We start from the raw sequence: 214,111 nt of genomic DNA, 5'->3' as shown, positions 1-214,111 counted from the left end.
TTTAAAACCACAATTAATTACTATTAATTGAATAATATATCATTTATAAATTACTCCTATATAAAAAAAGAGAAAGAGCATTTGAAAAGTAATCGAATAACGAACTCAGAGCAATTTTTCACACCCAAAACAATTTAATATACCCCACAATAAAAAAAGAAAGTATACCGAACAAAAAGTCATGACCTAAAATAGCCTCCAGAAAACACAAAATAAAAAAAATGCAACAAAATTAATTAAAAAAAAATAGTACACCCAACAGCGCAATTCATCCCCAACCTTAAAGAGGTCGAGGCATTCTTGCAAAATTAAGATAAATTTTTTCTAAAATAGTTTTTAATTATCTAAGTCATTAAATGTTCTAATAATATTCTCTGCAATTTCAAATGCAGAATTGATGCTTGTGAAATTCCATTCAGCATACTTATAGGAATATTTTACCAGGTTTAATATCCTTAAAATCCTTTCCCTGTTTGTAAATAGTAATCACCATCCACAGTCACAATAAAATCAATCTCCATGAAAAGATCCTTAGAAACTCCAGAATCTAAACAAAATTTCTCAATATCCTTTTCGATCATGACTCTTAGCTTATGCCACTTTTCCAGTGTTAAATCCGCAGCATATCTAATATAGTACTGAACTTTAGGGATTCCCTCCTCATCAAAGTTACTTTGATGACATGATGTCAAACAGGGATACTTTACTAAAACAGTGCTTTTAATGAATTCATAAATCGAACTATACGGTTCAGGATTTTGATTGAATACTTCCTCAAAATTTTGCAAAATAATTTCACCTCTTTTGATTGTTAAAAATACTTTATTTCAATTATTATTTTAAAATATTCGATGTGCAGAAAATCACATTTATGATAATGTGTATTTAAAAAATCTTATTTATAAATTCACTTTGATTTGACATCAATTTTTCACTATCAAAGCAATATTACGGGAAAAAAACATTTCCTAATTCTCATCTGCAGACCTGATTCCCACAAAAGAAGCAAACACGGATGCCACGCAAAGCACGACGCAAATGATGCAGGTTATCTGGCAACTGCTGATAAGCAGATGATAGACTCCAGGCTCAATAGCTACATTTCCCATCACAAAGGCAAAGACCAAGGTCAGGATTCCCATACTCATCGCCTGGCCGACTGTCCGCATGGTCGAAACGGCGGCAGATGCAACGGAAGTGTCCTTTGGAGGAACCGAACTCATTATTACGTTTGTGTTCGGCGGGGAAAACAGCCCGAACCCGACACCGTAAAGTATCATGGATATGATTAGAAACTCAAGCGAGGTTCCACTGTCCAAAAACGAGAACATCACAAGTGAAGCCGTTCCAAGCCCCATTCCAATTGCAGCCAAAATCTGTGGAACATATCTGTCAGAGAGCCTTCCAGCTATCGGGGCGATGACAACCTGACATAGCGGAGCGGCAAGCAAGATTATTCCGCTTGTCTGTGAATCGAATCCCTTTATGTACTGCAGGTGATAATTGAGAATGGTCGTTACGGCGAAAGTGGCCAGATATGCGCACAGTGATGCGAAATTGGCTGAGAGAAACCTGTGGTTTTTGAAAAACCTCACGTCGAATACCGGATTGTCGACCCTAAGCTCGACAAATGCAAACATCACCAGGACAATTACACCCAGAACTGTCAATATCACTCCAGATGTCTCATTGAGTATCGTGAAGCCGTACATGAAAAGCACCATGCCGATGCCGTAAAGGACAGAGCCTTTCAAGTCAAGACTTACATTTTTAAAGGTGATCCATTCCTCATCCACCTTGGTTAAAAGCAAGGCCAAAATGACAAACAGGAACGGGACGCCAAAGAGAACTACGGACTGCCAGCCCAGCTGATAGTTTAAAATCCCTCCCAGAACTGGAGAAAGGGATAAACCGATATAGACTGCAGTGATGTTGATTCCCAAGGCCTTTCCCCTCTCTTCAGGTGCAAAGGCGGACACCACCATCGCCATTGATGTGACGTTGATAAACGACAATGCTATTCCAAGTATCAGACGGCTGAACAGGAACATCTCCTGGGTTGTGACCAATACATTGACAACAGAAATGATGATGAAGAGAACTATGCTTAGGATTGTGACCTTTTTAAGGCCGTATTTTCCCGAAATCTGTCCTGCTGGAACCGACATTACGGCTACGACCAGCAAAAATATGATGGTAACCCAATTCTGGACGATATTGCTCATGTGAAACTCGGCTGCGATTGTCGGAATTATGACAATCACTGCATTTACGGCAAACACCGTGAAAAACGACAATACCGAACATATTAAAAGGATTAGATTCTTTGATTGCATTTGACTACCTTGTATGTTGCACTAAAACGATGTTGATGCCATTGGGATCAATAACTCTTGCCATGTAGCCCACCTGTGTTTCAACAGGCATTAAGGCAATGTTGGCTCCCTTCTCTTCCAATTTTTCAATCTCTTCGTTGATGTCTTCCACATCCATTCCTATGGAATATATGCCTGTTTCAAAAGCATCGCTTTGGATTAATTCGATGCCCGCAAAGCCATCACCATTCAAAAGTGTGATCTTTCCTCCGGGAACATCAAACTCCTCATCAAAAGTGAAATCCAATGTTTTTGTGTAGAAATCAACGCTTTCCTGCATGTCATCGACAATCATTGTAGCATATCTGATTTTCATAGTAATACTTATTGGATTTTGGATTGATAATGATTTCTATGAATATGATGAAAAATGTCCAATCACTATTAACCCTGCAATTCAATGAATTAATAGAAAATAAAAGAAATATACAAAGAATGAAGAACCTACAGCCACCTAATTGACCATGACAAATATGGAAAGTCGTCGCCTGTGGCGACAAGGACTTGCAGGCTAAATCTTACGATTTTTACCTTCCAATCTTCACACGAATATATGATTTTCAAATTATATAAGTCTAATTATTAAATTAAAGCAATAATTCAGACTAAAATCAATTTTATAGACCTGGACAAAACCAATTTTTAAAATATTTTTTTAAGCTATTTCAATTTGGCCATCAAGCCTGATTTTCGCGCATAATGAAACATGTACAGCTGCACATAGCCTGCATATTGGCCAAACTCCTCCATTCCAAAGTCACGCACCTTGGCTACGCTTATGTCCTTTCCATCAAAATATAAGTAAGAAACAATCCTTTTTATCCATACATCAGATGGAAAAGCCTCCTTGAAGTCAAATCCATAAAGCAGTATGCAGTCAGCCACCTTTGGACCCACTCCCGGCACTTTTAAAATAGTCTCAAAAGCCTCTTCATAGGACATCTTGGGAATTTCAGAAAGGTCAATTTCAAGTGTAAAGATTTCTGAAGCTTTTTTCATATAGCCTGCACGATAACCTACGCCACATGATTTCAAGTTGTTTCCACTGCATTTTCCACAAGCCAACGATTCTTCCTCGTCATCTTCATATAAATCCTGAATTACGGATTTGTCTGGAAAAGAATAAAAGTTATTGAAATAGTTTTTTCCCCACTTCTCTTTTATATCGCTTATGGATTTTGTCCATCGCTTGATTGAATTGTTGGCAGAACAGATTGATGAGATTATGCATTCGAATTCGTCCTTTGCAAGAAAGAGTCTCAAGCCATTGCAGAATTCAGACATGTCGCAGAGCTCTGCATGGTTGGATAAGTACCTATAAAATCCATTCAAATCAAAATTAAGATCGTAGATGTAGTTCAATTTCGAAATGGCTGCTGATTTTGAAACATCGCCCTTAAAATTAAAATCAATAAACTCGCCGGATTGCTTCACATCAAAAAGAACAGGTTTTCCCTCGACCATTACAACATCACTGAAACCACCATCAACACACTTCCATGGAGGTTGGGAGGTCTGGCCTGACATCTGAGTCAGTTGCAAATCGATGGGTGCCTTGATTATCATAAGCGAACAGCCACGTCATTTTCTTTCAGGTACTGCTTAACTGTGGGAATTGAATACTGATTGAAGTGAAATATGCTTGCTGCAAGGGCCGCTGAAACGTCTGTCTTTTCAAACACTTCCAGGATATGCTTCGGCTCTCCGACACCGCCGCTTGCTATTACCGGAATGTCGACCGCATCATTGATTGCCTTGTTAAGCTCAATGTCATATCCGTTTTGGGTTCCGTCACCGTCCATGCTTGTCAAAAGAATCTCTCCGGCACCCAGATCCTGACATCTGACTGCCCATGCAATCGCATCGATGCCTGTAAACTCACGTCCGCCATAGATGCTTGTATCAAACCAGCAGTAGCCCTTATCTGTCTCGATTACTATCTTGTCCGGTGCGTCATCAGGATGTGAGACATATCTTCTTTTCGCATCGATTCCAATCACTACGGCCTGTGATCCGACCACTTTGGAAGCTTCGGTCAAAAGCTCCGGATTCTTGATGGCCGCTGTGTTTGTTGAGCACTTGTCAGCGCCTGCCCTAAGCATCTTGATATAATCATCGACCTTTCTTATTCCGCCACCTACACAGATTGGCATGAACACATTTTCTGTTAGCCTGTCAATAACGTCCGCCATTGTAGCGCGCCTTTCATGTGATGCGGTAATGTCTAGAACGACAACCTCGTCTGCGCCTTCCTCATAATAGCGTGTCGCAAGGTCAACCGGATTTCCGGCATATTTTATCTGCTTGAACTCAACGCCCTTGACAACCCGGCCTTCTGGAACCTGCAAGTCACAATCTAGACAAGGAATAATTCTTTTAGTCAACATAATAATCTATAATAAAAAAAAGTAGTATTGTTTTTTAAAAAAAACAATATTAAGCTGAATATCTTAAAACAAAACAAAATATAGCTAAAACTATAGTACCAATGATAATGTGCTCAGGTGAAAGTTTTGGGCCTAAACTTTCTTCATCAAAGTATCTTACCAAACCTGCACCGGTTTGAGGCATAGAAATCTTATTATCTTTTTTCGCCATAATAATTCTCCATTAAATTAATTTATAAAAATAACTGAATATAATTATTTTCTTCATAGTATATAAACTTTAGATTTTCTCTTTTCTGATTACCTTGATATCGCTTATTCTGGTGTCTGGGTACTGTCCGTCCTCATCCTTCTCGACAGCCTTTACCATGTCCCACACTGTAAGCAAGGCAACGCTGACACCGGTGATAGCTTCCATTTCAACACCTGTCTTTCCTAAAGTGTTGACGGCACATGTTGCTATTATCTCATCATCTTTCAGTTCAAAATCAAGCTCTATTCCGGTCAAAGCCAAAGGATGGCAAAGCGGAATTATTGATGATGTGTTCTTGACAGCCTGAATTCCGGCGATTTGAGCGGTAGTCAGAACGTTTCCCTTTTTGATCTCCTCATTTTGAATTAGTTTAATTGTATTTTCATCCAGAAATATGCTTCCGCTGGCTATAGCTCTTCTTTTTTGGTCAGGTTTTTCCCCAACTTCAACCATATGTACTCCACTGTCTGTTAAATGTGTAAACTCCTCTGCCATAATATCTACTTCTCACTTACTTCAATTACATCCAATTGCTCGCAAATTGCATTGACGCCCAATATTTCACTTACATTGGGATTGCTTCTTCCTTCATCGCCTGAAATCAGTTCCTTGATGTACAATCCGCCTTCGGTCTTGATGCGCATGCTGAAGGTCACCTCATCGATGATTTCATATGACAAATCCAGCACGTGCTTGATACGAATCATGTCTGTTCGTCTTCTAAGAACTCTTAATGGAGTTTGCTGGTGGATTTCATTCAATTTAGTCAATTCAACTAGCTTTTCACTGTCAAATGCCTCATCGCATTTTACGATAGCGTTGTAAACCTTATAGGTATCTGGAGAAGACTGCTTAATCTCTGCCTTTCTTGGTCTCTCGCAAGGATGGAGATTGTGATAGGCAGTTTTTCCTTCATTGATTCTGTTTAAGCACTCTTCCAATTTATCATAATCAAGATTTCTAAGTCTAGGTTCTTTTATCTCTAAAACGAATGGCCTTCCAGAGCCCAGCATCAACACGTCAATGTCTTCACGGCCGGCGCCATGGAATTTCGCTTCACGTCCTCTGGTCAATTTCAATACATGCTCAGAAATCAGCTCTTCAACGGATTCAGGATACTGCTTTCCTGTGAAATTGCACTCTTCGCATCCCCTTCCCTTGCATTTGGTGCATGGCCATTTTGTTTGGGGAATGCCACGCTTGAACTTGTTGTATTTGCCTTCAATATATAATGGATTGATTTGTATCTTGACCCTGGGACTTTTTCTCAAATCGACATTGAATACAATGTCCTGCCTTTCAAATTCGGCTTCCTTGCCGTATATTTCCCAAATTTTAAGGCCTATTACACGATTGACTTCCTTCTTGATGGTTTCAACATCCAAATCGAATTTTTCTGATAGTTCCTCATCCCTTTTTTGGATGTCCTTGTCTATCTGCGAGCCGACAAGAAACGTTTCGAACTCGATGCCCAGCTGGTTGATCTTATCGTCTATCTTGGCGAACAAATCATCATTGATCTTGTCAAACAGGTTACCGCATATTGCACAGTCAGCATCGTTCAAATCAATGCCCAGCTCTTCGGACACTTTCTCGGCCCTTTCGATGTTGTTGGACCCTTCTATCGTTTTGGATAGCTTGCGGCCAAGGCAATGCCTGCAGATTTTTCCGTCAGTCTCATCCAAAATCTCTCTAGCTAAACCGTACATGCTATCTGTTCATGAATTGACCCATCATGCGGTTCATCGCTCCGCCGCCCAAACGTCCGCCACGCTTGCCGAAACCTTTCATGGTCTTTTTGGTGTTGTTGTAATATTTCAAAAGCTCTTTGACTTCACTTTCCTCAACGCCGGAACCACGGGCAATTCTGCGGATGCGTGACTGCTTGATGAGTTTCGGATTCATCATCTCCTCTTCGGTCATTGAAGACATCATGACCTTATAGGTGTCAATCTTGTCCTCGGTCATCTTGGAGGCTTCCTTTGAAATCTTGTTTCCCATGCCCGGAATCATGTTGAGGACCTGCTGCATCGGACCCATCTTGTTCATCATGTCAAACTGGTTTTTCATGTCCATCAATGTGAACTTTCCGCTCAGCATGTTGTTCATGGTCTTCTCTGCAACATCCTCGTCGATGTTCTCTTCAGCCTTTTCTATAAGGGATTTGATGTCTCCCATTCCAAGCAATCTGGAAATGAATCTTTCAGGGTCGAACAGCTCAAAGTCATCGATTCTCTCACCGGTACCGATGAACTTGATTGGAGCGCCTGTTTCTGCAACAGCAGACATAGCTCCCCCACCTTTAGCGGAACCGTCCAGTTTTGTGATTATTATGGAACCGATGTCGGTGGCCTGTGAGAAAGCCCTTGCCTGTTCGCCGGCCTGCTGACCGATGGTACCGTCGATTACAAGGATTGCTTCTGTAGGGTTGATGATGTTGTCGAGCTCATCCATCTCGGCAATCAGGTCCTCTTCCTGCTTGTGCCTACCTGCAGTATCGAAAATGATGACTTTTCTGTTTTTGAACTCTTTCAAACCTTTTTCAGCCAAATCAAGTGCGTCCTTGTTGTCCGGATCACCATAAAGCGGAACATCCATCTCTTCTGTCAATTGCCTTAGCTGTTCGTATGCTGCAGGTCTCCATGTGTCTGTACAGACAACAGCAGGATTGAAACCCTTTTTCTGAAGATACCTACATAGCTTACCGATGGTTGTGGTCTTACCGCTACCCTGAAGACCTAAAAACAGAATCTTGTAAGGCCTCTCGTTAATGTCCAGTCCGGCGGCCTCGCTGCCCAAAAGGTTTACCATCTCTTCATAAATAATCGTTATGACATGTTCTCTTGGAGTGATACCTTTCGGAGGTTCCTCTTCAAGAGCCCTTTCCTCAATTTTTTTTGATAAATCTAAAACCAATTTAATATTAACGTCTGATTGAATTAATGCACGTTGTATGTCTTTTACAACTTCCTTGATTGTCTTTTTATCAATAACAGACATTCCCACTAATTTCTTCATTGTATTAGTAAGATTTTCTCCTAAGTTTCCGAGCATTGCCATTCTTATCACTCAAATAAAATTGTATTAGCAAAATTATATAATTATATTAAAATATATTTATATTTATCTAAGTTTTAAAATTTTTGTGTGAGACTATGTTAGAGGAAGTTAAGAAATCTTTGGAAGAGTCACCAATCGTTAAAAAAGGCGACTATAATTACTTTGTAAATCCAATCAGCGATGGCGTTCCTGCAATGGACCCTAAAATGTTGCGTGAACTATCCCTAGCCGTGCATAAACATGCAAATTTGGATGTTGATAAAATTGTGGCTGTTGAAGCAATGGGAATACATCTGGCTACTGCACTGTCCCTCGCAACAGACAAGCCCTTTGTCGTAATCCGCAAAAGGCAATACGGCCTTGAAGGCGAAACTGAAGTCTATCAAAAAACAGGATACGGCTCATCAAACCTTTACATCAACGACCTTCACAAAGGCGAAAAGATACTGCTCATCGATGATGTCGTAAGTACCGGAGGAACATTGATAGCCCTAATCAGAACCCTGCAGGATTTGGGCCTTGAAATAAAATCCACCGTGGCAGTCATCGAAAAAGGCGAAGGAAAGGAAATTGTCAAAAAGGAAACCGGTGTTGACGTATTGTCAATTGTAAAGCTGGATGTCATTGATGGAAAAGTCGTGATTGAAAAGACAATTGAAGATTAAAATGTCAATGTACAACATGGATGTGGACAAAGTAATCCGCAAGATCAATTCCAGGGATGCCGAAACTGTTGGTCTTCAATTTCCAGAAGGCCTTAAAATGCAAGCCGTCAAGATTGCAAAGCAAATCGAGGTGGAAACTGAAGCGACAGTTATCATATCCGGAGACCCTTGTTTTGGAGCCTGCGACGTGAGCGACTATAAGATGAAAGGCTCAGTCGACTTGATTGTCCACTACGGACACACACCTCTTCCGCTGAAATACGAAGTTCCTACACTATTCATTGAAGCATTCTCAAACATTGACATTAAAAAAAGCCTTGAAAAATCTCTTGATGAACTTAAAGGCTATTCAAGAATAGGATTGGTTACCACTACACAGCACCTTCATCTTTTGGCTGAAATCAAGGACTATCTTGAAGACAATGGAAAGGAAGTGATTTTAGGCTCCTCCCCATCAACCAGGAAAGGGCAGGTACTGGGATGCAACTTCTCATCAATCAAGGACCTGGATGTTGAAGCGTTCCTCTTTGTAGGCAGCGGAAATTTCCATCCTTTGGGAATAAATCTCTTTTCAAACACCCCCGTTCTTGCACTGGATCCATACAACAACGAAATCAGGAAAATGGATGAATACGCCGACAGGATTTTAAGGATAAGGTTTGCAAGGATAACAAAGGCAAGGACCGCAACGAAATGGGGAATCATCGTGTCCTCAAAGGAAGGCCAATACAGGATGAGCCTTGCAAAGGAAATCAAAAAGACTTTAGAGGACAATGGAATGGAAGCCTACATCATACTGGCAGACCATATAAATCCAGATATACTGCTACCTTATCTTGAACTAGAGGCCTTTGTAGTCAGTGCATGCCCTAGAATAGCCATTGATGATTCTCAAATGTATAAAAAACCATTATTAACACCTCAGGAATTGGAGATTGTGCTGAACAAAAGAGAATGGGAAAACTATCAGCTGGATGAAATACTATTCCATGAACGTTACAAATAGCTTTAAATATTAATATAATATAAAATTATAATATTAAGAAAATTTTATAAAATCTTTATTTTGGTGATTTTTAATATGAGTATGAAAGACAAACAAGTAGTATTGCCTGGAGATAAGCTAGGAATTATCGAACAGTATCTTCCAGGAGACGGTACTTATGATGATAATGGTGATATAAAATCATCAGTAATAGGCAATGTTAAAATTAATCAAAAAATGAAGGTTATTTCTGTTGAAGGTGCTACAAAACCTGCACTTCTGAAAGTTGGAGATATGGTATACGGTCAAATCACTGATATCAAGCCTCAAAGGGCAAATGTAAAAATTGACTGTATCAAAGACAATCCAAGACCATTAGCCTTGCCGTATATGGGAGCCATTCACATATCCCAGGCTAAAAAAGATTATCTTGAAAAATTAGGAGACGCTTTTAGAATAGGAGACATAATTCAAGCAAAAGTGGTTAAGATTACCGGAGATAATGTTGATTTAGGCACTGTTGATGACGAATGCGGAGTGCTCAAAGCAATGTGCACACGCTGCAGGGACTACATGCACACCACCTCAAAGGGAAATGAGCTTCAATGTAATACATGTAACAAAAAGGAAAGGCGTAAAGTGTCTAAAAATTACGTCAATGATTAATTAAGGTTGATAAAATGGAAAATATTGAAATTATAGAAGACAAAACTTTAGAGTTAACATTTATTGTAAAGGATGAAAGTCACGGAGTCTGCAATGCATTAAGGCATATCCTAATGCAGGACCCTGACGTTGAATATGCTGTTTACAATATAGACCATCCTCTTACCGGAAAACCTGAAATGACAATAAAGACAAAAAGAGGAAAAAGGCCTAGAGTCGTATTGAAAAAAGCAGCCGAAGAACTCGAAAAAGAAAGTTCCGAATTCAAAAAACTTATCGATGAAGCTTTATAGCTTCCCATTTATTTTTTTTTATGTGATTTGATGTCAAATTACAAAGTTCCTTCATTAACCACTGATATCTTTATTTTTGATGAAAATTTTAATTTTATTTTAATAAAAAGAAAGAATGATCCCTACAAAGGTCATTGGGCTTTGCCTGGCGGATTTGTGGAATATGGTGAAAGCGTGGAAACATCAGCCATACGAGAAGCCAAAGAGGAGACAAGCATTGATGTTGAGCTTATGGATTTAGTGAACGTCTATTCCGCACCGGATAGGGACCCAAGAGGACACACAGTTACAGTGGCATATACTGCAAAAGGGGATATGAGTGTTAAAAAAGCCGATAGCGATGCGGCAGACATTGCAATTTTTTCACCCGAAAAATTGGATGAAATCGATTTGGCTTTTGACCATGAAGAAATAATTAAAGATTGCCTAAAAACAGCAAAAAGGGGCTAAAAAGGGCATATATTTAAATAAGTTAAAAAAAAAATTTAATGAGTATATAGAGTTAAAACAAAAAAATTAATAGAGGAGAGTTAAATGGAATTTTGTCCCGAATGCGGAGCTATGCTGCTTCCAAAAGATGGGAAGCTGGAATGTAGCTGCGGATATTCTAAAAATTTGGCAGACAACGATGAATATGAAGTTTCTGCTAAAAGAGTAGCTGAAGAAACAGTTAAGATGCTTGGAGAAGACATTGAAGTGGGTCCTAGTGTAACTGAGACCTGTCCGGAATGCGGACACGATAAAGCGACATACAAATTGATACAAACCCGAAGTGCCGATGAGGCGCCAACCCGAATTTTTACTTGTTCTAAATGCAAACACACCTGGAGAGCATACGACTAAAGAGGATTTCTTATGAAAGATTCTGAAGAAAAAGATCATAGGATTTCAAATCTCAAGGACATGATTAGCAATGTCACAGAGGGTGACGACAAAGGTTCTCCTGACGATATTGAAGAGGATTTAGAGCTAATCGAATATCTCAACGAGGATAAAAGCGAAGATTTAGAAATCGATGATGAATTCATCTACCATCCCGATGAGGATGGAGGGGATGCAATTAATTTAGAGGAAACTCCTATCGATGAAGATTTTATAATCAAAGCTCCTTCAGAAAATGAACTGGAAGAGGATAAGGGAAACGATGAGGGAGGAGACGCTTTCGATGAGTTTTCAGGGGAACTTTCGGAAAGCTTCGACAATCTGGTGAATGCCAAGGTTGGAAAGACTCCCCTTTTAGCTATTGTCAGCGCAGTTTTAGGAGCGGTATTCCTTGGACTTTCAGCATATGTATTCTCAACAAGAAGTGAAAGAATCATAGACAATGTTGTTTCAGGCGAAACAAACGTGATAACAGTTGGCCTTTTAATATTAGGCGTGTTATTCCTAGCATATGGATTATATAAGATAATAGGATTTAGAAATCCAATGGATGGTTGGTTCAAAAGCATTGATTCAATTGAAGATGAAGACAAAAAGAATGCAAAACCCGAAAAAGATGAACCAACCGAAAAAGTCATTCCAAAAAGTAAAATTCCTCTCGACAAGGAATCTTACAAAATTGGAGAATTCAGTTTTAAAGACTTGAAAAATAAACTCAAACCATCAAAACCGAAACCAGCACCACCAACTCAAGAAGAGATTGATAAAATCCCGCCGGCTCGTGAAAAACCCGAAGAGAAAAAGGGTTTGACTTCTGAGGAAATTGAAGAGCTCGAATATAACCAGGCAGTTCTTGAAGGCGAATCAATCGACGACATCTTTGCTGAAGTTGAAGATATCGATGACATTCCAATTATTTCTATAAACGACGAAAAAGAAAAATAGATTTATTTTTGGGCCTGTAGTCTAGTCAGGATATGACGCAGGACTTCGGATCCTGAGATCGGGGGTTCAAATCCCTCCAGGTCCGTTTATTTCTTAACCCTAACAACCGCTTCCTTGAAGAAGTCGGGAATCAATGACCTGTACATCGGACTTTTGAACAGCATGTTGATGTCACTGTCGATGATGTATGTGTAACATGAATCGTCCTCTGCCCTCATTCCACGGCCATAAGCCTGCATGAGAGTCATTACTGTCTTGTATGCATACCATTTCTTGTCCCTTTTCATTCTCATGTTCACCTGCTTGTCTCCAAGGTAAGGGAAAGGTATCTTATAGATGATCTGGAACCTGCACTTGTCATAAGGCAAATCAACGCCTTCACTCATTGAAGGTGAAACTAAAACTAAAGGATTTTCATCTTTTTCAAAGAAATCCAGGATTTGCTCCCTGTTTTTTGATGAATGTGAAATCAGCCTGGTGTTATAGAGATTATTGAGAATATACTGCTGGCACTTATAGCTGTGAGTGTGAATCAAACCCTTATCTCCCTCATGTCTTTTTAGAATTTCCTGCAGAATTGGTATTGTTTTTGGGGCAGTATTCTTTATGCGATTTGCTGACATCTTTCCTGCCAAATTCAGGATGATAGGTCTTTTTTCCTTTGAGAACGGACTGTCCACCTTAATGTGATAGACCTCATTCGGATTGAGGCCCAGCCATTTGGAAAACATCTTATGGGAAAGTATTGTAGCGCTCATGAAGATAACGACATCCCCATACTTCAACAGATTATCCTTGGCATAGTGGTGCACCCTCAACGGCTTAAAAACGACACCTGTCTCATCGGCGTCAATGACCCAATTTTTAGGCTCCTTTTCCAGGTTATTGCTGAGAGTCTTTAATCTGGATATTGTGGACCTGATTCTGTCGGCCTTGTTTTTTGCAACATCCTTCAAGTCTATATCCTCATAGCTTTCACGAATCGCACTGACCTCCATCTTCCAATCTGAAAGCTCGCCATCTTTTAATGTTTCCTCTGATATTCTCTTGCTAATGTCCTTTTCAAGGGTGCGATTATATAATGTAACTTCCATCGTGGCCATCAATTTGTTCTCTATATTGTGGGCTTCGTCCAATATCAAAAGGGAACGTGGAGCGAAATGCTTGACGTAATTAAGCTCGACAATCGCATAGTCATAGTTCATCAAAGTTATTGGGGAATTGATTGCATTGGCCTTCTGGTTCCAATAGTGGCAATGGTTGGCTGACTGGTAAAAAACAGCGCCACCGAATGAATCCTCAAATGCCAATTCAGCATCGAGAGACGGATTTTTGGCAACCCCATATTGACAGAAAAAGTTTTTGGATGTTGGTGCTGTCTTGCATGCCCCCATGTCGCAGGTTGTTTCCAAGTTTTGATTCAAGCATGAAAAGTTACCCCTGCCCTTAACCAAAGGAAAGTCAAACTCCCCTGAGTATTGGGACTGCAGCTGCTTGGTCATGGTCAGGATATAGGCTGATTCATACATTTTTGCAAGTGTTGTGGCTATTGCAGATTTGCCCGTGCCGGTGCCCGCCTCCAAGATGATGTACTTGTATCCTTTTCTTATAGCGTCATTTATATCCTGAATGATATCCAGTTGACCTGATCTAGGCTCTGTAAATGGAAAGTTTTCAATTATCTCCTCATCTATTGCGGGATAAATTTCCTTTAGATATGCGGCAGTTCCCTCATCCAGCTTATGATTGTCAATTGAATAGACTTCGGGAATTTCATCGTCCAATATGGATGAGGTCCTAGGTTTGGAAAAGCTGAATAGATTGGTTGGACCTTCAGATTCCTTTTTGGCGTACTTTCCACATGTACAGTTACTTTTCAACATTCCGCAATTTGGGCAAAAAATAGAATTTGACATTAAAGATATATTAGTTAGGATAATATAAATAAATTATAGGAAGAGCATTTGAAAAGTAATATATAAATAAAAATGTTGTAATTAAAAGTGATTATATGGCAGAAAAAGGAAAACTATACGGAATTGGTGTTGGACCTGGAGATACAGAATTGCTTACATTGAAAGCTGCTAGAATTTTAAAATCAGTGCCGGTTATATTTACACCAAAATCATCCAAAGAAAAGGAAAGTATTGCATTATCAATCGTGAAGCCAATACTTGAAGAAAGAGACGATTATAAAAGATTAATGCTTGTTACACCTATTTTTCCAATGATTGAAGATAAAGAGGAACTTGAAAAAATCTGGACAAGCGCATCCGAAATGATAGCCCAATACCTAAACAGCGGAAGGGATGTCGCTTTCATTACACTCGGAGACCCATCAGTGTTCAGCACTTACGCATATGTCCAGAAGAAGCTGATTGGAGAATATGAAATTGAAACAGTGCCGGGAATCACCTCTTTTACAGCCTGTGCTGCGGCCAGAAACAAGGCATTGGTGGAACAGAACCAGATATTGTCCATTGTTCCTAAAATAGATGACAGGCTGGAACAGGTGCTTGAATACAGTGACTCCATTGTGCTTATGAAAGCTTCCAGAAACACTTCTGAGCTGGAAAAAACAATAGAGCAGGATGAAAGGCAAAAGGAAATTTATTCCGTGCAGAACTGCACACGTGAAAATGAAAAGATAATAGAAGGATTTTCCAACGAAAAGCCTTATCTAACAACAACAATAATTAAATTTGAAGATGATTAGTAACCTGTAATCCCAAGGGGTTCAATCTCGAATACGCATTTTTCATCACCCATCGTATAGCATTGGGTTTCAATGACGCTAACTGGGAGGTTGAAAAATTCCGTGAACAATCCTTCTAGGATTCCTGTGTCCAAATAACAGGCAGGTTTTCCAGTTCTTGGAAGCAATCCGCATTCAAAGCAATCGTATGTGGTAATCTTAATGATTTGGCCTACATCAAAAGTGATTCTGCCTAAACCGTTCTCTTGCCAAAAACCGGCGATGTTTTCCATGAACACATCCAAATCGTCATCATACACTTTGTCAAAGATGGACCTGCCAATGCTATTTCCTGTGGACTGCAAAATCGGATCTATATTTATTCCTTCCTGAATCAGCATGGCCTTTAGAGTATGGAACAGTAAAGTGGAAAATTCGGCGTCCTCATCCACGATGTTTTTTACAAGGTAATCAGCTTTGGTTTCCTCAATTTCCTTTGGCTCGGAAACGTCAACAGACCCTATATATTTTGAGTTTAAATAAAATATTTTCTTTCTATTATCGACAGGATGAACCTTATAAGATATGATTCCACTTTCCCTTAAACTTTTAAGATGAACTGAAACTGTGGATTTTGATTTACCTGTATTGCTGACTATTTCATCGAATTCCATATCTCTATCTCTGAGCATTTCTAGAATTGTAAGTTTTACTGGGCTTTTGACAACATTGACTCCAACATTCTCATTGGAATTTGAAAAGATTTGGATGGGTTTCTGTTCGCTCATTTTAAAATCTCCCATAGTTATAAGTATATTAGTAATTTATAGGTTTATAAATATAACTATAATTGAAAAAAGCAATCTTGTTCAATAAAATAAGTGAAAAACTAAACAAATTAAAATGCAAATTAAAAATAAATACGAACTGTTCGTTTTAATTCATATAAAATAGTTCGTATACCATCTTTCATGATTACCGCCCAAAATTTAAATTCGAAATTGGCCCTTATCATGGCCTTCCATAAGAACCGTTGAAACATCATGCTAAAGCGCATCATTGCCAATCCATCATGAATCAGCTGTGCTGATCAGTCAAAATGCAAGTGCATTTCCACAATGCGAAAATTTTTTTTATAATTGAAATACAAAAATATGTTACAATGTATAGTTTTATCATTTGTCTTTTAGCATTGATTGCATCGTACTTTGTTTATGGAAAGATTGTTGAAAGGACTGTGGGTGTTGATGAGACCAAAGAAACTCCAGCATATAGATTGCATGACGGTGTTGACTATATGCCCATGTCTAGAATCAGGGCTTTTTTAGTTCATTTTTTAAATATCGCCGGTTTGGGGCCAATCTTTGGAGCAATACAAGGTGCATTATTTGGTCCGGCAGCATTTTTATGGATTACATTGGGCACAATCTTCATTGGTGGAGTTCATGATTTCTTCTCAGGATTCATGTCCCTTCGAAATGATGGGCTGACAATGCCGAATATCGTCTCAAAGTATTTGGGAAGCAAAATAAAAGAGGTTGTTGCGATTCTTATTGTGCTGACTGGTATTTTCGTTGCGGCCACTTTTGCAACAGGAGCTGCGGATTTACTTGCCGACCTGACTAATGTCCATATACATATTTGGATAATAATAATATTTGCCTACTTTTTAATTGCAACAATATTTCCGGTTGATAAAATTATCGGAAGAATATATCCTATCTTCGGTGTATTGTTCCTAATCATGGCAGTTTTGATGACAGGAGCATTGATTCTAAATCCGGGATACACAATTCCAGAGTTTACAACACAGGGATTGTATCTGACTGATAAAACTATTTTCCCATACCTATTCGTCACCATTGCCTGCGGAGCCATTTCCGGTTTTCATGCATCCCAATCCCCGATTGTCGCAAGATGCATAGAAAATGAAAACGATTCAAGGCCAGTGTTTTTTGGCGCAATGGTATTGGAAGGCATAACAGCCCTTTGTTGGGCAGCCATTGCAATGGCATTTTTCCATGGCCAGCCACAGCTTGCAGTAATTTACGGTTCAAGCCCTTCAGTTGCCGTTTATGAAATGGCAAAAACATTGATAGGACCTGTCGGTTTGATTTTAACCATTGCTGGAGTTGTTATCTGTCCAATTACATCAGGAGACACAGCACTCAGAAGCTCAAGAATAACAATTGCCGATCACTTCGATCATGGTCAAGACAAGTTAATTACAAGGCTGAAAATAGGATTGCCTTTGGGTCTGGTGGCATTTGGCCTAACCTTTGTTGATTTCAGTTTGATTTGGAGATATTTTGCCTGGTCCCAATTGATAGTGGCTACAATAGTGCTATTTACTGCAACCGCCTATCTGATTAAAAAGGAAAAGCCGTACATCATTACATTGGCTCCGGCTGTCGTGTGTACTTTAATTGGATTTGCATATATCCTGCAAGCCAAGGAAGGTTTGAGACTGCCTTCAATGACTGCAAACATAATTTCGGTTATTGCAACGGTCATCGTCACGGCAATCTTCATTAAAAAGTATAGATAGCAAAAATCACATGAAATACGAACAATTCGTATGAAACTTCTGATGCTTAGGTTCACCACTAACTTTAATAAAAAATTGTCATAAATTAAGTATATGAATGAAAATCTCTATGGAATGTTTGATAAAGTCTTAAAATCCGAATTTTCAATTATAGAAGAAGGTCCAAAAAAGACAATTGAACTGGGAAAAGATGCCGAATATGGAAAAATGGAAACTTACTCCCTATTTGATGGAACCGTCATCGCTTTCATGAACATCAATATTGACAATATGGATAATGTATTTATCGAAGATAACCTCTCCTCCCGTCTGCTTCAAATCAATCACTGTGCTAAAGGCAGATACGCATATGCGGTGGGCGATGATAGCGAATGTTGCTAGAAGCTACAATTTAGACCAGATGGTACAGAATTACATCGATAATCATGATAAATGCAATATTGTCAATTTGGGAGTGGGTCTTGAAACATCATACTATAGGATTAATAGAAAGAATTCTATGTTTTTTGAAGTTGACCTACCTGAAGTGATTGAACTGAGAGAAAAATACCTTGAAGTGGGAGAAAATGAAAAATTCATTAAAGGAGATCTATTCAAACTTGAGTGGTGTGAAGAATTAGACACCACTTCACCAACATTAATGATAGTTTCTGGAGTGTTCCAGTATTTCCATGAGAACGATGTTCTCAAATTCATCAGTGCCACTAAGAATATCTTTGAAAATGCGGAATTAATCTTTGATGCCACCAACAAATTTGGAATTAAATATACAAATTTCTATGTTAAACGAACCGGGAATTCATCAGCAATTATGTATTTTTATCTGGAAGATGCCAATGAATTTGCAAAAAAAGCTGATTGCCAATTGATAGAATGTAGGGGATTTTATAAAGATGCAATCAAAATGTTAAATAAAAAAGTAGGATTGTATGCAAAAATTTCAATGAAAGTTGCGGATAGGCGAAAAAATGCTATGATTTTGCATTTAAAAATTTAATTAATTAATTAGCAAGTACTTATTAAAGCACTTACTAACAATAATGATTTATTTTTCAAGAACAGCAATATAATCCATTCTTTTTCTCAACATTGGAAGCCATGTAACTATCCTATAGTGTGGCTTATAGACATTGACCCCCTCAAACAGATTAACATCCTTAATCCATTTGAAGTTATGGTTAAATTCTGTCAATTCATGACCTTTTTCAACGCCCCATATGAATTTGGAGTCAGTATCCTCTATTGATTCCTCTTTAGTGTTTTCAACTGAAATTGGAGGCATTATCTCCATGAAGACTGTGCATTTATCAAAATTCTCATCTATTATGTTAATGATGTCCTCCACATCCTTCTGATTTAGATACATTGTCAGTCCCTCAACAATGAATAGGACATCATTCCTTATCAGGATTTCTTGAGCCCAACCTGAATCCATTGCGGAATAGGCGAGTGTTTTTACCCTGTCTGTATCCTCAATATATTTCAGCCTATAATTTGCTGAGTTTTCCAAATCCACATTATACCAATTGATTTTGCCGTTATCCAGCCTGTTGAAACGTGTATCCATTCCAGATGCAATATTCACAATTGTGCATTCAGGATGGGCATTGATATAGTCACCAACCATTTCATCCAATACGATTGTCCTTGCGATTGTTCCAAGCTGCATGAATTTGTCCTTTTCAGCTATGCTGAAATCATAATCAACTTTTGAAATTACTTCTATAGCCTTTGAATCATAGAATTTATGATTTTTTTGCTGTGAATGCTTTGCTTTGGCAAATAATGTTAAAAGCATTGTTTTTTCTACGCCTTCTAAATTCATAAGTATACCTCCGTAGGTTAATTTGATTTATATAATAGTTGTGTGGAATACTATATAAATTTTTAGGCATACCTAAATTTTTGAATTAGGAATGCCCAACATTTGCATTAATTTAATTACTATCAAAATCAATAATTAATAAAACAATACTTGAAAGCATTAATATGTCAAGAGATAGTGATGATAAAGAGATACTGAAAGAACTAAGAGCCTTAACAAAAAATAAGGAAAACTGGAAAGAAAATATAGATGATATTGCAGTTAAATTGAATGAAAATCATTCAATTACCGTGAAAGCAAAGGCCCTATGGATTCTTGGAGAAATGGGACTGAAATATCCTGCCAAAATAGAAGGGCATGTTCCAGATATTGCAGACTACCTGGAAGCTGACAATCCCAAATTGCGAGAAAGGTCAGCAAATGCAATGGGAAGGATAGGCCGGGCCAATAAAGATTTGATTATTCCATATATTGACAAATTAATGAAATTGAAAGATGATGAATCATACAACGTTAGACATGCATTCATCTGGGCATGTGAAAACATTGCAATGAACGCTCCGGAATTGTTTTGTGAAAAACTGGAGATTTTCTACCAAATGATATTTGATTCGGCGGAGAAAGTCAGAATGGAAGCACCGGAAATGTTTAGAGTAATTGGAAAAAGAAACCCTGATTGTGTAAAACCTTACCTGGATAAATTAGAATGGATTGCAGAAAATGATGAACATCCTGTGGTTCGTATTCACACTGCCAGTGCAGTTCGCATTACAAAAAAGCAATGCCCTCCACATTCTAAAAAAAACATAAATTTCTTAATGAACATCGAAATAATATATTAACATGACTTTCATGAACAATGGTGGAAATATAAAGCAGTTTCAATTGGTTAAATTTGTGAATGAAAATTGCGATGATAACCATGTGATATCAAAAATTTCCATTGTGCTTCGCCGAGACAAAATCGAAGCCCCTTATTATATGGATACCAAAATCAGACTGTCTTCCTGTATTGATAGGCAAGATACTGGAATTATTCATGCAATGGATATCTTAAACCACAATAGAATGTATAATTTAACTGAAGATAAATATAATGAAATCAAATCATTAATTCTTGATGCATTCGATGACAATAATGAATCAGACCAAGTGAAAATCTTTAAAGAAGACAAGCGGCTGAAGATAGTTTTGATGTCTAAAAATGATGATGAAATTGTGAATCTTTTTGAAAACTATCATGAGCTTTTTGAAATAATAGATAATCTTATTGATTAGTGAACACGGGAAAACGAAACAAGACAATGAAATAAAGGAATTGAATGAATTGAAATCTATCCATGACGAAAATGCTGAATTAAAGGATTTTGATTAAAAATAAGTAAAGTGACAAGGGTCACAACGAAAAATGTAATTGTTACTTTTTTGAGTTTCCGATAAGCCATTAGTTTTTTCGCTGAACCTAATCTCTTTCTATCATATACTCGATTACTAAAAAAGCACCTAACACAGCACTAAAGACAAAACCAATCAGTCCAATTGCTGACATGTCCCAAATTTTTGGACCTGCCCCTCCTATAATCGCCAATGAGGACCCTATAATCATTGATGACAAAATTAATGATACTGACAACTGATTTGCCAATTCGTTGATTTGTTCATGTCTTAATTTTACTTCAAGATTCCCATCCTCTATTTTAGTGGCCGTGTTTCTGATGGTGTCTGGCAAACCCTTTGCCAAATGTTCCAATTGCAACAGATAGTTTATACCGACTTTGCTCATCCTTTTTGGCTTGAATTTGTTTGTGATTATTTTGCGGGATAGCTTTTTCAGTTCTGCTGCGGCATTGAAGTTCGGGTCCAATTTCTTACCTGTGTCTTCGATGATTGCTATTCCACGGCCGATCATGACAAATTCCTTTGGAAGGACTATGTTGTTTTTAATCATTACATTCAACAAAGCCTCCATTGCCCCATCCATGTTCCTCAGTTCAGCACCGTAATATAAGTTCATTAAACTGTCTATATCATCCTGCAATTCAGGGGTGTTCTGTGATGTGGTGATAATGTCCATGTAGATTAGCTGATTGATGATGTTGCTTGAGTTGCCGCTTATCATCAATAGAATCAACTCCGCCAAATCCTCCTTAAAGTCATCGTTCAGAATTCCCATCATTCCCGCATCGATATAGCATAGCTTCTGGTCTTCGGTTACAATCAGATTGCCGGGGTGCGGGTCTGCATGGAAAAATCCATCAATCATCATCTGCTTAAAGTAAGACTTGAGGCCGTAGTTTGCTATTTTTTTCTTGTCGATTTCAGGATAATCCCCCTTGATTAAATCCGTGACTTCAACTCCCTTTATCAATTCCATAGTAAGGACCTTTTCAGAGCAGTAGTCCATATATGCATCGGGTATTTTTATGTAGCTAACACCCCGAAAGTTTGCTGAAAGCCTTTGCAGGTTCATCAGTTCTTCCGTGAAATTAAGCTCTTTAAGGATGCTTCGATCAAATTCGTCGACCATAGCAGGGAGGTTGTAAACTCTGGAGGACGATATGAATCTGTCAACTCTTGTTGCTAAAAATTTCATTATTTTAAGGTCAGATTCTATAATTTCCTGAATGTTCGGTTTTTGAACTTTAATGGCAACTTCCATGTCCTCTTCTTTTAATGTGGCCTTATATACCTGGCCGATTGATGCTGATCCAATCGGCGTTTCATCAATGCTTGAAAATATCTCGTCTATTGGGGCGTCAAGCTCCTCTTCAATCAGGGGTTTCATTTCATCAAAAGGAGTCACAGGCGTATTGTCCCTGAGTTGCTGAAGTTCTTCTGCAATTTCTATTCCAACCAAATCGGGCCTTGTGCTTAACATCTGACCTAGTTTGATATATGCCGGCCCTAACTGTTCCAACACGTTTCGTATTCTTATTGGAACGGTCTCATCTAGAACTGCTACTTCTTCTTGGTATTTCTTATTTCTTAAGAACGGAAATCTTTTAAAAAAGGTATTCTCCTCTATTAAATATCCGAAATCGTTTTCCTTAAGAACCTTGTAGATTTCATTAATTCTTTTTATGTTGTCGTTTCTTGAGTTGGCTGTGACCTTCATTATATTAATAATTGTAAAATATATAATATATCTTTTTAGAATTTTTCCAAAATTAACTTTACAGTCTTACATATATTAAAAAAAGAAAAGGAAAAAATGGAGTTATATCATTCCAGTTGCAAACAAAGTCAAATTCGCAATAGTTGCAGAGCCGAGGTAAGTTCCAACTATTACAATTAAAGCAACTATGACTCCTCTCCAACCAATCCTCTTAAACTCTTCCCAATCCTTACCGATTGAAACACCAACATAAGCTAGAAATGCAGTACAGATTGTAGTCAACTCAACATTGGAAACATAATGAGCTACAAAATCAGCAGTTGGCATGCCTGGAATCGCTATAATCAAACCTATAATACTTATAAAGATAATTGATTGGATATGGATTGGACAGATCCTTTCAAGAGCCATGCCTGCAAGGGTAACGATTGAAATAATCATCATTCCAATAAATGTGTCAATTAATGGAGTGTGAAATCCCACGTAATTACCGACAGTTACAATGACTGAAAATACAAGAAGCAATGCGCTCCATCTTTTAAGTTTTCCTAAACTTAATCCGCCTGAATCATCCTCCTCTTCTTTTACATCATTTAAAATATTTTCATCATCAATATGCGCCTCACCTTTACCTAAAATTGGAGATAGCCACGCGTACAATTTTTCTGCTATAGGCACGGAAATAAACATACACATGTAAATTCCTAAACAGAATGAAAGAATATTACTGCATCCTGCAAAAGCTTCCAATTGAGTGGCCATAGCAGGGTGCGAATGCACTAATGGAACCAATGCAGCAGCATTCATACTTGCGCTTCCTATACCTGATGCCATTGCAAAGGCATACGGATGAAATGGTATGACTGAAGTACATATGCTTGACAATAAACTTATGAATGGAGTACCAATTATTGACCCTATAACAAAAACGGATAAAACTCCACGTGCCTCTGGAGATTTAAAACCGTATTTATCTATGATTACTCCCAAGTTAGGTTCACGACAAATGGAACTTGTCATACCGATAACTTCCCTTCTAAAACCTAAAAGCAAGGCAACGGGCAATGCTATGAGAGTGCCCAAATCACCCAAAAGCTGCAAGACTAAGGCAGGCCCTAGCTTAAAAATGGAAGCAATAGATTGACCACTTGAAATGGCTAATTTGGCAAGCAAAACACCAATGAGTAAAACCATTACTCCCTCAGCTACTTTAGCTTGCTCGGGACCTATGAATTTAACGGATTTCACCAAATAAAGAACTAAACCCATGACCAAAGAGTATATTAAAGGCAATAATAAGAAGCTGATATTGTCTGTTATCTTAATATTTATAACACCAATAGCCATTGAGATAACGACTAAAACCAATATGGTAATATGTAACTTATACTCTTTCCATGGCGGCCATTTCTTAATGGCCCTATCCGCTCGCTGCCTAAATCTGTATCGCTTAAATCTGGGTTTATTTTGTCGTACTCGTAAATGACTCTTAGTAATAAAATTCCCCCTATAGTTTTGAATAATACCTTATCAAAAATATTATCAGTTTATTCATCTTCGGTTGCATATGCATGGATTAAATACATATTCTGTCTTTTTGAAAAGATAGTTTCTCCTAAACATTAAATATTCCAATTTGAAATATTTGTAAGTATAATTCATTGTCTACATATAAATATTAATACTTATTATATATAAAGAAATCCAGTAAGAATCCGAACATTCGTATAAAACGTGTGATATAGTTCACGCTTATCGAATTTTGGCACTAAAACTCTTATAGTTAATTTAAATCGGCTGCACTGAAAATATTGCTCAAAAATATGCAGCCATAAGGAAAAAAAGGTTCCGTCATATAATTATAAATAGGAACTATGATTATAATATAATAAGGTGATATTATTAAAAACAAATATTTAAAATTCTTTTTATTCACATCTGTTTTGTTTTTATGTATCGGATTGGCTTCCGCTCATGAAAATAATACTGGTGCTGACGGTGACTTATCCCTCAATGATAATTCGCAAAGTCACAACATTAAAGATTTAATAGATGGATGTGAAGATGATGGAACGGTTCAACTTGAAGAGGGCTCATACTATCTTGATGCAGAAAATGAAACCCATATAATTCTGAATAAAACGATAACGGTTGAAGGAATCGAAGGAAAAACAATAATTGATGGAAACAATACCTATCTATTCCTTGACGTTAATGAAACAAATGATGCAATAGATATGGACACTCTAAAAATAGTACCTTGGCATGACGGTTATGATTTCAAAAATCTGGGTAAAAACGTTACCTTTAAAAACATCGTATTTAAAGACTTGACAATGACTACCTGGCATGAAATGACATTCAAAAACTGTCAGTTCATAAATACAACATTCACCAGCTATGAATTTGGAAATACCTTTGAAAACTGTAGCTTTGATAAATCAACTATAGAAATAGTGTTGTTTCTCGGATATGAAACTGACATCTACGAGGACCATTCAAAAATCGTGACCTGCAATATTTACGAGTCACTAATTACATGTAAACACGTGTACACTCCATCCTACATATCAATTGTCGGAAGCACCCCATTTTTCACAAGAAACAGCCTTGATATAATAAACTCCACACTATGCCGTTCAGACATAAGGCTGTCCAACAACAATATCACAATCAAGTCCTCTAATTTCAACAATACCAGTTTGATGGGAAGTTCCAACAGAGTAAACATTGAAAACACAAACTTCAACAACCAAACAATATGGTTAGGCCTTTCAGAAATGAATTTCAATCAGTCCAACATAACCGATACAGGTTTTGACTTTTCAGGAGGATACTTCGGAAAAGGATGTCACATAGACATGGAAAACACTATCCTAAACAATTGCAGCATGGAAATTTCCCCCGATTATGGATCTCGGAAAAGCAGCTTGAAAATCAAAAATTCACTTGTCAACAACACTGAAATCGAATCAACCGATGCGCATGTTTTAATTGACAGTTCCGAGTTCAACAAATCTGAAATAGAATTCTTCTTCTCAGACGCCCAAATCAAAGGCTCCGCATTCATTAATGATGGAAATATTACCGAAACAATCAAAACCAGAAACTACATTATAGTTTGGGTAACTGATGATAATGAAACTTTCAGACCCGTAAAAGAAGAATGCCAAGTGAAGACCGATTACAGTGTTGAAGACTCCTACTTCATAAACGGCAGCGGAAAATATGAAATAACCTATGAAGACATCAACATGGACACCACCTATAAAATAATAATCAATCAAAGCATCATTTATTATTTTAATGACAAATTGATTATCCAGGTGATAAATTATACCGGCGAACCTGTAAGCGGCCTTGAGATATTTATTAGAGATTCAAACAATTTCAAATATCCACTTCCTTCTGTAAAAACAGATGAAAATGGAATGGCCTCATATACATTAACCGATGTCGGTAATTTAAGATTATATGTTTACTATACAACCCAGGGAATGCAATATCATGATGCAGAATATGGGGTAAACTTGAATTTAACTGTCAATCCAACAGTGACCGGCATCAAGATTACCAAAGTTAACTTTGCTTCAAACAAATATTCAAAAATCAACAGCGCATTGAAAATAAAGATAATTGCCAATGCAAGTGCTGATTTGAAGGGCCTTAAGTTTGCCTACAAGGTATACACTAACGGCAAGGCAAAAACCTACTACTCATACGCTAATTCAAACGGAATAACCACATTCAAAATCCCTAAAACACTAACAGCAGGATCACATAAAATTGAAATCCGTCTTCTAAACACCAATATCAAAAAAACAATGACTGTGAAGATTGCCAAAGCCAAAGCAAGTGTTAAAGCTCCGAATGTAGTTAATAAATTTAAAAAATCAATATACTTTAAGGCTACTGTTAAATATGCAAAAAAAGCTGTTAAAAATGTTAAAGTTAAAATTAAGGTCTACACAGGTAAAAAATATAAAACATATGCTGTAAAAACAAACAAAAATGGAATAGCGAAAATCAACACCAACAAATTAAAAGTTGGAAAACATAAAGTAGTTATTTCATCAGGAGACAGCAATTACATAATTTCAGCTGAAAGCATGATAACAATTAGAAAATAAATTAAAAAGGAATATTATTTAAAAATAATATTCTTTCATCTTTTTTTAAAATAGTTGGAAGCCATCTATATAGTAGATGAAATGTAAGCAAAATAAACTATTTTAAGAGCCTTTTCACTCTTAAAAAGTTAAAAAAACAAGAAATAGACGTGGTGGGATTCGAACCCACGTAGCAACTAATGCATAAGACCCTGAATCTTACTCCTTTGACCACTCGGATACACGTCTAAAAGAAATATCTGAAAAAGTAATCCATGTACTGGACTTTAACTATTATACTTTTTTTAGTATAAATATTTAATCCTATTCGACCCATTGATTATTTGATCAACCGTTCTCATATTCTCAACTTTCACCCGGTTTGCAATTATTTTGACAAATTAAAAAAAAAGACAATATTTTTAAAATAATGGTCATTAAACAACATATTTAAAAAAATTCTGAATTGTATTTAGAGTTATGCAAAAAAATATTATTAATATTTAAATATCTTTGCCTACAAAGTATTAAACATAAAATCATAGGATTATGATTAAAGAAGGTGAAATAAATGGGTAAACTAGATGGAAAAGTAGCAATCATTACTGGATCAACCTCCGGTATGGGCCGTTCTACAGCTAAATTATTTGCTGAAGAAGGTGCTAAAGTTGTTGTAACTGGAAGAAACGAAGAAAGAGCAAAAGCCGTAGTTGATGACATTGAAGCAGCTGGTGGAGAAGCATTTGCAGTTATTGCTGATATGGCTGATGTTGAAGACATTAAAAAAATCTTTGATGAAACCATTGAAAAATATGGAACTGTCGACATTTTATTCAACAATGCAGGACTTTTAAGCGTAACCCCTCTTTTGGAAATTACCAAAGAGGAATGGGACAAAGTATTTGCCGTTGACGTATACGCCCCATTATACTTAACACAATTGGTAGCTCCAGTAATGAAGGAAAAAGGAAAGGGTGTTGTAATTAACACTTGTTCAGTAGCATCCTACGCTGCACACTTTGGATTTGTAGGTTACATCTCATCCAAACACGCTATTGCCGGTCTTACCAAATCCATAGCATTCGAACTTGGTCCTGAAATAAGATGTAACGGTATTGCCCCTGGTGCTATCCACACCGCTATGGTGGATAGTATTGGAGGAGTGGAAGCATTGCAAATGATGATTGACGGGGCCCCTATGAAAAGAGTAGGTCAAGGAGAAGATATTGCTGCATTAGCATTATTCCTTGCTTCTGACGAATCTGAATTCTTAGATGGTCAAATCATCAGGTGTGACGGCGGATTTGAGTGTTAAGTTTTTTAAAGTAGTTGGATTTTTATCCACTACCTCTATTTTTATTTTTTTATATTGGACGTCTTTAGTCTAATTATATATAAAATTGAATGTGTTATTTGATAAAAAATATATAGGGGTCTGAATTTTTTAGTTTTCTGAAAGTCGTTGTATGGCGGTTTTTGAGTAAAATCCTTGTGATATGATTAGTGCTCCTAAAAATACATTTAAATAAACAGTTTTTGCTACTGATTTTGGTGTGTATTTATGTATTGCTCTTAAATTTAGTCCTTGTTTGAGTAATTTGAAGAAGTCTTCCATTTTTCCTCGGATTGGTTTGAATTTTTGCCAATTGTCGAGTTTTTTGAGTAATTCGTGTTTTAAATTCTTGTAAAATTGTTTTTGAATTAATATTTTCTTTGTTTTTTTAAATACTTGTAATGGATAGGATAATTGATCATTGAGCTTTGTTCTTTTGAAATTGTCTTTTGGAAAAATGAATGGAACAATTTTATATTTGCTAATTCCCAATTGATAGTTTTTATAGCTGTAATAGCCTTTATCAAAGATTAATATGTCTCCTTTTTGTATAATTCGTCTTTTTTGCAGATTTTCCATTATTTCGTCAAAAAGTTTTGCATCATTGGGAGCTCCAGAATGGATTAAAATTGAAACAGGATTCATATTATCGTAATCGATGATGGCTGTGGCTTTAAATCCAATATAAAATCCTTTAGAGGATGAATAGCTCCATTTTAAATTTAAAGTTTTTAGATGTTCTTTTGTCTTTTTATTTCTGTTAAAATTGAAATCTAAGTCAATTGGTGTTGCATCAACAATAAATGTCTTTTTTCCTCTTCTCTTTACTCTATTTTGGTGGTTTAATACCCTATTTAATACTTTTAAAAGTTTTTCAGAGTCCTGAAGTGAAAGAGTTTTATAAATTTGATCTGCAGTTAAAATTTCTGAAATATTAAAGTATTTTTGAAGTTCTTTTTTGGATTCAAGTTCATTTAAGACGAATGGAATATCTAATACAAAGAACATGCTGATAAATATGATTTTAAAAGTAGTTATTTGTTTATTTAAATTTTTAAATCCACAGGATGCTAAAATTTGTGAAGATTTTCTAGAATCCATAATTTTAAATATTTCTTTTAACAAAGTATAATTTGGGTCTTTAATATCTAAATTTAATCTGTGTTTCATTTTTATCGCCAAATAAATATATGTAACACATAATACTTAAATTTAACGATATTTTGCACCCTTTTTAAAAATTAATGTTTATTCAATTGTATTTTTAGAAACTAAAAATGTTAACCATCACAAAATATAAAAATAAGATAAATTAGCTTGAATTTATATCAAAAAAATTCAGGCCCCTAAACTCTTTATTTTATATAAAGAAACCCAAAAATAACACGAACAATTCGTATAAAACTTATAAAAAAGTTCCGATACTTATCGATTCGGATCATTAAAACTCTAATAAAAAATTTATTTCCCAATAACTATAAAATTTTTGAAATTCACACCAAACCCTGTGCTCATTAATATTTCCAATAAGTTAAGTAAATATATTTAGTTTAAACAAATATATGATTATGAACGAAAACGATGATAAATTCCCAGAGTTTATTACTTTTCCGAGAACTTTTGAAAAGTATAAATGGTATAAACCCTTGCTTGTACTTCTGATTGGAGCAATTGTTTATTTAGTATTACAAACTTTGATATTTGCAATTTTTGGCATAGCCTATGGTTTTGATGTTATTTCTCCTTTAGTAAGTGAAGGATATAGTTCATTGAATTCTGAACTTGGAAGCTATATAGGTTATCTGTCTGTAGCCATTTTCATTCCTTCAATATATATTGCTTCCAGGATTGTTCGTGACAGACCTTTTTCATCATACTCCTCATCCCGCGGAGGATGGAACTGGAAACTTTACTTTAAATGTTTAACCATTCCATTAGCAATATCCATAATATATCAGGTTATAGCTGCCATGATAACCGGACGACAGGGTCCAAATACATTAACACCAACATTCTTCATTATATGCTTAATAATCATCCCCCTCCAGTGTATTGCAGAAGAATACATGTTGAGAGGTTTTGTAATGCAAACTATAGGATCATGGTTTAATATACCTGTCCTGGCATTGATTGCTCAAGCGGCAATCTTTGCATTAATGCACCCCTACAGTATTTTAGGAGTAATTGGAGTGTTTATTGATGGACTTGTTTTAGGATTTTTTGCTTGGAAGACAAACGGTTTGGAACCTGGTTCAGCGTTCCATAGCGCAAATAATTTTACTATCGCTATGGTTGTGGCTTTAGGATTTGACGTGTCCACATCAACAATTGACATGACCAATTTCGTATCAACAATCGTCGTTACATTAATTACTGCATTTGCATTATATTACATAGGTAACAAAAAAGGATGGTTTAGCGAAAAAACAGAGAAATGTAAATTGATTTAATTGGATATTGAAGTAAATTTTACTTCTATCCAATCCCCATAATTATAATCAGGTAAATAAACACATCTGTACACAAATGAGTAATGTATGAAATCAAGACATTTTTTGTTTTGATATATCCTATAAATTCAAATATTGAACCTAAACCCTGAATAAATAATGCAAACAAAAGCATTTTTAAATCATATGCATGAATGCATGCAAAAAGGGCCATTACACCAAGTACTGATACGATTATGGATAATTTACGATTATCACTGTATTTAAAGAAAATTCTCAAAAAGAAAATGAATGGAATAAACTTAATAAATTCCTCACCCATCAATGAAAATAACAACGGAGGAATATCAATGAACGTGATCGGCGAAGCATCCGAATTACCTGCTATTCCAAAGTTTGATAAGATTATAGTCATTACATATGCATATAAAATGTATGCAATGAAAAGACCTACGGCCAAAGCAACATCTTTTAAGGCAGGTTTTTGAAAAATAGCTTTATAATCCCATTTCAAAAAGTATAATACCGGAACGATAAGGACGATGCATGATATTATTCCCTGCCAAATCTGTGATCCCTGTACAAAAACATAACCTATCGCCAGGGCAATGAATAATACAATCCAGCCTCTTTTTGAAATATGAGGATTCTTTTTATAAATCGGAAAATCCAAATCCTTGTTTTCAAACTTAAACCAATCGATATTTGACATGACTAATTATTTGAGCCAGATACCTATTAAATATTGTTAATTGTAATTATACCTTTAATATGAATAAGGACATAAATAATTAACAATGTTTCAATTACGTAAATTAAATTCATTATTAGTCATAATAATCATACTAATCATCACATCTCATGCTTTATTAGCCGGATTAATTCTAGCAGAATTAATTACCTATACCCCAAATACTATTGTAACCGGCGAAATATTATTATCCTTTGTCATAGTCCATATAATCATAAGCCTATATCTATTTATTAAAGACAAGATTAGTCAGAAAAAAATACGTATTTATCCCCAAATTAATAAGGATACGCCAGTTCAGGCCATTAGCGGAATATTCATAATCATTTTTATTGCAGCACATGTTTTATCATACATTTATCTTCCGGCATACATTCCGAATTTCAACTGGCAAATTACTCATCTAAGTATTGATACATTATTCTTTATTACATTATTCATCCATTTGCAAATAAGCATTCCTCGATTATTGATTTCATTTGGATTTTTAGTTGAAAAAAATGATTATGACAAATGCAGGAAAGTTGTCAGAATCATATTGATTATAACATTTACATTATTGTTCCTATCGGAATTATCCTATTATATTCTATAAGAGAGTTGGTTTTAATGGTAAAAGAAATTATAGTGATTGGTGCAGGCCTTGCAGGATTGACATGTAGCGTAAAATCGGCCAGCAAAAATATGCATGTGAAATTATTTTCACCAGCCCAATCTGAACGCTCACAATCAGTGATGGCAATGGGCGGAATAAATGCCGCATTAAACACAAAAGGAGAAGACGACTCTGTAGATGAACATTATGCCGACACCATCAATGCAGGACAACATATCAACAATCATAATGCCGTGGAAAAACTAACAAGCGACGCACCAGAAATAATCGACTGGTTAAGCAAACTCGGAACAAGTTTCACAAGAGATGACAACAGTAATGTTGATGTCAGGTACTTTGGCGGTCAAAAGAAGATGAGAACAGCTTACGCCGGTGCAAGAACCGGGAAACAGATTCTAACAGCAATCAACACCGAATGCAGGAAATGGGAATATAAAGATAAAATTGAAAGGCATGTCGGTTGGAGATTCTTATCATTAATATTGGATTATAATAAAGTCTGTCGTGGCGTATTTATGATTAACGAAAATACAGCAGAAATTAGAGATTTTTATGCTGATTTTGTCGTTATAGCATCCGGAGGCATGAATAAGGTTTTTGGAAAAATCAGCGGATCCCTGCACAATGACGGATTTGTAACTGGGAAATTATTACAGCAAGGCATTGAATTAGCCAATATGGAAATGATACAGTACCATCCAACAACAATAGAAACCCCTGTTAAACGAATGCTCATTACTGAAGCGGCCCGTGGAGAAGGCGGCAGATTATACATTTTGCACAATGGTGAAAAATGGTATTTCATGGAGGAATTGTATCCCGAACATGGCGCCTTAATGCCTCGCGATGTTGTATCCCAAAGCATATACAGGGTATGTCATGAATATGGCCTCGGAATTGATGGTGAAAATAAGGTTTATTTGGATTTAACTCACTTAGATGAAAAAACCGTCAAGATTAAACTTGATGAGGTTTATGACGTTTGTATGAATTATCTAAATCTTGACCCAACCCGTGAGCCGATTCCAGTTTATCCGGGTGTCCATTACTTCATGGGAGGCATACGTACCGATGATGCGCATAAAACCAATATTGATAACCTATTTGCTATTGGAGAATGTTCCTCCCAATATCACGGCGCCAATCGTCTTGGAGGAAATTCATTGCTTGGAGCCATACATGGCGGATGGGTAGTGGCCGAGCAATTGGAAGAAATACAATGTGAAAATGACAATTCTAAAGAATATGGAAAAATATTAAACTGCGAATATGAAGCCTATGAAAATTGGAAAGAATTGCAAAAAGAAAACGACAATGTTTCATCATATGAAATTGAAAATGAAATTGCAAATATAATGAACAAAACCATGGGGATTTACAGAACAGAAAGTGAACTGAAAGAAGGGTTGGATAGACTGGATTCACTTGAAACAATCCATGTAAACAGCCATGGAAGCTATTATGATTACATTTTATTAAAATCATTGGTAGATATTGCAAAAGCAATGCTATCCTCAGCATTAGCAAGGAAAGAAAGCAGAGGTGCTCATCAAAGATTAGATTATCCCGAAACAAGTGACAAATACTTAAAAACAACCGTAATATCACTTGACAATGATGAACTAAAAATTACATTCAACGATACCGAAGAGAGAATGGGATGGTAGAAATGGATTCAATAACTGTAATTATAAAAACATCAGAAAGCATGAAGGAATATGCCTATGAAGGAGATCTCAACATTCCAGTAACCACCCTATTGGAAAGAATCAATGTGAAACATGATATTAAAATCCATTATTCATCCAGTTGCCTTCAAGGACTGTGCGGCAGTTGTTCGATGATAATCAATGGTTTACCACGGCTTGCATGTAAAACATTTGTAAATGAAGAAGAAATGACCAAAAAAACACATAAGATTACAATAGAGCCCTTAAGCAAGTTTCCTGTTGTAAACGACTTGGTTGTTGATAGAACCTCCATGTTTGAAAACATTAAAAATTCCCGCCAATGGCTTGAAGAAGAAGCACGTATCAATAAGGATAATTTGGAATTTGAATATGAAGCATCACAATGTTTGATGTGCGGCTGTTGTTTGGAAGCCTGTCCCAACTATACCGGTGAAGACACCTACTATGGTGCCATTTTACCAGTAACATCCTCTAAAATATCAAAACAAGAAATGGATATGGGTAAATTAAAGTTTCTCAAAGAAAATTACAGCAATCATTTTTATAATGCCTGTGTGAAATCTCTTGCCTGTGAAAATGTTTGTCCAATGAATATTCAAACACAACGAGCTATTTCAATAATGAATCGCCATTCAATTTGGAAATTCCATAAATTATTGAAAAGATAACACCGAATAAATACGAACATTCGTATAAAACTAATAAAAAAGTTCCGATACTTATCGATTCGGACCACTAAAACTCTGATACAGAATTTATTTTTTGACAATTATAAAATTTTTGGAAACAGCGCACATTGTTGGTAGTATGTTTTTGGTAAAGATACTTATACAAATATTATATGGATTTCTATATTTGAGGATATACTAAACAGAAGACTATTCAAATTAAAAACCTCAAAAGTAATGAAATCTATGAGATTAAGAATAGGTTTTTTAATTTGGATAAAAATATATTGTTTGAAAATATACTATTTAATTGAAACAATATAATGTAAAAATTATTGAGTCATAATATTAAAAATTAGATTGTGTAAGAATCATTAAATCAATTAAATTTAAATGAATAAGAATTAAATTTAAAAACCAAAGGAAATAAAGATTATTAGTTAAACTAATCAAAACAATATTAATTTGAGTATGTGTTCATGATTTAAGGAAGTGTAAAAAATGAATAACTATCTTGATTCAGATGATTTTAAAATGTTAAGTAACATATTAAAATTTAGTGAAGAAGATGTTGATGAAATAAAGAATAATATTTCTAATAATACTCAAGAAGAAATAGCTATTTTAATTAATGAGCAATATAACAAATACAATATTCCAATAACTAAAGATAAGGTTTCAAATGGTACGCTGTATGAATTATTTTCTGAAGATGAATTTCTCTTCCAAGTATATTTTAGAGATCCGGAAAAATGGGCAGATATTGAAAACAAAATTAATGCGGAGATTCAATCTGGTAAAATAACCAGTACCTATTTATTAGACAAGTCGTTTAAATCGGAATTAGATTTAATTTCAAAAGATTCTTATAATAATGCTTTAATTTCACTTTCAGTTAATGAAATAAGATATTTACAAGACTATTCTTTTTCTCATGTAATGAAAAAAGAAATTATAAAATCCCTTCGTTTATTGGATATAAATCCACTATTCTTTGGGCAATTTAAAGAAAAATTTGAAGAAATATTCAATCGTATTTCAAATGAACCTTCAATTAAAATTAAAAACTTTAATGACAAGGGACATTCTCCATATATCATAATTGATGATGAAAGATTAGTTAAATATATTGATGATATACTTATAAAATCAGATAATAAGTATTCAAATACTCCTTCAGATTATTTATTCGGATATTTAACAAGTTTCCGTTATTCTGAAATGGTATTTTATGCAATTACTGGCGTTATTAAAGAAAATGATGGATGGTATTTTAAAGATCGCAGCAATTTTTCAAAGGTTTTTATTATTAAAAAGAGACTAATTGATGAGGATTTGGCTATTGAAATAAATATAAATACTAATATTGTTGATGATTATGACGATTTAATTAGCGAATATCTTATAAATCCTTATAAAAAATTCCATGAATTAGAATCTAAAGAATATGATGATTTTAAAGTTTCCATATTCAAAAATTCAAAAGAAAACAAAAAACATTTCATTTTTGACAGTTTAACTGATTACAAAAAATTCGCTGATTATAATCATCATGATTTATTCGAAATCGTATCTCAAAAACCTTTATCAAGGGAATTTTTAAAAATGTTGTCTTTTCTGGATTTCACTATTGATGAGGGTTATGAAATCCAAGATGCATCAAATAACTATGAAGATGTGATTTACAATTTAAATAAAAAAATTTTAGAAAAGAAAGATGAAACTATTCAACTTCAGGAATATTATATAAAATCAATATTGCATTTTAAAGAAAACGATTGGGATTATATTAAATCTAAATTGGAAACAAAAATTAATTCAAATGATGATTTGGATTCCTGTTTTTATTCTATTGTTCAAGTAGATGAGTTAAGTCAAATGAAAGTCAATATTTTATATGCTCAAATTGAAGGGCTATTAAACTTTAGGGAACTTGATTTTAATAATTATGCAAGTGAATTGGCATTTTTTATTAGAGAATCTAAAGATGTATACAATTTAAATCTTGCTAAACATCTAAATAAAATTATACAATCCAGTTGTGAAAGAAAACAAAAATCATACTTGGATGAAGGCAAATATTGGGCTCCAAGATGGTTAGTTTTTCCATCACTATCTGCTACAACAATGGGTTGGAGAATGGGAGGTGGAGAGGCATATCGTATGAGCGTACCTTTTGGAGACCAGGAATTTTATAAATTATTCCCTGAACCTCAAAATTGGTTATGTGAAAGAGATGAAACCGCTAATGGTGCAAAAAATCTAAGAAAATATTCATTTTTTGCAAGATTCTGGAGAAAAGATGGAATTCAAAAATATAGTGAAATAACAGAGGATTATGTTGTTGTTAATGATTTTATAACCCTTGATCAAATTGATAAAGAGTTTTCATTAAATGCAATGACATTCTTATCTATTAAAAATTATATTTTAGTAGCAAAATATGATTTATTCGATAAACGAGAGGATAGTTATGATTTCACTCGCTATAATAAGGATTTTAAAGTAAGGTTTAGGGGTAAAAAATTATGGAATCATTATAAATATTCCGCTTGTTTGAATGGGGCTTATTATAAATTTATGCAAGATGAACATTTAAAACAAAGATTGCTTGATACTGGTGACAAATCATTAGTTTACATCTCTGATGATGAATGGGGTGGTGATGAAAACCTATTCGGTTTTGCATTGATGGAACTAAGAGATGAAATAAGAAGATTATATAAAAATGAAGATAAAATTGATTGGGAATATACAGAGTATATAATTCATAATCCTGCACGTTATATGTAATAAATTGTTATTCGGTTTTGCTCTAATGGAACTAAGAGATGAAATCCGTAAATTGTATGAAAATGAAGATTTAATTGATTGGGAGTATACTGAATATTTAAAAGAAAAAGATTGTTACGAATAAAATTAAAAGATTCTAAATATGAAAGATTTTTTGATATATGGTCATGATTTTTATATTATTAGAATGGTATTATGTGACCTGACTAGTTTTACTTCCTTTTAATGTGAATCTATAGTATTTGTAAGAGAAAGTTTTCCTCCACATTTTGGACAGGGGGTTTTTTCATTAATTTCATAATCAATTTTCGCATGGCATTTTGGACAGTTTAGGTTATCTAAAAGATTATAACTCTCAGAGAGGTTATTGGATGCATCAAGGACGAAATAATTTGCTTCAATATCCTTTTTATAATCTTTAATATAAAAATCAAGTATATAGTCAACTTGTTCATGGAAGCCATCTATGGCTTTTTCAATAACTTCATGTTCATTTAATCCACTATCTCCATAGTATGTAAATCCATTATTTAATTCTGGGAATATTACTATATAACTGGTTTCATGAGCAACTTTAGACATGATTTTTTCTTTTTTCTTTTCAACCATGTATTTTTCTCTTTTTTTAATTTCTTTTAATTCGTTTATCACCATCAGTTTTTTATCAATATTATTATTTATTCCTTGTTTGACTATTTCATGTACATTTTCAATGTTGTTTTTATTTGTGGTGATTATATAAATTCTAACAAATTTTTTACAATTTTGACAATATGTTTCACTAACATCACCTTTAATCAATGAATCAGCACCTCGACTAGCAGTTGAAAAAAGTAAAGGATAAACAATTGTTGCTTTTAATTCAGAATCGTAGAAAAATAAATTATCCTTATTAACTAATTTATTTCCACATTTTTTACATGTATACTCCTCAGTCAAAGCCATTTTTTCACCAATTAAATTATTATATTTCAATATACCCTGTTTGAAAGAAGTTTTTCTTAATTAATTTACTCAATTTTAGTATAGAATAATTAACACATCCTATTACTTTTTAATATTATGTCTTAACTAGAATTTATTTTATACGCATTCATTTACATTAATTTTATTAGTTATTTATATAAATAGGATAATAAAAAATATAATAACAAAATATTAGGAGTAGAACATAGCTTTAAACAGCAATCCTATATGAAAAATCCATTTATGGTAATTTTACCGCCATATATTGTTGAAATAAAATTTATACATTTGACTTTTTTTATAGACAATTTATGTTTTAATGTTTAGCAAAATTTCCAAAAATACAAGGCTTATGGACACAATTTTTTCTCAAAAAAATGAACAGTTTAACAATAAATACTAATAGAAATGTTTATATATCCAAATTGACAAACTATCAACTAGCCTCCACCATTGAAAGCAATTCTACGAAGTGAAATCAACTTTTCACGGTAAGACAAGTTTTTTTGGTGAGGTCTGAAAATCAATTAAAAGAGGTAAAATATCAAGAAAGTAACAAGAAAAAATAGATTATAAAAAAGGATTATAAAAAAATAATTTTATTATGAATAACGAGCTTATAAATATTATTTTTTAATATAATCCTAAGGTCAGTCAAGAAAAATAGAAATAGTTAAACAGAGCCGACAAACTTTGTTAAAAATTAATATTTTCCAAAACTTAACCTAATATCTAGTTTATTTTAAGGAATATATAAAGATTTTTAAATCCAAAAAAGCAAAGCTTATCTTATTCTAAATATTCAATAAAGGGTGGAAAAACTAATTTTTCTCCAATACTATTTTTATTTTTCAAAGACTTCTGGAAAAAGCAACTTAGACTGTTGATTGTATAACTCCCAATGATGGGAAAAATAGGAGAAAAATCATGTTAAAAGAAGAAATTGATGGAGTATCATATGTTTATGTGCCAAAGGATCTGTGGGATAGAATGTGGGAAATTTTAGATAGACTTGAAGAACTAGGGAATAGATATGACAAATATAGCGGAATTACCAACAAAGGATACAATAACACTTATCATCAACAAAAAGAATGTAGATAAGGTTACCTATGTATTCAAAAACAAATACGGCAATAAGATTGGAGAATATGAAAACAGATCTCCAGCTACATTATCTTCCAGAAGTAATGTTGCAAGACAGTTCAAACAGATCATAAATCCAAAAGGTGATATGAAGCCAAACATGTTCAACAATAAGTTCACAGAACTAAAACAGCTCCTGCAGCTCCACTATGAAAATGAACTATTAATCATTGAACAGGAAATAGCTGACAAAAAGCAAGCTGAGCAGGAAAAGGATACTGTTAAATTAAAGGAAGCTATCACCAAACTGCAATCATTGGATTATCCTTTGATTTATATTGGCAGTATTGTTGAATGGTTTACAGCAGGCGAGCGAAACAATATATTGTATGCATTTACTGTATATGCAGGACAGGTTGTTTTGGGAAGTCCAGTATCAGTAATATGTCTTGGTGAAGCAAGCAGCGGAAAATCCCACATTCAGGAAACCGCATTAAAATTAATTCCAAATCACTACATTGTCAATGAAAAGAAAATCACTGAAGCAGCACTCTTCAATCGTGCCAAAAAAGATGAGTATTTTTATGACGGCAAGATTGTCAACTATGGTGACATGGGTGGAATCAATGACCATGATTTTATGGAAGAGTCAAAAAATCTCATGAAGGAACTTCAATCCGACGGATTTCTAAACAAGCCGTTAAGCATTCCGGACGGTGAAGGAGGATGGGATGTAAGGGATTTGAAACTTAAGGGCAGACCCTGCCTGACATACACTACAATACCCAACCACAATTTCGACGAGCAGGAAATGAGCAGAAGCATATTCATAACTCCAAGAATGGACAACAAAGAAATATTCAATCTCAGAAACACTGCATTGGAATTCAAGCATGGAAAAAGCTACAAGATCTTGAAGCAATATGAAAGTGACGCCGAACTTGTGCCATATATGCTCCTGCACCTTAATGAAGTCTTTAAGGATATTGTAATAATAAATCCCTATGTTTACTTTGTCATTGACTTTTTGAAGAACTCAAATTTCTATAAAAGAGATTTCGATAAGTTCAACGGCATATTGAAAACAATAACTGCCTTAAATTACTATAACCATGAAATCCATGACATTGACGGTGAGAGGGTAATCCTTACCAATATTGCAGACGTGCAACAATTCATGAGCTTATTAAAGCCATACAGAGAAAGCATATCTGCAAACCTGGCGCCTAAAGCGGTTGAAGTTTTAAATGACATCAGAAACAATATCAGTGACTGGATGGAACAGGATGATTCGGAAGCATTGAACCTGGGAATTACAACAAACCAATACTTCTCACTCCAAAATCTTGGATTGAGCAAGGATTCAGTGAAGAAATACATATATGAACTGGCAAACAAGGGATTTCTTCAGGTCACTGATCAATCCGGCAAATCCAATGTATATGACTTGACTAAAAGTGAAGTTTCATACATAAATGATGATTTAAAGCACATTGACGATACCGTGCATCAAATCATCTGCCGTGAGGTTGGAGAATGGGTTGTAGACATTATGATGGAGGATAAGTTTGTAGATGATTTAAGCATTATGAACTTTGATGATGAAGTAAAAAAGCCACCTTGGCTGTAAAAAACCATGAAGACCTGAAAAGACTTTTTGAAAAGTCTTTTCACAAAATGGTTTAAAATCGTTTTTAAGTTAATTGAAACAATATCTATTGGTTTTATGCTGGATTGTTATTTGAAAAAACCATGATTTTGAAGATATGTGATGAAGTTTAAATATTGTCCCACATCTTTAGAAAAATAGTCTTTTCAAATTGAAAATATCATGATAACTATAATTTAGGGTATTAAAGACTTAAAAACCCTTGTTGAAAAGACTTCGTGAAAAGTCTTCATGGTCTTTACAAATCAAATATATTATGAAATCCATAAAACAGCAAATAATCAAAGCTAAACAGGAAAAAATAGAAAGGGAAAATGAATTGTGGTTTGTGGATTACTGCAACAACTGCAAAACAGGACTGGCCTTTAAAAATGATGTACCATGCCATCATCCATATTACTGCTGGCATGAAGGAGAAGCAGCTATTATACAAGCAGTGATTGTTAGAATAGATGAATTCAAAAGACTAAACGGATACGTTACGGCACAGATGTTTGAAGAATATAAAAAATCAAGAAAAAGACAACGGCAACTAATATGGAAAGGAAAAAGAAAATTACTGAGCGACTAATATTAATTTCATCATCTTTTCCAAAAAATTTCAATGCCCATATTTTCGCGAACCCGGTCCTATTTGTTCCATATCCAAAAAATTCCATATAACAAAAGCATATATAAACTTCTATAACCTAATTAACATTGTTTTCTGACGGATTTAAAATGTCAATGTCAAATAATGATTTGTTTAACTTTTCAATAAGTAAAAGTACTATGTTTTTATAAATACTACTGTACAGTTCCTAATATATTGAATTAAACTCATAACATACTGGAATATTTATAATATCAGCAATTAGATTTCAATATTATAATTAAAACTTATATAAATCTGGAATATGCATATTACTCTTTAAATCTTTAGTTAGTAATACTCTTGTTGTGAAATATGAATCATATTTTTTCCTAGATTTATCATCAAATACTTCATTTGATTCAAGATTCCACAATTTTATGACGCAAAAAATGGAATTTTCAAAAAGTAGCTATTAAAAATCATGTGAAAATTTGACTCATGAAATATTTGACCTTCAACAATACCCATAGCTACCATCAAATAGCTATATTAAAAAGTTGAGATTAATCTACGAAATTTTTACTTTTCTGCAAAGTTCAAAAAACATAATATTTAAAATAATTTAATTTTAAAAATATAATTAATTTTAATTAGATAAATAATCAATAGATTTTAAGAGCGAACAATATGGTAAAACAAAGAATAGGTGCAATAAACTCTAAATTGATTGAAAAAAGTAAAAGATATAAAGAGTTAACTGGAATATCAACTGTCGAATTAGTTGAAAAATTACTAACGGATTTTTTTAAAGATATTAAATTAACTAATGAATATATTGACATAAATGAAATTTATTATTTCAATTTTAAAGAACTTTTAAACAATAAAGAAGTTAAAGCCAGTAAAAATAAACCTTCCCAAGATTTAAAAGAAACATTTATTGTTAAAAAAATACCAAATAATTTAGATGAATTTGACCAAACAAAAAATACATTTTGCTACAATGGAAAATCTGAAAAACACTTAGGGATTTATTCATATAACCTGTTCATTTCAAAATTAAAATTTAAAGATACAGAATTAGTACAGTATTACATATTATTCGAATATAATGAAAAAACAGAAGAATTAGATTTAAAAATTATTGATTTAGAAGATATTACATTATTAATTGATTTAAACAAAATTTCAAAGGTTTTATCTGATCTAAATGAATTTAATAATATTTTTATTAAAGAATTAGAAAGAATTAAAAAAATGCCTGAAGAAAAGAAATTATACTTAAAGTATGGAAAACCACTATTTGAGTATGACAATCCTTTAGTATATTTAGGTTCATCAAACGTTATTGAATCATACAGAAATGCTAAAAAAATGGCTAAAGAGATCAATAGAGTTGATTCTGAAATGTATGATGAATTAAAAGGAAGATATAATTCCCGTGATTTAGTAATATTTAGAGATGGAAAATTGGTAAAACATGAAGAGGTTAACGATATCAAACAACTCGAAAAAAAAGAATCAGATGAAACTTAAATTTTAAATCTTAAATTTACATTATTCCTTCACCAACATTTTTAATCTTACGAATGTGTATACCCTATTTTTTTCATTAGTACACTATTGATTAAAGAAGAGTATACTTATTAATATCAAAAGTATACTATTTAATTATTCTTTTTAAAATTAGTATATTCAATTTTAACTAATAGTATACTTTTTAATTAAGTTAAAACCAAATTTAAAGACTTATTTAATCAAAAACTATATTAATAACTAGCATTAGAAACAAATACATTGGAAAAAGCTATTGAATTTATGAAAATCTACAGAGGTGATTTAAAAAGTTAACTGAAATTGATTGTATATTAACAATTGAAAAATAACAAACACAAAAAGAAGGAGTAAATTGGAAATTAAAATTTATACGGATAAAATAATTAATATAAGAAACAGTGGAGTGACTAAAAATGATTAATAAAAAATTAGAAGAATATTCAAAACAAGGAGATAAAACAAAGTTTACTGAAACATTTAACGAATTAAAAGAATTTTTTACTCAGAAAATTAACTCAGAAAAATATAAATTCAATATATATCTACAAGGATCTTATGGAAATGACACTAATATTCAAGAAGATAGTGATGTTGACATCGTGATTGAATTAACAAATGTGTTTTATAGCAATAAAAACTCATTAACACCAGAACAAAGACAAGATTTTGATTCTAAATATAGTGAAAGTAATATATCTGTCCACGACTTCAAATCACATATTTTAAATATTTTAAAAAATACAAAAAAATATTCTTATTCAGAAAAGAATAAATGCATAAAAATTATATCTGGAACTCCTTTAAATGCAGACATTATTGTTTGTGCTTCATATAGACATTTTTATAGATATCCTAAATATTATGAAGGAATTACATTTTTTGATAAAAATGGAAAACAAATTATTAGTTATCCTAAATTACATAAAAACAATATGACTGAAAAAAATAAAAGAGTAGCTAACTTTAAAGCAACAGTACGTATTTTTAAAAATATAAAAATTGAATTAATAAATGACAGTTATATTGATGAAGAGAATATTTCTTCATACTTTGTTGAATCATTAATCTACAACATTGATGAAAAATATTTCATTATTTCTAATTTAAAAGACAGAGTATTGGAAATAATATCTTTTGCACTTAATTTTATTGAAACAAATGAAATGATTACGCCTTGCGAAAGGTATTATTTATTTGGGAACTATGATAATCAATGGACAAAAGAAGATGCTATTGAATATTTAAAAAATGCATATATTTTAGTGAGAGGTAGTTAAATGCACAGTTATTCTATTGATACTAATAATTATTCTACAATACTATGGTTTGTAACTATATTATCTGCACTTTTAAATGCAGGTTTAAATATTTTTATTTTACCCAAATTTGGAATAACAGGAGATAATCTAAATTTACAATTACTAGGATTATTAATTTCATTTTTTGTAAGTTTTAATGTTATTTTTTGGTTATTTGATTATTATATATGGAAATTATCAATTATCAACTATTTAATTAAATACCCAAATATTTCTGGAAAATGGACTGGAACAATAAATAATCCAGATTATGAACCTATTCCAACAGAAGTCGAAATCAAACAAACTTGGACAAAGATAAATATCAATCTGAAAACAAAAACAGCAAATTCAAACACCAAAGCATTAGCATTTTTTGTTGAAGATTATGATAATCCGAAACTAATTTATATGTATTATAATGAATCTGAAACAGCTGATTTAAAATCCCATGGAGGAACTGCAAAATTAGAATTTTTAAAAAGTGAAAACGTTCTTAAAGGAGATTATTATACAGATAAACATCGAACTAATCAGGGGACAATTTATTTAAAAAGAAAAAATATAAATTAAATTGTATTTAGTATTAACAAAAGCATTATTAAATTAATAGGCATGTCATTAAATGAAATCTAAAAACATGTTCATTAAAGTCAGAAATATATTGATTTTATCTCTACTAAATTTTTGCTTTCTATATGTCTTGGCAACTTCTTTAACTTGGAGTAACAATACTATATAGAACCCCTAACTGGAAAAAATAGTCATTGAGATGTATTATAATATGAAGCGTTAATATATTTTAGTTTATAGATATTATAATTAAAAGTTATATTTTGCAAAACTTTAAATATGAATTATATTCATATATGTAATTGTAGATTTAGGAGGTAAAAACTTCAATAGAAGTTCAGCCCCTCTAAGCTTCGTCTCCACTGGAGGCGACATTATTTCGGCATTGGGGTTCTTCAATCTTCAAATACTCTTTTTACCGATATATTCTTTATTAAATTTATAAATTCATCATTTTCATCTTCAAAGCTTTTATAAACAGACCATGAGATTATATCAACGATTTGCAGTCCTTTGTGTTTTACTGAATCTTCATGATCCATACTTATGGAATAGTTTTTAGAATTATTCAAACTGGGCAAAAATAAATTGTTGAACTCCTGACGATATTTTTCCTTATTTTTTGATTTGTCTATTATTATGGATGTTTTACTCGTGATAAATAGTTCTTCTGCAAGTTTTGAAGCGATTATATTATATAATAAGTTGTTATCATCTTTATAATCAATTTTAAATTTGTTTTTCTTGTCAAATACTATTATAATGGCTTGATAATCTACTTTATTTAACTTTTTAAGAACCTTCTTCTTGATATGTGGTTTAGTTTCTGTTCCTTTTAACTCATTGAACTTACCTAATTCTTTTTTATTGGTTCTTCTAACTTTATTTATTATCCTATCTAGTTTGACCTTATCATCTACAATTATAGCTGCCATTACAAAATAATTAGAATCACTACCCAAATCTCCAGATTCATCAATATAAATATAACCCATACTATACCCTTTTATTTTATATGTTAAAAAACTTTTTTTCAAAATTTTTTTTTGAATACATGCCACATCAACAAATCATAAACTTGTTTAGGAATAATATACATAATGCTTTTTACTATGATATGATGCTTATTTCTCAAATAATATTTTTAACATGTTCAATTAAATAGGAAATACTGTTTAAATATATGTTATTTAAAAATGTTCTTATGAAAAATATTACTTTTTATAAAATTATTGATAGCATTCGGCAAAAACATGCCAAATGCTATCACCATTCCTTTTTTATATCATAACATTACCCTTCACTAACCATGTTTATGATGCCTAAAAGTTCTTTCTTCAAACCTCTCATCTCCTCAATTTCATTTCTCATGCTACCTACTTCTAATCTTAAGGATTCGTTTTCTTTTTCCATTTGAATGAACTGAGGTGATTTGATGGATAGCTTTTCAACGTCAGTGTTGATTGTTACTGCCGGCAGATGTTTTATATATTCATATTTCAAATCGTCAGGGTTTGTCATGAAATATGCTGCATCTGTTTTGTTTTTGGCCTTTCCCTGCAAATCATTGACCTTATCCAAACTCATGCCACTATTATACAATGCTGATGCATGAAACTTCCTGAGCATGTGGCTTCTCAGCCTTCGATACTTTCCAACCCTACCGAGACCTAAAGTGTCATTGATCATTTCAAATGACTGGACCATATATGTCCTGCTAATCCTAAACAATGGACTTTCCTCAGTTAGAGGTTTATCCCTCAACAACAGATATGCATTAATAGCTTTTACCGCTTCAGGACTGCAGTATGTGATGTAATACTTGTTTGTCTTTTTCCTTAAAATACTGAATGTTGGAACCACATCATCGACATTATTTAAATAATCGATTGCATTAAAGATGTCCATATTTCTGTAGGGAAGATATTCAGACAATGCCTCAATGTAATCTCCAATTGTCAGACTCAATGTTTCAGTTCTGGCACAACCGCTGGAACATGAAAACAAAATTATAGCTTTCATTAGAGGAGAAGCTATTTGAAAAGCTTCCCTTATAACAGCCTTATCCGGCAAATCCTTGAAATATATTGGAGCGGGCTTTTGAATGCTCTTTTCATTAATCTTTGGCAATGACAATATCTCAATGTCATAGAATTTATAGAAATATTTAATGCAGTTCATCTCTTTTCTGACAGTTCCAGGAGCATAATGCTGATACATGTAATGCCTATATTCGACTAATTTTGCTTTTAACCGACTGTGTTTCCATTTTACTCCATTGTTTTCATCTTCTTCAGCTTCATAAAGAAGTTCTTTTAAGCTCATACCAAAATACTCACAGTACTTTCTCAGCGAAAGCTCATAGCTGAAAAATGTACCCTGCGCATGGTTGCAGCTTATTGAAAAATTTTTTAATAGCTCGTCATTCATCATACTTAACACCTCTATTTTTCATAGGTATAATATCTTGAGAGAGAGCGGTTGAATACTAATAAGTATCAGAACTTTTGAAACTGTTCGTATAAAACAAAATTATATTAACTAAAAATAAGAAAATAATATTAATTCATTAGGTTGAAAAATCTGTGAATACAAAATAAAATGGTTGATAATATGAAAGCAAATGCACAAAAAATAGCTGATGGAGTATACTGGATTGGTGTGCTCGATTGGGATTTAAGAAGTTACCACGGCTACACATTAGATGGAACTACTTACAACGCATATATTGTATTTGGAGAAGATGAAGTGGCAATCATTGATAATGCATATCCTGGAAAAACAAAAGAGATGATGGCACGTATCGATGATGCATTCGCTCAAGAGGGAAAGGATGTAAAAGTTGACTACATCATCCAAAACCACGTTGAAAAAGACCACTCCGGAGTTTTGGTGGATTTACACAAAAGATTCCCGGAAGCACCAATTTACTGCTCTAAAATTGCTGTAAACGGTCTTTTAAAACACTACCCTGCACTGGAAGGTGCTGAATTTATCACAGTTGGAACTGGAGACTCATTGGATGTCGGGGGAAGAACATTAGCCTTCCTAGATGCATTCTTACTACACTGGCCGGACAGCATGTTTACATTGCTTGCTGATGAAACTGGAATTTTATTCCCTAACGATGCATTCGGTCAGCACTTGTGCTTCACAAAAAGATTCTCAGATGAAATACCAGAACACGTCCTGATGGATGCGACCCAAAAATTCTATGCGAACCTGATTACACCTCTTTCAAAATTGGTGCTTAAAAAATTAAATGAGGTAGTGGAATTGGGCTTGCTTGAACAAATCAAAATGATTGCGCCTTCACACGGTCAAATCTGGACAGATCCTATGCAAGTAATTGGAGCTTACCAAAACTGGGCTACCGGCGTATGTGAAGACAAAATCACAATAATATATGATACAATGCACTATTCCACCCAACAGATGGCTCATGAAATTGCTGAAGGAGCAATCTCTGAAGGCTATGATGTAGAAATCTTCTTCCTGCATGAAGATGAAAGATCAGAAATCGTGAAAAGTATCTTAACCAGTAAGGGAATAGCTATCGGAGACCCAACAATCAACGATGTTCCGTACCCAAGTATCGGGGACATAATGTACTACCTGAAAGGCCTTTTATTCAACAGGACAGGCATAGAAAGAAAAGCTGTCACATTCGGTTCAATGGGTGGAAGAGGTGGAGCGCCTCAAAAACTTGCCGAAGAAATAGCAACTTGCGGATTTGATGTTGTAGGCACTCAAGAAATTACATTCGTGCCAAATGCTGAAGAAGATGACGCAAGCTATGAGTTAGGTAAAAAATTAGCTCAGGCATGTAAGGAATTATAAAAAATTTAAATTGTTTGAAAACAATATAGTAAATTAAAGGAGAATGATTTTATGGTAAAATACGAACATGAAATTGGAATCACTAAAGACACTCCTGTTGAAAATTATGTAGCAGGAAACTTCGAAGGCGAAACTAACGAAGTAGGTATCTACTTAGCAATGTCTAGACAAGCCTCTAGAGAAGGCTATGGGGAATTAGCTGAAGTATTTAAAAGATTAGCATGGGAAGAAGCTGAACATGCTGCCAGATTCTGTGAAATGAACGGAATCATTAAAGATGACCTAAAAGCTAACATCGAATGGATGATGGGCGGAGAAAAAATGGCTAACGCTGAAAAAAGAGAAGCTTCAGAAAAAGCTCAAGAAGCTGGAATTGAAACCGCTGCTGATTTCTTCAGGGAAAGCTCAAAAGACGAAGGTCGTCACTACAAAATCTTAGAAGGAATTTTAGAAAGATACTTCTAAACATTAAAAATGAAAGAATTAACAATTCTTTCCTTATTCTTTTTTTTAAAAAAAAACTTTATAAGAATCCAGCCACAATGTTGAATATTATTATCATGGCCATTACAACCGACAGGGCATTTACAAACGGTTTGACTTTTTCTTCAGAAAACTTATAGCTCAATAAGATTTCAAGCATATGCCCGCCGTCCAACGGCTTGATAGGAAGCAGATTGAACAATCCAATTCCAAGGTTCAGCATGAAAATCCATTCAAACATCTCGATGAGCTCAAATAGAATCCAAGGTATAGGGCCCAAGCTGTCATCCACCAATACGAAATGCTTTGCCGCCTGAATTCCGAAAAACCCTCTGGAGTCATTGCTTGGATTTTTGGCCAGTGTAAGCGAATAAGTGCCCTGATCCGTCTTGACCGTGACGTTGTCTCCTGGAGCATAAGAACTTACGACCTTACTGTAATCGCTGGAAGTGTTAATCGAATGATTATCAATGGATTCCAAAATCATCCCTTCCCTTAAAACACCTTCAGATGGTGAATCACTGACAATCCTGTCGATTTCAATGCCATCTTCCGCAAAGTAATGAGGAATGCCATAGGAAAACAGTGACACCAGCAATATTGCAATTATTGCCAAGCTCATGTTGGCAATCGAACCTGCAGCATAAACTCTCAGCCTTGAAGATTTTTTAGCATTTTTTAGTTCATCTTCATCAGGCTCTACAAAAGCGCCCGGAAGTATTGCAAACAACAATAGCCCTATTGATTTGATGGAGATTTTTTCTCCTACAGCCTGGATTCCATGTGAAAATTCATGGACTACCAAAACTGTTGCAAGAGCAATCAAACCGTAAAAGAACGGAACGTAAATCGATGATCCCGGCATGTCCACCCCCGGAATAACAATGGAAACTGATGGAGTTTCAAATGCCGATGGTATGGAGCTAATCACCGACCATGTGATAAATATCATGGCTATAAAAGCCACTACAATTCCTACATTCATGAACCATCGCCAGAATTTAGGTGAAAAATTAGAAATTCTAGATATCAGCCCCCTAAGCCTTTGAGTCTTCCACATTATGATTGGAAAATTGATTTCAACACCATGATTGGACAACCTATCATGCAATACAAAAGCCAATATCCAGATGATAGCAAAAGCTATAAAATAATAATAAATACCATTCATTAAAATGCCTCTTTACTTACCAAAGTAGTGAATTAAAGAACACAACATCAACTATATCATTCTTCTGATATCCTTCATCATTTTCATCTATGATGATATAGCTGTTCGCCTCAACCATTGACCTAATTATACCAGAACCCCTATTCAAGACATGCCTGGTATAATCCTCATCTGTAAATGAACGGATGAAATCTGTCCTTCCAAGTTGAGATGGAATCTTGAGTTTTGATTCTTTTTTGACAATTTCAAAATCAAAAGATCTTCCCTGCATTTCAAATAAATATTTCCTTGCAAAAATATCAAATTGAGTCATGGCCGCAACGGGTTGGCCTGAAAATGTAAATACCATCTTGTCATTGACAATGCCTGCACCAATCGGTTTGCCGGGCCTGATTGCAACGCCATGGAACAGAATTTCACCAATATCATCCACAACATCCAAAACAACATCACCCTTGCTGATTGCTGTTCCGCCAGTGGTCATTATTACATCAAAATCCTCGGATGCCTCAAGAATAGCATCCCTAACCTCTTCAAAAGTATCTCCAGCATGAGCAATCTCACAAACTGCTCCGGAATCCTCAACCATTGCCTTGATAGTGAATTGATTAGAATTAATAATTTTAGCCTTGTCAATCTCCTCTTTAGTTGGTTCAACAAGCTCATTGCCCGTTATAATCAATTTAATTCTAGGCTTTTTGAAAACCTTTACCTTATCATAGCCAGCGGAAGCTATTAAACCCATCTCAGAATACCTTATAAATGCATTTTTAGAAAGGATTGTCTCTCCCTTTTTGATGTCTTCAGCTTTAGGGCTCACATTTTCGCCCGGAGTAACCTGAGAATAAATAGTCAAATTATCCCCTTCGGTAGTTGTGTATTCCTTCATGATAACTGCATCGGCGCCTTGAGGGATTGGAGCGCCAGTGGCTATTACAATGGCCTCATTTTCCCCGACTTTTCTATCGGAAAAATCTCCTGCACCAATCGCATCAATAATTTTAAACTCCTTAGGACTGGATTGCGATGCTCCAAATGTATTTTCACCGATTACAGCAAAACCATCCATTGCAGATTTATCAAAAGGTGGAGAATTATGATAAGCTTTAATATCCTCAGCCAAAACTCTCTTATGACAATCATGTATCGATATCTCTTCAATACCGCAATACCTTTGATTATCATTAATCAGCTTTAAGGCATTAGTTAATGAATCCAATTTTGATAAAAACATGTTTAAAAACTCCCCCAAGTCATTTATGCCATGTATTTCTCAATTACTCCATGATATGCATTATTTAAATCTTCAAAACTAAATTCATGACCATTTATATTTAAGGAATCGCCTTTAACTTCGCCGATTACCGCAACATCCACATCGATTTTTGATAAAATATCATCAAGAGCATCTGCCTTGACGGTCAGGATATATCTGCCGTGACTTTCAGAGTAAAGCAATTGTATTTTATCCAATTCATCATCGGTTAGGGTAACGTCACATCCCAAACCGGATTTTATTACCATTTCAGAAAGTGCAACGGCAATTCCACCAGCTGAAACGTCATGAACGGCAGTGATATTTTTATCCTTATCCTCATCGATTAATCTCAATACGGTTTGACCATTGGCTACCTCTTCATCTATCCTGATTCTAGGAGCAGTGCCCTTTTCCAAGTTATGAATGGTTCTGTGATACTCGGAACCAGTCAGTTCATCATAGGTCTTACCGATTAAAAGAATCTTATCTCCTTCGTTTTTAAAGTCCATGGTTCTGATGTTTTCGATATTTTCAACACCGATTACGCCAACAGCAGGAGTAGGATTGATCTTAATTCCTTCAGTTTCATTGTAAAAACTTACATTTCCACTAATGACAGGTGCATTAAATTTTTCTGCCACCAAACTCATTCCTTCAATTGCTGTTTTAAATTGCCATAAGATTTCTGGTGTTTCAGGATTTCCGAAGTTAAGACAATCTACAACTGCATAAGGAGTTGCACCCATTGAAATCACATTGCGTATAGCTTCTGCAACACATCCGGCAGCTCCATCAAATGGAGATAATTTAGTATGAATTGTATTGGAGTCTGTAGTAAGTGCAATGGCGGTATCTTCGTCAATTCTCAATACTGCCGCATCATCTCCAGGTTTTACAACTGTCCTTACTTGAACTTCATGGTCATACTGTTTGTAAACCCATTCCTTTGAAGCTATATTAGGAGAAGATAATAATTTAGGTAATGATTTATAGACTCCAGGTTCCTTAAGTTCTATCTTTTCTGTATCTTCTGGAATCTCAACGATTGGCCTGTCGATTGAAGGAGGGTCTGCTAAAAGAATTGTTGGTAAGCTAGCTATCTCTTCACCTTCATCTGAAATAATCATGTTGTTTCCTTCAATGACTTCGCCGATAACTGATGATACTATTTCATGCTTATCGCAGATTTTTTGAGCTAACTCGACATCATCAGGATTGATAACGAAAACCATCCTTTCCTGTGATTCTGAAAGCATGATTTCATATGGAGTCATTCCGGTTTCCCTTAATGGAATTGAACGTAAATCCACCAATGCCCCATTTTGAGAAGAGTCCACAAGTTCTGAAATGCAGCAGGTGAGACCCCCACCACCTAAATCCTTAACACCACTGACATTTATTTTCTCCAATATTTCCAATGATGCTTCCAGAACTCTTTTTTTAGTAAATGGGTCGGCTACTTGAACAGCAGGCCTATCTTCAGTTTCTGAATCGGATGTTAACTCTTCTGATGCGAATGTTACGCCATGAATTCCATCACGGCCAGTGGTTCCTCCCATCAGTAGGAACACGTCGCCAATATTAGGCGCTTCAGCACGAACGATTTTATCCTTTTCAACGAGCCCTACGCACATTACATTGACCAAAGGATTTGTTCTGAATGATTCATCGAATTCAATTTCACCGGCGACGGTCGGAACTCCTACACGATTACCATAATCGGAAATTCCCTTTACTACATGTTCAAACAGGTATCTTGATTTTTCGTCTTCTTCCAATGGTCCAAATCTTAGTGAATCTAGAAGTGCAATAGGCATTGCTCCCATGGATATGATATCCCTTAGGATACCTCCAATACCGGTACCCGCTCCACCATAAGGCTCAATAGCGGATGGATGGTTGTGAGATTCCATTCCAACAGCTAAAGCGTATTTGTCAGTTACAGATACAAGTCCCGCATCATCACCAGGACCTAAAATAATGTTTTCTCCTTCAGTAGGGAAAGCCCTTAAAAACGGACGGCTGCTTTTGTAAGAACAATGTTCTGAAAACATTACATCAAGCATTCCTTCCTCTAACTCGTTCATTTCCCTTCCAAGGATTCCTTCTATATATTCAATTTCAGAATCAGCTAAAGTCATGTTAACACCCTTAATTTTTAATTGAAATAACTACCTTCTCTCCTTCAATATCCCATTCTTTGGTATAATCTTTAGAATCTTTACTGCACTCTTCTGTGTCAGTTATGATAAAGCTATTTGCCCTTACTTCGTGAGCTACAAATTCACTTTGAGGTACAATTAAATCCTTGAATTCGGCTGAAGTTTCCACATCAACATTGATGTTTGCCTCAACATCCAAATCCAAATCCTTTCTCATGTCCTGAATCCTTCTTATCAGTTCACGAGCCATAGCTTCTTGTCTGATTTCTAAAGTAATATTGGTATTTACAAATACGTTTCCACCTTCAAACTCTGAAGAAACGAAATCGTCCGGAAGTTCAGAATCAAACAATACTTCTTCAGAGCTCAATTCGATTCCTTCAATTTCAACACTTCCGTTTGCTTCCAGGTCAGCTTTGACTTGATTGCCGTCAGCCATTTTCAAACCCTTTACAACCTTGCCCATGTCCCCCTTGAGTTTAGGACCTAGAATCTTAAGGTTAGGCTTTGCAATGAATGACAATTTTTCAAATTCGCTAGCGCATAAAACCTCTTTAGTATTTGATTGATCTTTGATAATGTCTGTCAATTCCTCAATAGCTTTTAGGACATCTTCATCCTGGGATACAACAGTTATGTCTGATACTGGCCATCTAAGCTTGTATTGTGCCATGTCACGTGCTCTAATTGATGCTTCAATAACTTCACGAGCAACATCCATTTTAGCCTCCAATTCCTCATCTATTGCATCTTCATCATATCCCCAATCGTTCATGTGAATGCTTTCAGGTGCTTGAGAATCAACACCCTTTACAAGGTTTTCATAGATTTCCTCTGATATGTGAGGAGCTATTGGGCATAATACTGAAATCAATTTAACAAGAGCAGTGTATAGGCTGTAATATGCTCCCAATTTGTCCGGGTCATCGCTTTCAACCCATGTCCTTCCACGAATAAGCCTTACATACCAGCGACTTAAATCTTCTAAAATGAAATTATTGATTTTTCTTGTCGCCTTGTGGAAGAATAGATTGTCCAAGTCTTCAGCCACTTCTTTAACCAAGCTATTGGCTTTAGAAATAATCCATTTGTCTTCAGCCCTTAAAATCATGTCATCTTCAGTTAATCCAACTGGATTGAAGTTATCAAGGGACATGTAAGTTGTTGAAAATACATATACATTCCACAAGATGTTGAACATCTTGTTGATATTTAAAAGCTCTTCCCATACGAACTTCAAATCATCCCATGGTTTGGATGCCCACAACAAGTAGAATCTGAGCACATCAGCCCCATATTTTTCAATTACCTCTTCAGGAGACACTACATTTCCTAATGATTTGGACATCTTATTACCGTTTTCATCCAACACGAACCCGTGCATCAGCACTTTTTGATATGGACTCCTGCCCATAGAAATTACTCCAGTTCCAAGCTGTGAGTAGAACCATCCTCTGGTTTGGTCATGGCCTTCTGTAATGAAGTCATAAGGGAACCAATCATCAAACTTATCATTTTCGGCAGGATAGTAAAGTGAAGCCCATCCTGCTACTCCTGAGTCAATCCATACATCCAATACATCAGGAATCCTTTTAATTGACTTGCCACATTTATCGCATTTTACTTCGACCTCATCCACATACGGCCTGTGAATAAGTTCGGCATCGCCAACTGTGATTTCGTTCAATGATTCTGATTTTAACTCGTCAAGGGATCCTATGACTTTTATCTCTCCACAATCAGGACATTCCCAAATTGGAATTGGAATACCCCAGAATCTTTGTCTTGAAATTGTCCAGTCCCTGGCATTATCTACCCAATCATGGAATCTGCCTTCACCAGCCCATTTAGGTACCCATTCGACGCTTGCAATTTCATCCAACATTTTTTGTTTAATTTCAGTTACTTTTAAAAACCATTGTTTGGTAGCCCTATATATAATAGGAGTTTTACATCTCCAACATACACCGTATCTGTGTTCAATGGTTTCTGAGTGATACATTAAGCCTTTGTCTTCTAAATCCTTGATAATTTGAGCATTTTCATCTTTTGTGAATTTTCCAACATATTTGCCTCCGTCTTCGCTGAAGCATCCATCTTCTCCAACAGGGCAGAAAATTGGAATTCCATTAGCTTTACCCACTTCAAAATCGTCCGGACCGTGTCCTGGTGCAGTGTGTACTAAACCTGTACCTTCACCAAGCTCAACATGGTCTCCAGGCAAAACCTTATGAACCGCATCGATTTCATCGAATTCGGCATGTATCGGCACTTCATCCATCAAAATGTAGTTATAGCTCAATCCGATTAGCTCTTCACCTTTAACTGTTTTGATGACTTCATACATCACTTCTTTTTCTTCAATAATCTTGTCTTCTTCATCTTCACTTTCGGCAGGTATTTTAGTTTTGTGAATCTTGATTTGACGACCCAATACTGTTTCCATCAAGTTTTCAGCTAAAATATATGTTTCGCCGTCTTTTAACACATAAACATAATCGAATTCAGGGTTTGCACAAATAGCCATGTTTGCAGGCAAGGTCCATGGAGTAGTTGTCCAAACCAGGAAATAAGTATCATCCTGACCCCTTACAGGGAATTTGATATAAATTGACGGATCGACCTTTTCTTCATATTCTATCTCTGCAGCCGCAAGTGCGGTTCCACAGTGCGGACACCAGCTGATTACCCTTTGGTCATTGACAAGCAAATTCTGCTCGTTTGCTCTTTTGAGTGTCCACCATGAGGATTCCATGTATTTAGGATCCAAAGTCATGTATGGGTCATCCCAATCCATCCAAACACCCAACTGGTCGAATTGCTCTTCCATGGCAACTTTATTTTCAAGGGCAAACTCTCTACATTTATCAACGAATTTGTCAATGCCAATCTCTTCAATTTCTTGCTTGGATTGAATGTTCAGCAAGTGCTCTACCTTATTCTCGATTGGAAGACCGTGCATATCCCATCCAGCCTGTCTTCTTAAGCTGAATCCATTCATTGATTTGTAACGCAAGTATGAATCCTTAATAACTTTGTTCCAAGCGGTACCTAAATGAATCTTACCGCTACAATAAGGTGGACCATCTAAAAAGGAATATCTAGGACCTTTTTCTCTAAGTTCATTGACCTTTCTAAAAGTTTCATTTTCTTTCCAGAATTCTTGAACTTTCTTTTCTATTTTATCGTGATTATATGATTTTTCTGCCTCGTTTATTGGCATTGTAACTCCTCAAAAATAATAATTTATAATATATATCTTTTTGTTTTAGCTAATAAATAAAGGTTATTAAAAATCAGAATTTTTCAGAAATTGAAGGGATTTTAAACTAATTAAAATTCTAATCATTGCTTTTATCATGATGGATTTGAATTAATAATATTGATATAAAATAACGGTCAAAATAATAGTATGGGATTTTATAGAAGATACAACACAATAATCAGAACAGTAGATAACATTGTAAAATTATACAAGGCTTCTAAAAAAGATGCTAAAAAAGAAAAAGACAATAAAAAATGAAAATAGAATATTACAGTGATTTTAACTGTCCATACTCATATATCGGACTTAAACGCTTAACTGATGCGGTCAACGAATTAAATTTAACCCCAAAATGGGAGTTAAAATCATTTGAGCTTCCATTAAGCAATAAAATTAACTTCAAAGAGGTAGAAGAAAACACAAAAAATGACAATCTAACCATCAAACCAATTTCATTAACCTCTTCAAGAAATGCTCATAGACTAACAAAATTCGTGCAAAAAAATTATCCCGAACTTTCACAGGAACTTATTTTTAAAATATACAAGGCAAATTTTGAAAAAAACAAGACAATATCAGATATTGGTGTGTTAAGTGAAATTACAGCTTCAATCGGTTTAAATCCGGATGAAATTAGTAAAATGCTTTTAAGCAAATCATATGATCTTGAAGTCGAACTTGAAATGCAGGATGCAGTATTTAACGGAATTACAGCCATTCCACACTACAGCATTTATATTGATGGTCAAAGATTGATTATTCCAGGAGCCTTTGAAAAAGAAGATTTTAAAATTGCTCTAGAAGATCTTGCAAGTGGAAACATCAAAGAAAAGACATTTATCTAAAGTCAATATTGTTTTTAGGTTATAAAAAGTTTAAATAATCTTAATCAAATAATAACTTCATGATTTTAAATAAAACCACTTATGAACTATTTGATACAAAAATTATATTCGCAGATAACTTTATCAAGCGTTTTAAAGGATTGATGTTGAAAAAAGAAATTGACTTTGCCTTAGTGTTTACCAATCTAAAAGACTCATCCATACATACTCATTTTATGAGATTTGATATAGATGTCTATTTTCTGGATAAAAACAAAGTCATTTTAGAAAAAACTACATTAAAACCATGGAGATTTTATAAACCTAAAAAACCAGCACACTATGTACTGGAAACTAAAAAAAATCACTTTAATTTTGAAATAGGCGATAGGATAGAATTTATTTAAAAAAAGTAAAAACCTTAGATAATATCTAAGATTTCATTAGGGTTTTCAAATATCTTTATTTCATCAATACTGGATAACTTACGAGTGTTTTCAATATCAATGTCTCTCATGTAGATTGTTATGATTTTTCCTTCGGATATTGCATCATATGGACATGTATTCCTGCACAAACCGCAGCCAATGCACTTTGTTAAGTCTATCTCTTCATGAGGTATGATAGCTCCCTGCTCACAGGCCAGAGATGCAACACAATCGTCACAGCTTTGACATTTTGACAATTCCATCTTGGACGGTAAAACTGTATCAATTGGACCGGGATGGATGTCAACAGGCACCATATATGTCGGAACGGCACCTTTACCTGCCTGAGCAACGGCATTTGTAACTAAAGTATCGGCTATTCCATAGACTATTTTTGAAACTGTATTTGCTGTAGCAGGTGATACAATCAATGCGTCGTATTTCCCTAAGGATAAACGACCTGTAATTGGATATGAAAATTTTTGATTTGAATCAGTAGCTAATTCCCTATATTTACCGCCAGTTAATCTGACAACTCTATCATAAAGTCCATACATCTTAAGAACTTCTTCAGCGGCACCTGATAGGAATATAGTGACTTCATGCTCTTTGGCTAATTTCTCAGCCACCTGCACTGATTCCCTAAGTAAATGACCAGCCCCAGTAAATGCAAATCCGATTCTCATTTTAATCTAATTTATGATATTTGTAAGCTTCTCTGTCTGAAAATGCGTAATCTAAGGTAGTGTATTGGTTCATGAATTCAGCAACTTCATCGGCAATGTCTTCTTTATCAACAGCGACACGTTTGATGAATTCAGCAACTTCATCCATTTCTTTTTCTTTTAAACCTCTTCTTGTGATTTCCTGAGTACCTATTCTGATACCGGATGGATCATCGGAATTGTCCCTGTCATCACCAGGCAAAAGGTTTTTGTTCAATATTACATTATTGTCAGCCAATTCCTTTGCAATATCGGAAGCTGACCTGATATTGGTTAAGTTTACTGCAATTTGGTGGGATTTTGTAAACCCTTGATCTTCACATAATACGTCAAAGCCTCTTTCATACATTGCCTGACCAAGAGCCTGTGCGTTTTTAATGATTTGTTTTGCATAAGCTTCACCAAACTCAAGCATTTCAGCAGTGGCAATGCCTAAACCCAATAAATGGTGTAAGTGGTGATTACTTACAACACCTGGGAAAACTGCATTGTCGATGATTTCTTCATTTTCCTTATGTGAGAGAATAATTCCGCCCTGTGGACCTGGGAATGTCTTGTGAGTGCTTCCCATCATCAAATCTGCACCCTCTTTGAGAGGTTGTTGGAATTGACCTCCTGCAATAAGACCCAATACATGTGCTCCATCATACATGACTGTAGCTCCGACTTCATCTGCGGCTTCGCGAGCTTCAGCAATAGGATGAGGGAATAAGAATAAGCTTCCACCGAACAAAACAATGTTTGGCTTTTCTTCAAGTATCTTTTTATTCATTGCATCAATGTCAATGTTCATTATGTCTTTGTCCAATGGATGGAACACGGTTTTTAAGCCACGAATACCGGCTGCACTTACATCGGCATGGGAAATGTGACCTCCGGATGGAACTTCCAAAGCCATTACTTTTTTTCCAGGTTTTGCAAAACCAAAGAATGCTGCAAGGTTTGCTGTTACACCAGATACAGGTTGAACATTAGCATAATCACAGTCGTAAACCTTACATGAAAGCTTTTTGGTCATGTCTTCCACTTGGTCAACATATTGACATCCTTCGTAAAACCTTTCAAATGCCTGTCCTTCAGCATACCTGTGAGCAAAATCAGTAGCCACGGCTTCTGTTACCTCTACACTTGTAACATTTTCAGAAGCAATGAGATTGATACTGTTTCTCATGTATTCAGTATGTTCTTTTGCAATTTCTTCAAATTTTAAAATTTCATCATGATAATTAGTCATTTACTACACCTAATATCCAATTAAATATTATGATTTAATTTTTGTTTATCTTCTAATATAATAGTTATGAAAAAATGGAAGTATATGTGAAAAAGACAGAAAATGATTTTAAATTGAAATAGAAAATAAGTTTTAAAATAAAAATAGCGATGTTAATGTAAAAAAATAAAAAAAGAAATAGAGAGATTAATCTCTAAATCTATTTACCTAAGTCTTCAAGAGCAGCACTGATTTGTGCCATAATTTGCTCGGTTTTGAAGTGTTGTTGGTTCATAGCACCAGATGGACATGCACCTACACAAGTTCCACATCCTTTACATAATGCGGAGTTAATTTGTGCAAATTCTTTTCCACCTACGCCAGTTGCAATTGAAATAGCTGCAAATGGACATAATTCAACACATACTTGACAAGCACCACAAATTGCTTCGTCGTTAGCTGCGATAATAGGTTCGATTTCTACTTCTCCTTTAGCCATTGGGATTGCTGCTCTGGATGCTGCAGCTGAACCTTGTGCTACGGAGTCAGGAATATCTTTAGGACCTTGTGCTACACCAGCAATGTAAACACCGTCAGTTAAGGTGTCAACAGGTCTGAGTTTTGGGTGAGCTTCCATGTAGAATCCGTCTGCAGATCTGGAAAGACCTAAGGTTTGTCTGAGTTCGTCAGATCCAGCGGAGTGTTCGAGACCTACGCTTAATACAACTAAATCGTAAGTGTATTCAGTTACTTTACCGAGTAAAGTATCTTCTGCTCTGATAGTTAAGGTTAAATCGTCGTTTTCGAAGATTTGTGCTGGTTTACCTCTGATAAATTCAATACCGTATTTTTCTTGAGATGTTTTGTAGAACTCTTCGTATCCTTTACCGAATGAACGGATATCCATGTAGTAACAGGTTACTTCGGTATCAGGTTCGTGGTCGATACATAATTGAGCGTTTTTCATGGAGTACATACAACATACTCTGGAACAGTATGGTTTACCGATTTGTTCATCTCTTGAACCGACACAGTGGATGAATGCAACACGTTTAGGTTCGATACCGTCGGAAGGTTTGATTACGTGTCCACCGGTAGGACCTGATGCGTTAATCATTCTTTCAATTTCCATAGCGGTAATGACGTTTGAGAAACGTCCGTATCCGTATTGGTAAATTCCAGATGGGTCGAATGGGTCGTAACCGATTGCAGCAACAATAGTACCAACTTCTAATTCAATAGTGGTAGCTTCTTGATTGTGATCAATAGCGTCCGGTCCACATGCTTGTACACATAAGTTACATTCGATACAGTAGTCTTTATCGATAGTTGCACATAATGGTACAGCTTGAGGGAATGGGATGTATGCTGCTTTTACCATACCTACACCTTCGTCGTAGTAGTTAGGTATTTCGATAGGACAAGCTTCTTGACAAGCTCCACATCCAGTACATAAATCTTCATCTACATATCTAGGTTTTTTCTCTACAGTTACTTTGAAGTTTCCGATGTATCCGTCTACTTCAGTAACTTCTGCGTAGGAAATCAATTCGATGTTTTCGTGTTTTGCACAGTCTACCATTTTAGGTGCTAAAATACACATTGAACAGTCGAGAGTTGGGAATGTTTTATCTAATTGTCCCATTCTTCCACCGATGGTAGGGTTTCTTTCTACCATGTAGGTTTTGAAGCCCATGTCACCTAAATCTAATGCAGTTTGGATACCAGCTACTCCACCACCGATAACTAATGCAGTGTTGTTTACTGCTACTTTAGTAGCTTCTAATGGTTCGAGTAATCTAGCTTTAGCTACAGCCATACGTGTTAAATCTTTAGCTTTTGCAGTAGCTTCTTCAGGTTGGTTCATGTGTACCCATGAGTCTTGTTCTCTTAAGTTAGCAAATTCAAATAAGAATTTGTTTAATCCAGCTTCTTCTACACATCTACGGAAAGTAGGTTCGTGAAGACGAGGGGAACAAGCTGCTACAACAATTCTGTTTAAGTTTTTCTCTTTGATGTCTTCTTGAATCATTGCTTGACCTGGGTCGGAACACATGTACTTGTAGTCAGTTGCGTGAACTACATTAGGTAAGGTCTTAGCATATTCAGCTACACTAGGACAGTCTACGACTCCACCGACGTTTACACCACAGTGACAGACGTAAACACCTATCCTTAATTCTTCGTTATTATTTGTTTCTTCTGCCATATTTAATTCACCTTGTACAAGTCGTGAAATATCTAATATATATAAAAAATTGCAATTTTTAAAAAGTAGTCAGTAAAATTTTACATACTATTAGATATACATATGTAGTAAGTCCACACTTATAAAGCTTTCTGAATAAACTGGGGAGTAAAGTTTATATATGATGAAAAAAAATATTGATTAAAATTACGTTATAGGTTAAAAAAAGGAGAAATATACCTATCTAAATCAAATAAAGATAGGCAATTAGAATTTGATAAAATAATTAATTTAGGTTAAGTTAAAAATAGCGATTTTTTGCTACAATAACATGATAATTAGAGGTAGTGTAATCAAAGAGATTACAGTGTTGATCAATATGCAATCAGACGTGAGTTCATAGTCAAGGTTATATGTGACTGAAAGCAATAACGACAACATTCCTGAAGGCATTGCAGCCTCCACAATTGAAACGCTATACTGAAGGTCTACAAGACCCAAATAAGACACAATCATGAATGCAATAAAAGGGAAAAATAAAAGCTTCATCACGGATGTAAAAGCAACCATGGACTTGTTGCGTGAAAGCCCATCAAGATTAATGGACAAACCCAAAGAGATCATGATTAAGGGAATAGCGCCGCCGCCCAAATAATCGACAGTGTTAGTTAAAACATCCCCAATAGGAATGTTAAGGATATTTAAACCTAAACCCAATATAATTGCCCATAAAGGTGGAAACAGAGCGATTTTCTTAACAGCCTTTTTTAAAGTTCCTCCAAATTTTAAAATCAAGACAAAAGAGAGGAGTAAAAAGATACACATTGTTGCAGTATCACAAAATATTGCCCTTAAAAATCCTGCATCACCATAAATGCCCAAATTAACAGGATATCCCATGAATGCAGTATTTGCAATCATTACTGTAACAAGCACACTCCACAATTTTTTATCATCGAAATGCAGTCTCTTCAATATGAAAAATGAAACGACGCCCGTTACAAAAGACGATGCAAGAATTACAAGTGGCAGAACTCCCAATTTTGGTATTAAGGATAAATCTGCTGAGTACAATGCAGAAAAAATCATGCACGGCATTAAAATATACATCACTATTTTATTTAATGGATCGATATCATTTTGAGATAAAAAATCAATTCGTTTAAGGAAATATCCCAAACCAATCATTAAAATAATAGATAAAATAGTAGTTTCAATTGCATTCATACAACTTAGTAGTATGAATTTTTAAATATATAAATTAATTTAAAAAAAGAAAAATTAAAATTAGCTAACGATACCTTCGCTAGTAATTTTAAATACGCATTCGCCTTCAGGCAAATGAGGTGAATCGACTAAACGGGCTATTCTTTTACCTGCTAAACCTTTTTTAAGCCAAATCCTATAAGTGGAAGCATGCCCTAAAACATGCCCTCCAATAGCTTTTGTCGGACTTCCAAAGAATGAATCCGGTTTAGCTTGGACTTGGTTTGTAAGGAAAACAGCGACATTATATGTGTTTGCAATCTGTTGAAGTGAATGCAAATGCTGATTTAGTTTTTGCTGTCTGACGGCTAAAGATTCCCTTCCAACATATTCTGCCCTGAAATGAGCCATTAATGAATCAACAATGACTAATTTGATGTTTGAACCGTTTTGAATAAGTTCATTAATCTTATCAACCATTAATATTTGATGAGAAGAGTTAAATGCACGAGCTACATGAATCCTGCTTAAAACTTGTTCAACATCCAAATCAAAACCTTCAGCAATTTGCCTTACTCTTTCAGGACGGAAAGTATTTTCAGTGTCTACAAATACGCATTCCCCATCAAGACCGCCAAGCTCTACAGGTAATTGAACAGTGACGGCTAATTCATGGGAAATTTGACTTTTACCAGACCCAAATTCACCGAACACTTCAGTAATTGATTGTGTTTCGATTCCACCACCGATTAGATCATTGAATTCTTGGCTTCCCACAGTAATATGACCAACATCTTTTCTTCTTTCATCTACTTCCAATGCTGTTTCAAAATCAATATTTTCAGCTCTACGGGCCGCTTCAATAACTTTTTCAGCAACTCCTTCACCAATTTCTGCTTTGACTGATAATTCTTTAGGAGTAGCTGTAGCTAATCTCATCATATCAGCAAAACCTGCATCTTTTAATTTTTCTGCTGTTTTTTCACCAACGCCTGGTAAATCTGCTAATTCTACCATAATAATCATTCCTTTCGTTTATTTAAAAATATTTGTTTAAAATTTTCTTAGGATTTAACCTATTTTCTTCATTATACTCATCAAAATTAACATTAGCTATAATCTCGATAGTTAAACCATTCAAATCTTCAAGCTTATCTTCAATGCCGTAACCATCTTCAGTGAGACTAATAATTTCCTCTTTTTTCATTCCGATAAGTTCTTCAGCTAAATTATCAAAGAATGTAACTTGAATATCTCCAGTATCATCTTCGATTCTTGTAGGAACCATTAAAAGATAATCAGGTTCATCAAATGTATGGCCACAATTATCACAAATATATTCATCGATTGTTTCTTCAACGGTTGAGTTACAATTAGGACATTTTTTAAGAATCGGCCTTTGTGTGCTTACTTCCTTAATAGTACCGGTGACACAAACATTTGTATCGTCTTCAAGCAATGATTCGATTGTTTTAGGAACATAAATTGCTTCCATTAATTCATCAATGGAAGGTATTTTATCTAATTCGGCTTCACTAGGTTCAAGAATGGTTGTAGCTCTTGATACGCTAGCTTCAAGACGATTATCCCTATTTAATTCTAAACGAGGGTTTTGCAATTTAATAGCATCTCCGATTTCACGTTCTTTAGTTGCATCTTTATCCCACAATGCCACTCTGATAGTGCCTGTGTCATCAGCTATTTCAATATTTCTAACATGCCCTGTGTCGCCTGTATCCCTGTCAAATTCACGAACATCATACATTTCAATGATTCTGCCCATGATAATAGTATCTTCCTCATCCTCATCCAAATCTTCAATCTTTTTAGGATTATAAATTGTTTTTTCTAATGTAGACAATTCAGGGATAAACATTGCAGACGCTTGTTCTTCTGATAATTTAATGACTCTAGCACCATTTCCGATATTTAAATCAACACTCATCATGCCTAATCTTGTTCTGGCATTTTCAATTTGGTATGCATCTCCAACAACATATTCCTCTTGAGCTCTTTCATTCCAGAAAGACAATTGAACCTTGCCTGATTCATCGGCAAACATGACTGATCGAACAACACCAACAGATCCATCATCACGTTGGAATTCATTAATATCGTTTACAGAAAGGATTCTGCCGATTATGTCAATTTCTTTTCCATCATCGTCAATTTCTGCAATAGAACCTATAGGAGTAGGTCTTAACTGTTCTCTTATTCCATCGAATTCATCTAATTCTTCGATTGTTAAATTTTCAGGATTAATAGTAATTTGAGTATTGAAATTGGTGTTCATTGAGTATCCGCTTTCAGTGTATTCATCGAAACGAACATCCCCTCCAATGATTTTAACAATGTCTCCCTTGTTTATTGGCAAGGAAGTATCATCACCCCAAACGGTGACCCTAATAGCTCCAGTTGAATCACCTACATCGAAATTCCTTAATCTACCTTCACTATTGTCAGTTTTTCTAAGGAAAGTTTTAATATCCTGAAGTCTTATTACAACTCCTTTAATAGAAACGTCTTTTTGCTCACTTAAGTCACCGATTTGAGAGAACTCTTGTTCAACTTCCGGAACATCATATTCGCCTTTAACGATTCTTCCATCCCAATGACTTAAAGAAATTTCATTTTCACCGTCCCTGTTTGTCCTTTCACGAGCTTGAGCGGCAAGGATTTTTACTGTGTCACCATCTTCTAAATTTAAATCTTTAATTAACTCTACATTTTTATTCCATAATGTGTATGTAATTTTTCCTGTAGCGTCTTGTAATTCAAGTGAGGCTACCCGTCCTTGCTTTCCGTTCTTTTCATAGCTTCTTATAGTAGGAATTCTAAGGATTCTAGCAATAATATTCACCTTAGTGTCAGCTTTGATATCGGCAATGTCAGTGATGATTTCTTCATAAACAGGGAATTTTGAGGAATCTTCCTCTAAATGAGCAATAGAAGACCTTGGCCTTAAATTAGCTTCAAGTCCTGAATATCCCTCTTTGATATCTACATTTTTAATTTGGATAATGTCTCCCTCTTTAAATTTCTTTAAAAGAGTCATGTTTGGAGTCCAGAAAACACATCTCATAGTTCCAGTGTTATCCTGAAGTTCTACATTACAGACTTCTCCCTCATTACCTTTACGTGTCTTAAATGATCGTTTATTGGATATGGATATGACTCTGCCTGTAACTGAAGCGTCTTTTAGACCATCTTCCAAATCTTTTATTGAATCGTTGGAGTATTCCGGCCTTTCAGATATGGCTTCAACTTCTTCTTCCTTATCTTCCAATTCGCTGACGACCATTCCTGCAAAAGTAACATCATTGTAAAATGAAATATCAGAATTCTCTTGTTTAAATTTATCCAAACGAGCTAAGAATTCTTCTTCACTAACTTTATCCTTAACTTTTTCATAGTACTCTTGAAGTTCTTCGGTCATTTTTATTCCATCATCTTGAACTTCAACGTCTTCATTTTCTGCAGATTCATCTAAAGTCTCATCACTTGAAGAATCGTCATCGGTAGAGCTTACTTCAGGAACCTCAACACCATAATTTTCTAAAATCATTCGTGCGAGGTCAATGTCATTCATAAAACCTACATCATCATAATCTTTACGTAATTCTTCAATTTCAGCGTTAAACTCTTCTTCAGAAAGTTGATCTTTGATTTTTTCATATAATTGTAAAATTTCTTCTTGCATACCAAACCCCTCATAGAAAAGTTAATTATAATTTTATATCCATGCCTTATATAAAGTATTAGAGAGAGCATTTGAAAAGTAATATTCACTATTATTTTTAAAAAAATTTTTAATAAATTTAGCCAATGTGTGAAAATGTGAAAATGTGCACATGTCTAATATGCATTTGAACTTTTCCTTAAAGTTGTTTTAATCATTATGGCCAAATCCAAACCCATGTGCCAGTTTTCTACGTACTCAATATCATATTCTATACGTTTATTGATTGAAGTGTCTCCACGGCAACCATGAATTTGAGCCCAACCGGTGATGCCTGGCCTTACTTGATGTTTAACCATGTATTTTGGAATTGATTTTTTAAATTGGTCAACAAAATAAGGTCTTTCAGGTCTTGGACCTACAACACTCATTTGCCCATTTAAAACATTGAAAAATTGAGGCAGCTCATCAATACTGGTTCTTCTAATGAAGTTACCAACCATTGTCTTACGGGGATCGTCTTTTGTGGTCCACTCAGATTTTTCATCCCCAGGATTTTGAACTTTCATGCTTCGGAACTTGTACATCATGAATGGCTTACCATTATGGCCTATTCTTTCCTGCTTAAATATAATAGGGCCTTTTGATGTTAATTTAATAGCTACTGCAGTGATAATCATGATAGGAGAAGTTATAGCAATGGCTATTATTGAAATAATATAATCTGAAGCGTATTTTAGGAATCTATTGAAATCGTCGTCCAATGGAACATAACGTATATTAATGATTGGAATATCCTCAATCATGTCAACAGATGGCTGAGCTGGAAAATACCTAATGTAATCTGGAATAATTTCCGCTTTAATCCCAACCTTTTCACAACTTTCCACAAGCTCGTTGATACGATAATAATATTTCAAAGGAATTGCCAGGACGACCCTATCAAATCTGTGATTTTCTAAAATACTATCTATGTCTTCAAAGGAGCCGATTACTCTGCTTCCTTCAATTTCATCGCCAACATGTTCCGGCCTTCCTAAAAATCCATTGACAGCAAAACCCAAATAGGGATTCAATCTGATTTTACGGGCAAAAGTGAAAGCCAAATCATTGTCCCCCACGATTAAAATATGCTTTAAATTCCTATTATTTATTCTAATCCTTTTCAAAAAGCTTCTGATTACAAATCTTTCAGTTATTCCTAAAAATGAACCGATTATAGCTATAAGGAAAAGCATGATTCTTGAAAAGTTAGGTTCATTGATGATAAACAAAATAGAAACCAATACGAAAAAAGCAATAATATTAACCTTTATAATTTGTGTTGCCTCTGAAAACAAATTTTTATAGGTTCTGCGTGGCTTATACAATCCAAAAGCAAAATATAAAATTAAATAGACGGGAACCACTACAAAAAAGGAAAATATAAAATAACTAAAGAAACTCAAATGGCCGCCGATTGGGCCAAATAAAGTTGTCTCAAACCTCAACCAAAATGAAGCTATAATGGAAACCAGTACAACCAATACATCCAGAAATACTAGTAGAATGTTCAACAATCGCTGATTTTCCTTAATCATAATAATTACCAGAAACTAATTTTAATTATAATATTGGTTAATATATTATTTAACTTTTCTTTTTAAACAAATTAAAAAATAGTTTTAAAACGAATAAAACAGCGATTCCAAAATAAACAACAATGTTTACAATAAATGAAGATTCTCCGGCATGGTGCTTTTTATAATAAATGTACATTGCACGATAAAACTCATAAATCAACTTATTTTTTTGTTTCTTGCTGCTTGCACCTTTAAAATGAACTATTGAAGACTTTCCATAATAAATAATCTTCCTGCCGGATTTCTTGATTCTATAACACAGGTCAATGTCCTCACCGTACATGAAAAACGTTTCATCAAGCAATCCTATTTCATCCAAAACATTCTTCCTAATAAACATGAATGCTCCGGTAAGGCAGTCTATCTCATAGACTTCATCATCGGGCAAATCGGTCAAATTGTAATTGTCATCACTGCTATTGGTCGGAATATGGAACAATCTGAAAAAAGAATTTTTTACATTAGGGAAAGTCCTTTTGCACGCCTTGTCAAGGTCTCCATTTTCCAAACAAACTCTGCAACCGCATGCACCAACATCCCGATGGTCTTCCATGTAACTATAAATATTTTCCAATGTATTCCCATTGACTATTGTATCTGAATTCAAAAGCAATACATAATCACTGTTAACCTGCTTCAATGCTTTGTTATTGCCTGCTGCAAAGCCATTATTTTCATTGGATGAAATGAATTTTACTTTATCCTTGAAATAATCTTGTAATCTGGCTAAACTATCATCGCCAGATGCATTATCAACAACGATGACTTCATAACTAAAAGGATATGAATATTTAAAAATAGAATTAACAGCATCCCTTGTCAAATCAAACGTTTGATAATTTACAATAACTATCGAAAGATTCATGAAACTCATCTTTTTAAAAATTTTATCGTGTTTACTATTAGTCTATATTCAATTTTTAAATAATTTATTGTATTTTTTGATTTGAATTTTGTCTTGGTAATTTTATCCCTTGCAGATAAACCTTCCCTAATTCCGGAAAGGTATACAGAACCAAAACCTTTCCTTAAAAAGAATATGTATTTAATTAAAAATCCGAAAAACAAGAAAATGAAATTGATAATTTTTAAGGGAATGGGAATATTTTTGTAAACAACCCACACATTATTTCGAGCGGCTAATCTGACTTTAAACTCATTATACCTGCTTCCGCTGGTTGCACTACCAACATGATAGACAATAGCATCCGGACATAACAAATTATGATAACCGTTGATTTTTGACCTGATGGCTAAGTCAACATCTTCCATGTATGCGAAGAAATTCTCATCAAACATCCCCAGTTCATCCAATATGGATTTTTTGTATAATGCCGCACCGGCGCAACTTGAAAATATTTCCTTAATTTCTGAAAACTCATCGCAACTGTGATTTTCACCCGTCTTTTTAGTCCAAGCAAGCAAGTTATATTCATCTCCAACATCGTCAATTAACTGTCTATTATTAAATTGGAGCATTTTAGCTTGAACGGAAAACACGTCTTCACGGGAAGAAATTAAATCAACCATCTGTTTGATGGAACCTTTTTTCATTTCTGTGTCGTTGTTCAAAGATAGGATATATTCATGTTTGGCCTCTAATATGCCTTGGTTAACGGCAGGCGCAAAGCCTAAATTTTCAAGGTTTTCAATCAATCTTATCGGCAATCCAAATTCATTTTCATTAATATAGTCCTTACTTCCGTCATTAGACCCATTGTCTACGATGATAACTTCTCCAATGCATTCTCTGTCATTGTTAAGCGATTCGAAGAAAGTCTTTAAAAACCTTTCCCCATTATAATTTGGTGTTACAACAGAAACTTTCATGCTAATCAATTGAATTTTTAAATCTAAACCACAGTTTATAATATAATCTTGGATATAATAAAAATAGCTTAACTTTTAAAGCGAATTTTCTATCTCCCTTAAATTTTGACAATTTTGTAAGCAAGTCTCTTTTCTTCATGATATACATTACATCATCAAAACCATAACAACTATAAAAGAAGTAGTTCATATTGCCAAAAATAGCTCTAGGAATTCTTGAAGTGAAAATTAAATTAGCTAATTCATGCTTTCCATGAAGTATGTAAAAATTAGCTAGATTTTCAAAAATGTCAACAATGTCGAACCTTCTAAATTCGGTTGTTCTTATTGCTGAGTCAGAATGCTGAATATAATAATAAGTCACTTCATTACTTATATGTATCCTATCACCGTAGGTTAAGGCTTTAAGTGCAAATTCCGTGTCCTCCCCATAAACGATGCCTGGAGTAAAGCGAACGTTATTCTCCTTAATGATGCTGGATTTATACATGAGCTGGAAAAAATTGAATAAAATTTCCATATTCAGTTCTTTTTTGATAAACTCCTCTGTAGAGATAATTTCAAAATCAAAATAATTGGGATTGGATACTTTTTCTCCGTCCTGTTTTACAAACTGGGTTAAGCTAAAATCATTTGTTCCGGTATACAGCTCAGACAGGTGATTATGTAAAACATAATCATCACCATCGATAAAAACTATGTAATCGCCTGTAGAAACGTCAACCCCCCTGTTTCTTGCAACACTGACCCCTGCATTTTCCTGATGAATCACTTTATATTGAAGGCCGCAACCATTTAATTTTTCATTTATTATCTCCAAGCTATTATCAGTTGAGCCATCGTCGATGACGATTATTTCAAAATCCCTAAAAGTCTGATTGATTACTGAATCGAGAGTGTTACCTATATATTTAGAACAATTGTAGACTGGAATAATTACACTGACTTTAACATTTGACATATTAACCCTCACATTCTAATAGAAAATCAACAACTCTCTCGGATGCTTTACCATCAATTACATCAAACTGTGTCTTTACAAATTTGGATATTCTACTTTCATCGAAATCATAATTTTTAACTGCATTAATCAATTGACTTGAATTTTCAACAACAGGTCCCGGAACACCAGATTTAAAATCAAAATAGAATCCTCTTTCATCTGATAAATAAGTATCAAAATCATATGCAAAAAATACGATAGGTTTATTCAACATTGCAAACTCAATCATTATGGATGAATAATCCGTGATTAAAACGTCACTGATTAACAATAATTCCTGTTCTGAAGGATAATCACTGCAATCCACATACTTCCCTTCAGTGGAAATATCATCTGAATAAAAATCCTTAATTTTTGGATGAAGTCTTAAAGCCAAAATATAATCACTTCCTAAAACTTCATTAAAATCCTTTAAATCTAAATAATTAAAGACATTATTGTATTTTTCCTCATCCCTAAAAGTTGGAGCATAGAGAACAATTTTTTTATCTGCATCAATATTGTATTTCTTGTAGAATCTGGCCTTCAACTCATCAATGTCATGATTTTCAAAATAATAATCAGCTCTTGGAAGGCCTAACGGCTTTATCTTATCTTTTTGAATTTGAAAGGCCTCACTATAATAATCCTCAATATTTTTAGAAGAAACAATTAAATAATCAGTGTTCTTACTAATTTTTTTAAGAATATCAACACTCCCACTATCGACTGATCCTCCAAACTTTTTAAAAGCGCCTGGAGCATGCCATAGCTGAGTGACAGTCGTTTCCTTTTTAAAATTCATGAAAGCTATTGGAAAGAAATTATCATTTAAAAATACAAATTTAGATGACGCCAAATTTTTAAATGAACTGAAAGAAAATTTATCCTTATAGAAAACGTTGAATTCAAAAGAGCCTCTTTTTTCAAATTCCCTTTTAATGTAATCCAGATTACCCCTAAACGATTCTTTTGAATCGGTGATGAATGTAATCTTATTTTTATTAATCGGAAAAACTTTAAATATGCTAAATAAAGCTCCATAAATTTTATGTTTAAAATATTTCATGAAAATCAACAGTGAAACAGTGAAAGAATTAAATTAATGGAAAAATGCTAACATGCCCGGAATGGATTCCACCATCGCTTGAACACCTAAAATAAATATTGCAAGCCCGCCGATGAAATTAATATATCTTGCATATTTCATGGCCACCTTTGTACCAAAAGTACCTATTAAAAACCAACAAACAACGGCAATTAAGCTTAAACATGCCAATCCAAGTGGATTTACATGGGCATTAACACCCTGAGCGGCTAAAATCAAGTTTTCAATGTTACCAAAAACAATTAAAATAGAAAATTGTTTGATATCTGAACTCAAATTATTCACCCCTTATGGATTTAACCATTGCCTGAGCACCTAAAATAAATATTGCAAGCCCACCAATGAAGTCAATGAAATCAACATAATTAATAAGGAGTTGAGTTCCGAAAGTTCCAATAATCAACCACATTGAAACACACAAAATACTTACAATTCCAAGTTTGACAGGATTAACTCCAGCCACAACACCTTGAGAAGATAAAACTAAATTTTCAATATTACCAAAGATTATTAAGCCAACAAAAGGTAAATATTGCTCCAACATCCAATCACCATTTCCCATTAAAATCGGAAAAAACTTTCCCAAAAATAACCATTTCCAAATGAATATTAACGAATTAATAATATATAAAAGTATCCTTATTTGGAAAAAAATGACTAGATAAATAAATAAAACTAATATAAATGAAAATAAAAAAAAATAAAAAATTTATGATTATTTTTTAAAAAAAAAATCAAAAAAGTAAATATTATTTAAAAATAGAGGTGCATTTCAAGTGTAAAACTATCTGTCACCGTACATTTTTTCATAATATTTTTGATAATCTCCGCTTTTTACCTGATTTGTCCAATCCTGATTATCCAAGTACCATTGGATTGTCTCTTCAATACCCTTTTCAAAAGTATAGCTAGGAGACCATCCCAAATCATTTTGAATTTTAGTTGAATCGATTGCATATCTTCTGTCATGCCCTAACCTATCAGTTACAAATTCAATCAATGATTCGTCTTTTCCCAATTCCTCCAAAATCAATTTGACAATATAAATATTCTCCTTTTCATTATTTCCACCGATGTTATACACATCACCAAGCTTACCTTCATGCAAAACCAGGTCAATAGCTTGACAGTGATCTGCAACATGCAGCCAGTCACGAATATTTTTTCCATCCCCATAAATAGGTAATTTCTTATCTTCCAAAGCATTTGAAATCATCAATGGAATCAATTTTTCAGGGAATTGATAAGGTCCATAATTATTTGAGCAACGGGTAATATTTATCGGCAAGTCAAAAGTTTCTCCATAAGCCCTTGTAATTAAATCTCCACCGGCTTTAGAAGCTGAATAAGGACTATTTGGTTGTAATGGAGTGGTTTCTGTGAAATAACCAGTTTTTCCTAAAGTTCCATAAACTTCATCAGTAGATATCTGGATGTATTTCTCAACGCCGAACTCCTTAGCGGCATTCAAAAGAATCTGTGTTCCCAAAACGTTTGACTTGATGAAAATTTCCGGATCCTCTATACTTCTGTCAACATGACTTTCAGCAGCGAAATTGATAACATAATCACATTGCTTTACCAAATCATCTACAACAGATTTATCCCTAATGTCTCCCTTAACAAATGAATAATTATCTTTATTTTCAATGTCTTTCAAGTTTTCTAGGTTTCCGCAGTATGTCAATGCATCAAGGTTTATAATTTCATATTCAGAATACTTATTAACCATATACCTGACAAAATTACTTCCAATAAATCCCGCTCCACCTGTAACTAAAATCTTAGTCATGCTATCACTCGTATTTGATTTGGGATTCTTTTAGAGTCTTCCATTGTTTATCCTTATCGGACAATATAATTTCATCAATATCGTCAATTGGCCAATCGATAGCAATGTCCTCATCATTCCACATGATTCCGCTTTCATCTTCACCATGATAAAATTCTGTGCATTTATATTGGAATTCGGCTTCATCGGATAAAACTACAAAACCGTGGGCGAATTTAGGAGGAATATACAATTGCTTTTTATTTTCCTCAGATAAAATGGCACCAGCCCATTTTCCGTAAGTAGGTGAATCTGCCCTTAAATCAACGCCGACATCAAACACTTCTCCTTTAATTACGCGAACTAATTTTCCTTGAGGATAATTAACTTGCAAGTGCAGTCCTCTTAAAACTCCTTTAGAAGACTTTGATTGATTGTCCTGGACAAAAGTTAAATCATAACCTGCCTCTTTAAAGTCGTTTTCATTATAAGATTCCATAAAGTATCCCCTATTGTCTTCAAAAACGGTAGGTTCTACTGTAAACATTCCGTCAATGTCCAATTTAGTAAATTTAAATTTTCCCATAAAATCACTTTTTAACTAATTTAAATAAGTATTGCCCATAATCAGTTTTTTTAAGTTCATTGGCTGTTTTCAACAACGTTTCGTCATCAATGTAACCTTTAAGATAAGCTATTTCTTCAAGACAGGCTATATACAATCCTTGTCTTTTTTGAATAGTTTCAATAAAGTTTGAAGCTTCTAAAAGTCCCTCATGAGTACCTGTGTCAAGCCAGGCCATACCCCTTCCTAAAAGTTCTACCTTAAGCTTTCCACGTTTGAGGTACTCTTCATTAACTGATGTAATTTCAACTTCTCCCCTATCGGAAGGTTTCACGTTTTTCGCTATTTCAATTACATCATTATCATAAAAATAAAGGCCAGGTACAATATAATTTGACTTAGGTTTTTCCGGTTTTTCCTCTACAGACAAAACATTCCAGTCGTCATCAAATTCAACAACCCCGAACGCTTCGGGATTGTTAGTGAAGTATCCAAATATCACAGCACCCTCATCAAGATCCTTAGCTCTTTCCAATATTTCAGAAAATCTGTGACCATGGAATATATTGTCTCCTAAAATTAAAGCAACATTATCATTGCCTATGAACTCTTCACCAATAATAAATGCTTCTGCAAGCCCATTTGGATTTTCCTGAACTTCATATGAAAATTCAACACCGAAATTGCTTCCGTCACCTAGTAAATCTTTATACATGGGCAAATCACGAGGAGTTGATATTATCAATATTTCTCGAATCCCAGCAAGCATTAAAACAGATATAGGATAATAAATCATTGGTTTATCATATAAAGGCAACAATTGCTTTGAAACTGCTTTCGTAATAGGGTAAAGGCGAGTTCCAGAACCACCTGCAAGTACTATACCTTTCATAACAATCACTTAATAGAATTTTATTTCTTATAATTAATAAGATTATTTAAAAAATAGAAAAGTTTATGAGGAAATTTCAAAATTTAAAAACTCGTTTTCGCTGGCAGCGTCTTTAAAAGTATCAATAATATCCTCATCAACAACATTTGCATTAACTAACTCAATATCAGCTTCAATTTCACATAAGCAGTCATAAAGGGCATCCAAATTTTTTCCATAGTAATCCGGAAAATTTAAGGCTTCACTCAAATAGTCATGCCCCTCCTTGCTAATCAGCCTACCATCCAAAATCAAATCTTACACCTCTTCAAAAGTATTGTAATGGTCTGAAGTGTAGTAAACTCTGAAGTCTCCTGTATTGAAAACTATTCTTTCGGCTCCACGGGCTGTTCCGTTAGCATTAATATCACATTCTATATAGTCATAATCGCTGTCCGGAAGAACATGTTGCCTATTGGTAAATACATCGCCGCCAATACTTTTTCCAGGGGCATAATCCTTAAGAGGCCCTCCATGCCAACCAAGGCTTCGTGCCTCTTCTTTGGTTATGTAATTACTTGGAAGATGATGGAATTCCTTAATATACGCAGCCACTTCATCAACAGTGCAATATTCTCCGTCTTCAACAACCTGAACATCACTTGAATCATCATCATTGCCGAAGTTTAGAAAATCAAAAAACCCAGCACTTACAGCACCAATAGCTAGAAATGCAACTATAAGCACTGAGACAAATACAAGTTTTTTGTTCATTTAATCAGCTCAACATATTCACTTATGGCTTCTTTATAGTCCCTTAAAGGTTCAAATCCGCTTTCAATCCATTTCTTATTCTTTAAAACTGAATAATGAGGTCTTGGTGCTGGCCTTGAAAATTCAGATGCTGTAACTGGAACAACATTAACGTCCTTGCCTGCAATTTCAAAGATGTATTTAGCAAACTCGCACCATGAACAGCTTCCGGAGTTGGTCAAATGATAAATGCCATATAAATCTGTCTCGATTAACTGAGATATTCCATAAGCCAAATCAGGGGTGTAGGTTGGAGTTCCCACTTCATCATAAACAACTGTAATTTCAGAGTGATTTTTCGATAACTCCAGCATTGTCTTTGGGAAATTCTTACCATTGATTCCATATAGCCATGCTGTTCTTACTATGAAATACTTATCAAGAATGTCCAAAATGGCTTCTTCACCTTTTAGCTTGCTTTTTCCATAGATACTAATAGGACCTATTTCGCCATCCTCTTCAATCGGGTCTCTTGCACTTCCATCGAATACATAATCAGTGCTCACATGGACCAAAGGACAGTCAACTTCCCTGCAGGCTAGAGCTAAATTTTTAACTCCTTCCCCATTGACCGCATAAGCCAAATCCTGGTTGGTCTCACAACCGTCAACATCGGTATATGCCGCTGAGTTAATGACAACATCAGGCTTATTCTTTAAAATAAAATCGATTGTCTTATCTTTATCTGTAATGTCTAATGTCTTGGAAGTTGTTAAAATCAATTCATTTTTGTCCTTTAAGACCTCTATTAGGTCATGACCCAACATTCCGTTGGAACCTGTAATTAAAATCTTCATGATAATCCCTTAAAAGTTTAATAATTATGATTTAATATATATTATATGTAATATTTAAAATGGGAGTTGTGATTATGAAAGTATGTATTATTGGTCAGGGATATATTGGACTTCCAACAGCAGCTCTTTTTTCAAGAAGTCATTGTGAAGTTATTGGAGTGGATGTCAACAAGGAAATAGTTGATAACCTAAACAAGGGAATAATTCACATTGAAGAGCCTGGAATAGCCAAAATTATTAAAAAATCTGTGAAAAAAAATATATACAAAGCTTCGTTAACACCCGAAAAAGCGGATGTTTTCATTATTACAGTACCAACCCCTTATGTTATTGATAACTACAGTTGTGATTTGAGCTATGTCATAAATGGATGCAAATCCATAGTTCCATTTTTAGAAAAAGGAAATACAGTCATCATTGAATCTACAGTGGCTCCAATGTCAACTGATGAGGTTATCAAACCTATTTTTGAAAAGGCAGGCTTTACAATCGGTGAAGATTTATATCTTGCACATTGCCCGGAAAGGGTTCTTCCAGGGAAAATATTAGAAGAGCTTGTTCACAACGACAGAATTATCGGAGGCGTGACACCGGAATGCTCCCTTAAAGCTAGTGAAGCATATAGGCAATTTGTAGAAGGAAATATAATGCTTACCGAAGCAAAAATCGCTGAACTGTCAAAATGCATGGAGAATACATTTAGAGACGTCAACATTGCACTTGCAAATGAACTTGCAAAAATCTGTGCTGAAATTGGTGTCAATGCACTGGATGTTATAAAAATGGCAAACAAGCATCCGAGAGTGAACCTGCACTCTCCGGGCCCAGGTGTTGGAGGCCATTGCCTAGCGATTGACCCTTACTTTATCTATTCAAAAGCACCTGAAACAGCTAAAATAATTAAGCTGGCCCGTGACACAAACAATTCAATGCCTGACTTTGTATGTGAATACGTTAAAAAAATAATTCCTGCAGGTAAAATCGCAGTTTTAGGTGTTTCCTATAAAGGAAATACTGGTGATGATAGAGAAAGCCCCGCTTATGAGATAATATCTAAGCTCGAAAATGATTATGAAATCGCAATACACGACCCTCATCTCAAAAGAGACAATTTTGTAAGCTTATCTGAAGCTTTAGAAAATGCTGACTTAATCCTTATCTTATGCGACCATAATGAATTTAAACATCCGGATTATGAGTTAATCAGCAAAAAAATGTCTAATCCTATTATTTTTGATACAAAAGACATAATCTATAAAGTTCCAAAGGGCATTACACTTTATAACTATGGTAACTTATACGAATTAAACAAATAAAAAAAAGATTAAGAGTAGTTTATTCGCCGAAACTTACTCTTTCGAATTTTTCTAAGGTTTTAAGTGATTTAGTTGCATCCACACCGATTTTTGTAGTTGTTCCATCACTTTCCGCAACAGGATCCAAGGATGAACCCCTTACATTCGGAACAATCATGATGTCCCTGTCACCTTTAACGCGTGTTGATATTGCATATTCAACATCTTCAGCGTCAAATACATCCACATCGGTATCGACAACGACACAATGCTTAAGTGATGGGTGAGCTGAAAGAGCGGCCATTATAGCATTTTTACCGTCGCCTTCAGTCTGTTTTCTAATGGATACAACTGCATGCAACCAGCAACACCCCCCTTCAGTCAAAACGACATTTTCAACTGTAGGAACTGCATTTTTAACAGCTTTAAAAATCCTTGGCTCTTGAGGAAGGCCTTGTAATAGCTTATGTTCAAATCCGGCTGGAATAATTGCATGGTAAACTGCATCTTTTTTAATGTGCATTGTTTCCAAATTGATTATAGGTTGGTCACGGATAATGTCATAAGTGTCAGTCAAATCAACGAAAGGACCTTCAGGAACTGTTTCGGTTACTGAAATTTTACCCTCTAAGATAATATCGGCCTGAGGTACATTTAAATTGCCGCATTTAATTAATTCCAAGTTGCCTCCTTTAAATGCATTAGCTACATCCATTTCATCATAATCAATAGGAATGGAAGTTGTACTGGCAAGTAAAATAGCCGGATCCATACCAATAGCTATTGCAATTTCCAGATCCTGACCTAATTTTTGAGCTTTTTGAAAATAAGTATAAAGATTTCTTGGGACGATTCTAATAACCAATCTTTTATCATCCAGAACCATCATCCTATGGATTGATGCATTTTGAATACCTGTTTCTGGGTCTCGTGCAAAAACAACGCCAGCAGTTATATAAGCTCCACCGTCACGCTTATAGTGAGTCAAAATTGGAATTTTATCTAGATTTACTTCTGAAGTGTCATATTCTTCAAAATCTGTGAATCTATCTACCTTAATTGGTTTTTCCATAGCATCAATAATCTTTTGGGTAATTTCAGACACTTCGCAGTTTATTGATTTGGCAATTTTATCCCTAGTATTGCAAATTCCGGAAATAACAGGCATGTCAAAACCTTTCACATTTTTAACAATAACAGTGTCTTTTGGATATTTCCTTAAAACCTTTGCTACTTCAAATTCATCAGAAAGCTCTTCTGTTATCTCTATTACATTATTACCATCAATTTTCATGTTATCACTATAAGTTAATTTTTTTGTCTTTTAATTTATCTAAAAGCTCTGTAATGTGTGGATTGCTAATAGCAAGTATTTCTGCTGTGAGTACTGCTGCATTCTTACTATTGTTTATTCCAACAGTTGCAACAGGTACTCCTGGTGGCATGCTTACGGTTGTAAGCATGTAATCATCGTTATTCTCGTTAGTACATGGAACTCCAATTACTGGCCTATCAGTAATTCCGACAATTCCTCCTGTGACCTGTGATGAGTTGGAACTGATTCCAATGAATATTTTAGCATTTTCCATGGACTTAACATAATTAGTGAACTTTTTATTAGACCTGATTGGACAAACAACCTTAGTATCATAAGTAATTTTAAGCCTATCCAATATTACAGTGAGTTTTTTAGCTTTAGGTAAATCTGTTTGCCTTCCAACAATGATCGCCACTTCAGCATCTTTATTTTTACAATGTGATTTTGAATCTTCATCGATTTTTACTTCGTTGATTTTAAGGTCTTTAACTCTTAAAAAATCATTTTTGATAAATGGCCTATCTATTTTTTGAACTATTTCTTCATTGCTTGAATAAACTTTATATGCATATTGCTTTCTTAATCCAATGATTTTTTGGCGTAAATCATCATCGTGAAGAGCTATGAATTGAGCGGCCAATAATGCGGCATTGTCGCCCCTATCTATCCCAACAGTAGCAATAGGAGACGGATAAGGCATCTGGACAATAGATTGCAAAGCATCGATTCCTCCTGTTTTAACATCGACCGGCACTCCAATGACAGGTCTAGGAGTATAGGCAGCAATAGCTCCAGGCAAATGTGCTGCAAGACCGGCTATTCCAATGAACACTTCAATTCCTGCATCACTAGCTTGACTGACAATTTCACGAATAAGATTAGGAGTTCTGTGAGCGGATGCAATTTTTAAACTATATGGTATCTCAAGTTTGTCTAAGACATCCATTGCTTTTTCTGCAACAGCAATATCAGAACCACTACCAAGAATTATCATTATCTTTGGTGTCATCAAATCACTTCTTTAAAATTAAATTTAATATTATAATTATAATATTGATTTTTAAATATTTAAATTATCATAGATAATTGAATTCTATTCCTTGTCAAATCGACATCTAAAACTTTAACGTCGACAATTTCTCCAACACTAACAATATCAAGAGGATGTTTGACAAACTTATTTTCAACCAATTGAGAGATATGAACTAAACCATCCTGATGAACGCCAATATCAACAAATGCACCAAAATCCACAATATTTCTAACAGTCCCTTGCATTATCATTCCTTCCTGCAAATCTTCAATTGATAGAACATTTTTTCTCAAGACCGGTTTTGGCATGTCTTCACGAGGGTCACGGCCAGGCTTTTTAAGTTCCGAAATAATGTCCTTCAATGTTTCAATGCCGATGCCCAATTCATCAGAAATAGCTTCGAGGTCTAAATTTTTAAGCTTTAAGTCATTTGACCCTATATCATTAACAGTGTAGTTCAATTTATCTAGCAATTTAAGGGCGGGTTTATATGATTCCGGATGAATCGTAGTATTATCCAAAGGATAGTCGGGATTGTCTATTTTGACGAAACCTGCACATTGCTCAAAAGTTTTTTTGCCTAACTTTTTTACATTTAACAGCTCTTTTCTGTTAGTAAAACTTCCATTTTCATCCCTATATTCAATGATATTTCGAGCTGTTGTTTTTCCAATGCCCGAAACATGATTTAACAAGCTATATGAAGCCGTATTTAAGTCAACCCCCACCTCATTAACTACTTTTTCAACAACGCCATCGAGTGACTGGGAAAGTTGTTTTTGGTTCATGTCATGTTGATACTGTCCGACACCGATTGATTTCGGGTCTATCTTTACCAGCTCAGCTAACGGGTCTTGAAGTCTTCTTGCGATAGAAACTGCACTTCTTTCCCCTTCAGTGAAATCTGGAAACTCCTCATCGGCAAGTGCAGATGCTGAATAGACGGATGCACCAGCCTCATTAACAATAATATATTCAACATTGGTTCCTTTGATTATTTGAGAAACGACCTCTTCTGACTCTCTTGAAGCTGTTCCGTTTCCAATGGCTATAACATTAATATCATACCTATCAATTAACTTGCGGACTGTTTTAATAGACTCTTCAACCTTATTCTGCGGTTCGGTTGGATAGATTAGGGAAGTATCCAATACTTTTCCGGTTTTATCAATGATGGCTAATTTACATCCAGTCCTGAAAGCCGGATCCCAACCCAAGATAGTCTTTCCAGAAAGTGGAGAGGACATTAGCAATTGGTTCAAGTTTTGGGAAAAAACCTCTATTGATTTTTCTTCCGCCTTTTCAGTCAAGTAATTTCTAATTTCTCTCTCAATTGCAGGAGCAATCAATCTCTTGTAAGCATCTTTAATAGATTCTATTATAATTGGAGTAGTATAAGGGTTATATTCTATCTTTTCAGGTATTTTAGAAGTATTTCTTAATGTATGCCTCTTCAAATACTTTATAATGTCTTCACTTTCACATTCAATTTTAGCCTTGATTACTCCTTCCTTTTCAGCCCTATTAATGGCCAATATCCTGTGAGGTGGAATTTTCCTAACATTTTCCGAGTAGTTATAGTAAACGTCATATTCTGTTGATGACTCTTTATCCTTAGCCTTTGTTGTGATTTGGCCTGTAAAATATGTATTTTTTCTAATTTTACCTCTAAAATCAGAATTATCAGAAATTATCTCAGCAATAATGTCCTTTGCACCATCTATAGCATCCTGTGGAGTTTTTACCTCATCATTAACATAATCCTTAGCTATTTTTTTAATAGATTGCTTGACCTCCTGCGCAAGAATAATATCTGCCAATGGTTGTAAACCCATTTTACGAGCTTTGGCAGCTCTAGTCTGCTTTTTAGATTTGAATGGCCTATATAAATCTTCAAGTTCCACTAAAGTAGTCGCATTCAAAATCTGATATCTTAAATCATCGTCTAACTTTCCTAGCTCATCTATTCTATTTATGGCTTTTTCTTTTCGCTCTTCCAGATTTCTAAGATACTTTAGCCTTTCATCAAATTTTCTTAAGATTTCATCATTTAAAGAACCAGTAACATCCTTTCTATAACGGGCGATAAACGGTATAGTATTGCCCTCGTCTATCAGCTTGATTACTTTTTTGACTTGCCAATTGGCTAAATTTAATTCTTTTTCCAGTATTTTTCTATCATTAAAATTACAATCCTTACCTAAATTAAAATTACAATACATTATTGACTTACAAATAACTTAAAATTTTTTATAAGGTGAAAAAAACACGCAAAAGTAATATATATTTATACTACTTTAACAATAAATGTATAAATATATTAAAGTAATAACGGTGAATTCAGTGTATTGGTTTGTTGTGATTATTGCATTTCTACTAGCTGGTATAAAAACTAAAAAACCAAAATACAAAAAGGTTTCAGTAATTATACCGGCATACAACGAGGAAGAAACTGTTGGTAAAGTAGTAGAAGTAATAAAAAAAGTATCGTTTGTAGATGAGGTCATCGTTGTTAATGACGGATCAAGTGATGATACTGAAGCGGAAGCTATCAAAGCCGGCGCTATTGTAATTAATCATGAAACCAATAAAGGAAAAGGTGAAGCTCTACACACTGGATATAAAGAGGCCGAATGTGATATCATAGCCTTTATTGATGCAGACATCTACAATTTAACTTCTAAAAAAGTTGAAGCAATGATCAAGCCAATTCTCGAAGGCAAGACCGATATTACAAAAACTAAATTCGCTCGTGAAAGTGGACGTGTAACCGAACTTACCGCAAAGCCTTTATTAAACTTTTTCTTCCCTGAAATTTCATTCGAACAGCCGTTAAGCGGTCAGTTTGCAGCACGTAAGGAAATATTAAAGAAAATTAATTTTGAAAATGATTATGGTGTCGATGTGGGTATCGTTATTGACGCTGATGTTTTAGGAATATCCATCATGGAAGTGGACATCGGTGCAATACAACATGACATGTCCCCACTTGCCGATTTGAACATAATGGCAAATGAAGTGGTCAGAACAATCATAAACCGTGCCAACAAGTACGGTAGAGTCACAATGATAGATGATATAGGATACTATATTAGGATGTCAATTGTAGGTTTATCACTAGTTATTCTTGGATTATTCACAATCTTCTTTGTTAAATTTATTCCATTAGCTATTGCGGTATTCATTACCATTATTGGAATTGTATTGTCTGTTTATTACATTGTTAAAGTTATTGTGCAGTCAATATTAATGTTTAAAAAGATTCCAAAAGGAAACCTGGTAAAATCCTTCATTAAAATTCATTTCCCGATGATTATTTCAGTGGTCATCTTGCTTTTAATGATTTCAACATTTATCGGTGCGGCTCACTTTGAAAATGGAGTCATATCAATCGAACCAAACTCAAGAAACCTAATAATCTATGCAGACGATTCTCCAAGAGAGAACGTTATTTCTGCAAGAGGACCATATACTATCGATACTGCAATTGAAAATGAAACAAATAAAATACGGATGCCGACAGATGCAATGATGACGTTAGGCATTGATGTAAACGATACCATGATAATCAATGGTGTGTCTTACAAAGTTGAATCCAGTAGACCTGGTGATTCGGACATTATAAGACTACCTCTTGAGGTTGAAAAAGAGTTGCAATTAGAAAACGGAGCAATAATCCAAAATAGCCGTCTAAAAGAAGTATTTGAGGGTGTTAAAGTAATTCACCATTATGGTGATGACAACACCAGCATCATTGAAAAATTTTCAATATCTTCAAAAGACATAAATGCAAGCAATTTCGAAATATTCGTGGATAACGAAAGCGTTGCCTATTCATACGGAATATTTGACGAAAATTCAAATTACATCATAAGCATAAACAATAAGCAAGTAAAAACCATTACATGCAACAATGGCACTTTTAGCGACTGCAACTTTACATATAACGGCCATCAAATTAGTATAATATTTGAAGATAGAAACAACACTTCAATAAAACAAATTATAAAAGCCAATCAAGGCAATTTCCTGAATATTATTATTAAAAAATAGAAAAAATCTAAGAAAAATTTCTTAGATTACTTTTTGTCATATGCTTTTACAGCTTCTTCAACATCATCATAAAGACCTAAAGCTGCAAGGGCTCCAACTTTCCCCTGTTCGCCAGTAACACTGATTAGAGGAATGTTTAATTCATCAGCTACACTTTCTGCAGTTTCAACATCCATCATTCCAGATTTTGTAGCAATAGAATATTCTCTTAATTTTTCAGGAATATCTAAACCTTCCAAAATAGCTATTGCAGTTTTATCAGATAAAGTATCCCTTTTAAGGATTTCAATAACTCTATCAATCAAATCTTGTTTTTTTGCCTCTTCAACTGCAAATGTCAAAGCAATGGAAACGCAATTTTGAGTCTTATGAGGGTTGTGTGGATATAACTGGACTATAATGTGATCCAGATATTCAAAACCTTCGCTTGCAAGTTCAACGCCTAAATTATGAGCCATAGTCCATGTAGCACCAGCATCTTTAGTATCGGTATCATCAACACCGATAACCACTTTTTCAAGCTTAGGTGTTACAACAGTGGCCTTTCCAGCTTTTGAACCTCCACCAACTTCAATGAGCTCAACATATTTAACACCTTCACCCATTCCTCTACACATTCCGGCACCTACACCGGCTCCAGCAAGCCCTGCATGAGTTACCTTTACTTCATCACCATCCACGATGATTTCATCAATGCCCGCAGCATTAAAACTAGCTTTCAAATCTAGTGGCGCTGAGCCCAAATGACAGGAATAAACATGTTTATTTCCATCACGATAAGCGGAGTCTATTAAATCAGAATTATTTCTGTACTGATTTAATAACCAGTGAGATCCAGAAATACAAGGATGATACTCGACAATTTCGACTTTGTCACCATCCACCATGGTCAATACTTTCTTATATGGGGCAATCCAAGGGTCACTAAATTTTTCCCTTAATTCGTTAGGTTTTAAGATTTCCATCAAATCACTAAATCTCTTTTAATCTATCACACATCTTTATAGCTGCTTCAACTGCGCTTTTTGCATTTTTAACACGTCTGTGAGCATCCATTCTAGTCATTCCAGGACCAGTAATGCCAAGTGCCACCGGTGTGTCATATTCAAGAGCCAAATCAGCGATTTTACGGGAAGCATGCTGTGCTACAATTTGATCGTGGTCTGTTGCACCTTCAATTACAGCACCTAAAGTAATAATTGCATCGTATTCGCCTTTCTGTAACAATTTTTTGATTACAAGTGGCATGTCAAACACGCCAGGCACGGCTACTACCTTAGTAATTTTGCATCCTCTATTTTCGGCTTCTGCTCTTGCTAATTCTAACATCATTTGTGTAATATCGTAATTAAATTCAGCCACTACAGCTGCTATTTCATATTTTGCCATTTTATCCAGCTCCAGAAAATATTATGAGAAGGAAACCTGCTACCCCACTTATTACCATGATAAATATGATAAAAAGTGCTGCCATTTGCATTCTATTCAACTTTTTCAAATTCATATTCTAATTCACCATATATTTTTTTACAAATTATTTTTAACCGCATTAGCTAGTTCCATAGTTGTAGCGGAACCACCCAAATCACAAGTTAAAATATTAGCATCATTCAATACTTTTAAAATTGCTGCATCCAATTTATCAGCATTTTCATTTTCGCCAATGTATCTAAGCATCATCACTGCAGACAGCATCATTGCAATAGGATTCGCTATACCCTGTCCTGCAATATCGGGTGCTGAACCATGCACCGGTTCAAACAAGGCTGCATTTTCACCAATGTTGGCTGAAGGAATTAAACCAAGCCCTCCTACAAGGCCTGCACCTTCATCGGATAAAATATCTCCGAAAAGGTTTGTAGTAACAATAACTTCAAAGCTTTCAGGCTGTGTAATAAGATACATCGCAGTCGCATCCACATAAAACTCCTCAGTTGCTATATCTGGATAATCACTGGCAACTTCATAGAAAATTTCTCTAAACAGACCATCGCTTTTCTTTAATACATTAGCTTTATGAACTGCAGTAACTTTAGTTTTACTATTATTTATAGCATACTTAAATGCATAATCAATAATACGCTCTTCCGCCTGTCTTGTTATGATACGTCTTGCAATTGCACCCTCATCAGTATATTGTTCTTCATCTGCAATATACATTCCTTCAGTATTTTCACGTACAATCATGAAATCAATATTTTCAAACAATGAATTTGTATTAGGATATGACTTTACAGGCCTCAAATTTGCAAACATCTTCATTTCCTGACGTATTTTAACAATGACGTCCGCTGCAGTTTCACCTGCTGCGCCAAACAAGCATGCATCCGCATTGCGAATAATATCTAAGGTTTCATCTGGAAGAGCTGTGCCTGTTTTCTCAAGGCACTCATCTCCAGCATCGCCATAAACATAATCAAAATCAACATCCAAGCCATCAAGGACAAAAAGTGTAGCTTCCATTACTTCCTTGCCTATTCCATCTCCAGGAACTATGGCTATCTGATATTTATCTTTTGTTTTTGAGGTATTCAATTAAACCACCTTGTTCTAATATTTCTAACATGAATGGAGGCAATTTTTTAAATGTGATTGATTCTCCATTATTATTTGTTATTGTTCCGTTTTCCATGTCAACTTCAATTTTTTCTTCATTCTCAACTAGATTTGTAATGCCGGGAGCTTCCAAGAGCGGAACGCCCACATTGGTAGCATTTCTATAAAAGATTCTTGCAAAAGACTCGGCAATAACAGCTGAAACTCCAACGCCTTTAAGTGCTATTGGAGCATGTTCTCTTGAAGAGCCACATCCAAAATTACTTCCGGCTACGATGAAATCTCCTTTCTTGCATTTTTTGCTAAAATCTGCATCCAAACCTTCCATGCAATGCTTGGATAACCTTTCTTCATCTGTGTAAATCAAATACCTTCCTGGAACAATAATGTCTGTATCAATGTCATTTCCAAATTTCCATGCAGTTCCTCTCACGATATCACTCCGGTGCCACAATTCTTCCTTCAATTGCTGAAGCGGCAGCTACAGCAGCAGAGGACAAATAAACTTCTCCATCCGGTGAGCCTTGTCTGCCTTTAAAGTTTCTATTTGAAGTTGAAAGACTTACCTCACCAGGCCCTATGATTCCAGTGTGTCCGCCCAAGCATGGACCGCAACAAGGAGCGGATACAAGTGCTCCTGCATCAACAAATATTCTGATTAATCCTTCATCAAGTGCTTTTGAGTAAACTTCCTTTGATGCTGGAATAACAAGCATTCTAGTGTCTTTTGCTATTTTATTTCCTTTCAATATTTTTGCAGCATCTCTTAGGTCAGATAACCTACCATTAGTACAAGATCCAATGAATACTTGGTCAATTTCAACATCTACTTCTCCAACTGGTTTTACATTATCCACATGATGCGGGCAAGCCACCTGAGGGTCTAAATCACTTACATCAACATCGATAATATTTAAGGACGAAGAATCCAAGTCAGTCTTATAAATTTCATAAGGTTTATTGCTTCTAGCTTCAACATAGTCAATGGTTTTCTTATCAGGCTCTACCAAACCGGTTTTTCCACCCATTTCAATGGCCATATTACACAAAACCATTCTATCGGATATGCTCATGTCCAAAACTGTTTCGCCTGCAAATTCACACGCCTTATATGTTGAACCATCAGCACCTATTTGGCCAATAATATGCAATATAACATCTTTAGCATAAACATTATCTTTTAATTTACCATTAATTTCAAATCTATTTGTTTCAGGTACTTTAAACCATAAATTACCTTCAGCGAATACCATTGCCATATCAGTTGATCCTATACCTGTTGAAAATGCTCCTAAAGCTCCATGAGTACAGGTATGTGAGTCAGCGCCGACTATTACTTCTCCAGGTACAACATGACCCAATTCCGGAAGTATCTGATGGCATACCCCCGCATTTACATCATAGAAATGTTCTATAGAATGTTGTTTTACAAACTTTCTCATAATGATATGATTATTAGCAGAGTCAATAGAGTCAGCAGGAACCTGATGATCAAAAGGAATGACAATTTTAGAGGAATCCCAGACTTTTTCAGCCCCAATTTTTTCAAAAGATTCTACTGAAAGAGGTCCGGTTAAATCATGTGTCATTGCTACATCAATATTTGCTATAACTATATCTCCGGCTTCAACTTCATTTTTACCAGATGCTCTAGCTAATATTTTTTCAGACATTGTTGGCATATTTTTAACCTCTTTTAATAATGATAAATATATGTTTTTTATAAAATATATATATTATGTACAACAAATTATAAGAACATGAGTAATTCATTTTTAAAAAGATTTAAGAAAAAAGAAGAGCCTATAATTGAAGAAAAAACTAATGTTATAGAAGATAGAGAATATTGGATTTCTGTTATGAGAAAAATAACCAATCCAGTTTTGACAAATCTTGCAAAAGGTTCATTGAAGAAAAATATGCCTTATGAATCAACTAGTCTCGAAGGTCAAAAATTTTCATACCTTGAAGCTTTTTCCCGCGTTTTCAATGGAATTTCAGCATGGTTGGAACTGGGACCGGATAGGTCTGAGGAAGGAATTTTACGTGAAAAATATATTAGAGTAACACTAAAAGCTATTTCAAATGCCGTTGATCCAAACCATAACGATTATATTTTCAATATTGAACCTAGACAATCCTTAGTTGATGTGGCTCTATTTGCTCAGGGATTACTCAGAGCTAAAAATCAAATCTGGCTCAATTTACAAATGGATGATCAAGCTAGAATTATTCGTGAACTTAAAAATACACGTACCATAGCTCCTTACGAGAATCATTGGCTATTGTTTACATCCATGATTGAAGCGGCTCTTTTAGAATTTACTGGTGAATGTGATAAGGAGCGTTTAAGTTATGGAATTCGCAGATTCAGAGATGAATTCTATATAGGTGATGGAATTTATTCAGATGGTGAGGACTTTACTGTAGGATACTTTAACAGTATTGTTATCCACCCAATGCTAAACGATATTTTAAAAGTAATGAGAAAATATGGAATTAATGAAGGGGAATTCTTGGATATCCAATTGATGAGATCATCAAGATTAGCATCAGAACTTGAAAGGGTTATCTCTCCTGAAGGAACATATCCCCTTTTAGGAAGCTGCCTTTCATACCGTTGCGGTGTTTTCCATCTACTTTCTCAAGCATGTTTGCTTAAAATATTGCCTAGAAATATCAATCCTGCTCAAGTTAGGTCTGCTCTAACCCAAATCCTGAAAAAGCACTTCGGAGACAATCGAAACTTTAATAGTTCTGGATGGTTAATTGTTGGTCTTCAAGGTTCACAATTAGATATTTCCGAAAGTGACATTAATACAGGTAGTCTTTATTTATGTTGCAGTGTTTTCCTAGCCTTAGGTCTTGAAGCTAATGATCTATTCTGGACATCCCCATTTGCCGAATGGAGTAGTCTAATGGCATGGAATGGAAACAAAATTCAAAAAGACCAATCAATTGATTTTTAAATCTTTTATTTTTTTAAATATTTCCCAGATGGATATTTTCAATTCCTTTATTTTCAGCTATTTTTTTAGCTTCAAATAATATTGACTTATTTGTAGGTGAAATATTATTCATTTTATAATGTGGAAATGCTCTTGAAAAATGAAGAGGAACTTCAGGGCCCAATTCATTAACAATAAAATCACATAACTGATTAATCTCATCTATAGAATCATTATAATCATTAATTATTAAATTGGTTATTTCCAGATGTCTACCTTCACTGTAAATTCTCTTTAGATTTTCTAAAACTACATCCAAATCTGCGCCGCAAACTTTTTTATAAAAACTTTGAGACATGGATTTTAAATCTATGTTGAAGGCATCCACAAAACTCAAAATTTCTTCAAGAGATTTATCTGAATAATATCCATTGCTTACATAGATAACTTTTAATTCTTTTTGTTTTGCTAAAATAGAAGTTTTTTTGTTGAAAGGTAAGTGTATGGTAGGTTCATTATAAGTCCAAGCAATTGACTTACAATTATAATTAAGTGCATTTTCCACAATGCTTTCTGGTGTTATTTTAATTCCTCTAGAAAATTTGCCATATTCATGAGAAATCATATAGTTCTGGCAATGCAAACATGTCATATTACATCCAAAACCCCCAATCGAATATGTAAATGTGTTCGCAAGAAAATGATGCAATGGCTTTTTTTCAATAGGATCCGGACTTAAAGAAGAAACAATTCCATAGGATTCATCAGACAGCTCCCCATTAATGTTTTTATGTTGCTTGCAAATACCATATTTTCCATCTGATATTTTACAATAATTTGCACAGATTTCACATCTTATTTTTTGTGATTTTGAGCTCTTTTTGTAAAGATTGTTATTCACTAACATAATGCTCATAACCTTTGTTTTCAATTTCTTCAATTATATTATTCTCTAAAGTTATTTCAACTTTATCGGAAGAGGTGACCTTTCCGATTACTTTATAATCAATGTCTAAATTTTTCAAATTATCTTTTGAAATCGTGAAAATTAATTCAAAATCTTCTCCAACATGTAAAATTAAATCTAGATAATTTAAATTTAATTGATTACTAATCTCTTTATATTCCTCAGAAACGTCCAGCCTTTCTTCATAAATCATGAAGCCGAATCCATCCTTTTTCATCTCATGCAATTCGCATGCAAGCCCATCGGTTATATCGGTTGCAGAAGTAGCTCCCGCATCGTTGATTAAAATACCTTCTCTCAGTCTGGCTATTGGCTTCAATACTTTATTTACATATATGTTATCCATTGAATCCAAATTAAAGCCCAAAGCTGCAATTCCAATATCGCCGGTGACAACCACCAAATCGCCAATATTGTAAGTATCCTTCATCAGAGGCTTATCACAAAAGCCCAAAGCTGTTCCGGAAATTATTATTTCAGATGCCTCGTTGGTATCTCCTCCAATCAATGGAATGGAATAATAGTTACAGGCACTTAAAACACCTTCAATTATTTGTTTAAAACTGTTTAACTCCAAATCCTTAGGAAGGGCTATAGACAATAAAAAGCCTAATGGCTTAGCACCCATAGCCGCTAAATCACTCACATTAACTGTCACCGATTTAAATCCCATGTCAAAATAGGACATCTTTTCGGGAAAATGTCTGGATTGAATCAGCATGTCACAAGTAGAAATCAAATTATTCCCATTAAAATTGGTGACTGCAGTGTCATCAGGAGTAATGTCCTTTGAATTAGCTATAATGTATCTAACTAATTCTTTTTCACCAATATCAGAGACTTTTAAGGTCATAAATAATAATATAAATTTTAAAATAAATATAGTTATTCAAAAAAAGTAAAAAAATGTTTCAGATTATAATGCATCTGAAACTCTATCCTTAATAATTTCGTATAAACGTGTATCGATACCTAAAGGTTCGGTTAAGATAATTTCACCATCGAATTCCACCTCTTCATCATCATGGTCATGATGGTGGTGATGATGATGTCCGTGGCCGTGCCCATGGTCATGATGGTGGTGATGATGACCGGAGACAGATTCCTCATCAAAATCACTTTCAATACCTAATAATCCTGGTATATCCCTTTTTGTGTGAAGTCCATGAGCTACAAATACGGGAACAACAATGATTTTATCCAAATCGTTTTCAGATGTTAATTTCTTAATGGTTTCAGGTATACCTGGCTTTCTGATTTCCATAAATCCATATTCAATAATGGCTTCAGGAAACTCTTCTTGATACATTTCTTTATAAGCTTTAATCACTTCTTCGCCATCTTTTAATCTAGAACCGTGGCTCAAAAGTAAAATTCCAGTTTTTTCAGACATAATTCTTCCTCTCCAAATCAATTAGTATTAAACTTTAAGTTACATTTAATTAAGTTATATTGAATAAAAAATATTTCAAAAAAATATATGAAAAACTATAATTTTTCATCTACCATATCGACTAAAATATCTATTAAAATATCATCCGCTTTAATTGGCTCCGGATATAAAATCTCACCTTCAAACTCAACAGGGGTCAAATCGTGTGAGTGGTCATGACCGTGACTGTGGCCATGAGAATGTTCATGCTCATGATCTTCTAAAAATCCTAGGATGTGAGGAATATCATGAGTTGTATGCATTCCAGGAGCGATAAATATAGGTACCACAACTAATCGTTCCAAATTATTTTCATCCACTAATTTATTGATAGATTCAGGGATGCTAGGACCGCATAATTCCATAAAGCCAAAACTAGATGGCATGTCACAAGTTCTTTCAAATTTATTATACAATTCTGTTGCAAACTCTTTATTGTAATTTAATCTAGAACCATGTGTAACAAGTAAAATTCCAGTTTTTGCATCATCATCAAGTTTAGAATCGCTTAAAGCCTCCTCAACTCTTTTATCGATGATTTTCAAAAGTTCATCGCGAGGCCCGATTGAAGGCAACAACTCGATTTCACCATCGAATTCAACATCGTCGGCTATTGACAAATAATGTTCAGCCGGATAATTGCCATCGGGACATCTAGGATCAACTTCCAAAGGTTCCAATCCTAATAAAGTTGGAATATCGATGTTAGTGTGAATACCCGGAGCTAAAAATACTGGAAGGGCAATGATCTTATCCAAATCATCCAAATCATCCTTTAATATTTCAACGGCTCCAGCAATAGTAGGTTCAGAAACTTTCATATAGCCGATTTCAGTAGCCAAACCGCTTGCTTTAATAAACTTATCTTTTATCTCACTGAATACTTCTTCAGCGTAAGGTAGCGTACTTCCGTGACTTACTAAAATTACGGCAGTATTATTTGATAACTTTGAATTTGTATCCATAGGAGATTACTCCGTCTTTTCCATCCTCTCTAATTCTTCTAAATACCATTTCTACATCATCACCAATTTCAATATCATCAACATCACAATCTACAAGCTGAGATGTTAATTTTGCACCTTCTTCGAGTTCAATTACTGCAACAGCATATGGTGCTGATTTTTTGAAATCGTCGGGAGCGGATCTAATTATTGAGTATGTGTAAATTTTACCTTTTCCACTGAATTGGAATGGTTCAAGATTTCCTTTTCTTCTACAGTTAGGACAAACTACACGAGACGGGAAAAATAATTCTCCACAGGTAGTACATTTAGAACCAATAAGATTGTATCTTTGTTGTATATGACGCCATGTTCTAACAGTATCTGACATGTAAATCCTCCATATATTTTCAATATGTATAGTTTCTAATTGATAATATAAATAAGTATTTTTTTTATTACTATTTTAAAGGTATTTATAATTTTTTCATACTTTTTTGTGAAAAATCATATAGTCGCACTTTGAAAATAATTTTATAAATACAGACTATATCTCTAATAATGAAAATCGATTCAAATGGAAATCTAATACTGGGAACGACTGTTATTTTAATAACAATATTATTATTAATGGCCATTATTGTTTATACGACCATAACATATATGGAAAGTGAAAATATTGACTCTGAAGAGAATAATAATTTCAAATATATTATTGATGATTACTCAAATAATATAGAAGTTTTAGGTAGAGATTCCCTATATGATGCATGTGAAAGAGTATACCATAGCTTTAAGCTATTTAACAGTAAAGACACTATAAAAAAGAATTTAAATAAAAAATTAAAAGAAAAAAATGAAGAATTGAATGAAAAATATGATGTTGACATCACATCCGAGGTTTTATCTGTTGAAAGTAGCAGCAGTCCCTGGAAAGTCTTATTCAAAGTAAAGCTGAACATTAACAAAAACAATAATCATTTTAATAAGATCATTGAAAAGAACGTGTCAATTGAAGGCCTTAAAGACCCGTTGCCTCCTGCGAAACTAACGGTTGCATCAGGAATATTTAAGGAAGGCAAAAAACTCAACTACAAGAATGCGCTTGCAAGATATCTTAAACTGAGGAATCTGGACTCGCCGTTTTCATATTTATTTGCAACATCACCACTATACATCAAAAAATGCCCATATGACCCCTATGTTCATCATGGCGACCCCGGTGTGCTAAAGGACTGTTTAAAACAGGGTTATTTTCATGAAAGTGCTGACGGAAGTTGCTTTTTATGTAGACTTGAAGGAAAGGGAACATGCCCTCATTATGGACTTGAGACATTTATACAGACACATACTCCTCTGACAAACGATTCCATTTCCTGTTCCGACCACGTGATATTCCACGACCATTATACAGGAAAAAAAATGGATAAGCTAGACATTAACAGCTTAATTCTAGATAGCTCTCACATGAAGAAATATGGGTTGAATGGTGAAGATGATGGACAATAGAGGAAACATGACCATTGAAATAGCTATCGTTTTAATAGTAACTTTAATGATTGCAGGAATTGTACTCAATTTCTCAGAAATGATGACACAAAAAACGATTTCATCATCGGAAATAGAAAACACAGAAAGCTTGCTTGGGGAAGTGGCTGACAATTTAATCAATAATCCCGGAAACCCCGATAACTGGGAAAAATATGGGAAAGGAACACCTGGCCTTGCAGTTATAAATGAACATGGTGAAACCATTCCAAACAGTGTATCATATGATAAATTTCTGGCCCTTGGAAAAAATTATAAAAAGTTGATTGATAAACAAACCTTTGAAACAAAAATTAAAACCTCCATGGAAATAATTCCACAGCAAAGCAGTGTTCCAAGTGTGAAAATAGGTGAAAGTGATGAAAACGGCAATGTATTTTCAATAAACAGATTCGTAAAATGCGATTTTTACAATAAATATGTAATCAAAGACTTTCAAAATGATGGTAAATGCAATCACAAACATGACCAGGAAAAACACAGTTGCAATTACTTTAAAATCTTTAAAGGAAACGTGAAAAACTCGGATTATTATCTGCTGATTGACAAAAATGAAAAAGACAGCTTAAAATATTTTGTTGATACAACAAGAATTGTTAAAGCTAGGCTCTGGCAATCACCAAGTTCAGATAGGATATATCTCAATGATGAAATCAATTTCTACGATGACACAAGTGCAATTGTATTTATTCACTTCAATAAACAGAATGCAAAAGCCGTGTTAGTATCCGTTCCAAAAAATTTCGATAAGAATAAGTTGACATATGATTATTTTAGAGTAAATGAGTGTAATCTTATATTAAAGGCGTGGTATTAGATTAACACTCCTAAAATAATCAATGAAACAGATATCAATATTAAACTTGAAATCGAATCTGTTATACTGGTTGAAACTGGAATTACAATATTATCCGGGTCTAGATTTTTGTTATAGGAAATTGTTGATACATAGTACACCAAGAAAATCATCACGCTGACCAAAATAAAACCTGCCAGAGTACTTATTGAAACTATATTAACAAAACCAATGCCTACTGTTTTAAATAAGTATGAAGATCCTTCAGCTAAAATTCCAATTAAAGGGAATACTACAATAGCCAAAACATAACAAACTAAAAAATTACTAATAGTATTGCCTTTAGGCCTTTTTAATGGTTCAATTAAACCTGAATGAAGACCAGATGATAGTCTAGCACCTAAAATACTAATTAGACTTCCACTTTCACCTGAAAATAGAGGTAATAGAGTAAGCAAACTAGGATTTGTAAGCAATGTCTCAACTGAACTATTTAAAATGCTGCCTGCGGTACCTCCTAAAAGAGAGCATAACAACAATACGGGAGCTGACTGTTTTAATATTGTATGGGTTTCATCAGAAAGCTTATAACAGTAAATAAAGCTAACTAAAACAATGATTAGGACTGCAAATAAAACTATGTCTTTAAATAACATGTCAAAGTTAATTGCATTTAAAACAAATATTGAAACAATGATTGCAGGAAGAGTAAATAAATCTCCAAATGCTGCTATGATTGGACTTGTGATATTGTCCGGATCCCAACCATGTTCAAAGCTTTTATATGAAACTACCATTGTAATCGGAAGCATAATCAAATTTGAAATAACACCAGCAATGACACATATCAATATAAAGTCTATCAATGACATTGAAGGCTGATGCAATAGAATACAGAATATTTTAGCTATTATGGCCAAAAATATTGATAGGACCAATGTTAAAACAAATGATGAAAAAATATTATAATTCAACTGTTCTGAAAATTCAAATTTAGGTGATATAATACCGATGTGTAAATTTGTAGACAGCCTTGAAGCAAAAGAGCCGAAAATATTTCCTCTCATACCAATAGCCCCCGGAATGATTACTAAAAGTCCTGGGAAAGTTTCAAGGAAAAATGTCATTTTGCCTAAGATGATTCCAGCAATTAAATCTCCAACAGCACAGATTAACAGAGCAATTAATCCTTCTTTAATAACGCTGCTTTGATTTTTAAAAAAATCAGAAAATCTTGAAAATGCAGATAGTGAACTGCGTATCTTCTTCTGTGGACTTCTGTCCTTCATGCATATCACTACCCATAATCATTTTATCACTCAGTCTATTTCGTCTTCAAGTTCATCTGGAATATCTTCCAAAGAACAAGCTGCGGTTGCAAGCTTTTCAATCAAATCCGCACCGGCTTCTGTACCTTTTAGGATTAATGTATCGTTTGGTAAAATAGTTGTATTTTTATCTGGACCATAAATCCAAGATGTTCCTCTTCTAATAGCAATTACTCTCATTCCAGTACGATTTACCAAAAGCAAATCACCTAAACTGTTATTCGCTAAATCTGATTTTTCATCTACAACCACTCTAACAATACTTTTATCAGATTCTTCCATAACCATCTTGAATACTGGATGTGGTTTAAAACCTGTAATTACTAAATCAGCCAAATCTTTTGCAGCATTTGCAATACTTTCAGCAGCTTCTGCAATTTCAAGCAATGCAGTTAACTTTTCTGCATCCTCATATGATCTGGCTGCAACTAATGATTCCTTTTTAATTTCATAATTCATGGCATTTACTTCGTTTTCTAAAGCAATTACCTCCTCTGCCGCTGCTTTACTGTTAAATAAAATAGCGGAATAAGCTAAATCAACCATCAGTTCCGACATATTTTTCATTTCAATTAAAAGATTTTTGATTGACAATTAATTCACCTAAAGGTCATTTGTATTATTTTTTAATAAGCATGCTCTTCTAAGCTTTAATAAAGTTTTTTTCTTTTTCTTTAAATCTTCAACATCCTCTAAAATATTTTCTAAAGGTTTTCTTAAACATTCAACACTGTCTTTTTCGTGTAGCCAAGTACAATCCTTACAATTCCAAACATTCTTTCCTTTAATCCATTCCCCGCCTGTTGAAGAATCTCCACAAGGATAGAACGGACAATAACAGAAATCACAGTACTGGCCCTCATAGTGACAAGGATAATAATCGCATTCACGGTTTGGACCATGCGCAATATTACCATCTAAGAACATTTCATAATGATTTTGTGATAAAGGATGAATCTGAGACCTTACTACATATCCTCTCGGTGTTATGAGCTTTCCATCCTGAACATAAGTCAAGTCATTGCCTACAATCAATGTGCAAGACATGTTTACAATATCTTCAGTTAGGTCCTTAACCTCAACAATGGTTTCCTTTGCAGGCTCATAAGTACTATCTACAATACCGATTAATGCATCTTCACCTTTTATATCAATTACGGATTGTTTAAATCTTCTAAAAGGTTCTTTTCTAGTTTTGCTTATAGGGTTATAGATTGCTACAATTAAATTAGCTTCCAATGCAAATTTCAACTTCTTTTCAATTTCGGATAAAGGTGTCAAAATATTGCTTAAACTAATTGCTGCAAAATCGTTCAAAGGCGCTCCAAGCTTGCTTGAAGCATAGTTGAGGGCTGAAACGCCGGGATAAACTTTAATCTCGACATCTTCGTGTTTACTTTGAATCTGATACAATACATTTGCCATTCCAAAGACACCTGGGTCTCCGGAGCTAACTAATGAAACTGTGCGACCTTCCAAACTTTTTTGAATAGCAAACTCGGCCCTAGCTATCTCATCACCCATTCCTTTTTTAACTATTTCCTTATCGGCTATTAAATCCTCAATTTGATCTATATATTTCTTATAGCCAATAATAACATCGGACTCTTCAATAGCTTTAAGAGCACCTAAAGTCATGTTTTCTCTATTTTGACCGATACCTATTACATTTATCATATTTAATCACTAGTATAGTTTTAAAACCGAATTTATTGAAATTGAATCAATGTCTACCATTAATCCTGTTCCTTTACGGGTAACCATAGCGTTGGCTATAATCTTATACGATGGAGTCTGACTAATGACAATCTCTCCTGAAGTAGAATTAGGAGATGCATAACCTAAAGCTTCTATTGTTACATTATATTCACTATTATCTGTGTCTTCAGTAGTAGTCACATTAATAGACGCATAATTAACCCCATCAACCTCCGACAGTTCCTCCAGTTTCAAAGCAACATCCTTCTTATTGGATATATTGATTGGAGTCGGATCTTTAATTAAAGCATTGTTAACGTTCTCAGGGCTGAAAAAGCTAGTTATCTTATTAACTTGCATCTCTATTAGCCCCTGAACATTCGGAGGTTCAGAAGTAACAATTGTATATGAAGCAAAAAGGCCTAATTCAAAAAATACAATAAATAGTACAACAACTAAAATTATTCTAACCACTTTGTTTGCCATTTTATCACAATTATTATTTCATTAATTAATAACAATTTAATATAATAATTTTAGATTTATTTCTAATATATAATAAATATAACTATAATATAAATAGAGTGAAATTTTACAAGGGAAAATAAAAAATACAAAATCAAATTCTCAAAGTTTATTAACGTAGAAAATAAAAATTTTAATTGATATGTCAACTAATAAAATTCTATTAAAATTTGCAAAAAAAGGTATCAACCTATCACCTGAAGCATATGATAAAGTTATTAATGCAGATAATCCTTTAGATTTTGCATCTACATTAATAGTTAAGTTAAAAGGTGATAAATTTACATCAAAGGATTTAGTTTCCGTTAGTGGAGAAACTATTGATGAAGTAACTGGTAAAGTTGTAAAAACTGAAAAAACTAACCAAAAAACCTTGATTAAAGAAAAAGATGAAAGTAAACCAAAAAAAGTCGAAAAATCAAAAACACCACAGCCAAAAGTTGAAAAAAAAGATGAAGCGGTTAAGCCTGTTTCAATTGATAATCTAAAAAAAGAAAGTGACAAACCTGAAAAACATGTTAATAAAACAATCATTGAAGCTTCTCAAACCGTAAAAGATGAAAAAATTCAATTTAAACGTAATTTACAAAAAACTAATGTAGAATACAACTTTGAAATTTTACAGGATACAAGCAAAAAATCATATACCAGCGGCGAAATAGAAAATCTAATATCCTATTTTAAAAGCAGATATGAAAAACTGACTAACATCCTTACAAAAAGACCCGAACTTAGAAACTATACGAAAGTGGCTGACATCGATGATTCTCAAGATAGCCTAACTTTAATACTGATGGTTCGTGAAATCAGAACAAGCAAAAACGGGCACAAAATAGTTGATTTTGAAGATGATACGGGCACAATATCTGTTTTATTCTCACAAAATAATGAAGATCTATTTGCAGAAGCCGAAAAACTAGTAAGAGATGAAGTTATAGGCGTTATTGCAAATAAAAGTGATGACAACAACTTTGCATTTGGCCAACAAATAATAAATCCCGGTGTAATAAGAGTTCCTGAAAAAGAAATGGACTTTGGAATCGTATTTTTATCCGATGTTCATATTGGAAGCTTGACTTTTCTAGAAGATGCCTTTTCAAGATTCATTGACTGGATAAACTGTGATTATGGAACTGAAGAGCAAAGAAGAGTTGCTGAGGATGTGAAATACTTAGTTATTGGTGGAGATATTGTCGACGGAATCGGTGTATATCCAAACCAAGAAAAGGAACTTGCAATTAAAGACATTACACAACAATATAACGAGGCTGCCAAATTTTTAGGAAACATCAGAAGCGACATCAAAATTATCATTGCTCCTGGAAACCACGATGCATCAAGAGTCGCAGAACCGCAACCCGCCGTTCCTGAAGAATATGCAAAAGCATTGTATGAACTCGATAATGTTGAATTCATTTCAAATCCTGGCGTTGTGTCCCTGGATGGAATCAACGTTTTAATTTATCATGGGCGCAGTTTTGACGATCTAGTAATGGCAGTTAAAGAATTTACTCATGAACGAAATGACTTATTAATGGAAGAATTACTTAAAAAAAGACATTTAGCTCCAATTTATGGAGAAAGAACTCCGCTTGCTTCTGAGCTTGAAGATTACCTTGTCATTGATGAAGTTCCAGATGTATTCCACACTGGACACGTGCATATTAACACCTATAAAAGATTTAATGGAATTCATCTAATCAATTCTGGTACTTTCCAGACACAAACCGAGTTCCAGAAAATATATAACATTGAACCAACACCTGCTGAAGTCCCTGTTCTTCATAAAGGAAAATACAAGCACTTTAAATTTTTATGAGGTATTTTATGAAAAAAAATGTTCAAGAACTTATTGATGTAGCGAATAGCATTTATGAAAAAGGTTTAGTTTCAGGAAAATCAGGAAACATAAGTGCCAGATTTAAAACTGAAAACGGAGATATTATTGCAATCACTCCTACCTTAAAATCATTGGCGAATTTAGATGAAAAAGACATTATTCTTGTTGATATGGATGGAAATGTCTTAACTAGTGGAAAACCATCTTCAGAAGTAAATATGCACTTGGAAATTTATAAAAAAAGATCCGATGTCAATGGAATTGTTCATACCCATTCCCCTTATGCTACAGGATTTTCATTTTCAACTAAAAGAATGAAAAGGCTTGAAGGTTTTGGTGAAATTAAAAATCCATACCTGCCTTATATTGAATATGAAAAACCAGGAAGCAGCGAACTTGCCATTAAAGCTAGTGAAGGCATCGGACAAGAGGACGTGCTAGTTTTAAAAAATCATGGTGTAATATGTGTAAGTGAAAATTTAAAAGAAGCTGAATCACTTGCGGTTTTCATCGAAGAAAGTGCGAAAACTCAATTTATAACATATATGTTAAATTCAGTTGAAGATATTATCTAATCTTCATCTGAAATTAAATCGCTTTTATTTCTACTTGCCATTCCTTCTTCAATCATTTTAATGATTAAACCGGATAAGGAAGTATCTTCATCAATTGCTAATTTTTTTAATTCTTTTTTCAAGTCTTTAGGTAAATTTATAGTTGTTTTGCTTACATCTGACATGTATAATAATTCATTCTTAATTAAATATAAATTTTTCTACTAAAAATCATTTCATATTGTAATCTACCAAAAAATATTTAAAGACATTACGAACAAATATATTATTTAATACTTATTTGACTTGTTTTTAATAATATTAATGGAGGGAGTATTATGAGTAATCAAACTATTGATGAAGTATGTGAAATACTTGAATATATCATGGATAACAATACTGTACCTCGTAACATCCGAGAAGCAGCCAGTGAATCTAATGATTTATTAAAAGATGAAGAACAAGAAGAATCTATAAGAATAAGTACTGTTTTAGGAAAGTTAGATGAAATCAGTAATGATCCTAATATTCCAGTGCACGCAAGAACTTTAATTTGGGAAGTTCTCTCAAAATTAGAATCAATCTAATTTTACCTTTCTTTTTTATTAACTATTTTTTCGAAATGGCTATAGCTATTGTAACCCCATCATAAGAGGTTTTTTTATATATCAATTTTGAATCAAATCCTGCAGTTATCAATGCTGATGGTTCACAAACGCCATAAATTCCAAATTTTGATTTGACAAATTCGGATTTTTGAATATCTCTTGATTCGAATAGTCTTAATTTATCCAATTCCACAAAATTAACAGGGATGTTGAGTTCTTCTGATAGTTTCAATATTCCTTTTTCATCTTTTTTTATTTCAGCTGATGCCAACATGCTTATTCGTGATTCATGAATATCCAATTCATCTATTGATTTATCGAAACCTTCCAGTATTTTTTCATATTCTTTACCACGTCTGCAACCAATACCAACGACGACTTTTTTCTCCTTTAAAACAAGTTCATGCTCATTTAATTTTGCATGTATTTCATCACCATTAACTTTTGAAGAATATTGAATAGAAACATCAATTTCAAGTGTATTATTATTAAAATATTCAAAGAGATAATCAAAATTTTTCTCAGGATTTATTGTGAATAAAATTTCACTACCTTCCAAAATCGCTTTATTAAAGTATAGAATCTCAGACGGATTTTCAACACTTAAATAAAGATCCTTAGCTATTACATCTATTCCCAATTTTTTATTCACATCGGTGGAAGTGGTGATGACTGGTGTTGCATCAATTAACCCCGCTATTTTTCCTGTTAATTTATTAGCACCACCCAAATGACCGGATAATGTTGAAATTACAAAATTTCCATTATCATCAATGTTCAATATTGCAGGATCTGTAATTTTAGAATCAATCAATGGTGCAATCGATCTAATTAAAATTCCAGAAGCCATTATTGCAACTATGGCATCATACTCATAAAATGCAATTTCAAAATTCTTCTTAACATTTTTATGATATAAATCAGTCCTAATTATTGTTGAATCATTGTCTAATTTTTCCTTTAAATCCAATGCCAAATTTTTGCCTTTTTTTGAAACTGAAATAATTGCTATTTTCATAATATCACATAAACCAATGTTAATAATAATAAAATTGTTAATGTAAATAGAATAATCGTTAACTTTGAAAGATTGACCGCCTTTGTAATATCTTCCCTATCAATTGTTTTTGTTGCTGCATCCCCTAAAATATATGTGTCTTTTTTATTCAGTTGAATGTTCAAAGCCCCTGCGGTCGTTGCCATTGTAAAACCTGAATTCGGACTTGGACATTTTCTTGAATCTCTTCTCATTATTTTATAGCTATTTCTCCAATCTAACTTGAGTAAAAGTGCCGCTGCAACTATATAAATGCCAGATATTCTGGCAGGAACATAATTTAAGACATCATCAATTTTTGCTGAAAAATAACCGATATCCTTAAGTTCTTCTGTCTTATATCCAACCATTGCATCAAGTGTGTTAAACATCCTATATAGCATTGGAATCAGAAGCAGGAAATATAATTGGTTGTCGATTGGATTTATCATAATTATCAATGAAAAAATCATATAATAAAACACAGGAGCCACATATGAATCTGTGATGTTTTCAGTTAAGCTTTCAATCACTGCTGAAACAATGAAACTTTCTGTTAATTCCTCTGTGTTTCTGCTGACCAGATATGAAACTGATTTTCTAGCCTTTTCAATGCTTTCATTCAAATCATTTTTAACATCAACTGCTGTTTTTAAAAGCAATTTAATGGAAAATGTTGATGATAACAGTATCGTAAATAAAACAAACAATAAAATTGAGTTTATAGAGCCAATCAAATACAAAACAAATAATATAATGCTAGTGCAGATGCCAACAGAAATTACCAGCAGCAGCCCTGATAGCTTATTTTTTATTTTGATGAAAATACTTTTGAAGAAACTAACCATTGATCCGATGATTACAACAGGATGGATTCTGGTTGGCAATTCCCCAAAAATTACATCTATCGCAATTGCAATTATCAATGCAAATATAATAAATAAAAATAACTCAAAAGAATCTAATTTAAGATAGAACATATCAGTTATCAATTTATTATATTCAATCATAGTTTATAATATATATAATAAAAAAATAAATAATTTATTATTAAATTTTAAATGATGATATCATGAATATCGAAGATGAAGTAAAAAAATGGTTATTTGACGAAGACTTGCTAAGAGAAATGAAATATGACGAAAATGCTGACTTTCATTTTATTGTTGAGTTTCCAAAAGAAAATATAATGGATGTTGTTAAACCTAAAGATAAGGATTGCCTTGTTATTGCATGCGCTACCCAGGTGGCTCCACAACATTTGGATTTGATGAAATCTGCTAGTTTGCAAACCAATAGGGAGTTTATTTCACAAGTGAACTTCGGTTTGAACAAGTTCTTAGTGGATTATGAACTTCAGGTCAATCAAAATATTTTGCATCAATTTGTTATTACAGAACAAATATTTGAAGATGGATTAACCAAGGACATGTTAATCAGAACTCTTAAACGTGTTTTCAAATCAAAGCTACATTGCATATGGCTTATTGATCTTAAGTTTGGTGATGTTAATATATCCTCAAATGAAAATGACATGTTTGTATAGAGGGAGAGGTCCATTTCAAGTATAACCCTTACGAGGATATATTAAGATTGAAGAGGTATATTTCAACTGTAAACACTTGAAATTTATCCCTCTATCTGTTCTCTATTTTTCATTTCACCTAATTTTGTTAATTTTTGAAATTTTTACATTTTCACTTCAATTTCATGGTTCTTTTACACTTGAAATTCATGTCTCGATTTTTGCTTTTTGCATGAAATTGTTTACACTTGCAATGCACCTCTCTGTCTGTGATTTAAATAGGGTATTACTAAATTATAAATCATGATAATTTTTTTAAAAATTTCCTTATTTAGGCTGTTTGAGTGAGTATTTTCACTGTTTATCTTTAATTGTTACACTTGAAATTGTTATCATATATTTGAAATAGTAGTATTTCATGTTTTAAATTTAATTTAATTTAAATAGTTTATTCAATATTTAAGAATCAAATTATACATATTTATTGATTATTATCAAGTTTTAATAATTTAAATTAGTTTTAAATTAATATTATCAATTTAATTTTGCACATTTTTATCAATTTTATTAACTTTTTCAAATATTGTAATAAAAACCTTTATTTATTAGGTATATAATATTATTAACACTGGAAATTATACTCAAATTTTTTATTAACTTTATTAACTTTATTGTGGTGTATTTTTATGTCAAATGTTTTTGAAGATTTAGAAGATGACTGGGGAGATTTAGTTTCTAAAAGTATATTTAAAGATAAACGCCCTTTAGATCATAGGTTTTTACCAGATAAATTAGTTCACAGGGAAGAACAAATCAGGCAAATCGCAAAATATTGGGTTGATGTATTAAACAATGTAACTCCTTCAAATGTAACGCTTTACGGTAAGACAGGAACAGGTAAAACTGCAGCGTCCAAATTTGCACGTGAACAGCTTTTAGAAATTGCTCAAAAGAAAAATGTTTTTGTGAAAGTTGAATATATTAGATGCACTGATTATACTACTGAATATCAGGTTCTTGCCCAATTATGTAATAAGCTTGGGCGTGATGTTCCTAATCGTGGCTGGACTAAAGGGGAAGTAGTAAATACATTCAGGGACATTTTCAAAACAAACGCATTTGGTCGTAAACTGCACTTAATTGTTATTTTGGACGAAATTGATATTTTGCTTGATAAAGATGGGGATGGAATTTTATATACGTTGACAAGAACCGACAATGTATCTGTTTTATCCATTAGTAATTATTTGGATTTCAAGAATTTGATTAAATCTAGAGTTACAAGTAGCTTAAATGATAAGGAAATTGTTTTCCCTCCTTATGTTGCTAATGAATTGTCAGACATTCTATCTGAGAGGGCTGCATTGTCCTTTAGAGATGATGTTTTAGAAAGTGATGTGATTCCATTATGTTCTGCAATGGCTGCTAAGGAAGAAGGCGATGCAAGATATGCGCTTGATTTACTTAAGAATGCAGGCGAATTGGCTTTTGATGAAGACAGCGATAAAGTTACAAGCGAACATGTAAGAAAAGCTAAGGATACAATTGAACACAATAAAGTTATAGAAATTATTTCCACATTACCGTTACAGCAGCAAAGGGTTTTAGAAGCTATTTTAAACTTAACAAAACAGGATGAAGAAATATCTTCAGGTAAATTATACGATGAGTATAAAGTCGTGTCAAAAAAAGATGCTGTAACCTACAGAAGAATATTCGACTTCATTAATGAACTTGAACTGTTGGGTATAATTTCAACAAATACCGTTTCACGTGGTCGTGGAAAGGGAAGGACAAATATTATTAAGCTTCAATGCGATGAAACATTACTTGAAACAACCCTCCTATCTATTTAGGGTTGTTTTTTATTAATGTTTTTAGAATTGCCATTCTAACTGGAACGGCATTTGCAGCTTGAGTGAAATATTTGTTATATTTTGTATTGTCGACATCCGTGGATATTTCATCAACTCTAGGTAAAGGATGCATCACAATTAAATCTTTTCCTTCAATCATTTTTTTATTAATTATATATGCTCCTTTTATTTTTAAGTAATCGTTTATGTCTCCAAAACGTTCTTTTTGAATTCTGGTTACATATAGGACATCAACGTCATCAATAATTTTTTCAATTGAATCTATCTCTTCCCAGGTGACATTTGTTTTATTGATATCATGTAACACTTCTTGAGGCATTTTCAGCTCTGGAGGTGATACCAGGTATATTTTAACATTTTTATATAATCCTAATGCATTTGAAAGGGAATGTACAGTACGACCGAATTTCAGATCACCAATAAGTGCGATTTTTAGATTGTCTATTTCACCAATTTCCTTTTTGATGGTGTATAAGTCAAGAAGTGTTTGTGTTGGGTGTTGGCCTGCTCCATCTCCTGCATTAATGACAGGCACGTCAACAATGTCAGATATGAATTTTGATACTCCTTCAAGTTCATGTCTAATTACCAAAGCATCACAGTAGGCTTCAAACATTTTTGCAGTATCCGCTATGCTTTCACCTTTTGAAACAGAACTTGTACCGCTGTTATCAAACCCGATTCCATCTCCACCTAAACGTTTTATTGCGGTTTCAAATGACATTTTTGTTCTTGTTGAAGGTTCAAAAAACATCAAACCCAATATTTTTCCTTTAAGTTCTTCAGAAATTTCTTTTGATTTTGCTATATCTTCTAGCTTTGATGCTTCATTAAGAATGTAATCAACGTCTTCTCTTTCAAAATCTTTTATAGAAATTATATTTTTTAGTTTAAAAATTTTAATCAACCCTTTTTTCTATCATGCCGTTTATGTAATCTGCAAAATTATCAATTTCATTTAAGTTTAACATTGGTAGGCTTTTGCCATCTTTTTTGTATTTGTTAATTATGTTATTTGTTTTTCTTTTATCTATAAAATTTCCCTCTTCTGGATTTAATTCGTAACCGAAATTTGATGAGATATATGATGATTCAACCAATTCATGTGAAAAAGTTTTATTTAGTCTATCTCTTGTGTCTATGTTTTCTTCGCAGTTTAATACTAGTGCTATTGGTTTTTCTTTCAATGTTTTGATATTTCTTGAAATATATCTTTTTAATGCGCTCTGGACTTTTCCATTGAAAGCTGATCCGGCCAATATTATAAAATTATATTTTAAGAGGCAAGCTGTTTTAGCTTTTTCAATTGGAATTAGTTGAACATTAGCTTTAATTTTACTTGATAATAATTTACAAGCTTTTTTTGTTGATTTACTTGAAGTTGAATATATTATTGCTATTTTCATATTATTCTTTCAATAGGCATCACGAGTATGTCTTTTGCTCCTGCATTTCTTAAATCGTTTACCAGTTCAAATACTTGTTTTTCATCTATCACTGCTTGGACAGCAACGGTTTTTTGTGAGGATAATACTTCTGAAATTGTTAAGCCACCCATTGAAGGCATCACTTCTTTTACTTTATCTAAGTTTTTACTTTCAACGTTCATGGTTACAAGTTTTTTCCTGTCTGCATCCAAAACACCTTTAATGCTTGTACTGACGGCTTCCATTAGCTCTTTTTTATTTTTCAGACTATCTTCGTTTGCAATAAGTTTAATTGAACTTTCAAGAATCACGTCGATAATTTCAAGGTGATTCATTTTTAATGTAGTTCCTGTGCTTGTCAAATCTGTAATCAAATCAGCTATTCCAATAAAAGGAGCGGCTTCGGTTGATCCGCTTAATTTGACAATTTTTAAGTCTAAACCTTTTTGTGTTAAGTATCTTTTGGTTAAAACAGGGAATTCGGTAGCTACCTTCATGTTTTCATTAACATCTTTTATGGATTTGATATTTGATTCTTCAGGAGCGGCAAGAACCAGTTTTGTTTGTCCAAATCTCAAGTCAAGCAGTTCAATCACAGCGGCTTCATTTTCTTGGATTAAATCTACACCTGTTATTCCCATGTCTGCAACTCCATCATTAACGAATTCAGGAATATCTGAAGCTCTTGCAAACATCACTTCAATATTCTCATTAAATGTTTTAGAAATTAATTTCCTGTTGTTTTTGTCTTTTAATCCTAAACCAGCCTTTTCTAAAATGTTAATAGAAGGTTCACTTATTCTTCCTTTTGAGGGAATTGCAATTTTTATCTTCATCATATCTTCTCAATTTTTTTTCTTATAATATTATTAAATCTTTTTATATTAAATAATTTATTTAAATTTTCACATGTTAATTTTAAGGTTCTTATTTTTGATAAGCTCTTGATTTTTGCAAAATATTTAAATATTAAGTCGTATAATACACTATTTAGCTTATTATTAACCGAATTAATAATAAGTTTTAAAAATTATTGTGAGGTGAAAACATGTCTGAAATACCAAAAGCTCCTATCGCAAGAATTATTAAAGAATCTGGTGCAGAAAGAGTTAGCGAAGATGCAAAAGCTGAATTAGCTGCATACTTAGAAGAAGTTGCTCGTGAAGTTGCTAAAGAAGCAAACAATGTTGCTAAAATCGCTAAACGTAAAACAGTTAAACCAGAAGATATTAAATTAGCTATTAAAAACTTAGAATAAGTTTATTAGCTACTTTTTTTTATTTTTTTAAGGTGTTATTATGAAAGATAATACTATTTTAATCAAGAATGCATTAATTTTAAACCCAGGTAAATTTGAAGAAAAAAAACAATCTCTTTTAATCAAGAATGACTTAATCGCTGAAATTTCTGATGAAATTGATGAGGGCAATGTAGATAAAATTATTGATGCCAGTGGAAAAATTTTACTCCCTGGATTTGTTAATACTCATACTCATTTATCAATGACCTTATTTAGAGGATTAGCTGATGATTTAAGTCTGGACAGTTGGTTAAATGATCATATATGGCCAATGGAAGCTAATCTTAATGGAAATTATTGTTATATTGGAGCTCTTTTAGGAGCTGTTGAACTTATTAAGTCAGGAACAACAACATTTTCAGATATGTATTTTTACATGGAAGATGTTGCTCGTGCAGTTGATGAAGCAGGCATAAGAGCTGTTTTATCTTATGGAATGATTGATTTTGGAGATGCCGAGAAAAGGCAGGCAGAAATCAAGGAAAATCTAACTTTATTTGAAAATTGCGACGGAATGGCTGATGGAAGAATCAAAGTATTTTTCGGTCCTCACTCCCCTTATACAGCTTCAGAGGAATTATTGATTAAAGTTCGCCAACTTGCAGATGAGTACAACATGGGAATTCATATTCACGTTTCTGAAACACAAAAGGAAATTAATGATATTTCCCAAGAAAAAGGTCTCAGACCATTTGAATATCTGGATAAGATTGGATTTTTAGGTCCAGATGTTGTTGCCGCCCATAGTGTTTGGCTAAGCGATAGTGAAATTGAGATTATTAAGAAAAACAATGTTAAAGTTTCACACAATCCCTGCAGTAACATGAAATTGGCTTCAGGAATCGCTCCTGTTTCTAAATTAATTGAAAATGACATCTGTGTTTCAATAGGTACTGATGGCGCTTCTTCAAATAATAATTTAGATTTAATTGAAGAGTTAAAAACAGCTAGTTTACTTCAAAAAGTTTCTACACTTGATCCTAATGTGTTAGATTCACATGAAGCAATAGCTATGGGTACCATTAAAGGTGCTGAAGCTTTAGGACTTGAGGATGAAATAGGATCCATTGAAGTTGGTAAAAAAGCGGATATTATCTTGATTGATACCAATTCAGCAAACATGGTTCCAGACAGTTCAACACTAACTTCAAACATTATTTACTCTGCAAATGGTTCAAATGTTGATACTACTATTTGTAATGGTAAGATATTGATGGAAAACAAAAAATTGACTGTTTTAGATGAACAAGAAATTTATGATAAAGCTAGAGAAGCAATAAAAGAGTTAAAAGAAGCTATCTAGCTTCAAATTCTATTTTATTTTCGCTGAATATTATACTCTGTTTCCATTCATCTAATGTTTCAGGGAAATCGGATCTAAAGTGAGCGCCTCTGCTTTCTCTACGTAGAATTGCAGATTTTACAGTTAAGATGCAGATTTCCACCATATTAATTACTTCAAGGGCAGTTACTAAATCTGCATTGTATTGTTTTTTATCGTTAACGTCAAGGTTTTCTAATTCCTTTTGCATTTCCAGAAGTTCAGATAGCGCTTCATTTAGGGTTTTTTCATCACGCACAATAGCTACTTTTTCCCACATTAGGTTTTTAATTCTATTTTTAAATTCTTTTGGTTTAATTGAGCCTTTTTTAATTAGATTTTCAATTCTTGAAGCTTCTTTTTCAACCATTTTCTCGTTGGTTTTAAGTTTGCTATCCTTAGCGGCTTTAGATGCGCTTTCACCGGCTATCTTTCCGAATACCTGTGTGTCTGCCAGTGCATTTCCACCTAAACGATTAGCTCCATGGACACCACCACAGACTTCTCCCGCTCCGAATAGATTTTTTAGGGAACTTGATCCATCAGGATTAATTTTTAAACCGCCCATGAAGTGGTGTGCTGTAGGTGCTACTTCTATTGGACCATGTTTGATGTCAACGCCTACATTTTCAAATTGCAAAACCATGGTTTCTAGCTTTTCATCAATGTAGTCATCATCAAGGTGTGAAATGTCGAGGTAAACTCCTCCTTTTTCTGTTCCCCTTCCTTCAATGATTTCCTGGTATATTGAACGGGCAACAACATCACGGGTAGCCAATTCCATTTTTTCAGGAGCATATTTGCTCATGAATCTTTCACCATCTTTGTTGATGAGCTTGCCGCCTTCAGCTCTTACAGCTTCGGTTACAAGCACTCCTTTTTTAGATTCAGGTGCTATCATTCCTGTCGGATGGAATTGAATTTGTTCCATATCCACTAATTTGGCGCCAGCTCTAAATGCTATTGCAAAACCGTCTCCATTTTTCTGGAAGGTGTTGGATGTTACAGGGTATAGTTGACCGGCACCTCCGCTGGCAAGGATTGTTGATTTTGCTTTGAAATAAATTAGACTGGAATCTTTTAAATCAAGTCCTGTTGCACCGATTACTTCATCTCCGTCAGTGATGAGTGAGGTAATCATCACTTCTTCGATGCATTCAATATCTCTTTTGATTATTTCTTCTTTAAGTGCATTTAATAGTTCTGCACCTGTTCTATCTCCTTGATAGCAAGTTCTTCTATAGGTTTGTCCTCCAAATGGTCTTTGGTCTATTTCACCGGATTCCTGCCTGTCAAATAAAGCACCGTAATTTTCTAAATCAATCAGTCTTTTGGGTGATTCATTAACAAGAATATCAACAAGTTTTTCATCGTTGAGATAACTTCCACCTTTTAATGTATCTTTAAAATGGGCTTCTATAGAATCCTCTTTATCAACAGTTTTAAAAACGGCATTGTATCCACCTTCAGCCATCCCAGTACATCCTGACCTGAATGAGAGGCCTTTTGATACTATAATTGCTTTTAGACCAGCATCATCTACTTCAATTGCCGCCCTTGAACCTGCTCCTCCGGAACCAATTATTAATACATCTGTAGAGATAGTTTTTATTTCCATTTATATTACCCTGTATAGTTTTTCAGTAATATCTTTATAGTTATTGATTAAAATAAATTTCTTAAATATTTTTTGAAAAGTAAACGTAATTTTTCATAAAGTTTTTAAATTAAAATATAGTAAATATTATTACATTTATATTGATTATGTGTAGTTCAATTAGAGGTTATTTAATGAAAATAGATGGTGAAGTTACAACCGGATTGGGAAAAGCGGCATATTTTTTATCACAGGAATTCTACACTAAGGAATTCAAAAAGAATTTGGGATTTGTTCCATATCCAGGAACATTAAATGTCATTGTCAGCGAAGAATATCTGGATGAAATAAATAAGATTAAAAACGACTGCGAAAATTTAATCAAACCTGATGAGGGTTTCGGTGCTGTGAAGTATATTGAAGCAAATTTAAATGATAAGGTTAATGGTGCCATCGTTTTTCCAGCTAAAACAACTCATGAAGAAAACTATTTAGAATTTATAGCCGAAAATAGATTAAGGGATGATTTGAATCTCAAGGACGGGGATATCGTATCTCTGGAATTTTGATTCTGTTACCGCAAAGTATTTTATATATAATTGATATATTTGTTAATACGTTCTCAGGGCGGAGTGAAATTCTCCACCGGTGGTGATTTTTAAAAAATAAGTCCACGAGCACGAAATGGTGTTGATTTGGTGAGATTCCAAAACCGACGGTGATAGTCCGGATGGAAGAGAAGAAATAGTTATTTAGTTATTTTTAGCCCTGGTTCTAGTAAATAAGGAGATATTACTATGAATCAAGAAACAAATTTAGATAAAGCTCTAGAAGCTATTAGAAACGGTGAATTCGTACTGGTTTTTGACGATGATGATAGGGAAGGAGAAGTTGATATGATCATCGCTTCTGAATTCGTAACCCCTAAATCAATTGCTACCATGAGAAATGATGCAGGCGGTCTTATCTGTAATTGTTTGCATGATGATTTTTGCGAGGCTATTCATTTGCCATTCATGGTTGATATCATGAAAGCGGCCACTGAAAAGTATCCTGAATTGGCTGAGCTTGCACCTACTGACATTCCATACGATGAGAGGTCCTCATTTTCTGTCTGGACAAACCATAGAAAATCTTTCACTGGTGTCACAGACCATGACAGAGCAATGACCATTAGTGAAATGGCCTTAATGATGAAAGAAGAAAGATTTGATGAATTTGGAGCTACTTTTAGGTCTCCAGGGCACGTATGTCTTTTGAGAGGAGCAGAAGGACTAGTTAAAAACAGACAAGGGCACACCGAAATTGGTCTTGCATTATGTGAAATGGCCGGTGTCACTCCAGTATGTGTTGTTTGTGAAATGATGGATGGTGAAACTGGTCAGGCCACTTCAGTTGCTGATGCTCGTAAGTATGCTGAAGAAAATGGATTGGTCTTGCTTAGAGGCGAAGACATCATTAATAAGTATTTAGAAGAATAATTTACTTCAATTATTCTTTTTTTTATCTGCAATATAATTTGCAATAAATTCTGTTATCTGCTTTATTTTATATGAGTTGTAAATGCTGAATGTAACATATTTTCCATCGTTCATTTGTATTTCCAAACCATCTCTTACTTCTTTTGATTGATTGATGGCTATTATTTTATGCCATGGGACTCTCAATGTCTTATTTTTAAAAGCGTTTTCAATGTGAATTCCATCGTCCTTGAATTTGACAATTTTCACTATTCTTCTGTTAATGTCTGAACCAATCTGAATGTTGCCGTTCTCATCAAAGACATAATCCGGAATTAGACATGTGGCTTTCCAACCTTGTTTCATTTTCTTTAAGACATGGACACGATCTTTTTTTGTAAGTTTAACGCCAGTTTCTGGACTTAGGTTAAGTGCCATTATATCACTTTGCTTTTAATTTCTTCAAATGTGAAAATTTTATTGAATTCAACTTCACGGGCCATATCAATTATCTCATCAATATTTAGGTTGTTTTCTATTAGGTCCATAGCATGTGAAGTAAATAATTCATATCTAATTTCAACTTCAGGAATGAATCCTCTCATATCCGCAGATTTTAATTTTGGAAGCTTTAATACCTTATCAACATTGGTGTTATTTTTTATGTATGGTACTACATTGTCGAATATATTGTCATTGTATACTTTATTAAGTAGAACCGCTTCTACGGAAACTCCGAATTTTTCCAGCATATTTGCATGTGAAACGATGTCGATAGCCGCAGATTCAATTCCACCTTTATTAACACCTGTAGCTAATATCATAGGAATATTTGATGACATTGCAATTTCTGCAGCTGAGTATGGTACCTTCTCATTTAGAAGGCCGGTAAATACGCTCATGACTCCTTCGATAAGCACTATATCATAGTCTGATGAGTTAAGTTTCGCGACTGTAGATTCAATGTCTGACCATCCTAAATGTCCAATTTTTATTGATGCGAAATCTTCCATTTTTCCCTTTGTCAAATATAATCCGGGTATAATATCACGTACATCCGGGCCCACCTTAAGGAGTGCAACTTTATAGCCCCTTTTCCTTAAGGCTCCAGCCAATCCTGTGATAATGAAAGTTTTACCGGAGTCGGATCCGTTACTTCCAATCATCAAGTATTTAGGTATTTTGTTTGGTTTTATTTGAGGTACTCTTATGTCGCTGTTGATTCCAACTTCGCTTTGCAGGAATTTTTTCACTTGTATATTTCTATTGTAAATGTCGTCAAGGTCTTGTATATCTATTTGTTCTTTTAAGTTTTCTACAAGAATCGGATTTTCGTCTAAAATTCCATGAATCATCGTACCGATAACATTACCGTCATCGTTGCATGCTCCTGAAAAGATGTTGTAATCCCCTTTCTCGTTTGTATCACCATAATTCATTCTTTGGACTTGCGAATAGAATAATGGCTTTGCGTCTCCTTCAACCTTACCGTAAGTATGTGTGTGGAATCCATTAACGTCTTCTGTTTGATTTTTTACTAGAAATGAGTTATCAAATACTTTTGCTTTTACCCTGTCACTTGTAATCAACGGTGAAAAGTCAACATCAATTAATCCCAGACCCTCCTTGACGATTGGCACGGGAGATTTTCTACCGATATCAATCTGATTTGAAAGCAGTTGAAAACCTGCGCAGATTCCTATTATAGGTTTTCCATCTCGGGCCATTTGTTTAATTTCTGTATTTAAACCCATGTTAATGTCGTTTGACTCAATTAATGTTCCACCAGGGATAATTAGAGCATCTAATTCCTTTGAAGCTTTATTTCCATTTACTAAACCGTTCTCTTTAACAATATCTGTTGGTAAATTTCCAAAATCTTCAAATCCAGGAACAGCTCCACTTACATATGCAAGTCCAATTTTTGTCATAAAAATAACCTCTTGGTAATAGTATATTTTAAGTGGTATTTAAAGATAAATTTCAAGTGTAAAAAAAGTTATAAAAAAAAGAGTTTATTGTGTGTTTTCAAACACACTCAAAGCTTTAATAATTTTTAAGTCGTCCAATGGCTTTGCTTGGATTTGCAAACCAACTGGAATACCTTCAACTTCACCAGCTTTAATGCTTGCTGCCGGAATTCCTGCAAGGTTAGCAATCACTGTCAATATATCGTAAGCATACATTTCCATCGGTTCTAACTCTTGACCAATTTCGTGAGGGAGTTTAGGAACTGTAGGCCCTACAATCAAATCAACGTTTTCAAGCATGGAAGTGATTTCCCCTCTAATTACAGACCTTGCTTTTAGAGCTTGTTTGTAGTATTTACCACTGAATTCGGCTTCTGCAATATGGGAACCAATTTTGATTCTCCTTAACACTTCGTCTCCGCAGACTTCTTCAATTCTGGATCCGTAATCTCTTCCATCGTATTTTCTTGTAGCTGAGAAGAATTCCACATAGTTGATTAGGTAATATGTTGGCAGGCAAAGGTCAATATAATCAAAGCTAACTTCTACAAGTTCAGCGCCGGCATCAACTAGTTTTTTAATGGCTTGGTTTACAGTTTTGTTGATTTCATCATCTGTAACATCTATGAATTCATTACATACAGCTATTTTCATACCTTCTAGGGAAGTATCTTCTAGCACTTCAGTAAAATCAGGCTTTTCCCAGTTGAGAGTTGTACATTCGGTTTCATCATATTTTGCGATTGTATTCAGGGCAACTGCAATACCGCTCACATCATTAGCTAATGGTCCGATTTGGTCTAGACTCATGGATAAGTCGAGCAGTCCCTGTCTTGATACGGCACCATAAGTAGGCTTGAACCCGACTACTCCGCAGTGTGAAGCAGGGTTTCTTATGGACCCTCCAGTATCGGATCCAATTGCGATATCACACATTTCAGCCGCAATTGCAGCAGCACATCCGCCGGATGAACCTCCAGGAATTCTGCCCATTGCCGCTGGGTTTTGGGTAGGTCCATAGTAGGAAGTTTCAGTTGAACTGCCTGCTGCAAATTCGTCCATATTTAAAATACCAATTATTATACCGTCTTCTGCTAAGATTTCATTAACTACAGTTGCATTATAGCTTCCAATGTAATCTTCCAATGTTTTGGAAGCTGCAGAAATAATCATATCTTCAACATTAATGTTTGCTTTAATACCGAATACCAAACCGGCTAAAGCACCAACTTCTTCGCCATTAGCTATTTTTTCATCTATAGCTTCTGCTTGTTTTAATGCATTTTCATAGTTTAATTCAATAAATGCATTAATGGTTTCATTATTTTCATCAATAACTTTAATGAAGCCTTCTACATTTTCTTTAGCTGTGATTTCTCCACTTTTAAGGGAGTTTAACTTTTCAATAACGCTCATTAAAACACCTAATAATCGTAAATTATAATATTATTATTTTATTTTTCAATGTTTATATAGTTGTTTTTTTTAAATACTTTTAAATATTTTTTTTAACAATTATTAATCATGAAAAAGGCAGTCGTATTTGATAACTCAGGAACATTAATAGAAAGGTATAGAGTTATTAAGGATGTGTTGAATGACTATATATTTACAGACATTAACTCTCTAGATTTAATCGATCAAGCTGATTCTCTAGCTTTAGTTGTTTTGCAATTTAATACAAACAAGCTATTGAAATTGGATCAGAATACTCTAGTTTCCGATATTATTAAAGAATGTGAAATTGATTTTGATATTAGCTTCTCAACTAAACAGGTTTCAAAAGCGGAAGTTAAAGATATCTTGGATAATGAAACATCAACTACAATAACCGACATTACCGACGGCTTTGAAATTTTAAAAGAGAAAATTCCCCACATGGAGTTATGCAACGGATCTGCACTGATTGTTGATATGGATTTGGGCGTGGTTGCTTATACCATTACTTCAGCAGGCAAATTTTTCCCAAAGGTTTTCGAAACCATTGAAACTTTAAAATCACGTGGAATCGAAATATTCATCGCTTCAGGAGATAGAAAAGGAGCTATCAATCGACTAGCCAACATGTTGGATGTCCCCGAGGACAACGCTTTCGGCACAGTTTCCACCAGAGGCAAATGTGAAGTAATTTCCATCTTGAAAGACGGCGGTTATAAGGTCATGATGGTTGGGGATGGCCTTAATGATATATTGGCATTTAAAAAAGCCGATGTAAGCGTTCTAACTATCGAACAGCAAGAGGAAGTATCTCCTAAGATGCTGGATAAGACAGATTATGTCATTGAGGATATTTTTGAAGTCACTATGATTGATTTTTGAAATTATTTTTTAGTACATATAACTTATAAGTTATAACTTATAATTGAAAAATAATAAAAAAATAATAATAAGTTATAAGTTGTCGATAACTTCTTTACTCTTTAAAATGTTATCAAAGTTATTTAACTCAATAATGGCAGTATCGATTTTTTTTAGCAAGTTCAAATCAAGAGTGCCTTCACCCAAGGTAATATGCTGATCCTTAACACCATCATTATCATTTAAATGACAATAACTAATGTTTTTTAGCTCAAGCATTTCTTCAAGGTTTCCGCAGGTATTTCCATGACCGGTATCAATCGTTAGACTACAGCCTGTTGCCTCTTGAATCATTTCGATTTCTTCGACGGTATTTCCTAGAAATTTTCCTCGAACAGGCATGTTTTCCACTGAAACCTCAACATTTGTGTTGTCGATTATTTCTCCAATGCTTTCAACTGCAAATTCCAGTGCCGCTTTTCTTAAACGTGGTTCGTTCCGACCGATTATTCCAGGATGAACAGTTATTGTATTTGCGTTAATACTTTCACAGTATTGACCACATTGAATCATTTGACGGACACTTTCGTTCCTTATTCCCTTGTTTAGGCTCGCAATGTTAATGTCAACTGTTGCAGCATGAATGCGAACATCTAATCCGCAGTCTTTATATTCCATATTTTCATTTTCAAAAAATGGACCTTCTCCCAATATCTCAATAATTTCAAATTCATGTTTTTTAGCCAAATTTATGATGTCGTCGTTAGGTTGCATGAATAAAGCTAGTGTTGTAAAACCCAATTTCATAATAATATATATTAATTTCAATGATTAAATAATTTAATAATTAGGGAAGTAATATAATGACGGTAAAAAATATTGAACAATTGAAAAAGGAATATATGAATCTTTCCGATAAGATTTATATTTTTGATACAACTTTAAGGGATGGGGAGCAGACACCTGGCGTTGCTCTTACAGTCGATGAAAAAATCCAAATTGCACAAAAGCTCAACAATTTGGGTGTTGATAAAATTGAAGTTGGTTTTCCAGCATCATCAAAAGGCGAAATAGATTCAGCTAAAAGAATCAAATCCATGGATTTAGATTCCACACTTGTTGGTTTGGCACGTTCCCTTAAAGGAGACATTGACGCTGTTCTTGATGCAGATTTAGAATATGTTCATACTTTCATTGGTACTTCCCCATTGCATCGTGACTACAAGCTTAAGATGAGTAAAGAGGAAATTGTCGATAAGGCAGTCATCAGCATCGAATACGCTAAAGATCATGGATTGACTGTTGAGTTTTCAGCAGAGGATGCTACAAGAACAGAGCGTGATTTTTTATTTGATATTTTTAATGAGGTCGTTAGTGTCGGCGCTGATTTCTTGGATGTTCCTGACACTGTGGGCATATTGACTCCTGTTGTGACTCACGAACTAATCACCGATATTAAGGACAATTTTTCAACTCCTATTAGTGTTCATTTCCATAATGACTTTGGTTTGGCTACCGCCAATACATTAACAGCAATTGAATGCGGCGCCAATCAGGCTCACGTTACTATCAACGGTCTAGGTGAGAGAACCGGTAATTGTTCACTTGAAGAATTGGTCATGACACTCAAGTCAGCTTACGGAATTGATCTGGGCCTGGACACTACAAGGCTATACAGTTTATCAAATCTTGTTGGTCGTTTAACCGGTGTTAAAATGCCAGTCAACAAACCAATCGTTGGAGATAATGCCTTTGCCCATGAATCAGGTATTCATGTTCATGGAATTTTAAACAATTCATCCACTTATGAACCGATGTCTCCTGAAATGGTTGGTCATTCAAGACGGATTGTTTTAGGAAAACATACAGGTGCAAATGCTTTAAAATCAAAATTAAAGGATTATCATATTGATTTGGATGATGACCAGTTTTGTAAGGTTTTCGATGAAATAAAGTCTTTGGGCGATAGTGGAAAGTGCGTCACTGATGATGATTTGATAGCTATTGCTATTACCGAACTTTCTTCAGCTCGTGAGACTCCAATTGTTTTAAAGGGTTTGGGCCTATCCTCTGGAGGTGGAGTTTCCCCTACCGCTACTGTAAAATTGGAAATAGATGGTGAAGAGAAAGAAACCGCAAGCACTGGTGTTGGACCAGTTGATGCAGCTTTGAATGCTATTCGTTATTTGATTCAAGACACTATGGACATTGAACTTGAAGAATATAACTTGGAAGCTATTACTGGCGGGACCGATGCTTTAGCGGAAGTTTTTGTTATAAGTTCAGATTCTGATGGTAATAAATCCACCGGCAGATCCACTAATCAGGACATTGTGATGGCCAGTATTTTGGCTGTTCTCGATTCTATTAATAAGTTATTATTAATTCAACGGGCTCATTAAAAAATTTATATTTTTTCCCTATTTTTTAATTTTGGTTTAATTTTATCCTTTTTTTCATTATTAATCTTATATAATGTTCAATTTAATTAAATATTTATTCATTAATGGTTATTTCGATTTTAATGTAAAATTTTATATACATCTATTATCTTAAATTTATATGGTGAATTAAATGGAAAATAATACTATTTTCGTTGGTAGTAAACCTGTAATGAATTATGTTTTGGCTGTGGTAACACAATTCAACGAAGGTTCTGACAGTGTACTTCTAAGGGCTAGAGGCAAAGCAATTAGTCGTGCTGTTGATGCAGCTGAAATAGTTAGAAATCGTTTTGTTCCCGAAGCTGATGTTACAGATATTCAAATTTCTACTGAAGAAATTGATAACTACAACAACGAAAAGACCAATGTGTCTATTATAGAAATTTTAATTGAAAAGGAAGATTAATTTCTCCTTTTTAATCAAATTTCTTTAAAACTTTTTTTTCAAATAGATATTTTGATAGCAGAACATTTGAGGTTCCCTTTCCGCAGGCTTTTGTTTTTCCTTTTTTTATTGATTTCATGACGCTGTCAATATCTTTTTCAGATTCGATTAGACTATAACAGTCCCCGACGAATTTGAAGTAGTGTGAATCACTTGCTCCAAGTGATGGCAAATTTTCTTTTTTGGATAATTTTTCCGCTTTGTGATTGCAGTATCCAATAATGAACCTTGCGTTTTTTGTCTCAATTGCATCTATTTTTAGATTCCTATAGTCAGTGTTATGTAACAGTCCATGTCTGTAAAAACAATAAGGATGAGGTATTATTGCAAGACCACCTAAATCATGAATTCTATCTATAGTATCTTCAGGAGTTAGGTCCCTAGGTATATTTTCCTCGCACCCAAATCCAAGAATATGGCCTTGTGTTGAAGAAATTTCTATAGAAGGAATGGCAAGTATATCTGTATTTCTTGTTTTTTCAATAACTTCGCTAGTTCCATCTACAGTATTGTGATCACTAATAGCTATTATGTCAATGTTTTCTTTTTTTGCAACTTTTAGAATATCATCAATTCTCGATGATGAATCTGGTGAGTATTCGCTATGAATATGGGAATCCATCTTTAGCATGCTATCTTCCTAAAGCGGTCTTTATTAAACCGACTGTACCTGTCATCATCACGTCTCCTCCTGGTGCCGCATGATGCCAGTCTAGATTTGTTTTTTCAATCAGTTCTCTTTTTGGCCCGCTTACAATTACCTTTTCAATTTTTGAAATAGGATTTAATACATGAGCGCCGTGGCCGTAATCCTCATGCACCTCTTCATGTGTTATTTCACCTGAAGCCAGTCTTTTTATATACCTTTCTAATGATTCTCCAGTCAAACTTGATGTGTGATGTTCAAACACTCCTTGAATTTTTCCATTTTCCATTGATGCGGCTGTTGTATGTCCGTTTCCTATGTCTATTACAATATAACTGTTCAATTTTTTTGCCACTTCATCATAACACATTCCAGCTATTGATGCAAATTTAGTATCCATCACTAAAGGAAGTTCTTCAATTCCTTCATTTTTTATTTGTCTTCTTACTGCCTGCATTCTTGTGAAGTATTCTGGAACTTCTTCGCTGAATCCAAATTCCAATGGGGAAATGGGTTTTGATACCTTTTCTCTTATTTTTTCAAATCTGAAGTCCCTATCACCCATGTTTTCGTTATATCCATGGTCTTGAACGGCAATTGCTATTTTGTCAAAGTCAAATTCCAGGTCATATCCAAGTAAAAATTCGGATAGTTTGGTAATGTTGATGTCGCCTAATTTTATTTTTGTATAACCTTTATAGTCTTTTGAGTCATCAGCTATTTCTATTCCTATTGCTTTTACTTGTTCCAGATTATCTCTGATAGTCTTCGCACATGTCGGCATCATTACCACATTGTATCCTTTTTCCATATGTTCTAGAATGGATTTTTTTATTTTTCCTCCTCCCATTATTTCTCCTTCAAAGTATATGTCATTTTCAATCTCTCTTATTTGCTGTGAAATGTATAAGTGTGGAGAAGGCAAAACTAGCTTCATAGAATTTTCTAGTTCTTTTTCAGTATCATAAATCATCATATCCTGTGTTCCAGTTCCAACATCAATAGCTAAAATTCTCATGTTTTTAACTTGTACTTTATATTATTTAATAATTATATAGTACATTTTTGTACAACAAAGCTTTAAATAGTACATTATCTTAATTATTATTATGACTTATAAAATTGAATTATCATCAGAGGAAGTACCAAAGAAATGGTATAATATGCTTGCAGACTTGCCTGTAGAACTTCCTGCTCCTAAAAATAGTGAAGGAAAAGATCAAATTTCATCTTTACAGATTGCTTTTACCAAAGCAGCTTTAGAACAAGAATTTGCAACTGACCGTTATATTACTATTCCTAATGAAGTTCGTGAATTGTATATGGAAATGGGAAGGCCATCTCCTTTAGTTAGAGCCAATAAGCTCGAAGAGTATTTGAATACTCCAGCTAAAATTTACTTCAAAAGAGAAGACTCTTCTCCTACCGGTTCACATAAATTAAATTCAGCAATTCCTCAAGCATATTTTGCTAAAAAAGAAGGTGTTGAAAGATTAACTACAGAAACCGGTGCAGGCCAATGGGGTACTGCTTTATCCCTTGCTTGTAATTTATTGGATATAGAATGTACCGTTTACATGGTTAAGGTTTCCTTCAATCAAAAGCCTGATAGGAAAAACATCATGAATATCTATGACAGTAATGTATTCGCCTCTCCAAGTGAAAATACCGAGGTCGGCCGTGGAATTTTAAAAGATAATCCAGACCATCCTGGTTCTTTAGGTGTAGCTATTTCCGAGGCTATGGAGGAAGCATTACAAAATGAAGAAGTTAAATATTCCTTAGGCAGTGTCTTGAATCATGTGATGTTGCATCAAACCATTATTGGTCAGGAACTCAAGACCCAACTTGAGATTGCTGAAGAGGAGCCAGACGTGATGATTGCTTGTGCTGGAGGTGGAAGTAATTTGGCCGGATCTTTATTCCCATTTATTAAGGATAAGATTGACGGAAATTCAGATACCCAATTTATTGCTGTTGAGCCTAGTGCCTGTCCAACATTAACAGAAGGTAGTTATGAATATGACTTTGGAGACACTAACGAATTTACTCCAATGCTTAAGATGTTTACCTTAGGACATGATTTCGTTGCTCCTTCAGTTCATGCAGGCGGTTTAAGATATCACGGAATGTCACCAATTGTTTCTCTTTTAACTAAGGAAGGTTTAATTGAACCTAGATCAGCTCATCAAGTTGATTGTTTCAATGCAGGAATTACTTTTGCTCGCAATCAGGGTATTGTTCCAGCACCTGAAACTACTCATGCAATTAAAGTTGCAATTGATGAAGCTATTAAATGTAAAGAAACTGGCGAAGAGAAAACTATTGTTTTAAACTTCTCTGGTCATGGAATGTTAGATTTAAAAGGATATGCTAGCTTTTTTGAAGGAACTATGCAAAACGCTAAATAATCCTTTTCTTATTTTTTTTAACTTTTTTTTGTTATAAGTTATAACTAATAACTTATTATTTATTATAAGTTATAACTTGCAAGTGTTAACAAATAAGTGCTAAGTTAGATGTGAAAACAAATAATTTATAAGGAAGAAGTTATAAAATATAACTTATTTGTTAAAAGTTAGTTATGATAAGTTATTTCTTAAAACTTATTTTTTATAACTTTGAAGTTTTAATAAAATATAATTCCTATCCCTTACAAAATTTTCTCTTCAAAGTTATTTCCTTTAAGTTTTAAATTAAAAGTAATAACTTAATCCTTTTAACTTATACTGAATAACTAAAATGTTATTCTTTATACCTTTTAATTTTTAAGTTATAACCATAACTAATATAACTTAAAACTTATTAGAAATAGGAGAATTCTTTAAATGAGTGAAGTAATTGCAGTGATGAATCAAAAAGGGGGCTGTGGTAAAACAACTACTGTTGTAAATACTGCAACATCCCTAGCAGTAATGGGTAAATCTGTTTTGGTTGTAGATATGGATCCTCAAGCTAATGCAACCACTAGTTTCGGGATTGATAAAACTAAAATAGAAAATACAATCTATGATGCCATCATTGGGGATATAAATGTTAAAAAAGCAACAATTCCTACGTTTATTAAAAATTTGTTTATTATCCCAAGTAATATATCCCTTAGTGGTGCAGGCATGGAGCTTTCTCGTCGCGAAAACTACCACATTATACTGAAAGAAACTCTAAACGATGTTGTACCATTATTTGACTACATATTCATCGATTTACCTCCTTCATTAGGTGTACTTACTGTCAATGCATTAGTAGCTTCAGATAGTGTATTAATACCTATCCAAGCTGAGTATTATGCCCTTGAAGGTGTGGCTGATTTAATTAATACTATTCAATTAGTAGAGAAAAGACTCAGAAGCCCGACCCCAATTAAAGGAATTCTCCTTACTCTATATGATAAGAGAACTAGACTAAGTAAAGATGTTCATAAAGAACTCAAAAGCCATTTTGGTGAAAGCAATTTATTATTTAAAACCATCATTCCAAGAAATATTAGATTAGCTGAAGCGCCAAGTTTCGGTAAGCCATGTTTAATATATGATCCTGATAGTACTGGAACAAAGGCTTATCTAAAATTGGCTAAAGAAATTCTAAAAAGAGATGAGGAGGGTCAATAAGTGTCAGGTAAAGGTCTTGGTAGAGGATTGGATTCATTGATTCCTGAATATTATGATGAAGACTTTGATAGTAATTCTACTCAGTCTCTTGAAGACTTGTTAAATGAAAAAGAAGAAACTGATTCTGAAATTTCCACTCCCGTAGAGGAAGAAAAGTCTAGTGAAGAAGGTAAAAATATATTTGAAGAGATTGAAGAGGAAATCGAATCAACTTCCAGTGATGATGAAGAAATTATTGAGGAAGTTGAAGAGGAAGCCGCTTCTGAAGAGGAAGATAGTGATATTCCTATTGAAGATGAAACAACACCAAAAATCCAAGCAGATCCAGCCCATATAGAGGAAGTTACTCAAATTGTAGATAAGAATCCAAGAATTACACTTTGGTCTTCAAGATCTGCAGCTGTTTTGAGATATTTAAGAAAAACTGAGCCTGAATTCAGTATTTCAAAAGAAGCTTCAACATTAATTGATGAAGCCGTTTCTAAAAAATACCCTGAAATTTGGGAACTGTTTAATCAATACTAATTTTTTAATTCATTAGAATCAACTTTCTTTAGACATTGATTTTACACTTGAAATCGTATATTCGATATTTCTATGAAATCTATTTGTTCTAAAAATATTCTATTATTTTAATCCATTTTCACTTAAATAATTTTTATAAGAATTAGCTTTAATAGTTTAAATTTGAACTGTAAATCTTATAAATCAAAAGTAGTTTGAAATTCACCGCTTATTTTTATATATGGTTCGGCTCTATTGACTACAACGCCTAAATTTTTCAATTGTTCTATATTTGTGAATGGCATTTTTTTGCGAATAGAAATTATTTTTCGTGCAGATTTCATGCCAATTCCAGGCACTCTTATGAGCTCTACAAGTGGTGCTTTGTTGATTTCTACAGGGAATATATTCATATTTTTTGCAGCTAAAATCTTTGGATCTTGAGTAAGTGACAGTTTGTCGTTTTCATCAAATACCAGCTCTTTAGTGTTATAATGATAATCATTAAGTAAACTGTCGGCATTGTATAGTTTTGCGGTCCTATCAGTTGAACAAGCTTCTTTATTTGAAAATTCTGTTTCTTCGATTGGTGTAAATGCTGAAAAATATGTTCTTTTCAGTTCTGATTTTTTGTATATTTTCTCCATTCTTTCAAGAATTTCCTTGTCTGTTTCATTGTTAGCTCCTATGATTAGCTGGGTGGTGTGTGTAGAGTTAGGATAGGTTGTACTTTTGTGTTGCAATGCATTTATCCAAGATAACCTTTTTAATATATCTTTATTGTAGTCCTTTGTCGATGATAGTTCTGCAAGCCCAGAAGGTGTTGCAGCTTCAATATTTATACTGACTCTGTTTGCTAGCGCCATAGCTCTTTTAATTGAATCTTTGCTTGCGCCTGGAACAACTTTCAGATGAATATAATCATCATATCCATATTTTTTTCTTAAAAGTTGCACGGTTTCGACTTGTTTTTCCATAGTTTCGTCAACATCACCACTAATTCCAGAGCTTAAAAACAGGCCATTGACCAGTCCTTTGTTGTAGTATCCAAGAAATGCCTTTGCAAGTTCTTCCGGTGATAATTCAAGTCTTGTAAAGTTTCTTTTAGACTGATTAATGCAATATTTGCAATCATTTTTGCACTTATTTGTTAAAAGAGTTTTAAAAAGGGGTATTTTGCACCCATTATGACCAGTTGCTTCATAAATTCCTGGCAAATTGACCTGTGAGCTCTTATTATGACTTACATAGTCACAAAGGTCATATTGTGCCGAATCTGTTAAGATTTTCATCTTTTCTAATGTAGTCATAGGTATAGATATATTTTTACTACTAAATAATTATTAGTTTTACAATATACAAAACCAATATTATTAGTAGATTTTACAATAATTAAACAGGATTATACTTTTTTCATGTAAATATTTTTATAATGTTAATATGAATATTATATTTTGTTGTTATGTTGAATATATATTTTATTTTTTAAATGCTGAATGTTATTGTATAAAATATCAAATAGATATAGTTTTGTATAATTCATATTGATTTAATTATTTATTTGTTAACTTTATATATGTTAATTTTTTAAGTTATAATTAGTTTATTGTTAATATTGCTGTTCAAGGAAATGAAACGTAATGTTAATTCTATCATAAACTAAAAAATATAAAAGGTGTTTATTTTGAGTTTAAAAACAAACATGTTAAAAATAGGTGTTGTAATTGCATTGATTTTCATGTTGCTCCCTGTAATTGCAGCTGAAGACGTAGACAATTCTGCCTATACCGAAAGTGCAGATGATGGAAATGTTGTTCAAGTTTCAGATGATCAAGATGTATCAGTAGATGATACAGATAATGAAGATGATGATGACACAGAGACTGAAGTTGATGATGATGAAGTTGATGATGATATAATGGTTGATGCTGCCGGCGAAGGGGTCGCTGATTTAGAAGTGATTGCTATAGCACAACCTTCTAAAGTAAAAGTTGGGGACATGTTAATGTTAGGTGTTCTTGTGACTAACAATGGTCCTGACACTGCCGATAATGTCATTGTCAAAGATTTGATTTTTGGAGATTTATTATACTTTGGTTATGTTTCTTCCCAAGGAGAATATTCCTTTTATGATGGTATTTGGGATGTTGGTGATTTAGAAGCTGGTGAATCAGCAATTTTATATGTTTTTTATAAAGTTGTAGGAAATAAAGATATTATTTTCCTAGTCGAAGCATACAGTGACACTCTAGATCCTAATCCATACAATAATATTGCTTTGGCTTATGCGGATGTTGTAGGTGGTGATGATGGTGGAGTTCAAGAACCTGCCACTATGCCTGCTGCGGGTAATCCAATTGCTTTAGCTATCTTGGCTTTAATGTCAATTGTTGGTGTATCTTTAAAAAGAAGATTTTAATTAAAAAATGTTGTTGAGCAAAGTTTCATGAGGGGGTAGTTAACTTTAATGAATTAATTTAAAAATATGTTTCAATTATGTCGAATACTACATGCATGAAAAATGATTTTTGATGGATGCGTGTGATATTTAGATTTAGTTGGTGATGTATAATTTTGTTAGAATATATTTAAAACTCAAATTATAATGGCATGGTAAACTAGTGTTTCACTGTTTCGAATTGAAATTGTGATAAGTAAAATTTACGAAAATCGGTAAAAACGTAAAATTTATTTGTCATTTTTTAGGTTGTCTAGTGAAACTTTTAAAATTGTACCTTTTATATTTTTTATGAACACGGGGGAATCTATTTTCCACTTTTTTTATTTTATAATTTTTATTTTCAATATTACCTTATTCAAATATTATAAAAGTTATTAATTACATATATATTTGTGATTGATTAAACCTGTGTGATTAAATGAAAAGTGATAATATTAAAAAAGGTATTCAAAGAGCTCCTCACAGATCTCTTCTAAGGGCTTGTGGACTCGATGATGACGACTTTAAAAAGCCATTCATTGGCATTGCTAATAGTTTTACAGACATCGTACCAGGCCATATTCATTTAAAAGACCTTGTGGAATTTGTTAAAGAGGGTATTATTGCCGCTGGTGGTGTCCCATTTGAATTTGATACTATGGCAGTTTGCGATGGAATAAGCATGAACCATGAGGGCATGAAATATTCTCTTCCATCTAGAGAAATTATTGCCGCAACTGTTGAAAGCATGACTAAGGGGCATGCTTTTGACGGGCTTGTTTTGATTCCGAGTTGTGATAAGATTGTTCCTGGAATGATTATGGGAGCTGCAAGAGTAAATGTTCCGTCAATTGTTGTCACTGGTGGACCTATGGCAGCCGGTTCTTATAATGATAAGCCTGCAGATTTAATCACAGTCTTTGAAGCTGTTGGTTCATATTCTGCTGGAAAAATGACTGAAGAAGAAGTCCATGAACTTGAAAAATGCGCATGTCCAGGAGCTGGGAGCTGTTCCGGATTGTTTACAGCAAACACCATGGCATGCATCACCGAAACATTAGGCTTGTCCCTTCCAACATGTGCAACTACTCACGCTTTAACTGATGAAAACAATCAAATAGCTTTTGAATCAGGTAAACAAATCATTAAACTGGTTGAAGAAGACATTAAACCGTCAGATATCATGACTCAAGAAGCTTTCAACAATGCAATTGCAGTTGACATGGCATTGGGCGGTTCTTCAAATACTGCTTTACACATTCCAGCACTTGCAAGTGAAGTTGAAGGCGTTAATGTTGATTTGGAATTGTTTGATGAAATATCAAGACGTGTTCCTCATATTGCCTTAATATCTCCTGCAGGAGAAGACTCCATGATGGATTTGCACTTGGCTGGAGGAATTCAAGCGGTACTCAAAACGTTAGGAGACAAAATTGACACTGATCAATTGACTGTCACTGGAAAAACTATTGCTGAAAATCTTGAGAAAGTAGAAAATAAGAACACCAATGTAATTCATACATTGGATAATCCGGTTCATGAAGATGGTGGAATTGCAATTCTTAAAGGAAATCTCGCCCCTAATGGTAGTGTTGTTAAAAAAGGTGCTGTTGCAGAGAACTTGATGCATCTTAAAGGACCTGCAAAAGTTTATGATTCTGAAGAAGAAGTAACAAAAGCAATATTTGACCATGAAATCGGTGAAGGGGATATTGTAGTTATCAGATATGAAGGACCGAAAGGCGGTCCGGGCATGAGAGAAATGTTAAATCCTACCTCCGCTCTTGCTGGAATGAATATTAAGGACGTTGGTTTAATTACTGATGGAAGATTTTCTGGAGGAACAAGAGGCCCTTGTGTAGGTCACGTATCTCCGGAAGCCATGGAAGACGGTCCAATTGCAGCGATACAGAATGGGGATATAATAGAAATCGACATTAACAATAGATTGATAAATGTTGAGCTCAGTGATGAGGAAATTGAAAAAAGACTAAAAGAAGTTAAACACCCTGAAAGTGATGTTACAGGGTGGCTGGCAATATATCAGAAGTTAGTCCACTCTGCTGACACTGGTGCTATAATGAGGTAGTGTAAAATGGAAATTCTTAAATATTCTGAGATTGATTTATCTCAAACCATTAAAAGATCAGAGGAAGATGTAAATAAGGTTTTAGATATTGTATCTGATATATTAGACAATGTCAAAGATAATAAGGATAATGCTATTAGAGATTATACTGAAAAATTTGATGGGGTTATGATAGAAAATTTGAAAGTATCGAAAGATGAAATTGATGAAGCCTATGATACTTTAGATGATGAATTGCTTGTTGCACTAAAGAAGGCAGCATCCAATATTGAGAAATTTCATAAAAAACAAATTCCGTCCGAATGGGAAATGGAAGTAAATCCCGGCATTATTGCAGGTCAAATTGTAAGGCCTATTAACTCTGCTGGCTGTTATATTCCTGGTGGACGTGCAGCTTACCCTTCATCAATATTGATGACAGTAATACCAGCAAAGATTGCTGGGGTTGAAAAAGTAGTTTGTGTTACTCCTCCACAAAAGGATGGCAAAATCCTTGATGCAATTTTGGTGGCTGCAGATATTGCTGGGGCTGATGAGATTTATAAAGTTGGAGGTGCCCAGGCTATTGCCGGTCTTGCATATGGTACTGAATCCATTCCCCGTGTTGAAAAAATTGTTGGTCCAGGAAATATATTCGTTACCGCTGCAAAGAAATTAGTATATGGTCAAGTAGATATAGAGTTTCCAGCTGGACCATCTGAAGTTTTGATATTGGCTGATTCCACAGCAAATCCAGAATTTTTAGCAACTGACATATTAGCACAGGCAGAACATGACCCTAATGCATCTTGTTTTTTAGTAACTGATAGTGAAGACTTAGCAATTAGAACTGATGAATTTGTTAAACAATTAACTGAAATAGCTCCAAGGCGTGAAATTATAGAGGAATCATTGGCAAAAAGCGGAAAAATTATTATCACTGACACATTCGAGGAAGCTATTCATGTTACAAATGAATATGCTCCTGAGCATTTAATCATATCCACAGCCGATGATGATGAGGCACTATCACACATTAACAATGCAGGTTCAATATTTTTAGGCGCTTACTCACCTGTTGCAGCTGGAGATTACGGGTCTGGAACAAATCACGTTTTGCCTACTGGCGGGGGAGCTAAAATGTATTCAGGTCTTTCAACAGAAGCATTTATTAAAAAGCCAACGGTTCAAAGAATCTCAAAAGAGGGTCTTAAAGAGCTTTCTAAAACTTCTGTTCCAATTGCAGAATATGAAGGCTTTTTTGCGCATGCTAATTCATTTAAAAAACGTTTAGAATAATAGCTTATTATTAGCTATTATGCTTTTTTTATTTTTTTATCGTAATTTTCAGGATGTATTTTTTTTGAAATTTACATATATATTTATTAAACATTAAAACTAAATTAGATTTATAATGAAAATTTATCATTATTATTTATTTTTACAAAACCGAGGTGAATAATTTGCAAGGTTTATTACATGATTGGAGAAGAACTAACTATGCTAACCAATGCACTGCTGAAATTGCAGGCAGTGATGTTACTGTAATGGGTTGGGTACATGAAATCCGTGATTTCGGCGGAATCATGTTCGTTATTATTCGTGACGTGACTGGTAAAGTTCAAATAACCGCTCCAAGTAAAAAAGTAGATGCAGAAATATTAGAACAGTTAAGAGAATTTAGAAAAGAATCCGTTGTTGCAATTAAAGGTATGGCTCAAGAAGCTCCTAAAGCACCAAATGGTGTTGAAATTTTACCAAAAGAAATTAAAGTTTTAAACTTAGCTAATCAACCTTTACCAATGGATCCAACTGAAAAGGTTAAAGCTGGAATTGATACAAGATTAGATTCAAGATTTTTGGATATCAGAAAAGAAAATGTTTCAGCAATTTTTAAAATTAAAGGTCAAATGTTCCATTCAATCAGAGATTTCTTCTATGATAATGGATTTCATGAAATCAACACTCCTAAGCTTGTAGCATCCGCTACTGAAGGAGGAACAGAATTATTCCCTATTATTTACTTTGAAAAAGAAGCATTTTTAGGCCAATCTCCACAATTGTACAAGCAGATGATGATGGCTAGTGGAATGGATAAGGTATTTGAAATTGGTCAAATTTTCAGAGCAGAGGAACACGATACATTAAGACACTTGAACGAAGCAGTTTCTATTGATGCTGAAGCGTCATTTATGGACGATGTTGACGTAATGAACATTTTAAATGACATGCTTGTTAATGTAATCACTGATGTAAATAATAATTGCGCTGAAGAGTTAGATATTTTAGGCCATGAAATCGAAGTTCCAGATAAGAGATTCCCTGTAGTAACTTATGATGAAGCTGTGGAAATCGTTAATGCTAAAGATGTTGAAATGGATTGGGGAGAAGATTTATCCCGTGAAGCCGAAAAAGCTTTAGGCGATCAAATGGGCGGATTCTACTTCTTGACTGAATGGCCAACTGAAATTAAGCCATTCTATGTAATGCCTAAAGAAGGGGATGAAAAATACTCTCATGCATTCGATTTAATGTACAATAACTTAGAGTTGTCTTCAGGTGCTACTCGTGTGCACCAACATGATTTGCTCCTAAAACAAATAGAAGAAAGAGGATTAAATCCTGATGGATTCGGAAGCTACCTTAAAGCGTTTGAATACGGTATGCCTCCTCATGCAGGTTGGGGTGTAGGTGCTGATAGGCTGACTATGGTTCTCACCGGCGCTGAAAACATCCGTGAATGTGTGCTCTTCCCAAGAGACAGGCACAGATTAACCCCTTAATTTCTTTTCTTTTTTAGATAATATGGAAGAATATGATATAGCTGTTGTCGGCGGGGGGCCGGCAGGGATTATAGCTGCGATTGCGGCCAGTCGAAATTCCTCAAATGTAATATTGCTTGAAAAAAACTCTAAATTAGGTCTTAAGTTATTGATGACCGGTGGTGGGAGATGCAATATCACCAATCTAAAGCCGATAAAGAAGCTATTAAACTCATATTCTCAAAAAAACTTTTTAAAACACTCTTTTTATACGTTTACTAATGAAGATTTGCTTTCTCTTTTTCAAGATAAAGGTTTATACTTTATTGAAGAGGATAATAATAGGGTTTTTCCTGAAACAGAAAAATCTAGCGATATATTGGATATTTTAACTGGCTATTTGGATAATGTTGTTATAAGTTATAACTTTGAAGTGAAATCCATCAGAGAAGGATTTATTATCAATGATGAAATTAAAGCTGATAAGGTGATAATAGCTACAGGCGGAGTTACTTATCCACAGACTGGATGTAATATTAAAAACTATGCATTGACAAAACAGCCGCTAACGGACATTAAATATGGGCTTGTTCCATTATTGACAAGAAAGGATTTATCAAGCATTGCTGGAATTACATTGTACGATGTTGTTATAAGTTATAATAATGTTAAAATTCAAGATAATGTTTTGTTTTCTCATGTCGGCCTGACAGGTCCCGGAATCATTAACTTGAGCAATGAAATTTCTGAAAGTATAGATTATAGCTTGTTGGAAAGCGCTCCTGATGTCGGTTTTGATATTTCCATTGATTTATGCCCTGAATTAAGCAGGGAGCAATTAAATGAAAAGTTTAGCAAGGATTTTCAATCTAAAGGAAAGACCATGCTGAAGAATTATTTAAAGTTATTTTTAACAAGCAAGTTCATAGGATTCTTTTTAAGCGAAATTGATTTGGATGGTGGGATTCAACTTTCAAGAATCAATAAGAAAAGTAAAAACAGGTTGATTGAAAACTTGAAAAGGTTTGTTTTTGAAATCAGTGGTTTTAATAGTGATTTATCAAAGGTAACCATTGGCGGTGTTGATTTATCTTATATTAATTCAAAAACAATGGAATCCACTATAACTCCAAATTTGTATTTTGCAGGTGAAACCTTAAATCTGCATGGACCTACAGGTGGTTATAATCTAAAGATAGCATTTTCCACTGGATATTTGGCTGGCATGTCAGCTAGTGAAAAATAATTTTGACAAATTTTTTCCTATTTTCATATGATAGAACAAAATATTTAACTTATATATTTACTAATAGTTATAATATGACAGACAAAATGTTCATGGGTGCATCAACTAAACAAGGTTTGGATATTGCAAATAAAAGTAGGGAAATTATCCGTGACCTTATTGGGGATGATGTCAAAGATTTAAAACCTATAGAAAAAGACATCGTTGAGAGGATTGTCCACTCAACTGCTGATCCTGAATATGCAAAACTAGTAAAGATGAGTTCTGATTTTGTAGATGCAGCTATGACTTCCCTAAAAAATAATGAAACCATTTTAACTGACATTAATATGGTTAAGTATGGTATTACAAGGTATGAAGGGGAAGTTGAGTGTTATATCAGAAATGAAGAAGTCATAAAAATTGCTAAAGAGCATCAAATCACAAGAGCGGCCGCTGCAATGCGTTATGCTGCGATGAACGATTTTGAAGGAATAGTAGTTTCTGGTAATGCTCCAACCGCTGTTTTTGAAGCAATGGATTTATATCAAAATGGTGAAATGAATCTTAAAGCTATTGTGGGAGTTCCTGTTGGTTTTGTTGGAGCAGCTGATTCCAAAGAAGCTTTACATAATTCAGATATTCCAAATATTATTGTGGAAGGTCCTAAAGGAGGAACACCTATTGCCGTGGCTTGTGTAAATTCATTAATCCAACATTTATAGTGTGATAATATGTATTCTGAAGAATTATTCAATGAATCTAAAAATTATTTTCCTGGTGGAGTAAACTCTCCGGTACGTGCTTTCAAACCTTATCCATTTTTTGTTAAAAGTGCTGGAGGTTCAAAAATCACTGATGTGGATGGAAAAACTTATATTGACCATTGTTTAGCTTATGGTCCATTAATATTAGGACATGCGGATCCTAAAGTTGTAAGGGAAGTTTCTAATCAATTGACTATGGGGTCTGCTTATGGTGCCCCTACTGAAAATGAAATAAAACTTGCAAAGGAAGTTGTTGATAGGATTCCGTCTGCTGAAATGGTAAGATTCTGTAACAGTGGGACTGAAGCTACAATGAGTGCTATCAGGCTTGCAAGAGGTTTCACAGGCAGAGATAAAATTGTTAAGTTTGAAGGAGCTTATCATGGGGCTCATGATTATGTATTGGTTAAGGGAGGATCCGGTGCTGCAACATTGCCTGACAGTCCAGGTATTCCCGAAGACACTACAAAAAACACTTTGTCCGTTCCATTCAATGACGAAGAAGCTCTTACAGAATTAATTGAAAAAGAAGGTGAAGACATTGCCTGTATCATCATGGAAGTTGTAATGGGCAATGTTGGTTGTATTGAACCAAAACCAGGATTTTTAGAATTCATAAGAAAAATTACAGAAGAGAATAATATCATTTTAATATTTGATGAAGTTATCACTGGTTTTAGAGCATCAAGAGGTGGAGCTCAACAGTATTATGGAGTCACTCCGGATTTGACCACTTTAGGTAAGATTGTAGGTGGAGGGCTTCCGATGGGTGCTTTTTGTGGAAAAAGAGAAATAATGGAATTAATAGCTCCTAACGGTCCAGTTTATCAGGCAGGTACCTTTTCAGGAAATCCAATTTCAGTACAGGCAGGTATTTCTACTTTAACACAGCTTGATGATGCGTTTTATAAGGAATTAGAGAGAAAAGGAAACTATCTAAGAGGCAATATTCAGTCTATTATAGATGATGAAGAGTATAATATTCAACCAGTGGGACTGGCTTCAATGTTTCAAATTTATTTCAATCCTGCACCAGTTTATAATTATGCTGATGCACAGGAATCTGATAGAAGGCAATTCTTAAGGTACTTTAAGGCTTTATTGAAAGAAGGCGTGTTTATTCCTCCATCCCAATTTGAGTGTAATTTTATTTCAAATGCGCACACTATGGAGGACATGCAAAAAACTTCAGATGCTATTGAATTGGCTCTTCAGGTAGCATTCAAGAAGAGAAGAAGGTAATATAATGGAAATTAATTACAAAGAAATTGCAACATATATAATTATTCTTGTAATTGTATTAATCGCTGCTCAACACTTAAATGTAGTTGTTTCCGGCAGTATGGAACCTGCATTTTATAGAGGAGACATAGTTCTTGTTGAAAAAGCAGATTTCTTAGGTATTCATGAATTTGACCCTGCTGATGTTCAAGTGGGGGATGTTGTTGTTTATGATGCAAAATGGTATGACCAACCGGTTATTCATAGGGTTATAAATATTGTTGATATTAATGGGACTACGATGTATGAGATAAAAGGGGATAATAATGATTCTCCAGACCCATATTATGTTACAGCCGATCAAATTAAGCAGAAGGTTGTAACAATTGGTGATAATTTGGTAGTTATTCCAAAAATCGGTTATCTGTCCCTTTGGTTAAGAGGTTTATGATTATTTAAAGGTGAGTTAATGTATTTTGAAATTGAAAGACAGGCTATTGAAGCTATAAATAAGGCTTTGGATCAATATGATGAGGAGATTGACAGGAATTTTAAATTAGAGTTCCCTCCAAATCCTGATTTGGGAGACCTTGCAAGTACCATTGCATTCGCTCTTACAAAAAAATTAAGGACTTCCCCTCCGGAAGTTGCAAAAGAGTTAGTTGAAAAGATTGAAGTTCCGGAAATTTTTACTAAAGTTCAAAACTTTGGACCTTATGTTAATTTCTTCATTGACTATTCCAAGTTTTCAAAATTGCTTTTGGAGAAAGTCGATGAAAACTATGGCCAACTTCCGGAATATGGTGAAAAAATTGTATTGGAACACACTTCAGCTAATCCTAACGGTCCGCTTCATATTGGACACATCAGAAATTCTATTTTTGGGGATTCCCTTGCTAGACTTTTAAAATTAGGTGGAAGGGATGTGGAAACCCAATATTATGTAAATGATATGGGCAGACAAATAGCTATTATTGTATGTGGTATAACAGAATGTGGATTGAATATTGAGGATTATGAAGGAGAGAAAATTGACCACAAGATTGGAAAGTTATACTTTGATGCAAATAAGGCCGTTGAAGAGGATGATGTTCTTAAAGCCAAAGTCGATGAATTAATCCAAAAATATGAGCAGGGTGATGATGAAGAGTTAAATAAAATCTTTGAAGATGTTGTTTCAAAATGTATTTCTGGAATGAAAGAGTCTCTTTTAAGGATGAACATAGTCCATGATGACTTTGTTTGGGAAGGCCAATTTGTAAGAAATGGTGAAGTCGATGACCTTGTAACTTATATTCAAAGGGAAGGTTTTACAAGGGAAAATGATGTTTTATACATTGATTTAACAGACTTTAATATTGAAAAAGAGTTTGTTTTAAGAAGATCAAACGGCACTTCACTTTATTCCACCCGTGATTTGGCTTATCATAAATACAAAGCTACTTTAGGTGATACAGTACTTGATATTTTAGGTTCAGACCATAAGTTGGCTGCAAAACAGATCAAAGTTATTTTTGAAGAAATATTTAGACAAGATGCTCCTGAAGTAATATTTTATGAATTCATTACTCTTCCTGAAGGTTCAATGTCAACAAGAAGAGGAAAATTCGTTTCTGTCGATGAATTAATTGATGAAGCGGTTTTAAGAGCACACGATGAAATTAAATCCAGAAATCCGGATTTATCTGAAGAAGAAATTGCACCAATCGCTGAAGAGATAGGTGTCGGGGCAATAAGGTTCTTCATCGCTAAATTATCCCCCGAAAAGCATTTAACATTCAAATGGGATGAAGCATTAAGCTTTGAGAGAGGTTGTGCATCCATTCAATACGCTCATGCAAGAGCATGTAAACTGCTTGCAAAATCAGGCAAGGACATTGGCTCTTTAGAAGTATCTGATGATTGGGTTCCAAATGATGCAGAGCAGGATTTGATTAGACAAATCGCTAAATTCCCTCAAGTTGTTGAAGATTGTGCAAATAAAAAGAGAGTTCACAATATTACACAATACTCACAGGATTTGGCTGGTTCATTTAACAAATTTTACAAATCAGAGCAAGTCATTGGATCAGAATATGAGGATACCAGATTGGTTTTAGTCGACAGGGCTAAAACAACTATCAAAAACGCTTTGGATATTTTGGGTGTTTCCGCACCTGAAAAAATGTAGATGAGCTGTTGACTCATCTTCAATTTCTTTTTTTTTAAAAATTTAATCCACAAAGTGGATATAATCTTCTTTTCTAGGTAAAGGTTCTGGTGCTTCCATATCCGGATATCCAAGAACTACATGGCCTATTCCTTCATATCTTTCTGGAATTCCCCATTCTTTTAATAGTTCTTTTCCTTTAGGAGACGCAAATTCGTCACGGGCTCTATGAATCCAACAGCTTCCAACACCAACTGCATGAGCTGCATTGACAAGTACCGTTAGCACGCTTGCCCCATCTTCAACCCAGGTTGGCATTTCGCTATCTGCTAAAACGATTAATAAGGTTTTAGCGCCGTAAAAAGGGTCCAAATCATCCGGAACTTCCACTGGGAAAAAACTTCTGTTCCAAGCGGATAACTCTTTAATTGTTTCTTCATCTTGAATTACAACAATTTTCGGAGACTGTGCACCTCTTCCTGTTGGTGCGTAAGTACCTGTCTCTAGAATTATTTTTAAGTCTTCATCTGAGATTTGTTCATCTTTAAATTTGCGTATGCTTCTTCTTGTCTTTAAGTCATTGATTGTTTGGTTCATATTAACTCCTCACTAATTTTTTTAAGAGTGATTAGAAAATTATTGTATTCATTTTCGCCGATAATTTCTTTTATATGTTTGTCCCATATTTCATCATAATCCATTACTTTTTTTGCGGTTTTAGCTCCTTTAGGAGTAACTTCAATTCTTTTTGTTCTTTTATATTTTTCTCTTTTAATAAATCCCTTGTCTTCTAGTTTTTTAAGGTTTCTTGTAATTGTGCTTTCGTTTAGGTGAAAATTTTGGGCTAGCTGCTCTTGAATGATTCCCTCATTTTTGTATATGTTTATTAATAACGGAAAGAGGCCAAAACTCAAGTCATCCTCTTTAACGTTATCGTTAATGTATTTTGCATGCTCCCTATACATTATTGAAATTAAAGGCGCTGTTGGAATGTCATCTTTAAATTCCATGTTCTTTGCTCCTGATTAGTTTGTTGATGTAAAGTTCAATGCATGCATAGCATATCAGAGAACCGATTCCACCGCCTAAAAGCATTCCGCAATAGATTCCAAACTCGCCCATATTGAATGTAAATCCTAGGAGGTATGCAAATATCAGTACAAGTATGAATTCCCTAAAACTTGTCAGTACAAAGGATATTGTTCCTTTTCCAACGCCTTGGAATACATTACCTGCACTGGCTCCAAATGGCACATATAGGATAAATAGACACATCAACTGTAAGAAACTAGCTATCAGTGGCGCTAATTGTGCGCTGCTTTCTGAATATGAGAAGATAAATGCGATTTGATTAGCAAATACATTTAAAATTATACACACTATTATTGATGCAATTAAAGCCACTTTAACGGCATATCTTGCTGTGACTCGTAGGTTTTCATATTTTTTTGCTCCATATGCCACTCCCGCAACGGATATTGCCGCTGTTCCAACTCCTATCGCCGGAAGCATTCCAATGTTTACTATTCTCCAACCCGCTGTATAAACCGCTACCGCTACAGGTCCTGAAACAAGTGTTAGCATGTAGTTTACAAAGATTGTTAAGACAGATAGCACCAATTGCTCTAAGCTTGCAGGGATACCGACAACTAAAATGTCTTTATACATTTTTAAATCGTTGTGGAAGTCTTTTAAATTATATGACAGGTATGTGTCCTTTTTGACGTAAATCCAGTAGAACATTAAAAGCAAGCTTATGAATGGGCCCAATGCTGTTGCCAATGCTGCTCCCTTGATTCCCATTCCTAGAGTGTAAATGAATATCGGATCTAAAATCATGTTTATTATTGCCGCTATAGCTATTGGCAATGTTGCTCTTTTTACATCTCCTTCTGCTCTGAATGCTCCCCCTAAGATTGGTGGCATTAAAATTGCAAATGTCAATGCAAAAATAATAAATCCATAGTCCATTGCATAGTTTATGACACTGCTTGCACCCATCATGTTAAGCAATGGTTCCATAAAAATGAGAAATATTATCGAAATGATTATTGAAACTATAAAACTTAAAATTAAGTTGTGTATTGCTGCATTGTTTGCTGAATGCTTATCCTCAGCTCCTATATATCTTGATATTAATGAATTTCCACCGGCTCCCAGTCCGTTTCCGAATCCTACTAATATCATAAATAGTGGTGTGATATATCCAAGTGCTGCTAAAGGTTCTGCACCTAGTCCTGCTACCCATATACTGTCAATAATGTTATTTGCAAATATCAAAAACATGCTGCCTATAATTGGAAGTGATAACTTATTAATGGCTTTTTTTGGGTCTCCTGTAATCATTTCTATATTTGAATTTTTCTCCATAATTTACCTCTCTTGCATATGCAACTATACTCTTGTATATGCAAGTATTAGTATTTAAAGATAATGTTAAATATTTTTAAGAATATAGTTTTAATTAATAAAGGAGACTCAATCATGAAAGTTTTAGTTGTTGGTACTGGTGCTCGTGAACATGCTATTGCTGATGCACTTAAGGATGATGTAGAATTATATTGTTATATGAGTAAAATAAACCCTGGAATGTCTAAAATTGCCGAATTTAAACAAGGAGATGAAGGGGAAGTTGAAAAAGTTGCCGAATATGCAGTTGAAAAGGACATTGACATTGCATTCATTGGTCCTGAAGCTCCACTTGGAAAAGGAATTGTAGATGAGCTTCAAAAAAATGGAATTAAATGTGTAGGACCAACCCAAAGTGCAGCAAGGATTGAAACAGATAAATCATTTATGAGAAAATTATTTGAAGATTATGAAATTGAAGGATCTTTAATTTATAAGGTGTTTGATAACTCTGAAGATGTTTCTGCATTCCTGGATGAATTTGACCGTGATGTTGTAGTAAAACCTGTTGGTTTAACAGGTGGTAAGGGAGTAAAGATTGTAGGAGACCATCTTAAGGATAATGAAGAGGCAAAAGAATACTCATGTGAAGTAATTGATAATGAAATGGGTGGATTTGCACAAGTAATTATTGAAGAGAGATTGATTGGTGAGGAATTTACTATTCAAGCATTTTGCGATGGTGAAAATTTAGCACCGATGCCTGCAGCACAGGACCACCCTCATGCATTTGAAGGGGATGTTGGAGCCATTACAGGAGGAATGGGATCATACTCTGATGTTGGTGGATTACTGCCATTTTTAAGTCAGGATGATTATGATAAGGCAGTTGAAATAATGAAAGAAACATTAAAAGCAATTGCTAAGGAAGCTGAACCATACAAAGGTATTTTATATGGTCAATTCATGTTAACAGCTGATGGTCCTAAATTAATTGAGTATAATGCAAGATTTGGAGATCCTGAGGCAATGAATGTTTTGCCGCTTCTTAAAACTCCATTGGCTGACGTTTGCCAAGCTATTGTAGATGGCAATCTGGATTCAGCAGAATTTGAAGATAAAGCTAGCGTATGTAAATACATTGTACCTGATGGATATCCTGAAACTGAATATGCTGGAGAGTTAATTGAAGTGGATGAGGAAGCTATTGAAGAGATGGGCGCAAAGGTATTCTATGCAGCGGTATCTAAGGAAGACGATGGAATTCACTTATCCGGTTCAAGGGCATTAGGTATCGTAGCTAGAGGAGAATCAATTGAAGAAGCTGAAAAAATAGCTGAAAAAGCTTGTGAATTTGTTAAAGGTAATGTTTATCACAGAAGAGATGTTGGTACAACAGAACTTGTTAACAAGCGTGTTGAACACATGAAAGAAATTTTAAACTAAATTTCTTTTATTCTTTTTTTTATTCAGTAATCAAAATCAAAAAATACACTTCTGAAGTGTTGATGAGTTATAGAAACCTTTAATATATATCTTTTACAAATATTCTTTTTTATAATATTTAAAGGGGAATTTTAGATGGATAGTTTATTATCTATTTGTGATATTAAAGAGGATGTAAAACATATTCTTGATTTGGCTAGTAAAATTAAAGCAGGGGAGATGGAAGACAGGCCTCTTGAAGGTAAAACATTAGCAATGATTTTCCAAAAGTCTTCCACAAGAACTAGAGTTTCTTTTGATGTTGGAATGTATCAGTTAGGCGGAAGAGCAATCTTCTTGTCATCTAATGACTTGCAGATGGGAAGAGGGGAACCAATTTCAGATACTGCCAAGGTCTTAAGCCGTTTCGTTGATGGAATAATGATTCGTGCTATTGAACATGAGGATGTTATTGAACTAGCCAAATATTCCGACGTGCCAGTCATAAGCGGGTTAACCAATTTAGAACACCCTTGTCAAGCATTGGCTGACATGTTAACAATCAAAGAACATTTGGGTGATTTGGAAGGTAAAAAAATCTGCTTTGTTGGTGATGGAAATAATGTGTGTAATTCCCTTTTATTAATTGCTCCGCTTTTAGGAATGGACATGTCTGTTGCTTGTCCTAAAGGTTATGAGCCTAATGAAGATATCCTAAAAACTGCTTTGGAGTTTGCCAGTGAAAATAACACAGAAATTACTGTTAGTGATGATATTGGCGTTGCCCTCGAAAATGTTGATGTGGTATACACCGACGTTTGGGTAAGCATGGGAGATGAAGCTGAAGCAAAACAAAGAGAACTTGACTTATCTCCTTTCCAAGTTAACAGTGATTTGATGGGTTTGGCAAATGATGGAGCTATTTTCATGCACTGCTTGCCTGCAATTAGGGGCCAAGAAGTGACTGGGGATATTATTGACGGGCCACAATCTGTAGTTTATGATGAGGCCGAAAACAGAATGCATGCCCAAAAGGCTGTCTTGTATTATTACCTAATGTAATCCAACTATTGCAAATATTATAAAAATTGCAAATAGGCAAATACAGCAGGCTATCCATTCACCACTGCCATTCTTTTTAGGTGTAGTTGTTGTTTTAGTTTGCGTATTCTGATAATTATTGTTTGCATGTTGATTGATTGGCGGTGTTTCAATATATTCCGCTTTTTTAACTGTTTCTTCTTTTTTTAATAAGGCTCCACAGTTTTTACAGAATTTAGCTTCATCCGGATTTTCTTCACCACATTTGTAACAAAACATTAAGACTCCACCTTATTGTTATTTTTAGAAATATTATTAAACCGATTCCACCTACAAATCCTGTAATAAACCTTAATGGATTTGTGCTTTCTCTTGGACCGAAGTATTGTGTTAAACCGTCGATAGCTACAGGTATCATAAGAATAATGGATATAATTAGTGTGTTTAAATCATAGTTGTGTCCATAAATATGGTTCCAGATTAAATAAACGGTTAAACCAGTATAGAATCCTGTACATCTGGCGCATACTGGAAATTGATGGCCTTTGATAAAGAAACTTCTTTCTGGAATTCGATGGCATAGGTATTTTGTAAGATTCATATTATCAGCACAACTTACTATCATGTAAATATTTTTAAGATAATTATATATATTTTTTTATTCAAAAGTTATTGTATAATATATAAAAAAGGTTTTTAAAATGAGAGGTGGAGAAGCGATAATAGAATCCCTCAAAAATATGGGGGTAAAGACAATATTTGGTTATCCTGGCGGACAAACCATACCCTTCTATGACATGTTATATGATGCAGACATGAATCATATATTAGTTAGACACGAACAATGCGCAGCTCATGCAGCTGACGGATATGCAAGAGCTTCTGGTCGTGTGGGGGTGTGCTTGGCAACTTCAGGTCCTGGAGCAACCAATTTAGTCACTGGTATAGCGACTGCATATATGGACTCTTCTCCAATTGTAGCTATTACTGGACAAGTTCCTACTCATTTAATTGGAAATGACGCATTCCAAGAAGCGGACATTATTGGAATTACAATGCCTATTACAAAACATAGTTTCCAACCTAAAAATCCGGATTTAATACCTTCAATGGTTAAATCTTCTTTTGAGATAGCTTCCAGTGGAAGGCCAGGTCCAGTATTAATTGATGTTCCAAAAGAGGTTCAGGAAGGAGAGCTTACAGAATTCGATGATTCTTTAATTAGCACTCCTGGTTATAACCCAAATGTTAAGGGAAATATTAGACAGATTAAAAAAGCTCGTGATTTAATTAAAGAAGCTAAAAGGCCTGTAATATTGGCAGGAGCAGGTGTTATTATATCTAACGCTTGCTGCGAATTGAAAAAGCTTTCAGAAACTATTGATGCTCCTGTTATGACTTCACTTCTAGGTAAGGGTGCTATTGATGAGACTAGTGATTTAGCATTAGGAATGCTTGGCATGCATGGTAGAAAGGTTTCTAATGACTACATTAATGAATCTGATTTATTAATAGCTGTCGGCATAAGGTTTTCAGATAGAACAACTGGTAGGATAGATAGTTTTGTTCCGGATACAAAAGTTATTCATATTGATATAGACCCGGCGGAAATTGGTAAAAATGTAGATGTGGATCTGCCAATTGTTGGAGATGCCAAAAATGTTTTATCTTCTTTAAATAAAACTTTGAAAGGTCATGAAATTTCTGATGACGTGAAGTCATGGGCTGACATGATTAAGCAGAAAAAGCAAGAGTTAATGCCTCGTGTCACTTATGATGATGTTCCATTAAAACCACAAACAGTTATTAAGGAGATTTCAGAAGTCTTGACTCCCGAATCAATATTAACAACTGATGTAGGTCAAAATCAAATGTGGGCAGCACATTTCTATGATACTCAAAAACCACGCAAATTTATATCTTCAGGGGGACTTGGAACTATGGGATTCGGATTCCCATCTGCTATCGGCGCTAAAGTTGCCTGTCCTGATGACCCTGTTGTATCTATTAATGGTGATGGTGGATTTTTAATGGTTTGTCAAGAACTTGCGACCATTTATGATTATGACATACCTATTATTGCAGTAGTTTTAGAGAATAGAACTTTGGGAATGGTATATCAATGGCAAACATTATTATATGGTGGAAGGCACTCCGAAACTGAATTTAAAGATAGTCCTGATTTTGTTAAATTAGCTGAAAGTTTTGGAATTAATGCAGCTAGAATTACTAAACCTGGTGAAACTAAGGAGGCCTTAGCTTCAGCAATTAAGGACAATGAATCAATTTTATTAAATGTTGTGATTGATTCCGAAGAAACTCTACCTATGCTTCCGCCAGGAGCCGGAATTAATGGGATGATTGGTGAATATAAGTTGGAAAGGGATGTGATTTAATGGATTTGGATTACCATATTATTTCTACATTAGTCGAAGATAAGCCAGGGGTTTTACAGAAAGTTGCTGGATTATTCAATAGGAGAGGTTTCAACATCGATAGTATTACTGTAGGACAATCAGAAGTAGATGGCCTATCTCGTATGGTTATTTCAGTACATGCCGATCAGAAAGGTTTGGAGCAAGTAACAAAGCAACTAAATAAATTAGTTGACGTAGTCAAGATTAAAGATATCACTAAAAATTCTGTTAAAAGGGAATTATGTCTTGTTAAAGTCAATATTCCTAATGCAGAAGCAAGAGCTGAAATAATGCAATATTCTAATATTTTCAGGGCAAAAATTGTTGATGTAACAGAAGAAACATTATTAATTGAGATTACTGGAGATAAAAAGAAGGTTAATGCATTTATATCTTTATTAAAAGGTTATGGAATTAAAAAGATCTCACGCACTGGACTAACAGCCATGGCAAGGGGGAGTATAAAATGACTATATTAGAAAATGTTTTAGAAGACAATAAGAAATTTGTAGAAAACTTTGAAGGCGAAGAAATGTCTCACCATGCAGCTAAAAAATTAGCTATTTTGACTTGTATGGACTGTAGATTGATTGATTTCTTTGAACCTGCATTAGGCCTTGAAAGAGGAGATGCAAAAATCGTCAGAAATGCAGGAAACTCAATTGTTGGTGAAGATGCAATCAGGTCAATTGGTGCAGCTTTATACAATTTAGGTTGTGAAGAAGTTTTAGTTGTAGGACACACAGAATGTGGTATGGCTGGTGCAGATGCTGAAGCTTTAAAAGAAAAAATGATTGCAAGAGGCATTGCAGAAGAAGACATTGCTAAATATGATTTGGCAGAGTGGATTGGCGGGTTCGAAGATGAAGAAGAAAATGTCAAAAATGTTGTGGATAAAATCAAAAACCACCCATTAATTCCAGACGTACCGGTTCATGGTCTTATAATTGATATTGTAACTGGTGAGTTGAAAGTTTTAGTTGATGGTTACTAATCATCAATTATTTTTTTATTTTTTTTAGTCAATTTTATTAATATTAAAAATTATATTTATTAAGTAAGATATTTTATTTGTATCTTAACTTTTATTAAATTAAAGGGATGATTTTAAATGAAAATGTATTACGATGCAGATGTAAATACAGATGCTCTTGAAGGAAAAACCATTGCGGTAATTGGTTATGGTTCTCAAGGTAGAGCACAATCTAGAAACATGGCTGACAGTGGAGCTAATGTTATTGTTGGTGTAAGAGAAAACGGCAGCTCTTGGAACTTGGTTCAAGAAGATGGAATGACTGTAAAAACCATTGAAGATGCTGCAAAGGAAGCCGACATTATTCACATTTTACTTCCTGATGAGATTCAAGAAAGAGTATACAACGAACAAATTGCACCTTATGTTGAATCCGGAAATACTATCTCTTTCTCTCATGGTTATAACATTCACTTTGAATTAATTAAACCAGATGAAGATGTAAACGTTGTAATGTTTGCACCTAAAGGTCCTGGATCCATGGTAAGAAGAACCTATGAAGAAGGATTCGGTATTCCAGGTTTAGTTGCAGTAAAACAAGATGCAACAGGCGATGCAATGCAACTAGCATTAGGCATGGCAAAAGCTTGCGGACTAACAAAAGCCGGTGTTTTAGAAACTACTTTCCAAGAAGAAACTGAAACTGACTTATTCGGCGAACAAACAGTTTTATGCGGAGGTATCACTGAATTAATCAATGCTGGATTCACCACTTTAGTTGAAGCAGGATACCAACCGGAAATCGCTTACTTTGAAACCTGTCATGAAGTAAAACTCATTGTGGATTTAATCTATGAAAAAGGTTTCGCTGGAATGTGGACAGATGTAAGTAACACTGCTGAATATGGTGGTTTGACTAGAGGTAATAGAATCATTACTCAAGAAGCAAAAGACGGTATGAAAGCAGTTTTAAAAGAAATCCAAGATGGTACTTTCAAAAAACAATGGGCTGAAGAAAACGCTACTGATGGCGCTAATCTAAAAGAAATGAGAGCAGCCGAAAGTCAAAAAGACATCGAAATTGTTGGTGAAAGACTTAGAAAAGCTTGTGGATTACAAGAAGATGATTAAATCTTTTTAATCCTTTTTTTTACTTTTTTTATTAAAATTTTTTTATAGTGTGGTAATTGTGGTATTTATTGGCATGGACCATGGAACTACTGGAATCTCTTTTTGCATAATGTCTGATGAAGGTAAAGTTCTTGATGTTTTTAAGATAGGAAGGGAAGAGAGTAAACAGGGTTTGGTTTCTGCAACTGAAGAACTGGAAAAACGTGTAGATTTAGACTCTATAAAAATGATGGCTATTACCTATGCTATGGGCGATGGCATAAATAAAATCCTACCGACCGATAAGGTTGAGGATAGGGGAATTCTATCTATTAATGGTGCCGGTAAGGTCACTGGTGGCGGAACATCAGTTTTCTCACAACTGGAACAACTTGATATAGATTCTGTAATGATTCCTGGCCTTCATAAGGATTCTACATCTTTAAATGAATTATTCAGGGCAGCTTATTCTCATCAAGCAAGCCCTGAAAAAGTAAGTATTTCCTATAATGCAGTTAAGGAAACCGGATGGTCTAATTTTATTGTAGCAGATATTTCATCAAATAGCGTGGATATTCTAATAGAGGATGGAAAAATCAAAGGTGCTATGGATGCGTGTGTTGGAGCGATGGGTGTTGTTCATGGACCTTTAGATTTAGAAATGATTAGGGATATCGATGAAAATAACGCTTCAGCAAACGGATGTTTTTCACATGCGGGTGCAATAAAGATAGCTGAAATTGATGGAAAGGTAGCTAATATGAAAAATCAGCTTTTGGAAAACTATAAAAATGGTGATGAAAAAGCAAAATTAGCTATCGACACTTTAATAATGACTGTAGCCATGGAAATAGCAGGGCTTGCTGTTGTATGTGAAAATGAAATTGAAGGCATAGTTTTGACAGGTTCCATTGGATCTGCAACCGAACCATTTAATTTTGAACATGAAATTAATAAATATTTCAAAAATAAATATGATTTGAAGGTTATTTCAAAAGAATCTGGAGCTATCGGTGCAGCTCAAATAGCGATGGACGTTTACAATGGTAAAAAAGAGATTTTAGGTATAGAAGTGGATATCTAAACTTCTATTTATCTTCTTTTAGGCTAACAAATACAACATTTCCGCCTTTAATGGTTTCCAATCCGTTTTCATTTTCAAGGACTAGATTTAGATAATTATCAATAGCAACGACTTTTCCTTCGCTTCTATTATTATCCCTTAAATCAACACTAACATACTTGTTTTTAAATTGTGCAAAAAGTTTGTTCACATTATCTTTTTCAAAACTCATTTTTTCAAATCCTTGAATTTTCTATTTTAATATTGATGTTTCAACTTTAAATACTTTAATGTTCAAAATAATATTATGGCAATTAATCAATTAGAAAGTAGTTTAGAAGCTATTACTCGTACAATAGCTCAACTAAAAAAAGATGGATGTACCGATGAGAAAATTTTAAATGAGCTTTATGAAGAAAGGGATAAAATACTTAGAGATTTAAATTTATCCTAACCATTCTTTTAATAGACTCATATCACTAGTTAAATCAATTTTAAGTGGTGTTATTGTAGTTTTTTGAGATCTACGTAATTCATAACCATCACTTCCAGGCTCATCGAATTCGTATGGTTCACCGCCAATCCAGTAATATGGTTTTCCACGGGGGTCCATTCGTTTATCAATTACTGGAGTATACATTCGTTTTCCAAGTTTTACAACTTCAAATTCTTCATCAATAGGGTTCGCTGGAATATTTACATTTAATAAGTCAATTCCTTCAGGTAAACCTTTTTTCAATATTATTTTAGATAATTTTTTAAGCATCATTCCTGCAAAATCAAAGTCAATTTGCACGTGCCCGTTTTCGAATTTGATGTCGTCTCTTGTTACTTCTTGAGAAATTGCAATTGTGGGAATGCCAAAACTTGCAGCTTCAATAGCGGCTCCAAGAGTTCCTGATGTAGTTAATTCTGCTTGTCCTAAATTATAACCGGTGTTAATTCCTGAAATCATTAAATCTGGTTTTTCGTCAAGTATTTCAAATAGCCCGATTGTCACGGCATCAGTTGGGGTTCCACTCACTCCATATCCTTTACTTCCATCTCTTAGTGTACAAGGATTAACTCTTAACGGTTCGTATAATGTTAATGCATGCCCAATTCCGCTTTGTTGCAGTTCAGGGGCAACAACATATGTATCACATAATTTATCGACCGCTTTTTTTGCAGCCAATATTCCTGAGGCGGTTATTCCATCATCATTACTTATTAACGCTTTCATATATTTATTAAGGCAGCTCTTTTTTTAAATAATTTTAGGTTTATTGGATATTATAAAAAACTTTAATAATAATTTCATTTATAAAATATATTATTAATTTTTGATGAAAAAACACACATGGGTGGAAGCTTGGAAAAACCACAATTGATAAATTTTATAGCAAAGGTAATGGAGGACTCTGGTTTCAAAGTTTACAAAAATTTTAAAACCTCTCAGAAAGTCATTGATATATATGCTATATTACCGACAACAATAGGGGACTTTGGAGTTGTTGTAGCCTGTAAAAATTATGATAAGGACTTTGAAATTGGTGTTGATGTTTTAAAAGAAATGGAAGATGTTCAACAAAGCATAAAAGCATCTAAGGTAACAATTGTGTCTTCATCTTATTTTTCTAATCAGGCAAAAAATTATGCGCTTAGGAAAAACATTAAACTAGTTGACAGGGATGATTTACTTGAGCTTGCCAAACGTTATCAGGACAAGACTTCTCAAACTACTTTAGATAACACTCCTTATGATGGTGGAGCATCAGCCTATATTGAAGAAGAATATCCGGAATACGAATATGACGCTTCAGATATGGAATATTTTATGCAGAGAAGGGATGCAAATCCGAATGTTTACAAGAACACCTTATATAGGCAGATTGATGAACCTAGATCCAGTTCCGTATTATCTTTTTTAAATAGAAATAAATCTTCAAGAGGCAGTGGCTTGTCTCAGACAAATTTATACAACTATAATTCTCCAAGCCGACGCTTAGATTATGACTCATTATTGTTCAGACTAATTGAAAATCCAATTGCTCTGATTATCATGGTTGTAATTATTTCTTATCTGCTTGCATTTATATTTGGCAATTTATTAGGTGTGGATGCAGGCATTTGTGGACTAATTGAGATGATTGTCGCATTGCTATTGTCTTATGGTCTATCATTGTACACAGTTAGAAATAGTGATTTCATAGTAAAAGGAACATTTGTTTTCTTCATTTCATTAGTTATTCTGATTATATTAATTTTCGTTTAAATTAATATAATTTAAATTTTAATGTTGGTTCGGTTTCTATCCCAATAAAGTGTGTTTAGATTATAGATTCACGCCAACATCTAATTCTTTTTTTAATTCATTCTCCAAGTTCCAGAGATGAAATGGCCATATTTCCACCAAAGTTTGGCATTGCAGCTACATGGGTGTGGACATAGCTTGCAAGTGTGTTCTTTTCCATAAATCCATCTTTGTTGTTGTAGGATCCCTTGCCTCTTAGGATATTGAATGCCAGGTCATGTTTTATGCTGCTTGAATCAACGATTACTTTAGAGTAATGGAATTCATGGCCGTGGAATTTTTCGCCTTTTTTAGAGATTATATTGTCCTGTGTAACTTCTGCAATTGTATATTTCAATGCCTGAACCCTATCTGTTAAAATTGATTTGTAAGGATATACATTAACCATTGCATCGTCATGGATGGAATTCATAAGATACATTAAACCGCCACATTCGGCAAAGATGGCTCTATTTTCTAAGTGGAACTGCTTAATATCTTTAAGCATTTTCTCGTTTTCTGACAGTTGCTTTGAGAAAAGTTCAGGATATCCTCCGCCAATATATAATCCGTCAACATCGGGCAACTCTTCATCTTTTAAAGGTGAGAAATATTCTATTTTAGCATTGTTTGCCTCTAGCGATTCAATATTCTCTTTATAATAAAAATTAAATACTTCATCAAATGCCACTCCGATTTTGACAGGTTGCTTATTTAATTTATTCCAGATTGGAACGATATCTGAGGTTATTTTAGGTGCAGATTTTGCAATTTCGATTAATCTGTCCAAATCGATTGAATTTTTTATAACTTCAGACCAAATATCAATAAATTTTAAGGAATTTTCCCTTTCAACTGCTGGAACTAGACCTAAATGTCTTTGTTCTATTGAGATATTGTCGTCACGATTTATTCCGCCAATAACTTCAGTTTTTGTGAGTTCTTCTATGGATTTCTTGGTTTTTTCATAATGGGCCTTATTTTTAACTTTATTTAAAATAACGCCAGCAATATTTACTTCTGGGTCGAGGGCCTTAAAACCCAAGACAAGAGCGGCGGCACTTTTTACTAAACTTCGAGAATTGATAATTAAAATAACAGGAGCATTTAGAGATTTTGCTACAGATGCGGTACTTCCAATGTCATTGATTGAGTCGATTCCCTCATAAAGGCCCCTGACACCTTCAATCACAGCGATGTCTTTGCCTTTCATGCCCTTAAGAAATGAATCTCTAACTTGGCCTTTCTGCATAAAAAAGGAATCTAGGTTTCTTGATGTATTTCCAGTGGCTAATGTATGATAGGAAGGATCAATGTAATCCGGTCCTACTTTAAATGGCTGTACATTATATTTTTCACTTAGTGCTTTCATTATTCCAGTTGCAATTGTTGTTTTTCCAACCGCACTGCCAGTTCCTGCTAAAATGATTCTCATGATTAATACTTTGTAATTAATTTATATTAAATTTAACATTAGCTATTTTTATATAATATTAAAACTAAAATTTAAATCATAATATATGGTGGTTAAATGAGAATTTTACTAATTCATTCTGATTATTTAAATTATAATGTAAAGAATAAAACACCTGTAGCTGAAGAAATAGAGGATGCTAAAAAAGAAGGCGCCTTTGACGATTCTTTAGTTGTATTTACAGCTGTTGAAAAAGATGATGAAAATAATCCAGAAGGTATTGTTGAAAATTTAGTTAGTGAAGTTAAAAAAGCTAATGATCAAGTTAAAGCTGAAAATATTGTATTATATCCATATGCTCACTTATCTTCATCATTAAGCTCTCCAAAAGTAGCTGTACAAATTTTAAAAGCTGCCGAAGAAGCTTTGCTTGCTGAAGAGTTAAATGTTAAGAGAGTACCTTTTGGATGGTATAAGGCATTTGAGATGTCATGCAAAGGACACCCATTAAGTGAACTTTCAAGAACCATTACTGCTGAAAAGCAAGAAGCTAAAGCTGAAAGAAAACCTTCAGTCTGGCAAATTCTTGAAGGAGATAAAATCACACAAATTGAAGACTTTGAATTTGAAAATAGGGCTTTCAAACAACTTGTTGATTATGAGCTTGGACAGGGGGCATCTGATGAAGGCGAACCTCCTCATGTCAAGATAATGAGAGAAAAGGAAATTTGTGATTATGAACCGGCATCCGATGTTGGAAATCTCAGATGGTATCCTAAAGGACGTTTAATTCGTGACTTAATGGCAGATTATGTTTACAACTTAACTGTAGACCGTGGAGCCATGCCTGTTGAAACTCCAATCTTTTACGACTTGGATAATGAAGCAATTTATCAGCATGCATACAAGTTTGGAGAAAGACAATACAGGACAGACACCAAAAAGAATTTGATGCTTAGATTCGCATGCTGTTTTGGAGCATTCAGAGTAATGGCCGATTCTTACTTGACTTGGAAAAACTTGCCTGCTAAGATTTATGAATTATCCACATACAGTTTTAGATTCGAGAAAAAAGGTGAAGTTGTAGGTCTTAAAAGATTAAGAGCATTCACCATGCCTGATTGTCACTCTTTCTGTGCTGATGTTCCTTCTTCTTTAGAAGAATTCTCTAACCAAACTGACATGTGTATGCAAACCGGTAAGGATTTAGACTTGGACTTTGAAGTAATTTTCAGAGCCACTCAGGACTTCTTTGATGATAATGAAGAATGGATGTATGAAATTGCTCGTAAATTCAATAAGCCTATTCTTTTAGAAATTTTACCTGAAAGACACCATTATTGGGTATGCAAAATCGATTTAGCAAATATTGATGCTTTAGGTCGTCCAATTGAAAACCCAACTGTTCAGATTGATGTTGAAAGTGGTAAAAGATTTGGCATTACTTACCTAGGTGAAGACGGCGAGCAGCACAACCCAACAATTTTACATACTTCCCCAACTGGAAGTATTGAAAGGGTTTTATGTGCCATGCTTGAAAAAACTGCATTGGAAATTAATGAAAAAGCTCCAATGCTGCCGACTTGGTTAAGTCCTATTCAAGCAAGGATCATCACTGTTGGAGATGCTCATAAGGAATTTGCAGAAGACGTTTATGAAAAAATCAATGCTTCAAATATTCGTGTCGATGTGGATGATAGGGATGAAAGTGTCGGTAAAAAAATTAGAAATGCGGCTAAAGAATGGATTCCATACATTTTTGTCGTTGGAGACAAAGAAATGGAAACCGGCAAGTTCCAAGTGACTGTTCGTGAAACTGGCGAAAAGGTTGACATGACAGTTGATGAATTGATTGCAGAGATAAACGGAAAATGTGAAGGAAAACCTTTCAGAAAATTGCCTTTACCTAAGGATATTTCAAGAAGGATTAACTTCCAATAATTATATTTATCAATAAAAATAAATTATAAAATGTTATTATATGACGGAGGAAATTTAATGGACCCAATGTATAGAATAGGAGAAGCTCTTATTGGAGATGGCCCTGAATTAGCACACGTTGATTTATTAATTGGTGATAAATTTGGACCTGTTGGCCAAGCTTTCGCAAATGGTTTATCTAACCTTTCTGTAGGCCACACTCCTTTGACAAGTGTAATTAGACCTAATTTGATGACTAAACCAGCTACTTTAATTATCCCTAAAGTAACTGTTGGTGATTTAGATGATGCTAGTAAGATTTTTGGACCTGCACAAACTGCTGTTGCAAGAGCAGTGGCTGATGCAGTAGAAGATGGATACATCCCTAAAGATATAGTTGAAGACATTGTTATTAATGCGAGCGTATTCATTGATCCATCTGCAAAAGATTTCAGAAAAATTTATCAATATAATTATGGTGCAACAAAATTAGCTATCAGAAGAGCTATGGACGGATACCCATCTATTGACAAAGTACTCGCAGAAAAAGACCGTGGAACTCACCCAATTATGGGATTCAAGGTCAAAAAACTTTGGTCACCACCATACTTACAAGTTGCACTTGACCTAGATAATTTAGACGCAATGGAAAGAATCATTGCTGATATACCTGATAATGAAAGAATTCTTCTCGAAGCAGGAACTCCACTTGTTAAAAAGTTCGGTGTTGGAGTTGTTGGCAAAATCAGAGAATTACGTCCGGATGCATTCATTATTGCTGATTTAAAAACTTTAGATGTTGGTCGTGTAGAAGTTAAAATGGCAGCTGACGAGACTGCTGATGCAGTAGCTATTTCCGGTCTTGGTACTATCGAATCTATCAAGAAAGCTATTCATGAAACTCAAAAACAAGGAATCTATTCCATCCTTGATATGATGAATGTCAAAGACTTTGATAAAAAGTTATCTCAATTGCCAGATGATTTAAAACCAGATATCGTATTGTTACACAGAAATGTGGATCTAGAGACATACAAAGCCGAACATGGTGAAGACCTCGGCGGCATGACCGAATGGGGTAACATCAAAGAAATTAAGGAAATTCTCGGTAAAGGTTTAGTCGCTGTTGCAGGTGGAATTAGACCTAGCAACGTAGAAGAAGCAATTGAAAAAGGTGCAGATATTATCATTGCAGGAAGATATATTATTGGTTCTAGAGATGTAAGAAGGGCTGCTCAAGACTTCTTAGAACATTTCGACCCAGATCCTGATAATATGAGACTTGCAATGGATGAAGACGAACAAGTAAATTAGATTAATTTCTAATTTATTTTTTTCTTATTTTTTTTAGGAGTTTTTATTATGGGATTTTGTAATTCTTGTGGCAGACCAATTGTAAAAGAAGATTATGGAACAAATAAAGATGGAAGTCTTAATCCTGAATTTTGTAAAGATTGTTTTCAAGATGGAGAATATACGGAACCTGATATAACTCTTAATGAGATGATTGTTAGAAAAACAAAAGAAATGATGGAAAAAAATCCAAGATTGGCGGAAACCCAAGCAACTGGTATTACAGCCATGTTTATTCCTGGATTAAAAAGATGGAATCCTGAATTTCAGGATGATTATAAAACTCTTTAGTTTCTACTTTTTAAAATAAATTCTTTGACTTTATTGGCTATATATTCGTCGTGTGATTTTGTATTCTTAATTGTATATAGCTCTTCTTCTAAAGCGTTGTATTTATCAACTAAATCGTTGTATTCAACTCGAAGGGAGTCATAATCGTTCTCCAGACCTTCGTTAATTTCATACATTTCAGCATAACTGGTTTTTGTATTGAGATTTTCTTGTTTTAATTGATCATATTTGCGACTAACCTTATTGTAACTCTCTTTAATTGAGGAGTGTTCCTCCTTTAAGGATGTGCATTTTGTTTTAAGGTTTTTATTTTCTTCTTTTATGCTGGAATATTTAGTCTTGAGATTTTCGTTTTCGGTTTTTATGTTAACGAATTTAGTTTTGAGATTTTCATTCTCAACGATTAATTTGGAGTGCTTATCTCTAATCAGATTGTTTTCATTTTTCAAATCGTTAATATTGTCTTCATGTAGGGAATTGAATTTGCTTTCCATTTCAGCTAATTCATTATTTTTTTGGGCGAGTTCAGCTCTTAATTTTTCAATTTCACTTTGAAATCCTAAAGTAGATGGGTTTAAATTTTCTTCTAGTTGTCTTTCCAATTTTTTCACTTCCTCTACATGTAAATAATTAGCTACCTTCAATGCTTGATTTTCTTCCTCTCTACTTTTGAAATTTTCTATTTCTGATTGCGGTATTATTAAAACTTCTTCTTTGTTTTGGTAAATATCTTCGTGTTTAGGCACTGTTATTTGAATTTGTTCGGTGGTGTATTTTTTTCTCTCACCATTTTTTAATGTTCTATTATATTCCCTAGAATATTTTTTTACAATACCTTTACCAACTTTCATATTCAAATCCTCATTTCTATGTTATGTATGTTTATAATTATATATTTTACTTATATATGGGGCATATTCGCTAAAATCTAAAATTTTAATTTTTTTAATTTTTAGTTTAAAATGTGTAGCATATATTAACCGTGAACACCAAACTATAAGTGTATAAATTTTTGTATGGCAGTGATAATTAGTTGTTAAAATATTGTTGCTGTATAAATATTTATGGTGGTGATAAAAACTAGTTAAAAGTGCTGTATAAATTTTTATATATTAATTGTGGGGGTAAAAAAATATTAAGAAACTATTAGCTCCATTTTTAATTTTCATTTTTTTAATGTTAACTATAAGTGGAGTTTCTGCAGAAAATATTGATGACACGTCATCAGTTGTGGCTGAAAGTCCTATTTCTGCTGATTTAGATACAAGTTTATCTTCATGTAATGCACAAAATAATGATTTATCAAACTATGAATCTTCAAATTCAGTTGATTGTGATAATTCTCATGAATCTTTACAGTCTCCTGATAGGGATGATTTCCTGGTTATTAAGGGAAATTATAAATTGTCAAATTCCCATGATTCATACGTTTCTGCTGGATGTTTAAAATCTTACGATTTAGTCGATAATCAAGTTGCTTATAAATCTCCTGATTTATTGGTTTCTTGTAATTTAGATGATTCTTATGTTTGTTTAGAGTCATTTGATTTGTCCATGATCAATGAAATTGGTCATGGTTTTGATGTTGATGAAATAATTTCAACAGAAAAAGTTGTAGATAATGAAGTTATTTTGAAAAATTCTAATAGTTTTTCTAGTTATGAAGTTGCAATCGATTCAACAAATAATTTAGATGAAATTAATATTTTTGATTCAGCTACGCAATATTTAAATCGACATGATGAATATATTGGCCTGGATATAGGTGATTCATTAATATCTGAAGTTACTGGTGATATGGAAACTTCTGAAAGTTATGAATTTAGTAGTTATGTAGTCCCTCAGGCGAATTTGCTTAAATGTGAAAATGATAATGCAGTTTTAGAAGTAGTTGCAGGTGATTTGTCAGAAATTTGTCAAATTAGTGAGCCAGTATTCGACCGTGTTCTAATATCTTCAGGATATATTTCTGATGAAGAGGTATATTTTGGAACAATATCTTTCGCAGATTGGAAAATGTTATTGGAATATGTTGGTGCTGATAACATAATTTTGTTCGCAAGTTTAGCAGATGACTGGAATTCTAATGTAACATCCGAAATTCTAAAGGATGCAGTAAATGGAAACATGGGCGAAATTAGTCTTGATGGTTACAAAGTTACTGATGCATTACTTAAATATTGTCCTTCAACCAATGAAGTGCATGTCTCTTTAATTGGTGACGGAGTTGAAGATGAACATAGTCATGTAATTAATGATACTAACTCTCATGGTTTGGATTATGCATATATTAAACACGTAAATGTGATCTATAAAGATATGCCTAATTTAATGGTCTTAACTTCCTCTGGTTACGTTTCAAACAAAGCTTCAACCGCAGGATCTTGGGACAGTTTAAATGACGTTCTAGGTTCTAGAATGTCTAGCGAAACTTTATTGCCGGATCATAAAGCAATATGGACTCCATTATTGTTGTTATTACAACAAGATTTACAACAATCTATTGTAAATAGTCATGCTGATGATAACGAGAATAAAATAATGAAGAATTTAACTACTAGCAGTACGAATAATTCGACAAATGGAAGTAATGGTAGTGGGAATCATTCCCATCATCATAAGAAGCACTTTCCTCATCACAAGCACAAACATTGGAGACCTGGTTGCAATCCAAGGCCTGGCTACATTCCAGCTAATGCTGTAGATGCTGATATAATTGAACATGATAATTCAACTGACGATAATGAATCAAGCAATGCTACAGCTACTAGCGGTAGAGGAAAATCTAATGGAAACCCTAAAGCCAAGTCTAATGGAGAACCAACGTACACACTTGTTTATGCTATAATAGGTATTGTATTAGTTAGTTTATTGTTTAATTCAAGTTATATGAAAAGAGATGACTAAATTTAAAAGATTATTAACTTTTTAAAGTTTTTAATCTTTATTTTATTTTTTTTAATTTTTTAAAAGTATTTAATAATTGTTTTACAAACTATTTTTATGAAAATTTTTGGTATCTGTGCTAGTCCTAGAAATAACACGACAGAGCATGTTTTAAAGAATGCTTTAAATCAACTTGAAGAGGACGGATTCGACTGTGAGATATTCACTTGTCAGGCCAAATCCATTAAGCCATGTATGCACTGCGATTTTTGCTTGGAGCATAAAAGATGCATAATCGAAGATGACATGGCTGATGTGTATAGGGGCCTTCAGGAAGCCGACGGCATAATTCTGGCCACTCCTGTTCAAAGTGGAGGAATAAGTAGCAATTTGGCGACTATAATGGATAGAACTCGAGCTTTGGAAGCAGTTGACTATAATCTGCTTCGAGGAAAGATTGGGATGAGCATAGCTGTCGGTGGCGACAGGACAGGCGGTCAGGATTTTGCACATCTGAAAAATATTACATATTTTATGATACATGGCATAATACCTGTAAGCGGAGGGCCTTTCGGTTCTAATTTAGGTGCTTCTTTTTGGTCAAATGATTCATTAGATGATATTAAAAACGATTCTTATGGTTGGCAGTCTTTAGATAGGACCTTGGTGGAATTTAAAAATTTCCTAAATAAGTATATTTAAATATTAAAATCAATTAAAATTAATAATAACTAATTTTTAAAGGTATATTATGGCAAGTAAGTTAGTTAGAGGTAGTTTGATAATTTTCATTGGAAATATAATTTTCCGTGTTGGAGGTTATATTTACCGCTTTTTAATGGCAATATTATTGGGGCCCGCCTCTTATGGTATTTTGGGGGTTACATTACCTTTCCAAGGTATTTTTCAAACACTTGCTGCTGGTGGACTTCCTCCGGCGATTGCCAAGTTCGTAGCAGAATATGAGGCTGTCAATGAGCATGACATGGCTCGGCATACTATATACACGGCTTTAAAGATTATGGTATGTCTGGGGTTGTTTTTAGGATTTTTGATGATTTTTGTTGTCGCTCCATGGTTGGCTTATGATTATTTGGGAAAGCCTCTTGCATTGATTCCTTTACAGATTGTAGGGCTAATCACTCCGTTTGGTGTAGTTGTCGGTGCATTTAGGGGTGCATTCCAAGGCGTATATAAGATGGAGTATATTGTATATACCCGTGCTGTAGAGCAAATTTCCATGATTTTCTTTGCAACAGCATTTGTTTTGATGGGATTTTCAGCTATTGGAGCATTATGGGGTACTGTCATCGGTTTTGCTCTTTCTTCAACTTCCGGAGTACTGATATTTAAATTTTACATGCCAAAATATATTCCAAAGCCAAGTGAAAATTTTGTTTTCACATTCCGCGATGAATTAAGATTAGCGGCACGTTTGCTTAAGTTTTCAATTCCTGTAATCATTACAGCTATTGCTGAAATGCTGATTTATAATGTTTGTACTATTGTCATGGGTAAATTTTTAACTTTTTCCGATGTCGGATTTTTCGCAGCTGCCGATCCGATTGCAAGATTGCCTTTGATAATTTCAACTTCTGTTGCAACTACAATTCTGCCGGCTTCCTCTGAAGCTTTCAAGGTGCACGATTTAAATGCTCTTCAAAAATACGTTGGAGAGTCATATAAACTTTCATTGTTGTTTGTAGTTCCAATGTGTATAGGTCTTGCGTTATTTGCCGTGCCTACTCTACATTTGCTTTACTTTAAAAATCCCGCTTATGTTGCAGGTGCAGCCGCTTTGGCGATCTTATCAATAGGAATGACATTTTATTCAATTTTCACAATATCCACAAGTATTGTTCAAGGTATTGGAAATCCTAGGATTCCTATGTATATTTTAATTTGCGGTTCTATTCTTACCGCTATTCTTTGTTGGATTTTGATTCCATCTTTAGGCATTGCTGGTGGTGCTGCCGCAACCACAATCGCTTGTTTTTTAATGATGGTGCCTTGTATCTATTTTGTATTTAAATTAACAAAAGCCAAAGCTCCAACCATGCCAGTTGTTAAAATTTTAGCGGCTTCTGCTATTATGGCTGTTTTCGGATTATTTATCCCTAAAACAACATTATTCCTATTCCCTGGCATAATTCTTTGCATGATAGTTTATTTCTTTGCATTGATTTTAGTCAAATTCTTTACAAAAGAGGATATTGCAACTTTCAGAGGATATACCACTAAATTTGGCCCGCTTTCGAAAATTTTAAATAAATTGTTAGATTTAGTGGAAAAAATAGAGTTTCGAAATTAAATAATTGAAAACTTATTTAAATTATAAGAAATAAAATTTTAATTATCATTATATTTTGGGGGATTTATAATGGCTGATGTTAGTGCAGGTGTTGAATATAAAATCAATGTCGATGGAAATTCTTTTTTGTTGGATAGTAAAAAATACCAACTTTTAGAATCTATCTTAGACACTGGTTCTTTAACTGAAGCATCAAAATATATCAATGTTTCATATAGAACTGCTCTAAATTACATTGAAAAATTAGAATCAACACTGAATGTAAAAATTGTTAGTACAACAAAAGGGGGAAAAGGCGGGGGTGGCGGAACCACTCTTACTGAAGAAGGTTATTCTATTTTAAAAGAATGTAAGAAAATTAATGCAATCATGGAACTTCACAAAGATGTTAATGAAATTGAAGCGGAAATAATTGATATCAATGATGTTAAGGGAGTAATGACTATAAAAATGGAAGATTTCCAGATCAACGCTCCTTTAAATAGAAAATATCAAATTGGAGATAATATACTTGCTTTGATTAGTTATGATAATATCTTTTTGATGTTAGAGCCGCAAACATCCAGTATACGTAATATTCTCAAGGGCAAAATTGTTGAAATGAAGCTTATTGGTGAGATTATTCGTGTTAAGGTAAATGTTGGTGGAGTTATTCTATGCTCAGATATTACAGTTTCTGCTGAAAAGGAATTAAATCTCAATATAGGAAAAGAAGTTTATGTTGGATTTAAGGCTATGTCTGTAGCTACTTTAAAATTATAATAGGTGATTTTGTGTTACAAATTTTAGTTGATGAGGATAAGTGCATCGCCTGCGGTAAATGTGAAGAGATTTGTCCGAAAGCAGCTAAAATTTGGAAAATTACTAACGTTGCACATATATTGGATTTGAGATATTGTCATGTTTGTACATTATGTGCAATGGAATGCCCTACAAATTGTATTAAAATTATACGTCCGGGCGAAGATGCCTAAATGCTTGAGGCTTAAATCAATTTAAATATAGGTTAAATTATGACTAGAGATGCTATTGTTTCAAGGAAAACTTCTGAAACTGAAATTGATATAAAAATGAATCTTGATGGTAGTGGAGATTACAATATTTCCACTGGAGTAAACTTTTTTAATCACATGTTAGAGTCTTTTTCAAAACATAGTATGATTGATTTGGATGTTCAAGCAAGTGGCGACATTGAAATAGACGATCATCACACTATTGAAGATGTTGGAATATTGCTTGGTGAAGCGTTCGCTGAAGCTATTGGCGATAAAAAGGGAATTAAAAGAATGGCGCATGCTATTGTTCCTATGGATGAGTCAGTGGCTACCATTGCAATTGATATTAGTGGACGCAGTTATTGCAATATGGACATTGATTTTAAAAATGAAAAAATCGGCGACATGACATCCAATATAGTAATTCACTTTTTCGAGTCATTTGCAAGCAGTGCAAAAATCAATATTTATGGAACCGCTGAAGGCGCAAATGACCATCATAAAGCTGAAGCTATCTTTAAAGCATTCGCCAAGTCTTTAAAAGAAGCTGTTAAAATAGAACATAATCAAATTCCTTCTACAAAAGGAGTATTATAGTTTTTACACTATATTTTCTTTTTTTTAAATATTTTAGTTAAAAATAGACTATTTTTTTGAAAAAATAAAAATAAAAAAAGTAAAGTAGCAAGGACGCTACTTATTCTGGTTTTGAGATTAAGTCTGTTTTACGACCTGGGTTTCCTTCTTTCATGTGAGGGGTTCTTAAAACAGTGTCGTTTGCTTTTTCGATTTCTCTTGCTTCTTGTGCTAATTTAGCAGCACATGCAGCGATTTCGTGTGCAGCAGCTACTAATGGGATGAAGTTTTCGAAACCTTTGGTCATGAAACAACCTTTCATGTCTAAGTTTGCGACAGATCCAGCCATTTCGTATGCAGCAATAGCTTTTGCTTTTGCGTATGGGTTTGCGAATTCACCAGCTTCCGCAGCTTTTTCAGCAGTAACGATGAGTTTAGGTAATTCGATTGCTTCGCCAGCGTCTGCTTGTGCGATAACAGCATCAATGGTTTGTTGAACTAATCTTAAAGCACCGGTTTCTGCGAGTACTTTTAAGATGTCTGAGTTGAAGATAGCCATTTCAGTTGGGTCTAACCATTCTCTTTTTGCACCGATCATTGGGTCAGACATTACGATGATGTATCCTAAGCCTTGTTCGTCCATTTCATCTTTCTTACCTTTACCAGGTGCGTCACCGATGATGATAGCAGGAACATCTTTTTCAGATAATAATTCTCTTGCTTTAGCTGGTCCAGGTGCTCCTGGGTTTGGGCTAATGAAAATTGCGAAATCAGGTTCGAAAGCGTCTATTTTAGGTACAACGTCTTCTACTTGTTCTGGGTTCATTTTTGCTCCAGATCCAAAGGTTCTTACATCGATATTTGGTCTGTCTGCTCTTTCGTCTAACAATAGGTCAATTACTGGTGAAGTACCAATATTACCACTTTTAATAATAGCAATTTTAACTACCATAATTAAATCTCCTTTTTCGATAGTTATAATTTTAATTCAAAAACTATTTAAATTTTATTATTTACGATTTTTGACTATTGTATAAATTTATTTCTTGAATATTATTCAATATTTTATTTTAATTAAAATATTTTATACAATACTCATATTTTTTAGAAATTTTCTGATAAAATAAATGTTAAAATAAGTATTAATTTTAGATTAAATTATGATATTGAAAAATTAGCGGATGGTCTAAATGTGTTAAAATCCAAAAAAATTAGAACAGTGGTTCCGACGAGATTCGAACTCGTGATCCCCTCCTTGTAAGGGAGGTATCATACCACTAGACCACGGAACCAACAAATATTATTATGAATTTCTTATTATATATACCTTTCTATTGTCTTAAAAAGTAATATAAAAGTAATGTTTATATCTAAATAAAAATATATTAACTATCATTAATGTAAAATGATGTGATAAAATGGCATGGGATGACAAAAAGACAAAAGTATGGTTTGACGGAGAATTTGTTGAATGGCAAGATGCAAATATTTCATTACTTTCTCATGTAGTTCACTATGGAACTAGCGTTTTTGAAGGTATTCGTGCATACTCTAATGAAAAGGGTGTTGCAGTATATCGTTTAGAAGAACATGTACAACGTTTATTTGACTCAGCAAAAGTATATAAGATGGATATTCCTTTCACCCAAGAGGAAATTGCAGAAGCAATCCTTGAAACAGTTCGCATCAACGATTTAAACGGTTGTTATATCCGCCCTATTGTATTTAGGGGATATGGAGAATTAGGTGTTAATCCTTTAGGATGCCCTGTTAATGTAGCAATCGCTGCATGGGAATGGGGATCTTATCTTGGTGAAGAAGGAATGGCTAATGGTGTAGATATTGGTGTTTCATCTTGGAGAAAACCAGCTCCTGATACATTCCCAACTCTTGCTAAATGTGGAGCTAACTATATGAACTCCCAATTAGCTAAGCTTGAAGCTATTGACAATGGATTTGATGAAGCTATCATGCTTGATTATGAAGGGCATGTATCTGAAGGTAGTGGGGAAAACATTTTCCTTGTTGAAGGTAAAAAATTATTCACTCCATCAATGGCATCATCTAACCTTAAGGGTATTACTAGGGATTCCATAATGGCTATCGCTCGTGACTTAGGATATGAGGTTGTTGAAGAAACCATTTCAAGAGAAAGATTATACTTTGCAGATGAAGTATTCTTTACAGGAACTGCAGCTGAAGTTACTCCAATCCGTTCAATCGACCACAGAACAATAGGTGCTGGTAAAAGAGGACCAATTTCTGAGGAAATACAAACTGCTTTCTTTGATATCGTTGAAGCTAAAGTTGAAGATAAATACGGTTGGATGACTTATATTTAAGCGGTGTGAAATATGGATATACTCCAAGGAATTATTATTGGTATAGTTCAGGGTTTGACTGAATTCTTACCGGTTAGTAGTTCAGCACATTTAGTTTTTATCCAGAATATCTTAGGTGTTGAAAGCTCTCTTGCTTTTGACACATTTCTTCATTTAGGATCTTTACTCGCTGTATTGTGGTTTTTTAGAGGCGACATAATTAAAATGATTCGCTCTTGGATAGGAAGTATCCAGGATATCCTTCAAGGAAGATTTAAGGAAGGATTTTACAGTGATCCCTATAAAAGACTTGCTTGGTATGTTATTTTAGCCACTATTCCCGTCGGATTGGTCGGCGTGTTATTTGATGATGCTGTAGAGTCTCTTTTTTCAGGTGCACTATATGTTCCGGCATTCTTTTTATTTGTAACAGGTACAATCCTTTATTTATCCCAAAGGATGTCTAGCGGAAATATCAATTACGATAACATCACTAAAAAAGAAGCTTTATGGATGGGTTTAGGTCAGGCTTGCGCAATCTTACCTGGTCTTTCACGTTCAGGTACTACAATTGCAGCCGGTCTTACAGTAGGTCTTGATAAAGAATTTGCCGCAAAATTCAGTTTCATATTGTCTATTCCAGCTATCTTTGGAGCTTTTGTATTCCAGCTTAAAGATATTGGTGGAGCTCTTGATGTTAACTTCTTGCCAATAATATTGGGCTTTATAGCAGCATTCATAGCGGCTTATGCGGCCATTAAATGGATGCTGGAATTGATACAAAAAAGAAGTTTGGATATATTCGCTTACTACTGTTGGATAGTGGGCATAGTCGTATTTATGGGCTCAATAGCTCACATATTTTAAAAAAAGGTTATAGAGATTTTAAATCTCTATTTACATATTTTTTCTATTCTTTTTCTAAGTTTTTCTCGGGAATTTCCTAAAACGAGTGCCGTATACATTGCCCCTCCGGCTCCGGCACCTTCCTTAACGAATCCCTTTAAATAATTTTTTAGTCCTTCGTGAGTTGATTTTTCAAATTCAGGGTCCACTACATTGACAGTAATGCTTTCGTCAATTTGTTTTAATATTCCGAATAAATCTGCAGTTTCATCACCTGCAACATACACTGTAGTAGCCAAATTGATTCTTGAAAAATCAAAGTTAGGTTTTATGGATTTTATTATTGCACAGACAGCGGCCATTTGGGTTCCGCCTGCCAATATAATTGGAATATCAGATCCTAAAACCAATCCTGAAATTGCAGGCAATGTCGGGTCTCCCACTGCAGCTATTGCTTGAATAGCATCGATTTCATCTTTTTCAGGGTCGAGTCCCGCATTTTTTAGCCCTTCATCAACGACTTTTGTTTTCATATCATGAGGATTATATGGCATGCTGCCGCTTACTTTTTCATTGGCATCATAGCCTAGGGCTCTCAATACTCCCAAAGCGGTAGTTGTTCCTGCAGCAATGCTTTCACCGATTATTAGCATTTCATGCCTTCTTGATAGCTCAGAACCTAAATCCTTTGCGTTTTCAAATATTTCCAATGGGTTTAAAACTCCTTTTCCAGTTCTGATATCCCTTCCATATTCTTTTCCAAAGCTGACATATTCGATATCTGGTTTGATTTTGGAACCTGCATCAACAACGACGAATGGGATATTTGAGAGTTGAAGTGAAGCTTTTGTAAGTCTTGCAGGGGTTGGTGCTGCTGCATCGCCAACAACTGTTTCAGCTGGGGCTTCGCAACATCTCACTTCACCCAAAACCATAAATTCAACATCTGAAGCGGGAGTGTATTCGGTTAAATCCGCTGAAGGTCCAGCACCAGAAATTCCATCTATTAATGATGTTTCTGTAGTTCCAATTGTAATTAAAAAGACTGGATCGTCACATTCTTGTAGTTTTTTGGTCAATTCATCAGATCCATAAGTTTTAATTCCTTCAATCATTGTTTTCACCTTGTTTTTTCAACAAATCTATGATAATTTTATTCTGATTAATAATTTTCTTGTTTTGAAGCATGATTTTTTTAAGCATTTCAATTTCCGGCAGTTCGTCATCTCTATAGAACTCTTGTCCGTCTCTTGCTCTTGGAGGAATTCTAATTTGGTCTTTTGGAGGTAGTGATGTTTTTTCTTCTTGAGATTGTGCTGCCTTTTCATCGGATCTTGGTGGTATGACTCCTCTTGAAGCGCTGTCCTCATTTGAAATAAAGTCCACATATCTGTGTGTCACCTTATTTTTTGACCTTTCATCAAGTAATTCCATCAATCTGTCATCGACTTCTTTAACACCATGAAGCTGTTCTTGCTCTACTTCGTGAAGTAACCTTTTTTGAATGTTATATGCATTGTAAATTGGAATTCCACGAGTTTCACATTCGTTTTTAAACATATCGCTGATGTTAATATCTCCGGTTAATTTTTTAACCCTTTTTTGTTCTGGAGTATTAGCACTATAAAATCCCATACTTTCACTTATGTTTTTTAAATTTAAAAAATATTTTTATATTCTTAAGTAATATATACTAATTAATTAATTTTTTCAGTTGATAATCTTGATTAGTTTGGGAATTGAAGGGACTGCAGAAAAAACAGGTGTGGGCATTGTGGACAGTGATGGAAATATTCTTGCCATGGCTGGAAAACAGCTATTTCCAGAGGAAGGCGGTATTCATCCTAGAATTGCGGCCGAACATCATGCGCATTGGATTCCTAAATTGATTCCTCAGGCTATCGAGGAATCCGGTCTTTCATATGAGGACATTGATTTAGTTTCATTTTCACAAGGTCCGGGACTCGGTCCTGCTTTAAGAATTGTTGCAACTTCTGCAAGGACTTTAGCGCTGTCATTAAACAAGCCAATAATTGGTGTTAATCATTGTATTGGACATGTTGAAGTTGGAAAACTTGACACTGGTGCTGTCAATCCGGTATCACTTTATGTAAGTGGGGGAAACAGCCAGGTTATTGCCTATGAAAGCGGAAGATATAGGATTTTTGGCGAAACTTTGGATATAGCCGTTGGTAATTGTCTTGATCACTTTGGTCGTGAGACCGGCCTGGGTCATCCTGGAGGACCTGTCATTGAAAAATTGGCCAAACAAGGTTCCTATATTGACTTGCCGTATATTGTAAAAGGCATGGATTTTTCATTTTCAGGATTGTTGTCCGCTGCATTGAGAGAAGCTGAGAAAGGAACACCGATGGAGGATATATGCTTTTCCCTTCAGGAAACCGCTTTTTCCATGCTTGTTGAAGTAACTGAAAGGGCGCTGTCTCACACACAAAAGGATGAAGTTATGCTATGCGGAGGGGTTTCTGCAAATTCTAGATTGAGAGAAATGCTTAAGACAATGTCTGAAGAGCACGGTGCCAAATTTTACATGCCTGAAATGAAGTTATGCGGTGATAATGGTGTCATGATTGCATGGCTTGGCTTGCTGATGTGTAAGGAATTCGGTCCAATGGATTTGGCTGATACAGGAATTATCCAGAAGTTCAGAACTGATGAAGTTGATATTCCTTGGATTGATAATTCCAAAAGCTACTTGAAATTAAGCGACGATTTGATAGCTAAGGGTGCCGAATCGAATATTGTTAAATCACACTATTTAGGTGAACCTGCAGTCTTGAAGGATAGAGTTCCTAAAGGATATAGGATTCCTGAAATTGACAATAAAATTAGAAAGTCCAGATGTAAGCTTGAAGCTAAGCTATTATCCGATGCTAAAAGGGCGGGTGTTGTTACACCTGTATTGTATGATGTTAATCTAGAAGATAAATCAATATTGATGGAAGAAATCGATGGAATAATTGTTAAAGATATTATTGATGAGGATTTGGCATTCAGAATAGGCCGTGAAATCTCAAAGCTTCACTCAGCAGACATTATTCATGGAGACATTACCACATCGAATATAATGCTTAGAGATGATCAATTAGTTTTCATTGACTTTGGACTTGGAAGACATTCTCCACTTGATGAAGACAAAGCAGTTGATTTGCTTGTTTTGAAAAAATCTTTGCAAAGCATTGACTATAATCTGGCGGTCAAATACTTTGATTTAGTTTTAAAAGGTTATAATAATGATAAAGTGGCCAGCCATATTGCAGACATCGAATCCCGTGGAAGATACACTCACTGATTTTTTGGTTAACTATAATAAAAATATCATTCATATTTTAAAATATGATAACATTTATAACTGGTAACGAACATAAAGTTAAAGAAGCAGAGAACATTTTCAAAGATTATGACATTAACTTGAAGCATATTGATTTAGGTTACGAAGAGCCTCAAGGAACTCTTGAGGAAGTGGCCATATCAGGCGCAAAATATGCTTGTCATGAACTTGACTGTCCTGTGATTGTTGAAGATGCTGGTTTATTCATTAAAGCTTTAAATGGATTTCCAGGAACATATTCTCATTATGTTCAAGATACTATTGGAAATCAAGGAATTTTAAAGTTATTAGCAGATTCTGATGACCGTTATGCCGAATTCAGGTCAGTTATTGGGTACTGTGCCCCCAATTCTGAGCCCAAGATCTTTTTAGGCAAGGTGTCAGGTGAAATCGCAGTTGAAGAAAAAGGAGATTTAGGGTTTGCTTTTGATCCTATTTTTTATGTTCCTAGTCTGAATAAGACATTTGGAGAACTTACAACTGATGAAAAAAACCAATTTTCACATAGAAAAAATTCTTTAGAAAAGTTTATTAAATGGTATTCCAGTCAGGAATAACATTATTTTTCTAATACATACTTAATTGGGCTTATTTAAGATTTAAAAAATTTAAAGAGGTTTATATTATGGCAAGACCAGAATGGGTAACTTACAGTGATAAAGAAATTGAAGAAATGATTTTAAAATTTAACAGAGAAGGTAAAAGTACTTCTGAAATAGGTATTGTATTAAGAGACCAATATGGAATTCCTTCTGTTAAAGACGTAACCGGTGAAAGAATCACCGAAATTTTAGAAAGAAACGGTCAAGCTGGAGACTATCCTGAAGATTTATTAAACTTAATCAAAAGAGCAGTAAACATCAGAGACCACTTAGAAGAAAACCCTAAGGACTTACACTCTAAAAGAGGTTTAACCATCATTGAATCCAGAATCAGAAGGTTATCTTCTTACTATGTAAGTGAAGGTAAATTACCAGAAGGTTGGAGATATAATCCAAAAGAAGCAGCACTCCTTGTTAAATAGGGCTAGTGAAGCTACTGATATGCTCAAGGAGCATATTGAAAATGATGCTGTTATCAGAATAATTTCTCATAACGATGCGGATGGAATTTCTGCAGCAGCTGTTATAGCTAATGCTTTGGCTGAAGAGAATGTTCAATTCCACACAACAATCGTCCCACGTCTTAAAGAGGACATGGTAAATCAGCTTAGAAGTGAGAAGTATGGTTTATTTATATTTTCAGATATGGGAAGTCCTTTCATTAAGGAATTCAACACCTATAAGCATGACGTTATAGTTGCAGACCACCATCAAGTTAATGACACTGAAGCGGATAGCAATGTTGTCCATATCAATCCCCATCTTTTTGAGATTGACGGAAGTAAGGATTTATCCGGTGCAGGTTCTAGCTATCTAGCTATTCGTGACTTGGATAAAAAACATTTGGCTTATTATGCTTTAGTTGGTGCATTTGGAGATATGCAAGGTCAAGAAGGATTCACTGGTGTAAATAAATTAATTCTTGATGATGCAATAGAAAGCGGTAATTTAGAAATTCATGAAGGTTTAAAAATAGTTTCAAAATCAACAGAACCGATTTTTAAATCTTTAGCTTATACTTTTTCACCGCCTCTTCCAGGCATTAGTGGAGATTTGGACGGGGCCCGTGAATTTTTGGAACGTATGAACTTGTCTTATGGTATCAAATTCACTGATTTGGAAGATGAAGAAAAGGATTTACTGAAAGATGCTTTAATCAATATCAATCCTGATATTTTTGGCGACTGTTATACTGTTGCCAAACAAGTTCCAATGCTGCGTGATTTGGAGGAATACTCTTATATTCTTGATGCATGCGGTAAGAATAAAAAACAAGGTTTAGGATTAAGCATAGCTTTAGGCGAAAAAGATCAAGCCCTTGATGCAGCTTTAAAATTGCAACGCCAGTATCGTGACCAGATTGTTAAAGGTCTTGAATGGGTTAAAAAAGAAGGCGCTCAACAATTGAATTCAATACAATACTTATACAGTGAAGATAAGGTATTGAAATCAGTCATGGGCACTATTGCAAGTATTGGATTGTCAGTAGACTTATTGGACAATTCCAAACCTGTACTTGGACTTTCAAGACTTCACAACGATATTAAAATTTCTGGCAGAACAACAAGAGAAATGGTTTCAAAAGGTGTTAATTTAGGACGTGCTTTGCAAGATTCCTCAAATAATTTCGGTGGTACTGGAGGAGGGCATGATATTGCAGCAGGTGCTATGATTCCTTATGAAAGTAAAGATAATTTCTTACACATAGTTGATGAAATGGTTGAATATCAATTAAGTAGTGATTAATATGTTTTTAACAAACGAAGAGCAACAAATGTGTGATGGAGAATTCGGAGAAACTATTAGGAAAAGTATGGATATCCTTGTTGCACTAGGCGATATCTATGGGGCTTCTAAACTAGTTGACATTACTTCTGCACAGGTATCTGGCGTTTCTTATAAGACTATCGGAGATGCCGGTTTGGAATATCTTGAAGATTTGGCCAGTGATGGAAGCGGTAAAGCTAGTGTAAATGCATCTTTAAATCCTCCGGGAACTGATTTGGATAACTGGGAAAGCCTAGGTTTTCCTCGTGATTTTTCAATCAAACAGAATCAGATAGTTGATGCATATGCAAAACTTGGGATTTCTAAAACTTGTACCTGTACACCATATCTTGTAGGTAATGTCCCAAGATTCAGAGACCATGTTTCTTGGTCTGAATCATCTGCTGTTGCTTATGTTAATTCAGTAATTGGGGCTAGGACTAACCGTGAAGGAGGTCCTGCAGCACTTGCAGCAGCAATTGTTGGAAAAACTCCATTATATGGATTTCACCTGCCTCAAAATAGAAAAGCGAATTTGGTTGTCAATGTTTCAACCGAATTAAGGGGCGCCGATTTTGGAGCTTTAGGTTATATTATCGGTAAGGTTGTTGGAGGAGGAGTTCCTTATTTTAAACTTCAAAACATTCCAAACAACAATGATTTAAAAACTCTTGGAGCTGCACTTGCTTCATCAGGTTCAGTTGCGCTCTATCACATTGAAAATGTAACTCCTGAAGCGGAATTGGCCGGTGAAGAGGATGTTGAAGATATAATGTTCATTTCCGAAAAAGAGATTGCTGACACTCGTCAAAAACTAACTACAACTGATAGGGAACCTGATTTAATTTGCTTGGGTTGTCCTCATGCATCACTTGAAGAAATTAAACAAGTAGCCAGTATTGTACAAGGAAAAACCATTAAGAATAAATTATGGATTTGCACTTCTGTTAGCGTAAAAGCCACTGCCGATAGGATGGGCTATACTGATATAATTGAAAATGCAGGTGGAAATGTTGTATGCGACACTTGCATGGTTGTAGCACCTATTGAAGACATGGACTTTGAGGTAATCGGTGTGAATTCAGCAAAAGCAGCTAATTATGTTCCATCAATGTGTGGACTTGATGTTGTTTATAATGATGTCGAAAATCTTATTCAATTTGAATAAGTTTTCTTATTTCTTTTTTTAAAAAAACTTTTTTTCTCATTAACCTTTAAATTACATAAAATCTATAAATTAATACCAACAGAAATTGTGAGGAAAACTTTTCATGAATTATTTAGTTGTTGGTGCTGGAAATGCAAGTCGACCAGTTGCAAGATTGCTTAATTATTTAGGGCATGATGTTGTTGTAACTGATTTGAAGGATATTTCCGAATTTAAAATTGAATTTCAAAGAAGTTTAATTGAAATGGAAAAAGAAGGTGTAAAGCTGGATTTAGCAAATAAAGACCCTTCTGTTGAAGGTTTTGATCGTGTTTATGCACCTCCTACATTGCCGGATTCTGCTCCGATAGCTCAAAAAATCAGAAACTCAGACTTAAAAGTTTTAACTAATGAAGAATTCTCTAAAATAGTAAACGACTTAATTCCAGTTGACATAATTGGGATTACTGGAACCATGGGAAAAACTACTACTACTTTTATTACAACCAGTTTATTCAAACAGGCAGGATATAATGTATGGTCCTGTTCATCCCTTGTAAATAATTTGGTTTCAGAAGCTATCATCGATGGAATCGTTAAGGGTAAAGCTCAAGAGTGTGATATAGCTATTTTTGAACTTCCTCATGGAACCATTGGTCTTTTGAATAGGTTAGACATTAAAATTGGTCTTTTAACAAACATTGCTGAAGACCACTTGTCCGAGTTTGGAGGATCACTGGAAAGATACCAGCAGCGTAAATTGGTTTTACAGGCCATGAGTGAAATGTTTATCGCAAATGATTCCTGCCGGGACATCATTGAAAAGGTAAGAGATGATGCCCTGTTTTATGCATTGGATGAAGATGTTGACTTTAGGGGAACTGTTGGGGATAAATCATTAACAATTAGTTATGGTGAAGATGAATTTACCACTCCATTTTATATGATGAGCTATTTCTTTGAGAATTCTGTTGCGGCTTCTGCTGTTGCATTAACATATGGAGTTAAAAAAGAAGATATTATTGATGCATTAACAGAATTTAAAGGATTGCCTGCTCATATGGAGGACGTTGGTGATTATAATGGCAGAAAAGTGATACTTGATTCTGCATTTTTATATGATGGAATGAAAATAACTTTGGATTATTTTAAAGATGAAAGCGTTGTTTTATTCCTAGATCATTTTGACACGTTATCTGTAAGAGACAAGGCCGAAGTCGGTGAATTGGTAAGTAACTATGACATTAAGGTTGTTATAGCAAGCGGATTTAATGAAGTAATACAGGAAGTAGAAATGGAGGCTGCTCAGGAGATATTGGATGCAATTTCAAATCCAAATATTGAGAAAATAGCTGTTGAGACAATCGAAAAAGCAGCTGAACTCACATTTAAGTATTCTGAGCCTGGAGATATAATTTTACATATGGGGCCACTTATAGCTTATGATAGGCTAACTACTGTTGAAAAGATAATGAAAGGATTAGAGAAAGGAAGTAAGAAGTATGTATAAAAATAAAACCTTCGGAGTTATTGGTGTTTGCGGAGCAAATGGTAATTTAATAGCTAGAATTCTTAAGCAAAGAGGCTTTGATGTTATAGGAACAGACTTATCATTTAAAAAAGATTGCAGATTTGCAAAAGCTTTAGAAGGTTATGACATTGATGTCTATTATGGCCAGACTCCTGATAAATTTTTTGAAAGGGCGGATTATGTAATTCCTCCTGCAAGCTTATCCAAAGATGCCGACATATTAAAAAATTGCGATAAACCGATTTTGGAGCTGACTGATGTAATTGACATGATTAGGCCAGACAAACCTGTATTTGGAATAACCGGTACCAATGGTAAAACAACCACAACCACCCTGCTTAAAAAGATTGCTTATGATAATGGAATTAAACCTTGTGAACATGATCTGGATGGCATGCAAGGCAATGCAGAGTTTATTCCTATACTTCAATCAAGATTAAATGGTGATGTTGGAATATTGGAGGTTGGAACCTTTGGCGTTCCGGGCACGGTTGGCAGAATAGTTAAGAATACTTACATGTCTGCAGGTTTAATAACAAACATCACTCCAGATCATTTGAATGACCTTGGAAGCTTTATGGATTATGCCAATGTTAAAGCGGAATTCATAAAGGAGTTGAAATTAGGTCAACTTATTGTCAATGGCCATGACCCAACAATAATGGGCCTTTTAAGAGAGATGGATTTCAAAGGTGAAGTTATAACTTTCGGCGTTGACGAGCTTCCGGATTCTATTGGAATGAAAGAATGTGTTTGCGGTGCTGAAATTGCCGTAAAAGAAATCATTTCAGGTTGCGGTTATTATTTCTGCAAATGTGGTGTCACAACCCCTCAAGTGGATTATGTCGCAACAAACGTAGATTTGGCCAATAGAACTTTTGATTTACATACTCCAACTGAAAAATTAACTGTTAAGATGGGCGTTGATGGACTTCATAATGTTTATAATTTAACTGGAGTTATTATTGCGGCTCATAAATTTTTGGACCTGTCTTATGATAAAATTTTACCATCGATTGCCAGTTTCACTGGCGTTAGTGGAAGGATGGAAGAGGTCGGTGAAATAAAAGGTAAGGATATTTTCGTTGATTACGCCCACAACCCTGCAGGTGTTGAAACAGTTTTAAAAGAATTCAAAAAATTACATGGCGATTTTACAACTGTTATTACTGTTTCATCTGAATCGGGGTATAAAGGAGATTTAGATATCTTTAACAGCGTTTTAAAATTCTCCAAATTCATTGTTCCCGCTTCAACAGCATCTCAAAAGATAGCAAGTGAAAAATTAACTGAAAATCCTAAATTAAATGATAGAATATTTTTAAATTATATTGGGGATTTTAAGAAGGAAGGAACTCTTGGCGCTTCAAGAGATGAAGTAAAAGAGGGACTAAAAAAAGCTTTAAACCTAGACTGTGAGATGGTTGTAGCTATTGGTGAGGCGGCTACAAAATTTAAAGATGTTGTTTTTGAATTATAGATTTCTGACAATTGACGTTAAATCTATATTCATGTATTTTCTGTAATTGTAATCGGTATAATTGCTTTTTTTTCAAACAAAATAACCAACTGATATTACTTTTCAAATGCTCTCACTAAACCTTTTTTAAATATTAAAAATTAATATGTTAATGTAAAAGGGTTTGCAAATTTAGATATAAGCGGGTTAAATTATGGCTAATTATATTTCACATCCTTTAATTAAAAAAGATGCAATCGAATCAAGGTTATATCAACAAGTTTTAGCAGGGGATGTTTTAAAAAAGGGAAATACCATGGTTGTTGCGCCAACTGCATTAGGCAAGACCATTGTTGCTATTTTGGTTGCTGCAGATAGGTTGCAAAAGGTTAAAAATTCAAAAATACTTGTTCTAGCCCCATCTAAACCCTTAGCTATTCAACATGAAGATAGCTTTAAAGAATTTTTGACACTTCCATGTTCCTCAATTACGGGTGCCGTAAAAACCGATGAAAGAGTTAAAAGATGGGAGGAATCCAGAATTATTAGTGCCACTCCCCAAACTGTCGAGTCCGATTTATTAAATGGGCGTTATGATTTGAGTAATGTTTCATTAATTGTTTTTGATGAATGTCATCATGGTGTTGGTTCTTATTCATATGTATATCTGGCTTCTCGTTATGTCCAGGAATCTAATTATAATTTAATTTTAGGTCTTACTGCTTCACCAGGTTCCGATAAGGGAAAAATCAAGGAAGTATGTGAGAATTTGTATATCCAGAACATTGTCGTTAAAACAGAAGATGACAGTGATGTCAGACCTTACTTCAATCCTGTTGAAATTGACTGGGTTAAAGTTAAAATGAGCTCTGAGCTTGAAAAAATTAAAAACTATATTGACAAGGCTTTAAAAGTGAGGCTTAAGGCTTTAAAAAATATGGGCATTATCAGAACGGTATCTGTCGGTAAAGTTGATATACTAAAAGCTAGGGGCAGAGTTCAGGGCGAAATTGCGAGATCCATTAATCCAGATAAGGATTTGTTCCAGGCAATTTCTATATTGAGTGCGGTTATTAACATTCAGCATTCGCAGGAGCTAATCGAAACCCAGGGCATTTCTACATTCAATAAATACATATCAAGGTTACGCAAGAAAAGAACAAAAGCCGCCAAGTCTTTAATGTGGGATGATAATTTTGGAAGGGCTGTTAAAATGGCCCGCGATGCAGAAAGGCATGGATGGGAGCATCCGAAATTAAGGGAAGTAACAAAAATTTTGAAAAAGGAATTGGGCAGTGAGGATGGTCAAACCAAACTTCAATCTGATAGATTTGCTAAAAATGAAGATGAAAAATCATCTAAAATAATCGTATTCACTCAATACAGGGATACTTTAGAAATGATTCATCAGAAACTTGAAAAAGAAGGCATTAAATCAGCCAAATTCTTTGGTCAAGCTTCTAAAGATGGTGAAAAGGGTCTTACTCAAAAGGAACAAAAAGCCATTATCAAATCATTTAGAATGGGCGAGTACGATGTGTTACTATCAACAAGTGTTGCTGAAGAGGGTATTGATATTCCTGCAGTTGATTTGGTCGTGTTGTATGAGCCGGTTCCATCGGAAGTTAGAATGATTCAAAGACGTGGCAGAACAGGCCGTAAAAGAACAGGCCGTGTAAAGGTTTTAATCACTATGGGCACTCGTGATGAAGCTTATTATTGGTCTAGTGTTAACAAAGAAGCTCAAATGAAAAATCAACTCATAGATCCGGATGTGTTGGAGGAGCTGAATGCCTCTGCAGTCGAGCGGATGGAAAATGAGAAAAAGATAAAGGTCATTGAAAAGCCTAAGGTGGAAAATACCTTGCCTGTTGTTTATGCAGATTCAAGGGAAGGCAATTCAAAAGTGATAAGACATTTGTCTGAAATGGAAATCGACGTTAAAGTTCATTCAATGTCAGTGGGTGATTATCAGGTAAGTGATGAGGTTGTCATTGAAAGGAAGACTGCAAAGGATTTCGTTGAGTCAATTATTGATAAAAGGCTATTTAAACAAGCTCGTGAATTATCTGAGGAGTTCAAATGTCCTTTACTGATTCTTGAGGGTGATGACATTTATAATGGCATGCTTCATCCAAATGCGATAAGGGGAACCATTGCAACTATTGCAATTGATTTTGGCATAAGCATTATTCCTACAAGAAATTCTGAGGATACTGCCGCAATGATAAAAAGAATCGCTGTTCGTGAACAAAATGGTGAAAAAACACCTATACAGATTAGAACAGACAAAAAGCCGGTAAGCTTATGGGAGCAGCAATTGTTCATCGTTGAATCTCTGCCGAATATTGGTCCTGTAAATGCAAAGAATTTACTGCAGCATTTCGGGTCTGTTGCCAATGTGATTAATGCATCTGAAAGTGAACTTCAGGAAGTTGAAGGTATTGGTGTAAAAACTGCTAAGAATATTAGAAAAGTAGTTGAATCAGAATATTTATATTTCCAAAAAGAAATTAAGGAAAGAAAACTTCTTTAATTTAAATTTTAAAGTTATTTTTCATATATTCGTAACTTTTTTTGATAGAATCGAAGTCATTTACTTCAATGATATAGATGCCATCATAATTATTTTTCTCTAATGTGGTTATGATAGTGTTTAAATCAATAGAGCCTTCACCTAAAGCAAGGTGTGAGTCATCGTCACCAAAATTATCATGGGCATGTACGTGTTTAATTGAATCAAAATACATTTCCTCCGGAGAGTATCCGACATGATTGGCATGCCCAATATCCAATGTCATTGGCATGTCAAGTGAAACTAGCAAATCATTTAAGTCATCCATATCCTGGTAAATCATGCTTTCAAAATTAGGCATGTTTTCAATTGTGGTTAAAATACCGGAATCTTTCCCATATTCGCCGATTTCTTTTATTGATTCTTTTGCAACTTTATAAACATCATCAAGGAAATATTTGTTAACTAAAAAGGAAGCTAATCCGGGATGAACAACAACGGCCTCTGCATCGATTTTGTTAGCAAAGTCTATTGAGTCCTTGATTTGATCTATTGAATTTATTCTGCTTTTATGCTGCAATGTCGCAATGTTCACATCCATGAATGGGGCATGAATGCTGTATTTGAGATTGTAGCTTTCTAAGATATTCGGGTCGATATTTTCTGATGGGAATTGATGAACTAGTTCAACATATTCCAGCCCTAAATTTTCAATAAATTCTAATGTGGTTTCCAATGTTTTTTCTATTCCTGCCAAAGCGGATGCACCAATTTTCATATTATCACTATTTCTTAACTGCTGTAATCTTTAAGCCCATTTCAATAGCTTCCAAGATAAAATCGGATAATTCGATACCATTTTTAATTTTTATTTCACCTTTTTTAGAAGTTGTTGCAGTAAGCAAGTATTCTCCTTCAATTAAGATGTCAAAGTTTTGCCTTCCATTCTCTTTTCCCAAATCTAAAATCATTTGTTTTCTTGTATGGATAATGTCCACTTCGAATGGAGTTTTGTCAACCGGTTTTTCATCGATGATTTCCACGCCCAAACTTATTCCGATTTCACGTTCAATCTCGGCGATTCTTTTTCCGTTCTTTCCGATGATTTTTGGAACATATTCATCTGGAATGTAAATGTTGGCCCTATCCGGTGAGATTACTTCAACATCAACTTTTGCTTTTTTAGGAAGTATCCTTTTTATTTTTCTTAGGATTTCTTTTTCTGCAATTAGGTCTACAGAAGATTTGTGGGGGGCATTTTCTCCAGAACCGTTTACCAAATCCATGTCCATAACGATGGTTTGCTCACCGTATGTGTAGATTTCATTTTTAAGCTCGCCAGTTTCAAAGTCTCTTACTTCAATGACAGGTCTTGCAAGGTCTGCTTCTTTCATTCCTGTTGGAACTTTAACAGTCATTTTTGTTTCATAGACGCTTGTAACTTTACCGTCTTCAATGTAAATGCTTGTATCCACAATTGAAGGTATTACACCAAGTTCCACTCTTGATGCAATCCTTTGAATTGCATCTATTGGTCGTGTTGCATGAACAACACCGATCATTCCGACACCTGCAAGTCTCATGTCAGCAAAAATGTTAAAGTCAGTGTTTTTTCTTAGTTCGTCATAAATTGTATAATCCGGTCTCACGAGCAATAGAACATCAGCAGTGTTTTCCATGCTTCCTTCAAGAGGGCTATATTGGGTTATTTCATCATCCAACTGCAAGTCTCTTGGGGATTCCATGGTCTTAACAATTTTATTTAGATCTCTTGAATAGTATTTGGCTATTGCCTGTACAAATGTGGATTTGCCCGCACCAGGCGAACCGGATATTAATATACCTTCAGCGCTTGTTTTAATTCGATTCAATAGTTTATCTGATAGGTGATATTCATCCAAATCTATATTTGCAACTGGTCGAACAACTGTAATCTCAAGACCTTCGGCAAATGGCGGATAAGCTATTGATATCCGGTATTCTCTTGATTGGACAACAAATGACCCTTCCTTATCGGATTCCAAATAGGTTTTTGAATCGGTATGTGCCTTTTCAAGTATTTCATCCACTATATTATTAAGTTCAGAGTAGGAATATGGTTCATCTTCAAGCTTAACGAAGTCGATGTGGCCGGGTGTTCCTTTTTTTGCCATTGGAACTACATTTTCTTTTAGATGTATGGACATTGTGGTTTCGTCAAAGAATTTCTCGATTGAGAGAGCCTTATGGACATATTTCTGTTCATAATAATAGACGGGAATTCCCTGTGCTTTTGCCACTTCTGCCTGTACCTTGTCATTTGTCAGAAGCATTCCAAATTCGGATCTTGCAAGGTCTCGTATAATGCTGTCTATCTCGCCGCTTTTGGCATATTTGATATCATAATTGGTTGGGCGTTTTCCTTTAAAGGTAATGGCTAATTCGCCTTCATCCTGCATATCTTGTAGTTTCTTTAGTTCATTTAATCCTTTTATTCCTTCAGACCTTTTTGCATTGGCCTGATGTTCAAGTTCACAGACTACAGCCTCCGGTACAATAACTTCCGGATAGTCGAAATCTCCATTTTCTATCAGTTCACTTACCGCACCTATTATTACTGCGCTTGTGTCGGGGATTATACAGTTCATTTTAATACACATCGTCTGGGTTTACGAGCCTTTCTAGCACGATTTCCAAATCATCATCTTTTAAGTCTTCTATATCCACTTCATTGTCGGTGTTAATTTTTCTAAAAAAGCAGGAAAGGTATCCTTCATGGCATGCCGCTCCGGTCTGTTTGATTTTTAAAACTATTGCATCCATATCGCAGTCAACAAGGATTTCCTTTACTTCCTGAAAGTGTCCTGAACTTTCTCCCTTTAGCCATAATTGATTTCTTGAAGTGCTCCAATAATGCGCTTTTCCTGTTTCAATTGTTTTCTGGAGCGCTTCTTTGTTCATGTTTGCCAACATTAGTATTTGGTCTGTATCGGCATCTTGAGCAATGGCAGTTATGACCTTAGCACCATTTATTTCATGTCTGAAATTAATTTCCATAGTTTATTCCTCTTTGAGATAGTCTACTATACTGTCGATGTCTACCAGTTCCTGATTTCCACTTTTCATGTCTCTGATTGTAATCTTATTTTCTTTAAGATCGTTTTCACCGATTATAGCTATTTTTGAAACGTTTATCCTATTGGCATGATTAATTAGTTTCTTGAATTTTTTGCCGTTCAAATCGACATCTGCCTTGATGTTGTTTTTTCTTAGAATCTGGGTTATTTCATAGGCTTTAGGTCTTACGCTTTCTGAAATTGGAGCAACATAGATATCTAAGTGTGAAGGTAACTCTTCGGTTTCGGTAAGCTCTTCTATTGCGTTCATTAGTCTGTCAAAACCAAGCGCAAATCCGGTGGACTCGACTTCCTGGCCTCCGAACAGTTTAACCAGATTATATGATCCCCCACCGCAGATCTGCTTTTGAGCACCAAGCTCCGGAACATAAATCTCAAACACGATTCCGGTGTAGTAGTCAAGTCCTCTTGCAACTCCCAGGTTCAATGTATAGTTATTAACATCGAAAGCCTCTAAAATTTCGATTAACTGTTTAAATTCTTCAAGCGCTTCTTTTGGCTCATCATAAGGGGCAAGCAATTCTTCAACATCATTCAAAATTGATTTGTCTCCAATGAAGTCTATTAATTTTAGTAGAATTTGATTTAACTCGTCATTGTCAATGACCGGTTCGTCTCCACTTAATGATTCGATTAGTAAATCTTTATCTCCCTTGTCAATGACGACCATTATTTCCCTTTGGGTTTCGGCTGAGATTTCAAAGTGCTTGAACAGTCCCCTGATGATTCCCAAGTGGTTGAGATTGACATCGGCAGTTGTAATTCCCAAAGCGTTGATCGCATCTGTGCATAATGCAATTACTTCCGCTTCACCTTGAGGTGATTTGGCTCCAATCAGCTCACAGCCGAATTGCCAGAATTGTCTGAACCTTCCTTTTTGAGGTCTTTCATATCTAAAACAACTTCCATAGTAATAAAGTTTGATAGGTTTTGTAGAAGTTTTTTGAAGCTCATTTATGTATAATCTAGCAACTGGAGCTGTAATTTCAGGTCTTAAGGTTAATTCTCTGTCTGATTTGTCTTTAAAATTGTATAATTGATTAACAATTTCTTCTCCTGATTTTGTTGTAAATAACTTTAATTCTTCAAATAAAGGGGTTTTGATTTCCTGATAACCATAATTTTCAAATATGTTTCTTAAGGTACTTTCTGCTTTTTTTCTCTGTCTCATTTCATCAAATAAGAAATCTCTTGTACCTCTAGGTCTTGTAAATTCCATTTTTACTCTCCTATGATTAAATTTATTATAATTAAAATATGTTTTTTAGAATTTATATAATCTTTTGTTATTTTTAAAATTTTTAATAGTTTTTGCATATGCACGTTTACACATTTGCATTTTTGTGTTTTTTCAATTTTTTGCACTTTGGACATGTTTATTTTTTTTAAAATTATTATTTTATTTAAAAATGTTGGAGGATTTAGTATGGTTAAATTTAAGTTAGTTGATACATTATTGTATCAAAGTGAAGAAGGAGCGGTTGAAGGAAAATTTATCATAGGTGATGAAACATTATGGGCCAGTAGAAATGTTGTAGCTGAGATTTTTGGGACCACTGGACAAAATATATCTGACCATTTTAAGAATATAGTTCATGAAGGTGAGCTTGAAGAAAATGAAGTAAGCATATCTTCTAAAGAACTATTTAAAGATGATTTAGAATTTAGCAAGGATTTCTTGCAAAAATCTAATAATCGAGGTAGGCCTCAAATATGGTATAATCTTGATGCAATCATCTCAATTGGTTATAGGATTAATTCAAAAGAAGCAACAAACTTTCGTAAATGGTCTAGGGAAATATTAAAACAATATATGCGAAAGGGTTTTGTCATTAATAAAGAACTTTTAATAAATGGGGGGAAGTTCACTGATGAATATTTTGAAGAGTTAGTTGATGTAATTCGTGAGATAAGATCTTCTGAACGTAAAGTCTATGAAAAAGTAACTGATTTGTTTGCTACTGCATACGATTATAATAAAAATGCTCAGATTACAAAAGAATTCTATGCTAAAGTTCAAAATAAGTTGCATTATGCTGTTGTTGGACTTACTGCTCCTGAGATAGTACGTGAGAGGGCGAATAGTAAAAAAGAGCACATGGGCTTAACAACTTGGTCAAGAGCGCCTAATGGTAAAATATTGTTAAGGGATGCCAAGGTAGCTAAAAATTATTTAACAGAAAAAGAATTAAAAACCCTTAATCGTGTTGTAAGTATGTATTTGGATTATGCTGAGGATAGAGCCGAAAGGCAAATTCCAATGAGTATGAAAGATTGGGCTGAAAGATTAGATAAGTTTTTAGAGTTCTATGAGTATGCAGTTTTAAAAGGAAAAGGTAAAATTTCAAGAAAAGAAGTGGATGAATTTGTTAAGTTAGAATATGAGAAGTTTAGAGTGGTTCAAGATAGGTTATTCCAATCAGATTATAACAGATTTGATGAAGAAACTAAAAAGTTTTTAGTATGAAATAATCTAATTATAAATTATATGAAAATTAAAGGTAGCACAAATATTGTAGGTTTAATAGGCCATCCAGTTGAACATAGTTTTTCACCGCCAATGCACAATGCAGCATTTGATGCATTGAATATGGATTATGCTTATGTTGCTTTTGATGTTGACCCCTTGAATTTAAAGTCAGCCATTGAAGGCGCCAAAGCTCTGGATATTAAAGGGTTAAATGTTACCATTCCCCACAAAATTGAGGTAATGCAGTGCCTGGATGAACTTGATGAAGTCGCCGGGTTAATCGGTGCAGTAAACACAATTGACATTAAAAATCTGAAAGGATATAATACTGATGGAATCGGTGCTATAAGGGCTATTGAAGAGGTTTCAAGCATTAAAAATAAGGATGTTGTTGTTGCAGGTGCTGGAGGTGCTTCAAGGGCCATTTCATTTTACCTTGCAAAATTCAAAGCCAATTCAATTACAATACTAAACAGAAATGTTGATAAGGCAGAAAATTTAGCCTCTGATATTTTGGATTCAAATCTAATAAGTGAAGCTAGATCAGATTCAATTTCTGAAATTAACAAGTATTTAAACGATTCAGATATCTTGGTTGATACAACTCCTGTGGGAATGCATCCTCACATTAACGATGAGCCAATAGCGACTGCAGATAATATGCATGAAGATTTAGTGGTATTTGATGCGGTTTACAATCCAAATGAAACAGTTCTATTAAGTGAAGCCATTAAAGCTAATGCCAAACCGGTTTACGGAATCAAAATGCTACTTTACCAAGGTGCCGAAAGCTTTAAAATATGGACAGGCAGAGACGCTCCAATTGATGTGATGGAAAAGGCACTTAATGAATTTTTAGGTAGATAGAATGGATTTGATGTTTGATATTTCAGGATTAACATCCGAAGAGGAGAAATTTTCTTCGTCTAAAAAAGACGTGTTGAAATTTCTGAAGGTCATAGGTGTTGACACTCGTTTTATTTCATATACTCCACAAAAAATCTACATTAACAACTTGAGATTCTCAAAGTTTTCAAGAACCCGCGAAGCAACCTTCAATAAGCAATATCCGGAAATTGAAGTTGTAAGAAATACATTGTTTCAAAAAATTTGCTCAAAATCGGCTAAATTGTTGACATTGGAAATCAAGCCTAACTCAACAATATTGATGCCTGAAGATAATTATATCTGTGAACTATTGTTAGAGCCTTATACTCGTAAATATGGTGTCAATCTAGTTTATGAGGGGGATTATGATTTAAAGGTAAATTCATTGATATTGGATGATGAGGTAAACAATATTTTTTCAAGCATTTTTTCAGGTGAAGGTTTGGAGTTTAGGGATAATCCCGATGAAATCTATCCTTTGCTGAATGTATCCCTTGAGTGGATTAATTCATTTTTAGAGATGGACGGTCAGGAATTAATGGAAAATGAAAATACTGATGATTTGGCAATTTCATTTTCTCAATTTTTAGAGGATGTTGCTCCCCAATATAGGGAAAATGTTCTTAAAGCCAGCGAATACATTGAAAAAAAGTTAAAAACTGAAGAGTGAAACTTGCTTATCGGTTTTCTTTTTAGGTTTCTCTTCATTTTCTTCTTCTATAGCTTCTTCTTTGACATCCTCTTCGATTTCCTCTTCAGGTATTGGTTCCTCTGAAAGACCTGGAATTTCGAATGGAAGTTCCTCTTCGACATCTTCCTCTTCAACGGCTTCTTGAGTCGCATTCATCATTTGGTTTTGAAGTTCCTCAAATCTCCTGTCACGCTCTTCAACTCTCATTTGAGCCTTTTGTTTTTCCATTTTGGTTATGACTTTTTTAGGAATTTTTTTGGATCTGAATCGTTTGATTTCATTGTCTTCCAATTCTAAAAAGTCAGATATTTCCCATGCAAGCTCATCATTTCTAAACATTATTTCCATGTATGGAAACATTGAGATAGCTATTGAGTGTGAAACATGCATTTTTTCAGACATTTTTTCAGCTATTCCATCCCTTAGGTTTCTTTTGCCTCTATTGCGTCCCATTAATGTGAATATGCTTGGGGTTTGAATTTTCGTGAATTTTTTATAGGTTTCTTTTTTAGAGGAGCTGACTCCAATTCCCATAAAGTCACTTGCATATCTCCAATAGCCATAGTTTCTGCTGCTTTGGGCTCTTCCAAAGTATAAATCTGCTTTGGCTATGTTTTCATAGGCTTTTTTGATTTCATTTTTCTTGGAGTATTCTCTTGGAATGTTTTCCGCAATGTATTCCATTACAAGCGTTGGGTCTTCATCTACCCTGAGAGCTTCCCTTACATGTTGCGGGTTTTTACTTTTTAAAACACCGGTTATTGCATTGAAAATGTCTGATCGGTCATCTTTTGTTCGCAAATCTTCAATGGATTTTGGCTCCAATACTCCATCTTTGTCTGCCAGTGCCTGCAAGGTGTTGATTGCTGAACGCATATCTCCATTGGATTTTTTAGCAATTAAATCAAGCGCTTTTGGATTGGCTTTAATCTCTTCTTTTTCAGCTATTTCTTTTAAAGCTTTCCTGATGCTTGGGCTTCTTACTTTTTTCATTTTAATTACAGTGCATTTTGGTTTGATGGACTGCAATCGTTTTGAGTAGAAGTCATTAGCTATAAGAATCATTGGATGTTTTGAGTTTTTAATGATTTCTCCAATGGCTTTCACGCCTCCACGGTCGTTGGTTCCGTGAATTCCGTCAACCTCATCCATAATGATTAACTTGTATTCATCTCCAAAAAGAGATCTTGATGATGAGGACTCTCCGATTGTACTTTTAATGACGTCCTGTGAACGTTTGTCACTTGCATTTAGCTCGATTGATTCTGAAAACTCTTTTGCAATGACCTGTGCAAGTGTTGTTTTTCCAATTCCTGGAGGTCCAACTAAAAGTAGGGGTTGCTGAGGATTACCTTTTTTCCAGTTTCCAACCCAATCTTGGATTATTTTCTTCTCTTTGTTATTGCCGACTACTTCATCTAAGGTCTGTGGTCGGTATTTGTCTGTCCATAACATCTCTATACCTTAAATGAATTTGGTTAAAAGGGCTTCAAGTTGGATTCTTGGATTTGCTCCTTCTCTTATTCTGAAATCACAATCTGCGATTGATTCGATTAGTTCAATGTAGAAATCAGGTTCCATTTTTCCTTCCACTACTCTTTTGGAAACTTCCTGATAAATTTGAGTAACCATGTCCTCCCCACTGGTTCCCTGAAGCACCATGGTTTCTCTTAAGATGGTTCTAGCGCCTAAAAAGTCACCGACTAATGCCTTATTTATCATGTTTCCAATATCCTGTGGTTTTGCTTTGGACACTACTTCATAAACGGATTCCTCTGTAATGGTTTCTCCTTCGGAAGCTGCAGCCTGCAGGACATTCACGGCTTTACGCATATCTCCTTCAGCAAAGTAAACTATGGTTTCAAGACCTTTGTCGTCTGCATCAAAACCTTCGCTTTCACAGATGAATTGCAACCTTTCTTTTATTTCTTCTCCTTTAATTGGAGCGAATCTGAATATTGCGCATCTTGATTGGATTGGGTCGATAATTTTTGATGAATAATTACATGAAAGTATAAATGAAGCGGTTTTTGTATACATTTCCATTTCACGTCTGAGTGCATGTTGGGCATCCTTAGTCATGTTGTCCACTTCATCCAGAAAGATTATCCTGAATGGGGCGCCTACGGGTTTTAGCCTGCAGAAATTTTTGATATTATTTCTCACGGTTTCGATTCCTCTTGCATCGGATGCATTTAACTCTAAAAAGTTTTGCCTCCAGTATTCGCCAAGAATTGATTTTACTAATGCAAGTGCGGTTGTTGTTTTTCCAACACCTGCGGGACCTGTAAACATTAAATTAGGCATGCTTTCCTCGCCTACATATTTTTCAAGCCTGGTAATGATTTGTTTTTGTCCTACAACGTCTTCTAGTTTTTGTGGTCTATATTTTTCTACCCATGGTCCGCTCATTTAATCACCATATTTTCACTGTAAAAAGTTATGTTTTAGGTTTGTAATTAACTTTTGCTTAATGTTTTTATATGTGGAAATATCATATATAATTTGATTGAGAGAGTACTTGAAAAGTAATATTTTTGAGGTGTTAAAAATGAGAGGCACATGGAAACTTAGATTGAGAATGTGGTTAACTTCAATTTTAATGTTTACAATTGTTTATTTCTTTATAATGCTTGTCTGTTGGTATCTGGGCATCCGCAGTTACATGATCTGGGCAGTTATCAGTTTAGTAATTGTATTTTTACAGTATTGGTTCGGACCAAGCCTTGTTAAACGTTCAATGAATGTAAGGCCCCTATCAGAGGCAGAAGCTCCCCATATTCACAAGATGGTGGCGGAACTTGCACAGGAAGCTGGCGTTCCAAAACCTGAAATTGGCTTGTCAGAAATCGATATTCCAAATGCATTTGCATACGGTCGCTCAAGCAAAAGCGGACACATCGCAATCACACGTCCCATTATAGGTTTGCTTGACTATAATGAGTTAAGAGCAGTTTTAGGCCATGAAATGGGTCATATTAAGCATAATGATATGATAGTGACTGCGGCCGTTAGTGTAATTCCTATGATCTGTTATTATGTCGCTTTGTCATTCATGTTTTCAGGAGACAGCGACAATGGAGGAGTTATCATCATTGGTATAGTGGGATATCTGTTCTATTTAATCGGACAACTTTTAGTATTATTCATTTCAAGAACAAGAGAGTATTATGCTGACGAAGCCAGTGTCGAGTTTGGAAATAGACCTGCTGCACTAGTTTCTGCACTTTATAAGCTATCTTATGGTGCGGCAAGATGCAGCAAGGAAACAATCGATGAGGTCAATACCAACAGGGCATTCTTTGTCAACGATGTTAACAATGCAAAAAATGATGTCGTTGACTTTAGGCAAATAGACTTTGATGGCGATGGAAAAATATCTGATGAGGAGTTAAGAAGATTAGCTAATAGTGATGTTAAAATATCTACCAAAAATGGACTCATGGAACTGTTGTCCACTCATCCTGATTCTTTAAAAAGAGTAAAAAGATTAGCGGAGCTTGAAAATTAGGTGAAAACATGAAAATGATTTTAGATGAACGTGGAAAAAAATATATCTTAAAGCATGGTGAGGAGTTTCAAAGTGATTTGGGAATCGTTAAGGCCGATGTCCTGGACAATGCCGAAATCGGCGATGAAGTGAAAAGCCATCTTGACCACACATTTAAAATCGTCAAACCCAATATCAATGATTTCATTGATTTAATGGATAGGAGATGTTCTATCCTTATTAAAAAAGACATTGGTTTGGTTTTGGCTCACACTGGATTGGGTGCAGGTTCACGCGTGGTTGATGCAGGAACTGGCGCTGGGGCCATCGCACTAAACTTTGGAAATGTCGTAGGCAGTGAAGGCAAGGTATTCACCTATGAAATCCGTGAGGATTTTGCAGAAGTTGCCCAAAAGAACATTGATAATTTTGGGATTGAAAACATTGAAGTCAAAAACCAGAATATTAAAGAGGGAATCGATGAGGAGGACATAGATTTGGTCTTTTTGGATTTGCCTAAGCCGTTTGAGATATTTGAAGAAGTGTGGGAATGCTTAAATGTTGGGGGTTGGCTGGCGGTTTATGCCCCATATGTCGATCAGGCTGAAATCTCTCATCGCATAGCCAAAAAATTAGGCTTTTATGACATTGAAATTATTGAGATTTTGGAACGTGGTCTGGAAGTTAGGCAGCAAGGGGTAAGGCCTAAAACACGCATGGTTGGCCATAGCGGATATTTGGTGTTTGCAAGAAAGTTGTAAAAATTAACTTCCACTATTTTTCTATTATTTCATAACTTTAATTAATAATTATCGACAAAAGTATTACTGAGGGTAATTCATGCCGATAAGAATCATTGAAGACTCTTTTAAATATTGCATAAAGAATAAGTTATTTTTTTGTTTGATAGTGCTATTGCTCTTTATAAACAATTATATAATAATTACAACAAAGTCGCTGCTAGCAGTAATCATATCTCTAATTTTTGTAATAGGATATGGGTTGCAAGTCACTCAGGATATTATTAATGGTGGCACTGAGTTACCTAAATTGATGCCAAAGAAGATGGTTATTTTTGGAATAAAAGGAATCATTGTTTTCTTATTTTATTTTACTATTCAAGGCATTTTCTTAGCGATTGTTGCTGCTTTTTTACATTTTCCGGAATTGGAGATTGAAGAATTAATTTTGAGATATAATGAAACAATAAATTTGTTCTGGTCTCATGATCCCCTTAGTTTTGTGATGTTTATCGTGTTCGAATTTATCATAATCTATTCTACTTCATTTTTCATGGAATTGTCTATAGCTAAGTTGGCTGATGGCGGAAACATAAAGAATACATTAAATTTTTTGAAAATTAAGCGTGCCATTGATGTGATTGGATGGAAGGATTATTCCTGGGATTATACAAAAATTATTTTATCGGTGGTCATTTTAACATATTTAACACAGTATCATATCTCAATCACAATAGTTGATAGCATTTTCAGCACGATATTGAGATTACTGATATTCATTATCCAATTTATGGGAATGGGTTATGTTTATAAAGTTTATAAGGAGAATGAATTGGAAAGTTAATATAAAATAACTTTATATCTGAATAAGATTATAAATTAATATATCCTGGTGAAAGTTAATGTCTAAAACGAGAATAAAATGGATTGATTTGGTACGTGCAATAGCTATTTTAACGGTATTATATATTCATGCAAATGATGGTATTTTTATCATATCTTCAGATGCTATTGTAAATTATACTATCTATTCTAGGATTTTCAACTTTGCATCGCTTTTCGTTGGCCGTTTGGGAGTCCCGTTATTTTTAATGATTACAGGTTATCTTTTGCTTGACAGGACTTATAATGATGAGAGAGTTAATAAGTTTTGGGCTAAAAATTGTAAGAATCTAATTATTGTCACTGTAATTTGGGCAGTGGTATATTCTGTTGTTTTATATGTTGTTACACTTAACAGTGGGGGCGGAGTTAACCTTTCTGAAGCGGGAACTTTGTTTTTTAGTCATATGTGGTATATGCCTATGATTATAGGAATGTATCTTTCATTGCCTTTTGCAGCTGTCGCCTTGAATCATTTCGATTCGAAAACTGTTCTTAATGGAACTATTGTATTTTCACTTTTGGCATTTGCAATTCCATTTATTACAATCGTTTTTGAAATGCATGGAATAAGCGGTGTGGCTGTACAATACTGTCTAGGTTTTAGTGGTGGAGTATATGGAATTTACATTATTTTAGGATACTTGATTAAAAAAGGAGAATTTAAAAACATATCTAATTATACATTAGGAGCAATTGCTCTTGTTTCATTTTTAATTTGTCTTTTATTCCAGTATTATTCATTCACAATAAATTACAATTTCATTTTATGGTATGAATCTCCATTTGTAATGCTTGGATCATTTGCAATTTTTGAATTGTGTTCTAGAATGGACGATGTTTGGGCATACGATTGGGTTTTGATATTGTCCAAATATTCATTTGCGGTGTTCTTGATACATAACCTATTTAGATTGCCTTTGCTTCCTCTTGTTGTTAAATTGCCTTATTCAGAACCGGTAAAGGCGATTATCCTTTGGGTTTTATTGATTGTATTAAGCTATATAACAGCAGCTATAATCTATAGAATTCCGAAGTTCGGAAAATACATTTTATACATGAGATGATTAATCATCCATCTCTTTTTTTATTTCTTTAAATGCATGTCTTGCTTCCGGAATGGGGAATAGAGGATATATATGAAACATTCCTTTGCCTGTAATTAATTTTGCATAGACACCATCATTTTCAAGCTTTTCTACGTAATTTTTGATATCCTTGTAAAAGATTTCGTCTGTGCCTGCAAAAATCAGTGTTTTTGCAAGATTTTCATTGTCTCCAAAAAGGGGGCTTACTTTATAGTTTTTTGTATCTAAATCGCCTGCCCATTTCTTTCCGATTTCACGAAGGCCGACTTCACCTAAAATCGGGTCGTTTTCGTTATCATAGGGGGTGCTGCTCATTGACACGTCAACCCATGGGGAAAAGGTTATGATATGCTTTGGTTGGGGCAGATTTACAGCTTTTAGGTGTTGTGCAAACGATAGGACAAATCCGCCTCCTGCCGAATCTCCCATCAATGTAATGTCATCTCTATTTTTAATCAAATCAGTGTACAGGCTGGTTATCAAATCGAAGGTTTCTGCAGCACTGTGACTTGGTGAAAGGGGATATGCTGGTGCAAGTATGTATGCTTTTAATTTTTTAGAAAGCTTATAGCAAAATAAGTGATGTTGGATGTTTATTTCATTCACATAGGCTCCGCCGTGCATATATAAGATAGTTTTTTTGGAATTCGGGTTTCCATATCTAAACACTTGCATTCCGTTCATTTCACTGCTTTTGAATACGCTGCGCACATGTTTGGATTCTGATTTTTCAGCTAAAAATTCATTAACTTTTTCTTCGGAGTCCATATATTTTGGTTTTGTAAACTTTAAAATGGACCCTGTTATTTTTGAAATTAATGATTTAGCCATAGGCCTCTCCTAGAATACTAAAGAAAAAAGAAAAAAGAGGGTTTATTTATACTGAGGAGTATAATAAACCTGATGCTCTAGCAATAGCAAAAGTAAGATAAATCCCTATAATGCCCATTATGATTCCGCCAACAACAGCGTTCAATTGGGAAATTGCTGTTCCGATTAAGCTTAATACTAATGCGGCAATGAAAACAACAATTGTGAATATTATAATTTTTACAATTCCTATTTTTGTAATGTCTGCAAGAGCTCCTGCAATGTTTAAAGAATACATTAAATCTTCGGTTTTAGCTAATCTGCATTGACCCATAAATGCCGCAAATGCAAATATTATAAATAAGATGGCGGCTATTAGACTTGATAGCCAATTTGCGAGGAATATTGCTAATAATGCACTAATAATAATTGGGATTAAGTAGTAAACTAAAGTTATGATAAATAATTTTACACCGTTTATGGATTGTCTTATAAGATCAATTTCAGGTGCCGCATCATCTCTTGTGATACCGAATTTAATGACATCTAATAAATAACCTTCAATTACAAATCCAATTAAAAGTGAGATAATTATTCCTATAATTCCTGACCCAATAACGGCAAGTAAATTGTTTGCTGACATCCCTGCATTCATACCAGCAATGCTTCCGGCTGATGCAATTCCAACAATTATTCCTAAAATAGCATAAATAACTAAAGCTTTAATGTTTTTTAATGGATACATAAAAGCATCACTAAAAATTTCACCAATTTCCATTTTATTCACCTTTTATCATTGAAATAATTTTTATATAAAACTATATTGTAAACAATACTATTTTAATATTATTAAAAAAATTAAGTAGGAATAAAATTAATTATTCCATAAAGATTGCAGGCTTATAAGGCATTGCGTTTCTTGCCTTATTCTGTGGGTCGTATGAATCGTCAGTGTGAATGAGGACCTCTTCACCAATCTCTTCGCAGATGTAGTCTAGGGCATCATTGAGAATTTCCTCTTCATCGATTTTGCCGATGTATTTGGTTTTGGTCATCTCACGACCAATCTTTTTGGCCACTGCAGCTATCTCTTTTTTGTCGTCATAAATGTTGGCGCCAATGGCCCTTCCCATAATTTGGCCGATATCTGGTTTTCCAACATCATCAGCTATTTTATATAAGTCCCATTTCCAATCAGGAGCTAAATAAATGTGCACTTTGGAAATGTCCTCTTTGACCATTTTTTTGATTTGGGTAATGTCTTTTATGACATTCTGCACGAATTCCTCTGATTTTTCGATTTCCACACTCACTGATGACTCGTCATAGACAGGCCATGAGGCTTCGCTGACAAAGCCCTTTCCACCATATTTTGCCCATAACTCTTCTGAGGTGTGTGGTGTGAATGGTGCAAGAAGCCTAATCCAAGCTTCAAGGACTGTTGATAGTACATAAATGATTGCAGGGTCCTGTGAATCAATCAAATGTTTTACCCTGTAAAGGTAGTGGTCAACATCCTTTTTAAGCAAGAATAATGATTCCTGAAGTGCTTGCCTTGTTTGGAACACTTCCAGTGCTTCGGTTGATTTTTTGATATGCTGGTTAAGCTGGCTTATCATCCATAAATCTATGGTACGGGTTAATTCAACTTTTTCAATATTGCTTAAATCCAGATCGGAGCCTTTCATTTCTTCAATTTTAGCCGCAAATTCCCTAAACCATTCAAGTCTTCTTTTGGTTCCAAGTACTTCTTTTTCCCTCCAGTCAAAGTCTTGCCATGGTTCGGCGGATGCCATCAGGAAAAGTCTTACCACATCGGCGGTGTAATCTCTTATTGCATCTTTTAAAAGAATGACATTGCCTTTTGAAGATGACATCTTATTTCCTTCCAATAGGCCCATTCCAAACACTACGGTTCCTTTTGGCCATTTGTCTTCAGGATAGATTGCGCTATGGGTAAACATTAAAAAGCTTAGGTGGTTACCTACCAGGTCCTTTGCAGACAATCTCCAGTCAAGCGGATACCAGTAGTTAAATTCATTTTGGATTTCAGCTACTTTATCTGCAGGAACGCTGATGTCTCCGGATTCTTTGTCAAGCAAGACTTTATCGAAGAATGCCGGTGTTAATTCATCAGGGTCCATGTCTTTAAGGTATTTGGCGATTGTATAGTAGGACATGTAAATTGTAGAGTCAGTTAATGGTTCGATTAGCCATTGGGTATCCCAAGGAAGTCTTGTTCCAAGTCCCACTTTTCTGGAACATGCCCAATCATCCAACCAATTAATGTAATATTCAAAGTTGCTTTTAAGCTCTTTTGGAATGATTGTTTCGCCTTCAAGGACTTTTAAAGTTTTTTCGGTCCATTCCTCGTTTCCGTATTTCATGAACCATTGATTATCCATAATCTTAACGACACAATTGTTTCCGCATCTGCATACGACTGGCCTTTCAGCGAAGTCATACATTATTGTGGCCATATTGTCTGCTATTAGTTTGTCTTTTAACTCTTCACGAGCAAAACGAACTTTCATGCCTCCAAATTCAGGTATTGATTCAATGATTGTTCCTTTGCTGTGTTGCTGCTTGTATAATTCATTTGTAGCTTCATGTAATTTTTCATCGTTTTGGTCAGTGATTCCAAGCCTTTCAATTATGTCTGCTGCTGGAATTTCACCGTATCCCTTAAGGGTACATACTGGGATTGGATGAACGTCTTCAACAATGCCTTCCAAGTTGTATTTAGCTATTAGCTCTTCATTATTTTTTAAATCCTGGAGTGCAATGTAGTCTGCCGGTGCATCGGCAGGTTCTGAGAATACAACTCCGCTACCGTAGGATGCGCTTACAAAACTGGCCGGGAAGATTGGCAAGTCATCGCCAGTGAATGGGTTTTTAGCCATTTTTCCAATTAAATCGTTAGGATTGATTTCGCAGATAATTTCTAAATCTTTAATTTGGTGCTGTAAATTGTAGTGAGCTTCTTTTGTAATGACCCAATTTTCTCCTTCTGCATTGACAAGCACATATTCAACATCAGGATTCAACCAGATGTTGGTTGCTCCAACGATGGTTTCCGGTCTTAATGTTGCGGTTACAAGGATTTTATCTTCAATTGGGAATTTTAAAAGGGTTAATTCATTGACACCCACTCCTTCGCCTTCAAGCAAATCGTGGTCTCCAACTGGATTGTCACAGTTTGGACAGTATTTTACGGGGTGTTCTCCTTTTGCAACTAAACCCTTATCGTGTAATGTGGTAATTTGCCATTCGATGAACTTCTTGTAGGTTGGGTCAATTGTTCTGAATTCACGTCTCCAATCAATAGAATAACCCATTTCTTCCATTACTTCGTGATATTCGGTTGAGAAGTATTTTACAATAAATTCTGGTTCTTCTAATTTTGGCAAGGTTTCTTTTGGAACTCCATGAACTCTTTCATACAAATCCAATGTCCAAGGGTCTTTTCTTTTAATTCTGTCAGCTATACCGATAACCGGAGCGCCGGTCACGTGCCAAGCCATAGGGAATAGCACGTTATAGCCTTCCATTCTTTTAAATCTTGCATAAACGTCGGGAACAGTATATGTACGTCCATGACCGATATGCATAGCTCCGCTAGGGTATGGGAAAGCTACTGTAAGGAACAGTTTTTCCCTTTCATCTGGGTTTGATTCAAATATTTTTGCATCAGCCCACTTTTTTTGCCATTTTTTTTCTATATTTTCGCTCACTAAATCACCATTATGCTATTGTTTTTAAAGGAATTTCAGGAACTTTACTTTTGTGTTTGCTCCTAATAATTTTTGTAATAATCATATCAACGTCATCTACTGAAATACTTAATTTTTCAGCTATTTCAGTATTTTTCATATCTTTTTCTGTGTAGAGATAAAGGACTTGATCAAGTAAATCATAGCTCATTCCAATTTCCTCCTCATCGGTTTGGTTTTCCCATAAACCTGCACGTGGAGGCTTTTTGACAATTTCTTCTGGAACATCTAAATATTCACTTAATTTGAAAACTTCACTTTTGTATAAATCTCCAATCGGTTCCATATCGCATGCGCCGTCCCCGTGCTTGGTAAAGTAACCGATGAGAATTTCACTTTTGTTGCCTGTTCCGCTAACTAGGTAGTTTTTCTGATTTGCGAAATAGTAAATGATTGACATTCTGATTCTAGCTTTTAGGTTTCCTATAGCCAAATCATTCTCTTCAAGTTGTGTCATTTGCAGGAATTCATTTAAAATACTGTCGATAGCTATTTCCTTATAGTCTATTTCCAGAATTTGTGCAATTTCGACTCCGTGAAGTTTGTCTTCTGTTGGTGTAGTTGTGGATGGCATGATAATTCCAAATACATTGTCTTTTCCAACGGCTTTGCATGCCAGGTAAGCTGTAAGGGTCGAATCGATTCCTCCGCTTAAACCAATAACAATTCCGTCAGTTTTGGATTCATCAACTTTGGATTTAATGAATTCAACAATGTCTGTTTTAGTTTTTTCTAAGTTTATATCTGGAATTTCACTAATATTTTCACCAGCCTTCATCATTCATACATTAAATAATATGTCATTATTGATTAATATATTAATATGTAGAACCGGTTTGTCTACATCAGGTAATTCATGTTCAATAGTGGTGATTGTTAGCATGAAATCCCACTTGGATATTCACAAATTTGTCCTGTGAAAATGTTGCAATTAATTTAATTAATTATTAACATCTAATTATTTAATAGGGATAATAATATTGAAATTATTGAACTGAATGTTTTCAAGGGATTTACACATCAGATGATGTTCGGATGGGCAGTATTCTTAAGTGTAATGTGTCATTAGAGGTAAGGAAATGGAAATATGAATATGGATAAATATAGAAATGAAACAATAAAGGAAAAAATCAAAAAGGCATTCTCATTATCAGAGGATAAGGCATCAAATGAGGAGATACGTACACGTCTTCTGGATGGGGGTCGAGTCACCGGAACGAATATGTGCGTATTGGTCTGTGCAATGGTAATTGCATCTGTCGGCCTCAACATGAGTTCAACAGCGGTAATTATTGGGGCAATGCTGATTTCACCTTTAATGGGAAGCATTCTTGCTTCTGCATATGCAAGCGTATCCAACGATTATCCGCTGCTTCGCAATCATATGGTCGGTTTCGGATTGCAGATTGCAATCAGTGTCGGTGCCGCCATGATTTATTTTCTTCTCTCTCCGGTTAAAGCACCGACTGCAGAATTGCTGGCAAGAACTTCACCGACTTTCTTTGATGTGCTGATTGCCTTTTTCGGGGGGATTGCAGGAATCATCGGACAAACCAGAGAGGACAAGGTTAGCACTGTTATTCCTGGTGTTGCAATTGCAACCGCACTTATGCCGCCACTATGCACCTGCGGATATTCGATTGCAAACGGCAGATGGGACATGCTCCTTGGTGCGGGATATCTGTTTCTAATCAATGCATATTTCATTTTCCTGTCAGCCACAATTATTATGAGTGTTTTGAAAACTCCAAAAACTCGGGAATTGACGCCGAAAGAGTGGAAAATACATCGCTTTAGGATGATTCGTAATACAATCATTATTATACTGCCAAGCATAGCGGCAGTTTATTTTATGGTTCATTAATTCAGCTATGATTTATAAAGGTTTGAAATAATAATACAATTAAGGAAAGGAGATAAAGATATGGCAGATGAAAAATCAATAAATGAAAGTCGTATGAGCAAAAATGAGTATTATCTTGCAATTGCTCTTGCGGTATCAAAAAGAAGCACTTGTTTAAAAAGACGTTATGGGGCGGTAATAGTAAATAATGATGAAATAATAAGCACAGGTTATAATGGAAATCCAAGAGGTGAGGAGAACTGCTGTGATAGGGGGGACTGTCAAAGAATGAACCTTCCATCCAATTCAGGCAACTATAATGATTGTTTTTCAGTCCACGCCGAACAGAATGCAATGATTAGCGCAAGCAGAAATGAAATGCTTGGATCAACCATTTTTCTAGCCGGAGAAAAGTATGAGGATGAATCTTGGGTGGAAATAGAAGATGCAGAACCTTGCCCGATATGCTTTAGAATGATAAAGAACTCAGGAATTGATAAAGTAGTTAGTAAGAAAGGGATTTCAAAACTGCGTGATACAGTTTGAACAAATTTATTCAAAATAAGAAACGAAAAATCATTGAAATAAAATTTCAATGATATTTTCTTTGAAAATTAATTATTCTTTAGCTTTTATGTCTAAAGTTTCTTTTTCAATGTCAATTCTTTCATCTAAAAGAGTTGTGAATTCATCCATTTCATCTTTGACAACTGCAAGGTCTTCTTCGAGGGATACCAATTCAGCCACTTTTTCCATATCTTTTTCAAGATTTTTGATTAACTCATTTTTAGCCTTTAGCATTTTTAATTGAGTATTTAATAAGATTTCTTCTAATTTATTTTCAGCTTTGAATATGATGAATTCAATAGGTTTTTCTTCATCTTCTTCAATTTCTTTATCAACAGCATCTAATAATTTAATGATATCCTTATCTGCATCATCTTCAGCTTTATAAATTTTCTTAATCGCTTTTTCGATATGGGAAGCTATTTTTTTGTCGGTGTGAGCTTCTTTTAAACTTAATTTTCTTTCTTCACGATTGATTTTGGCTTGTGCTCTTTTTTCTTCAAGTTTTACTTTCCTTTCATCATGTTTTACAGCAAGTTTTTCTTTAGTTTCTTCTAAACTCATGGTTTCACCTTATATTTTTTGACAATTGACTTTTTATATAATATAATTAATAAATTTTTTTATATAGTATGCCAATGAAAAAAATTCGTTAAAATCATTTAACAATTCAATATTTTGTTTGGTTTTGGTTGTAAAGTGTGTGGAATCCAATTGATGTTTATTAATTATTGTAGGTCTTCATTAATGTAATGTTGTAATAACTAAATTTATATAGTATGAAAAATTAAAATAGCATTTAGTAACTAAAAGTAAGTTTAATGGAGGCAATTTTCATGGCATTTAGAGATTATTTTAAATTTAATAAAGATAAAACAACATTCATTTTTGTAGGCGGAAAAGGAGGGGTTGGAAAAACTTCCGTATCATCTGCCACTGCCTTGTGGTTGGCTGAACAAGGTAAAAAGACTTTAATCGTGTCAACTGACCCTGCTCATTCATTGGCAGATTCTTTGGAGGTTCCGATTGATAACTATCCTCGTGAAATTAAAACTAATTTATTCGCTGTTGAAATTGATCCAGATGAGGCAATGGCTCAAAAGCAAGCCGCTTTGGAAGTGCGAAAAGCCAATAACCCTTCCGAAGATAATGGGCTGTTGGGCATGGACTTTTTGACTGACCAATTGGACATGGCTTCATCCTCCCCTGGTGCTGATGAGGCTGCCGCATTTGAGATGTTCATGGCCGTGATGAATTCAGACATATATGATGTTGTCGTATTCGATACTGCTCCGACAGGACACACATTAAGATTATTGTCCTTCCCGGAAGTAATGGACTCATGGGTAGGCAAATTGATGATGGCAAAAGCAAAATTGGGCACTGCAACCAATGCGCTTAAAAAAATCATGCCGTTCATGGAAGCGGTGGATGACCCTCAAACTTCTGAAGATTTGAAAAGAACCAAGGATGAGATCAATAAGGCCAAAAAGGTTTTATCCGATCCGGACAGAACAACATTCAAGATGGTTGTAATTCCAGAGGAGATGTCCATCTACGAATCTGAAAGGGCACTCGAAGCTCTCGGAAAACATGATATCACTGTTGACAGTGTCATCGTCAATCAGGTAATGCCTGATATCTGCGATTGTGATTTCTGCCATTCAAGACATAAGTTGCAGCAAAAACGTTTGGCTTTAATCGACCAGAAGTTCCCTGACCAGCATATAGCTGAAGTTCCGTTGTTTAAGGATGAGGTCAAAGGTGAGGAAAAATTATTGAAGTTCGCTCACATCCTGTATGATGATGAGGATAACGATGAAGTAACTCAAGAAGCTATTCAGCTTTAAAAAAATAAATAAGTTAAAATATTAAATTATTTTAACTTTTAACTAATTTTTAAGTCTTACAACACTATTTATGAATAAGATTACTAGCATTATGAATCCGATTGCATAGTTCATGGAGTTGGTTTGCGCAATTAGGATGATTTCATATGCAAAGCAGATTATGAATGCGATATCTAAAATCTGAATTATTCTGGGCTGTTTTTTATAGTATTCAATTATTTCCATTACATTATCTCCTTCCAGCTGTCGTCCCAATATTGTGTAGGCATGCTTATTGGGGTCCAGTATTCGTCGCTAAAGTAGTCGTATGTCTCTTGCCTAGTTAGTTTTCTCACGTTTCCATTGCTTATGTATACGGCATTGTCCCTGTCTAGACTCAAATCGCCATTGATTTTCACTTCAATGTAGTCATAGCCTCCCTCATCGTTTGGAATATTGTATATCTTCTTTCCCTGCAGATAACCTGGCCTTGTAAATGCCACAGTATCCATAAGCTTATGCCAGTCGTTTTGATTTACTACATTGTCTCTGAATATGGTTCCTGCATTTTGTATTACTGCCATTGTGGAGAATAGGCCTAGGCATGCTGATGAAGCTCCCTGCAAGGTTTTTTCCAATACTAGCTTAATTCCATAATATGCTAGAACGCTTAAGGGATGCAAGTTATCCAAAATGTCAGACAAACCGTTAATTCCATCATTGAACGAGTTTAAAAGATTTCTGATTCCTGAAATAATGTCCTTTGGAACTATTCCGACACTGCAGCAATCTCCGGATGTGGCTATCAATGACCCTTTGTAAACAGTATTGTTTTGACTTAATATAACCTTTGCAACACCGCTTGTTGAGTTGAGCATGATTGCAGATTTTGTCCCGTCTTCAGAGAAAATGTAAATCATTTCTCCCAATTGTGCCATGCTGAACTTATTTTTCAATATTGCATTTAATATGTTGTCCTGTGAATTTGTAGTGTTGTCCATAAATCTCCAGGCGACCTGTGATAGGGAATAATCTTCCAGGTTCGGCAGGTTCATGGAATTAATCAGTCTAAACAATACGGCATTTTTCTCATTTCCACTAACTTTCATTCCCATGTCTGCATCCAGAATGTTTAGATAAGTGTTTTCAAGATTTATTCCGCCCAATATTGTAACCCCATTATCTCTCTTCCAGGTCACTTCAAATTCCTTGGAATAGCTATCGGCCAGTTCGTCTGCCATCCATGCTGTTTGAAGTGAGGCCAAATGCATTCCATAGACATTCATCACGCCAAATCTTGATAAGTATTTTGAATTCATGGAAACCCAATTTTGCAATGTGTCTGCAGTAATCTTCTCGTTAATAATGCTGTAGCTTTGAAGGAATTCAAAGCCAAGGCTTCTGCGGTATTTCATGTCAAGCCCATAGCTTATAGTTTCCGTTTTTTCAAGTTCCTGTTTTCCATTGACTGTAAATTGGGTAATCAAATCCTCTTTGGAGACATAGCCTGCAATACTCTTGCCGTAATACGTGAATTCTACAGGAATATTGGAGTTTGCAAATCTGATTGAAGCGGCATTGTGGTTGGTGATTTCATCATAGCTTTTTGTGTTGAAGTCATTCATTGATTTTTGATAGTATTTTGCCAGACTGTATTTCAGGCCGGTTTCATCAAAGCTGTATGTTTGGAAATTAATTTTGGCTGTGATTTGGTCATTTTGCATGTATGTTATTGTTTCGCTATTGGTGAGGTATTTGTCTGCATACATGCCGAACAGTTCCACATTGTCGCTGGTGTTTGACTGATAGTCTATTTGTGTAAATCCGTCTATTTTTGAAATCACTATTCCATTGTCTTTTAGATTGTTTCTATTCACATTGCTTTTAATTCCGCTTCCGTCTAAAGGAATCAGATAATTGTTGTATCCGATTACCGTGGAATCGATGCCTCCGATTTTGGAGGTTGAAAACAAATAGATTTCATTGCCGATTTCAACAGTGAAAACCTCATTTTTCGGCATTTTTATTATTCCATTCGAACCGGTTTTTAGAGAATATTGGGAGTTTTTAAATACATATGGGGCAGTCACATTGACATAATCGGGAATCAGAATTGTATGCATGAATTTCGATGTTTTTATAAGTTTATTCACTGTTATCGTGTTAATTGATTTAAGTCCTGAATATTCTGTTGTTATTGTGTATTTTCCGGCATCTAAATTCAGATTCAATGTTGCGATTCCACTTTTATCGGTGGTTTTCGTATAGGTTTCGCCGTTGACAGTTATCGTTACCTTCTTGTTTGGCGATGCTTTTCCATAGCTATTTAAAATTTTCACATTGAATTTGGCGGTTTGGCTTTCATTGACTGTCAGATCATTTGTCTCAATCAATGATTTGATGTTGACGGTTTTTGTTATGGTTTCAGTGGTTTTTGGGTTTGTCACGGAAATGCTGTATTGTCCCGGTTTTAGGTCAATGGCTAGCTTTCCAACGCCCTTTGCATTGGTTTTTATGGAATATGTCTTGCCGTTTAATTTAACTTTTGCTGCTGTGTTCTTTAAAAGCTTTCCCTTTTGGTCATAGAATGTGGCAAAATAGGAGGCTGTGTTTTTATAGTATTTTGTGAAGTCGCTGCACTTTATTGTGCTTTTGATTATTACAGTGCTTTTGGCGCTCTGTTTTGAATATTTGCTTGTTCCCTCAAATGTCGTTAAGACATTGTAGATTCCGCTTTTTAAATTCAAGTTGATTGATGCTGTTCCCTTTTTGTCGGTTACCTTGCTGTAGGTCACTCCGTTTATTGCAATTTTAACTTTAACGTTGCTTATTGCCTTTTTGCTTTTGTCTTTAAGAGTAACCTTAAATATGCTTCCATCCTTGTAATGCATTTTAACGTCGGGTGCGGTCAAGTAGACTTTTTCGGGGGTCTGCTCGGCACCCAAACTGTCCGTTTTTACATTGTTTACCTTACTTAATTCCTGATTTGAATCAGACTGTTTGATAGCTTTCAATGTTCCATTTTCAAAATCGCTAGCGGAAACTGCCGATATTAAAAAAACAAATAGGAAAATGAAACATATGGTGTTTATTTTAATATTCATAGTATCTACCTTGACGTTAATTTTTCAAAATCAACAATCAAAGTATGATTTCTAGAATATTTAAGCTTTAATTTTAAAAATAAATGATAAATAACTTTTAAAATGAATTTTGGGAATAAATTGTCTTAATATATTACCATAATGCACATATAGGTAAATTCGCTTTCGGCAATATCTTCTAAAGTGGATTCGACAATTTGCTCATCAGGGTAGCTTAGACGTTCACAGACAACAACTTTTCGTGCCGGCTCAACGCCGTTGTCAAGCAGGAACTGGGCCATGTCCTTCACTTTTCTTGAAGGAAGCGCAATTGTTGTCTTTCCGTTGTTTATGACTGGAAGGATGTCTTCGATGTTTTCCCTTCCATGGAAGGTCATCACGTTGGCATTGTCCCATTGGATGTGGCATTTTGCTGCCGCAAGCTGGAGCGAACTGATTCCCGGAATCACTTCAATTTTGTCCTTATCAAATCCATTTTCATCCGAAAGTCTTAAGACAGTATTCAGGACTCCTGAAAAACCAGGATCTCCAGTTGACAATATTGAAACGGTGTTGCCGTCACATGCCAGCTGAACTCCCTCCTCGAGCTTGTCCAACAGGTCTTTCACATTGAATGCAATCTTTCCTTCAACATCTCCAAACAGTTCAATTGCTCTTGTGCTTCCGACAGTGTAATCGCTTTCATTTACAGTATCGATGGCTTTTTTGGTTAAATATTCGCTTGAGCCCGGGCCAATTCCAATAATAAAAATTTTTCCAGTCATTTTAATCATCAGTTTTTACTTTATTCATTTTAAGGGTATCTTTTGTTTTTTATCGGTTTTAAGGGTAATTATAGTAATCTCTGGTTTGCAGTTGATTCTTATTCTAAACGAATTTGTTCCAAGCCCCTTGCTTGTGTATTGAATCATATTTTCTACATTATAAAGCCCAACAGGGTATTTTGTTGAATTCGGCCCTCTAAAAGGGGTGGTTTCAAATGAGGGAATGATGAATTGTCCTCCATGTGAATGGCCAGAAATCTGCAAATCAAACCGCCCAGTTTTGGATGATTCTTTTGCAAAATCAGGTTCATGGGCAAGCAATACTGTAGGAACATCTTCCGGCAGTTTGGAAATTACCTTATCTAAATCATCAGCACAGACAGTACAGCTATCAACGCCTGCAACATTCAAGCAATCCCCATTTTTTTCGAATGTTTTTACATCATTGCTCAAATCAACGATGTCTGCAGCCTTGAAAATATCTCTTACCTTTTCAGCTCCCATCCAGTGGTCATGATTTCCCAAAACTCCCAACTTGCCGTCGGGGGCTTTCAGTCTTTTCAAGGAATTCTGCAGCGATTCAATATATTCGTCAATGACATATGAGAAATAGTCGCCGGTCAATGTAATCAAATCGATATTTAATGTATTCGCATAGTCTACAAGGTCATCTAGATATTTTGGGTTAATCCATTGGCCCAAATGAATGTCGGTTAGATTTAATATGCGGTAATTGTGGAAGTTCCAGCCTAGATTCTTCAATTCGATGTCAATTTCCACTAAATCAATGTTCTTTTCACTGAATTTTTTGTCCGGCAATGAATATGTTATCGCATCCTGGATTCCCTGGCGAACTTTCATAGCTGATGGACGGTCAATCTCTTCATCTTTCATTGAATAGTATTTACTTTCTGAAACTATATATAATTTTAAAAACAAAAATTATGATGTCATTAGAAATAAAGTGATTATTATGCTTCAAATTGCAGTTTGTGGAAAACCGAATGTAGGAAAATCATCTTTTTTCAATTCAGCAACAGCATCGGGGGTTGAAATGGCAAACTATCCATTTACAACAATTGATGCGAATAAGGCGGTTGCTCACGTTATTAAGGATTGCCCATGTAAGGAACTGGGCGTCATATGCAATCCCCATAATTCCATATGTGTCGATGGAAAAAGATTATTGCCGATTGAGATGATTGACGTTGCAGGATTAGTTCCTGGAGCGCACGAAGGAAAAGGATTGGGTAATAAGTTTTTAGATGAACTGATGCAGGCCAAAGTGTTTATTAATGTCATTGACGCTTCAGGCTCAACAGACCTTGAGGGAAATCCGGTCGATGCTGGAAGCCACGACCCGCTTGATGATCTGGAATTTCTTGAAAACGAGATTGTAATGTGGATGTATGGGATACTGTCCAAAAATTGGGTAAGGCTTGTGAGAAAGGTAGGTGCCGAGCACCTTGACATTTCAAAAGTGTTGTTTGACCAATTGTCCGGAACAGGAATAGCTATTGAGGACATCATTGAGGCCAGAAGAACAATCGAGCCAGATTACAACAAATGGGAAGAAGAAGACTTGATTGAGCTTACACGCAACATTCTGCACATTGCAAAGCCGATGATGATTATTGCAAACAAGGCGGACCTGCCGACTTCAGCTGCAAACATCGAAAGAATCAAGGAAAAGTATCCGAACGTGATTCCAACCTCTGCAGGTTCAGAGCTTGCACTAGTGAAGGCTGCAGAAAGCGGCTTGATTAGCTATTTGCCCGGTGATGACCATTTTGAAATCCTGAAACCTGAAGAATTGTCTGAAGCCCAACGCAAAGGTTTGGAGTATATTCAAACCAGCATATTGGATAAATACGGCAGCACTGGGGTTCAGGATGCATTGAACTATGCAGTCTTCGAATTGCTTGGCAGGATTGTCGTCTATCCTGTTCAGGATGAGCATAAATACACTGACCAAAAGGGCAATGTCCTGCCTGATGGATTTTTGGTTCCTAAGGGCTCAACTCCACGTGAACTGGCATATATTGTCCACACAGATATTGGAGATAAGTTCATGCATGCAGTGGATGCAAGAAAGAACATGCGTGTCGCCAGTGACTATGAGCTGAAAGACGGCGATATCATAAGCATCGTTACAAGAGGATAATTCTTCTTTTAATTATTTTTTTAACATTAACGGTTGGGTTTTTGGTTTTCAAGTCTGTTTTCTTTTGAGGATATATATCCCAAAGCTTTTTTGGATTCGTTTTTTTAAATCCTTGCAGTTAATGTTAATTGGAGTGAAGGATTTTAGCAGTTGTTAATCTAGATTATATAATATGTAAACAAATATGTGGTTAGGTGATGGGCTTGTATAAGGTAAAAATCTCTGTTGTTAGGAAAGTGAGGCATGATGATTTGATTGAGAAATATGAAAATCCTCTGGAACATGAATGTGATGTTGAAGAGGGTGATGTTTTCATAGCTAACGGTTGGCAAAAACCAGATAATTTCTGTGACAGTGCATGGGAGAGCGTTTCACCCTTTGTGCTTGCATTGGCCAATGGCGCTGAGGATTTCTATGGGGGATGGATGAAAAATAAGAAATCGGCCATGATATCCTGCAATGACGGCTTCAGGCCTGTAAGTTTTCTTCTGGAAACATTGGATGAAGAGGCAGATTAACTTAAAAATATTAGCTTAAACAGATATTATGCCTAATTTAGTTGATAAAAGCTTTGATTTTTTTAAAAAAGAGATAATATTTTCAATATCATTAATATTAGCTATTGTTTCTTGTTTTTTCGTCCATCCAAGTTTTAATTATGTATATTACATCAATTGGGAAACGGTCATATTGCTTTTTGTAATCATGGTCATTGTTGAGGTCTTAAAGAATTTATCCCTTTTTGAGATTTTGGTCCGTAAATTGCTGAGAAAAATTGGAAACGCTCGAGGTCTTGTTTTAGTTTTGGTTTTCACATGTTTTATCAGTTCCATATTCATCACAAACGATGTGTCTTTAATTATTTTTGTACCATTTTCCATTTTGGCTTTAAGAAGAGTCAATAGGGTTGATTTGGCGGTATTTACAGTCAGCTTGCAGACGATTGCCGCTAATGTCGGATGCATGGTTCTTCCTATCGGCGCTCCGCATAATATCGTGATGTACACTGTCTCCAACATTTCATTCGAGTCATTTTTCCTACTGCTGCTTCCTTATATCATTGCATCTGTGATATTTTTATTTGTATTGTTGTTATTTGTCCCGCGGGATGATATTGAGTTGCCAGAAATGAAAAAAATCAGGTTTAATCGCAAAAATTTCTTTAAAAGGGTTTTTCTTGGTGTCGATTACTACTTGCTTTTGACATTCATTGCACTTTTCATTTTGTTTGGAAATCTTGAAAATATTCCGTTTTTCAGTTCATTGTTTACCAAGTCAATCGTTGGAAATGAGGTGTTGTGGGGTGTGGTTGCATCCCAGGTAATTTCAAATGTTCCTGCCGCAATATTGCTCAGCGGTTTCAGCACAAACTATGAAGCTATCATCGTTGGAATCAATATTGGCGGATTTGGAACACTTGTAGCATCCATGGCAAACTTGATTTCGTATAAAATCATTGTTCGTGAATATGATGAGTTTAAAATCAGGTATCTGGCAGTATTCACGGTTTTAAACATTATTTTGCTGGCCATCCTATGGGGAGTTTATATTTTCATTTGAATTATTCATTTTAAAATATTAGTTTTAAACACAATGGAAAATTATTTATTATCAAAAATCATAATTATGATTAACATATTAATATTGGGTGTTTAAAATGAGAAAAAGTTATATTTTAATTTTAAGTTTAATACTTGCAATTTTGAGTGTTTCGGTTGTTAGTGCTGGATTCTTTGGATTTGGGGATGATAGTGATAAATTAACCGTTGAAGACCTTAAAATTAATAATGAAGGCTATGGTATGTATAAAGTTACTTGTAATTTAGAAGCGGCTAAAGAATTTGATTATTTAGAAATGGTTGTAGTATTCTATGATGATTCAGGTGCAATCATTGATAAGAGCCCTCTTGTTTGGAATATGAATTCTGTTCCTAAAGATCAACCTATCAAAGTTTCTGGTTCTGCATATGTTTCTGGTAATGACATTCCATCAAAAGCGGTTGTATATATCTTTGATGATGTTTTAGCAGATGATTTAGATGATGCTATATTTAATCAAACAATTGAAATGTAGATAATTTAAATCATTTTTAATATTTTCTTTTTTTTCATTGTTTTGAATAATTACTGTAAAATATTCGTTTCAAACACTACTTAATATTCCTTACTTTCACCTTTTAAGCATCATCTATCTTTCTTTAAAAAACATTGTGAGGACTACATTTTCAACCATAAATTCTAGGTAGGTTTCCTCAAAATCATATAACCCTTCAAATGAAGATTATTCGCATATGATTTGAGGACATCATTTTTTTTTACTAAAATTCTGGCTAAGGTTACTCACCGAGCAGATTATTCCTCCAACAAGTCAGCAACTTTCTTTGCAATGAACACGCAGCAGTCGACGCATGGGGATTTGTCTTTGCCGTGGTCGCTTATCTTGTCGCATCTCACTGTTCCGTATTCGTCTTTAAAGGCATTGAAAATTTCTTTTGCATTGGCTTTGATTTTGCTAACATCATCTAAAATCAGCCCGTTTGCCATCAATGCTCCGGTGACGGCACCGCAGGTTCCCTCATCAAAGGTTCCTCCAATTCCGCCTGCAAATCCGCATCCTAATCTGGTCATTTCATCAGCTGTGATGTCAATCTCGGCGGTTTCGCAAAGACCCATCAAGGTTGACTCGGAGCAGCTTTTTGTTTTTCTGTATTCCCTAATTTTTTCTTCCAAAATTTTCTCGTCAAGTTTCATAATGCAATCTCCCTGAATTTGTTAATTAATTATATTAATTAAGAATTAAAAATACTTATTTGTTAAAAATTTGTTAGGTGAAAAAAATATGCATCCGAGACCAAGTCCAATTGCCGCTACCCTTTACACTTTAAGGGATATGAACGTAGATGTTATTGTCATGCACGGGCCTACAGGCTGCTGTTTTAGAACAGCCAGACTTTTAGAAAGCGATGGTGTGCGTGTAGTAACTACAGGAATGTCTGAAAACGATTTCATATTGGGTGCCGGTGAAAAACTAGTCGACACATTAGTCGAAGCTTATGACATGTTCCATCCGAAATTGATGGGCATTGCGGGAACATGCGCAAGCATGATTATCGGCGAGGATTTAAAGGAGGCGATTGCAACTGCTGACTTGCCGTGCACAGTCATTCCAGTCGAATCCCATGGGGGGTCTGGCGAGGGCGACAATACTGTCGGCGCGATAATGGTTTTAGATGCTGCCGTTGAATGCGGTGTAATACCTAGAGAGGAGGCAGACAGGCAAATTGAAATGCTTGAAAAGGCAACTGAAGTTGAAAAGACTCGTGGAATGGCACAGGGTAAGTATATCAAACCTAATTTCGGTGATTCAAAGGAAAGCGTTGCAAAAAGGGTAGTCAATGCACTGAAGGATAATAAGAAAGTCGCATTTGTCCTGAACGTTAAAAAGGAAACATCATATTTATTTTCAGATATCATAAATTTTGACTATAGAAAAATCAACCCTGACAACAGGCCTGTTTTCGTGGCCAATTTGGATGAGAACATAGGCCTTCCAAGAATCAGGCAGCATGCAGTAAACATCAAGAATCAGCTTGACATCGAACCGGATTTTATTACAGGAGGCCTTGACGAGTATCCCATAACTGCAAACAGGGCTGCTGAATACCTGAAAGATAAGGATTTGGATTTGATTGTCGTATTCGGAGTTCCTCATGCATTCCCGATTGAGGAATTTGACACAGAATCTGTTGCTGTAACCGATGGGCCTCGTTTGGTGGAGCCTCTAAAGGATTTGGGCTACACTCATGTTGTTGCAGAGCTTGATGCCCACTCAAAAACCCTTGGAACTGATAAAATTGTCTTTTCAGACTTTGGAGGAATGATTAGATCAGCTATCGGGTGGTTGGACGAATGATAACGATTATAGATTATAAAAGCGGAAACCTTAAAAGCATTTCCAATGGATTTAGAAAGATTGGATGTGACTTTCAGATAACTGACGATAAGGAGATAATAGCCAATAGCGAATATTTGGTTTTGCCAGGTGTTGGAGCTTTTGGAAGCGCAATGGAAAACCTAAAGCCATTTGAAGATGTTATAAGAGAACATGTCGGTGATGATAAGCCGTTTTTGGGAATTTGCCTTGGCCAACAGGTGTTGATGAGCGAAAGCGAAGAGTCTCCTGGCATTAAAGGTCTGGACTTATTCAAGGGGCATGTTGAATTGCTTCCTGAAGGAGTGAAAATACCTCACATGGGCTGGAACAAATTGAATGTTGTCAATGATTCACCAATTTTGCAAGGCATTGACGGAGAGTTTTTCTACTTTGTTCACTCCTATCATGTGGTCCCGGACGATGACAATATCATTGCTGGAGTCTGCGAGTATGGTGGTGATGTGGTAGCCAGCTTATCTCAGAATAATTTGTTTTCTACACAGTTTCACCCGGAAAAGAGCGGGGTGGCTGGACTCAAGATTTTGAAAAATTTCACTGATTTGGAGATTTGATTATGGATATTGAAGGATTTGTAAGAGCAAGAATTGATGATTATGATTATGATGACCTAGCAGAAATTTTGGCTGTTAGAATAAGAGAATACAAGAAAATTTCAGAAGAAAATTCTTATGAAATGGCAAAGGCAGTAATTGATGAAGTTTCAACCACTTTAAAATTACAGGAAAGTGATGATGAGTTTTTAAAGGAAATAGCCAGTGTTAACAAGGCTGATGTGCTCATGGGCGAGATGGGAGTCGGATCCCGTGGAGCCGGGGACTTCTTCGTTCACAGAAAGATTGCAGAAATTGTATCATCAACAAATACTGCATCACTGGTAAACCCGTCAGAGCAGGACGATGGTGGAGTCGTGAAGGCCCCAGTCAAAAACGATGAGGTTTACATTACAACTGCCGTTGATGGAATCCACTCACGTTTAAGTGAATATCCGTTTTTAGGCGGTTTTCATGTAACCAGAGCAACACTCAGGGATGTTTGCGTAATGGGGGCAGACCCGGTAGCCATCTTGAGTGATGTTCACCTTGCAGATGATGGTGATGTTGCAAAAATATTCGATTTCACAGCAGGTGTTGCGGCAGTTTCAGAGCTTGTGGATGTTCCAATAGTTGCGGGAAGTACATTGCGTGTCGGCGGAGACATGGTTTTAGGCGACAGATTCGTATCAGCTGTTGGAAGTGTGGGAGTATCAGCATATCCTCCAACCGCAAGAAAAGGAGCGACTGAAGGGGATGTCATTTTATTAACAGAAGGTTCCGGTGGAGGAACAATTACAACAACTGCACTTTACAATGGATTTTTCGATGTCGTATGGGATACAATGAACGTCAATTTCGTTCAGGCATCACATGCATTGTTTGAAGCTGACCTTGTAAAAGACATCCATGCAATGACTGACGTAACAAACGGTGGTCTTAGGGGAGATGCTCATGAGATATCAAATACAACCGGTGTCGGTCTTGAGTTTTATGAAAAGGAAATAAGGCAGATGGTTGCGCCAAATGTATTGAACATGCTTGAAACTTTAAATATCGATCCATTGGGTGTGTCAACCGATTCATTGATGCTGATTGCACCTCCGGAAATTGTCGGAGATATCAAAAAGGCAGTTTCCAAATATGATGTTGCAATATCTGAGATTGGTGAGGTCAACAACTCCGGCGAGCCAATCCTGATAAAAGAGGATTCAACTGAAGAAAAATTGGTTCCTCTATTTAGGGAAGCGGCTTATACCAAAATCAAAAAGTTGGTTGGTGAAACAACCCCTGAAGACTTTGAAGAAATGAAGCAAAAGGTTCAAGAGGCTTCAGATGCGGCTATCGCTAAAAAGGAAAAAGTGATAAAACACATTCGTGCAAATTAATTTTTGCACACTTTACTATTTTTTTAATATTTTAAAATCCTATTCTCATTTATGACAGATGAAAAAGGAAGTTTTTATTTAATAGAGTCAATATTGGCAATATCAATTCTTTTGATGGCTATCTTTATTGTAAACACTGTAATATCCATGCCCTCTCCAGATTATTCTTATGACACTCTAGATTTTAAAACAAGTCAGGATATCATGGAAACGTTATCGGGAAAGGTTAATTTCACAGATAAAAGTTTTATAGGAAGAATTTCCGATATCCTAAAGGATAATAAGAATTCAAAAAAATCGATTAAGGAGGTTTCGGATATCTGCAAGGAAAAGTTTGACACATTGAATCTGAAAAATTATAGGTTTTGTGAGAATGATGTTTTGGATGGGAAAGTATTGGCCAGTTCCGGTGATTTTTCAAAAGCAAGCAATGTTTCACAGGCAACAAGGGAATATGGGGATTATTCTTACTCATTATATGTATGGTAATGATTTAAATGTAATGTGAATATCACATACTTAGTGTCTCTCTAGAAATAATTATCATAAAATTTCTTTTACTTTGATATTTTCAATTTGTCAATCTGTTAAATCAAATTCCATTTTAGTCATGGTTTCAAATTCCTTATTAGAATATGAATGAATGCAATCGTTAATGTTTGATAGTCGATTAAAAAAAGAAAAATCATAGTGAGAATTTAATCTCACTAGTTAATTGTTATTTTTACAGATTTGCTTGCAGAGTTGTATGTCTGGTCACCGGCATAACTAATCTTGGCTGTGTATTTGCCTTTCTTAGTTATTTTGATGTTGAATGACACTTGTCCTTTAGAGTTGGTTTTTCCTGTGTAGGTTTTACCATTTATTTGCATGGTAACTTTCAAACCAGTTCTAAGGTGTGCTTTTCCATCAGCGGATGAA

At 34.6% G+C, this 214,111-nt stretch carries 207 protein-coding genes, 3 tRNA genes and 1 riboswitch; of the genes, 106 read left to right on the top strand and 104 right to left on the bottom strand.

The genetic code is table 11. The features are described from left to right. Nucleotides 1-455: 455 nt before the first annotated feature. The 9 genes from IJE64_RS02660 to IJE64_RS02620 all read right to left on the bottom strand — a co-directional run bounded on the left by IJE64_RS02660 (nt 456) and on the right by IJE64_RS02620 (nt 8,075). Nucleotides 456-788, bottom strand: a complete 333-nt coding sequence (locus tag IJE64_RS02660) for a hypothetical protein (RefSeq protein ID WP_292781628.1) — start codon at nt 786-788, stop codon at nt 456-458. 180 nt (nt 789-968) lie between these two features. Continuing rightward, nucleotides 969-2,336: an MFS transporter gene (locus IJE64_RS02655; protein WP_292781626.1), complete on the bottom strand. Its 1,368-nt coding sequence runs from the start codon at nt 2,334-2,336 to the stop codon at nt 969-971. Nucleotides 2,337-2,340: 4 nt separating this feature from the next. Continuing rightward, complete coding sequence (locus tag IJE64_RS02650) at nt 2,341-2,691, bottom strand: VOC family protein (RefSeq protein WP_292781624.1); 351 nt, start codon at nt 2,689-2,691, stop codon at nt 2,341-2,343. A gap of 344 nt (nt 2,692-3,035) precedes the next feature. Continuing rightward, complete coding sequence (locus tag IJE64_RS02645) at nt 3,036-3,941, bottom strand: DNA glycosylase (RefSeq protein WP_292781622.1); 906 nt, start codon at nt 3,939-3,941, stop codon at nt 3,036-3,038. After that, the gene (hisF, locus tag IJE64_RS02640) at nt 3,938-4,762 is read right to left on the bottom strand and encodes an imidazole glycerol phosphate synthase subunit HisF (RefSeq protein WP_292781619.1); all 825 of its coding nucleotides are present in this window, start codon (nt 4,760-4,762) and stop codon (nt 3,938-3,940) included. Before hisF ends, IJE64_RS02645 begins: the two co-directional genes overlap by 4 nt. Before the next feature lie 49 nt (nt 4,763-4,811). Continuing rightward, nucleotides 4,812-4,973 (bottom strand): preprotein translocase subunit Sec61beta, encoded by a 162-nt coding sequence (locus tag IJE64_RS02635; RefSeq protein WP_292781616.1) that lies wholly within the window; start codon nt 4,971-4,973, stop codon nt 4,812-4,814. 69 nt (nt 4,974-5,042) lie between these two features. Beyond that, complete coding sequence (gene moaC, locus IJE64_RS02630) at nt 5,043-5,510, bottom strand: cyclic pyranopterin monophosphate synthase MoaC (RefSeq protein ID WP_292781614.1); 468 nt, start codon at nt 5,508-5,510, stop codon at nt 5,043-5,045. A gap of 5 nt (nt 5,511-5,515) precedes the next feature. After that, nucleotides 5,516-6,724 carry a tRNA pseudouridine(54/55) synthase Pus10 gene (locus IJE64_RS02625; RefSeq protein ID WP_292781613.1) on the bottom strand — a complete coding sequence of 403 codons (1,209 nt, stop codon included), beginning with the start codon at nt 6,722-6,724 and terminating at the stop codon, nt 5,516-5,518. 1 nt (nt 6,725) lies between these two features. Then, nucleotides 6,726-8,075 carry a signal recognition particle protein Srp54 gene (locus IJE64_RS02620; RefSeq protein WP_292781612.1) on the bottom strand — a complete coding sequence of 450 codons (1,350 nt, stop codon included), beginning with the start codon at nt 8,073-8,075 and terminating at the stop codon, nt 6,726-6,728. A gap of 95 nt (nt 8,076-8,170) precedes the next feature. Here IJE64_RS02620 and hpt point away from each other — a divergent pair, with 95 nt between their 5' ends. The 8 genes from hpt (at nt 8,171) to IJE64_RS02580 (ending at nt 12,596) form a co-directional block, all read left to right on the top strand. Continuing rightward, the gene (hpt, locus tag IJE64_RS02615) at nt 8,171-8,740 is read left to right on the top strand and encodes a hypoxanthine/guanine phosphoribosyltransferase (protein WP_292781609.1); all 570 of its coding nucleotides are present in this window, start codon (nt 8,171-8,173) and stop codon (nt 8,738-8,740) included. A gap of 1 nt (nt 8,741) precedes the next feature. Further along, nucleotides 8,742-9,746: a diphthamide biosynthesis enzyme Dph2 gene (dph2, locus tag IJE64_RS02610; RefSeq protein ID WP_292781607.1), complete on the top strand. Its 1,005-nt coding sequence runs from the start codon at nt 8,742-8,744 to the stop codon at nt 9,744-9,746. Nucleotides 9,747-9,821: 75 nt separating this feature from the next. Continuing rightward, nucleotides 9,822-10,391: an exosome complex RNA-binding protein Csl4 gene (locus IJE64_RS02605; protein WP_292781605.1), complete on the top strand. Its 570-nt coding sequence runs from the start codon at nt 9,822-9,824 to the stop codon at nt 10,389-10,391. Between the two features lie 14 nt (nt 10,392-10,405). Beyond that, on the top strand, nt 10,406-10,684 hold the full coding sequence (locus IJE64_RS02600) for a DNA-directed RNA polymerase subunit L (RefSeq protein ID WP_292781602.1): 279 nt from the start codon (nt 10,406-10,408) through the stop codon (nt 10,682-10,684). 30 nt (nt 10,685-10,714) lie between these two features. Beyond that, complete coding sequence (locus IJE64_RS02595) at nt 10,715-11,134, top strand: NUDIX hydrolase (RefSeq protein WP_292781599.1); 420 nt, start codon at nt 10,715-10,717, stop codon at nt 11,132-11,134. 84 nt (nt 11,135-11,218) lie between these two features. After that, a complete protein-coding gene (locus IJE64_RS02590) occupies nt 11,219-11,527 on the top strand; it encodes a transcription factor S (RefSeq protein WP_292781597.1) in 309 nt (102 codons plus the stop codon). Between the two features lie 12 nt (nt 11,528-11,539). After that, nucleotides 11,540-12,511, top strand: coding sequence for a topoisomerase IV (locus IJE64_RS02585; protein WP_292781595.1), 972 nt, complete (start codon nt 11,540-11,542; stop codon nt 12,509-12,511). A 10-nt stretch (nt 12,512-12,521) separates the two neighbouring features. After that, nucleotides 12,522-12,596, top strand: a tRNA-Arg gene (locus IJE64_RS02580). 1 nt (nt 12,597) lies between these two features. Here the strand turns inward: IJE64_RS02580 and IJE64_RS02575 are convergent. Beyond that, nucleotides 12,598-14,427, bottom strand: a complete 1,830-nt coding sequence (locus tag IJE64_RS02575) for a helicase C-terminal domain-containing protein (protein ID WP_292781592.1) — start codon at nt 14,425-14,427, stop codon at nt 12,598-12,600. 95 nt (nt 14,428-14,522) lie between these two features. Here IJE64_RS02575 and cobI point away from each other — a divergent pair, with 95 nt between their 5' ends. Next, nucleotides 14,523-15,227, top strand: a complete 705-nt coding sequence (gene cobI, locus IJE64_RS02570) for a precorrin-2 C(20)-methyltransferase (protein WP_292781589.1) — start codon at nt 14,523-14,525, stop codon at nt 15,225-15,227. Here the strand turns inward: cobI and IJE64_RS02565 are convergent. Next, nucleotides 15,224-15,994, bottom strand: a complete 771-nt coding sequence (locus tag IJE64_RS02565) for a V4R domain-containing protein (protein WP_292781586.1) — start codon at nt 15,992-15,994, stop codon at nt 15,224-15,226. The two genes, cobI and IJE64_RS02565, sit on opposite strands and share 4 nt — an antisense overlap. Nucleotides 15,995-16,368: 374 nt before the next feature. Here IJE64_RS02565 and IJE64_RS02560 point away from each other — a divergent pair, with 374 nt between their 5' ends. The 3 genes from IJE64_RS02560 to IJE64_RS02550 all read left to right on the top strand — a co-directional run bounded on the left by IJE64_RS02560 (nt 16,369) and on the right by IJE64_RS02550 (nt 18,751). Further along, entirely contained in the window at nt 16,369-17,754 is a 1,386-nt protein-coding gene (locus IJE64_RS02560; RefSeq protein ID WP_292781583.1) for a carbon starvation protein A, read from the top strand. 93 nt (nt 17,755-17,847) lie between these two features. Then, nucleotides 17,848-18,135 (top strand): hypothetical protein, encoded by a 288-nt coding sequence (locus IJE64_RS02555; protein ID WP_292781581.1) that lies wholly within the window; start codon nt 17,848-17,850, stop codon nt 18,133-18,135. Continuing rightward, on the top strand, nt 18,116-18,751 hold the full coding sequence (locus tag IJE64_RS02550; protein WP_292781578.1) for a class I SAM-dependent methyltransferase: 636 nt from the start codon (nt 18,116-18,118) through the stop codon (nt 18,749-18,751). Before IJE64_RS02555 ends, IJE64_RS02550 begins: the two co-directional genes overlap by 20 nt. A 48-nt stretch (nt 18,752-18,799) precedes the next feature. On the opposite strand, the gene IJE64_RS02545 is transcribed toward IJE64_RS02550, so the two are convergent. Continuing rightward, the gene (locus tag IJE64_RS02545) at nt 18,800-19,579 is read right to left on the bottom strand and encodes a class I SAM-dependent methyltransferase (protein ID WP_292781576.1); all 780 of its coding nucleotides are present in this window, start codon (nt 19,577-19,579) and stop codon (nt 18,800-18,802) included. 164 nt (nt 19,580-19,743) lie between these two features. Here IJE64_RS02545 and IJE64_RS02540 point away from each other — a divergent pair, with 164 nt between their 5' ends. Beyond that, on the top strand, nt 19,744-20,421 hold the full coding sequence (locus tag IJE64_RS02540; RefSeq protein ID WP_292781573.1) for a sister chromatid cohesion protein PDS5: 678 nt from the start codon (nt 19,744-19,746) through the stop codon (nt 20,419-20,421). A 1-nt stretch (nt 20,422) separates the two neighbouring features. Further along, nucleotides 20,423-20,857 (top strand): hypothetical protein, encoded by a 435-nt coding sequence (locus tag IJE64_RS02535; RefSeq protein WP_292781570.1) that lies wholly within the window; start codon nt 20,423-20,425, stop codon nt 20,855-20,857. A 184-nt stretch (nt 20,858-21,041) separates the two neighbouring features. Here the strand turns inward: IJE64_RS02535 and IJE64_RS02530 are convergent, their stop codons facing one another. Together IJE64_RS02530 and IJE64_RS02525 are read right to left on the bottom strand one after the other, a co-directional pair. Beyond that, nucleotides 21,042-22,694: an AarF/ABC1/UbiB kinase family protein gene (locus IJE64_RS02530; RefSeq protein WP_292781567.1), complete on the bottom strand. Its 1,653-nt coding sequence runs from the start codon at nt 22,692-22,694 to the stop codon at nt 21,042-21,044. Between the two features lie 102 nt (nt 22,695-22,796). Beyond that, nucleotides 22,797-24,041, bottom strand: coding sequence for a DUF3100 domain-containing protein (locus tag IJE64_RS02525; protein ID WP_292781564.1), 1,245 nt, complete (start codon nt 24,039-24,041; stop codon nt 22,797-22,799). A 596-nt stretch (nt 24,042-24,637) separates the two neighbouring features. Here IJE64_RS02525 and IJE64_RS02520 point away from each other — a divergent pair. Beyond that, nucleotides 24,638-26,824 (top strand): hypothetical protein, encoded by a 2,187-nt coding sequence (locus IJE64_RS02520; protein ID WP_292781561.1) that lies wholly within the window; start codon nt 24,638-24,640, stop codon nt 26,822-26,824. 144 nt (nt 26,825-26,968) lie between these two features. Here IJE64_RS02520 and IJE64_RS02515 read toward each other — a convergent pair. Next, a tRNA-Leu gene (locus IJE64_RS02515) sits at nt 26,969-27,052 on the bottom strand. 322 nt (nt 27,053-27,374) lie between these two features. Here IJE64_RS02515 and IJE64_RS02510 point away from each other — a divergent pair. Then, nucleotides 27,375-28,118, top strand: a complete 744-nt coding sequence (locus IJE64_RS02510; RefSeq protein WP_292781558.1) for an SDR family NAD(P)-dependent oxidoreductase — start codon at nt 27,375-27,377, stop codon at nt 28,116-28,118. A gap of 129 nt (nt 28,119-28,247) precedes the next feature. Here the strand turns inward: IJE64_RS02510 and IJE64_RS02505 are convergent, their stop codons facing one another. Continuing rightward, nucleotides 28,248-29,306: a transposase gene (locus tag IJE64_RS02505; RefSeq protein WP_292781555.1), complete on the bottom strand. Its 1,059-nt coding sequence runs from the start codon at nt 29,304-29,306 to the stop codon at nt 28,248-28,250. 398 nt (nt 29,307-29,704) lie between these two features. Between IJE64_RS02505 and IJE64_RS02500 the strand changes: the two genes are divergently transcribed. Continuing rightward, complete coding sequence (locus IJE64_RS02500) at nt 29,705-30,586, top strand: CPBP family intramembrane glutamic endopeptidase (RefSeq protein ID WP_292781553.1); 882 nt, start codon at nt 29,705-29,707, stop codon at nt 30,584-30,586. Between the two features lie 25 nt (nt 30,587-30,611). Here the strand turns inward: IJE64_RS02500 and IJE64_RS02495 are convergent, their stop codons facing one another. Continuing rightward, nucleotides 30,612-31,298 (bottom strand): hypothetical protein, encoded by a 687-nt coding sequence (locus IJE64_RS02495; protein ID WP_292781550.1) that lies wholly within the window; start codon nt 31,296-31,298, stop codon nt 30,612-30,614. Between the two features lie 85 nt (nt 31,299-31,383). Here IJE64_RS02495 and IJE64_RS02490 point away from each other — a divergent pair, with 85 nt between their 5' ends. The 4 genes from IJE64_RS02490 to IJE64_RS02475 all read left to right on the top strand — a co-directional run bounded on the left by IJE64_RS02490 (nt 31,384) and on the right by IJE64_RS02475 (nt 37,105). Next, on the top strand, nt 31,384-31,932 hold the full coding sequence (locus IJE64_RS02490) for a hypothetical protein (protein WP_292781547.1): 549 nt from the start codon (nt 31,384-31,386) through the stop codon (nt 31,930-31,932). Between the two features lie 14 nt (nt 31,933-31,946). Beyond that, nucleotides 31,947-33,620, top strand: a complete 1,674-nt coding sequence (locus tag IJE64_RS02485) for an FAD-binding protein (RefSeq protein ID WP_292781543.1) — start codon at nt 31,947-31,949, stop codon at nt 33,618-33,620. Beyond that, the gene (locus IJE64_RS02480; protein WP_292781541.1) at nt 33,614-34,312 is read left to right on the top strand and encodes a 2Fe-2S iron-sulfur cluster-binding protein; all 699 of its coding nucleotides are present in this window, start codon (nt 33,614-33,616) and stop codon (nt 34,310-34,312) included. Before IJE64_RS02485 ends, IJE64_RS02480 begins: the two co-directional genes overlap by 7 nt. Before the next feature lie 501 nt (nt 34,313-34,813). Next, on the top strand, nt 34,814-37,105 hold the full coding sequence (locus tag IJE64_RS02475) for an NADAR domain-containing protein (RefSeq protein WP_292781539.1): 2,292 nt from the start codon (nt 34,814-34,816) through the stop codon (nt 37,103-37,105). Between the two features lie 222 nt (nt 37,106-37,327). Here IJE64_RS02475 and IJE64_RS02470 read toward each other — a convergent pair whose 3' ends face one another. After that, nucleotides 37,328-38,050, bottom strand: a complete 723-nt coding sequence (locus tag IJE64_RS02470) for a hypothetical protein (RefSeq protein WP_292781536.1) — start codon at nt 38,048-38,050, stop codon at nt 37,328-37,330. Nucleotides 38,051-38,998: 948 nt separating this feature from the next. On the opposite strand from IJE64_RS02470, the gene IJE64_RS02465 reads away from it, so the two are divergent. The 6 genes from IJE64_RS02465 (at nt 38,999) to IJE64_RS02440 (ending at nt 44,828) form a co-directional block, all read left to right on the top strand. Then, the gene (locus IJE64_RS02465; RefSeq protein WP_292781533.1) at nt 38,999-39,175 is read left to right on the top strand and encodes a hypothetical protein; all 177 of its coding nucleotides are present in this window, start codon (nt 38,999-39,001) and stop codon (nt 39,173-39,175) included. Further along, nucleotides 39,105-40,787: a hypothetical protein gene (locus IJE64_RS02460; protein ID WP_292781530.1), complete on the top strand. Its 1,683-nt coding sequence runs from the start codon at nt 39,105-39,107 to the stop codon at nt 40,785-40,787. Before IJE64_RS02465 ends, IJE64_RS02460 begins: the two co-directional genes overlap by 71 nt. A 295-nt stretch (nt 40,788-41,082) precedes the next feature. Continuing rightward, nucleotides 41,083-41,397, top strand: coding sequence for a hypothetical protein (locus IJE64_RS02455; RefSeq protein ID WP_292781527.1), 315 nt, complete (start codon nt 41,083-41,085; stop codon nt 41,395-41,397). Nucleotides 41,398-42,087: 690 nt separating this feature from the next. Continuing rightward, nucleotides 42,088-42,936, top strand: coding sequence for a hypothetical protein (locus IJE64_RS02450; RefSeq protein ID WP_292781524.1), 849 nt, complete (start codon nt 42,088-42,090; stop codon nt 42,934-42,936). 434 nt (nt 42,937-43,370) lie between these two features. Next, nucleotides 43,371-44,234, top strand: a complete 864-nt coding sequence (locus tag IJE64_RS02445; RefSeq protein WP_292781521.1) for a nucleotidyltransferase — start codon at nt 43,371-43,373, stop codon at nt 44,232-44,234. Then, the gene (locus tag IJE64_RS02440) at nt 44,235-44,828 is read left to right on the top strand and encodes a hypothetical protein (protein ID WP_292781518.1); all 594 of its coding nucleotides are present in this window, start codon (nt 44,235-44,237) and stop codon (nt 44,826-44,828) included. Nucleotides 44,829-45,223: 395 nt separating this feature from the next. Here the strand turns inward: IJE64_RS02440 and IJE64_RS02435 are convergent, their stop codons facing one another. Both IJE64_RS02435 and IJE64_RS02430 read right to left on the bottom strand, forming a co-directional pair. Further along, a complete protein-coding gene (locus IJE64_RS02435; RefSeq protein WP_292781515.1) occupies nt 45,224-45,889 on the bottom strand; it encodes a DUF3800 domain-containing protein in 666 nt (221 codons plus the stop codon). Between the two features lie 232 nt (nt 45,890-46,121). Then, entirely contained in the window at nt 46,122-47,153 is a 1,032-nt protein-coding gene (locus IJE64_RS02430) for a tyrosine-type recombinase/integrase (RefSeq protein ID WP_342764986.1), read from the bottom strand. Nucleotides 47,154-47,441: 288 nt separating this feature from the next. Between IJE64_RS02430 and IJE64_RS02425 the strand changes: the two genes are divergently transcribed. Continuing rightward, complete coding sequence (locus tag IJE64_RS02425) at nt 47,442-48,668, top strand: FprA family A-type flavoprotein (protein ID WP_292781509.1); 1,227 nt, start codon at nt 47,442-47,444, stop codon at nt 48,666-48,668. A 51-nt stretch (nt 48,669-48,719) separates the two neighbouring features. Further along, complete coding sequence (locus IJE64_RS02420; RefSeq protein WP_292781506.1) at nt 48,720-49,133, top strand: ferritin family protein; 414 nt, start codon at nt 48,720-48,722, stop codon at nt 49,131-49,133. Between the two features lie 58 nt (nt 49,134-49,191). Here the strand turns inward: IJE64_RS02420 and IJE64_RS02415 are convergent, their stop codons facing one another. Genes IJE64_RS02415 through ileS form a run of 4 tightly spaced genes read right to left on the bottom strand, consistent with a single transcriptional unit; the run spans nt 49,192 to nt 56,965 of the window. Continuing rightward, nucleotides 49,192-50,322, bottom strand: coding sequence for a site-2 protease family protein (locus IJE64_RS02415; RefSeq protein ID WP_292781503.1), 1,131 nt, complete (start codon nt 50,320-50,322; stop codon nt 49,192-49,194). 16 nt (nt 50,323-50,338) lie between these two features. Next, nucleotides 50,339-51,556: a gephyrin-like molybdotransferase Glp gene (gene glp / locus IJE64_RS02410; protein WP_292781501.1), complete on the bottom strand. Its 1,218-nt coding sequence runs from the start codon at nt 51,554-51,556 to the stop codon at nt 50,339-50,341. Nucleotides 51,557-51,579: 23 nt separating this feature from the next. Then, nucleotides 51,580-53,721: a phosphoribosylformylglycinamidine synthase subunit PurL gene (purL, locus tag IJE64_RS02405; RefSeq protein ID WP_292781498.1), complete on the bottom strand. Its 2,142-nt coding sequence runs from the start codon at nt 53,719-53,721 to the stop codon at nt 51,580-51,582. Between the two features lie 10 nt (nt 53,722-53,731). Then, nucleotides 53,732-56,965, bottom strand: a complete 3,234-nt coding sequence (gene ileS, locus IJE64_RS02400; protein WP_292781495.1) for an isoleucine--tRNA ligase — start codon at nt 56,963-56,965, stop codon at nt 53,732-53,734. A 296-nt stretch (nt 56,966-57,261) separates the two neighbouring features. On the opposite strand from ileS, the gene IJE64_RS02395 reads away from it, so the two are divergent. Both IJE64_RS02395 and IJE64_RS02390 read left to right on the top strand, forming a co-directional pair. Then, entirely contained in the window at nt 57,262-57,852 is a 591-nt protein-coding gene (locus IJE64_RS02395; protein ID WP_292781492.1) for a DsbA family protein, read from the top strand. 59 nt (nt 57,853-57,911) lie between these two features. Then, entirely contained in the window at nt 57,912-58,238 is a 327-nt protein-coding gene (locus IJE64_RS02390) for a DUF192 domain-containing protein (protein ID WP_292781490.1), read from the top strand. A gap of 14 nt (nt 58,239-58,252) precedes the next feature. Here the strand turns inward: IJE64_RS02390 and IJE64_RS02385 are convergent, their stop codons facing one another. From IJE64_RS02385 to rfbD, 19 genes are all read right to left on the bottom strand, one after another. Then, a complete protein-coding gene (locus IJE64_RS02385) occupies nt 58,253-58,945 on the bottom strand; it encodes a dihydromethanopterin reductase (acceptor) (protein ID WP_292781487.1) in 693 nt (230 codons plus the stop codon). A 1-nt stretch (nt 58,946) separates the two neighbouring features. Continuing rightward, nucleotides 58,947-60,218: a serine hydroxymethyltransferase gene (glyA, locus tag IJE64_RS02380; RefSeq protein ID WP_292781485.1), complete on the bottom strand. Its 1,272-nt coding sequence runs from the start codon at nt 60,216-60,218 to the stop codon at nt 58,947-58,949. Between the two features lie 199 nt (nt 60,219-60,417). Then, nucleotides 60,418-62,406 carry a CoB--CoM heterodisulfide reductase iron-sulfur subunit A family protein gene (locus IJE64_RS02375; RefSeq protein WP_292781482.1) on the bottom strand — a complete coding sequence of 663 codons (1,989 nt, stop codon included), beginning with the start codon at nt 62,404-62,406 and terminating at the stop codon, nt 60,418-60,420. Nucleotides 62,407-62,706: 300 nt separating this feature from the next. Then, nucleotides 62,707-63,612 carry an AEC family transporter gene (locus tag IJE64_RS02370; protein ID WP_292781479.1) on the bottom strand — a complete coding sequence of 302 codons (906 nt, stop codon included), beginning with the start codon at nt 63,610-63,612 and terminating at the stop codon, nt 62,707-62,709. Nucleotides 63,613-63,672: 60 nt separating this feature from the next. After that, nucleotides 63,673-64,608 (bottom strand): DNA repair and recombination protein RadA, encoded by a 936-nt coding sequence (radA, locus tag IJE64_RS02365; RefSeq protein WP_292781476.1) that lies wholly within the window; start codon nt 64,606-64,608, stop codon nt 63,673-63,675. A gap of 22 nt (nt 64,609-64,630) precedes the next feature. Further along, a complete protein-coding gene (locus tag IJE64_RS02360; protein ID WP_292781473.1) occupies nt 64,631-67,291 on the bottom strand; it encodes an OB-fold nucleic acid binding domain-containing protein in 2,661 nt (886 codons plus the stop codon). Nucleotides 67,292-67,446: 155 nt separating this feature from the next. After that, nucleotides 67,447-68,850, bottom strand: a complete 1,404-nt coding sequence (locus tag IJE64_RS02355; RefSeq protein ID WP_292781470.1) for an undecaprenyl-phosphate glucose phosphotransferase — start codon at nt 68,848-68,850, stop codon at nt 67,447-67,449. A gap of 49 nt (nt 68,851-68,899) precedes the next feature. Further along, entirely contained in the window at nt 68,900-69,757 is an 858-nt protein-coding gene (locus IJE64_RS02350) for a glycosyltransferase family 2 protein (RefSeq protein ID WP_292781467.1), read from the bottom strand. 5 nt (nt 69,758-69,762) lie between these two features. Continuing rightward, the gene (locus IJE64_RS02345) at nt 69,763-70,722 is read right to left on the bottom strand and encodes a glycosyltransferase family 2 protein (RefSeq protein WP_292781464.1); all 960 of its coding nucleotides are present in this window, start codon (nt 70,720-70,722) and stop codon (nt 69,763-69,765) included. Between the two features lies 1 nt (nt 70,723). Further along, complete coding sequence (locus IJE64_RS02340) at nt 70,724-71,683, bottom strand: glycosyltransferase family 2 protein (RefSeq protein WP_292781461.1); 960 nt, start codon at nt 71,681-71,683, stop codon at nt 70,724-70,726. A gap of 1 nt (nt 71,684) precedes the next feature. Further along, nucleotides 71,685-72,773 carry a CDP-glycerol glycerophosphotransferase family protein gene (locus tag IJE64_RS02335; RefSeq protein ID WP_292781458.1) on the bottom strand — a complete coding sequence of 363 codons (1,089 nt, stop codon included), beginning with the start codon at nt 72,771-72,773 and terminating at the stop codon, nt 71,685-71,687. A gap of 33 nt (nt 72,774-72,806) precedes the next feature. Further along, nucleotides 72,807-73,088, bottom strand: a complete 282-nt coding sequence (locus tag IJE64_RS02330; RefSeq protein ID WP_292781455.1) for a hypothetical protein — start codon at nt 73,086-73,088, stop codon at nt 72,807-72,809. 1 nt (nt 73,089) lies between these two features. Beyond that, nucleotides 73,090-73,356 carry a hypothetical protein gene (locus tag IJE64_RS02325; RefSeq protein WP_292781645.1) on the bottom strand — a complete coding sequence of 89 codons (267 nt, stop codon included), beginning with the start codon at nt 73,354-73,356 and terminating at the stop codon, nt 73,090-73,092. Between the two features lie 240 nt (nt 73,357-73,596). After that, on the bottom strand, nt 73,597-74,604 hold the full coding sequence (rfbB, locus tag IJE64_RS02320) for a dTDP-glucose 4,6-dehydratase (RefSeq protein ID WP_292781453.1): 1,008 nt from the start codon (nt 74,602-74,604) through the stop codon (nt 73,597-73,599). Nucleotides 74,605-74,608: 4 nt separating this feature from the next. Beyond that, the gene (gene rfbC / locus IJE64_RS02315; RefSeq protein WP_292781450.1) at nt 74,609-75,169 is read right to left on the bottom strand and encodes a dTDP-4-dehydrorhamnose 3,5-epimerase; all 561 of its coding nucleotides are present in this window, start codon (nt 75,167-75,169) and stop codon (nt 74,609-74,611) included. A gap of 4 nt (nt 75,170-75,173) precedes the next feature. Further along, the gene (gene rfbA / locus IJE64_RS02310) at nt 75,174-76,040 is read right to left on the bottom strand and encodes a glucose-1-phosphate thymidylyltransferase RfbA (RefSeq protein WP_292781447.1); all 867 of its coding nucleotides are present in this window, start codon (nt 76,038-76,040) and stop codon (nt 75,174-75,176) included. A 63-nt stretch (nt 76,041-76,103) separates the two neighbouring features. After that, nucleotides 76,104-76,334 carry a barstar family protein gene (locus IJE64_RS02305; protein ID WP_292781443.1) on the bottom strand — a complete coding sequence of 77 codons (231 nt, stop codon included), beginning with the start codon at nt 76,332-76,334 and terminating at the stop codon, nt 76,104-76,106. Between the two features lie 3 nt (nt 76,335-76,337). Next, the gene (locus tag IJE64_RS02300) at nt 76,338-76,793 is read right to left on the bottom strand and encodes a ribonuclease domain-containing protein (RefSeq protein WP_292781440.1); all 456 of its coding nucleotides are present in this window, start codon (nt 76,791-76,793) and stop codon (nt 76,338-76,340) included. Next, nucleotides 76,790-77,629: a dTDP-4-dehydrorhamnose reductase gene (gene rfbD, locus IJE64_RS02295; protein WP_292781436.1), complete on the bottom strand. Its 840-nt coding sequence runs from the start codon at nt 77,627-77,629 to the stop codon at nt 76,790-76,792. Before rfbD ends, IJE64_RS02300 begins: the two co-directional genes overlap by 4 nt. A 74-nt stretch (nt 77,630-77,703) precedes the next feature. On the opposite strand from rfbD, the gene IJE64_RS02290 reads away from it, so the two are divergent. After that, a complete protein-coding gene (locus tag IJE64_RS02290) occupies nt 77,704-78,945 on the top strand; it encodes a nucleotide sugar dehydrogenase (protein WP_292781433.1) in 1,242 nt (413 codons plus the stop codon). Between the two features lie 19 nt (nt 78,946-78,964). Here IJE64_RS02290 and IJE64_RS02285 read toward each other — a convergent pair whose 3' ends face one another. Genes IJE64_RS02285 through IJE64_RS02275 form a run of 3 tightly spaced genes read right to left on the bottom strand, consistent with a single transcriptional unit; the run spans nt 78,965 to nt 83,497 of the window. Continuing rightward, a complete protein-coding gene (locus tag IJE64_RS02285) occupies nt 78,965-80,218 on the bottom strand; it encodes a UbiD family decarboxylase (protein ID WP_292781430.1) in 1,254 nt (417 codons plus the stop codon). A 7-nt stretch (nt 80,219-80,225) separates the two neighbouring features. Continuing rightward, entirely contained in the window at nt 80,226-81,251 is a 1,026-nt protein-coding gene (purE, locus tag IJE64_RS02280) for a 5-(carboxyamino)imidazole ribonucleotide mutase (protein ID WP_292781427.1), read from the bottom strand. A gap of 59 nt (nt 81,252-81,310) precedes the next feature. Continuing rightward, nucleotides 81,311-83,497 (bottom strand): Tex family protein, encoded by a 2,187-nt coding sequence (locus IJE64_RS02275; protein WP_292781424.1) that lies wholly within the window; start codon nt 83,495-83,497, stop codon nt 81,311-81,313. Nucleotides 83,498-83,618: 121 nt separating this feature from the next. On the opposite strand from IJE64_RS02275, the gene IJE64_RS02270 reads away from it, so the two are divergent. Further along, a complete protein-coding gene (locus IJE64_RS02270; RefSeq protein ID WP_292781421.1) occupies nt 83,619-85,328 on the top strand; it encodes a glycosyltransferase in 1,710 nt (569 codons plus the stop codon). Nucleotides 85,329-85,354: 26 nt separating this feature from the next. On the opposite strand, the gene mmp11 is transcribed toward IJE64_RS02270, so the two are convergent. From mmp11 to hacA, 5 genes are all read right to left on the bottom strand, one after another. After that, nucleotides 85,355-86,293: a methanogenesis marker protein 11 gene (mmp11, locus tag IJE64_RS02265; protein WP_292781418.1), complete on the bottom strand. Its 939-nt coding sequence runs from the start codon at nt 86,291-86,293 to the stop codon at nt 85,355-85,357. A 7-nt stretch (nt 86,294-86,300) separates the two neighbouring features. Next, a complete protein-coding gene (gene ribH, locus IJE64_RS02260; protein ID WP_292781415.1) occupies nt 86,301-86,717 on the bottom strand; it encodes a 6,7-dimethyl-8-ribityllumazine synthase in 417 nt (138 codons plus the stop codon). Between the two features lie 138 nt (nt 86,718-86,855). Further along, complete coding sequence (locus IJE64_RS02255) at nt 86,856-87,863, bottom strand: isocitrate/isopropylmalate family dehydrogenase (protein WP_292781411.1); 1,008 nt, start codon at nt 87,861-87,863, stop codon at nt 86,856-86,858. Continuing rightward, entirely contained in the window at nt 87,838-88,317 is a 480-nt protein-coding gene (locus IJE64_RS02250) for a 3-isopropylmalate dehydratase small subunit (RefSeq protein WP_292781408.1), read from the bottom strand. Before IJE64_RS02250 ends, IJE64_RS02255 begins: the two co-directional genes overlap by 26 nt. Nucleotides 88,318-88,321: 4 nt before the next feature. Next, complete coding sequence (gene hacA, locus IJE64_RS02245; protein WP_292781406.1) at nt 88,322-89,566, bottom strand: homoaconitase large subunit; 1,245 nt, start codon at nt 89,564-89,566, stop codon at nt 88,322-88,324. A 78-nt stretch (nt 89,567-89,644) separates the two neighbouring features. On the opposite strand from hacA, the gene IJE64_RS02240 reads away from it, so the two are divergent. Continuing rightward, a complete protein-coding gene (locus IJE64_RS02240) occupies nt 89,645-90,853 on the top strand; it encodes a DUF2264 domain-containing protein (protein ID WP_292781404.1) in 1,209 nt (402 codons plus the stop codon). A gap of 13 nt (nt 90,854-90,866) precedes the next feature. Here the strand turns inward: IJE64_RS02240 and amrS are convergent, their stop codons facing one another. From amrS to IJE64_RS02215, 5 genes are all read right to left on the bottom strand, one after another. Next, the gene (amrS, locus tag IJE64_RS02235) at nt 90,867-91,739 is read right to left on the bottom strand and encodes an AmmeMemoRadiSam system radical SAM enzyme (RefSeq protein ID WP_342764985.1); all 873 of its coding nucleotides are present in this window, start codon (nt 91,737-91,739) and stop codon (nt 90,867-90,869) included. Continuing rightward, complete coding sequence (gene thiL, locus IJE64_RS02230; protein ID WP_292781400.1) at nt 91,726-92,652, bottom strand: thiamine-phosphate kinase; 927 nt, start codon at nt 92,650-92,652, stop codon at nt 91,726-91,728. The genes amrS and thiL overlap by 14 nt, the downstream gene beginning before the upstream one ends. A gap of 63 nt (nt 92,653-92,715) precedes the next feature. After that, nucleotides 92,716-93,192 (bottom strand): sirohydrochlorin nickelochelatase, encoded by a 477-nt coding sequence (gene cfbA, locus IJE64_RS02225; RefSeq protein ID WP_394355587.1) that lies wholly within the window; start codon nt 93,190-93,192, stop codon nt 92,716-92,718. A gap of 95 nt (nt 93,193-93,287) precedes the next feature. After that, a complete protein-coding gene (gene cfbA, locus IJE64_RS02220) occupies nt 93,288-94,196 on the bottom strand; it encodes a sirohydrochlorin nickelochelatase (RefSeq protein WP_292781398.1) in 909 nt (302 codons plus the stop codon). After that, entirely contained in the window at nt 94,168-94,566 is a 399-nt protein-coding gene (locus IJE64_RS02215) for a Zn-ribbon domain-containing OB-fold protein (RefSeq protein WP_292781396.1), read from the bottom strand. The genes cfbA (IJE64_RS02220) and IJE64_RS02215 overlap by 29 nt, the downstream gene beginning before the upstream one ends. Nucleotides 94,567-94,736: 170 nt before the next feature. Here IJE64_RS02215 and IJE64_RS02210 point away from each other — a divergent pair, with 170 nt between their 5' ends. Together IJE64_RS02210 and IJE64_RS02205 are read left to right on the top strand one after the other, a co-directional pair. Continuing rightward, on the top strand, nt 94,737-95,684 hold the full coding sequence (locus IJE64_RS02210; RefSeq protein ID WP_292781393.1) for a hypothetical protein: 948 nt from the start codon (nt 94,737-94,739) through the stop codon (nt 95,682-95,684). Beyond that, complete coding sequence (locus IJE64_RS02205; RefSeq protein ID WP_292781388.1) at nt 95,671-96,540, top strand: TadE/TadG family type IV pilus assembly protein; 870 nt, start codon at nt 95,671-95,673, stop codon at nt 96,538-96,540. The genes IJE64_RS02210 and IJE64_RS02205 overlap by 14 nt, the downstream gene beginning before the upstream one ends. Here the strand turns inward: IJE64_RS02205 and IJE64_RS02200 are convergent. Genes IJE64_RS02200 through IJE64_RS02185 form a run of 4 tightly spaced genes read right to left on the bottom strand, consistent with a single transcriptional unit; the run spans nt 96,537 to nt 100,031 of the window. After that, nucleotides 96,537-97,808, bottom strand: a complete 1,272-nt coding sequence (locus tag IJE64_RS02200; RefSeq protein ID WP_292781384.1) for a magnesium transporter — start codon at nt 97,806-97,808, stop codon at nt 96,537-96,539. The two genes, IJE64_RS02205 and IJE64_RS02200, sit on opposite strands and share 4 nt — an antisense overlap. A 30-nt stretch (nt 97,809-97,838) precedes the next feature. Further along, nucleotides 97,839-98,441, bottom strand: coding sequence for a potassium channel family protein (locus tag IJE64_RS02195; protein ID WP_292781381.1), 603 nt, complete (start codon nt 98,439-98,441; stop codon nt 97,839-97,841). 9 nt (nt 98,442-98,450) lie between these two features. After that, nucleotides 98,451-99,524 (bottom strand): precorrin-3B C(17)-methyltransferase, encoded by a 1,074-nt coding sequence (gene cobJ / locus IJE64_RS02190; RefSeq protein ID WP_292781378.1) that lies wholly within the window; start codon nt 99,522-99,524, stop codon nt 98,451-98,453. Nucleotides 99,525-99,533: 9 nt separating this feature from the next. Beyond that, on the bottom strand, nt 99,534-100,031 hold the full coding sequence (locus IJE64_RS02185; RefSeq protein WP_292781375.1) for a hypothetical protein: 498 nt from the start codon (nt 100,029-100,031) through the stop codon (nt 99,534-99,536). Between the two features lie 181 nt (nt 100,032-100,212). Here IJE64_RS02185 and IJE64_RS02180 point away from each other — a divergent pair, with 181 nt between their 5' ends. Both IJE64_RS02180 and IJE64_RS02175 read left to right on the top strand, forming a co-directional pair. Then, on the top strand, nt 100,213-101,889 hold the full coding sequence (locus tag IJE64_RS02180) for a DNA-directed DNA polymerase II small subunit (RefSeq protein ID WP_292781372.1): 1,677 nt from the start codon (nt 100,213-100,215) through the stop codon (nt 101,887-101,889). A gap of 8 nt (nt 101,890-101,897) precedes the next feature. Then, complete coding sequence (locus tag IJE64_RS02175) at nt 101,898-102,485, top strand: class II aldolase/adducin family protein (protein WP_292781369.1); 588 nt, start codon at nt 101,898-101,900, stop codon at nt 102,483-102,485. Here the strand turns inward: IJE64_RS02175 and IJE64_RS02170 are convergent. Continuing rightward, complete coding sequence (locus IJE64_RS02170; RefSeq protein WP_292781366.1) at nt 102,482-102,649, bottom strand: Met repressor; 168 nt, start codon at nt 102,647-102,649, stop codon at nt 102,482-102,484. The two genes, IJE64_RS02175 and IJE64_RS02170, sit on opposite strands and share 4 nt — an antisense overlap. Before the next feature lie 153 nt (nt 102,650-102,802). On the opposite strand from IJE64_RS02170, the gene IJE64_RS02165 reads away from it, so the two are divergent. Then, the gene (locus tag IJE64_RS02165; protein WP_292781362.1) at nt 102,803-103,051 is read left to right on the top strand and encodes a UPF0147 family protein; all 249 of its coding nucleotides are present in this window, start codon (nt 102,803-102,805) and stop codon (nt 103,049-103,051) included. A gap of 22 nt (nt 103,052-103,073) precedes the next feature. Here IJE64_RS02165 and IJE64_RS02160 read toward each other — a convergent pair whose 3' ends face one another. Together IJE64_RS02160 and IJE64_RS02155 are read right to left on the bottom strand one after the other, a co-directional pair. Beyond that, entirely contained in the window at nt 103,074-104,090 is a 1,017-nt protein-coding gene (locus tag IJE64_RS02160; RefSeq protein ID WP_292781360.1) for a cobalt-precorrin 5A hydrolase, read from the bottom strand. Further along, nucleotides 104,087-105,088: a cobalamin biosynthesis protein gene (locus IJE64_RS02155; RefSeq protein WP_292781639.1), complete on the bottom strand. Its 1,002-nt coding sequence runs from the start codon at nt 105,086-105,088 to the stop codon at nt 104,087-104,089. The genes IJE64_RS02160 and IJE64_RS02155 overlap by 4 nt, the downstream gene beginning before the upstream one ends. A 92-nt stretch (nt 105,089-105,180) precedes the next feature. On the opposite strand from IJE64_RS02155, the gene IJE64_RS02150 reads away from it, so the two are divergent. Further along, entirely contained in the window at nt 105,181-105,654 is a 474-nt protein-coding gene (locus tag IJE64_RS02150) for a DUF2299 domain-containing protein (RefSeq protein ID WP_292781358.1), read from the top strand. 665 nt (nt 105,655-106,319) lie between these two features. Beyond that, nucleotides 106,320-107,489 carry a Cdc6/Cdc18 family protein gene (locus tag IJE64_RS02145; protein ID WP_292781355.1) on the top strand — a complete coding sequence of 390 codons (1,170 nt, stop codon included), beginning with the start codon at nt 106,320-106,322 and terminating at the stop codon, nt 107,487-107,489. On the opposite strand, the gene pyrB is transcribed toward IJE64_RS02145, so the two are convergent. The 3 genes from pyrB to hisG are packed head-to-tail and all read right to left on the bottom strand — an operon-like array spanning nt 107,482 to nt 109,773. Then, entirely contained in the window at nt 107,482-108,417 is a 936-nt protein-coding gene (gene pyrB / locus IJE64_RS02140; RefSeq protein ID WP_292781352.1) for an aspartate carbamoyltransferase, read from the bottom strand. The genes IJE64_RS02145 and pyrB overlap by 8 nt on opposite strands. Next, the gene (locus IJE64_RS02135; RefSeq protein ID WP_292781349.1) at nt 108,410-108,916 is read right to left on the bottom strand and encodes a flavodoxin domain-containing protein; all 507 of its coding nucleotides are present in this window, start codon (nt 108,914-108,916) and stop codon (nt 108,410-108,412) included. The genes pyrB and IJE64_RS02135 overlap by 8 nt, the downstream gene beginning before the upstream one ends. After that, nucleotides 108,913-109,773 carry an ATP phosphoribosyltransferase gene (gene hisG, locus IJE64_RS02130; protein ID WP_292781636.1) on the bottom strand — a complete coding sequence of 287 codons (861 nt, stop codon included), beginning with the start codon at nt 109,771-109,773 and terminating at the stop codon, nt 108,913-108,915. Before hisG ends, IJE64_RS02135 begins: the two co-directional genes overlap by 4 nt. Before the next feature lie 212 nt (nt 109,774-109,985). On the opposite strand from hisG, the gene IJE64_RS02125 reads away from it, so the two are divergent. Further along, a complete protein-coding gene (locus IJE64_RS02125; RefSeq protein WP_292781347.1) occupies nt 109,986-110,195 on the top strand; it encodes a histone family protein in 210 nt (69 codons plus the stop codon). A 40-nt stretch (nt 110,196-110,235) separates the two neighbouring features. Continuing rightward, on the top strand, nt 110,236-111,540 hold the full coding sequence (locus tag IJE64_RS02120) for an amidohydrolase family protein (RefSeq protein ID WP_292781344.1): 1,305 nt from the start codon (nt 110,236-110,238) through the stop codon (nt 111,538-111,540). On the opposite strand, the gene tfrA is transcribed toward IJE64_RS02120, so the two are convergent. After that, complete coding sequence (gene tfrA / locus IJE64_RS02115) at nt 111,533-113,176, bottom strand: fumarate reductase (CoM/CoB) subunit TfrA (RefSeq protein ID WP_292781341.1); 1,644 nt, start codon at nt 113,174-113,176, stop codon at nt 111,533-111,535. The two genes, IJE64_RS02120 and tfrA, sit on opposite strands and share 8 nt — an antisense overlap. A 173-nt stretch (nt 113,177-113,349) precedes the next feature. Between tfrA and IJE64_RS02110 the strand changes: the two genes are divergently transcribed. Continuing rightward, complete coding sequence (locus tag IJE64_RS02110) at nt 113,350-113,724, top strand: DUF120 domain-containing protein (RefSeq protein ID WP_292781338.1); 375 nt, start codon at nt 113,350-113,352, stop codon at nt 113,722-113,724. Nucleotides 113,725-113,769: 45 nt separating this feature from the next. Beyond that, nucleotides 113,770-113,901, top strand: a riboswitch (FMN riboswitch). Between the two features lie 51 nt (nt 113,902-113,952). Continuing rightward, nucleotides 113,953-114,636: a 3,4-dihydroxy-2-butanone-4-phosphate synthase gene (gene ribB / locus IJE64_RS02105; protein WP_292781335.1), complete on the top strand. Its 684-nt coding sequence runs from the start codon at nt 113,953-113,955 to the stop codon at nt 114,634-114,636. A 6-nt stretch (nt 114,637-114,642) separates the two neighbouring features. Here the strand turns inward: ribB and IJE64_RS02100 are convergent, their stop codons facing one another. From IJE64_RS02100 to gatA, 3 genes are all read right to left on the bottom strand, one after another. Further along, nucleotides 114,643-115,053: a hypothetical protein gene (locus IJE64_RS02100; protein WP_292781332.1), complete on the bottom strand. Its 411-nt coding sequence runs from the start codon at nt 115,051-115,053 to the stop codon at nt 114,643-114,645. Further along, entirely contained in the window at nt 115,053-116,546 is a 1,494-nt protein-coding gene (locus tag IJE64_RS02095; RefSeq protein WP_292781330.1) for a DJ-1/PfpI family protein, read from the bottom strand. Before IJE64_RS02095 ends, IJE64_RS02100 begins: the two co-directional genes overlap by 1 nt. 84 nt (nt 116,547-116,630) lie before the next feature. After that, nucleotides 116,631-118,001 (bottom strand): Asp-tRNA(Asn)/Glu-tRNA(Gln) amidotransferase subunit GatA, encoded by a 1,371-nt coding sequence (gene gatA, locus IJE64_RS02090; RefSeq protein ID WP_292781327.1) that lies wholly within the window; start codon nt 117,999-118,001, stop codon nt 116,631-116,633. A 108-nt stretch (nt 118,002-118,109) separates the two neighbouring features. Here gatA and IJE64_RS02085 point away from each other — a divergent pair, with 108 nt between their 5' ends. Continuing rightward, nucleotides 118,110-118,904 carry an HAD family hydrolase gene (locus tag IJE64_RS02085; protein WP_292781323.1) on the top strand — a complete coding sequence of 265 codons (795 nt, stop codon included), beginning with the start codon at nt 118,110-118,112 and terminating at the stop codon, nt 118,902-118,904. A 72-nt stretch (nt 118,905-118,976) separates the two neighbouring features. Here IJE64_RS02085 and IJE64_RS02080 read toward each other — a convergent pair whose 3' ends face one another. After that, on the bottom strand, nt 118,977-119,690 hold the full coding sequence (locus IJE64_RS02080) for a sugar phosphate isomerase/epimerase (RefSeq protein ID WP_292781320.1): 714 nt from the start codon (nt 119,688-119,690) through the stop codon (nt 118,977-118,979). Nucleotides 119,691-119,746: 56 nt separating this feature from the next. On the opposite strand from IJE64_RS02080, the gene IJE64_RS02075 reads away from it, so the two are divergent. Together IJE64_RS02075 and albA are read left to right on the top strand one after the other, a co-directional pair. After that, the gene (locus IJE64_RS02075; RefSeq protein ID WP_292781318.1) at nt 119,747-121,285 is read left to right on the top strand and encodes a 2-isopropylmalate synthase; all 1,539 of its coding nucleotides are present in this window, start codon (nt 119,747-119,749) and stop codon (nt 121,283-121,285) included. A 172-nt stretch (nt 121,286-121,457) separates the two neighbouring features. Further along, complete coding sequence (albA, locus tag IJE64_RS02070; protein WP_292781315.1) at nt 121,458-121,733, top strand: DNA-binding protein Alba; 276 nt, start codon at nt 121,458-121,460, stop codon at nt 121,731-121,733. A 10-nt stretch (nt 121,734-121,743) separates the two neighbouring features. On the opposite strand, the gene IJE64_RS02065 is transcribed toward albA, so the two are convergent. Together IJE64_RS02065 and IJE64_RS02060 are read right to left on the bottom strand one after the other, a co-directional pair. Then, a complete protein-coding gene (locus tag IJE64_RS02065) occupies nt 121,744-122,403 on the bottom strand; it encodes a PHP domain-containing protein (protein ID WP_292781312.1) in 660 nt (219 codons plus the stop codon). A gap of 1 nt (nt 122,404) precedes the next feature. Further along, a complete protein-coding gene (locus IJE64_RS02060; RefSeq protein WP_292781309.1) occupies nt 122,405-123,436 on the bottom strand; it encodes a DUF1786 domain-containing protein in 1,032 nt (343 codons plus the stop codon). A gap of 91 nt (nt 123,437-123,527) precedes the next feature. On the opposite strand from IJE64_RS02060, the gene IJE64_RS02055 reads away from it, so the two are divergent. The 3 genes from IJE64_RS02055 to IJE64_RS02045 all read left to right on the top strand — a co-directional run bounded on the left by IJE64_RS02055 (nt 123,528) and on the right by IJE64_RS02045 (nt 126,551). Continuing rightward, entirely contained in the window at nt 123,528-124,829 is a 1,302-nt protein-coding gene (locus tag IJE64_RS02055) for a TrpB-like pyridoxal phosphate-dependent enzyme (protein WP_292781307.1), read from the top strand. Nucleotides 124,830-125,246: 417 nt separating this feature from the next. Next, on the top strand, nt 125,247-126,026 hold the full coding sequence (locus IJE64_RS02050) for a ParA family protein (protein WP_292781304.1): 780 nt from the start codon (nt 125,247-125,249) through the stop codon (nt 126,024-126,026). Further along, the gene (locus IJE64_RS02045) at nt 126,027-126,551 is read left to right on the top strand and encodes a hypothetical protein (protein WP_292781302.1); all 525 of its coding nucleotides are present in this window, start codon (nt 126,027-126,029) and stop codon (nt 126,549-126,551) included. A gap of 176 nt (nt 126,552-126,727) precedes the next feature. On the opposite strand, the gene IJE64_RS02040 is transcribed toward IJE64_RS02045, so the two are convergent. Then, nucleotides 126,728-127,840, bottom strand: coding sequence for a radical SAM protein (locus tag IJE64_RS02040; RefSeq protein ID WP_292781299.1), 1,113 nt, complete (start codon nt 127,838-127,840; stop codon nt 126,728-126,730). A 374-nt stretch (nt 127,841-128,214) separates the two neighbouring features. On the opposite strand from IJE64_RS02040, the gene IJE64_RS02035 reads away from it, so the two are divergent. The 9 genes from IJE64_RS02035 to argS all read left to right on the top strand — a co-directional run bounded on the left by IJE64_RS02035 (nt 128,215) and on the right by argS (nt 139,183). Next, nucleotides 128,215-128,949 carry a DUF11 domain-containing protein gene (locus tag IJE64_RS02035; RefSeq protein WP_292781297.1) on the top strand — a complete coding sequence of 245 codons (735 nt, stop codon included), beginning with the start codon at nt 128,215-128,217 and terminating at the stop codon, nt 128,947-128,949. 460 nt (nt 128,950-129,409) lie between these two features. Further along, a complete protein-coding gene (ilvD, locus tag IJE64_RS02030) occupies nt 129,410-131,059 on the top strand; it encodes a dihydroxy-acid dehydratase (protein WP_292781294.1) in 1,650 nt (549 codons plus the stop codon). Nucleotides 131,060-131,065: 6 nt separating this feature from the next. Continuing rightward, the gene (gene hisD, locus IJE64_RS02025; protein WP_292781291.1) at nt 131,066-132,337 is read left to right on the top strand and encodes a histidinol dehydrogenase; all 1,272 of its coding nucleotides are present in this window, start codon (nt 131,066-131,068) and stop codon (nt 132,335-132,337) included. Between the two features lie 164 nt (nt 132,338-132,501). Continuing rightward, entirely contained in the window at nt 132,502-133,821 is a 1,320-nt protein-coding gene (aspS, locus tag IJE64_RS02020; protein ID WP_292781288.1) for an aspartate--tRNA(Asn) ligase, read from the top strand. Nucleotides 133,822-133,843: 22 nt separating this feature from the next. Further along, on the top strand, nt 133,844-135,046 hold the full coding sequence (locus IJE64_RS02015) for an aminoacetone oxidase family FAD-binding enzyme (protein ID WP_292781285.1): 1,203 nt from the start codon (nt 133,844-133,846) through the stop codon (nt 135,044-135,046). Between the two features lie 74 nt (nt 135,047-135,120). Beyond that, nucleotides 135,121-135,750 carry a cobalt-precorrin-8 methylmutase gene (locus tag IJE64_RS02010; protein WP_292781282.1) on the top strand — a complete coding sequence of 210 codons (630 nt, stop codon included), beginning with the start codon at nt 135,121-135,123 and terminating at the stop codon, nt 135,748-135,750. A 9-nt stretch (nt 135,751-135,759) separates the two neighbouring features. Next, nucleotides 135,760-137,034 carry a glutamate-1-semialdehyde 2,1-aminomutase gene (hemL, locus tag IJE64_RS02005; RefSeq protein ID WP_292781279.1) on the top strand — a complete coding sequence of 425 codons (1,275 nt, stop codon included), beginning with the start codon at nt 135,760-135,762 and terminating at the stop codon, nt 137,032-137,034. A gap of 4 nt (nt 137,035-137,038) precedes the next feature. After that, entirely contained in the window at nt 137,039-137,464 is a 426-nt protein-coding gene (locus tag IJE64_RS02000) for a signal peptidase I (protein WP_292781276.1), read from the top strand. Nucleotides 137,465-137,482: 18 nt separating this feature from the next. Beyond that, nucleotides 137,483-139,183, top strand: coding sequence for an arginine--tRNA ligase (gene argS / locus IJE64_RS01995; RefSeq protein ID WP_292781273.1), 1,701 nt, complete (start codon nt 137,483-137,485; stop codon nt 139,181-139,183). A 42-nt stretch (nt 139,184-139,225) separates the two neighbouring features. Here the strand turns inward: argS and IJE64_RS01990 are convergent, their stop codons facing one another. Genes IJE64_RS01990 through IJE64_RS01980 form a run of 3 tightly spaced genes read right to left on the bottom strand, consistent with a single transcriptional unit; the run spans nt 139,226 to nt 141,532 of the window. Then, on the bottom strand, nt 139,226-139,759 hold the full coding sequence (locus tag IJE64_RS01990) for a nitroreductase (RefSeq protein ID WP_292781271.1): 534 nt from the start codon (nt 139,757-139,759) through the stop codon (nt 139,226-139,228). Continuing rightward, nucleotides 139,756-140,172, bottom strand: coding sequence for a MarR family winged helix-turn-helix transcriptional regulator (locus IJE64_RS01985; protein ID WP_292781268.1), 417 nt, complete (start codon nt 140,170-140,172; stop codon nt 139,756-139,758). The genes IJE64_RS01990 and IJE64_RS01985 overlap by 4 nt, the downstream gene beginning before the upstream one ends. Continuing rightward, complete coding sequence (locus tag IJE64_RS01980) at nt 140,162-141,532, bottom strand: MATE family efflux transporter (RefSeq protein WP_292781266.1); 1,371 nt, start codon at nt 141,530-141,532, stop codon at nt 140,162-140,164. The genes IJE64_RS01985 and IJE64_RS01980 overlap by 11 nt, the downstream gene beginning before the upstream one ends. A 114-nt stretch (nt 141,533-141,646) precedes the next feature. Here IJE64_RS01980 and purD point away from each other — a divergent pair, with 114 nt between their 5' ends. Continuing rightward, nucleotides 141,647-142,957 (top strand): phosphoribosylamine--glycine ligase, encoded by a 1,311-nt coding sequence (gene purD / locus IJE64_RS01975; RefSeq protein ID WP_292781263.1) that lies wholly within the window; start codon nt 141,647-141,649, stop codon nt 142,955-142,957. Between the two features lie 135 nt (nt 142,958-143,092). Beyond that, nucleotides 143,093-143,998: an ornithine carbamoyltransferase gene (argF, locus tag IJE64_RS01970; protein ID WP_292781260.1), complete on the top strand. Its 906-nt coding sequence runs from the start codon at nt 143,093-143,095 to the stop codon at nt 143,996-143,998. Here the strand turns inward: argF and IJE64_RS01965 are convergent. Both IJE64_RS01965 and IJE64_RS01960 read right to left on the bottom strand, forming a co-directional pair. Beyond that, nucleotides 143,990-144,256: a zinc ribbon domain-containing protein gene (locus IJE64_RS01965; protein ID WP_292781257.1), complete on the bottom strand. Its 267-nt coding sequence runs from the start codon at nt 144,254-144,256 to the stop codon at nt 143,990-143,992. The genes argF and IJE64_RS01965 overlap by 9 nt on opposite strands. Next, nucleotides 144,234-144,578 (bottom strand): DUF2085 domain-containing protein, encoded by a 345-nt coding sequence (locus IJE64_RS01960; RefSeq protein ID WP_292781254.1) that lies wholly within the window; start codon nt 144,576-144,578, stop codon nt 144,234-144,236. The genes IJE64_RS01965 and IJE64_RS01960 overlap by 23 nt, the downstream gene beginning before the upstream one ends. Nucleotides 144,579-144,678: 100 nt before the next feature. Between IJE64_RS01960 and IJE64_RS01955 the strand changes: the two genes are divergently transcribed. The 5 genes from IJE64_RS01955 (at nt 144,679) to IJE64_RS01935 (ending at nt 149,561) form a co-directional block, all read left to right on the top strand. After that, nucleotides 144,679-146,373, top strand: a complete 1,695-nt coding sequence (locus IJE64_RS01955; protein WP_292781251.1) for an acetolactate synthase large subunit — start codon at nt 144,679-144,681, stop codon at nt 146,371-146,373. Beyond that, the gene (gene ilvN / locus IJE64_RS01950) at nt 146,373-146,864 is read left to right on the top strand and encodes an acetolactate synthase small subunit (protein WP_292781249.1); all 492 of its coding nucleotides are present in this window, start codon (nt 146,373-146,375) and stop codon (nt 146,862-146,864) included. Before IJE64_RS01955 ends, ilvN begins: the two co-directional genes overlap by 1 nt. Then, nucleotides 146,861-147,388 carry a carbonic anhydrase gene (locus tag IJE64_RS01945; protein WP_292781246.1) on the top strand — a complete coding sequence of 176 codons (528 nt, stop codon included), beginning with the start codon at nt 146,861-146,863 and terminating at the stop codon, nt 147,386-147,388. Before ilvN ends, IJE64_RS01945 begins: the two co-directional genes overlap by 4 nt. Before the next feature lie 117 nt (nt 147,389-147,505). Continuing rightward, nucleotides 147,506-148,498: a ketol-acid reductoisomerase gene (gene ilvC / locus IJE64_RS01940; RefSeq protein WP_292781243.1), complete on the top strand. Its 993-nt coding sequence runs from the start codon at nt 147,506-147,508 to the stop codon at nt 148,496-148,498. A 58-nt stretch (nt 148,499-148,556) separates the two neighbouring features. After that, entirely contained in the window at nt 148,557-149,561 is a 1,005-nt protein-coding gene (locus tag IJE64_RS01935) for a methanogenesis marker 12 protein (RefSeq protein WP_292781241.1), read from the top strand. Between the two features lie 4 nt (nt 149,562-149,565). On the opposite strand, the gene IJE64_RS01930 is transcribed toward IJE64_RS01935, so the two are convergent. Then, on the bottom strand, nt 149,566-149,772 hold the full coding sequence (locus tag IJE64_RS01930) for an LSM domain-containing protein (protein ID WP_292781238.1): 207 nt from the start codon (nt 149,770-149,772) through the stop codon (nt 149,566-149,568). A 75-nt stretch (nt 149,773-149,847) separates the two neighbouring features. Here IJE64_RS01930 and IJE64_RS01925 point away from each other — a divergent pair, with 75 nt between their 5' ends. Beyond that, nucleotides 149,848-149,994, top strand: coding sequence for a hypothetical protein (locus tag IJE64_RS01925; RefSeq protein ID WP_292781236.1), 147 nt, complete (start codon nt 149,848-149,850; stop codon nt 149,992-149,994). On the opposite strand, the gene surE is transcribed toward IJE64_RS01925, so the two are convergent. Then, nucleotides 149,986-150,762, bottom strand: coding sequence for a 5'/3'-nucleotidase SurE (gene surE, locus IJE64_RS01920; protein WP_292781234.1), 777 nt, complete (start codon nt 150,760-150,762; stop codon nt 149,986-149,988). The genes IJE64_RS01925 and surE overlap by 9 nt on opposite strands. A gap of 129 nt (nt 150,763-150,891) precedes the next feature. On the opposite strand from surE, the gene IJE64_RS01915 reads away from it, so the two are divergent. After that, nucleotides 150,892-151,794, top strand: a complete 903-nt coding sequence (locus IJE64_RS01915) for a restriction endonuclease (RefSeq protein WP_292781230.1) — start codon at nt 150,892-150,894, stop codon at nt 151,792-151,794. Nucleotides 151,795-151,891: 97 nt separating this feature from the next. On the opposite strand, the gene cfbB is transcribed toward IJE64_RS01915, so the two are convergent. Further along, nucleotides 151,892-153,247: a Ni-sirohydrochlorin a,c-diamide synthase gene (cfbB, locus tag IJE64_RS01910; RefSeq protein WP_292781227.1), complete on the bottom strand. Its 1,356-nt coding sequence runs from the start codon at nt 153,245-153,247 to the stop codon at nt 151,892-151,894. A gap of 96 nt (nt 153,248-153,343) precedes the next feature. Between cfbB and IJE64_RS01905 the strand changes: the two genes are divergently transcribed. From IJE64_RS01905 to IJE64_RS01895, 3 genes are all read left to right on the top strand, one after another. Then, nucleotides 153,344-155,167: a threonine--tRNA ligase gene (locus tag IJE64_RS01905; protein WP_292781225.1), complete on the top strand. Its 1,824-nt coding sequence runs from the start codon at nt 153,344-153,346 to the stop codon at nt 155,165-155,167. A 66-nt stretch (nt 155,168-155,233) separates the two neighbouring features. Next, nucleotides 155,234-156,460 (top strand): bifunctional 5,6,7,8-tetrahydromethanopterin hydro-lyase/3-hexulose-6-phosphate synthase, encoded by a 1,227-nt coding sequence (locus IJE64_RS01900; protein ID WP_292781633.1) that lies wholly within the window; start codon nt 155,234-155,236, stop codon nt 156,458-156,460. Between the two features lie 48 nt (nt 156,461-156,508). Then, a complete protein-coding gene (locus IJE64_RS01895) occupies nt 156,509-156,790 on the top strand; it encodes a zinc ribbon domain-containing protein (protein ID WP_292781222.1) in 282 nt (93 codons plus the stop codon). Here IJE64_RS01895 and IJE64_RS01890 read toward each other — a convergent pair. Then, on the bottom strand, nt 156,787-157,641 hold the full coding sequence (locus IJE64_RS01890) for a phosphoserine phosphatase (RefSeq protein WP_292781219.1): 855 nt from the start codon (nt 157,639-157,641) through the stop codon (nt 156,787-156,789). The genes IJE64_RS01895 and IJE64_RS01890 overlap by 4 nt on opposite strands. A gap of 325 nt (nt 157,642-157,966) precedes the next feature. Here IJE64_RS01890 and IJE64_RS01885 point away from each other — a divergent pair, with 325 nt between their 5' ends. The 6 genes from IJE64_RS01885 to hisB all read left to right on the top strand — a co-directional run bounded on the left by IJE64_RS01885 (nt 157,967) and on the right by hisB (nt 163,579). Beyond that, a complete protein-coding gene (locus IJE64_RS01885) occupies nt 157,967-159,697 on the top strand; it encodes a hypothetical protein (protein ID WP_292781216.1) in 1,731 nt (576 codons plus the stop codon). A 96-nt stretch (nt 159,698-159,793) separates the two neighbouring features. After that, nucleotides 159,794-160,378 (top strand): flavodoxin family protein, encoded by a 585-nt coding sequence (locus IJE64_RS01880; protein WP_292781214.1) that lies wholly within the window; start codon nt 159,794-159,796, stop codon nt 160,376-160,378. Between the two features lie 49 nt (nt 160,379-160,427). Then, a complete protein-coding gene (locus IJE64_RS01875) occupies nt 160,428-161,987 on the top strand; it encodes an oligosaccharide flippase family protein (protein ID WP_292781212.1) in 1,560 nt (519 codons plus the stop codon). A 69-nt stretch (nt 161,988-162,056) separates the two neighbouring features. Continuing rightward, nucleotides 162,057-162,749 carry a TOBE domain-containing protein gene (locus tag IJE64_RS01870; protein WP_292781210.1) on the top strand — a complete coding sequence of 231 codons (693 nt, stop codon included), beginning with the start codon at nt 162,057-162,059 and terminating at the stop codon, nt 162,747-162,749. Between the two features lie 11 nt (nt 162,750-162,760). Further along, nucleotides 162,761-162,961: a 4Fe-4S binding protein gene (locus IJE64_RS01865; RefSeq protein ID WP_292781208.1), complete on the top strand. Its 201-nt coding sequence runs from the start codon at nt 162,761-162,763 to the stop codon at nt 162,959-162,961. A 39-nt stretch (nt 162,962-163,000) separates the two neighbouring features. Next, the gene (gene hisB, locus IJE64_RS01860; RefSeq protein ID WP_292781206.1) at nt 163,001-163,579 is read left to right on the top strand and encodes an imidazoleglycerol-phosphate dehydratase HisB; all 579 of its coding nucleotides are present in this window, start codon (nt 163,001-163,003) and stop codon (nt 163,577-163,579) included. Between the two features lie 100 nt (nt 163,580-163,679). Here hisB and IJE64_RS01855 read toward each other — a convergent pair whose 3' ends face one another. Together IJE64_RS01855 and IJE64_RS01850 are read right to left on the bottom strand one after the other, a co-directional pair. Beyond that, on the bottom strand, nt 163,680-164,510 hold the full coding sequence (locus IJE64_RS01855) for a F420-dependent methylenetetrahydromethanopterin dehydrogenase (protein ID WP_292781204.1): 831 nt from the start codon (nt 164,508-164,510) through the stop codon (nt 163,680-163,682). Between the two features lie 268 nt (nt 164,511-164,778). Continuing rightward, nucleotides 164,779-164,850 (bottom strand) — tRNA-Val (locus tag IJE64_RS01850). Nucleotides 164,851-164,976: 126 nt separating this feature from the next. Here IJE64_RS01850 and IJE64_RS01845 point away from each other — a divergent pair. Together IJE64_RS01845 and uppP are read left to right on the top strand one after the other, a co-directional pair. Next, nucleotides 164,977-165,900: a branched-chain amino acid transaminase gene (locus tag IJE64_RS01845; protein WP_292781202.1), complete on the top strand. Its 924-nt coding sequence runs from the start codon at nt 164,977-164,979 to the stop codon at nt 165,898-165,900. Between the two features lie 12 nt (nt 165,901-165,912). Then, nucleotides 165,913-166,746: an undecaprenyl-diphosphatase UppP gene (gene uppP, locus IJE64_RS01840; RefSeq protein WP_292781200.1), complete on the top strand. Its 834-nt coding sequence runs from the start codon at nt 165,913-165,915 to the stop codon at nt 166,744-166,746. 26 nt (nt 166,747-166,772) lie between these two features. On the opposite strand, the gene cobT is transcribed toward uppP, so the two are convergent. Next, complete coding sequence (gene cobT / locus IJE64_RS01835; protein ID WP_292781198.1) at nt 166,773-167,840, bottom strand: nicotinate mononucleotide-dependent phosphoribosyltransferase CobT; 1,068 nt, start codon at nt 167,838-167,840, stop codon at nt 166,773-166,775. Beyond that, nucleotides 167,833-168,360: a hypothetical protein gene (locus IJE64_RS01830; RefSeq protein WP_292781196.1), complete on the bottom strand. Its 528-nt coding sequence runs from the start codon at nt 168,358-168,360 to the stop codon at nt 167,833-167,835. The genes cobT and IJE64_RS01830 overlap by 8 nt, the downstream gene beginning before the upstream one ends. Before the next feature lie 79 nt (nt 168,361-168,439). Between IJE64_RS01830 and IJE64_RS01825 the strand changes: the two genes are divergently transcribed. From IJE64_RS01825 to IJE64_RS01790, 8 genes are all read left to right on the top strand, one after another. Continuing rightward, nucleotides 168,440-170,038 carry a bifunctional N(6)-L-threonylcarbamoyladenine synthase/serine/threonine protein kinase gene (locus IJE64_RS01825; protein WP_292781193.1) on the top strand — a complete coding sequence of 533 codons (1,599 nt, stop codon included), beginning with the start codon at nt 168,440-168,442 and terminating at the stop codon, nt 170,036-170,038. A gap of 44 nt (nt 170,039-170,082) precedes the next feature. Then, nucleotides 170,083-170,634, top strand: coding sequence for an XTP/dITP diphosphatase (locus tag IJE64_RS01820; RefSeq protein WP_292781190.1), 552 nt, complete (start codon nt 170,083-170,085; stop codon nt 170,632-170,634). 68 nt (nt 170,635-170,702) lie between these two features. After that, nucleotides 170,703-171,101 (top strand): 30S ribosomal protein S15, encoded by a 399-nt coding sequence (locus tag IJE64_RS01815; protein ID WP_292781187.1) that lies wholly within the window; start codon nt 170,703-170,705, stop codon nt 171,099-171,101. After that, nucleotides 171,091-172,425 (top strand): DHH family phosphoesterase, encoded by a 1,335-nt coding sequence (locus IJE64_RS01810; protein WP_292781630.1) that lies wholly within the window; start codon nt 171,091-171,093, stop codon nt 172,423-172,425. The genes IJE64_RS01815 and IJE64_RS01810 overlap by 11 nt, the downstream gene beginning before the upstream one ends. A gap of 1 nt (nt 172,426) precedes the next feature. Beyond that, nucleotides 172,427-173,614 carry an aconitase X catalytic domain-containing protein gene (locus IJE64_RS01805; RefSeq protein ID WP_292781184.1) on the top strand — a complete coding sequence of 396 codons (1,188 nt, stop codon included), beginning with the start codon at nt 172,427-172,429 and terminating at the stop codon, nt 173,612-173,614. Nucleotides 173,615-173,717: 103 nt separating this feature from the next. Further along, nucleotides 173,718-175,103 (top strand): Mur ligase family protein, encoded by a 1,386-nt coding sequence (locus IJE64_RS01800; RefSeq protein WP_292781181.1) that lies wholly within the window; start codon nt 173,718-173,720, stop codon nt 175,101-175,103. Continuing rightward, nucleotides 175,096-176,604: a Mur ligase family protein gene (locus IJE64_RS01795; RefSeq protein ID WP_292781179.1), complete on the top strand. Its 1,509-nt coding sequence runs from the start codon at nt 175,096-175,098 to the stop codon at nt 176,602-176,604. The genes IJE64_RS01800 and IJE64_RS01795 overlap by 8 nt, the downstream gene beginning before the upstream one ends. A gap of 193 nt (nt 176,605-176,797) precedes the next feature. Beyond that, the gene (locus IJE64_RS01790; protein WP_292781177.1) at nt 176,798-179,119 is read left to right on the top strand and encodes a DEAD/DEAH box helicase; all 2,322 of its coding nucleotides are present in this window, start codon (nt 176,798-176,800) and stop codon (nt 179,117-179,119) included. 1 nt (nt 179,120) lies between these two features. Here IJE64_RS01790 and IJE64_RS01785 read toward each other — a convergent pair whose 3' ends face one another. From IJE64_RS01785 to hisS, 4 genes are read right to left on the bottom strand one after another with little or no spacing between them, the layout of a single operon-like run. Beyond that, on the bottom strand, nt 179,121-179,876 hold the full coding sequence (locus IJE64_RS01785) for a sugar phosphate isomerase/epimerase (RefSeq protein WP_292781175.1): 756 nt from the start codon (nt 179,874-179,876) through the stop codon (nt 179,121-179,123). Between the two features lie 7 nt (nt 179,877-179,883). After that, nucleotides 179,884-181,725: a PINc/VapC family ATPase gene (locus IJE64_RS01780; RefSeq protein ID WP_292781173.1), complete on the bottom strand. Its 1,842-nt coding sequence runs from the start codon at nt 181,723-181,725 to the stop codon at nt 179,884-179,886. Nucleotide 181,726: 1 nt separating this feature from the next. After that, entirely contained in the window at nt 181,727-182,134 is a 408-nt protein-coding gene (hisI, locus tag IJE64_RS01775; protein ID WP_292781171.1) for a phosphoribosyl-AMP cyclohydrolase, read from the bottom strand. Between the two features lie 3 nt (nt 182,135-182,137). Next, a complete protein-coding gene (gene hisS, locus IJE64_RS01770) occupies nt 182,138-183,433 on the bottom strand; it encodes a histidine--tRNA ligase (RefSeq protein ID WP_292781167.1) in 1,296 nt (431 codons plus the stop codon). A gap of 207 nt (nt 183,434-183,640) precedes the next feature. Between hisS and rhuM the strand changes: the two genes are divergently transcribed. From rhuM to IJE64_RS01755, 3 genes are read left to right on the top strand one after another with little or no spacing between them, the layout of a single operon-like run. Beyond that, the gene (gene rhuM / locus IJE64_RS01765; RefSeq protein WP_292781164.1) at nt 183,641-184,681 is read left to right on the top strand and encodes a RhuM family protein; all 1,041 of its coding nucleotides are present in this window, start codon (nt 183,641-183,643) and stop codon (nt 184,679-184,681) included. Between the two features lie 21 nt (nt 184,682-184,702). Further along, complete coding sequence (locus IJE64_RS01760; RefSeq protein WP_292781161.1) at nt 184,703-185,551, top strand: shikimate dehydrogenase; 849 nt, start codon at nt 184,703-184,705, stop codon at nt 185,549-185,551. 1 nt (nt 185,552) lies between these two features. Then, on the top strand, nt 185,553-186,242 hold the full coding sequence (locus IJE64_RS01755) for an ATPase (protein WP_292781159.1): 690 nt from the start codon (nt 185,553-185,555) through the stop codon (nt 186,240-186,242). Here the strand turns inward: IJE64_RS01755 and IJE64_RS01750 are convergent. Then, nucleotides 186,225-187,718 (bottom strand): replication factor C large subunit, encoded by a 1,494-nt coding sequence (locus IJE64_RS01750; protein ID WP_292781156.1) that lies wholly within the window; start codon nt 187,716-187,718, stop codon nt 186,225-186,227. The two genes, IJE64_RS01755 and IJE64_RS01750, sit on opposite strands and share 18 nt — an antisense overlap. Before the next feature lie 9 nt (nt 187,719-187,727). After that, a complete protein-coding gene (locus IJE64_RS01745) occupies nt 187,728-188,675 on the bottom strand; it encodes a replication factor C small subunit (protein ID WP_292781154.1) in 948 nt (315 codons plus the stop codon). 139 nt (nt 188,676-188,814) lie between these two features. Between IJE64_RS01745 and IJE64_RS01740 the strand changes: the two genes are divergently transcribed. The 4 genes from IJE64_RS01740 to IJE64_RS01725 all read left to right on the top strand — a co-directional run bounded on the left by IJE64_RS01740 (nt 188,815) and on the right by IJE64_RS01725 (nt 192,442). After that, nucleotides 188,815-189,774, top strand: coding sequence for a zinc metalloprotease HtpX (locus tag IJE64_RS01740; protein WP_292781151.1), 960 nt, complete (start codon nt 188,815-188,817; stop codon nt 189,772-189,774). An 8-nt stretch (nt 189,775-189,782) separates the two neighbouring features. After that, a complete protein-coding gene (locus IJE64_RS01735; protein WP_292781148.1) occupies nt 189,783-190,514 on the top strand; it encodes a tRNA (adenine-N1)-methyltransferase in 732 nt (243 codons plus the stop codon). 79 nt (nt 190,515-190,593) lie between these two features. Next, nucleotides 190,594-191,337 carry a DUF4013 domain-containing protein gene (locus IJE64_RS01730; RefSeq protein ID WP_292781145.1) on the top strand — a complete coding sequence of 248 codons (744 nt, stop codon included), beginning with the start codon at nt 190,594-190,596 and terminating at the stop codon, nt 191,335-191,337. Nucleotides 191,338-191,395: 58 nt separating this feature from the next. Continuing rightward, nucleotides 191,396-192,442 carry an acyltransferase gene (locus IJE64_RS01725; protein ID WP_292781143.1) on the top strand — a complete coding sequence of 349 codons (1,047 nt, stop codon included), beginning with the start codon at nt 191,396-191,398 and terminating at the stop codon, nt 192,440-192,442. On the opposite strand, the gene IJE64_RS01720 is transcribed toward IJE64_RS01725, so the two are convergent. The 4 genes from IJE64_RS01720 to IJE64_RS01705 all read right to left on the bottom strand — a co-directional run bounded on the left by IJE64_RS01720 (nt 192,443) and on the right by IJE64_RS01705 (nt 197,827). After that, nucleotides 192,443-193,294 (bottom strand): alpha/beta hydrolase fold domain-containing protein, encoded by an 852-nt coding sequence (locus IJE64_RS01720; RefSeq protein ID WP_292781140.1) that lies wholly within the window; start codon nt 193,292-193,294, stop codon nt 192,443-192,445. A gap of 46 nt (nt 193,295-193,340) precedes the next feature. Continuing rightward, complete coding sequence (locus tag IJE64_RS01715) at nt 193,341-194,051, bottom strand: DUF4013 domain-containing protein (RefSeq protein WP_292781137.1); 711 nt, start codon at nt 194,049-194,051, stop codon at nt 193,341-193,343. A 100-nt stretch (nt 194,052-194,151) separates the two neighbouring features. Continuing rightward, entirely contained in the window at nt 194,152-197,007 is a 2,856-nt protein-coding gene (gene leuS, locus IJE64_RS01710) for a leucine--tRNA ligase (RefSeq protein ID WP_292781135.1), read from the bottom strand. Between the two features lie 10 nt (nt 197,008-197,017). Beyond that, entirely contained in the window at nt 197,018-197,827 is an 810-nt protein-coding gene (locus tag IJE64_RS01705; protein WP_292781132.1) for an NAD+ synthase, read from the bottom strand. Nucleotides 197,828-198,139: 312 nt separating this feature from the next. On the opposite strand from IJE64_RS01705, the gene IJE64_RS01700 reads away from it, so the two are divergent. After that, the gene (locus IJE64_RS01700) at nt 198,140-198,910 is read left to right on the top strand and encodes a DUF389 domain-containing protein (RefSeq protein ID WP_292781129.1); all 771 of its coding nucleotides are present in this window, start codon (nt 198,140-198,142) and stop codon (nt 198,908-198,910) included. A 93-nt stretch (nt 198,911-199,003) separates the two neighbouring features. Then, a complete protein-coding gene (locus IJE64_RS01695; RefSeq protein WP_292781126.1) occupies nt 199,004-199,435 on the top strand; it encodes a dCMP deaminase family protein in 432 nt (143 codons plus the stop codon). Between the two features lie 72 nt (nt 199,436-199,507). Here IJE64_RS01695 and IJE64_RS01690 read toward each other — a convergent pair whose 3' ends face one another. Then, nucleotides 199,508-200,020: a hypothetical protein gene (locus tag IJE64_RS01690; RefSeq protein WP_292781123.1), complete on the bottom strand. Its 513-nt coding sequence runs from the start codon at nt 200,018-200,020 to the stop codon at nt 199,508-199,510. 257 nt (nt 200,021-200,277) lie between these two features. Between IJE64_RS01690 and IJE64_RS01685 the strand changes: the two genes are divergently transcribed. Further along, the gene (locus tag IJE64_RS01685) at nt 200,278-201,306 is read left to right on the top strand and encodes a TRC40/GET3/ArsA family transport-energizing ATPase (RefSeq protein WP_292781120.1); all 1,029 of its coding nucleotides are present in this window, start codon (nt 200,278-200,280) and stop codon (nt 201,304-201,306) included. Between the two features lie 42 nt (nt 201,307-201,348). Here the strand turns inward: IJE64_RS01685 and IJE64_RS01680 are convergent, their stop codons facing one another. From IJE64_RS01680 to IJE64_RS01665, 4 genes are all read right to left on the bottom strand, one after another. After that, nucleotides 201,349-201,531: a hypothetical protein gene (locus IJE64_RS01680; RefSeq protein ID WP_292781118.1), complete on the bottom strand. Its 183-nt coding sequence runs from the start codon at nt 201,529-201,531 to the stop codon at nt 201,349-201,351. Then, complete coding sequence (locus IJE64_RS01675; RefSeq protein WP_292781115.1) at nt 201,531-204,389, bottom strand: Ig-like domain-containing protein; 2,859 nt, start codon at nt 204,387-204,389, stop codon at nt 201,531-201,533. Before IJE64_RS01675 ends, IJE64_RS01680 begins: the two co-directional genes overlap by 1 nt. A 125-nt stretch (nt 204,390-204,514) precedes the next feature. Beyond that, complete coding sequence (locus IJE64_RS01670; protein ID WP_292781113.1) at nt 204,515-205,153, bottom strand: cobalt-precorrin-7 (C(5))-methyltransferase; 639 nt, start codon at nt 205,151-205,153, stop codon at nt 204,515-204,517. A 24-nt stretch (nt 205,154-205,177) separates the two neighbouring features. Then, a complete protein-coding gene (locus IJE64_RS01665; protein ID WP_292781111.1) occupies nt 205,178-206,047 on the bottom strand; it encodes a metallophosphoesterase in 870 nt (289 codons plus the stop codon). A gap of 79 nt (nt 206,048-206,126) precedes the next feature. Here IJE64_RS01665 and IJE64_RS01660 point away from each other — a divergent pair, with 79 nt between their 5' ends. From IJE64_RS01660 to IJE64_RS01645, 4 genes are all read left to right on the top strand, one after another. Continuing rightward, nucleotides 206,127-207,317, top strand: coding sequence for a redox-regulated ATPase YchF (locus IJE64_RS01660; RefSeq protein WP_292781109.1), 1,191 nt, complete (start codon nt 206,127-206,129; stop codon nt 207,315-207,317). 197 nt (nt 207,318-207,514) lie between these two features. Continuing rightward, nucleotides 207,515-207,835, top strand: a complete 321-nt coding sequence (locus tag IJE64_RS01655) for a TIGR04076 family protein (protein WP_292781106.1) — start codon at nt 207,515-207,517, stop codon at nt 207,833-207,835. Between the two features lie 28 nt (nt 207,836-207,863). Further along, the gene (locus IJE64_RS01650; protein ID WP_292781104.1) at nt 207,864-208,877 is read left to right on the top strand and encodes an SLC13 family permease; all 1,014 of its coding nucleotides are present in this window, start codon (nt 207,864-207,866) and stop codon (nt 208,875-208,877) included. A 142-nt stretch (nt 208,878-209,019) separates the two neighbouring features. Then, the gene (locus IJE64_RS01645) at nt 209,020-209,391 is read left to right on the top strand and encodes a hypothetical protein (protein WP_292781101.1); all 372 of its coding nucleotides are present in this window, start codon (nt 209,020-209,022) and stop codon (nt 209,389-209,391) included. Nucleotides 209,392-209,669: 278 nt separating this feature from the next. Here the strand turns inward: IJE64_RS01645 and IJE64_RS01640 are convergent, their stop codons facing one another. After that, nucleotides 209,670-210,068 carry a C-GCAxxG-C-C family protein gene (locus IJE64_RS01640; RefSeq protein WP_292781098.1) on the bottom strand — a complete coding sequence of 133 codons (399 nt, stop codon included), beginning with the start codon at nt 210,066-210,068 and terminating at the stop codon, nt 209,670-209,672. 88 nt (nt 210,069-210,156) lie between these two features. Here IJE64_RS01640 and cfbD point away from each other — a divergent pair, with 88 nt between their 5' ends. Genes cfbD through IJE64_RS01620 form a run of 4 tightly spaced genes read left to right on the top strand, consistent with a single transcriptional unit; the run spans nt 210,157 to nt 213,679 of the window. Beyond that, nucleotides 210,157-211,230: a Ni-sirohydrochlorin a,c-diamide reductive cyclase catalytic subunit gene (gene cfbD, locus IJE64_RS01635; protein ID WP_292781095.1), complete on the top strand. Its 1,074-nt coding sequence runs from the start codon at nt 210,157-210,159 to the stop codon at nt 211,228-211,230. Beyond that, a complete protein-coding gene (gene hisH / locus IJE64_RS01630; protein ID WP_292781093.1) occupies nt 211,227-211,823 on the top strand; it encodes an imidazole glycerol phosphate synthase subunit HisH in 597 nt (198 codons plus the stop codon). Before cfbD ends, hisH begins: the two co-directional genes overlap by 4 nt. Before the next feature lie 2 nt (nt 211,824-211,825). Continuing rightward, nucleotides 211,826-213,190, top strand: a complete 1,365-nt coding sequence (locus tag IJE64_RS01625) for an AIR synthase-related protein (RefSeq protein ID WP_292781090.1) — start codon at nt 211,826-211,828, stop codon at nt 213,188-213,190. 51 nt (nt 213,191-213,241) lie between these two features. Then, a complete protein-coding gene (locus IJE64_RS01620) occupies nt 213,242-213,679 on the top strand; it encodes a hypothetical protein (protein WP_292781088.1) in 438 nt (145 codons plus the stop codon). Nucleotides 213,680-213,897: 218 nt separating this feature from the next. Here IJE64_RS01620 and IJE64_RS01615 read toward each other — a convergent pair. Continuing rightward, the coding region (locus tag IJE64_RS01615; protein ID WP_292781086.1) for an Ig-like domain repeat protein at nt 213,898-214,111 on the bottom strand (214 nt) is incomplete at its 5' end.

The sequence above is a fragment of the Methanobrevibacter sp. genome, from assembly GCF_017409525.1.
Taxonomy (GTDB): domain Archaea; phylum Methanobacteriota; class Methanobacteria; order Methanobacteriales; family Methanobacteriaceae; genus Methanocatella.
This window is presented reverse-complemented; position numbering and strand designations above follow the sequence as displayed.

What these genes read in the sequence shown, in the direction of transcription:
- IJE64_RS01880 (WP_292781214.1), top strand. Translation starts at nt 159,794, where the DNA reads ATGAAAATTTTTGGTATCTGTGCTAGTCCTAGAAATAACACGACAGAG.
- glp (WP_292781501.1), bottom strand. Translation starts at nt 51,556, where the DNA reads ATGTTTTTATCAAAATTGGATTCATTAACTAATGCCTTAAAGCTGATT.
- IJE64_RS02160 (WP_292781360.1), bottom strand. Translation starts at nt 104,090, where the DNA reads ATGAAAATAGCAATTATTTCAGTTTCAAAAAAAGGCAAAAATTTGGCA.
- IJE64_RS02010 (WP_292781282.1), top strand. Translation starts at nt 135,121, where the DNA reads ATGACAGACAAAATGTTCATGGGTGCATCAACTAAACAAGGTTTGGAT.
- IJE64_RS02350 (WP_292781467.1), bottom strand. Translation starts at nt 69,757, where the DNA reads ATGAATCTTTCGATAGTTATTGTAAATTATCAAACGTTTGATTTGACA.
- IJE64_RS01700 (WP_292781129.1), top strand. Translation starts at nt 198,140, where the DNA reads ATGGATAAATATAGAAATGAAACAATAAAGGAAAAAATCAAAAAGGCA.
- cobJ (WP_292781378.1), bottom strand. Translation starts at nt 99,524, where the DNA reads ATGATAAATGTAATAGGTATCGGTCAAAATAGAGAAAACATGACTTTA.
- cobI (WP_292781589.1), top strand. Translation starts at nt 14,523, where the DNA reads ATGGCAGAAAAAGGAAAACTATACGGAATTGGTGTTGGACCTGGAGAT.
- tfrA (WP_292781341.1), bottom strand. Translation starts at nt 113,176, where the DNA reads ATGGAAATAAAAACTATCTCTACAGATGTATTAATAATTGGTTCCGGA.
- IJE64_RS02355 (WP_292781470.1), bottom strand. Translation starts at nt 68,850, where the DNA reads ATGATTAAGGAAAATCAGCGATTGTTGAACATTCTACTAGTATTTCTG.
- IJE64_RS02060 (WP_292781309.1), bottom strand. Translation starts at nt 123,436, where the DNA reads ATGAGAATTTTAGCTATTGATGTTGGAACTGGAACACAGGATATGATG.
- hisG (WP_292781636.1), bottom strand. Translation starts at nt 109,773, where the DNA reads ATGAAGATAAAAATTGCAATTCCCTCAAAAGGAAGAATAAGTGAACCT.
- hpt (WP_292781609.1), top strand. Translation starts at nt 8,171, where the DNA reads ATGTTAGAGGAAGTTAAGAAATCTTTGGAAGAGTCACCAATCGTTAAA.
- IJE64_RS02360 (WP_292781473.1), bottom strand. Translation starts at nt 67,291, where the DNA reads ATGCAAGAAGAAATTTTACAATTATATGAAAAAATCAAAGATCAACTT.
- argF (WP_292781260.1), top strand. Translation starts at nt 143,093, where the DNA reads ATGGATAGTTTATTATCTATTTGTGATATTAAAGAGGATGTAAAACAT.
- IJE64_RS01665 (WP_292781111.1), bottom strand. Translation starts at nt 206,047, where the DNA reads ATGAAAGATGAAGAGATTGACCGTCCATCAGCTATGAAAGTTCGCCAG.
- IJE64_RS01800 (WP_292781181.1), top strand. Translation starts at nt 173,718, where the DNA reads ATGAATTATTTAGTTGTTGGTGCTGGAAATGCAAGTCGACCAGTTGCA.
- IJE64_RS02500 (WP_292781553.1), top strand. Translation starts at nt 29,705, where the DNA reads ATGAACGAAAACGATGATAAATTCCCAGAGTTTATTACTTTTCCGAGA.
- IJE64_RS01695 (WP_292781126.1), top strand. Translation starts at nt 199,004, where the DNA reads ATGAGCAAAAATGAGTATTATCTTGCAATTGCTCTTGCGGTATCAAAA.
- uppP (WP_292781200.1), top strand. Translation starts at nt 165,913, where the DNA reads ATGGATATACTCCAAGGAATTATTATTGGTATAGTTCAGGGTTTGACT.
- IJE64_RS02145 (WP_292781355.1), top strand. Translation starts at nt 106,320, where the DNA reads ATGTCAAATGTTTTTGAAGATTTAGAAGATGACTGGGGAGATTTAGTT.
- IJE64_RS02585 (WP_292781595.1), top strand. Translation starts at nt 11,540, where the DNA reads ATGAAAGATTCTGAAGAAAAAGATCATAGGATTTCAAATCTCAAGGAC.
- IJE64_RS02125 (WP_292781347.1), top strand. Translation starts at nt 109,986, where the DNA reads ATGTCTGAAATACCAAAAGCTCCTATCGCAAGAATTATTAAAGAATCT.
- hisF (WP_292781619.1), bottom strand. Translation starts at nt 4,762, where the DNA reads ATGTTGACTAAAAGAATTATTCCTTGTCTAGATTGTGACTTGCAGGTT.
- IJE64_RS01680 (WP_292781118.1), bottom strand. Translation starts at nt 201,531, where the DNA reads ATGGAAATAATTGAATACTATAAAAAACAGCCCAGAATAATTCAGATT.
- rfbA (WP_292781447.1), bottom strand. Translation starts at nt 76,040, where the DNA reads ATGAAAGGTATAGTACTTGCAGGTGGTTCTGGAACTCGCCTTTACCCT.
- IJE64_RS02100 (WP_292781332.1), bottom strand. Translation starts at nt 115,053, where the DNA reads ATGGCACTTAACCTAAGTCCAGAAACTGGCGTTAAACTTACAAAAAAA.
- ribH (WP_292781415.1), bottom strand. Translation starts at nt 86,717, where the DNA reads ATGGCAAAATATGAAATAGCAGCTGTAGTGGCTGAATTTAATTACGAT.
- IJE64_RS01890 (WP_292781219.1), bottom strand. Translation starts at nt 157,641, where the DNA reads ATGAAAGTTGGTAAAGGTATTGTAAAAAAATATTCTAGGGAATATAAT.
- thiL (WP_292781400.1), bottom strand. Translation starts at nt 92,652, where the DNA reads ATGACCTTAAAAGTCTCTGATATTGGTGAAAAAGAATTAGTTAGATAC.
- IJE64_RS01845 (WP_292781202.1), top strand. Translation starts at nt 164,977, where the DNA reads ATGGCATGGGATGACAAAAAGACAAAAGTATGGTTTGACGGAGAATTT.
- IJE64_RS02450 (WP_292781524.1), top strand. Translation starts at nt 42,088, where the DNA reads ATGGTAAAACAAAGAATAGGTGCAATAAACTCTAAATTGATTGAAAAA.
- IJE64_RS01720 (WP_292781140.1), bottom strand. Translation starts at nt 193,294, where the DNA reads ATGGCTAAATCATTAATTTCAAAAATAACAGGGTCCATTTTAAAGTTT.
- purL (WP_292781498.1), bottom strand. Translation starts at nt 53,721, where the DNA reads ATGACTTTAGCTGATTCTGAAATTGAATATATAGAAGGAATCCTTGGA.
- IJE64_RS02170 (WP_292781366.1), bottom strand. Translation starts at nt 102,649, where the DNA reads ATGTCAGATGTAAGCAAAACAACTATAAATTTACCTAAAGACTTGAAA.
- IJE64_RS02530 (WP_292781567.1), bottom strand. Translation starts at nt 22,694, where the DNA reads ATGAAGGTCACAGCCAACTCAAGAAACGACAACATAAAAAGAATTAAT.
- IJE64_RS01735 (WP_292781148.1), top strand. Translation starts at nt 189,783, where the DNA reads ATGAAAATGATTTTAGATGAACGTGGAAAAAAATATATCTTAAAGCAT.
- hisD (WP_292781291.1), top strand. Translation starts at nt 131,066, where the DNA reads ATGGAAATTCTTAAATATTCTGAGATTGATTTATCTCAAACCATTAAA.
- glyA (WP_292781485.1), bottom strand. Translation starts at nt 60,218, where the DNA reads ATGACTAATTATCATGATGAAATTTTAAAATTTGAAGAAATTGCAAAA.
- IJE64_RS02345 (WP_292781464.1), bottom strand. Translation starts at nt 70,722, where the DNA reads ATGAAAGTTTCTGTTGTAACACCAAATTATAATGGGGAAAGGTTTTTA.
- cfbA (WP_394355587.1), bottom strand. Translation starts at nt 93,192, where the DNA reads ATGTCTGAAAAAACTGGAATTTTACTTTTGAGCCACGGTTCTAGATTA.
- IJE64_RS02465 (WP_292781533.1), top strand. Translation starts at nt 38,999, where the DNA reads ATGTTAAAAGAAGAAATTGATGGAGTATCATATGTTTATGTGCCAAAG.
- IJE64_RS01755 (WP_292781159.1), top strand. Translation starts at nt 185,553, where the DNA reads ATGGATTTGATGTTTGATATTTCAGGATTAACATCCGAAGAGGAGAAA.
- IJE64_RS02180 (WP_292781372.1), top strand. Translation starts at nt 100,213, where the DNA reads ATGTCAACTAATAAAATTCTATTAAAATTTGCAAAAAAAGGTATCAAC.
- IJE64_RS02605 (WP_292781605.1), top strand. Translation starts at nt 9,822, where the DNA reads ATGAGTATGAAAGACAAACAAGTAGTATTGCCTGGAGATAAGCTAGGA.
- IJE64_RS02540 (WP_292781573.1), top strand. Translation starts at nt 19,744, where the DNA reads ATGTCAAGAGATAGTGATGATAAAGAGATACTGAAAGAACTAAGAGCC.
- IJE64_RS02065 (WP_292781312.1), bottom strand. Translation starts at nt 122,403, where the DNA reads ATGCTAAAGATGGATTCCCATATTCATAGCGAATACTCACCAGATTCA.
- hisS (WP_292781167.1), bottom strand. Translation starts at nt 183,433, where the DNA reads ATGGAATTTACAAGACCTAGAGGTACAAGAGATTTCTTATTTGATGAA.
- IJE64_RS01640 (WP_292781098.1), bottom strand. Translation starts at nt 210,068, where the DNA reads ATGAAACTTGACGAGAAAATTTTGGAAGAAAAAATTAGGGAATACAGA.
- amrS (WP_342764985.1), bottom strand. Translation starts at nt 91,739, where the DNA reads ATGTTAGTGAATAACAATCTTTACAAAAAGAGCTCAAAATCACAAAAA.
- IJE64_RS01660 (WP_292781109.1), top strand. Translation starts at nt 206,127, where the DNA reads ATGCTTCAAATTGCAGTTTGTGGAAAACCGAATGTAGGAAAATCATCT.
- IJE64_RS02370 (WP_292781479.1), bottom strand. Translation starts at nt 63,612, where the DNA reads ATGAATGCAATTGAAACTACTATTTTATCTATTATTTTAATGATTGGT.
- IJE64_RS02095 (WP_292781330.1), bottom strand. Translation starts at nt 116,546, where the DNA reads ATGACAAAAATTGGACTTGCATATGTAAGTGGAGCTGTTCCTGGATTT.
- IJE64_RS02550 (WP_292781578.1), top strand. Translation starts at nt 18,116, where the DNA reads ATGATAGCGAATGTTGCTAGAAGCTACAATTTAGACCAGATGGTACAG.
- IJE64_RS02495 (WP_292781550.1), bottom strand. Translation starts at nt 31,298, where the DNA reads ATGTCAAATATCGATTGGTTTAAGTTTGAAAACAAGGATTTGGATTTT.
- radA (WP_292781476.1), bottom strand. Translation starts at nt 64,608, where the DNA reads ATGGTAGAATTAGCAGATTTACCAGGCGTTGGTGAAAAAACAGCAGAA.
- IJE64_RS01855 (WP_292781204.1), bottom strand. Translation starts at nt 164,510, where the DNA reads ATGGTAGTTAAAATTGCTATTATTAAAAGTGGTAATATTGGTACTTCA.
- IJE64_RS02290 (WP_292781433.1), top strand. Translation starts at nt 77,704, where the DNA reads ATGAAAGTATGTATTATTGGTCAGGGATATATTGGACTTCCAACAGCA.
- IJE64_RS02205 (WP_292781388.1), top strand. Translation starts at nt 95,671, where the DNA reads ATGATGGACAATAGAGGAAACATGACCATTGAAATAGCTATCGTTTTA.
- purD (WP_292781263.1), top strand. Translation starts at nt 141,647, where the DNA reads ATGAAAGTTTTAGTTGTTGGTACTGGTGCTCGTGAACATGCTATTGCT.
- IJE64_RS01830 (WP_292781196.1), bottom strand. Translation starts at nt 168,360, where the DNA reads ATGGGATTTTATAGTGCTAATACTCCAGAACAAAAAAGGGTTAAAAAA.
- IJE64_RS02445 (WP_292781521.1), top strand. Translation starts at nt 43,371, where the DNA reads ATGATTAATAAAAAATTAGAAGAATATTCAAAACAAGGAGATAAAACA.
- IJE64_RS02425 (WP_292781509.1), top strand. Translation starts at nt 47,442, where the DNA reads ATGAAAGCAAATGCACAAAAAATAGCTGATGGAGTATACTGGATTGGT.
- IJE64_RS02470 (WP_292781536.1), bottom strand. Translation starts at nt 38,050, where the DNA reads ATGGCTTTGACTGAGGAGTATACATGTAAAAAATGTGGAAATAAATTA.
- IJE64_RS01945 (WP_292781246.1), top strand. Translation starts at nt 146,861, where the DNA reads ATGACTATATTAGAAAATGTTTTAGAAGACAATAAGAAATTTGTAGAA.
- IJE64_RS01745 (WP_292781154.1), bottom strand. Translation starts at nt 188,675, where the DNA reads ATGAGCGGACCATGGGTAGAAAAATATAGACCACAAAAACTAGAAGAC.
- IJE64_RS01670 (WP_292781113.1), bottom strand. Translation starts at nt 205,153, where the DNA reads ATGACTGGAAAAATTTTTATTATTGGAATTGGCCCGGGCTCAAGCGAA.
- IJE64_RS02110 (WP_292781338.1), top strand. Translation starts at nt 113,350, where the DNA reads ATGAAAATAGATGGTGAAGTTACAACCGGATTGGGAAAAGCGGCATAT.
- IJE64_RS02385 (WP_292781487.1), bottom strand. Translation starts at nt 58,945, where the DNA reads ATGAGAATCGGATTTGCATTTACTGGGGCTGGTCATTTACTTAGGGAA.
- IJE64_RS01985 (WP_292781268.1), bottom strand. Translation starts at nt 140,172, where the DNA reads ATGGAATTTAAAGATGACATTCCAACAGCGCCTTTAATTTCAATAATG.
- IJE64_RS02430 (WP_342764986.1), bottom strand. Translation starts at nt 47,153, where the DNA reads ATGAGCTTAAAAGAACTTCTTTATGAAGCTGAAGAAGATGAAAACAAT.
- IJE64_RS02275 (WP_292781424.1), bottom strand. Translation starts at nt 83,497, where the DNA reads ATGTATTGTAATTTTAATTTAGGTAAGGATTGTAATTTTAATGATAGA.
- IJE64_RS02595 (WP_292781599.1), top strand. Translation starts at nt 10,715, where the DNA reads ATGTCAAATTACAAAGTTCCTTCATTAACCACTGATATCTTTATTTTT.
- cfbA (WP_292781398.1), bottom strand. Translation starts at nt 94,196, where the DNA reads ATGGATACAAATTCAAAGTTATCAAATAATACTGCCGTAATTTTAGTA.
- ilvD (WP_292781294.1), top strand. Translation starts at nt 129,410, where the DNA reads ATGAAAAGTGATAATATTAAAAAAGGTATTCAAAGAGCTCCTCACAGA.
- IJE64_RS02240 (WP_292781404.1), top strand. Translation starts at nt 89,645, where the DNA reads ATGAGTAATTCATTTTTAAAAAGATTTAAGAAAAAAGAAGAGCCTATA.
- ribB (WP_292781335.1), top strand. Translation starts at nt 113,953, where the DNA reads ATGAATCAAGAAACAAATTTAGATAAAGCTCTAGAAGCTATTAGAAAC.
- IJE64_RS02300 (WP_292781440.1), bottom strand. Translation starts at nt 76,793, where the DNA reads ATGAACAAAAAACTTGTATTTGTCTCAGTGCTTATAGTTGCATTTCTA.
- IJE64_RS02185 (WP_292781375.1), bottom strand. Translation starts at nt 100,031, where the DNA reads ATGGCAAACAAAGTGGTTAGAATAATTTTAGTTGTTGTACTATTTATT.
- IJE64_RS01625 (WP_292781090.1), top strand. Translation starts at nt 211,826, where the DNA reads ATGGATATTGAAGGATTTGTAAGAGCAAGAATTGATGATTATGATTAT.
- IJE64_RS01690 (WP_292781123.1), bottom strand. Translation starts at nt 200,020, where the DNA reads ATGAGTTTAGAAGAAACTAAAGAAAAACTTGCTGTAAAACATGATGAA.
- IJE64_RS02415 (WP_292781503.1), bottom strand. Translation starts at nt 50,322, where the DNA reads ATGAATGGTATTTATTATTATTTTATAGCTTTTGCTATCATCTGGATA.
- IJE64_RS02565 (WP_292781586.1), bottom strand. Translation starts at nt 15,994, where the DNA reads ATGAGCGAACAGAAACCCATCCAAATCTTTTCAAATTCCAATGAGAAT.
- ilvN (WP_292781249.1), top strand. Translation starts at nt 146,373, where the DNA reads ATGGATTTGGATTACCATATTATTTCTACATTAGTCGAAGATAAGCCA.
- IJE64_RS02395 (WP_292781492.1), top strand. Translation starts at nt 57,262, where the DNA reads ATGAAAATAGAATATTACAGTGATTTTAACTGTCCATACTCATATATC.
- cobT (WP_292781198.1), bottom strand. Translation starts at nt 167,840, where the DNA reads ATGATTGAAGGAATTAAAACTTATGGATCTGATGAATTGACCAAAAAA.
- dph2 (WP_292781607.1), top strand. Translation starts at nt 8,742, where the DNA reads ATGTCAATGTACAACATGGATGTGGACAAAGTAATCCGCAAGATCAAT.
- rfbB (WP_292781453.1), bottom strand. Translation starts at nt 74,604, where the DNA reads ATGACTAAGATTTTAGTTACAGGTGGAGCGGGATTTATTGGAAGTAAT.
- IJE64_RS02505 (WP_292781555.1), bottom strand. Translation starts at nt 29,306, where the DNA reads ATGAAACACAGATTAAATTTAGATATTAAAGACCCAAATTATACTTTG.
- IJE64_RS01685 (WP_292781120.1), top strand. Translation starts at nt 200,278, where the DNA reads ATGGAGGCAATTTTCATGGCATTTAGAGATTATTTTAAATTTAATAAA.
- IJE64_RS01740 (WP_292781151.1), top strand. Translation starts at nt 188,815, where the DNA reads ATGAGAGGCACATGGAAACTTAGATTGAGAATGTGGTTAACTTCAATT.
- argS (WP_292781273.1), top strand. Translation starts at nt 137,483, where the DNA reads ATGTATTTTGAAATTGAAAGACAGGCTATTGAAGCTATAAATAAGGCT.
- IJE64_RS01725 (WP_292781143.1), top strand. Translation starts at nt 191,396, where the DNA reads ATGTCTAAAACGAGAATAAAATGGATTGATTTGGTACGTGCAATAGCT.
- IJE64_RS01905 (WP_292781225.1), top strand. Translation starts at nt 153,344, where the DNA reads ATGAGAATTTTACTAATTCATTCTGATTATTTAAATTATAATGTAAAG.
- IJE64_RS02200 (WP_292781384.1), bottom strand. Translation starts at nt 97,808, where the DNA reads ATGAAGGACAGAAGTCCACAGAAGAAGATACGCAGTTCACTATCTGCA.
- IJE64_RS02485 (WP_292781543.1), top strand. Translation starts at nt 31,947, where the DNA reads ATGGTAAAAGAAATTATAGTGATTGGTGCAGGCCTTGCAGGATTGACA.
- IJE64_RS02120 (WP_292781344.1), top strand. Translation starts at nt 110,236, where the DNA reads ATGAAAGATAATACTATTTTAATCAAGAATGCATTAATTTTAAACCCA.
- IJE64_RS02285 (WP_292781430.1), bottom strand. Translation starts at nt 80,218, where the DNA reads ATGAAAATTGATGGTAATAATGTAATAGAGATAACAGAAGAGCTTTCT.
- IJE64_RS02015 (WP_292781285.1), top strand. Translation starts at nt 133,844, where the DNA reads ATGGAAGAATATGATATAGCTGTTGTCGGCGGGGGGCCGGCAGGGATT.
- IJE64_RS02480 (WP_292781541.1), top strand. Translation starts at nt 33,614, where the DNA reads ATGGTAGAAATGGATTCAATAACTGTAATTATAAAAACATCAGAAAGC.
- IJE64_RS02525 (WP_292781564.1), bottom strand. Translation starts at nt 24,041, where the DNA reads ATGGCTATTGGTGTTATAAATATTAAGATAACAGACAATATCAGCTTC.
- IJE64_RS01965 (WP_292781257.1), bottom strand. Translation starts at nt 144,256, where the DNA reads ATGTTTTGTTACAAATGTGGTGAAGAAAATCCGGATGAAGCTAAATTC.
- IJE64_RS01925 (WP_292781236.1), top strand. Translation starts at nt 149,848, where the DNA reads ATGGCAATTAATCAATTAGAAAGTAGTTTAGAAGCTATTACTCGTACA.
- IJE64_RS01705 (WP_292781132.1), bottom strand. Translation starts at nt 197,827, where the DNA reads ATGATGAAGGCTGGTGAAAATATTAGTGAAATTCCAGATATAAACTTA.
- IJE64_RS02460 (WP_292781530.1), top strand. Translation starts at nt 39,105, where the DNA reads ATGACAAATATAGCGGAATTACCAACAAAGGATACAATAACACTTATC.
- IJE64_RS02040 (WP_292781299.1), bottom strand. Translation starts at nt 127,840, where the DNA reads ATGACTACATTAGAAAAGATGAAAATCTTAACAGATTCGGCACAATAT.
- IJE64_RS01885 (WP_292781216.1), top strand. Translation starts at nt 157,967, where the DNA reads ATGTTAACTATAAGTGGAGTTTCTGCAGAAAATATTGATGACACGTCA.
- IJE64_RS02545 (WP_292781576.1), bottom strand. Translation starts at nt 19,579, where the DNA reads ATGAATTTAGAAGGCGTAGAAAAAACAATGCTTTTAACATTATTTGCC.
- IJE64_RS02600 (WP_292781602.1), top strand. Translation starts at nt 10,406, where the DNA reads ATGGAAAATATTGAAATTATAGAAGACAAAACTTTAGAGTTAACATTT.
- IJE64_RS01650 (WP_292781104.1), top strand. Translation starts at nt 207,864, where the DNA reads ATGCCTAATTTAGTTGATAAAAGCTTTGATTTTTTTAAAAAAGAGATA.
- rfbC (WP_292781450.1), bottom strand. Translation starts at nt 75,169, where the DNA reads ATGGGAAAATTTAAATTTACTAAATTGGACATTGACGGAATGTTTACA.
- gatA (WP_292781327.1), bottom strand. Translation starts at nt 118,001, where the DNA reads ATGAGCGTTATTGAAAAGTTAAACTCCCTTAAAAGTGGAGAAATCACA.
- IJE64_RS01730 (WP_292781145.1), top strand. Translation starts at nt 190,594, where the DNA reads ATGCCGATAAGAATCATTGAAGACTCTTTTAAATATTGCATAAAGAAT.
- mmp11 (WP_292781418.1), bottom strand. Translation starts at nt 86,293, where the DNA reads ATGGAAATCTTAAAACCTAACGAATTAAGGGAAAAATTTAGTGACCCT.
- IJE64_RS01785 (WP_292781175.1), bottom strand. Translation starts at nt 179,876, where the DNA reads ATGAAAATTGGTGCATCCGCTTTGGCAGGAATAGAAAAAACATTGGAA.
- hemL (WP_292781279.1), top strand. Translation starts at nt 135,760, where the DNA reads ATGTATTCTGAAGAATTATTCAATGAATCTAAAAATTATTTTCCTGGT.
- IJE64_RS02085 (WP_292781323.1), top strand. Translation starts at nt 118,110, where the DNA reads ATGAAAAAGGCAGTCGTATTTGATAACTCAGGAACATTAATAGAAAGG.
- IJE64_RS02165 (WP_292781362.1), top strand. Translation starts at nt 102,803, where the DNA reads ATGAGTAATCAAACTATTGATGAAGTATGTGAAATACTTGAATATATC.
- rhuM (WP_292781164.1), top strand. Translation starts at nt 183,641, where the DNA reads ATGGTTAAATTTAAGTTAGTTGATACATTATTGTATCAAAGTGAAGAA.
- IJE64_RS02475 (WP_292781539.1), top strand. Translation starts at nt 34,814, where the DNA reads ATGAATAACTATCTTGATTCAGATGATTTTAAAATGTTAAGTAACATA.
- IJE64_RS02390 (WP_292781490.1), top strand. Translation starts at nt 57,912, where the DNA reads ATGATTTTAAATAAAACCACTTATGAACTATTTGATACAAAAATTATA.
- IJE64_RS01895 (WP_292781222.1), top strand. Translation starts at nt 156,509, where the DNA reads ATGGGATTTTGTAATTCTTGTGGCAGACCAATTGTAAAAGAAGATTAT.
- IJE64_RS02375 (WP_292781482.1), bottom strand. Translation starts at nt 62,406, where the DNA reads ATGGCAGAAGAAACAAATAATAACGAAGAATTAAGGATAGGTGTTTAC.
- IJE64_RS02625 (WP_292781613.1), bottom strand. Translation starts at nt 6,724, where the DNA reads ATGTACGGTTTAGCTAGAGAGATTTTGGATGAGACTGACGGAAAAATC.
- IJE64_RS01820 (WP_292781190.1), top strand. Translation starts at nt 170,083, where the DNA reads ATGATAACATTTATAACTGGTAACGAACATAAAGTTAAAGAAGCAGAG.
- IJE64_RS02510 (WP_292781558.1), top strand. Translation starts at nt 27,375, where the DNA reads ATGGGTAAACTAGATGGAAAAGTAGCAATCATTACTGGATCAACCTCC.
- IJE64_RS02000 (WP_292781276.1), top strand. Translation starts at nt 137,039, where the DNA reads ATGGAAATTAATTACAAAGAAATTGCAACATATATAATTATTCTTGTA.
- IJE64_RS01805 (WP_292781184.1), top strand. Translation starts at nt 172,427, where the DNA reads ATGTTTTTAACAAACGAAGAGCAACAAATGTGTGATGGAGAATTCGGA.
- IJE64_RS01955 (WP_292781251.1), top strand. Translation starts at nt 144,679, where the DNA reads ATGAGAGGTGGAGAAGCGATAATAGAATCCCTCAAAAATATGGGGGTA.
- IJE64_RS02050 (WP_292781304.1), top strand. Translation starts at nt 125,247, where the DNA reads ATGAGTGAAGTAATTGCAGTGATGAATCAAAAAGGGGGCTGTGGTAAA.
- IJE64_RS01930 (WP_292781238.1), bottom strand. Translation starts at nt 149,772, where the DNA reads ATGAGTTTTGAAAAAGATAATGTGAACAAACTTTTTGCACAATTTAAA.
- ilvC (WP_292781243.1), top strand. Translation starts at nt 147,506, where the DNA reads ATGAAAATGTATTACGATGCAGATGTAAATACAGATGCTCTTGAAGGA.
- IJE64_RS02535 (WP_292781570.1), top strand. Translation starts at nt 20,423, where the DNA reads ATGACTTTCATGAACAATGGTGGAAATATAAAGCAGTTTCAATTGGTT.
- hisH (WP_292781093.1), top strand. Translation starts at nt 211,227, where the DNA reads ATGATAACGATTATAGATTATAAAAGCGGAAACCTTAAAAGCATTTCC.
- IJE64_RS01875 (WP_292781212.1), top strand. Translation starts at nt 160,428, where the DNA reads ATGGCAAGTAAGTTAGTTAGAGGTAGTTTGATAATTTTCATTGGAAAT.
- IJE64_RS02215 (WP_292781396.1), bottom strand. Translation starts at nt 94,566, where the DNA reads ATGTCAGATACTGTTAGAACATGGCGTCATATACAACAAAGATACAAT.
- IJE64_RS01900 (WP_292781633.1), top strand. Translation starts at nt 155,234, where the DNA reads ATGTATAGAATAGGAGAAGCTCTTATTGGAGATGGCCCTGAATTAGCA.
- IJE64_RS02420 (WP_292781506.1), top strand. Translation starts at nt 48,720, where the DNA reads ATGGTAAAATACGAACATGAAATTGGAATCACTAAAGACACTCCTGTT.
- IJE64_RS01760 (WP_292781161.1), top strand. Translation starts at nt 184,703, where the DNA reads ATGAAAATTAAAGGTAGCACAAATATTGTAGGTTTAATAGGCCATCCA.
- IJE64_RS01790 (WP_292781177.1), top strand. Translation starts at nt 176,798, where the DNA reads ATGGCTAATTATATTTCACATCCTTTAATTAAAAAAGATGCAATCGAA.
- IJE64_RS02135 (WP_292781349.1), bottom strand. Translation starts at nt 108,916, where the DNA reads ATGAAAATAGCAATAATATATTCAACTTCAAGTAAATCAACAAAAAAA.
- IJE64_RS02635 (WP_292781616.1), bottom strand. Translation starts at nt 4,973, where the DNA reads ATGGCGAAAAAAGATAATAAGATTTCTATGCCTCAAACCGGTGCAGGT.
- IJE64_RS02555 (WP_292781581.1), top strand. Translation starts at nt 17,848, where the DNA reads ATGAATGAAAATCTCTATGGAATGTTTGATAAAGTCTTAAAATCCGAA.
- IJE64_RS01990 (WP_292781271.1), bottom strand. Translation starts at nt 139,759, where the DNA reads ATGAACCAAACAATCAATGACTTAAAGACAAGAAGAAGCATACGCAAA.
- cfbD (WP_292781095.1), top strand. Translation starts at nt 210,157, where the DNA reads ATGCATCCGAGACCAAGTCCAATTGCCGCTACCCTTTACACTTTAAGG.
- IJE64_RS02150 (WP_292781358.1), top strand. Translation starts at nt 105,181, where the DNA reads ATGAATATCGAAGATGAAGTAAAAAAATGGTTATTTGACGAAGACTTG.
- cfbB (WP_292781227.1), bottom strand. Translation starts at nt 153,247, where the DNA reads ATGAGAATCATTTTAGCAGGAACTGGCAGTGCGGTTGGAAAAACAACA.
- IJE64_RS02055 (WP_292781307.1), top strand. Translation starts at nt 123,528, where the DNA reads ATGACTTATAAAATTGAATTATCATCAGAGGAAGTACCAAAGAAATGG.
- IJE64_RS01655 (WP_292781106.1), top strand. Translation starts at nt 207,515, where the DNA reads ATGGGCTTGTATAAGGTAAAAATCTCTGTTGTTAGGAAAGTGAGGCAT.
- IJE64_RS01795 (WP_292781179.1), top strand. Translation starts at nt 175,096, where the DNA reads ATGTATAAAAATAAAACCTTCGGAGTTATTGGTGTTTGCGGAGCAAAT.
- IJE64_RS02340 (WP_292781461.1), bottom strand. Translation starts at nt 71,683, where the DNA reads ATGTCAAATGTTAAAGTCAGTGTAATTATTCCAGTCTACAATTGTTCT.
- IJE64_RS02075 (WP_292781318.1), top strand. Translation starts at nt 119,747, where the DNA reads ATGACGGTAAAAAATATTGAACAATTGAAAAAGGAATATATGAATCTT.
- IJE64_RS02335 (WP_292781458.1), bottom strand. Translation starts at nt 72,773, where the DNA reads ATGAAATATTTTAAACATAAAATTTATGGAGCTTTATTTAGCATATTT.
- IJE64_RS02575 (WP_292781592.1), bottom strand. Translation starts at nt 14,427, where the DNA reads ATGTCAAATTCTATTTTTTGCCCAAATTGCGGAATGTTGAAAAGTAAC.
- IJE64_RS02620 (WP_292781612.1), bottom strand. Translation starts at nt 8,075, where the DNA reads ATGGCAATGCTCGGAAACTTAGGAGAAAATCTTACTAATACAATGAAG.
- IJE64_RS02590 (WP_292781597.1), top strand. Translation starts at nt 11,219, where the DNA reads ATGGAATTTTGTCCCGAATGCGGAGCTATGCTGCTTCCAAAAGATGGG.
- hisB (WP_292781206.1), top strand. Translation starts at nt 163,001, where the DNA reads ATGACTAGAGATGCTATTGTTTCAAGGAAAACTTCTGAAACTGAAATT.
- IJE64_RS01960 (WP_292781254.1), bottom strand. Translation starts at nt 144,578, where the DNA reads ATGAATCTTACAAAATACCTATGCCATCGAATTCCAGAAAGAAGTTTC.
- IJE64_RS02175 (WP_292781369.1), top strand. Translation starts at nt 101,898, where the DNA reads ATGAAAAAAAATGTTCAAGAACTTATTGATGTAGCGAATAGCATTTAT.
- IJE64_RS02655 (WP_292781626.1), bottom strand. Translation starts at nt 2,336, where the DNA reads ATGCAATCAAAGAATCTAATCCTTTTAATATGTTCGGTATTGTCGTTT.
- hacA (WP_292781406.1), bottom strand. Translation starts at nt 89,566, where the DNA reads ATGCCAACAATGTCTGAAAAAATATTAGCTAGAGCATCTGGTAAAAAT.
- surE (WP_292781234.1), bottom strand. Translation starts at nt 150,762, where the DNA reads ATGAAAGCGTTAATAAGTAATGATGATGGAATAACCGCCTCAGGAATA.
- IJE64_RS01870 (WP_292781210.1), top strand. Translation starts at nt 162,057, where the DNA reads ATGGCTGATGTTAGTGCAGGTGTTGAATATAAAATCAATGTCGATGGA.
- IJE64_RS01620 (WP_292781088.1), top strand. Translation starts at nt 213,242, where the DNA reads ATGACAGATGAAAAAGGAAGTTTTTATTTAATAGAGTCAATATTGGCA.
- IJE64_RS01780 (WP_292781173.1), bottom strand. Translation starts at nt 181,725, where the DNA reads ATGAACTGTATAATCCCCGACACAAGCGCAGTAATAATAGGTGCGGTA.
- IJE64_RS02440 (WP_292781518.1), top strand. Translation starts at nt 44,235, where the DNA reads ATGCACAGTTATTCTATTGATACTAATAATTATTCTACAATACTATGG.
- albA (WP_292781315.1), top strand. Translation starts at nt 121,458, where the DNA reads ATGGAAAATAATACTATTTTCGTTGGTAGTAAACCTGTAATGAATTAT.
- IJE64_RS02210 (WP_292781393.1), top strand. Translation starts at nt 94,737, where the DNA reads ATGAAAATCGATTCAAATGGAAATCTAATACTGGGAACGACTGTTATT.
- IJE64_RS01980 (WP_292781266.1), bottom strand. Translation starts at nt 141,532, where the DNA reads ATGGAGAAAAATTCAAATATAGAAATGATTACAGGAGACCCAAAAAAA.
- IJE64_RS01675 (WP_292781115.1), bottom strand. Translation starts at nt 204,389, where the DNA reads ATGAATATTAAAATAAACACCATATGTTTCATTTTCCTATTTGTTTTT.
- IJE64_RS02325 (WP_292781645.1), bottom strand. Translation starts at nt 73,356, where the DNA reads ATGTTGGAGCAATATTTACCTTTTGTTGGCTTAATAATCTTTGGTAAT.
- IJE64_RS02645 (WP_292781622.1), bottom strand. Translation starts at nt 3,941, where the DNA reads ATGATAATCAAGGCACCCATCGATTTGCAACTGACTCAGATGTCAGGC.
- purE (WP_292781427.1), bottom strand. Translation starts at nt 81,251, where the DNA reads ATGACACCAAAGATAATGATAATTCTTGGTAGTGGTTCTGATATTGCT.
- rfbD (WP_292781436.1), bottom strand. Translation starts at nt 77,629, where the DNA reads ATGAAGATTTTAATTACAGGTTCCAACGGAATGTTGGGTCATGACCTA.
- ileS (WP_292781495.1), bottom strand. Translation starts at nt 56,965, where the DNA reads ATGCCAATAAACGAGGCAGAAAAATCATATAATCACGATAAAATAGAA.
- IJE64_RS01715 (WP_292781137.1), bottom strand. Translation starts at nt 194,051, where the DNA reads ATGGAAATTGGTGAAATTTTTAGTGATGCTTTTATGTATCCATTAAAA.
- IJE64_RS01750 (WP_292781156.1), bottom strand. Translation starts at nt 187,718, where the DNA reads ATGTTATGGACAGACAAATACCGACCACAGACCTTAGATGAAGTAGTC.
- IJE64_RS02080 (WP_292781320.1), bottom strand. Translation starts at nt 119,690, where the DNA reads ATGAAATTGGGTTTTACAACACTAGCTTTATTCATGCAACCTAACGAC.
- IJE64_RS02650 (WP_292781624.1), bottom strand. Translation starts at nt 2,691, where the DNA reads ATGAAAATCAGATATGCTACAATGATTGTCGATGACATGCAGGAAAGC.
- IJE64_RS02560 (WP_292781583.1), top strand. Translation starts at nt 16,369, where the DNA reads ATGTATAGTTTTATCATTTGTCTTTTAGCATTGATTGCATCGTACTTT.
- IJE64_RS02155 (WP_292781639.1), bottom strand. Translation starts at nt 105,088, where the DNA reads ATGTTCTATCTTAAATTAGATTCTTTTGAGTTATTTTTATTTATTATA.
- IJE64_RS02455 (WP_292781527.1), top strand. Translation starts at nt 41,083, where the DNA reads ATGAAATCCATAAAACAGCAAATAATCAAAGCTAAACAGGAAAAAATA.
- hisI (WP_292781171.1), bottom strand. Translation starts at nt 182,134, where the DNA reads ATGGAAATTAATTTCAGACATGAAATAAATGGTGCTAAGGTCATAACT.
- IJE64_RS01815 (WP_292781187.1), top strand. Translation starts at nt 170,703, where the DNA reads ATGGCAAGACCAGAATGGGTAACTTACAGTGATAAAGAAATTGAAGAA.
- moaC (WP_292781614.1), bottom strand. Translation starts at nt 5,510, where the DNA reads ATGGCAGAGGAGTTTACACATTTAACAGACAGTGGAGTACATATGGTT.
- IJE64_RS02490 (WP_292781547.1), top strand. Translation starts at nt 31,384, where the DNA reads ATGTTTCAATTACGTAAATTAAATTCATTATTAGTCATAATAATCATA.